216 protein-coding genes, 4 pseudogenes and 3 riboswitches (1 of these 223 cut by a window edge) are annotated in these 230686 nt (G+C 38.1%); of the genes and pseudogenes, 185 read left to right on the forward strand and 35 right to left on the reverse strand.

Annotated features, from left to right (window positions below; genetic code table 11):
- The 58 genes from ACE199_RS02205 to ACE199_RS02490 form a co-directional block, all read left to right on the forward strand.
- Positions 1-235 carry the 3' portion of a MotE family protein gene (locus ACE199_RS02205; protein WP_375348393.1) on the forward strand. It extends 377 nt beyond the left edge of the window, so only the last 235 of its 612 coding nucleotides appear in the window; its start codon lies beyond the left edge, outside the window; its stop codon occupies positions 233-235.
- A 21-nt stretch (positions 236-256) separates the two neighbouring features.
- Positions 257-1591 (forward strand): flagellar hook-length control protein FliK, encoded by a 1335-nt coding sequence (locus ACE199_RS02210; RefSeq protein WP_375348394.1) that lies wholly within the window; start codon positions 257-259, stop codon positions 1589-1591.
- Between the two features lie 10 nt (positions 1592-1601).
- On the forward strand, positions 1602-2237 hold the full coding sequence (gene flgD, locus ACE199_RS02215) for a flagellar hook assembly protein FlgD (protein WP_375348395.1): 636 nt from the start codon (positions 1602-1604) through the stop codon (positions 2235-2237).
- Between the two features lie 181 nt (positions 2238-2418).
- On the forward strand, positions 2419-2568 hold the full coding sequence (locus ACE199_RS02220; protein WP_375348396.1) for a hypothetical protein: 150 nt from the start codon (positions 2419-2421) through the stop codon (positions 2566-2568).
- A gap of 75 nt (positions 2569-2643) precedes the next feature.
- On the forward strand, positions 2644-3897 hold the full coding sequence (gene flgF / locus ACE199_RS02225; protein WP_375348397.1) for a flagellar basal-body rod protein FlgF: 1254 nt from the start codon (positions 2644-2646) through the stop codon (positions 3895-3897).
- 12 nt (positions 3898-3909) lie between these two features.
- A complete protein-coding gene (locus ACE199_RS02230; protein WP_375348398.1) occupies positions 3910-4173 on the forward strand; it encodes a flagellar FlbD family protein in 264 nt (87 codons plus the stop codon).
- Positions 4163-4591, forward strand: a complete 429-nt coding sequence (fliL, locus tag ACE199_RS02235; protein WP_375348399.1) for a flagellar basal body-associated protein FliL — start codon at positions 4163-4165, stop codon at positions 4589-4591. Before ACE199_RS02230 ends, fliL begins: the two co-directional genes overlap by 11 nt.
- A gap of 50 nt (positions 4592-4641) precedes the next feature.
- Positions 4642-5640 carry a flagellar motor switch protein FliM gene (gene fliM, locus ACE199_RS02240; RefSeq protein ID WP_375348400.1) on the forward strand — a complete coding sequence of 333 codons (999 nt, stop codon included), beginning with the start codon at positions 4642-4644 and terminating at the stop codon, positions 5638-5640.
- Positions 5630-6856, forward strand: a complete 1227-nt coding sequence (gene fliY, locus ACE199_RS02245; protein WP_375348401.1) for a flagellar motor switch phosphatase FliY — start codon at positions 5630-5632, stop codon at positions 6854-6856. Before fliM ends, fliY begins: the two co-directional genes overlap by 11 nt.
- 20 nt (positions 6857-6876) lie before the next feature.
- Positions 6877-7239, forward strand: coding sequence for a response regulator (locus tag ACE199_RS02250; RefSeq protein ID WP_119116553.1), 363 nt, complete (start codon positions 6877-6879; stop codon positions 7237-7239).
- Between the two features lie 23 nt (positions 7240-7262).
- Positions 7263-7922 carry a flagellar biosynthetic protein FliO gene (gene fliO, locus ACE199_RS02255; protein WP_375348402.1) on the forward strand — a complete coding sequence of 220 codons (660 nt, stop codon included), beginning with the start codon at positions 7263-7265 and terminating at the stop codon, positions 7920-7922.
- Positions 7919-8584: a flagellar type III secretion system pore protein FliP gene (gene fliP / locus ACE199_RS02260; protein ID WP_127759796.1), complete on the forward strand. Its 666-nt coding sequence runs from the start codon at positions 7919-7921 to the stop codon at positions 8582-8584. The genes fliO and fliP overlap by 4 nt, the downstream gene beginning before the upstream one ends.
- 14 nt (positions 8585-8598) lie before the next feature.
- Positions 8599-8868: a flagellar biosynthesis protein FliQ gene (gene fliQ / locus ACE199_RS02265; RefSeq protein WP_375348403.1), complete on the forward strand. Its 270-nt coding sequence runs from the start codon at positions 8599-8601 to the stop codon at positions 8866-8868.
- 3 nt (positions 8869-8871) lie between these two features.
- Positions 8872-9648, forward strand: a complete 777-nt coding sequence (gene fliR / locus ACE199_RS02270; protein WP_375348404.1) for a flagellar biosynthetic protein FliR — start codon at positions 8872-8874, stop codon at positions 9646-9648.
- A gap of 1 nt (position 9649) precedes the next feature.
- Positions 9650-10732: a flagellar biosynthesis protein FlhB gene (flhB, locus tag ACE199_RS02275; RefSeq protein WP_375348405.1), complete on the forward strand. Its 1083-nt coding sequence runs from the start codon at positions 9650-9652 to the stop codon at positions 10730-10732.
- Between the two features lie 32 nt (positions 10733-10764).
- Positions 10765-12801 carry a flagellar biosynthesis protein FlhA gene (gene flhA, locus ACE199_RS02280; protein ID WP_375348406.1) on the forward strand — a complete coding sequence of 679 codons (2037 nt, stop codon included), beginning with the start codon at positions 10765-10767 and terminating at the stop codon, positions 12799-12801.
- Positions 12798-13976: a flagellar biosynthesis GTPase FlhF gene (gene flhF, locus ACE199_RS02285; RefSeq protein WP_375348407.1), complete on the forward strand. Its 1179-nt coding sequence runs from the start codon at positions 12798-12800 to the stop codon at positions 13974-13976. The genes flhA and flhF overlap by 4 nt, the downstream gene beginning before the upstream one ends.
- Positions 13957-14826 (forward strand): MinD/ParA family protein, encoded by an 870-nt coding sequence (locus ACE199_RS02290; protein WP_375348408.1) that lies wholly within the window; start codon positions 13957-13959, stop codon positions 14824-14826. Before flhF ends, ACE199_RS02290 begins: the two co-directional genes overlap by 20 nt.
- Positions 14827-14835: 9 nt before the next feature.
- Positions 14836-15942, forward strand: coding sequence for a protein-glutamate methylesterase/protein-glutamine glutaminase (locus tag ACE199_RS02295; RefSeq protein ID WP_375348409.1), 1107 nt, complete (start codon positions 14836-14838; stop codon positions 15940-15942).
- A gap of 14 nt (positions 15943-15956) precedes the next feature.
- Positions 15957-17978: a chemotaxis protein CheW gene (locus ACE199_RS02300; RefSeq protein WP_375348410.1), complete on the forward strand. Its 2022-nt coding sequence runs from the start codon at positions 15957-15959 to the stop codon at positions 17976-17978.
- 177 nt (positions 17979-18155) lie between these two features.
- Entirely contained in the window at positions 18156-18629 is a 474-nt protein-coding gene (locus ACE199_RS02305; RefSeq protein WP_375348411.1) for a chemotaxis protein CheW, read from the forward strand.
- Between the two features lie 3 nt (positions 18630-18632).
- Complete coding sequence (locus tag ACE199_RS02310) at positions 18633-19274, forward strand: chemotaxis protein CheC (RefSeq protein ID WP_252294311.1); 642 nt, start codon at positions 18633-18635, stop codon at positions 19272-19274.
- Complete coding sequence (locus ACE199_RS02315) at positions 19267-19770, forward strand: chemotaxis protein CheD (RefSeq protein ID WP_252294313.1); 504 nt, start codon at positions 19267-19269, stop codon at positions 19768-19770. Before ACE199_RS02310 ends, ACE199_RS02315 begins: the two co-directional genes overlap by 8 nt.
- 108 nt (positions 19771-19878) lie before the next feature.
- Positions 19879-20649, forward strand: coding sequence for a FliA/WhiG family RNA polymerase sigma factor (locus tag ACE199_RS02320; protein ID WP_375348412.1), 771 nt, complete (start codon positions 19879-19881; stop codon positions 20647-20649).
- Positions 20650-20761: 112 nt separating this feature from the next.
- A complete protein-coding gene (locus ACE199_RS02325) occupies positions 20762-21400 on the forward strand; it encodes a hypothetical protein (RefSeq protein WP_375348413.1) in 639 nt (212 codons plus the stop codon).
- Between the two features lie 158 nt (positions 21401-21558).
- A complete protein-coding gene (gene rpsB / locus ACE199_RS02330; protein ID WP_252290081.1) occupies positions 21559-22278 on the forward strand; it encodes a 30S ribosomal protein S2 in 720 nt (239 codons plus the stop codon).
- A 143-nt stretch (positions 22279-22421) separates the two neighbouring features.
- Positions 22422-23306, forward strand: a complete 885-nt coding sequence (gene tsf, locus ACE199_RS02335; RefSeq protein ID WP_127759808.1) for a translation elongation factor Ts — start codon at positions 22422-22424, stop codon at positions 23304-23306.
- Positions 23307-23465: 159 nt separating this feature from the next.
- Positions 23466-24188: a UMP kinase gene (gene pyrH / locus ACE199_RS02340; protein ID WP_119116535.1), complete on the forward strand. Its 723-nt coding sequence runs from the start codon at positions 23466-23468 to the stop codon at positions 24186-24188.
- Position 24189: 1 nt separating this feature from the next.
- On the forward strand, positions 24190-24747 hold the full coding sequence (gene frr, locus ACE199_RS02345; RefSeq protein WP_127759809.1) for a ribosome recycling factor: 558 nt from the start codon (positions 24190-24192) through the stop codon (positions 24745-24747).
- Between the two features lie 376 nt (positions 24748-25123).
- A complete protein-coding gene (locus tag ACE199_RS02350) occupies positions 25124-25897 on the forward strand; it encodes an undecaprenyl pyrophosphate synthase (protein ID WP_375348415.1) in 774 nt (257 codons plus the stop codon).
- A gap of 26 nt (positions 25898-25923) precedes the next feature.
- Positions 25924-26712 carry a phosphatidate cytidylyltransferase gene (locus tag ACE199_RS02355; protein WP_127759811.1) on the forward strand — a complete coding sequence of 263 codons (789 nt, stop codon included), beginning with the start codon at positions 25924-25926 and terminating at the stop codon, positions 26710-26712.
- Positions 26713-26763: 51 nt separating this feature from the next.
- Entirely contained in the window at positions 26764-27924 is a 1161-nt protein-coding gene (gene dxr / locus ACE199_RS02360; RefSeq protein ID WP_252294320.1) for a 1-deoxy-D-xylulose-5-phosphate reductoisomerase, read from the forward strand.
- Between the two features lie 6 nt (positions 27925-27930).
- Positions 27931-29202 (forward strand): RIP metalloprotease RseP, encoded by a 1272-nt coding sequence (gene rseP / locus ACE199_RS02365; protein WP_375348416.1) that lies wholly within the window; start codon positions 27931-27933, stop codon positions 29200-29202.
- 514 nt (positions 29203-29716) lie between these two features.
- Positions 29717-31417, forward strand: coding sequence for a proline--tRNA ligase (locus ACE199_RS02370; protein ID WP_375348418.1), 1701 nt, complete (start codon positions 29717-29719; stop codon positions 31415-31417).
- 148 nt (positions 31418-31565) lie between these two features.
- On the forward strand, positions 31566-35882 hold the full coding sequence (locus tag ACE199_RS02375) for a PolC-type DNA polymerase III (RefSeq protein WP_375348419.1): 4317 nt from the start codon (positions 31566-31568) through the stop codon (positions 35880-35882).
- Between the two features lie 191 nt (positions 35883-36073).
- Positions 36074-36544, forward strand: coding sequence for a ribosome maturation factor RimP (rimP, locus tag ACE199_RS02380; protein WP_252294328.1), 471 nt, complete (start codon positions 36074-36076; stop codon positions 36542-36544).
- A 41-nt stretch (positions 36545-36585) separates the two neighbouring features.
- The gene (gene nusA, locus ACE199_RS02385) at positions 36586-37713 is read left to right on the forward strand and encodes a transcription termination factor NusA (protein ID WP_127759818.1); all 1128 of its coding nucleotides are present in this window, start codon (positions 36586-36588) and stop codon (positions 37711-37713) included.
- A gap of 17 nt (positions 37714-37730) precedes the next feature.
- The gene (gene rnpM, locus ACE199_RS02390) at positions 37731-38006 is read left to right on the forward strand and encodes an RNase P modulator RnpM (RefSeq protein ID WP_164853160.1); all 276 of its coding nucleotides are present in this window, start codon (positions 37731-37733) and stop codon (positions 38004-38006) included.
- 5 nt (positions 38007-38011) lie between these two features.
- On the forward strand, positions 38012-38314 hold the full coding sequence (locus ACE199_RS02395; RefSeq protein WP_127759819.1) for a YlxQ family RNA-binding protein: 303 nt from the start codon (positions 38012-38014) through the stop codon (positions 38312-38314).
- Positions 38315-38333: 19 nt separating this feature from the next.
- Positions 38334-40481, forward strand: a complete 2148-nt coding sequence (gene infB, locus ACE199_RS02400) for a translation initiation factor IF-2 (protein ID WP_375348420.1) — start codon at positions 38334-38336, stop codon at positions 40479-40481.
- A complete protein-coding gene (locus ACE199_RS02405; RefSeq protein ID WP_375348421.1) occupies positions 40478-40759 on the forward strand; it encodes a DUF503 domain-containing protein in 282 nt (93 codons plus the stop codon). The genes infB and ACE199_RS02405 overlap by 4 nt, the downstream gene beginning before the upstream one ends.
- Before the next feature lie 18 nt (positions 40760-40777).
- Positions 40778-41146, forward strand: coding sequence for a 30S ribosome-binding factor RbfA (gene rbfA, locus ACE199_RS02410; protein WP_127759821.1), 369 nt, complete (start codon positions 40778-40780; stop codon positions 41144-41146).
- A 124-nt stretch (positions 41147-41270) separates the two neighbouring features.
- Positions 41271-42191 carry a tRNA pseudouridine(55) synthase TruB gene (truB, locus tag ACE199_RS02415; protein ID WP_252294331.1) on the forward strand — a complete coding sequence of 307 codons (921 nt, stop codon included), beginning with the start codon at positions 41271-41273 and terminating at the stop codon, positions 42189-42191.
- 33 nt (positions 42192-42224) lie between these two features.
- Positions 42225-43175: a bifunctional riboflavin kinase/FAD synthetase gene (gene ribF / locus ACE199_RS02420; protein ID WP_252294333.1), complete on the forward strand. Its 951-nt coding sequence runs from the start codon at positions 42225-42227 to the stop codon at positions 43173-43175.
- A 135-nt stretch (positions 43176-43310) separates the two neighbouring features.
- A complete protein-coding gene (gene rpsO, locus ACE199_RS02425; protein ID WP_119116519.1) occupies positions 43311-43580 on the forward strand; it encodes a 30S ribosomal protein S15 in 270 nt (89 codons plus the stop codon).
- A 290-nt stretch (positions 43581-43870) separates the two neighbouring features.
- The gene (gene pnp, locus ACE199_RS02430) at positions 43871-45991 is read left to right on the forward strand and encodes a polyribonucleotide nucleotidyltransferase (RefSeq protein ID WP_375348422.1); all 2121 of its coding nucleotides are present in this window, start codon (positions 43871-43873) and stop codon (positions 45989-45991) included.
- A 346-nt stretch (positions 45992-46337) separates the two neighbouring features.
- Positions 46338-47303, forward strand: coding sequence for a polysaccharide deacetylase family protein (locus ACE199_RS02435; RefSeq protein ID WP_127759824.1), 966 nt, complete (start codon positions 46338-46340; stop codon positions 47301-47303).
- A gap of 35 nt (positions 47304-47338) precedes the next feature.
- Positions 47339-48565, forward strand: a complete 1227-nt coding sequence (locus ACE199_RS02440; protein ID WP_375348423.1) for a M16 family metallopeptidase — start codon at positions 47339-47341, stop codon at positions 48563-48565.
- 142 nt (positions 48566-48707) lie between these two features.
- The gene (locus ACE199_RS02445) at positions 48708-48956 is read left to right on the forward strand and encodes a YlmC/YmxH family sporulation protein (RefSeq protein ID WP_119116515.1); all 249 of its coding nucleotides are present in this window, start codon (positions 48708-48710) and stop codon (positions 48954-48956) included.
- A gap of 192 nt (positions 48957-49148) precedes the next feature.
- Positions 49149-50048 carry a dipicolinic acid synthetase subunit A gene (gene dpaA, locus ACE199_RS02450; RefSeq protein ID WP_127759826.1) on the forward strand — a complete coding sequence of 300 codons (900 nt, stop codon included), beginning with the start codon at positions 49149-49151 and terminating at the stop codon, positions 50046-50048.
- Complete coding sequence (locus ACE199_RS02455) at positions 50049-50648, forward strand: dipicolinate synthase subunit B (protein WP_252294341.1); 600 nt, start codon at positions 50049-50051, stop codon at positions 50646-50648.
- 143 nt (positions 50649-50791) lie between these two features.
- Positions 50792-51847 (forward strand): aspartate-semialdehyde dehydrogenase, encoded by a 1056-nt coding sequence (gene asd, locus ACE199_RS02460; protein WP_375348424.1) that lies wholly within the window; start codon positions 50792-50794, stop codon positions 51845-51847.
- Positions 51848-51922: 75 nt separating this feature from the next.
- Positions 51923-53155 (forward strand): aspartate kinase, encoded by a 1233-nt coding sequence (gene dapG / locus ACE199_RS02465; protein WP_375348425.1) that lies wholly within the window; start codon positions 51923-51925, stop codon positions 53153-53155.
- 35 nt (positions 53156-53190) lie between these two features.
- The gene (gene dapA, locus ACE199_RS02470) at positions 53191-54057 is read left to right on the forward strand and encodes a 4-hydroxy-tetrahydrodipicolinate synthase (RefSeq protein ID WP_375348426.1); all 867 of its coding nucleotides are present in this window, start codon (positions 53191-53193) and stop codon (positions 54055-54057) included.
- A gap of 656 nt (positions 54058-54713) precedes the next feature.
- On the forward strand, positions 54714-56381 hold the full coding sequence (locus tag ACE199_RS02475; RefSeq protein ID WP_375348610.1) for a ribonuclease J: 1668 nt from the start codon (positions 54714-54716) through the stop codon (positions 56379-56381).
- 221 nt (positions 56382-56602) lie between these two features.
- Positions 56603-57283 (forward strand): ClpP family protease, encoded by a 681-nt coding sequence (locus tag ACE199_RS02480; protein ID WP_286676634.1) that lies wholly within the window; start codon positions 56603-56605, stop codon positions 57281-57283.
- Positions 57280-57507, forward strand: a complete 228-nt coding sequence (locus tag ACE199_RS02485) for a YlzJ-like family protein (protein ID WP_252294349.1) — start codon at positions 57280-57282, stop codon at positions 57505-57507. The genes ACE199_RS02480 and ACE199_RS02485 overlap by 4 nt, the downstream gene beginning before the upstream one ends.
- Positions 57508-57624: 117 nt before the next feature.
- Complete coding sequence (locus tag ACE199_RS02490; protein WP_375348427.1) at positions 57625-59949, forward strand: DNA translocase FtsK; 2325 nt, start codon at positions 57625-57627, stop codon at positions 59947-59949.
- 37 nt (positions 59950-59986) lie between these two features.
- Here ACE199_RS02490 and ACE199_RS02495 read toward each other — a convergent pair whose 3' ends face one another.
- On the reverse strand, positions 59987-60280 hold the full coding sequence (locus ACE199_RS02495) for a DUF6509 family protein (protein WP_127759832.1): 294 nt from the start codon (positions 60278-60280) through the stop codon (positions 59987-59989).
- A gap of 365 nt (positions 60281-60645) precedes the next feature.
- On the opposite strand from ACE199_RS02495, the gene ACE199_RS02500 reads away from it, so the two are divergent.
- From ACE199_RS02500 to ACE199_RS02590, 19 genes are all read left to right on the forward strand, one after another.
- Positions 60646-61740 carry a BMP family lipoprotein gene (locus ACE199_RS02500; protein ID WP_375348428.1) on the forward strand — a complete coding sequence of 365 codons (1095 nt, stop codon included), beginning with the start codon at positions 60646-60648 and terminating at the stop codon, positions 61738-61740.
- Positions 61741-62177: 437 nt separating this feature from the next.
- A complete protein-coding gene (locus ACE199_RS02505; RefSeq protein ID WP_375348429.1) occupies positions 62178-63713 on the forward strand; it encodes an ABC transporter ATP-binding protein in 1536 nt (511 codons plus the stop codon).
- Positions 63706-64752 carry an ABC transporter permease gene (locus tag ACE199_RS02510; RefSeq protein WP_375348430.1) on the forward strand — a complete coding sequence of 349 codons (1047 nt, stop codon included), beginning with the start codon at positions 63706-63708 and terminating at the stop codon, positions 64750-64752. The genes ACE199_RS02505 and ACE199_RS02510 overlap by 8 nt, the downstream gene beginning before the upstream one ends.
- The gene (locus tag ACE199_RS02515) at positions 64753-65712 is read left to right on the forward strand and encodes an ABC transporter permease (RefSeq protein WP_375348431.1); all 960 of its coding nucleotides are present in this window, start codon (positions 64753-64755) and stop codon (positions 65710-65712) included.
- 220 nt (positions 65713-65932) lie between these two features.
- Positions 65933-67213, forward strand: coding sequence for an EF-P 5-aminopentanol modification-associated protein YfmF (gene yfmF, locus ACE199_RS02520; RefSeq protein WP_375348432.1), 1281 nt, complete (start codon positions 65933-65935; stop codon positions 67211-67213).
- Positions 67213-68499 carry an EF-P 5-aminopentanol modification-associated protein YfmH gene (gene yfmH, locus ACE199_RS02525; RefSeq protein ID WP_375348433.1) on the forward strand — a complete coding sequence of 429 codons (1287 nt, stop codon included), beginning with the start codon at positions 67213-67215 and terminating at the stop codon, positions 68497-68499. Before yfmF ends, yfmH begins: the two co-directional genes overlap by 1 nt.
- A gap of 389 nt (positions 68500-68888) precedes the next feature.
- Complete coding sequence (gene ymfI, locus ACE199_RS02530) at positions 68889-69614, forward strand: elongation factor P 5-aminopentanone reductase (RefSeq protein WP_375348434.1); 726 nt, start codon at positions 68889-68891, stop codon at positions 69612-69614.
- Positions 69615-69695: 81 nt separating this feature from the next.
- Entirely contained in the window at positions 69696-69956 is a 261-nt protein-coding gene (locus ACE199_RS02535) for a DUF3243 domain-containing protein (RefSeq protein ID WP_252294362.1), read from the forward strand.
- 589 nt (positions 69957-70545) lie between these two features.
- Entirely contained in the window at positions 70546-71337 is a 792-nt protein-coding gene (locus tag ACE199_RS02540) for a DUF3388 domain-containing protein (RefSeq protein WP_119116500.1), read from the forward strand.
- A 17-nt stretch (positions 71338-71354) separates the two neighbouring features.
- Entirely contained in the window at positions 71355-72257 is a 903-nt protein-coding gene (locus ACE199_RS02545) for a helix-turn-helix domain-containing protein (protein ID WP_375348435.1), read from the forward strand.
- A 53-nt stretch (positions 72258-72310) separates the two neighbouring features.
- Positions 72311-72895, forward strand: coding sequence for a CDP-diacylglycerol--glycerol-3-phosphate 3-phosphatidyltransferase (pgsA, locus tag ACE199_RS02550; RefSeq protein ID WP_127759840.1), 585 nt, complete (start codon positions 72311-72313; stop codon positions 72893-72895).
- Between the two features lie 24 nt (positions 72896-72919).
- On the forward strand, positions 72920-74161 hold the full coding sequence (locus tag ACE199_RS02555) for a competence/damage-inducible protein A (protein ID WP_375348436.1): 1242 nt from the start codon (positions 72920-72922) through the stop codon (positions 74159-74161).
- Between the two features lie 329 nt (positions 74162-74490).
- Complete coding sequence (gene recA, locus ACE199_RS02560; protein WP_127759842.1) at positions 74491-75537, forward strand: recombinase RecA; 1047 nt, start codon at positions 74491-74493, stop codon at positions 75535-75537.
- Between the two features lie 294 nt (positions 75538-75831).
- On the forward strand, positions 75832-77391 hold the full coding sequence (gene rny / locus ACE199_RS02565) for a ribonuclease Y (protein WP_252291409.1): 1560 nt from the start codon (positions 75832-75834) through the stop codon (positions 77389-77391).
- A gap of 101 nt (positions 77392-77492) precedes the next feature.
- On the forward strand, positions 77493-78290 hold the full coding sequence (locus ACE199_RS02570) for a TIGR00282 family metallophosphoesterase (RefSeq protein WP_375348437.1): 798 nt from the start codon (positions 77493-77495) through the stop codon (positions 78288-78290).
- Positions 78291-78451: 161 nt separating this feature from the next.
- The gene (gene spoVS, locus ACE199_RS02575; RefSeq protein WP_119116493.1) at positions 78452-78712 is read left to right on the forward strand and encodes a stage V sporulation protein SpoVS; all 261 of its coding nucleotides are present in this window, start codon (positions 78452-78454) and stop codon (positions 78710-78712) included.
- A 121-nt stretch (positions 78713-78833) separates the two neighbouring features.
- Entirely contained in the window at positions 78834-79754 is a 921-nt protein-coding gene (locus tag ACE199_RS02580; protein ID WP_375348438.1) for a dipeptidase, read from the forward strand.
- A gap of 252 nt (positions 79755-80006) precedes the next feature.
- Entirely contained in the window at positions 80007-81743 is a 1737-nt protein-coding gene (locus tag ACE199_RS02585; RefSeq protein WP_375348439.1) for a 2-oxoacid:acceptor oxidoreductase subunit alpha, read from the forward strand.
- A gap of 1 nt (position 81744) precedes the next feature.
- Positions 81745-82611 carry a 2-oxoacid:ferredoxin oxidoreductase subunit beta gene (locus ACE199_RS02590; RefSeq protein ID WP_375348440.1) on the forward strand — a complete coding sequence of 289 codons (867 nt, stop codon included), beginning with the start codon at positions 81745-81747 and terminating at the stop codon, positions 82609-82611.
- A 227-nt stretch (positions 82612-82838) separates the two neighbouring features.
- Here ACE199_RS02590 and ACE199_RS02595 read toward each other — a convergent pair whose 3' ends face one another.
- Positions 82839-82985, reverse strand: coding sequence for a hypothetical protein (locus ACE199_RS02595; RefSeq protein WP_375348441.1), 147 nt, complete (start codon positions 82983-82985; stop codon positions 82839-82841).
- 352 nt (positions 82986-83337) lie between these two features.
- Here ACE199_RS02595 and miaB point away from each other — a divergent pair, with 352 nt between their 5' ends.
- The 6 genes from miaB (at position 83338) to ACE199_RS02625 (ending at position 91196) form a co-directional block, all read left to right on the forward strand.
- Positions 83338-84882, forward strand: coding sequence for a tRNA (N6-isopentenyl adenosine(37)-C2)-methylthiotransferase MiaB (gene miaB / locus ACE199_RS02600; protein WP_127759847.1), 1545 nt, complete (start codon positions 83338-83340; stop codon positions 84880-84882).
- Between the two features lies 1 nt (position 84883).
- Positions 84884-85312 carry a YlbF/YmcA family competence regulator gene (locus tag ACE199_RS02605; protein ID WP_127759848.1) on the forward strand — a complete coding sequence of 143 codons (429 nt, stop codon included), beginning with the start codon at positions 84884-84886 and terminating at the stop codon, positions 85310-85312.
- A 341-nt stretch (positions 85313-85653) separates the two neighbouring features.
- On the forward strand, positions 85654-86190 hold the full coding sequence (locus ACE199_RS02610) for an outer spore coat protein CotE (RefSeq protein WP_127759849.1): 537 nt from the start codon (positions 85654-85656) through the stop codon (positions 86188-86190).
- Positions 86191-86408: 218 nt separating this feature from the next.
- On the forward strand, positions 86409-89009 hold the full coding sequence (gene mutS, locus ACE199_RS02615; protein WP_375348611.1) for a DNA mismatch repair protein MutS: 2601 nt from the start codon (positions 86409-86411) through the stop codon (positions 89007-89009).
- A 19-nt stretch (positions 89010-89028) separates the two neighbouring features.
- Positions 89029-90924 (forward strand): DNA mismatch repair endonuclease MutL, encoded by a 1896-nt coding sequence (mutL, locus tag ACE199_RS02620; protein ID WP_375348442.1) that lies wholly within the window; start codon positions 89029-89031, stop codon positions 90922-90924.
- Positions 90925-91064: 140 nt separating this feature from the next.
- Positions 91065-91196, forward strand: a complete 132-nt coding sequence (locus ACE199_RS02625) for a DUF1064 domain-containing protein (RefSeq protein ID WP_375348443.1) — start codon at positions 91065-91067, stop codon at positions 91194-91196.
- A 525-nt stretch (positions 91197-91721) separates the two neighbouring features.
- Here the strand turns inward: ACE199_RS02625 and glsA are convergent.
- The gene (gene glsA / locus ACE199_RS02630; protein ID WP_127759851.1) at positions 91722-92651 is read right to left on the reverse strand and encodes a glutaminase A; all 930 of its coding nucleotides are present in this window, start codon (positions 92649-92651) and stop codon (positions 91722-91724) included.
- A gap of 474 nt (positions 92652-93125) precedes the next feature.
- On the opposite strand from glsA, the gene ACE199_RS02635 reads away from it, so the two are divergent.
- The 21 genes and pseudogenes from ACE199_RS02635 (at position 93126) to ACE199_RS02735 (ending at position 112906) form a co-directional block, all read left to right on the forward strand.
- Complete coding sequence (locus ACE199_RS02635) at positions 93126-93707, forward strand: hypothetical protein (RefSeq protein ID WP_375348444.1); 582 nt, start codon at positions 93126-93128, stop codon at positions 93705-93707.
- Between the two features lie 355 nt (positions 93708-94062).
- A pseudogene (locus tag ACE199_RS02640) lies at positions 94063-94641 on the forward strand (DUF6944 family repetitive protein).
- Positions 94642-94745: 104 nt separating this feature from the next.
- On the forward strand, positions 94746-95522 hold the full coding sequence (locus ACE199_RS02645; RefSeq protein WP_375348445.1) for a 3-hydroxybutyrate dehydrogenase: 777 nt from the start codon (positions 94746-94748) through the stop codon (positions 95520-95522).
- A gap of 272 nt (positions 95523-95794) precedes the next feature.
- A complete protein-coding gene (locus tag ACE199_RS02650; protein WP_375348446.1) occupies positions 95795-97180 on the forward strand; it encodes an MATE family efflux transporter in 1386 nt (461 codons plus the stop codon).
- 180 nt (positions 97181-97360) lie between these two features.
- Positions 97361-98428: a phosphotransferase family protein gene (locus ACE199_RS02655; protein WP_375348448.1), complete on the forward strand. Its 1068-nt coding sequence runs from the start codon at positions 97361-97363 to the stop codon at positions 98426-98428.
- A 12-nt stretch (positions 98429-98440) separates the two neighbouring features.
- Entirely contained in the window at positions 98441-99190 is a 750-nt protein-coding gene (locus ACE199_RS02660; RefSeq protein WP_375348449.1) for a 2-phosphosulfolactate phosphatase, read from the forward strand.
- 40 nt (positions 99191-99230) lie between these two features.
- Positions 99231-100406, forward strand: a complete 1176-nt coding sequence (locus ACE199_RS02665) for an acyl-CoA dehydrogenase family protein (RefSeq protein WP_375348450.1) — start codon at positions 99231-99233, stop codon at positions 100404-100406.
- Positions 100407-100426: 20 nt separating this feature from the next.
- Positions 100427-101191 (forward strand): 3-oxoacyl-ACP reductase FabG, encoded by a 765-nt coding sequence (fabG, locus tag ACE199_RS02670; RefSeq protein ID WP_127759858.1) that lies wholly within the window; start codon positions 100427-100429, stop codon positions 101189-101191.
- Positions 101192-101204: 13 nt separating this feature from the next.
- Positions 101205-101654 (forward strand): MaoC family dehydratase N-terminal domain-containing protein, encoded by a 450-nt coding sequence (locus ACE199_RS02675; protein WP_375348451.1) that lies wholly within the window; start codon positions 101205-101207, stop codon positions 101652-101654.
- Positions 101651-102058, forward strand: a complete 408-nt coding sequence (locus tag ACE199_RS02680) for a MaoC/PaaZ C-terminal domain-containing protein (protein ID WP_375348452.1) — start codon at positions 101651-101653, stop codon at positions 102056-102058. Before ACE199_RS02675 ends, ACE199_RS02680 begins: the two co-directional genes overlap by 4 nt.
- A gap of 160 nt (positions 102059-102218) precedes the next feature.
- Complete coding sequence (locus ACE199_RS02685; protein WP_375348612.1) at positions 102219-103424, forward strand: acyl-CoA dehydrogenase; 1206 nt, start codon at positions 102219-102221, stop codon at positions 103422-103424.
- An 18-nt stretch (positions 103425-103442) separates the two neighbouring features.
- Positions 103443-104216: an SDR family oxidoreductase gene (locus ACE199_RS02690; protein WP_375348453.1), complete on the forward strand. Its 774-nt coding sequence runs from the start codon at positions 103443-103445 to the stop codon at positions 104214-104216.
- 16 nt (positions 104217-104232) lie between these two features.
- Positions 104233-105402, forward strand: coding sequence for a thiolase family protein (locus ACE199_RS02695; protein ID WP_375348454.1), 1170 nt, complete (start codon positions 104233-104235; stop codon positions 105400-105402).
- Positions 105403-105494: 92 nt separating this feature from the next.
- Complete coding sequence (locus ACE199_RS02700) at positions 105495-106058, forward strand: TetR/AcrR family transcriptional regulator (protein WP_375348455.1); 564 nt, start codon at positions 105495-105497, stop codon at positions 106056-106058.
- Positions 106059-106092: 34 nt separating this feature from the next.
- Positions 106093-106500, forward strand: a complete 408-nt coding sequence (locus tag ACE199_RS02705) for an acyl-CoA thioesterase (RefSeq protein ID WP_375348456.1) — start codon at positions 106093-106095, stop codon at positions 106498-106500.
- Between the two features lie 95 nt (positions 106501-106595).
- The gene (locus ACE199_RS02710) at positions 106596-108266 is read left to right on the forward strand and encodes a long-chain fatty acid--CoA ligase (RefSeq protein ID WP_375348457.1); all 1671 of its coding nucleotides are present in this window, start codon (positions 106596-106598) and stop codon (positions 108264-108266) included.
- A 31-nt stretch (positions 108267-108297) separates the two neighbouring features.
- Complete coding sequence (locus ACE199_RS02715; protein WP_375348458.1) at positions 108298-109164, forward strand: branched-chain amino acid ABC transporter permease; 867 nt, start codon at positions 108298-108300, stop codon at positions 109162-109164.
- On the forward strand, positions 109161-110174 hold the full coding sequence (locus ACE199_RS02720) for a branched-chain amino acid ABC transporter permease (RefSeq protein ID WP_375348459.1): 1014 nt from the start codon (positions 109161-109163) through the stop codon (positions 110172-110174). The genes ACE199_RS02715 and ACE199_RS02720 overlap by 4 nt, the downstream gene beginning before the upstream one ends.
- A gap of 3 nt (positions 110175-110177) precedes the next feature.
- A complete protein-coding gene (locus tag ACE199_RS02725; RefSeq protein WP_375348461.1) occupies positions 110178-110942 on the forward strand; it encodes an ABC transporter ATP-binding protein in 765 nt (254 codons plus the stop codon).
- Positions 110935-111642, forward strand: coding sequence for an ABC transporter ATP-binding protein (locus ACE199_RS02730; RefSeq protein WP_375348462.1), 708 nt, complete (start codon positions 110935-110937; stop codon positions 111640-111642). Before ACE199_RS02725 ends, ACE199_RS02730 begins: the two co-directional genes overlap by 8 nt.
- A 79-nt stretch (positions 111643-111721) precedes the next feature.
- Positions 111722-112906: an ABC transporter substrate-binding protein gene (locus ACE199_RS02735; protein WP_375348463.1), complete on the forward strand. Its 1185-nt coding sequence runs from the start codon at positions 111722-111724 to the stop codon at positions 112904-112906.
- A gap of 70 nt (positions 112907-112976) precedes the next feature.
- Here ACE199_RS02735 and gltC read toward each other — a convergent pair whose 3' ends face one another.
- Positions 112977-113879 carry a glutamate biosynthesis transcriptional regulator GltC gene (gene gltC / locus ACE199_RS02740; protein ID WP_375348464.1) on the reverse strand — a complete coding sequence of 301 codons (903 nt, stop codon included), beginning with the start codon at positions 113877-113879 and terminating at the stop codon, positions 112977-112979.
- Between the two features lie 273 nt (positions 113880-114152).
- Here gltC and gltB point away from each other — a divergent pair, with 273 nt between their 5' ends.
- Both gltB and gltD read left to right on the forward strand, forming a co-directional pair.
- Entirely contained in the window at positions 114153-118706 is a 4554-nt protein-coding gene (gene gltB, locus ACE199_RS02745) for a glutamate synthase large subunit (protein ID WP_375348465.1), read from the forward strand.
- Positions 118707-118722: 16 nt separating this feature from the next.
- On the forward strand, positions 118723-120204 hold the full coding sequence (gltD, locus tag ACE199_RS02750; protein ID WP_375348466.1) for a glutamate synthase small subunit: 1482 nt from the start codon (positions 118723-118725) through the stop codon (positions 120202-120204).
- 155 nt (positions 120205-120359) lie between these two features.
- On the opposite strand, the gene ACE199_RS02755 is transcribed toward gltD, so the two are convergent.
- The 4 genes from ACE199_RS02755 to ACE199_RS02770 all read right to left on the reverse strand — a co-directional run bounded on the left by ACE199_RS02755 (position 120360) and on the right by ACE199_RS02770 (position 124476).
- Complete coding sequence (locus tag ACE199_RS02755; protein ID WP_164853104.1) at positions 120360-120524, reverse strand: hypothetical protein; 165 nt, start codon at positions 120522-120524, stop codon at positions 120360-120362.
- Positions 120525-120960: 436 nt separating this feature from the next.
- Positions 120961-121050, reverse strand: a riboswitch (cyclic di-GMP riboswitch).
- A gap of 701 nt (positions 121051-121751) precedes the next feature.
- Positions 121752-121889, reverse strand: a complete 138-nt coding sequence (locus ACE199_RS02760; RefSeq protein ID WP_375348467.1) for a hypothetical protein — start codon at positions 121887-121889, stop codon at positions 121752-121754.
- Positions 121890-122038: 149 nt separating this feature from the next.
- Positions 122039-123472, reverse strand: coding sequence for an Ig-like domain-containing protein (locus tag ACE199_RS02765; RefSeq protein ID WP_375348468.1), 1434 nt, complete (start codon positions 123470-123472; stop codon positions 122039-122041).
- A 98-nt stretch (positions 123473-123570) separates the two neighbouring features.
- Positions 123571-124476 carry an AEC family transporter gene (locus ACE199_RS02770; protein WP_375348469.1) on the reverse strand — a complete coding sequence of 302 codons (906 nt, stop codon included), beginning with the start codon at positions 124474-124476 and terminating at the stop codon, positions 123571-123573.
- 287 nt (positions 124477-124763) lie between these two features.
- Between ACE199_RS02770 and ACE199_RS02775 the strand changes: the two genes are divergently transcribed.
- Positions 124764-125030, forward strand: a complete 267-nt coding sequence (locus ACE199_RS02775) for a YiaA/YiaB family inner membrane protein (RefSeq protein ID WP_119116400.1) — start codon at positions 124764-124766, stop codon at positions 125028-125030.
- A 130-nt stretch (positions 125031-125160) separates the two neighbouring features.
- Here the strand turns inward: ACE199_RS02775 and ACE199_RS02780 are convergent, their stop codons facing one another.
- Entirely contained in the window at positions 125161-126762 is a 1602-nt protein-coding gene (locus tag ACE199_RS02780; protein ID WP_375348613.1) for an FMN-binding glutamate synthase family protein, read from the reverse strand.
- A gap of 224 nt (positions 126763-126986) precedes the next feature.
- Here ACE199_RS02780 and ACE199_RS02785 point away from each other — a divergent pair, with 224 nt between their 5' ends.
- A complete protein-coding gene (locus ACE199_RS02785) occupies positions 126987-128621 on the forward strand; it encodes an acetolactate synthase large subunit (RefSeq protein WP_483878197.1) in 1635 nt (544 codons plus the stop codon).
- A gap of 19 nt (positions 128622-128640) precedes the next feature.
- Positions 128641-130074 (forward strand): aldehyde dehydrogenase family protein, encoded by a 1434-nt coding sequence (locus ACE199_RS02790; RefSeq protein ID WP_375348471.1) that lies wholly within the window; start codon positions 128641-128643, stop codon positions 130072-130074.
- Between the two features lie 105 nt (positions 130075-130179).
- Here the strand turns inward: ACE199_RS02790 and ACE199_RS02795 are convergent, their stop codons facing one another.
- The 4 genes from ACE199_RS02795 to ACE199_RS02810 all read right to left on the reverse strand — a co-directional run bounded on the left by ACE199_RS02795 (position 130180) and on the right by ACE199_RS02810 (position 134194).
- Positions 130180-130365 carry a hypothetical protein gene (locus ACE199_RS02795; RefSeq protein WP_127759877.1) on the reverse strand — a complete coding sequence of 62 codons (186 nt, stop codon included), beginning with the start codon at positions 130363-130365 and terminating at the stop codon, positions 130180-130182.
- 355 nt (positions 130366-130720) lie between these two features.
- Entirely contained in the window at positions 130721-131602 is an 882-nt protein-coding gene (locus tag ACE199_RS02800; protein WP_375348472.1) for a glycine-rich domain-containing protein, read from the reverse strand.
- Between the two features lie 279 nt (positions 131603-131881).
- Positions 131882-132460, reverse strand: a complete 579-nt coding sequence (locus ACE199_RS02805; RefSeq protein WP_375348473.1) for a hypothetical protein — start codon at positions 132458-132460, stop codon at positions 131882-131884.
- A 105-nt stretch (positions 132461-132565) separates the two neighbouring features.
- Complete coding sequence (locus ACE199_RS02810) at positions 132566-134194, reverse strand: acetolactate synthase large subunit (protein ID WP_375348474.1); 1629 nt, start codon at positions 134192-134194, stop codon at positions 132566-132568.
- Between the two features lie 356 nt (positions 134195-134550).
- Between ACE199_RS02810 and ACE199_RS02815 the strand changes: the two genes are divergently transcribed.
- From ACE199_RS02815 to ACE199_RS02870, 12 genes are all read left to right on the forward strand, one after another.
- A complete protein-coding gene (locus tag ACE199_RS02815; protein ID WP_375348475.1) occupies positions 134551-136170 on the forward strand; it encodes a YceG family protein in 1620 nt (539 codons plus the stop codon).
- An 18-nt stretch (positions 136171-136188) separates the two neighbouring features.
- Positions 136189-137268, forward strand: coding sequence for a toxic anion resistance protein (locus ACE199_RS02820; RefSeq protein WP_375348476.1), 1080 nt, complete (start codon positions 136189-136191; stop codon positions 137266-137268).
- Between the two features lie 66 nt (positions 137269-137334).
- A riboswitch (PreQ1 riboswitch) is annotated at positions 137335-137377 on the forward strand.
- A 53-nt stretch (positions 137378-137430) separates the two neighbouring features.
- Positions 137431-138090, forward strand: coding sequence for a 7-cyano-7-deazaguanine synthase QueC (gene queC / locus ACE199_RS02825; RefSeq protein ID WP_252290364.1), 660 nt, complete (start codon positions 137431-137433; stop codon positions 138088-138090).
- A 4-nt stretch (positions 138091-138094) separates the two neighbouring features.
- Positions 138095-138568 carry a 6-carboxytetrahydropterin synthase QueD gene (gene queD, locus ACE199_RS02830; RefSeq protein ID WP_375348477.1) on the forward strand — a complete coding sequence of 158 codons (474 nt, stop codon included), beginning with the start codon at positions 138095-138097 and terminating at the stop codon, positions 138566-138568.
- Positions 138561-139283 (forward strand): 7-carboxy-7-deazaguanine synthase QueE, encoded by a 723-nt coding sequence (gene queE, locus ACE199_RS02835; RefSeq protein WP_375348478.1) that lies wholly within the window; start codon positions 138561-138563, stop codon positions 139281-139283. The genes queD and queE overlap by 8 nt, the downstream gene beginning before the upstream one ends.
- 4 nt (positions 139284-139287) lie before the next feature.
- Positions 139288-139827 carry a VUT family protein gene (locus ACE199_RS02840; protein ID WP_375348479.1) on the forward strand — a complete coding sequence of 180 codons (540 nt, stop codon included), beginning with the start codon at positions 139288-139290 and terminating at the stop codon, positions 139825-139827.
- A gap of 196 nt (positions 139828-140023) precedes the next feature.
- Positions 140024-141607: a spore germination protein gene (locus tag ACE199_RS02845; protein WP_375348480.1), complete on the forward strand. Its 1584-nt coding sequence runs from the start codon at positions 140024-140026 to the stop codon at positions 141605-141607.
- Positions 141604-142794: a Ger(x)C family spore germination protein gene (locus tag ACE199_RS02850; protein ID WP_375348481.1), complete on the forward strand. Its 1191-nt coding sequence runs from the start codon at positions 141604-141606 to the stop codon at positions 142792-142794. The genes ACE199_RS02845 and ACE199_RS02850 overlap by 4 nt, the downstream gene beginning before the upstream one ends.
- Positions 142791-143012: a hypothetical protein gene (locus ACE199_RS02855; protein WP_375348482.1), complete on the forward strand. Its 222-nt coding sequence runs from the start codon at positions 142791-142793 to the stop codon at positions 143010-143012. The genes ACE199_RS02850 and ACE199_RS02855 overlap by 4 nt, the downstream gene beginning before the upstream one ends.
- Before the next feature lie 55 nt (positions 143013-143067).
- A complete protein-coding gene (locus ACE199_RS02860; protein ID WP_375348483.1) occupies positions 143068-144162 on the forward strand; it encodes a GerAB/ArcD/ProY family transporter in 1095 nt (364 codons plus the stop codon).
- A 103-nt stretch (positions 144163-144265) separates the two neighbouring features.
- On the forward strand, positions 144266-145360 hold the full coding sequence (locus ACE199_RS02865; RefSeq protein WP_375348484.1) for a GerAB/ArcD/ProY family transporter: 1095 nt from the start codon (positions 144266-144268) through the stop codon (positions 145358-145360).
- Positions 145361-145448: 88 nt separating this feature from the next.
- Complete coding sequence (locus ACE199_RS02870) at positions 145449-146552, forward strand: GerAB/ArcD/ProY family transporter (RefSeq protein WP_375348485.1); 1104 nt, start codon at positions 145449-145451, stop codon at positions 146550-146552.
- Between the two features lie 4 nt (positions 146553-146556).
- Here the strand turns inward: ACE199_RS02870 and ACE199_RS02875 are convergent, their stop codons facing one another.
- Positions 146557-147306, reverse strand: a complete 750-nt coding sequence (locus ACE199_RS02875; protein WP_375348486.1) for a YqjF family protein — start codon at positions 147304-147306, stop codon at positions 146557-146559.
- Between the two features lie 164 nt (positions 147307-147470).
- Between ACE199_RS02875 and ACE199_RS02880 the strand changes: the two genes are divergently transcribed.
- The 4 genes and pseudogenes from ACE199_RS02880 (at position 147471) to ACE199_RS02895 (ending at position 152210) form a co-directional block, all read left to right on the forward strand.
- Positions 147471-148883, forward strand: a complete 1413-nt coding sequence (locus tag ACE199_RS02880) for an FMN-binding glutamate synthase family protein (RefSeq protein ID WP_375348487.1) — start codon at positions 147471-147473, stop codon at positions 148881-148883.
- 69 nt (positions 148884-148952) lie between these two features.
- On the forward strand, positions 148953-150353 hold the full coding sequence (locus ACE199_RS02885; RefSeq protein ID WP_375348614.1) for an FMN-binding glutamate synthase family protein: 1401 nt from the start codon (positions 148953-148955) through the stop codon (positions 150351-150353).
- Between the two features lie 557 nt (positions 150354-150910).
- Positions 150911-151167: pseudogene (locus tag ACE199_RS02890) on the forward strand (cell wall hydrolase); the annotation flags it as partial.
- A gap of 113 nt (positions 151168-151280) precedes the next feature.
- Positions 151281-152210, forward strand: a complete 930-nt coding sequence (locus tag ACE199_RS02895) for an alpha/beta hydrolase (protein WP_375348488.1) — start codon at positions 151281-151283, stop codon at positions 152208-152210.
- Positions 152211-152294: 84 nt separating this feature from the next.
- On the opposite strand, the gene ACE199_RS02900 is transcribed toward ACE199_RS02895, so the two are convergent.
- The 3 genes from ACE199_RS02900 to ACE199_RS02910 are packed head-to-tail and all read right to left on the reverse strand — an operon-like array spanning position 152295 to position 154986.
- Positions 152295-153296: an ABC transporter substrate-binding protein gene (locus ACE199_RS02900; RefSeq protein ID WP_375348490.1), complete on the reverse strand. Its 1002-nt coding sequence runs from the start codon at positions 153294-153296 to the stop codon at positions 152295-152297.
- A gap of 36 nt (positions 153297-153332) precedes the next feature.
- Entirely contained in the window at positions 153333-154193 is an 861-nt protein-coding gene (locus ACE199_RS02905; protein ID WP_375348491.1) for an ABC transporter permease, read from the reverse strand.
- A 1-nt stretch (position 154194) separates the two neighbouring features.
- The gene (locus tag ACE199_RS02910) at positions 154195-154986 is read right to left on the reverse strand and encodes an ABC transporter ATP-binding protein (protein WP_375348492.1); all 792 of its coding nucleotides are present in this window, start codon (positions 154984-154986) and stop codon (positions 154195-154197) included.
- Positions 154987-155293: 307 nt separating this feature from the next.
- Positions 155294-155445, forward strand: a riboswitch (cyclic di-AMP (ydaO/yuaA leader).
- A 102-nt stretch (positions 155446-155547) separates the two neighbouring features.
- Between ACE199_RS02910 and ACE199_RS02915 the strand changes: the two genes are divergently transcribed.
- The 4 genes from ACE199_RS02915 (at position 155548) to ACE199_RS02930 (ending at position 159893) form a co-directional block, all read left to right on the forward strand.
- Positions 155548-156204, forward strand: coding sequence for a potassium channel family protein (locus tag ACE199_RS02915; protein WP_375348493.1), 657 nt, complete (start codon positions 155548-155550; stop codon positions 156202-156204).
- A gap of 849 nt (positions 156205-157053) precedes the next feature.
- On the forward strand, positions 157054-158106 hold the full coding sequence (locus tag ACE199_RS02920) for a DUF5105 domain-containing protein (RefSeq protein WP_375348494.1): 1053 nt from the start codon (positions 157054-157056) through the stop codon (positions 158104-158106).
- Positions 158107-158121: 15 nt separating this feature from the next.
- Positions 158122-159252 (forward strand): TcaA second domain-containing protein, encoded by a 1131-nt coding sequence (locus ACE199_RS02925; RefSeq protein WP_375348495.1) that lies wholly within the window; start codon positions 158122-158124, stop codon positions 159250-159252.
- Between the two features lie 233 nt (positions 159253-159485).
- Positions 159486-159893: an S-Ena type endospore appendage gene (locus ACE199_RS02930; RefSeq protein WP_375348496.1), complete on the forward strand. Its 408-nt coding sequence runs from the start codon at positions 159486-159488 to the stop codon at positions 159891-159893.
- Positions 159894-160023: 130 nt separating this feature from the next.
- On the opposite strand, the gene ACE199_RS02935 is transcribed toward ACE199_RS02930, so the two are convergent.
- Positions 160024-160368, reverse strand: a complete 345-nt coding sequence (locus ACE199_RS02935; protein ID WP_375348497.1) for a DUF3992 domain-containing protein — start codon at positions 160366-160368, stop codon at positions 160024-160026.
- Between the two features lie 104 nt (positions 160369-160472).
- Positions 160473-161024, reverse strand: coding sequence for a TVP38/TMEM64 family protein (locus ACE199_RS02940; protein ID WP_375348498.1), 552 nt, complete (start codon positions 161022-161024; stop codon positions 160473-160475).
- A 138-nt stretch (positions 161025-161162) separates the two neighbouring features.
- Between ACE199_RS02940 and ACE199_RS02945 the strand changes: the two genes are divergently transcribed.
- The 9 genes from ACE199_RS02945 to ACE199_RS02985 all read left to right on the forward strand — a co-directional run bounded on the left by ACE199_RS02945 (position 161163) and on the right by ACE199_RS02985 (position 167838).
- Complete coding sequence (locus ACE199_RS02945) at positions 161163-161771, forward strand: class I SAM-dependent methyltransferase (protein WP_375348499.1); 609 nt, start codon at positions 161163-161165, stop codon at positions 161769-161771.
- Positions 161772-161814: 43 nt separating this feature from the next.
- Complete coding sequence (locus tag ACE199_RS02950; protein WP_375348500.1) at positions 161815-162216, forward strand: hypothetical protein; 402 nt, start codon at positions 161815-161817, stop codon at positions 162214-162216.
- Between the two features lie 260 nt (positions 162217-162476).
- Entirely contained in the window at positions 162477-162986 is a 510-nt protein-coding gene (locus ACE199_RS02955; protein ID WP_375348501.1) for an acyl-CoA thioesterase, read from the forward strand.
- Positions 162987-163183: 197 nt separating this feature from the next.
- A complete protein-coding gene (locus ACE199_RS02960) occupies positions 163184-163528 on the forward strand; it encodes an ArsR/SmtB family transcription factor (protein WP_375348502.1) in 345 nt (114 codons plus the stop codon).
- Between the two features lie 14 nt (positions 163529-163542).
- Positions 163543-164838, forward strand: coding sequence for an arsenic transporter (locus ACE199_RS02965; protein WP_375348504.1), 1296 nt, complete (start codon positions 163543-163545; stop codon positions 164836-164838).
- A gap of 15 nt (positions 164839-164853) precedes the next feature.
- A complete protein-coding gene (gene arsC, locus ACE199_RS02970) occupies positions 164854-165273 on the forward strand; it encodes an arsenate reductase (thioredoxin) (RefSeq protein ID WP_375348505.1) in 420 nt (139 codons plus the stop codon).
- Positions 165274-165366: 93 nt separating this feature from the next.
- A complete protein-coding gene (gene arsD / locus ACE199_RS02975; RefSeq protein ID WP_375348506.1) occupies positions 165367-165729 on the forward strand; it encodes an arsenite efflux transporter metallochaperone ArsD in 363 nt (120 codons plus the stop codon).
- Between the two features lie 23 nt (positions 165730-165752).
- Positions 165753-167522 (forward strand): arsenical pump-driving ATPase, encoded by a 1770-nt coding sequence (gene arsA / locus ACE199_RS02980; RefSeq protein ID WP_375348508.1) that lies wholly within the window; start codon positions 165753-165755, stop codon positions 167520-167522.
- Positions 167523-167562: 40 nt separating this feature from the next.
- Positions 167563-167838, forward strand: a complete 276-nt coding sequence (locus tag ACE199_RS02985; RefSeq protein WP_127759912.1) for an adhesin — start codon at positions 167563-167565, stop codon at positions 167836-167838.
- Positions 167839-167949: 111 nt separating this feature from the next.
- Here ACE199_RS02985 and ACE199_RS02990 read toward each other — a convergent pair whose 3' ends face one another.
- Positions 167950-169044, reverse strand: coding sequence for a CdaR family transcriptional regulator (locus tag ACE199_RS02990; protein WP_375348509.1), 1095 nt, complete (start codon positions 169042-169044; stop codon positions 167950-167952).
- A 232-nt stretch (positions 169045-169276) separates the two neighbouring features.
- Here ACE199_RS02990 and ACE199_RS02995 point away from each other — a divergent pair, with 232 nt between their 5' ends.
- The 4 genes from ACE199_RS02995 (at position 169277) to ACE199_RS03010 (ending at position 173397) form a co-directional block, all read left to right on the forward strand.
- A complete protein-coding gene (locus ACE199_RS02995; protein ID WP_375348510.1) occupies positions 169277-170416 on the forward strand; it encodes a glycerate kinase in 1140 nt (379 codons plus the stop codon).
- An 11-nt stretch (positions 170417-170427) separates the two neighbouring features.
- A complete protein-coding gene (locus tag ACE199_RS03000) occupies positions 170428-171768 on the forward strand; it encodes a GntP family permease (protein ID WP_375348511.1) in 1341 nt (446 codons plus the stop codon).
- Between the two features lie 295 nt (positions 171769-172063).
- Complete coding sequence (locus ACE199_RS03005) at positions 172064-172645, forward strand: LemA family protein (RefSeq protein ID WP_375348512.1); 582 nt, start codon at positions 172064-172066, stop codon at positions 172643-172645.
- Complete coding sequence (locus ACE199_RS03010; RefSeq protein WP_252283311.1) at positions 172642-173397, forward strand: TPM domain-containing protein; 756 nt, start codon at positions 172642-172644, stop codon at positions 173395-173397. The genes ACE199_RS03005 and ACE199_RS03010 overlap by 4 nt, the downstream gene beginning before the upstream one ends.
- 185 nt (positions 173398-173582) lie before the next feature.
- On the opposite strand, the gene ACE199_RS03015 is transcribed toward ACE199_RS03010, so the two are convergent.
- Together ACE199_RS03015 and ACE199_RS03020 are read right to left on the reverse strand one after the other, a co-directional pair.
- Positions 173583-175310 (reverse strand): glycine betaine ABC transporter substrate-binding protein, encoded by a 1728-nt coding sequence (locus ACE199_RS03015; protein ID WP_375348513.1) that lies wholly within the window; start codon positions 175308-175310, stop codon positions 173583-173585.
- 4 nt (positions 175311-175314) lie between these two features.
- Entirely contained in the window at positions 175315-176520 is a 1206-nt protein-coding gene (locus ACE199_RS03020) for a quaternary amine ABC transporter ATP-binding protein (RefSeq protein WP_252290428.1), read from the reverse strand.
- An 859-nt stretch (positions 176521-177379) separates the two neighbouring features.
- Between ACE199_RS03020 and ACE199_RS03025 the strand changes: the two genes are divergently transcribed.
- The gene (locus ACE199_RS03025) at positions 177380-178234 is read left to right on the forward strand and encodes a LysR family transcriptional regulator (protein WP_375348514.1); all 855 of its coding nucleotides are present in this window, start codon (positions 177380-177382) and stop codon (positions 178232-178234) included.
- Between the two features lie 312 nt (positions 178235-178546).
- Positions 178547-179065 carry an acyl-CoA thioesterase gene (locus ACE199_RS03030; protein ID WP_252290432.1) on the forward strand — a complete coding sequence of 173 codons (519 nt, stop codon included), beginning with the start codon at positions 178547-178549 and terminating at the stop codon, positions 179063-179065.
- 201 nt (positions 179066-179266) lie between these two features.
- Here the strand turns inward: ACE199_RS03030 and ACE199_RS03035 are convergent, their stop codons facing one another.
- Entirely contained in the window at positions 179267-180574 is a 1308-nt protein-coding gene (locus tag ACE199_RS03035; protein ID WP_375348515.1) for a helix-turn-helix domain-containing protein, read from the reverse strand.
- A 294-nt stretch (positions 180575-180868) separates the two neighbouring features.
- On the opposite strand from ACE199_RS03035, the gene ACE199_RS03040 reads away from it, so the two are divergent.
- From ACE199_RS03040 to ACE199_RS03050, 3 genes are all read left to right on the forward strand, one after another.
- Positions 180869-182086: an MFS transporter gene (locus ACE199_RS03040; protein ID WP_375348516.1), complete on the forward strand. Its 1218-nt coding sequence runs from the start codon at positions 180869-180871 to the stop codon at positions 182084-182086.
- Positions 182083-183513, forward strand: a complete 1431-nt coding sequence (locus ACE199_RS03045; protein WP_375348517.1) for a M20 family metallopeptidase — start codon at positions 182083-182085, stop codon at positions 183511-183513. The genes ACE199_RS03040 and ACE199_RS03045 overlap by 4 nt, the downstream gene beginning before the upstream one ends.
- Before the next feature lie 326 nt (positions 183514-183839).
- Positions 183840-184787: an alpha/beta fold hydrolase gene (locus tag ACE199_RS03050; RefSeq protein WP_375348518.1), complete on the forward strand. Its 948-nt coding sequence runs from the start codon at positions 183840-183842 to the stop codon at positions 184785-184787.
- A gap of 108 nt (positions 184788-184895) precedes the next feature.
- Here the strand turns inward: ACE199_RS03050 and ACE199_RS03055 are convergent, their stop codons facing one another.
- Together ACE199_RS03055 and ACE199_RS03060 are read right to left on the reverse strand one after the other, a co-directional pair.
- On the reverse strand, positions 184896-186767 hold the full coding sequence (locus ACE199_RS03055; RefSeq protein WP_375348520.1) for an ATP-binding protein: 1872 nt from the start codon (positions 186765-186767) through the stop codon (positions 184896-184898).
- Positions 186742-187212: an anti-sigma regulatory factor gene (locus ACE199_RS03060; RefSeq protein WP_375348521.1), complete on the reverse strand. Its 471-nt coding sequence runs from the start codon at positions 187210-187212 to the stop codon at positions 186742-186744. Before ACE199_RS03060 ends, ACE199_RS03055 begins: the two co-directional genes overlap by 26 nt.
- 213 nt (positions 187213-187425) lie before the next feature.
- On the opposite strand from ACE199_RS03060, the gene ACE199_RS03065 reads away from it, so the two are divergent.
- From ACE199_RS03065 to ACE199_RS03090, 6 genes are all read left to right on the forward strand, one after another.
- The gene (locus ACE199_RS03065; RefSeq protein ID WP_127759929.1) at positions 187426-187860 is read left to right on the forward strand and encodes a DMT family transporter; all 435 of its coding nucleotides are present in this window, start codon (positions 187426-187428) and stop codon (positions 187858-187860) included.
- 171 nt (positions 187861-188031) lie between these two features.
- Positions 188032-189210 carry an acetyl-CoA C-acetyltransferase gene (locus ACE199_RS03070; RefSeq protein WP_375348522.1) on the forward strand — a complete coding sequence of 393 codons (1179 nt, stop codon included), beginning with the start codon at positions 188032-188034 and terminating at the stop codon, positions 189208-189210.
- A 72-nt stretch (positions 189211-189282) separates the two neighbouring features.
- Positions 189283-190656 (forward strand): sigma-54 interaction domain-containing protein, encoded by a 1374-nt coding sequence (locus tag ACE199_RS03075; protein ID WP_375348523.1) that lies wholly within the window; start codon positions 189283-189285, stop codon positions 190654-190656.
- Positions 190657-191157: 501 nt separating this feature from the next.
- Positions 191158-191853: a CoA transferase subunit A gene (locus tag ACE199_RS03080; RefSeq protein WP_127759932.1), complete on the forward strand. Its 696-nt coding sequence runs from the start codon at positions 191158-191160 to the stop codon at positions 191851-191853.
- 15 nt (positions 191854-191868) lie between these two features.
- Positions 191869-192519, forward strand: a complete 651-nt coding sequence (locus tag ACE199_RS03085; protein ID WP_127759933.1) for a 3-oxoacid CoA-transferase subunit B — start codon at positions 191869-191871, stop codon at positions 192517-192519.
- A gap of 130 nt (positions 192520-192649) precedes the next feature.
- Entirely contained in the window at positions 192650-193552 is a 903-nt protein-coding gene (locus tag ACE199_RS03090) for an NAD(P)/FAD-dependent oxidoreductase (protein ID WP_375348524.1), read from the forward strand.
- Between the two features lie 79 nt (positions 193553-193631).
- Here the strand turns inward: ACE199_RS03090 and ACE199_RS03095 are convergent, their stop codons facing one another.
- Entirely contained in the window at positions 193632-195371 is a 1740-nt protein-coding gene (locus ACE199_RS03095) for a methyl-accepting chemotaxis protein (RefSeq protein ID WP_375348525.1), read from the reverse strand.
- A 329-nt stretch (positions 195372-195700) separates the two neighbouring features.
- Between ACE199_RS03095 and ACE199_RS03100 the strand changes: the two genes are divergently transcribed.
- From ACE199_RS03100 to ACE199_RS03110, 3 genes are all read left to right on the forward strand, one after another.
- A complete protein-coding gene (locus ACE199_RS03100) occupies positions 195701-196207 on the forward strand; it encodes a DUF3189 family protein (RefSeq protein ID WP_375348526.1) in 507 nt (168 codons plus the stop codon).
- A gap of 75 nt (positions 196208-196282) precedes the next feature.
- Positions 196283-197773: a glycerol kinase GlpK gene (gene glpK, locus ACE199_RS03105; protein WP_375348527.1), complete on the forward strand. Its 1491-nt coding sequence runs from the start codon at positions 196283-196285 to the stop codon at positions 197771-197773.
- A gap of 208 nt (positions 197774-197981) precedes the next feature.
- Entirely contained in the window at positions 197982-199640 is a 1659-nt protein-coding gene (locus ACE199_RS03110) for a glycerol-3-phosphate dehydrogenase/oxidase (protein ID WP_375348529.1), read from the forward strand.
- A gap of 150 nt (positions 199641-199790) precedes the next feature.
- Here the strand turns inward: ACE199_RS03110 and ACE199_RS03115 are convergent, their stop codons facing one another.
- Together ACE199_RS03115 and ACE199_RS03120 are read right to left on the reverse strand one after the other, a co-directional pair.
- Positions 199791-201158 carry an MFS transporter gene (locus tag ACE199_RS03115; protein WP_375348530.1) on the reverse strand — a complete coding sequence of 456 codons (1368 nt, stop codon included), beginning with the start codon at positions 201156-201158 and terminating at the stop codon, positions 199791-199793.
- A 293-nt stretch (positions 201159-201451) separates the two neighbouring features.
- Complete coding sequence (locus ACE199_RS03120; RefSeq protein WP_375348531.1) at positions 201452-202210, reverse strand: IclR family transcriptional regulator; 759 nt, start codon at positions 202208-202210, stop codon at positions 201452-201454.
- A gap of 431 nt (positions 202211-202641) precedes the next feature.
- On the opposite strand from ACE199_RS03120, the gene ACE199_RS03125 reads away from it, so the two are divergent.
- The 4 genes from ACE199_RS03125 (at position 202642) to ACE199_RS03140 (ending at position 206534) form a co-directional block, all read left to right on the forward strand.
- Positions 202642-203583, forward strand: coding sequence for a fumarylacetoacetate hydrolase family protein (locus ACE199_RS03125; RefSeq protein WP_375348532.1), 942 nt, complete (start codon positions 202642-202644; stop codon positions 203581-203583).
- Positions 203584-203587: 4 nt separating this feature from the next.
- Complete coding sequence (locus ACE199_RS03130; protein WP_375348533.1) at positions 203588-204076, forward strand: DinB family protein; 489 nt, start codon at positions 203588-203590, stop codon at positions 204074-204076.
- 23 nt (positions 204077-204099) lie between these two features.
- Positions 204100-205212 (forward strand): cupin domain-containing protein, encoded by a 1113-nt coding sequence (locus ACE199_RS03135; RefSeq protein ID WP_375348534.1) that lies wholly within the window; start codon positions 204100-204102, stop codon positions 205210-205212.
- A gap of 131 nt (positions 205213-205343) precedes the next feature.
- Positions 205344-206534: an FAD-dependent monooxygenase gene (locus ACE199_RS03140; protein WP_375348535.1), complete on the forward strand. Its 1191-nt coding sequence runs from the start codon at positions 205344-205346 to the stop codon at positions 206532-206534.
- A gap of 190 nt (positions 206535-206724) precedes the next feature.
- Here the strand turns inward: ACE199_RS03140 and ACE199_RS03145 are convergent, their stop codons facing one another.
- On the reverse strand, positions 206725-207387 hold the full coding sequence (locus ACE199_RS03145; protein WP_375348537.1) for a DUF421 domain-containing protein: 663 nt from the start codon (positions 207385-207387) through the stop codon (positions 206725-206727).
- A 192-nt stretch (positions 207388-207579) separates the two neighbouring features.
- Between ACE199_RS03145 and miaA the strand changes: the two genes are divergently transcribed.
- The 3 genes from miaA to spoVK all read left to right on the forward strand — a co-directional run bounded on the left by miaA (position 207580) and on the right by spoVK (position 210217).
- On the forward strand, positions 207580-208545 hold the full coding sequence (gene miaA, locus ACE199_RS03150) for a tRNA (adenosine(37)-N6)-dimethylallyltransferase MiaA (protein ID WP_375348538.1): 966 nt from the start codon (positions 207580-207582) through the stop codon (positions 208543-208545).
- 23 nt (positions 208546-208568) lie between these two features.
- Entirely contained in the window at positions 208569-208802 is a 234-nt protein-coding gene (hfq, locus tag ACE199_RS03155) for an RNA chaperone Hfq (protein ID WP_119116332.1), read from the forward strand.
- A gap of 461 nt (positions 208803-209263) precedes the next feature.
- Entirely contained in the window at positions 209264-210217 is a 954-nt protein-coding gene (gene spoVK, locus ACE199_RS03160) for a stage V sporulation protein K (protein ID WP_375348539.1), read from the forward strand.
- A gap of 29 nt (positions 210218-210246) precedes the next feature.
- Here the strand turns inward: spoVK and ACE199_RS03165 are convergent, their stop codons facing one another.
- Entirely contained in the window at positions 210247-210855 is a 609-nt protein-coding gene (locus tag ACE199_RS03165; protein ID WP_375348540.1) for a trimeric intracellular cation channel family protein, read from the reverse strand.
- A 201-nt stretch (positions 210856-211056) separates the two neighbouring features.
- Here ACE199_RS03165 and hflX point away from each other — a divergent pair, with 201 nt between their 5' ends.
- The 4 genes from hflX (at position 211057) to glnA (ending at position 215539) form a co-directional block, all read left to right on the forward strand.
- The gene (gene hflX / locus ACE199_RS03170; RefSeq protein ID WP_252294726.1) at positions 211057-212310 is read left to right on the forward strand and encodes a GTPase HflX; all 1254 of its coding nucleotides are present in this window, start codon (positions 211057-211059) and stop codon (positions 212308-212310) included.
- Between the two features lie 12 nt (positions 212311-212322).
- On the forward strand, positions 212323-213591 hold the full coding sequence (locus ACE199_RS03175; RefSeq protein ID WP_375348541.1) for a methionine gamma-lyase family protein: 1269 nt from the start codon (positions 212323-212325) through the stop codon (positions 213589-213591).
- Positions 213592-213762: 171 nt separating this feature from the next.
- Positions 213763-214167, forward strand: coding sequence for a MerR family transcriptional regulator (locus ACE199_RS03180; protein ID WP_119116327.1), 405 nt, complete (start codon positions 213763-213765; stop codon positions 214165-214167).
- 37 nt (positions 214168-214204) lie between these two features.
- Positions 214205-215539: a type I glutamate--ammonia ligase gene (gene glnA / locus ACE199_RS03185; RefSeq protein WP_375348542.1), complete on the forward strand. Its 1335-nt coding sequence runs from the start codon at positions 214205-214207 to the stop codon at positions 215537-215539.
- A gap of 101 nt (positions 215540-215640) precedes the next feature.
- Here glnA and ACE199_RS03190 read toward each other — a convergent pair.
- Positions 215641-216781: pseudogene (locus tag ACE199_RS03190) on the reverse strand (tyrosine-type recombinase/integrase).
- A gap of 255 nt (positions 216782-217036) precedes the next feature.
- On the opposite strand from ACE199_RS03190, the gene ACE199_RS03195 reads away from it, so the two are divergent.
- The 3 genes and pseudogenes from ACE199_RS03195 (at position 217037) to ACE199_RS03205 (ending at position 218214) form a co-directional block, all read left to right on the forward strand.
- Complete coding sequence (locus ACE199_RS03195; RefSeq protein ID WP_375348543.1) at positions 217037-217252, forward strand: hypothetical protein; 216 nt, start codon at positions 217037-217039, stop codon at positions 217250-217252.
- 2 nt (positions 217253-217254) lie between these two features.
- A complete protein-coding gene (locus tag ACE199_RS03200) occupies positions 217255-217671 on the forward strand; it encodes a hypothetical protein (RefSeq protein WP_375348544.1) in 417 nt (138 codons plus the stop codon).
- A gap of 123 nt (positions 217672-217794) precedes the next feature.
- Positions 217795-218214, forward strand: a pseudogene (locus ACE199_RS03205) (DUF1064 domain-containing protein).
- A gap of 632 nt (positions 218215-218846) precedes the next feature.
- On the opposite strand, the gene ACE199_RS03210 reads toward ACE199_RS03205, so the two are convergent.
- Together ACE199_RS03210 and ACE199_RS03215 are read right to left on the reverse strand one after the other, a co-directional pair.
- Complete coding sequence (locus ACE199_RS03210) at positions 218847-219182, reverse strand: L,D-transpeptidase (RefSeq protein WP_375348546.1); 336 nt, start codon at positions 219180-219182, stop codon at positions 218847-218849.
- 250 nt (positions 219183-219432) lie between these two features.
- A complete protein-coding gene (locus ACE199_RS03215; RefSeq protein ID WP_375348547.1) occupies positions 219433-219603 on the reverse strand; it encodes an aspartyl-phosphate phosphatase Spo0E family protein in 171 nt (56 codons plus the stop codon).
- Positions 219604-219842: 239 nt separating this feature from the next.
- Here ACE199_RS03215 and ACE199_RS03220 point away from each other — a divergent pair, with 239 nt between their 5' ends.
- From ACE199_RS03220 to ACE199_RS03255, 8 genes are all read left to right on the forward strand, one after another.
- The gene (locus tag ACE199_RS03220) at positions 219843-219920 is read left to right on the forward strand and encodes a peptidoglycan-binding domain-containing protein (RefSeq protein ID WP_375348615.1); all 78 of its coding nucleotides are present in this window, start codon (positions 219843-219845) and stop codon (positions 219918-219920) included.
- A 290-nt stretch (positions 219921-220210) separates the two neighbouring features.
- Positions 220211-220381, forward strand: coding sequence for a hypothetical protein (locus ACE199_RS03225; protein WP_375348548.1), 171 nt, complete (start codon positions 220211-220213; stop codon positions 220379-220381).
- A 143-nt stretch (positions 220382-220524) separates the two neighbouring features.
- Entirely contained in the window at positions 220525-220704 is a 180-nt protein-coding gene (locus tag ACE199_RS03230; RefSeq protein WP_286676528.1) for a YjcZ family sporulation protein, read from the forward strand.
- Entirely contained in the window at positions 220658-220948 is a 291-nt protein-coding gene (locus ACE199_RS03235) for a hypothetical protein (protein WP_375348549.1), read from the forward strand. The genes ACE199_RS03230 and ACE199_RS03235 overlap by 47 nt, the downstream gene beginning before the upstream one ends.
- A gap of 28 nt (positions 220949-220976) precedes the next feature.
- Entirely contained in the window at positions 220977-221378 is a 402-nt protein-coding gene (locus ACE199_RS03240) for a hypothetical protein (protein WP_375348550.1), read from the forward strand.
- A 461-nt stretch (positions 221379-221839) separates the two neighbouring features.
- Positions 221840-221962, forward strand: a complete 123-nt coding sequence (locus ACE199_RS03245; RefSeq protein WP_286676624.1) for a hypothetical protein — start codon at positions 221840-221842, stop codon at positions 221960-221962.
- Between the two features lie 300 nt (positions 221963-222262).
- Positions 222263-222511 carry a hypothetical protein gene (locus tag ACE199_RS03250; RefSeq protein WP_252294736.1) on the forward strand — a complete coding sequence of 83 codons (249 nt, stop codon included), beginning with the start codon at positions 222263-222265 and terminating at the stop codon, positions 222509-222511.
- A gap of 647 nt (positions 222512-223158) precedes the next feature.
- Positions 223159-223398: a phage holin gene (locus ACE199_RS03255; RefSeq protein ID WP_127759959.1), complete on the forward strand. Its 240-nt coding sequence runs from the start codon at positions 223159-223161 to the stop codon at positions 223396-223398.
- Between the two features lie 22 nt (positions 223399-223420).
- Here the strand turns inward: ACE199_RS03255 and lexA are convergent, their stop codons facing one another.
- Positions 223421-224044: a transcriptional repressor LexA gene (gene lexA, locus ACE199_RS03260; protein ID WP_127759960.1), complete on the reverse strand. Its 624-nt coding sequence runs from the start codon at positions 224042-224044 to the stop codon at positions 223421-223423.
- Positions 224045-224197: 153 nt separating this feature from the next.
- Here lexA and yneA point away from each other — a divergent pair, with 153 nt between their 5' ends.
- From yneA to ACE199_RS03295, 7 genes are all read left to right on the forward strand, one after another.
- Complete coding sequence (gene yneA, locus ACE199_RS03265; RefSeq protein WP_164853169.1) at positions 224198-224509, forward strand: cell division suppressor protein YneA; 312 nt, start codon at positions 224198-224200, stop codon at positions 224507-224509.
- A gap of 13 nt (positions 224510-224522) precedes the next feature.
- Positions 224523-225188 carry a YneB family resolvase-like protein gene (locus ACE199_RS03270; RefSeq protein WP_375348551.1) on the forward strand — a complete coding sequence of 222 codons (666 nt, stop codon included), beginning with the start codon at positions 224523-224525 and terminating at the stop codon, positions 225186-225188.
- A gap of 57 nt (positions 225189-225245) precedes the next feature.
- Positions 225246-225479 (forward strand): DUF896 domain-containing protein, encoded by a 234-nt coding sequence (locus ACE199_RS03275; protein WP_119116317.1) that lies wholly within the window; start codon positions 225246-225248, stop codon positions 225477-225479.
- Between the two features lie 129 nt (positions 225480-225608).
- Complete coding sequence (tkt, locus tag ACE199_RS03280; protein ID WP_375348552.1) at positions 225609-227615, forward strand: transketolase; 2007 nt, start codon at positions 225609-225611, stop codon at positions 227613-227615.
- Between the two features lie 278 nt (positions 227616-227893).
- Entirely contained in the window at positions 227894-228328 is a 435-nt protein-coding gene (gene sirA, locus ACE199_RS03285) for a sporulation inhibitor of replication protein SirA (protein WP_127759964.1), read from the forward strand.
- An 84-nt stretch (positions 228329-228412) separates the two neighbouring features.
- Positions 228413-228628: a YneF family protein gene (locus ACE199_RS03290; RefSeq protein WP_127759965.1), complete on the forward strand. Its 216-nt coding sequence runs from the start codon at positions 228413-228415 to the stop codon at positions 228626-228628.
- 637 nt (positions 228629-229265) lie between these two features.
- Positions 229266-230156: an Ig-like domain-containing protein gene (locus tag ACE199_RS03295; protein WP_375348553.1), complete on the forward strand. Its 891-nt coding sequence runs from the start codon at positions 229266-229268 to the stop codon at positions 230154-230156.
- Between the two features lie 122 nt (positions 230157-230278).
- Here ACE199_RS03295 and ACE199_RS03300 read toward each other — a convergent pair whose 3' ends face one another.
- Positions 230279-230617, reverse strand: coding sequence for a hypothetical protein (locus ACE199_RS03300; protein ID WP_252290509.1), 339 nt, complete (start codon positions 230615-230617; stop codon positions 230279-230281).
- Positions 230618-230686: the final 69 nt, after the last annotated feature.

Consider the following 230686-nt stretch of genomic DNA (forward strand, 5'->3'; position numbering starts at 1 on the left):
AATCAATGAATTAAAGCAAGCTCAAACAACGAGTGATGTAGAAGCTAAAGAAATTGTGAAAACGTATGAAACGATGTCAGCTAAAAAAGCGGCGCCGATTATTACACAAATGAGTGACGATGATGCTATCCAGATTCTCACTAATTTGAAACCAGCGACTCTAGCCAAAGTATTAGAACAAATGGCTCCTGAAGATGCTGCCCGCCTAACGAAAAAATTACAATCACAGTCTTGATCAAAGGAGGTGAAAGAGAAGATGAATCCAGCTATGTTAGCGATGCTGCCGGCCGTTAACCATCCAACGCTATCAACAACTCAAACGTCTACATCTAGTTCAACAGGCAAATTTGGAGCGGTGTTAGAAAGTGCGCTGTCGACGGGACTGATAGCAGAGGAACCTGAGCTTGGACAGGAAATTCTTTCGGCCGATCAAATCGCTATTATTGAGGATGTACTTCATTTTTTAGGAATCGATAGTTTAGCAGAATTAGAGGGCGGTAGTGAAGTAGGAACTGAATTATTGCTTAATGAAAATTTAGATAATAATGATTCATTATTGCAATTGTTATTGAAGTTAAACAGTGAGGATGAAACTGCGGTGAAGGAGTTTCTAGCGAGTATTGTACAGATAAATGAACGTTCTGAAATGCCAGCAGAAGCTCAAGACATGAAAGAGATACTAAACGAAATCTTACCAGACATATACGCTGCATTAAACCAATTGGACTCTTTAGATATGAAAGGTTTAGCTAGTCTTGATTTAAATGGTACAGCAAACTTGTTGAAGCTTGCTAAACTTCAAGAGTTAGTAGCCTCATATCAAGACTTAACTCAAGATCAAGCTGAGATGTCAAAAGAAATCAAAGATCTGCTAGAATCGATTTCGGGCAAGCTGCAAAAATGGTTAAGTACGGAGTCGCCTAAAGCGGCGGCAGATACATCTTTTGCGGCTGTATTAGAAAACGGCACAAATAAGTCTTTGGATGTTGTAAAGCAGGCATATGTCCGATTCGTTACTTCGGATGGTGAAAGCTCTGAAGAAACGGTTAGTAATGGTTTAACATTAAAAACAGCAGAAGCGAATACGCAAAGTTCTTCCTTACCCTTTCAAATGACGAAGCTTGAACAGTTTGTCTTAAATACGAGTAAGAATGGTCAGGCTGTTGATGCTGAGCAATTCGTTAAATCTTTTGAAAATATTTTAAGTAAAGCGAATTTCTCAAAAGCAAATGGCGTCCAAAAATTGCTCATTCGCTTAAACCCAGAGCATTTAGGTTCACTTCGAATAGAATTGATTCAAAAAGAAGGAACGATGGCAGCGAAAATCTTAGCGACAACGGCTCAAGCAAAAGAACTGCTCGATCGTCAATTGCAAGGCTTAAAGCAAGCTTTCACAAATCAAAGTATTCAAGTGGAGAAAATTGAGATTTCTCAGCAAATGAGCACTCTTAACTCTGAACGCTTTACACAGCGAGATCCTGATGCGAATAAACAACAAGGGCAGCAATTGCAGCAAAATGAAAGTAAGCACGATGCAGAAAACGATTTTACTGATAGCTTTGCAGAAGCCTTATTAAATATAGAAGTATAGGTGAAGAATGATGACAACAATTGATACATCACTTTTACTATCCAATAATGTGAAAGAAAGAAAAGCGGGAGATAATCTCGGAAAAGATGATTTCTTAAAGCTATTTATTACCCAACTGCAAAATCAAGACCCAAGTAGTCCAATGGATAACAGTGAATTTATTGCGCAAATGGCCACGTTCTCGACAATGGAACAAATGATTAATATCGGTTCAAAGATTGATACATTGATTGAAAATAATAAGCAAAATGACTTGCTTAATTATAGTACATTTGTCGGTAAGGAAATTAAATGGCACTCGCTTGAAGAAAGTGAAAATAGTGAAGAAGCAACGGTTACAGAAGGAACGGGAGTCATCCAATCTGTTCAGTATAAAGGAGATAACGTATATTTCCTGCTTGAAGATGGCAAGAAACTAGAGCCGGGGAATATATCAGAAGTACATAGCGCTTCTTCATCTAATAGTCTTGTTACAGGCAGTGAATTAATTGGTAAGCAAGTGACTTGGAAAGATGAAGACGGCAAGGAAGTTTCGGCACTTGTTCAATCTGTGTTAATGAGTAATGGCAAGCTTCTCTATGAAGTTGATGATGAAAAAGGGACAAAACTTACAGGCGATCAATTAATTAAAATTGCGAGTAAGTAAAGGAGATTGTGATGAAACAATCAGGTTTTCGACCAATTACAACACAACCTCTTCCGATAAACAACATTTTCAAACAGCCATTGAATCGGCAAACAGCAAGCTTGCGATTAGTAAACACGCACAGTTGCGAATGAATTAACGAAACATTGAGATTGAAACAGAATTTCAAGAAGCGAGGAAAATGGGTGTGACTGAAGCACTTGTCGTAATGGATGAGGCAGCACTTGTCATTAGTGCGAAAAACAACACTGTTATTACCATCATGGATCATGAGGAAGCTGGCACCCAAATTTTCACGAATATTAACGATACGATTTTGTTAGATGAATAGGCTGGACCTTGCTATAAGGGAGCCTCGACTGCGCATGGACAGAAGCAGTCAATAATCGAAAGGGGAAATGAAAAGATGCTTCGTTCAATGTACTCTGGTATTAGTGGATTGAAAAATATGCAAACAAAACTAGATGTTATCGGGAATAACGTCGCCAACGTCAATACATATGGTTTCAAAAAAAGTCGTGTTACCTTTAGCGACACGATGAACCAAACGATTTCTGGGGCAAGTGCAGCGACAGCTAATAAAGGGGGAACAAATGCTAAGCAAGTCGGTCTAGGCTCCACAATTGCAACGATTGATACGATTCATACGCAGTCGAGCTTACAAAATACGAATCGTGACCTAGACGTTGCCATTTCAGGAGACGGCTACTTTGTTGTCAAAAGCGGTGACGCTGAGTTTTATACACGTGCTGGAAACTTCTATTTAGATGATAACGGAACACTTGTTAACTCGGATGGTTTGAAAGTACAAGCGTATAAAGTTGATGAAGAAGGAAATGTATCTAATGAATATGGCGATGTGGCCGTTAACGTAAATGCACTACTCCCTGCGACTGCAACAAACGAAATTAATTTTACAGAAAATTTATCATCAGATTCGGTAGATGGTTCTGTATTTACTCAACAAATAAAAGTAGTTGATGAGAAAGGAATTCCTCATGCAACAACTGTTTATTTTAAAAAAACATCTAGTAATAATTGGGATATTTTCATAAATCAAAATCCAGATGATCCAAAAGTTACTGCCAATAAAGTTCATTCTATAGCTTTTGATACGAATGGAAAAATAACAGATGCAACTAAGACGAAAGATTTAACAGAAATTAGTACGGGTAGAGAAGACGATACATCCACTACTGCAGTAGATGAAAGTAAATTAACAATAAAATTAAAGTTAGACTTTTCTGAGTTAACTCAAAATAAAGGTACAACGACAGCTTTAGTTCAGCCTAATGGTTATACTGAAGGGAAATTAGAAAGCTTTAATTTTGGATCTTCTGGGGAAATCAATGGCGTGTATTCAAACGGTTTAGTCAAAACGCTTGGTCAATTAGCCATCGCGAAATTCAGCAACTCATCTGGGTTAACAAAAGCAGCAGGGAATACATTTCAGGAGTCAATTAACTCGGGTACAGCAGATATTGGTGTTGCTGGAAATGGGCGTGGAACGCTTCGTTCAGGTTCTCTTGAAATGTCCAACGTTGACTTATCAGAAGAATTCACAGAAATGATCGTAGCGCAGCGTGCGTTCCAATCCAACACTCGTATTATCACAACATCCGATGAAATCCTGCAAGAGCTCGTTAATTTAAAACGATAAGTTAAGGGAGGGATGGAGCTTAAGAGTTACGGTTCTTTGGCTCCAATCATCATTATTAAAGTAACCCGATTGAATGGTAGAAGTTTTACGGTAAACGCCTTATATATAGAAGCAATTGAATCGTTGCCAGATACGACGATTACGTTTACGACGGGGAAGAAGATTGTTGTACGCGAGAAGGAAGAAGAAATCACACAAGCTATTATTCAATTTTACCGTGCTGTGAATGTTCTTGGACTTCGTCACGACGTGGAGGGTATAGGTTATGAAGAATAAAGTATTAACGATTATGTTAATTATGCTTGTTGCTATTTCTCTGTTAGGTGTATTGGCGGTTGTGGTGATTAATAAGATGAATGATGCGGGTGTGGCAAATGGAGAACCATCCATTGATGAAATTGTGGAGGCATCTGTTGAAATTCCAGAGATTACTACAAATCTTGCTGACAATGACTATATTAAAATTTCGTTTACAATTCAAACCGATGGAAAAAAAGCAAAAGAAGAGTTAGAAAAGCGAAATTTCCAAGCGAAGAATATTATTATTACGGAATTGTCAGAAGTAAAGACGAATGAACTAGCCGGGAAAGCAGGGAAAGAAAAGCTGCAGGAAGTCATTAAGAAAGAGTTAAATGAATTAATGCAAGAAGGACAAGTTGAACAGGTGTATATCACCTCCTCAATCCTTCAATAAGAAATCTTTTGGGCAAACGCTCAAGTGAGCAGTTTTGGAGGTGATGGCGATTGTCTGGTGAAATATTGTCACAAAGTGAAATTGATGCTTTGCTTTCAGCACTTTCTACAGGAGAAATGGATGCTGAGGAGCTGAAAAAAGAAGAAGTTGAGAAAAGAGTGAAAGTTTACGACTTTAAACGAGCGCTTCGCTTCTCAAAAGACCAAATTCGAAGTTTAACACGAATTCATGAAAATTTCGCGAGATTACTGACGACGTACTTTTCAGCACAGCTTCGAACGTATATTCATATAGCGGTGGCGTCTGTTGACCAACTCCCGTATGAAGAATTTGTTCGCTCGATTCCGAAAATGACGATTTTAAATGTCTATGAAGTGCCGCCGTTAGACGGGCGTATTATTCTAGAAGTCAACCCGAATATTGCTTATGCGATGATGGATCGCGTGCTTGGCGGGCGAGGCGAAAGCGTGAATAAGGTCGACAATTTAACGGAAATTGAAACGAAAATTATGACGAGTTTATTTGAAAAGGCATTTGAGAATTTGCAGGAGGCATGGTCTACAATCGTTGATATTGATCCGATCATGGCAGATTTTGAAGTGAATCCTCAGTTTTTACAACTTGTCTCACCTAATGATACGGTGATTGTTATTTCGTTAAATATTCAAGTAGGGGATACAACGGGCATGATTAATATGTGTATTCCGCATGTTGTATTAGAGCCAATTATACCGAATTTATCGGCGCATTATTGGATGCAGGCGTCACAAAAAGAACGAAGTCCAGAAGAAATGGCGATGCTTGAAAAAAGAATTACGCATTCAGATATGAGTATTGCTGCGGAATTAGGAGAAACGAGCATTACAATTCATGATTTTCTACAGCTAGATGTTGGCGATGTGATTGAGTTAAATCAACCGATTGATGCACCTTTAACTGTGAAGATCGGGGATGTACCGAAATTCTACGGACAACCAGGTAAGGTAGGCAAAAAGCTAGCCATTCAGATTCTTGATATTTTGAAGGGGGGAGACGAAGATGGTAAGTGATGAGATGCTTTCTCAAGATGAGATTGATGCTCTGTTAAGAGGTGATACAGAGGATGACGTAAGTGAGGTGAGATCTCCCCTTAACGTAGAAGATTATTTATCGTCGATGGAACAGGATGCACTTGGTGAAGTTGGAAATATTTCTTTTGGAAGTTCAGCAACCGCTCTATCCACTTTATTAAATCAAAAGGTAGATATTACAACACCGACTGTTACATTAATTGAAAAAAGTAAATTAGCTGCTGAGTTTCCACATCCATATGTGACGATTCAAGTGGAGTATACGGAAGGATTTTCTGGGGTTAATGTTCTAGTCATTAAACAAAGTGATGCTGCAATTATTGCAGATTTAATGCTGGGTGGTAATGGGTTAAACCCAAGTAGTGATCTTGGAGAAATTCAATTAAGTGCTGTACAAGAGGCGATGAACCAAATGATGGGTTCAGCAGCTACTTCGATGTCGACCATTTTTAGTAAGAGAGTTGATATTTCACCGCCAAGCATTGACTTACTTGATATGGTCAACGGGGAAGGGGAAAAGTCGATTCCTAATGAAGACCCGCTCGTCAAAATTTCGTTTCGATTACGTGTCGGTGAGCTAATTGATTCTAATATTATGCAGCTTTTACCGCTGCCTTTTGCAAAAGGGCTAGTCGATGAACTGATGGGGGGGACAGGTCTAGACCCTGAGCTGCCAGCACCGGCTCAAGTCCAGCCGCCGCAAGTTCAAGTCTCTCAAGCGGCTGAACAAGCAGCAGCAGTGCAGCAGCCAGTATATGAACAACCAATTCAACAGGTTCAGCAAGCTCAACCAGCTTATCAAATGCAGCAACCAGTACAAATGGCGAGTTCCCCGCAGTATTTTGGTGCAGGTACAGCGGTGCCAAGTCAACCAGTGAATGTTCAACCAGCAAACTTTACAAGCTTTCAGCCATATCAGCTTCAAGAGGCAGAAGCAAAAAATTTAAATATGTTAATGGATATTCCGCTTCAAGTAACCGTTGAATTAGGTCGAACTAAACAATCGGTTAAAGACATTTTGGAATTAGCATCTGGTTCAATTATTGAGCTGGATAAATTAGCCGGGGAACCGGTTGATATTCTTGTGAACAGCCGCCTAATTGCCAAAGGTGAAGTGGTTGTTATTGATGAAAACTTTGGTGTTCGTGTGACAGACATTGTCAGTCAAAACGATCGACTACAAAAATTAAGATAATTTCAGGGGGTATACAGGATATGGCACATAAAATTTTAATTGTTGATGATGCAGCATTTATGAGAATGATGATTAAGGATATTCTTGTGAAAAATGGATTTGAAATTGTTGGGGAAGCAGCTGATGGAGCACAAGCGGTACAACTGTTTCAAGACACACAGCCTGATTTAGTAACAATGGATATTACAATGCCGGAAATGGATGGTATTACAGCGCTTAAAGAAATTAAAAAAGTTAATCCGCAAGCCAAAGTAATTATGTGTTCGGCAATGGGACAGCAAGCGATGGTTATTGATGCGATTCAAGCGGGTGCAAAAGATTTTATCGTCAAGCCATTTCAGGCAGATCGCGTGTTAGAAGCCATTAATAAAGCATTAAGCTAATAAAGTAAGAGGGTGTCATTCACTTGTTTTCTGTAAAAAAAATATGTCAAGTTTTGTTCGCCCTTGGCATTGTTTGTTTTTTTCAAACAATGCCTGTTCATGCAGAAAACCTTGATCAATCAGTGAAGGATATGTATGAGCAGCCTGAATCATCCAAAGCGGAAAATGCTGTGAAAGATGATTCAACAACCGAAGGGAAAGCTGCATCCTCTAGCGGTGTCGGGCTTTCTTTCTCGGACTTTTTCCGGATGATATTTGCGATGCTTTTTGTTGTAGCTTTGCTTTATATTGTTCTGCGGTTCATTAGTAAAAAGTCAAAGACGTATCAACAAGCCAATTTTATCGAAAATCTAGGTGGCACAAACTTAGGCAATAATCGCTCCGTTCAAATTGTGAAAGTGGGAGAGCGCGTGCTCCTTGTCGGAGTCGGCGAAAATATTCAACTGTTAACAGAAATTGAAGATGAAGAAGAGCGCCGGCAATTACTAGAAGCCTATAATCAAAAATATGAACAAATGATGCAGCCCACTGATTTTGTAATGAAGTTAAAAAAGAAATGGACAAAATCAGCGGTGAGCCGAGAGTCATTTTCAAGTGAATTAAAAAATCAGTTAGATGAAATGAAACAAAGTCGAAAGCAGCTAATGGATAAGCTTGATCAGAAAGGAAGAGACGATAAATGAGTGAGTTTATGGAGTTTTTCAATACTAGTAATCCCGCTAATGTCTCTACTTCTGTCAAGCTCCTTTTAATGCTGACAGTTTTATCTCTTGCTCCGAGTATTTTAATTTTAATGACTTGTTTTACAAGAATTATTATTGTGCTGGGATTTGTACGAACGTCTCTTGCAACACAGCAAATGCCGCCGACTCAAGTGTTGATTGGTCTTGCCATGTTTATGTCTTTCTTCATTATGGCTCCGACATTTCAAGAGGTGAATAAACAAGCACTTACCCCTCTATTTGAAGAAAAGATTACGTTAGAGGAAGCGTATGAGAAAGCGTCAATCCCATTTAAAGAATTTATGAGCGAGCATACGAGACAAAAGGACCTTGCGCTTTTTCTTGATTATGCCCAAATGGACCCGCCAAAGTCTATTCAAGATATTCCATTGACAGCACTAGTACCTGCTTTTGCGATTAGTGAAATGAAGACGGCTTTTCAAATTGGATTTATGATTTTTATACCATTTCTTGTAATTGATATGATTATTGCCAGTGTTTTAATGTCGATGGGGATGATGATGTTACCGCCGGTCATGATTTCATTACCATTTAAGATTCTTCTCTTTGTGCTAGTAGATGGATGGTACTTAGTAGTGAAATCTTTATTACAAAGTTTTTAAGCAGGTGAAGAACGTTGAGTGCAGATTTTATTATTGATGTAGCGGAACGAGGAATTTATACGATCTTGATTGTATCGGGGCCATTGTTATTAATTGCGCTAGGCGTTGGTTTAGCGATTAGTATTTTTCAGGCGACGACGCAAATTCAAGAACAAACACTTGCCTTTGTTCCAAAGATTGTTGCCGTTCTTATTGGCATTGTTTTTTTAGCACCGTGGATGATTAGCCATTTAATTTCATATACCGCGGAAATACTTGGAAACTTGAATCGTTTTGTAGGTTAGGGTATGTCAGAAATTCTACCCTACTTTCCCGCCTTTTTATTAATCTTTGTTCGTGTAACTACCTTTTTTGTTGTCCTGCCAATCTTCTCGCATCGATCGCTTCCGATGATGCATCGAATCGGATTTGGTTTTTTCCTTGCTTGGATTATGTATTACACGATTGAAGCTCCTGTATTGGAGATAGATTTGACTTATTACTTTTTGATTTTGAAGGAAGTGCTCGTCGGTCTGTTTATTGGCTTTGTCGCGTATATGATGATGTCAGCGATTCAAATTGCTGGGGGATTTATTGACTTTCAAATGGGGTTTGCGATGGCAAATGTTATTGACCCGCAAACAGGAGCACAAAGTCCGCTAATGGGACAATATTTATATACCATTGCTTTATTGTTTTTATTAAGTACAAATGGTCATCATTTGTTGCTTGACGGTATTTTTTACAGCTATCAATTTATTCCGATTGATCAAGTATATGTACCATTTGGAAATGAATCCATTATTGAATATTTAGCAAAGGCGTTTAGCCAATCCTTTGTGATTGCTTTGCAAATGTCGATTCCTGTTGTAGGAAGTGTTTTTTTAGTGGATGTGGCACTTGGAATTTTGGCGCGTACAGTTCCACAGCTTAATGTATTTGTTGTTGGAATTCCAGTCAAAATTGTGGCGGGTTTTATCGTACTTTTTGTTGTCATTGGAGCGATGATGCATGTTGTCACTAATTTATTTGAACTGATACTTATTGCCATGCGAAATTTGATGGAACTGATCGGAGGCAGGTAAGATGAATGAACTTCGGTTGGACTTGCAATTTTTCGCAGGGGAAAAAACAGAAAAAGCAACACCGAAAAAAAGGCAGGATTCTAGAAAAAAAGGGCAAGTAGCTAAAAGTCAAGATATGAATACCGCCATAAATTTACTCGCGGTGTTTGGAGTGCTTGTTATTACGGGACCATTCATGTATGAACAGATTTTCGGCCTTATGCGAGAGTTTCTGCAAAATATGATGTTAGAAAGCGTGACAGAAGAAAATATTCAGGTGATGGTGTACGAAATATTGAAGATGATGGTCTTGACCCTTGCGCCTGTTTTTGTTACCGCTATGATTGCCGGGATGCTCGCGAATATCATGCAAGTTGGGTTTATGTTCTCAACAGAAACGATTCAATTTAAACTAGAAAAATTAGATCCGATTAAAGGATTTAAACGAATCGTCTCTATGCGAGCCATGGTGGAGTTATTAAAATCTATCTTGAAAATTTCGATTGTCGGCTTTATCGCTTTTTTTGTGTTATGGAACCGTATGGATGAAGTAATGGTGCTTTCGCATATTCCCGTTAGCGATGCGCTTGTTTTGTTAGCAGATATTACGATTAAAATGGGACTATACGCCGCGGTTGCATTGTTTTGTATTGCAATCCTTGATTATTTATATCAGAAATATGACTTTGAAAAAAACATTAGAATGTCCAAGCAGGATATTAAAGATGAACATAAAAATTCTGAAGGGGACCCGCTCATCAAGTCTAAAATTAAGCAAAAGCAACGGCAAATGGCGATGCAGCGTATGATGCAAGAAGTACCAAATGCTGATGTGGTTATTACAAATCCAACACATTTTGCGATTGCTTTAAAATATGATGAACAAAAATCAGATGCTCCTCTTGTTGTAGCAAAAGGTGTTGATTTTGTCGCTCAGAAGATTAAATATATTGCAAAAGAAAATGATGTCATAATGGTTGAAAATCGCCCGTTAGCGCGAGCCTTATATGATCAAACAGAAGTCGGACAAGCGATACCCGAAGAGTTTTTTAAAGCAATAGCAGAAATACTTGCCTTCGTTTATAAAACGAAGGGGAAGATATAGTGCCTCAAAGTAGCTAGTTAGGAGAGAAGAAAATGAAAGCGCGAGATTTAGTTGTTCTTATATCGGTTATCATGATTGTAGTCATGTTAATTATTCCTTTACCAACATGGTTGTTAAGTATCTTATTATTAATAAATATTTCTCTTGCGTTGTCGGTTCTTCTCATTACGATGAATATTAAAGAACCGCTAGAGTTTTCTGTTTTTCCGACTCTACTTTTATTATTGACGTTGTTTCGATTAGGACTGAATGTTTCTACAACTCGTGCAATTTTAACGCATGGTGATGCAGGTGGGGTTGTAGAAACATTTGGATCGTTCGTTGTGGGTGGAAATGTGCTTGTCGGTTTAGTCGTCTTTATTATTTTAGTCATCATTAACTTTATCGTTATTACAAAAGGTTCGGAGCGTGTTTCAGAAGTAGCTGCTCGCTTTACATTGGATGCAATGCCAGGTAAGCAAATGGCGATTGATGCAGATTTAAATGCTGGAATGATTTCAGAGGGAGAAGCACGTGTAAGACGTGAAAAAATTAGTAGTGAAGCAGACTTTTATGGTTCCATGGACGGTGCGAGTAAATTCGTTAAAGGGGATGCCATTGCTGGAATTATTATCGTCATTATCAACTTAATCTTCGGGATTATGATTGGGATGTTGCAGTTAGGGTATTCGTTTGGTGATGCAGCGGCACATTTTTCGATGTTAACGATTGGGGACGGAATTGTCAGCCAAGTTCCGGCTTTATTAATTTCAACAGCAACCGGGATTGTTGTGACACGGGCTGCGTCTAATGGTAATTTAAGTACCGATATCACATCGCAGTTGTTTCAATATCCGAAAATGTTGTATGTCACAGCTGGTACTATGTTTTGCTTAGGTTTATTTACGCCTATTTCGAATCTGTTTACGATTCCAATTGCTGCTGCGCTAGCAATTGGAGCTTATATGATGGCAAAAGCGCCGAAACAAGATAAAGAGGATTTACAAGAGCTTGAAGAAGAAATAGAAACCGATGAAATGAAAAGTCCAGAGAGCGTTGTCAATTTATTAAGCGTCGATCCAATCGAATTTGAATTTGGATATGGATTAATCCCGCTCGCTGATACAAATCAAGGTGGGGATTTATTAGATCGAGTCGTGATGATTCGCCGGCAGCTTGCCATTGAAATGGGACTTGTCATTCCTGTTGTGCGGATTCGCGATAATATTCAATTAAACCCAAATGAGTATCGCTTGAAAATTAAAGGAAATGAGATGGCAAGGGGCGAGCTTCTGTTAAATCATTACTTAGCGATGAGCCCGGGTATTGAAGATGATTCGATTGAAGGGATTGATACGGTGGAACCGTCCTTTGGGCTGCCAGCTAAATGGATCGCCGAAGACATGAAAGAACATGCGGAAATGATGGGGTATACCGTTGTTGATCCACCGAGCGTTGTATCAACTCATCTAACAGAAATTATTAAAGCTAATGCTCATGAGTTACTTGGCCGTCAAGAGACGAAACAGTTAATTGAGCATTTGCGTGAAACGGCACCAATCCTCGTCGAAGAAGTGACACCAAGTCCGCTGGCGATTGGTGAGGTTCAGAAAGTGTTAGCCAAATTATTAAAAGAAAAAGTATCTATTCGAAATTTACCTATTATCTTCGAAACACTTGCGGATTATGGGAAAATGTCGTCTGATACGGACCTGCTCACCGAATATGTACGTCAAAACTTAGCAAGACAGATTACGAATACGTTAGTTGGGGGAGAACAGCGCCTTCAGGTTATTACTGTATCTGGAAAGGTAGAGAAAATCATTGCCGATGCTGTTCAACAAACGGAGCATGGGAACTATTTATCGTTAGACCCAAATAACTCTCAACTTATTTTAGAAATGCTTGCAACTAAACTAGAAGAGTTGGCTTTAATGGAGCAGCAACCTATTGTACTTTGTTCACCAGCTGTTCGGATGTATGTGCGCCAATTAACAGAGCGTTATTTCCCGAATGTGCCGATTATTTCCTATAATGAGTTAGAAGCTAGCGTTGAAGTACAAAGTGTAGGGGTGGTGGATGTAGCGTGAAGGTAAAGAAGTATACAGCGGAATCGATGACGGAAGCGATGAAATTTGTTCGTGAAGAATTAGGTACAGATGCGGTTATTTTAAGCTCGAAACCGATATATATTGGCGGATTTTTAGGCTTGTTTAAAAAACGGCGTATTGAAGTTGTAGCGGCTATCGATTCAACAGCAGAATCCAATCAGATGGTTGTCAAGCAAAAACCTAAGAAAGTAAAGCCGGCATCGGTACTTGAACAATTGCCGAAGCCAGTTTCAAGTGAACCTATAAAGAAAGACCTGGAAACACCGAACTCGGATTTGTTAAAAGAAATTGCTGATTTAAAAGGAATGATTGAGGGATTACGTTCTACAGGAATGGCGGAAATTCACTATCCAGAGCTGTTAGAGCCGGCCCATGCTGTTTTAGTGAAGCAAGGAATTGCTGCATCCATTCGTATGCAAGTAATGGATGTTTTAGTTGCGAAGTGGCGTACGGTGAAACATGAGGTCACACAAGAAGAAGTGCAGGATTGGCTAAAATCTGCTTTAGCTGAGCAAATTGAATGGATTTCCAAAGAAGAGCTTGCTTTTCAAAAGAAATATATTAATGTTGTCGGTCCAACTGGAGTAGGCAAGACGACAACGCTTGCTAAAGTTGCCGCTCAAACGGTATTAAAAGAGCGTAAGAAGGTGGCCTTTATTACGACGGACACCTACCGAATTGCGGCGATTGATCAATTGAAAACTTATGCAAAAATTTTAAATGTGCCGATAGAGGTGGCTTATAATTTAGACGATTTTAAACGAGCAGCCGAGCGTTTTGCACACTATGATTTAGTATTTATTGATACGGCAGGAAGGAATTTTCGAAATGCTCAATATGTAAAGGACTTAGGGGACATTATTGATTTTACAGAGGAGATGGAAACGTATCTTGTGCTCAGCTTAACGTCTAAGCAAAGAGATATGGAAGATATTTATCGTCAATTTTCTACAATCCCTTTGAAACATATTATTTTTACGAAAGCGGATGAAACAGCGACATATGGAGCAATGATTAATATGATGCAACAATATCAATTAGCGCCTGCGTATATTACAAATGGGCAAAATGTACCGGATGATTTGATGAAGGCCACCTCTGTTAATATATTGAACTTACTATTTGGAGTTAAAGATGATGAAAGATCAAGCTGAAAATTTACGTCAGCAATTAGAGGACTATCAAAAGAAATCTATGGCGAAGACGCTCGCAGTCATTAGTGGAAAAGGCGGAGTAGGGAAGTCGAATTTTTCGTTAAATTTCGCCATCGCTTTAGCGAAAAAAGGAAAAAGAGTTCTTCTGTTTGATATGGACATTGGTATGGGGAATATTGATATTTTAATTGGCAGACATTCGACATACAGCATTGTTGATTTTTTTGATCGAGGCCTTTCACTAGTCGATATTATGACAGCGGGACCGGAACAAATCTCAATTATTACAGGCGGTACAGGCTTAACGAATTTATTTTCACTTAGTGAAGTAAATTTTTCAAGGTTTATGGAAGAATTTAATGAATTATTGAATCAGTATGATTACATTTTGTTTGATATGGGTGCTGGAATTACGGAGGACTCAGTTAAGTTTCTCTTATGTGTAGATGAGTTAATCGTCATTTGTACACCAGAGCCGACAGCGGTTATGGATGCATACTCCGTTATGAAGTATTTACATTCTGTTAACCCAGAACTGCCATTTCTGCTCGTTTGCAATCGCGTATTGACGATAAAAGAGGGACAGGAGACGATTACGCGTATTCAAAATGCACTGCGAAAGTTTTTGCGAAAAGAAGCAATTGTGTTAGGATGTCTCCCAGAGAATCGGACGGTATCGAATGCTGTATCAAGGCAAGTCCCTTTTATTGAGTACGATTCAGGATCAGACGTTTCAAAAGCTTTAATGAATCTTGTCCTCAGATATAACAATCATTCTTTTCACGAAGAGTGGACGTTGCCCAAAAGTAACTTTCTTCAAAATATGAAGCGATATTTTCTTGGAAGGTAGGCGGCTGATATGAAAAAAATAAAGGTTTTGGTTGTAGATGATTCAGCGTTCATGCGGAAGTTAATTGCGGAGTTTCTAACGGAAGATAGCAGGCTCGAAGTAGTCGGAAGTGCAAGAAATGGACAGGATGCTATTAGTAAAATTCAATTGTTACGACCTGATGTTGTAACGTTGGATGTAGAAATGCCTATTATGAATGGCCTAGAAGCTTTAGAGAAAATTATGAAGGATTGTCCGACGCCTGTTGTCATGTTGTCGAGTACAACGAAAGAGGGAGCGGAAAATACACTCATGGCGATGCAAAATGGGGCGTTTGATTTTATCGCTAAGCCGTCAGGGGCAATTTCACTAGATTTATATAAGGTGAAGCAGGAAATCATAGATAAAGTAGTTGCTGCGAGCTGGGCAAATGTTCACAAATTACAAAAAAATGCAGGAGAAATAGAAAGAAATCTATCTGGATGTAAGAAATATAGTAAAATAGAATCAGAAGTATCTATCGTTTCGAGTAATGCTATAAGAGATAGGGGCTATAGAAGTAAAAAAATTGTTTTAATTGGTACTTCTACTGGAGGACCGAGAGCGTTACAAACCGTATTGACTAATCTTCCACAGTCCATTAATGCACCGATTTTAGTTGTTCAGCATATGCCGCCGGGGTTTACGAAATCTTTAGCAGAACGTTTAGATTCACTTTGTCATATCTATGTGAAAGAAGCGGAAGATGGTGAGTTGATTCAAAAAGGAACCGCGTATATTGCTCCAGGTGGGTTCCATCTGAAAGTGCGAAAGATTGGTACAGGTTTAGCGATTGTATTGGAACAATCTGAACCTCGTAACGGTCATCGTCCTTCTGTAGATGTTATGTTTGAGTCAGTGGCGAATGAGCTAATAGATTTTACGAAAACAACTGTCATTATGACCGGTATGGGAAGCGATGGGGCAAATGGTTTAATTGAATTGAAGAGAAAAGGGCAAGTGAAAGCTATTGCAGAGTCCCAAGAAACATCTATTGTATTTGGCATGCCAAAGGCAGCTATAGCCACTCATTTAATAGATACTGTAGAAAATGTAGAGAATATCGCCAAAACAATTGTAAAGTATTGCGAGTCTTAGGAGGTGCAGAGTTTATGGATATGAATCAGTATTTAGAAGTATTTATTGAGGAAAGTAAAGAACATCTTCAAATGTGTAGTGAGCAGTTATTAGAGCTTGAAAAAAATCCAAATGATTTATCCATTGTAAACGATATTTTCCGTGCAGCTCATACATTAAAAGGGATGTCTGCGACAATGGGGTATGAAGACTTAGCTAATTTGACACATAAGATGGAAAATGTATTAGATGCTATTCGCAATGAGCAGATTACATTACAGCCTGAAACGTTTGATACATTATTTCTAGCTGTTGATGATTTAGAAGCGATGGTCTATTCCATTGCAGAAGGTGGAGAAGGGAAGCGAGATGTGAAGGATGTTGTGGAAAAACTACTTCTTATCGAAAAAGGTGAACCTCTTATCCCAACAGCAGCTAGTGAAGTTGCGGCAGCAAGTGCTGTACTTGAGCCGGAAATCATGAATAGTGAATACGATGAATTTGAACTAACGGTTTTGCAGCAGTCTCAGGATCAGGGTTTTAATAGCTATGAATTAAAGATTAGTTTACGAGAAGATTGTTTATTAAAAGCAGCGCGCGTGTTTATGGTGTTTGAAGTATTAGAGAAAATCGGTGAGGTTATTAAATCAAATCCACCGGTTGAACAGCTAGAGGAAGAACAATTCGATCATAGTTTTTCTGTCACAATTGTAACGAAGGAATCTGTTGAGGATGTTCAGAAGAAAGTAATGAAAGTTTCTGAAGTAGATAGGGTTCAAGTACATACGATTGATTTCGAGCATTTGCGAACGCCGGTTCCTGTAGAGGAACAAGAGCCAGTTGTGACAACAGTTGCAACAGAACAAACGAAAAAAGAAGAGAAAAAGCAAGCGCCTGTTAAATCCAATTCAAGTAAAACGATTCGGGTAAATATTGAACGCTTAGATATTTTAATGAATTTATTTGAGGAATTAGTCATTGACCGAGGCAGATTAGACCAAATCTCGCGTGATTTAGATAATCAAGAGCTTCATGAAACTGTAGAAAGAATGTCACGTGTGACAAGTGACTTGCAAACCATTGTGTTAAATATGCGAATGGTCCCAGTTGAAACGGTTTTTAACCGGTTTCCAAAAATGGTTCGTCAGTTAGCACGTGATTTAAATAAACAAGTAGATTTACAGATTGTTGGTGCTGAAACAGAGTTGGATCGTACGGTCATTGATGAAATTGGTGACCCGCTCGTGCATTTATTGAGAAATGCGATGGATCATGGAATTGAAAGACCTGAAGTGCGTTTAGCAAATGGGAAGCCGGAGGAAGGGAAGATTCTTCTGAAAGCGTACCATAGTGGAAACCATGTTTTCATCGAAATTGAAGATGATGGAGCAGGAATTAATAGAGAGCGTGTATTGAATAAAGCTATTGCAAACGGAATTCTTTCAAAAGAAGCAGCAGCCACTCTTACAGATAAGCAAGTGTATGAATTAATTTTAGCTTCAGGTTTCTCCACTGCTGAAAAAATTTCTGATGTATCTGGACGCGGTGTTGGTTTAGATGTAGTGAAAAATACGATTGAGTCTCTTGGTGGAAATGTGACGATTGATTCTAAAGAAGGGGCAGGTTCTGTTTTTTTAATTCAGCTTCCGCTCACACTTTCCATTATTTCGGTCATGCTTGTTGAGATTCAAAAAGAAAAATATGCGATTCCACTTTCTTCTATTATAGAGACAGCCATTATTAAAAAAGAAGATATTATGAATGCGCACAATCAGCAAGTTATTGATTTTAGAGGAAAAGTTCTTCCGCTTCTATTCTTGAAGGATATTTTTGAAGTACCTGAGTTCGGTAAAGAGGACGAGTTCTTATCGGTTGTTATTGTTAGAAAAGGCGATAAGATGGCTGGTTTAGTCGTAGATTCATTCATTGGCCAACTTGAGGTTGTCTTAAAATCGTTAGGAGATTATTTAAACACGGCTTTTGCGATTTCAGGAGCAACGATTTTAGGGGATGGACAAGTTGCGTTAATTATTGATTGTAATGCGCTTATTAATTAACGCTTAAAAGGTTTCTCTCACACTTAACGGGCAGTAAGACCTCAACTTTAAGCTGTATGAAGAAACAAAGAAGATGGGGGATAACTGTCCGTAAAGGTCCGATTAGTTGAACTTTATTTCCTGCTATGGAGCTTTGTTCAAACATACATAAGTTTAGAAGAAAAGGAGGAGAAGAGCATGACAGCAGTGTCCACGGAGCAAGAGATGAAGATTATTGTATTCCAAATTAAAGACAAAGAATATGCCTTGCCAGTTGAGCGTGTAAGAGGGATTGAAAAGCTCCTACATATTACGAGAGTACCTAAAACATTGCCATTTATTAAAGGTGTCATTAATTTACGAGGTGTGATTACGCCAATCATTGATTTAAGAATTCGTTTTGGTTTTGATGAAGTTGTTTATAACGAATCTACAAGAATTATCATTGTAGTGATTGAGGGGATGGAAGTGGGATTAATCGTGGATTCAGCCAATGATGTAATGGATATTCCTATTGCTAGTATTGAACCTCAGCCTGAAGTGGTTGGCCATCGTATAGATGAGTATATTAGCGGTGTTGCTAAAATTGATAAACGGTTATTAATCCTGGTGAACCTAGAGAAGACCCTTTCATTAGATACACTTCAAGAATCTATGAGAAAAGAAGGCTAAAACATGTCTTTTATTGAGAAGATTAATAGTTTGCATCTCGATGTATTGAAAGAGATTGGGAATATTGGAGCAGCTCATGCAGCAACCGCCCTTTCTGGAATCTTGAATCAAAAAATTGAGATGAGCGTTCCTAATGTACGGATTGTTTCTTTCGATCAAATGATGGAATTGGCAGGCGGTCCGGAAAATGTAGTTGCGAGCGTATTTTTAAGGCTTGAGGGGGATGTGACTGGAAGCATGTTCTTTATTCTATCCCTGCCAGCTGCTACTTATTTTATTCAACGGATGATTGGGAATGATTCATTCGTTTTTGAATCAGAGTCCCCCCACTCAGAAATGTCATTGTCTTGTTTGCAGGAGTTAGGAAATATTTTATCCGGTTCTTATTTATCTTCGCTGTCTGACTTTACTAATTTACATCTCTATCCATCTGTACCATCGCTTACGATTGACATGGTTGGTGCAACGATTAGCTTTGGGTTATTGGAGCTTTCGCAAGTAAGTGATTATGCGATTGTGATTGATACGGTTCTTGAGAAGGAAGGGGATGAATCAGGTGCGATGAATGGACATTTCTTTTTATTACCTGATCCAGATTCTTTTGAAGTTATTTTTAACTCATTAGGAGTGGCGACAGATGGTTGAGCTGAGAGATCCCCATATTGTGAAAGTTGGAATAGCGGATATGAATATTGTTAAATCTCCATCATTGATACGAACATCAGGTTTAGGTTCATGTGTAGGCGTTATTGTTTATGATGAAAAGAAAGAACTAGCTGGACTAGCCCATGTGATGCTACCGGATTCATCTCTTGCTAAATCTGGCAGCATCAATACGGCTAAGTTTGCTGACACAGCGATTAAAGAGTTAGTCAATCGACTTGTAATACAGGGTGCGAGAGCTTCGGTATTAAAAGCAAAAATGGCTGGCGGTGCACAAATGTTTCAATTCTTCTCCGGTGGAGATATGATGCGAATCGGGCCCAGAAATGTAGAGGCTGTTCGAAGGGGATTAGCTAATTTAAATATTCCAATTGTAGCAGAAGATGTCGGGGGGAATAGCGGACGAACGATTGAATTTAATCCCAAAACTTGTGTACTTACTATTCGCACCGTTAATAAAGGTATGAGAAATATATAATGATAGATTAAATCACTTTTCAGTGGATTAGGTAAAGGGCTAGTTGAAAAAAGCTTCAAAAAGTAACTTTCTCTGGCCTTATATTAAAAAGATGTTAGGAGGAATCCCATGTCTCAGCTGACTATCGGAGAAGAGCAGTTATGTTGGAAAAATTGGATTGACTGTCGCGATCCACAAGCGGGAAATACATTAGTGGAAAAATATCTTCCGCTTGTTTCTTATCATGTGCAGCGCATCTCTGTCAATCTGCCAAAAAATGTTAGTCGTGATGATATAAGAAGTTTAGGGATGATGGGGTTGTTTGATGCGTTAGAACGTTTTGACCCAGAGCGAGACTTTAAATTTGATACATATGCTTCTTTTCGCGTTCGAGGGGCCATTCTTGATGGTTTAAGAAAAGAAGACTGGCTTCCGCGCAGTGCAAGGGAAAAATCAAAAAAAATTGAAGCGACTATCGAAAAACTAGAGCAAAAGCTAATGAGGAATGTTACGCCAGCAGAAGTTGCTGCAGAGCTGAATATTTCAGAAGATGATGTATATGCCGCATTAAATGAAAATTTCTTTGCTAATGTGTTGTCTATAGATGAGCACCCACAGGATCAAGAAGAAAAAGAAAGTGCTAGTTTTCATATAAAAGATGAGCATGCAAGGCTTCCTGAAGAATATTTGTTACAAGAAGAATTGTATGTAGAATTATCTAGGATGATTGAAACATTAAATGCGAAGGAGCAGCTTGTTCTACAACTTTTTTATAAAGAAGAACTCACTTTAACCGAAATCGGCCAAGTAATGGGGTTATCCACCTCAAGAATTTCACAAATTCATTCAAGGTCCATTTATAAATTGCGCAATGTGATGCAAGGTGTAAAGCACGAGTAATAGGACCATTTTTAAAGCAAAATAAAAAGAAAAAGAGAAAAAACTACCGGACAAAGTCGGCCTTATCCTTACCAAGGGCAAGCGATGGACGATTCTGGTTAAGAGGGATTCTATGTCAGTATTATTCATGTTTATACTCTTTCTTTTGAATATTTTTACGATATTTGCCATTATTGTTTTATTTGTACGTCAAAATCGTTTTTATCAAGCGGAAAAAAATCAAAAGGCTGTTATTGCAGAAATGGAAGAGTTAATGACAGGTTATATTATAGAAATGAAAGAAGAAAACGAAGCTTTGCTAGAGAAGCTTATGCAAAAGGGATTGACAGAAGCTAAGGGAAACAAAGAACAACAAATAGAGTTGTCTCATGCGGCACCTGCCGTTGTCATTGAAAAGTCTGAGGAGGCAGCGGTACATACGATAAAGCATAAAGCAGTAGCTGCTTATACAAATCCATCACTTAAACAAGAGGATAGAGAATTCGATTTGCCGATTCCTAAGAATGATCGTTTAGAGCTATCAACTGAATCGAAAGAGAAGGAGATGGATAAGCGGAACGAAAGTGTGCATCCAAGCTTTTCTGATACGTTACAAACGTCGCTAAATGGGCAGGCTCTCCCCTTAGAACCAACTCTTCATGAACAGGCGCTTGTGCTTTTAGAACAAGGTTTATCAGTTGAAGAAATTGCAAAATCCTTAAAGCGAGGAACAACTGAAATTGAACTTTTACTAAAGTTTCAACTTAAATGAATAGATAGTGCTTGATTGTGTTTTACATGTATGCTATATTATGAAATGGTGTTAATACACACGCTTTGCGATTCAAACAGATGGTGCTGTTCATAACAGTTTCTGTAGGAAAATGACCGAAGCGGAGGAAAAACAAAACCATTTAGGAGGAAATTATAATGTCAGTTATTTCAATGAAACAATTGCTTGAAGCTGGTGTACACTTCGGGCACCAAACACGCCGTTGGAACCCAAAAATGAAGAAATATATCTTCACGGAGCGTAACGGAATTTACATCATCGACTTACAAAAAACAGTGAAAAAGGTTGAAGAAGCTTACAACTTCGTTAAAGAAATCGCAGCTAACGGAGGAACTGTTCTTTTCGTAGGTACGAAAAAACAAGCTCAAGAATCAGTTAAAGAAGAAGCGATTCGTTCAGGTCAATTCTATGTAAACCAACGCTGGTTAGGTGGAACTTTAACAAACTTTGAAACAATTCAAAAGCGTATTAAACGTCTTAAAGACATCGAAAAAATGGAAGCAGATGGCGTTTTCGACGTACTTCCTAAAAAAGAAGTTATCCAACTTAAAAAAGAGTGGGATCGCTTAGAAAAATTCTTAGGCGGTATTAAAGAAATGAAGTCTATTCCAGACGCAATCTTTGTTATCGACCCACGTAAAGAGCGTATTGCTGTAGCTGAAGCACATAAATTAAACATTCCACTTGTTGGTATTGTTGATACAAACTGTGATCCAGACGAAATCGATGTAGTTATTCCTGCGAATGACGATGCGATTCGCGCTGTTAAGTTATTAACAGGTAAAATGGCAGATGCTATTTTAGAAGCTAAGCAAGGCGAAGAAACAGCAATTGAAACAGAAACTACAACTGCTTAATTGAGCCACAAAAAAGGTGATAAGAGGATAATGCCTTTTATCCCTTTTTTTTGCAAAATTATCGCCTACATAAAATTATGTAGTTTTTGGCAAAATAATAACAAATTGAATAAAATGTATCCGTACTGAGGAGGAGTAATAATATGGCAATCACTGCACAGTTAGTTAAAGAATTGCGCGAAAAAACAGGCGCTGGTATGATGGACTGCAAAAAGGCACTTGTAGAAACAGATGGAGATATGGAAAAAGCGATTGATTTCCTACGCGAAAAAGGAATTGCGAAAGCAGCGAAAAAAGGTGATCGTATTGCAGCGGAAGGATTAACTTCTATCCTTGTTGAAGGAAACAAAGCAGTAATCCTTGAAGTGAACTCTGAAACAGACTTCGTTGCGAAAAACGAAGGGTTCCAAACGCTTGTAAAAGAGCTTGCAAATCACATTCTTGTTAATAATCCTGAATCTGTTGAAGCAGCACTTGAGCAAACAATGGAAAATGGTGCAAAAGTTGCAGATCATATCAATGCTGCAATTGCTACAATCGGAGAAAAATTATCTTTACGTCGTTTCGAAGTAGTAACAAAAACAGATAGCGATGCTTTCGGTGCATACCTTCACATGGGTGGACGTATCTCTGTACTTTCTGTTCTTGAAGGAACAACTGATGAAGAAGCAGCGAAAGACGTGTCTATGCATATCGCAGCAATCAATCCTAAATATGTTTCTCGCGACCAAGTGGATTCTAGCGAATTAGAACGTGAGCGTGAAGTTTTAACACAACAAGCGCTTAACGAAGGTAAACCAGAAAAAATCGTTGCTAAAATGGTAGAAGGTCGTATTAACAAATTCTACGAAGAAATCTGTGTAAATGAACAAGCATTTGTTAAAAATCCAGATGTTAAAGTAGGTCAATTTGTTGAATCAAAAGGCGGAAAAATTCAATCATTCATTCGTTTCGAAGTAGGCGAAGGGATTGAAAAACGCGAAGATAACTTCGCTGAAGAAGTAATGGCGCAAGTGAAAAAAGACTAATTGTAACAAAAATGATTGAATAGGGGACACTATGGTGTTCCCTATTTTTGAACCGTCATGATTAAGCTGATTATGCTTTCGTGATGTTAGGCGTAAGCGGCTGGTTTTGATCGGGCCGGTTGTGCTTTTCAAAAGAAGATTACATAGTTGGAGGTTCTTATGAGTAACGCGAAATATGAACGTGTCGTTTTAAAGTTAAGTGGTGAAGCATTAGCCGGTGAAGATGGCTTTGGTATTAATCCTAAAGTGATTAAGTCTATTGCCGAGCAAGTAAAAGAAGTAGCGGATTTAGACGTAGAAGTAGCCGTTGTTGTTGGAGGCGGTAATATTTGGCGTGGAAAAATCGGAAGTGAAATGGGCATGGACCGTGCGAATGCCGACTATATGGGAATGCTGGCAACAGTTATGAATTCGTTAGCTTTACAAGATAGTTTAGAGCAGCTTGGAATTGAAACGCGCGTCCAAACGTCTATTGAAATGAGACAAGTAGCCGAGCCTTATATTCGCAGAAAAGCGATTCGTCATCTGGAAAAGAAAAGAGTTGTTATTTTTGCAGCAGGTACAGGAAATCCGTACTTCTCTACTGATACAACGGCAGCACTTAGAGCAGCTGAAATTGAGGCAGATGTTATTTTAATGGCGAAGAATAACGTAGATGGTGTTTACAATGCTGACCCAGTGAAAAATGCAAATGCTGTGAAATATGATGAACTTTCTTATTTAGATGTGCTAAAAGAAGGTTTAGAAGTTATGGATTCAACGGCATCATCGCTTTGTATGGATAACGACATTCCATTAATTGTCTTCTCAATCATGGAAAAAGGTAATATTAAACGCGCTGTATTAGGTGAAACTTTAGGAACAATCGTAAGGGGGAAATAAGATGCCAAAACAAGTCATTTCAAATGCAAAAACGAAAATGGAAAAAGCGATTAGTGCATATACAAGAGAATTAGCTACAATCCGTGCGGGCCGTGCTAATGCTTCTTTACTTGACAAAGTTTTCGTTGATTATTATGGTGCACCGACACCAATTAACCAATTGGCGGGTATTTCAGTTCCAGAAGCAAGGCTTTTAGTTATTCAACCGTATGATAAAACTATTTTGGGTGAAATTGAAAAAGCGATTTTAAAATCAGATTTAGGATTAAACCCTACAAATGATGGTTCATTAATTAGGATTGCTATTCCTGCCTTAACAGAGGAGCGCCGTAAAGAGCTTGTAAAAGTTGTGAAGAAGGAAGCGGAAGAAGCGAAAATTGCTATTCGTAACATTCGTCGCGATGGAAATGATGACCTGAAAAAGCTTGAGAAAAACGGTGAAATTACGGAAGACGATTTACGTGGGTATGCAGATGATATCCAAAAAATGACGGATCAACATATTAGCAAAATTGATGATATTACGAAAGATAAAGAACAAGAAATTTTAGCTGTATAATCGAGGTAAATGCTTATTCTTAGATAAGTGTATTGAGAAAAAGAGCCTAATCCATAAAACATGTTATGCAATAACAGCGGTTAAGAACCTTTTTTATGATCTTACGAAATGTTGCTGCATACATGAGGGTGGAGAAGGCTCTTTTTATTTGAAGGAGTTACATATTTCGGGTGAAAAGAATAGAGGTAATGGGTCTATTTTTAATTAGGGAATGAGTCTTTTTTTATGATAATAATAGGAGTTCTTTGCTTTTTTTGATATGATTAAGTAAATTCTTTTGCTTTTTAAAAAGAATGTTTTTCGCATATTAACGTTTTGTTTAGTATAATAATCTAGATGTTGCGGTTATAAAGTGTATTTATTGGGGGACTAGAATATGTATTCAATATGGAAGCGTTTCGTTAAGAAGAATGCTTCTTCCGATTTAACAGATCGAATTCAGCGTATAAGAGAGTTTGGAGTTCCTCAGCATATTGCAATCATTATGGATGGGAACGGACGTTGGGCCAAAAAAAGAGCACTTCCTCGTGTGGCTGGTCATCATGAAGGAATGAAAGTCGTTCGGAAGATTACGAGAATGGCTAATCAATTAGGGGTTAGTGCGTTAACCGTTTATGCGTTTTCTACAGAGAATTGGAAACGACCAAAGACCGAAGTAGAGTACTTGATGAAATTGCCTGAAGAATTTCTAGGTTCGTTTTTGCCGGAGTTGATTCGAGAAAATGTAAGAGTGGAGATGATTGGTGATTTCACTACTCTTCCGGCCCATACTCGGCGCGCGGTTCAAAGGGCAATGGATGATACGAAAGATAACGATGGCTTAGTTTTAAATTTTGCCTTAAATTATGGCAGCCGCGCTGAAATTGTAAAGGGCGTGAATAATGTCTTAAAAGATGCACAAAAGGGTATATTAAAGGGTGACATTTCAGAGGATGTCTTTTCTCGTTATTTAATGACAGGCACTTTGCCAGATCCGGATTTATTAATTCGGACAAGTGGTGAAATTCGTTTGAGTAATTTTATGTTATGGCAGTTGGCTTATACGGAACTATGGTTTACTGAAGTATTATGGCCGGATTTTAATGAAACACATTTGCTTGAAGCGATTGAAGTGTATCAAAAGCGTGCGCGGAGATACGGTGGCGTGTAATCTAGAAGGTGAGGATTAATAGAGGTATGAAGCAACGAATAATTACAGCAATCATTGCAGCGGCCATTTTTGTTCCGCTTGTGATTGTTGGGAAGTTGCCATTTTTGCTGTTAGTGTATGCAATGGCTACAATTGGATTATATGAATTATTAAGAATGAAGAATTTGCACAAACTTTCCTTTGTGTCAGTTATCTCGTATGTATTATTGTGGATTATATTATTGCCGCAAGAGTATACAAATTTTTTAACAAACAATGACTATGATAAAACTCAAATCATGTTAATCGGTGGGCTATTATTTTTAATTTTTTCTGTTGTGTCGAAAAATCGCTTTACATTTGATGAGGCTGGATTTTTATTATTAGCGATCGTATACGTGGGCATCGGTTTTTATTTTATGTATGTGACGCGTGAAGCTAAGTTAGTATACATCTTCTATGCATTGTTCACGATTTGGGCAACGGACTCAGGTGCTTACTTTGTCGGTAAAGCGATTGGTAAGAGGAAGTTGTGGCCGGAAATCAGTCCGAATAAGACGATTGAAGGATTTTTCGGCGGTTTGGTGTTCGGTCTCATTATTGGGATAGGTTTTTATTTATTTACATCTTTTGAGGATTCATTAGTTAAAGTGTTGTTAATGAGTCTCATGATCTCTGTATTTGGTCAATTAGGCGATCTTGTTCAATCCGCTTATAAGCGCCATTATGGTGTAAAGGATGCAGGGAAGCTGCTGCCAGGACATGGTGGAATTTTAGACCGAATGGATAGTTTAATATTTATTTTGCCAATTCTACATTTATTTCATATTTGGTAATAAAGATATAAATAAGCGTGTGTCTAGTAGTCGTTAGGAGTGGAATGGGAATTGAAGTATATTAGTTTGTTAGGGGCAACAGGATCGATTGGACAACAAACAATCGATGTTGTACGAAATCATCCCGAACAATTTAGTTTAGTTGCGTTATCAGCGGGAAGAAACATAGATTTAGTAAGAACATACATAAACGAATTTAAGCCAGAGCTTGTATCTGTACACACAAAAGAAGACTGTGATACGTTAAAGAGTGAATTTGGTCATGAACACATGACCTTCATGTATGGAGAAGAAGGACTTGTCGCCGTAGCAATTTATGAGAAGGCTTCTATTTTGGTGAATGCTGTAATTGGCAGCGTGGGCCTTGGTCCAACACTTCAAGCGATTGAGGCGGGTAAAGACATTGCTCTCGCTAATAAAGAAACACTGGTGACAGCAGGGCATCTTGTTATGAATGCTGTCAGACAAGCCGGCGTACAGCTCCTTCCGGTAGATAGCGAGCATTCAGCTATTTTTCAAGCATTGCAAGGGGAGCAGGAGAAGAATATTGAGCGTCTTGTCATTACAGCCTCTGGCGGCAGCTTTCGCGATCGGACGCGTGAACAGTTAGTTGGGGTAACAGTAGAAGAAGCGCTGAATCATCCGAATTGGTCAATGGGAGCCAAGATTACAATCGATTCGGCATCGATGATGAATAAAGGGCTAGAAGTCATTGAAGCGCATTGGCTATTTGATCTACCATATGAACAAATTGATGTACTATTGCACCGGGAAAGTGTGATTCATTCGATGGTTGAATTTCATGATTCAAGTGTCATGGCACAGCTCGGTACACCAGATATGCGTGTTCCAATTCAATATGCACTCACATATCCAGATCGATTGCCGCTTGTTGGAAGAAAACGATTAAATTTAGCCGATTTCAGTAAGCTGCATTTTGCGGAAATGGACTTTGATCGATATCCTTGTTTGCGATATGCCTATGACGCCGGTAAAATGGGCGGCACAATGCCAACGGTGTTAAATGCAGCCAATGAAGCCGCTGTAGCTGTTTTTCTAGCTGGACAAATATCCTTTTTAGATATTGAGATGTTGATTGAACAAGCGATGAATCGTCATCAAGTTATTGCTCATCCGGATTTAACAACGATTCAAGAAGTCGATCAAGAAACAAGACAGTTGATTCATACATTATTATTGAAAAAGAGGTGATGGGCTTTGCAAACAGTAGAAACTCTTTTGGCGTTTATCGTTATCTTTGGAGCGCTTGTTTTTTTTCATGAGTTAGGGCATTTAGTGTTTGCTAAACGTGCTGGTATTTTATGTCGTGAATTTGCCATTGGAATGGGTCCAAAGGTGTTTACGTATAAAAAGAATGAAACGCAATATACTATTCGTTTATTGCCGCTTGGTGGCTATGTTCGAATGGCTGGTGAAGATGCGGATAACGTGGACCTTAAGCCGGGTTATCGTGTTGGATTAGTAATGGATGAAGAAGAAAATGTTACAAAAATTATTTTAAATAATAAAGATAAATACCCAGATATTCGTTTAGTGGAAGTAGAACGAGTGGATCTTGACCATAAACTGTTTTTAACGGGATTTGAGGAGGGAGATGAAGAGACACTTAAATCATTTTCGATTCATCCTCAGGCTGTTATTGTAGAAAATGGAGTAGAAAATCAAATTGCGCCATATGATCGTCAATTTCCTTCTAAATCACTTGGTCACCGTGCTATGACGATTTTTGCTGGGCCGATGATGAACTTTGTGTTGGCGTTTTTTATCTTCCTTATTATTGGCTTGTTTCAAGGGGTGGAAGTGGATGAAGCTAAGCTTGGTAAGTTAACGGAAGATGGACCGGCCCTTACATCAGGCTTGCAAACAGGAGATCGCGTTGAATCAGTGAATGGGGCGGAAGTTTCATCATGGACAGATGTGCAAGAAAATATTCAAAGTAATCCTGGGAAAGAAATTGAATTTGTTGTCGTTCGTGATGGTGAAACATTAACTGTTCCGGTTGTGCCTAAAGAAATCGAAAGAGAAGGTAAAACGATTGGTATTATTGGTGTGTATCCGCCGGTTGAAAAAGATATTTTAAAATCAATTCAATATGGCTTTACACAAACATATTTTTGGACAAAGCAAATTTTTATCATTCTTGGTGACCTTGTAACAGGCGGCTTTACGATTGATAGTTTGTCTGGTCCAGTTGGCATTTATAAATCGACAGAAGAAGTGGCGCAACAAGGAATATTTGTTTTAATGAAATGGGCAGCACTTCTTAGTATTAACCTTGGAATTATGAATCTTCTCCCATTGCCGGCTTTAGACGGTGGACGACTTTTATTCTTCCTAGTAGAGTTTTTACGAGGAAAACCAGTTGATCGTCAAAAAGAAGGGCTTGTACATGTCATTGGTTTTGCTTTATTGATGCTGTTAATGATTGTTGTAACATGGAATGATATTCAGCGCTTTTTCATAGAATGAATGAAATCAGCAGAAGATTTTCTGCTGATTTTTTTGTGTTGTTATGACTAGGCCGAAAGATTTCTGAAACCTTGATTTCAAGCAAAATGGGCCCTTAATTGTTTTATCAAAAAATAGTTTACTACAGCTATTTCGCCTTCCTCAGCAGGGAGAGGCGTATCGTGAAGTAGGAGAGAAAGTTTAATTTCTTAAAAGAAGTAAAGCATAAGGAATGGATATCGGCTTTTCCATTAGGAGCGACAAGTCGTATTTTTCTAAAAATAGTTTGTTTTCCTCCTAAATCGTACGGTATAATCTTATTTGATGATAAGAACTGTTTTCTTTTCAGCGCTCGATTTTAAGAAGCGCTTTGTTTGGTTGAAGGAAAAAAGGTGGAGCTGTGCTAAACTTAATAAGTGCTGCAATCTTATTGGGTGAGTGGAAATGCTTCTGCTATATATTCCTTCATAAATAAATGGTGGCTTTAAAACGCCATATTCGTTTTGTATAAATGTGTATTTGAAGAGGTGCAAAGATGAAGCAAAGTATGACATTAATTCCTACATTGAGAGAAGTTCCTGCTGATGCCGAAATTAAGAGCCATCAGTTGTTACTGCGTGCAGGATATATGAGACAAAATTCAAGTGGTGTGTACAGCTTTATGCCGCTTGGGAAAAAAGTATTACAAAAAGTAGAAGCGATTGTTCGTGAAGAAATGGATAATGCGGGTGCAGTTGAACTATTAATGCCAGCTCTTCAACAAGCTGAGTTTTGGCAAGAGTCTGGTCGTTGGTATACATACGGGCCAGAGCTAATGCGTTTAAAGGATCGAAATAATCGTGAGTTTGCACTAGGAGCGACACATGAAGAAGTCATTACGAGCTTAATTCGTGATGAAGTAAAATCATATAAACGTTTACCATTGACTTTATATCAAATTCAAACGAAATTCCGTGATGAAAAACGTCCTCGTTTTGGATTATTGCGTGGCCGTGAATTTATTATGAAAGATGCGTATTCTTTCCATGCAAGTCAAGAAAGCTTGGATGAAGTATATAGCCGATTATATCAAGCGTATTCGAATGTATTCGCTCGCTGCGGATTAAATTTCCGTGCAGTTATTGCGGATTCAGGTGCGATGGGAGGAAAAGACACTCATGAATTCATGGTTCTTTCCGACATTGGAGAAGACACGATTGCTTATTCAGATAGCTCTGATTATGCGGCCAATGTAGAAATGGCGCCGGTTATTACGAAATATGAAAAATCTGAAGAAGCAGAAGCAGCGCTTGAGAAAGTGCATACACCTGGACAAAAATCGATTGAAGAAGTATCGGCATTTTTAGATACTGACGCAGCCAAATGCATTAAAACATTACTGTTCCAAGTCGATGATAAACAGGTTGTTGTGTTAGTTCGCGGCGATCATGAAGTTAATGATATTAAATTGAAAAATTACTATAATGCTTCTGTTGTGGAGCTTGCTGAGCCAGAGGCTACGAAAGAAGTTCTTGGCTGTGCAGTTGGTTCACTTGGTCCAATCGGTGTAAGCGATGGTATAGAGGTTATTGCGGATGCAGCTGTGGAGACAATTGTTAATGGAGTCACAGGTGCGAACGAAGAAGATTATCACTATATCAATGTGAATCCAGGCCGTGATTTTACTGTAACGGCTTATGTGGACCTTCGTTTTATTCAAGAAGGAGATCTTTCTCCAGACGGAAACGGTACCATTCAATTTGCCAAAGGAATTGAGGTTGGTCATGTCTTTAAGCTTGGTACGCGATACTCTGAAGCAATGAATGCTGTATATCTTGATGAAAATGGACGTACACAACCAATGATTATGGGTTGTTACGGGATTGGAGTATCTCGAACGGTTGCCGCGATTGCGGAACAATTTAACGACGAGAAAGGCTTAGTTTGGCCGGGAAATATTGCTCCGTATCAAGTTCATTTAATCCCAGTGAATATGAAAGATGAAACACAAGCGACTGTTGGAGAAGAGTTATATAGCGAACTAAAAGCTGCAGGTTTTGATGTATTAATGGACGACCGTCAAGAACGTGCTGGTGTAAAATTTGCTGACTCTGATTTAATTGGACTTCCAATTCGTGTAACGGTTGGTAAAAAAGCAGCAGAAGGTATTTTGGAAGTGAAAATTCGTAAGTCAGGCGAAGTAGTAGAAGTTACTCGCTCTGAATTAGCGGCGAAAATTAGAGAGCTATTAGGTTAATGTAATCATATAGACACGAAAGACATCATTCATATGAATGGTGTCTTTTGTTTGTCTGTTTCTAATCCATACAATGTGTTCGAGTATGGTATAATAACCTCTGTTCAAAAAGGATTTCTAAGAAAAATTTAAGATAAGGAGAGAGAGAATGGATCAAAATAGCGGTCGAGAAAGATTTCAACTCTTGCTCCAGCAACTAGGTTTAACGGACGATGCGTTCGTTCAATTTTTTAATGGGGCTGAAATTGAAAAGTTATCGATTGAGCGACAATCGAAAACGTGGCATTTTCTGTTTAAGCTTCAACAACTAATACCATCTAGCGTGCATATGCGCCTTCGAACACAGTTAACGAGTACTTTTGCTCAGATTGCCAATGTATCCTTTTCACTTAACGTTGTAAATCCACAGATGAGTGAAGAATTAGTTAAGGACTACTGGAGGCAGTGTTTAGGGGAGCTTGAGGGCATGTCTCCTGCATTATTATCTCTTTTACAGGGACAGGAGCCAAAGGTTGTTGGTCATCGTCTTATGGTGAATGCCCGCAATGCGGCAGAAGCGGGACAATTGAAGCAAAAATATTCGCGTTTTATTTCAGATATTTATCAATCTTACGGTTTTCCGACGCTATCATTGGATGCAGAAGTTCTGCCTGAAGAGAGCGGAGAAGATTATCAACAGTTTCTTGAAGAGAAACAAAAAGAAGATGAAGCCAAAGCATTTGCTGCACTCGTTGAAATGCAGAAGAAAGCATCAGAACAAGCAGTGGATGACAGTGTGTATGAAGGACCTGTTAAAATCGGTTATACGATTAAGGAAGATGCAGATTTCCGTCGCATTGAGGAAATTATTGACGAAGAACGCCGAATTGCGATTGAAGGATTTGTGTTTGATGCTGAAGTGAAGGAGCTTCGCAGTGGTCGTAGTTTGTTGACGTTTAAAGTGACGGACTATACAAGTTCTATCCTTGTTAAAGTGTTTTCGCGCGATAAAGAAGATGCGGTTATGCTTTCTCGTGTAAAAAAAGGAATGTGGGTACGTGCTCAAGGAAGCATTCAGAACGATACATTCGTTCGTGACCTTGTAATGATTGCCAATGATATTAATGAAATTTCGAAAATAGGTCGCCAAGATACAGCTCCAGAAGGAGAAAAACGAGTAGAGCTTCATTTGCACACACCGATGAGTCAAATGGATGCCGTTACTCCGACTTCCGCACTTGTTGCTCAAGCAGCGAAGTGGGGCCATAAGGCGGTGGCTATTACGGACCATGCAGTTGCTCAGTCCTTCCCAGAAGCGTATAGTGCCGGCAAAAAGAATGGGATAAAAATTTTATACGGTGTTGAAGCAAACCTGGTTGATGATGGTGTGCCGATTGCATATAACGAAGCCAATCGAGTGTTAGCTGATGATACGTATGTTGTGTTTGACGTAGAGACGACGGGGCTTTCCGCTGTTTATGACACGATTATTGAACTTGCAGCAGTCAAAATTAAAGAAGGAGAAATTATTGATCGATTTGAATCCTTTGCAAACCCGCATCACCCGTTATCAGCAACGACAATTGAACTGACGGGGATTACCGATGATTTAGTCGAAAATGCTCCTGACGTTCCAGAGGTGTTAGAAAAGTTTCGTGAGTGGACAGGCGATAGTATTTTAGTTGCGCACAATGCCTCTTTTGATATGGGATTTTTAAATATTGGTTACAAACAAATGGGACACCCGAAGGCGAGTAACCCAGTTATTGATACGCTGGAACTTGGTCGCTTTTTATATCCCGAATTTAAAAATCATCGTTTGAATACGTTATGTAAAAAGTTTGATATCGAATTAACCCAGCATCATCGTGCGATTTATGATGCTGAGGCAACAGGGTATTTATTGTTAAAAATGCTCAAAGATGCAGCTGAAAAAGGAATCACTCATCATCAGCAGTTCAACGATAATATGGGAAAAGGGAATGCTTATCAACGTTCACGCCCATATCATTGTACATTGTTTGCTCAAACACAAGATGGTTTGAAAAACTTATTTAAGCTGATTTCCCTTGCGCATGTAAATTATTTTTATCGTGTGCCGCGTATTCCTCGTTCGCAGTTACGAAAGTATCGCGAAGGTATTTTAGTCGGATCCGGCTGTGATAAAGGTGAAGTATTTGAAGGGATGATGCAAAAAGGTTTTGAGGAAGTTGAGGAGCTCGCCGAGTTTTACGATTATTTGGAAGTACATCCTAAGGAAGTATATCAGCATTTACTAGAGATGGAGTATGTACGTGATGAAAAATCACTTGAGGCGATTATTTCTAATATTGTGAAGCTGGGAGAAAAACTAAATAAGCCCGTTGTTGCAACAGGAAATGTTCATTACTTAAATCCAAATGATAAAATTTATCGCAAAATATTAATTGGTTCACAAGGTGGAGCAAATCCATTGAATCGCCATAAACTTCCAGATGTTCATTTTCGTACGACAGATGAAATGCTTAAAGCATTTCAGTTTTTAGGTAAAGAGAAGGCAAAAGAAATTGTTGTGACAAATACGAATCAAATTGCTGATATGATTGAAGAAGTGAAGCCGATTAAAGATGATTTGTATACGCCAAAAATTGAAGGCGCTGATGAAGAAATGCGCGAGATGAGTTATGGCATGGCGAAGAAGATTTACGGTGAAGATTTGCCTGAAATCGTAGAGGCACGACTTGAAAAAGAATTAAAAAGTATTATCGGACACGGCTTTGCGGTTATTTATTTAATTTCGCATAAATTGGTGAAAAAATCACTCGATGATGGATACTTAGTTGGTTCGCGTGGTTCCGTTGGTTCATCGTTTGTTGCGACAATGACAGAAATTACAGAAGTGAATCCATTGCCGCCGCATTATGTGTGTCCAAATTGTAAAAAATCAGAGTTCTTTGATGATGGTTCAGTCGGTTCGGGCTTTGACTTACCAGATAAAGATTGCCCAGCGTGCGGCACGCGATATAAAAAAGATGGACATGATATTCCGTTTGAAACATTCCTTGGCTTTAAAGGGGATAAGGTTCCGGATATTGATTTGAATTTCAGCGGTGAATATCAGCCGCGTGCTCATAACTATACGAAAGTACTGTTCGGTGAGGAATATGTCTATCGTGCTGGAACGATTGGTACGGTAGCAGAGAAAACGGCTTATGGATATGTGAAAGGGTATGCAGCAGATCATAATTTCCATTATCGAGGTGCGGAAGTAGATCGTCTTGTTTCCGGCTGTACCGGCGTAAAACGAACGACAGGCCAGCATCCAGGGGGAATCATCGTTGTTCCAGATTATATGGATATTTACGATTTCACGCCGATTCAATTCCCAGCTGATGATCGAAATTCTGAATGGAAAACAACGCATTTTGATTTCCATTCGATTCATGATAATATTCTGAAGCTCGATATACTCGGGCACGATGATCCGACCGTCATTCGGATGCTGCAAGACTTAAGCGGTATCGACCCCAAAACGATTCCAACCGATGATCCGGTTGTAATGAAAATTTTCAGTAGTCCAGAGTCATTAGGCGTGACAGAAGAACAGATTATGTGTAAAACAGGAACGCTTGGTATTCCGGAATTTGGAACAAGGTTCGTGCGTCAAATGTTAGAAGATACGAAGCCGACGACTTTCTCAGAACTTGTACAAATCTCTGGATTGTCGCACGGTACAGACGTATATCTCGGCAACGCGCAAGACTTGATTCATAATAAAACGTGTACGCTAAGCGAAGTAATTGGTTGTCGTGATGATATTATGGTGTATTTAATTTATCAAGGCTTAGACCCATCACTTGCGTTTAAAATTATGGAATCAGTAAGGAAAGGGAAAGGGCTATCAGAGGAATTTGAAGCCGAAATGCGTAAGAACGAAGTCCCGGAATGGTATATTGATTCTTGTAAAAAAATCAAGTATATGTTCCCTAAAGCCCATGCTGCGGCGTATGTATTAATGGCGGTCCGGATTGCTTATTTTAAAGTCCATTTGCCTCTGCTTTATTATGCTGCGTATTTCACGGTTCGAGCTGAGGATTTTGAAATTGAAGCGATGACACGTGGTTCGCAAGCCATTCGTTCAAAAATTGAAGAAATTAACGACAAAGGGCTGGATGCATCCACAAAAGAAAAAAATACGTTGACGGTGTTAGAATTAGCACTCGAAATGTGTGAGCGTGGTTTTTCATTTGCTAAAGTAGATTTATATAAATCGAGTGCGGATGAATTTATTATTGAAGGCAATTCATTAATTCCGCCATTCAACTCGATTCCAGGTCTTGGGACGAATGCGGCAATCAATATTGTGCGTGCTCGTGAGGAAGGGGAATTCCTTTCAAAAGAAGATTTGCAACAACGAGGGAAAGTTTCAAAAACGATTCTTGAATATCTTGATAAACAAGGTTGTTTAGAATCGCTGCCTGACCAAAATCAGTTATCATTGTTTTGATACAGCTTGATAAGAGGCTTTAAAAAACTTGTTAATTTGCATAAATTACTGAATTGTGGTATATTTTTAGTGGAAATACTAAGAGGAACCAATGGAAAGAGTGGGGAAACCCACTCTTTCGTGTTTGTATTGACCCATTATTGGAATAATCCATTACCAAGCGCGTAAGCCACATGTTTGGAGGAAACAAATTGAGTAAAAAGGTAACCGAAGTAGTAGAAGAACTTGTCACACCAATTCTTGAGGATTTACAACTTGAATTAGTCGAAGTAGAGTATGTTAAGGAAGGAAGCTGGTTCCTTCGTGTCTACATTGATAAAGAAACAGGCGTAGATATTGAGGATTGTGGAACTGTCAGTGAAAAATTAAGTGAAAAGCTTGATGAGGTTGATCCTATTCCACAAAATTATTTTCTCGAAGTTTCATCACCGGGTGCTGAAAGACCTTTGAAAAAAGACAAAGATTTTCAAAAAGCAATCGGTAAAAATGTGTACATAAAAACATACGAACCTATTTTAAATGAAAAAGAATTTGAGGGCACGCTTACTGCGTTTGACGGTCAAGAAGTTACGCTAGAGATCAAGATTAAGACAAGAAAGAAAACGGTTGTCATTCCGTATGACAAAGTAGCCAAAGCAAGATTAGCCATTAGCTTCTCTTAATATGTATATTTTATTATTAAAATCCGTAAGGGGGACCAACCATGAGCAGTGAGTTATTGGATGCTCTCTATATTTTAGAAAAAGAAAAAGGAATCTCAAGAGAGGTATTACTTGAAGCTATTGAGGCAGCGCTGATTTCAGCATATCGTCGCAATTTCAATCAGGCACAAAATGTGCGAATTGATTTAAATCTTGGAAAAGGAACAATGCGTGTGTTTGCGCGTAAAGACGTAGTGGATGAAGTATTTGATTCACGCCTTGAAATTTCCTTAGAAGAAGCAAAAAAAATCAATCCGAATTACCAACTTGAAGATGTAGTAGAGATGGAAGTTACACCGAAAGACTTCGGACGTATTGCGGCTCAAACAGCGAAGCAAGTTGTAACACAAAGAGTACGTGAAGCAGAACGCGGCATCATCTATTCAGAGTTTATTGATAGAGAAGAAGATATTATGACGGGAATTGTACAGCGTCAAGATTCTCGTTTTATTTATGTGAGTCTTGGGAAGATTGAGGCGTTGCTTCCGGTCAATGAGCAAATGCCAAACGAACAGTATAAGCCGCACGACCGCATTAAAGTATTTATTACAAAAGTAGAAAAAACATCAAAAGGACCGCAAATCTTTGTATCACGTTCACACCCAGGTCTGTTAAAGCGCTTGTTTGAAATCGAAGTTCCTGAAATCTTTGACGGAACAGTAGAAATTAAATCAGTGGCTCGTGAAGCGGGGGATCGTTCGAAAATCTCTGTGCATGCTGATAATGAAGAAGTTGATCCAGTTGGTTCATGTGTTGGTCAAAAGGGACAACGCGTTCAAGCGATTGTCAATGAACTAAAAGGTGAAAAAATTGATATTGTTAAATGGTCAGAAGATCCGGTTGTTTTCGTTGCCAATGCGTTAAGTCCTTCTAAAGTACTTGAGGTTATTGTCAATGAAGAAGAGAAGGCGACAACGGTTATTGTACCAGACTATCAATTATCGCTTGCGATTGGTAAACGCGGTCAAAATGCTCGTTTAGCAGCAAAGCTAACTGGCTGGAAAATCGATATTAAGAGTGAAACAGAAGCGCGCGAAGCTGGCATTTATCCGGTTGAGGAGCAAGAATTTTTGTTAAACCGAGATAGCTATGTGGAAGATGAAGAAGATTTTATTGAGGATAATGAGTAAGTAAGGGGTGAGCGAATTTGAAAGCCCGAAAAAAAATTCCTATGCGTAAATGTGTGGCAACTGGCGAAATGAAGCCGAAAAAAGAGCTTATTCGAATCGTTCGCTCAAAAGAAGGAGAAGTAAGTATTGATTTGACTGGTAAGCAATCAGGTCGTGGTGCTTATTTAACACTTGATCGTGATGTTATTGAGTTAGCTAAGAAGAAGAACGTCTTAGCTAACCAATTCAGCGTTCAAATTGATCCTTCTTTATATGAACAATTGCTTGAACTAGTGGATAAGGAGAAACACTAACCATCATGACTCAACAACAATGGATGTCTCTATTAGGTTTGGCCAATCGAGCGCGTAAACTAATTTCTGGTGAGGAATTAGTCGTCAAAGAGGTTAGAAGCGGAAAAGCAAAGCTTGTCCTTTTGGCAAGTGATGCTTCTAAAAATACAGAAAAAAAAATATCTGATAAGTGCGCATATTATCAGGTTCCTTTAAAAAGAGTCGAGAACAGGTCTTTGCTTGGTCAAGCGATTGGCAAAGAAGCGAGAGTTGTCGTCGCGGTACTGGATGAAGGTTTTGCACAAAAACTCCGAACGCTGCTCGATTAAATTTTACGGGGGTGAACGTATGACTAAAGTGCGTGTACATGAATATGCAAAGCAAAAAAATGTTTCAAGCAAGGATATTATTGAAAAACTTAAAGAAATGAATATAGAGGTAACAAATCATATGACAGCATTAGACGATTCTACTGTACAAAAATTAAATGAATCATTACAACCAAAACAAGAACAAGAAGTACCAAAAACAAGCTCAACTGTTGAACAGTATGAAGCAGAAGCTGATGCGAAAAGCACAGTGAATAAAGAAAAAGTAAAGAAAAAACCTGTTGCTGGGCCTGGAGCGAAAAAACCTGGTCAAGGACAGTTTAATAATAAAGGGAAAAACAATCGAAACAAAAATAAACAAAGACCGCAGCAAACACAACAAGCGCCGGCTCCAAAGCGTAAGGAAAAAGAGCTTCCATCTAAAATTACGTTTTATGAGTCATTGACGGTACAGGAGCTTGCGAAAAAACTTCATCGCGAACCATCTGAAATTATTAAAAAATTATTTATGCTTGGCGTTATGGCAACAATCAACCAAACATTGGATAAAGATGCAATCGAATTAATTGCAGCGGAATACGGTGTTGAAGTAGAAGAAGAAATTCGTGTGGATTTAACAGATCTTGAGTCACTAGTAACAGAGGATGAGGAAGCAGATTTACAAGAGCGTCCAGCGGTTGTTACAATCATGGGACATGTTGACCACGGTAAAACAACATTGCTTGATTCGATTCGTAAAACAAAAGTAACAGAAGGCGAAGCGGGTGGAATCACGCAGCATATCGGTGCTTATCAAGTTAACGTAAACGATAAGAAAATTACGTTCCTTGATACACCTGGTCACGCAGCTTTTACAACGATGCGTGCACGTGGTGCTCAAGTTACGGATATTACAATTATTGTTGTAGCAGCAGATGATGGTGTTATGCCGCAAACGGTTGAAGCGATTAGCCATGCGAAAGCAGCGGAAGTACCAATTATCGTGGCTGTGAACAAAATGGATAAACCAGCTGCAAATCCTGACCGTGTTATGCAAGAATTAACCGAGCACGGTTTAGTGCCTGAAGATTGGGGCGGCGATACGATTTTCGTACCAATTTCTGCGAAACAAGGCGATGGAATCGACAGTTTGCTTGAAATGATTCTGTTAGTAAGTGAAGTAGAAGAATATAAAGCAAATCCAACTCGCAGAGCAAACGGAACAGTTATCGAGGCGCAACTTGATAAAGGGCGTGGATCTGTAGCGACTCTTCTTGTTCAAAATGGAACATTAAAAATCGGAGATCCAATCGTTGTCGGGAACACATTTGGTCGTGTTCGTGCGATGGTAAATGATCTTGGTCGACGTGTAAAAGAAGCAGGTCCATCAACACCTGTTGAAATTACAGGGTTAAACGAAGTACCGCAAGCTGGTGATCGTTTTATCGTCTTTGAAGATGAAAAAACAGCTCGTCAAGTTGGGGAAACTCGTGCGCAAAGACAGCTTGTTTCACAACGTAATGAAGGATCTCGCGTAACGCTAGACACATTATTTGAACAAATGAAACAAGGCGACATTAAGGAATTAAATATTATTTTGAAAGCAGACGTACAAGGTTCTGCAGAAGCATTAGCAGCATCTCTTCAAAAAATTGAAGTAGAGGGCGCAAAAGTGAAAATCATTCACTCTGGTGTTGGAGCAATTACGGAATCTGATATTATTTTAGCGACAGCTTCAAATGCTATCGTAATTGGTTTTAACGTACGTCCGGATGTAAATGCAAAACGTGCAGCAGAATCAGAAAATGTAGATGTTCGTCTGCACCGTATTATTTATAAAGTAATCGAAGAAATCGAATCAGCGATGAAAGGGATGCTTGATCCTGAATTTGAAGAAAAAATTATCGGTCAAGCGGAGGTACGTACGACATTTAAAGTATCGAAAATTGGTACAATCGCTGGTTCGTACGTTATCGAAGGAAAAATTACTCGCGATAGCGGTGTGCGCTTAATTCGTGAAGGTGTTGTTGTCTTCGAAGGCGAAATCGATGCACTAAAACGTTTTAAAGACGACGTTAAAGAAGTCGCAACAAACTATGAATGTGGAATCACGATTAAAAACTACAATGACATTAAAGAAGGCGATATCATTGAAGCATACGTGATGGAAGAGATTGAACGTAAATGATCGTTGGTGCAGTCCTTTGTGAATGTATCATTTATGATGCGCATTCTTTGAAAGAAAAAAGAGCGGTCCTTCAAAGGGTGATGTCACGCTTGAAACAGAAATATAATATTTCTGTTTCTGAAACGGACTATCAAGATTTATGGCAACGAACGAAGCTGGCAATTGTTACCGTATCGTCTTCTAGAAAGGCTACGGAACGAGAATTGCAAAATGCGCTTCAGTTTCTTGATTCATTTCCTGAAATCGAGCGCACAATAACAGATATAGAATGGCTTTAAGCTAGCGAGGTGAATAGAATGAGTCTTCGTTCAAATCGTATCGGTGAACAAATGAAGAAAGAGCTAAGTGATATTATCGGTCGCAAATTGAAAGACCCAAGAGTTGGTTTTGTCACAGTGACTGATGTAGCTGTTACAGGCGATCTTCAACAAGCAACGGTGTATATTTCCGTGCTAGGTGATGCAAAGCAAAGGGAAGATACGCTTAAAGGCTTGGAAAAAGCAAAAGGATTTATGCGTTCCGAAGTAGGTCAAAGAATTCGTTTACGCAAAACACCGGAGTTGTTCTTTGAATTCGATGAATCCATTGATTATGGAAATCGAATTGAAACATTGATTTCGCAAATCAATGCCGAGAATAAACCCGCTGTAAGGGATGAGGAATAATCAAGTGTTGAAATCGAGGCCGACTCATGCATGATGGAGTCGGCTTTTTTTAATAACAGTGTTACTGAAAAACAATAACAAAATGGTTCAACATAGATTACGGAAAAAAGAGGTGACAGAAAAGATGGATGGGATTTTGCCATTGTTCAAGCCAAAAGGGCTGACTTCTCATGATTGTGTATTTAAACTAAGAAAAATTTTGAAAACGAAGAAGGTTGGGCATACCGGAACACTCGACCCAGATGTAACAGGAGTACTCCCAATTTGTATTGGTCGTGCGACGAAGGTGGCTGAATACTTAACGGAAGCAGGCAAGGCCTATGAAGGAGAAGTTACGTTAGGCTTTTCAACAACAACTGAAGATGCGAGCGGAGACCGAGTTACTGAAAAAACAGTGACGGAAACTTTTACTCGCGAGCAAATTTTGGAGGTGTTACAATCTTTAACCGGAGTGATTCAACAAACGCCGCCAATGTTTTCTGCTGTAAAAGTAAACGGCAAAAAACTTTATGAATATGCGCGCGCTGGTATTGAAGTAGAACGTCCAACAAGAAATGTAACGATTTATGAGCTGGAGCTTTTAGACGATCGAAAAGAATTTATCGGTGAGACAATTTCTTTTCGTTTCCGAGTAAGATGCTCTAAAGGGACGTATATTCGTACACTGGCTGTCATGATTGGCGAGAGATTAGGGTATCCGGCCCATATGTCGGATTTAATCAGAATTGAGTCAGCAGGCTTTACACTTGAAGAGTGCAAAACGTTAGAGCAAATTCAAGAATTGATGGAATTGGGGCAATCAGCTGCGTTTTTACGACCACTTGAACAAGGTTTGTTTCATTTGCCGAAATTTCAGATTAATGATAAAGTATCAAAGAAAGTATTAAATGGAGCTGTGTTAGCTCAGCCAGAAGAATTAGCTATAGAAAAGGGTGAACCTTTTGTCATGATGGATCAAAATGGAAGGGCACTAGCTATTTATCAGGTTCATCCAACAAAAGAAAAGCTCATTAAACCTATTAAAGTTTTGGCACTAGAATTATAGACCGTTCTGCCGTTGGAAAGAGGAGATTGAAAGGTGAAAGTGATTGCGATAACGCACCCTCATCAGTTTACCCAGGATCATTTTCCTGAGCTTGTGATGGCACTCGGATTTTTTGATGGGGTACATAAAGGTCATCAAACTGTGATTAAGAATGCAAAAGAAATAGCGGACAGCACACACCGTAAATCGGCGGTGATGACATTCGATCCTCATCCGTCCGCGGTGTTAGGAACCACAACCGATACAATTCGTTATATTACGCCTTTAGAGGATAAAATAGCGATTATTGAATCGTTAGGGATTGATTATTTATTTATTGTTCATTTTAGTAAAGAATTTGCCGCCGTGTCGCCTGAACAGTTTGTTGATCAATATTTAGTTGGTTTACATGTTGGGCATGTAGTGGCAGGGTTTGATTATTCTTATGGTCATTTTGGTAAAGGCAATATGGAAACATTGCCTCTTTATGCGAAAGGCCGTTTTACTCAAACAGTTGTTGAAAAACAAACGCTTGAAGATGAGAAAGTAAGTTCATCAAGAATTCGCAAAACGTTAGCTGAAGGAAATTTTACAGAATTCTATCATCTTGTTCGTCGTCATTATGTAACAAAAGGTTATGTTATTCATGGTGAAAAGCGCGGTCGTAAGCTTGGGTTTCCAACAGCTAATATTGAAGTAAGCGATGTGTATATATTCCCAGCTACAGGCGTATATGCAGTGCGAATTCAAATTGAAGGCAAGTGGTATAAAGGTGTTTGTAATGTAGGCTATAAACCAACTTTTCATGACCAACAGCCAAAGTTTCCGTCTGTTGAGGTGCATGTACTGGGCTTTGACCGAAACATTTATGGGTCTGCAGTGGTTGTAGAATGGCATAAGAGATTGCGCAGTGAGCAAAAGTTTTCAGGGCTTGAAGAATTGGTAAGCCAAATTGAAATCGATAAACAACAGGCTGAAAAGTATTTTCAAAGTATGAATAATTAAATTTCCTGACTTGCATTTCAGTTAAAAAAGCGGTATTCTATTACATGTATGAAAAATAACCATTGCTTGGCTAGGCGACACTCCGACGCTAGACTAGGTAATTGGTGATTCTACAGAATTTAGGAGGAAAAAAACATGGCTATTACACAAGAACGTAAAAACGAACTAATCGCTGAGTTCAGAACTCACGACACTGACACTGGATCTCCAGAGGTTCAAATCGCAGTACTTACAGAGGAAATCAACAACTTGAATGACCACTTACGTACTCACAAGAAAGATCACCACTCACGTCGCGGTCTTTTAAAAATGGTAGGTAGACGTCGTAACCTTTTAACTTACCTTCGTAATAAAGACGTTACTCGTTACCGTACTCTAATTAACAAATTAGGTTTACGTCGATAATTGTTTGTAAGAAAGCGGGAAATTTCCCGCTTTTTTGGTGTAAATCAATCGGAATAATCGGTATGATTTCAGACGTCTATTTTGATTTTTTTCAATTTATACATATATTACTTGCAATGTTTTTAATATTTCGTTGATTTTGCTGTTAATGCTTGTTTTTTTCGTGCATAATAGGAATAGTTTGGTTCTAATATGATTTATGAAATTTTAACATATATGATGTGTTTTATACAGGTTTGGTAGGTGTACTAGACCTCTAAGTGAAGAGTTAGAGAGGGGTTTAATTTAAGATGGGACAGGAAAAACATACGTATTCATTTGACTGGGCCGGTCGCAATTTAACGGTTGAAATCGGTCAGTTAGCTAAACAAGCAAACGGAGCTGTTTTAGTCCGTTATGGCGATACAGCAGTATTAAGTACAGTAACTGCTTCTAAAGAGCCAAAAAATGTCGACTTTTTTCCGTTGACTGTAAACTATGAAGAGAAATTGTATGCTGTTGGGAAAATTCCCGGTGGCTTTATTAAACGTGAAGGACGTCCAAGTGAGAGAGCGATTTTAGCTAGCCGCCTTATTGACCGTCCAATCCGTCCGATGTTTCCAGATGGATTCCGTAATGATGTTCAATGTATTAGTATGGTTATGAGTGTAGAGCAAGATTGTTCTTCAGAAATGGCTGCGATGTTCGGTTCATCACTTGCACTTTCAGTATCAGACATTCCGTTTAACGGTCCTATTGCTGGTGTTGTTGTTGGCCGCATTGATGGACAATTCGTTGTGAATCCAACCGTTGCTCAAATGGAACAAAGCGATATCGATTTAACGGTAGCAGGTAATAAAGATGCGATTAACATGGTGGAAGCTGGTGCTAAAGAAGTACCAGAAGAAACAATGTTAGAAGCGATTATGTTTGGTCATGAGGAAATTAAGAAATTAATTGCCTTCCAAGAAAAAATTGCTGCTGAAATTGGTAAAGAAAAGATGGAAGTAACGCTGTATCAAGTGAATGAGGAGCTTGAAGCAGAAATAAAAACAATGTGCTTAGCGGATTTAAATAAAGCTGTTCAAGTACAAGAAAAGCATGCTCGTGAAAATGCAATTACTGAAGTGAAAAATCATGTTCTTGCGCAGTATGAAGAGCAAGAAGCAGATGAAGAGAAAGTGAAGCAAGTAAAAGAAATTTTAAATAAATTAGTAAAAGCAGAAGTACGTCGTTTAATTACAGAAGAAAAAGTACGTCCTGACGGTCGTAACCCAGATGAGATTCGACCACTTTCTTCAGAAGTTGGCTTATTAGCGCGTACACATGGATCCGGTCTCTTTACGCGCGGACAAACTCAAGCGCTTTCTATTTGTACATTAGGTGCGCTTGGAGATGTGCAAATTTTAGATGGTCTTGGGACAGAAGAATCAAAACGTTTTATGCATCATTATAACTTCCCTCATTTCAGCGTAGGGGAAACAGGACCAATTCGTGCTCCTGGTCGTCGTGAAATCGGTCACGGTGCACTTGGTGAACGAGCACTTGAGCCAATTATCCCAAGTGAAAAAGATTTCCCATACACAGTTCGTCTTGTATCAGAAGTACTTGAATCCAATGGTTCAACGTCACAAGCAAGTATTTGTGCAAGTACGTTAGCGATGATGGATGCAGGTGTGCCAATTAAAGCACCGGTAGCTGGTATCGCTATGGGTCTTGTTAAATCTGGTGAGTACTATACGATTTTAACAGACATTCAAGGGATGGAAGATCATCTAGGAGACATGGACTTTAAAGTAGCAGGAACAGCGAAGGGTGTTACCGCACTTCAAATGGATATTAAAATTGATGGTTTATCTCGTGAGATTTTAGAAGAAGCCTTGCAGCAAGCAAAACGAGGCCGCATGCATATTCTTGATTCAATGCTAGCAACACTGAGTGAACCGCGCGTTGAGCTTTCACGCTATGCGCCAAAAATCTTAACAATGTCTATTAATCCAGATAAAATTCGCGATGTCATTGGACCAAGCGGAAAACAAATCAATAAAATTATCGAAGAAACAGGCGTGAAGATTGATATTGAGCAAGATGGTACAGTATTCATTTCCTCTACAGAGCAAGAAATGAATTCAAAAGCGAAGAAAATTATTGAAGATATTGTTCGTGAAGTGGCTGTCGGTGAACAATACCTAGGAAAAGTAAAGCGTATTGAGAAATTTGGTGCGTTTGTTGAAATCTTTAATGGAAAAGATGGTTTAGTTCACATTTCAGAGCTTGCTGAAGAACGAGTAGGCAAAGTAGAAGATGTGGTGAAAATTGGCGATGAAATTTTAGTAAAAGTTACTGAAATTGATAAGCAAGGCCGAGTAAATCTTTCTCGAAAAGCGGTTTTAAAAGAGCAAAAAGAAGCGGCGAATCCAGCTCAATCTTAAGCAAGAACGAAGGCATGTGGTTTCGATTGGAACGCACATGCCTTTTTTTCGTCTATGGCTATATTAATCAACAATGACATTTAACAACACTCTGTGTATAAAGGATGTTTACTTCAAGAGTAATTTCCCTGCTTTCTTAGCAGACGGATTAAGGCATCTACGCTTTTCGGTATTGTCTAGTTTCGATGCCTAGCTCGCTGTGAAAAAGATGATTATTCTCGCATAGGCAAAGAGCGCCTTCCTGAGTCACTCCCTATTTTCTTCACGAGCTGACCAAGGCATCTAACGTTTTTCGGTATACCTTGTCTTCTTTTTTCATACATTTTTGTATGAAGGGGGCAAAAAAATGAATAATAAGTGGAAGCAGATAGTTGCGATAAGTGCCATTGCAGGTATATCATGGTTATTAGTGCAAAATCCATATACAAATGATTATTTTACTCGATTAACAGATAAGTCGATTGCAACGAGTATGCAGGAAGATGAGCTTTTGTTTGCGATTAAATCGTCGGTTAAAAAGTATGAGATTGAGCCACAAGATGCACGAATCGATTCGGTTTGGAAAGCTGTACCAGGATATAATGGGGTGAAAATTGATGTACAAGCATCCTATGAAGCCATGAAGAAAAAGGGAAGCTTTGATGAACGTAAACTTGTTTATAGACAAGTAGCCCCAAAGAAGCATTTACATGAACTTAAGCCATCACCGCTTTATAGAGCTCATCCAGATAAACCGGTTGTTTCATTCTTAATTAATGTGGCTTGGGGAAATGAATATTTACAGGATATGCTTTCTGTTTTAAAAGAGCATCATGTCAAGGCTACTTTCTTTCTAGAAGGAAGATGGACAAAAAACAATCCTGAACTCGCGAAGATGATCAAAGAGGGTGGACATGAAATAGGAAATCATTCGTATACACATCCCAATATGCAAACTCTGTCTACCCAAGCAACGCGTGAAGAGATTCGAAAAACGAGTGAAGTGATTGAAGCTGTGACAGGAGTGCGAAGTACATGGTTTGCGCCACCAAGTGGAAGCTTTCGCGATGAAACGGTTAGCCTCGCGGCAGATTTAGGCATGGGAACAGTTATGTGGAGCGTCGATACGATTGATTGGCAGAAGCCTAGCCCGGAAGTCCTGCAGCAAAGGGTGTTATCCAAGGTTCATCCTGGTGCCTTTATTTTAATGCATCCAACAGAGTCAACAGCGAAATCATTGGAAACATTAATTGTGAATATTCAAAAGAAAGATTTACATGTTGTGACTGTTTCAGAAGCGGTCGATGAAAAACGAATCCTTCCTTATAAGTGATTCGTATGGGCAGCATAGATTAGGAGGAATGTTTGTTGATAAAGAAATATACTTGTCAAAATGGTGTAAGAATTATTGTAGAGCAAATACCAACAGTTCGTTCAGCGGCCATTGGTGTTTGGGTGAAAACAGGATCCCGTAATGAAACAAAGGAACTGAATGGAATTTCGCATTTTCTTGAGCATATGTTTTTTAAAGGAACTACGACGAGAAGTGCACGTGAAATTGCCGAATCATTTGACAGCATCGGCGGGCAAGTGAATGCATTTACGTCAAAAGAATATACATGCTACTATGCTAAGGTACTTGATAATCATGCAAGCCATGCTCTTGAAGTACTTTCTGACATGTTCTTTAACTCTACATTTGATTCTGAAGAGTTAGAGAAAGAGAAAAATGTTGTGTACGAAGAAATTAAAATGTATGAAGATGCACCAGATGATATTGTACATGATCTATTAAGTCAAGCGGTATATGAAAAGCATTCATTAGGCTTTCCAATTCTAGGTACGGAAGAAACGCTTTCTACTTTTACAAGTGAAACGCTTAAACAATATGTGCATGATATGTATACACCAAATAAAGTTGTAATTTCTATTGCGGGGAATGTAGATGAAACGTTTATTAAGGAAGTAGAGAGCTATTTTGGTTCTTTTGAACGAGGACAAGAGCATTCAACAATCGTGAAGCCGCATTTTCATCAAAACCAATTGATTCGTAAAAAAGAAACAGAGCAAGCGCATTTATGTCTCGGGTTTAACGGGTTGAAAATTGGTGATGAAGATATGTATAACCTGACTATTTTAAATAATATTCTGGGCGGCAGCATGAGCAGCCGTTTATTCCAAGACGTACGTGAAGAGCGCGGTTTAGCTTATTCTGTTTACTCTTATCACTCTAGCTATCAAGATAGCGGAATTGTGACGATTTATGGCGGTACGGGAGCGAATCAGTTAGATAGTTTGTATGAAACGATTCAACAAACGCTCGCTACATTAAAACGCGATGGAATTACAGATAAAGAATTAAACAATAGTAAAGAACAGTTAAAGGGAAGCTTAATGTTAAGTTTAGAGAGCACGAACAGTCGAATGAGCCGCAATGGTAAAAATGAATTGATGTTAGGAAAACATCGTTCGTTAGATGATATTATTGTTAAAATTGATGAAGTAACAAAAGAACGTGTCTTTGAACTAGCTAACAGTATTTTTACAGAGCATTCGCTATCTTTAGTAAGTCCATTAGAAAATTGGAAAAATTAATCCTACTCTGCCTTTCTTCCATAGAAAGGCAGTTTTTTTAGGAAGACTATGTTATTTAACAGGACTGTAGGAAAGAAAAGCGCTTCTAATGATTGGATAAGCAGGATATATATGAATATACGTGTCAAAAAGGGGGAGTAGCATGAGGTTAAGTGAGTTAGGCGGAAAAGAAATTGTTGATGTGAATCGGGCTGAACGATTAGGCGTTCTTGGACAAACGGATTTAGAATTTGATGAAAGTGGACAAATAACGGCTTTGATTATCCCTTCCGTTAAATGGTTTGGGCTGATGAAAAGCGGACAGGAGATTCGCGTTCCATGGTCTGATATTAAAAAGGTTGGAGCGGATATGGTTATTATTGATTTTCAAGAAAATATGCCTGAGCATTAGTTATGATGAAAAACCGCGTAAAATCGCGGTTTTTTTGCTGTGTAGGAAAGAGCCTATTTTACTTTTCGAAAATCATTCACCGTTTTAGGCAGAGGTACATAAGATGGGAGAGTATTAAACGTATTTTGATAAATAACTCAGCCGGGTAGCTCGCTAGTTGGCAAGTTTTGAACAAAAGAAGGTGACGGTTGAATGCTCACAGGTATGCAGATTGCTGTGATTGGTGGGGATGCGCGTCAGCTTGAAGTTGTACGAAAACTGACAGAGCTTGATGCAAAGTTATTATTGGTAGGATTTGAACAGCTAGATCACGCATTCACAGGTGCAGTAAAAGAAAAAATGGAAGATGTAAATTTTGGAGAAATAGATTCGGTCATTCTACCAGTACGTGGAACAGATGGAGACGGAAAAGTAGAGACGATTTTTTCTAACGAAGACGTGGTTTTAACGGAAGCAATCATAAAAAGGACCCCCCCGCATTGCACATTTTATACAGGGATTAGTAACGCTTATTTAGATAGAATTTTGCAGGCAGCCAATCGTAAGCAAGTATCTTTATTTGAAAGAGATGATGTAGCAATCTATAATTCCATTCCCACAGTTGAAGGTACGATTATGATGGCGATTCAACATACGGATTTTACGATTCATGGGTCTTCCGTTGCAGTACTTGGTCTTGGGCGTGTTGGTATGAGCGTAGCGAGAGCCTTTCAGGCACTTGGGGCTAAAGTGATGGTTGGTGCGAGAAAAAGTGAGGATCTTGCGAGAATTACAGAAATGGCATTAAAGCCGTTTCAATTAAGCAAGCTTGCTGAGGAAATAAAAACAGCGGATATCGTCATTAATACGATCCCATTCCCTATTCTTACAGCTAACGTCCTTGCGAATATGCCCGTGCATACGTTAATTATTGATCTTGCTTCTAAGCCAGGAGGAACTGATTTTCGTTTTGCTGAAAAACGAGGTATAAAAGCATTGCTCGCTCCTAGCTTACCAGGTATTGTTGCACCGAAAACGGCAGGACAAATATTGGCAAATGCACTTGGTCAATTAATTCAAGAAGATTTGAAAGAACGAAAGGGGAAGAAATAGATGAGTCTCCAAGGAAAGAGAATCGGTTTTGGTTTAACTGGTTCGCATTGTACCTATGATAGTGTATTTCCAGAAATTGAAAAATTAGTCAATGAGGGAGTGGAAGTGATTCCGATTGTTACATCGACTGTGAAACATACGGAAACTCGCTTCGGTCGTGGAGAAGATTGGGTGGAAAGAATAGAAAAATTGACGGGACATCATGTTGTTGATACAATCGTCAAAGCGGAGCCGCTAGGACCAAAATTGCCACTCGATTGTATGGTGATTGCTCCGCTTACCGGGAATTCGATGAGTAAGCTTGCTAATGCTTTAACCGATTCACCGGTATTAATGGCAGCGAAAGCAACAATGCGCAATCATCGTCCAGTTGTCGTTGCAATTTCAACGAACGATGCGTTAGGTTTAAATGGGGTTAATTTAATGAGATTGATGGCGGCGAAAGATTTGTATTTTGTTCCATATGGTCAAGATGATCCATACAAGAAGCCTAATTCGATGGTCGCTCGAATGAGTATGATTCGAGATACAATTATTGCTGCCCTAAAGGGTGAGCAACTGCAGCCTGTGATTGTCGAAAGATTTAAAGACTTAACGTAAAAAAATCACCCCTCTTGACAGAATATTTTGTAAAAGTTTGTTTCTTTGGAATGTTCATATGTTAAAATAGATGATATTCTAAAATAGAAGTAATTAAAAAACTAACAATCATTTTTAATGGATTTGAAAAGGGGTATTAATAAATGACTGAGACACAAGGATTGCATATTGCAGTTGTAGGAGCGACTGGAGCTGTAGGTCAGCAAATGATTTCAACATTAGAAAAAAGAAACTTGCCGATTAAGAAGATTATTTTCTTATCATCAGCTCGTTCTGCTGGTGCAAAACTATCATTTAAGGGCGAGGAAGTCATCGTTCAAGAAGCGAAACCAGAAAGTTTTGAAGGTATCGATATCGCTTTATTTAGCGCGGGCGGTAGCGTGTCTAAGGAACTTGCTCCAGAAGCTGTTAAACGCGGTGCAATTGTCGTTGACAACACGAGTGCTTTTCGAATGGATGAGAATGTGCCACTAGTCGTACCTGAAGTTAATGAAGAAGACTTAAAGAAACACAATGGGATTATTGCAAATCCGAACTGTTCGACAATTCAAATGGTCGTAGCACTTGAGCCAATTCGTCAAGCATATGGCTTATCTAAAGTTCTTGTATCGACATATCAAGCAGTGTCTGGTGCAGGTGCAGCTGCGATTGCGGAAATGAAAGATCAAGCTCGCGATTTGTTAGATAATAAAGAAATCGAACCGAAAATTTTACCGGTTGGTGGAGATAAAAAGCATTATCAAATTGCTTTCAACGTTATTCCACAAATTGATAAATTCCAAGATAATGGCTTTACATTTGAAGAAATGAAAATGATCAATGAAACGAAGAAAATTATGCATATGCCAGAGTTAGCTGTAGCAGCTACATGCGTACGTCTTCCAGTTGAAACAGGTCATTCTGAATCTGTTTATATTGAAGTAGATCAAGCCGGTGTAACGGTTGATCAAATTAAGGATTTATTGAGCTCAGCACCAGGTGTTGTATTAGAAGATAACCCAAGTAAACAAATTTACCCAATGCCAGCAGCTGCTGTAGGTAAAAATGACGTCTTTGTTGGTCGTATCCGCAAAGATTTGGATGAAGATAAGGGCTTCCATTTATGGGTTGTTTCCGATAACCTATTAAAGGGTGCCGCTTGGAACTCTGTTCAAATTGCTGAAAGTCTTTTAAAATTAGGTCTAGTAACAGTTAAATAATAGGTACTCGATGTTATAAGAGTTTTAGTCAGCTTTCCGATTAGGAAAGCTGGCTTATATTTGAGGTGTGTAGATATGAAAATCATCGTACAGAAATTCGGTGGAACTTCTGTTCGGAACGAAGAAAGTCGATTACAAGCGAAGCGTCACATTGAGCAATCGCTGCAAGCGGGCTACAAAGTGGTTGTTGTAGTATCTGCAATGGGAAGAAAAGGCGAACCGTATGCTACGGATACTTTGTTATCACTTGTCAATGGTATAAATAGTTCTCTGTCAAAGAGAGAGCAAGATTTACTTATGTCAGTAGGGGAAACGATTTCATCTGTCGTTTTTACCAATATGCTATTAGAAAGTGGAATTAAAGCAATTGCTTATACGGGGGCTCAGGCAGGCTTTATAACAAATAATGACCACTCTAATGCGAAGATTATAGAGATGAAATGTGAGAGGCTGTTGAAAGAGCTAGAGTTCAATGATGTTGTCGTTGTTGCTGGTTTTCAAGGTGCAGCTAAAAATGGAGATATAACAACAATTGGGCGTGGTGGAAGTGATACGTCAGCAGCAGCGCTTGGTGCGGCCTTACAAGCTGATTTCGTTGATATTTTTACTGATGTTGAAGGAATTATGACAGCAGATCCTCGTATTGCAGAAAGTGCCCGTCCGTTATCGGTCGTATCGTATACAGAAGTATGTAATATGGCGTATCAAGGTGCTAAAGTTATTCATCCACGTGCAGTGGAAATTGCTATGCAGGCCAAGGTACCGATCCGTATTCGTTCCACATATAGCGAGGGACTTGGAACGCTTGTGACAAGTGTAAACAAAGGAAACGAGGGAAGCGATATTCGCGAGAGACTTGTTACAGGAATTGCTCATGTTGCGAAGATTAGCCAAATTAAAGTTCAAGCCAAAAAGGATCAATACAATCTGCAGGCCGAAGTTTTTAAGGCAATGGCAAATGCGTCAATTTCTGTTGATTTTATTAACATCTCACCAAACGGTGTCGTTTATACAATTACAGAAGATACAACAAACCATGCTGTTTCTATTTTAAAAGAATTAGGGTATGAGCCAATTGTGGAAAGAAATTGTGCTAAAGTATCAGTTGTTGGTGCTGGGATTAATGGTGTACCGGGAGTCGCTGCGAAAATTGTTACAGCCTTATCTAGTAAAGAGATTGGAATTCTTCAATCAGCAGATAGCCACACAACAATCTGGGTATTGGTTAAAGAAGAGGATTTAGTTGAAGCGGTTAACGCTCTCCATGATGCATTTCAATTGCATCTAGATGGAATTGAATCAATATAAGATAAAAGTGTGGATAAACGGAGAGGTGTTAGTAGATGGTATTTGGTAAAGTAGTAACAGCAATGGTCACCCCTTTTGATATTAAAGGAAATGTTGATTTTCAAAAAACAACTACGTTGGTTAATTACTTACTTAATAATGGCACAGATGCGCTCGTTCTTTCAGGTACTACAGGTGAGTCGCCAACGCTTTCTTCTGAAGAGAAAATTGCATTGTTACGTCATGTTGTAGAAGTCGCTGATAAGCGTGTACCAATTATTATAGGAACAGGGAGCAATAATACGTATGCATCGATTGAACTGACCAAAAAAGCAGAACAAAATGGTGCAGATGCGATTATGCTTGTAGCACCCTACTATAATAAAACAAATCAAGAAGGGCTATATCAGCATTTTAAAGCAATTGCTGAGAGTACAAAACTTCCAGTGATGCTATATAATATTCCGGGAAGATCGGCTGTCAATATTGCTCCAGAAACAATTATTCGTCTATCGGAAATTCCAAACATTGTAGCTGTTAAAGAAGCGAGCGGTGATTTAAATGCTATGACGCAAATTATTGCGGAAACAGCTGAGGATTTTGCGTTGTACAGCGGAGATGACGGATTAACGTTGCCGGTTCTTTCAATTGGAGGAGTGGGAGTTGTTTCCGTTGCCTCTCATGTAATTGGTAAGGAGATGCAGCAAATGGTTGATGCTTTCTTAACAGGTAATCTGCAAGAGGCAGCAAAGCTGCATCAAAAGCTTCTTCCGATTATTAAAGGCTTATTCTCTGCACCTAGCCCAGCTCCGGTTAAAACAGCTTTACAACTGGTAGGAATAGATGTTGGTTCAGTCCGTCTTCCAATTGTTCCTCTAACAGAGCAAGAACGAAGTGTATTGGCGAATCTTTTAGGTAAATAAGTATATCTTCTATTCTTAGTATGTAATAAGCGAGCTAATTACGCTATTCTAAAAACAAGTCAATCTATAGATTGGCTTGTTTTTTATTTATGGTTATGTTAAATGATATTGTTGATTCAGGCAGTTATATCACATAATCATTTTGAAAAATTTTTTTAAAAAGGTGAATAATTCCTTTCCTGAATATAAAATAACGATTATACTTGAACATATGTGTTTATTCAAAGGTATTATTAGATTCTCGTATCTATAAGTTTGTTTCCTACATAATAGAAGATTTAATAAAGAATCATAATCGTTAAAATAAAGTGAAACTTCTGGGGAGAGATTGCCATCTCTTGTCTCCGATTCTTTTGATCTGATTTATTTTTTAGGCTCTACAATGAAATAGCTGTGGATAACTATTATTTCATTCATTTATGTGTCTAATATTTTGTATGGCTGTTTGTTAATGAATATTGTTGATTTATCCGATTTAAAAAAATATTTTTTTAGTAAGGGATTTTACTGTCCAGGTATGCGGGCTGCATAAGACATAGCACAAGCTTTGACAAAGGAATATGTTTGAGAAAATGATATGTGTTGTTAAGCTTTTTGGACATCAGGTATAATGGAAGGTAATAGATTTATGAACGGTGCAACGCTAAGGAGGTACTCTGTTGGGTAAAGATTATAAAGGAATTAAAATCATTTCTCTTGGTGGACAAGGGGAATTAGGTAAAAATATGTACGTAATTGAAGTAAATGAGGACTTGTATATTCTAGATGCAGGATTAATGCTGCCTGAAGGTGAAATGCTTGGGATTGATGCGGTTATTCCAGATATCTCTTATTTACAAGAGAACAAAGAAAGGATTCAAGGTATATTTATTAGCCATGGTCATGAAGATCATATTGGGGCTCTTTCCTATGTATTAAAATATATACGTGTTCCCGTTTATGGAACGAAACTGACGCTTGCGTTAGTTAAATTGAAGCTGAAGGAAGATGGATTTAACGGTAGAGCAGAGTTGATAGAAATTGATTCTGATTCGGTGCTAAGTTTCCCAGAAACAGCGATTTCGTTTTTCCGTACAAATCATAGTATTCCTGATTCGCTTGGTATTGTCGTTCATACTCGTGAAGGGGCCATCGTGTATACAGGGGACTTTAAGTTTGATCAAGCTGCAAAGGGCTTTTATCAACCGGAAATCGGCAAAATGGTCAGCCTGGGTGAAGAAGGTGTCTTATGTTTATTATCTGATAGTACGGGTGCAGGGAAACCTGGTTATACGACATCAGAAGCAATTGTAGCAAGAGATATGACAGAAGCGTTTCTGACAGCAGAAGGCAGAATTATTGCGGCTTGCTTCGCTTCTAATATTAATCGTATTCAACATGTGCTTAATGCAGCTGCTGCAAGCGGGCGAAAAGTAGCGCTTGTTGGAAAAAGCCTACAAAAGGTATACGACATTGCTTTGAACCTTGGGTATTTACAAGTGGATGAAGAAATGATTATTTCTGTCAATGATGTTCAAAATTTTGAAGAGCGTGAAGTTGTTATACTTGTGACAGGTCATCAAGGAGAACCGATTACAGCTATACAAAAAATGGCGAAGCAAACACATAAGCAAGTCATGATTAAAGAAGGAGATACTGTGTTAATCGCAGCTTCCCCGCTTAAAGGCGGAGAACTTATTTTGGCGAAAACGATTGATTTACTATATCGTGTCGGTGCGCGTGTCGTATCCAATCGCTATCAAGTGCATGTCACAGGTCACGGTGCTCAAGAAGAGTTAAAAATGATGATTAACTTCATGCAGCCAAAATATCTTATTCCGGTTCACGGTGAGTTTCGTCACTTATATGCCCATGAGAAAATTGGTCGTGCAGCAGGTATGGAAGCAGAGCAGATCATGATTGCCGAGAAAGGTGATGTCATAGAAGTAACAGCTGATAAGATTCGTCTATCTGGCAAGGTTTCAGCAGGGAATATTTTAATTGATGGAAGCGGCGTTGGGGATGTCGGTAATATCGTGCTGCGTGATCGTCGCTTGTTATCACAGGATGGAATCTTAATTGTCGTTGTTACGCTCAATCGTCAAGACAAAAGTATCACAGCAGGTCCGGAGATTATTTCTAGAGGATTTGTTTATGTACGAGAATCGGAGAAGCTAATGGAAGAAGCAACGGCCATTGTACGTGATATTGTTCAAAAAAATGGAGTACGCCAGCCTTTCGATTGGTCCACGCTTAAGCAGGAAATGCGTGATTCTTTAAATCAATATCTTTATGAAAAAACGAAAAGACGTCCGATGATTTTACCAATTATTATGGAAATTTAATTTATGCTCCCCTTGACTTGTAGTTAAGGGGAGTTTTGTGTGTTAAAAGATAACGAAATAAATGGATATTTTAAGAACTGCGCACCTCTTTTTGAATGAAGTTTTACTTCTGAGACATACTACATGTATACGTTTTTTGAAGAAAGGGGTAGGGAAAAGTGGATAATCCATCGTTACCGAATGAAGGAGAAGAACGTGAGGAAGGGAAGAACTCGACCTTAATGGAAAAAATCCAGCAGTTAGGCACAACAAATGTGCCTCAAATGTCGCAGGATTCCAAAATTCATTGTTTAACCATTATTGGACAAATCGAAGGGCATATGCAACTGCCTCCTCAAAATAAAACAACAAAATATGAGCATGTCATTCCACAAATTGTGGCTATTGAACAAAATCCGAATATTGAAGGTTTGCTTGTCATTTTAAATACGGTAGGCGGAGATGTAGAGGCAGGATTAGCGATTGCTGAGATGCTTGCATCATTATCGAAGCCAAGCGTCTCGATTGTATTAGGCGGCGGACATTCCATTGGTGTTCCGATTGCTGTATCATGTGACTACTCGTATATTGCGGAAACGGCTACGATGACGATTCACCCGATTCGCTTAACAGGGCTTGTTATTGGTGTACCACAAACCTTTGAATATTTGGACAAAATGCAAGAGCGTGTCATTAATTTTGTTACGAAACATTCAGAAGTGACAGAAGAGAGCTTTAAAGAATTGATGTTTGCCAAAGGAAATTTAACGCGAGATATTGGGACAAATGTTGTCGGTAATGAAGCAGTGAATATCGGGATGATTAATGAAGTCGGCGGTGTTGGTCAAGCGATGAAAAAGCTAAACGAATTGATTAGCGCAAACAAGCATGAACCAGGTGGAGAGGAAGGGCTCTTACAATGACGCTTTATACAATTATACCTCCTGAGCATGTTCATCCCCATCAGCATGAAGCATTGACTGCCTATTTTGAAATCATGTACAATGGCATTCCTGTGATGGTGGAGCATGACGGAGGAACAATGCTTCGGATTGATCGAATTTTAAGTACAGATCCTGCTCATTTTTTACAAGAAAGTGTTCAACCAGGTCAGTCTATTCCTCTTTTTGAAATGCTAAACAATTAGAAATAATGACCAACAAAGCGAAATTATGATATACTAAAAGTAAACAAGAAACTGAGCAGCCAAGTAGGCTGCTCTATTTTTTCAAGGAGCTATCTGTTAGGAAAAATAGGTGATATTATGGCAAAGAAAAAAACCAGAAATAAGAAGACGACAGAGAAATTAAAAACAACGATGAAATATGAATTGATTGGTTTGATTATACTTGGTCTCTCTGCGATTGCAATTGCTAAGCTTGGAGCAGTAGGCCACGCTATCGTATCATTTGTTCGTTTTTTTATGGGTGAGTGGTATATCTTATTGCTGATTGGAAGTATTATTATTGGGTTTTATTTGATGATTAAGCGAGAAATTCCTTATTTTTTTAAGCGACAACTTGTTGGTTTATACTTTATTATTGCAAGTATTTTACTATTAAGTCATGTGACATTATTTCAATTATTGGCAGAAGGCGGGCCATTTAAAAAGCCAAGTGTTATTTTGAATACCTGGGAGTTATTTTGGATGGAAGTGTCAAAGGCATCGAGTACAGAGGAACTTGGCGGTGGTATGATTGGTGCTTTATTATTTGCGACTTCTTATTTTCTTTTTGATGCTGCAGGTTCTAAAATTATTTCCTTTATCTTTATCGTAATTGGAATGATTTTGCTAACGGGAAAAACTTTAGGAGATACACTCGGGACTTTTTTTACGGCCGTTACAAGTTTTTTAGTGAAACAATGGAAGGCTTTTACGGAGGATTTAAAAGCGTGGGGAAATGAAAGAAAAGAAAAGAAAAAGAAGACACCACCAAAACAGAAAAAGGAAAAAGAAGTGGAACCTGAAGTAGAGTCACCGTTAGTTGTTGAGTCTGTACAACCAGTTGAACCGATTATTTCAAGCTTTACAGATACAGCATACGAACGAGAAGAGGCCATTTCAGTGGAGATAGTACAGAAAACCGAGCAGGTTGAAGAAGAAACGGAGCCGGATGATGATGTTCCGCCTATAAACTTTACTGAGGTAGAGAATAAAGAATATGTATTACCACCGCTTTCTTTATTGAAGCAGCCGAAAAAGACGGATCAAAGCGGTGAGTATCAATTAATTCATGAAAATGCAGCGAAGCTAGAGCGAACATTTGATAGTTTTGGTGTGAAAGCCCGGGTAACACAAGTGTATTTAGGGCCGGCTGTAACGAAATATGAAGTACATCCAGATGTCGGTGTAAAAGTAAGTAAAATTGTGAGTTTATCGGATGATTTGGCGCTTGCATTAGCAGCCAAAGATATTCGAATTGAAGCGCCTATTCCAGGAAAGTCGGCGATTGGGATTGAAGTGCCTAATTCAGAAATTGCAATGGTGTCTCTTCGCGAAGTATTAGAAGCAAAGGAAGTTGATAAACCTGACTCTAAGCTGCAAATTGGGTTAGGACGTAATATTTCCGGCGAAGCTGTGAAAGCCGAATTAAATAAAATGCCGCATTTGCTTGTGGCCGGGGCAACAGGAAGCGGAAAATCGGTTTGTATTAACGGAATTATTACAAGCATTTTGATGCGTGCTAAACCACATGAAGTAAAAATGATGATGATTGACCCGAAAATGGTGGAGCTAAACGTTTATAATGGCATTCCGCATTTATTAGCACCTGTCGTGACGAATCCAAAAAAAGCCGCGCAGGCATTGCAAAAAGTCGTGAGTGAAATGGAACGGCGTTATGAGCTATTTTCGCATACAGGAACGCGTAATATTGAAGGATATAATGATTATGTTAATCGCTATAATATCGAGGAAGAAGACAAGCAGCCGCTGCTTCCATTTATCGTCGTCATTGTCGATGAGCTTGCAGACTTAATGATGGTAGCGTCTAATGATGTCGAGGATGCGATTACACGTCTCGCTCAAATGGCTCGTGCAGCGGGGATTCATTTAATTATTGCGACACAGCGCCCTTCTGTAGATGTCATAACGGGTGTTATTAAAGCAAATATTCCATCGCGTATTGCTTTTAGTGTATCTTCAGCAACCGACTCGCGTACGATTTTAGATATGGGAGGGGCAGAAAAGCTATTAGGTCGCGGTGATATGCTCTTTTTACCAGTGGGGGCATCAAAGCCCGTTCGTGTTCAAGGGGCGTTCCTTTCTGATCAAGAGGTGGAAGATACGGTTAACTACGTAATTGCTCAACAAAAAGCACAATATAACGAAGAAATGATTCCAGATGACCTCCCTGAACGGAGTGCTGGCGACGTTGCCGATGATTTATATGACGAAGCAGTTTCTTTAATTATAGAAATGCAAACAGCCTCTGTATCGATGTTACAGCGCCGTTTTCGCATTGGTTATACACGGGCAGCACGCCTTATTGATGAGATGGAAGCGAGAGGAATTGTTGGTCCATATGAAGGCAGTAAACCTCGAGTTGTTCTTATTGGCAAAGACGATCATGAAGCACACTCATCATAAAACGAAAAGACCGGGCATTTTGCCCGGTCTTTTCGTTTTATTCTGCTTCTTCCATATGTTCCTTACAGAAGGTGAGTAACATATGAAGCTCCTCTTCTTCTAAATCAAAATCAAGAACTTCTTCATTTGCTTTTGCGATGATGTTGTATTGTTTAATCGTTTGTTCTTCTCCATCTACAACATAAATTAAGCGGATTGATAAACCGCCCTCTGTATAGAGTTCATCATCTTCTGGTACTTCAATATCCAAGACATATTCAAAGCGTTCTCCTGTTAAGATGCCAAATGGATCTTTTAATTTTTCGACACTATATTCTGTAATGGTAATCATATATTTATCCCTCCAAAATAGATACGTATTATTATACCGTAAAACTAAGAATTGAAAAGAAAGTAACGTATAAAGTAAAAGGCTATTTATTTATTTTGAGAAAAATGGTATATTATTATCCAATAATAGGACTAATTTACATTATATGTATCATACTCCTGTCCTTACTTTTGAAGAGCGGGTGTGAGTAATTAGTCACTTTAAGAGAAAAATGAAATGTTTGTATGATATGACTTCAGTTTACATAATGTGTGATGTGTACAACTTTTCATTTCTTCAATACCGCACTAATTTTACCCTATGGAAAACAGGAGCATCATCGAACATTCCTATTAAAAACTTATACAAATATAGGAGGGGGAAGGTTGAAAAAGCGTAAATTTGGTTTAGCTCTTTCACTAATTTTAGCAGCGGGAACAATGTTAGGTGCATGTGGCAATGCAGAAAAAGATGATGCAAAAGACGATGGAGCGGATAAAAAAGAAAACTTTACTGTAGCGATGGTTACCGATATTGGTGGTGTGGATGACAAATCATTTAACCAATCAGCATGGGAAGGTCTCCAAAGTTTTGGTGAAGAAAATGGTTTGGAAAAAGGCAAAGATGGTTATAACTATCTTCAATCAAAATCAGATGCTGACTATACAACGAATCTAAATACACTTGTTCGTGAAGATTATAATGTTATTTTCGCGATTGGTTATGCTTTAGCAGAATCAGTTGCAGACGTAGCTGATCAACGCCCAGAAGCTCAATTTGCTATTGTTGATTCAGTTGTCGAGAAAGATAATGTAGCAAGTATTACGTTTAAAGAGCACCAGGGCTCATTTTTAGTAGGTGTGATTGCAGGCTTACAAACGAAAACAAATAAAGTTGGTTTCGTCGGTGGTGTGGAAGGTGAATTAATTAAGAAGTTTGAAGTAGGTTTCATTGCAGGCGTTAAATCTGTTAATCCTAAAGCGGAAGTTGTTTCTAAATATGCAGGTAGCTTCGGTGACGCTGCAAAAGGTAAATCAATCGCAAGCAGCATGTATGCTTCTGGCGCTGATATTATTTATCATGCTGCGGGCGGGACAGGAAACGGTGTATTTGCAGAAGCAAAGGATTTAAAGCAAAAAGACCCGTCAAAAGAAATTTATGTAATTGGTGTCGATCGTGATCAACATGAGGAAGGTGCTGTAACAGTTGATGGAAAAGAATACAATGTAACCTTAACTTCTATGGTTAAGCGTGTTGACGTAGCCGTGAAAGACCTTGCAACAAAAGCTAAAGCTGGTGAATTCCCAGGAGGTCAAATTATCGAGTATGGTATGGAAGAAGACGGTATTAAAATTTCTGACTCTAAAGAGAATATAAGCGAAGAAACTCTTAAAGAAGTTGAAAAGTGGACAGAGAAAATCAAGTCTGGTGAACAAAAAGTTCCGACAACGGATGAAGAATTAAAAGCAATGAAGTTTTAATAGAGAGAGAAGGTGAGAAGGCAATTATCTGCCTTCTCTTTCCTTCTTTCTTTAAAAGATAGGTTATGTTATAGAACGCTGTGGATTTTTGGCTTATTTTAAGCTCTGACTCTATGAAATGAACTACCTATATCAACAAGGTTGTCTAACACAGCGACAAGATAAGAGGGTATAACTTTTTCGACCTGCTTTAGTGTTTAGCTTCAGGCGCCTTGCACTTTTCTTCATTAGTATTCTATACATAAATGGAAAACCTGAATGAAAGGCTATAATCAAGCTTTAAATACTATCAAATACTATTGAGAATGGTAGAGGATTATAGTTTTCCATTTGGTTCTTTCGACCAATAAAAGGGTTACTATGGGGACGATTAGGAGAGGAGCAACAATCGCTTAATCGGAGAATTGTATCTCATTTTTTAATAGGAGTGAATGTACATGGAATATGTAATTGAGATGCTTAATATCCGGAAAGAATTCCCTGGAGTTGTAGCAAATGATAATGTCACCCTGCAATTAAAAAAAGGGGAAATTCATGCCTTATTAGGTGAAAATGGTGCGGGAAAGTCAACATTAATGAACGTACTGTTTGGCTTATACCAGCCTGAGCAAGGAGAAATTCGGGTCAAAGGAAAACCTGTTCATATTACAAGTCCAAATGTCGCTAACGATTTAGGAATCGGGATGGTTCATCAGCATTTTATGTTGGTCGATCCTTTTACTGTAACGGAAAATATTATTCTCGGTAAGGAACCAGCAAACGCGGGAAAAATTAATTTAAAGGATGCTAGTAAAAAGGTGCGTGAACTTTCAGTAAAGTATCATTTAAGCGTCGACCCTGATGCGAAAATTGCTGATATTTCCGTAGGGATGCAACAACGGGTCGAGATTTTGAAAACACTATATCGTGGTGCAGATATTTTAATTTTTGATGAACCAACTGCTGTATTAACTCCGCAAGAGATCAAAGAATTAATCGCTATTATGAAAGCACTAATTAAAGAGGGAAAATCTATTATTTTAATTACACATAAACTTAAAGAAATTATGGAAGTTTGTGATCGTGTAACGGTTATTCGAAAAGGACGAGGAATCGATACGTTGGATGTAAGGGATACCAATCCGAATGAACTGGCGAGCCTTATGGTGGGGCGTGATGTCGTTTTCAAAACAGAAAAAATAGAGGCGAAACCAACAGATATTGTTTTAGAAGTAAAGAACATTGAAGTGAAAGATTCTCGTGGCATTTCAGCGGTTAAGAATTTAAGTCTTTCTGTTCGAGCAGGCGAGATTATTGGAATTGCAGGGGTCGATGGTAATGGCCAGTCAGAGTTAATTGAAGCGTTAACAGGCTTGAGGAAGATAAGCGCTGGTACGATTAAGCTAAACGGAAAAGAGATTCAAAATCAAAGGCCGCGTAAGGTAACTGAAGCAGGTGTTGGGCATATTCCAGAAGATCGTCATAAGCACGGATTAGTGCTGGACTATAGTATCGGGGAAAATATCGTTTTGCAAACTTATTATCAAGAGCCTTACTCTAAAAAAGGCGTATTAAACTCGAAGAAAATTTTTGAAAAAGCACGAAAAATTATTAAAGAATATGATGTGCGGACACCGAGTGAATATACGCTAGCTCGCTCTCTTTCTGGTGGAAATCAGCAAAAAGCGATTATCGGTCGTGAAGTCGATCGTAATCCAGATTTACTTATAGCAGCTCAACCAACCCGTGGACTAGATGTTGGTGCGATTGAATTCATTCATAAGCGTCTTATTGAACAGCGTGATACTGGTAAAGCGATCCTCCTAATTTCATTTGAATTAGATGAGATTATGAATGTTAGTGATAAGATTGCAGTCATTTACGAAGGAGAAATCGTGGCCATCGTCGACCCTAAAAAAGCGACAGAGCAAGAACTAGGGTTATTAATGGCTGGAAGTAAACGTACGGAAGCAGGTGACAAATCGGATGTCTAAATATTTGTCCAAATTAACTATTCCACTACTTGCAGTCGTGCTAGGATTAATTGCTGGTGCCATCATCATGCTTATTAGCGGTTATGACCCAATCGCAGGCTACGGTGTGATGCTTGATGGTATTATTGGCGAGCAATACTATATCGGTGAATCGTTACGAACGATCATTACGTATGCTTTAGCTGGTCTGGCGGTAGCATTTGCCTTTCGAACGGGACTATTTAATATCGGAGTAGAAGGCCAATTAATTGTCGGTTGGCTCGCCGCTGTTTGGGTCGGAGTTGCTTTCGAATTACCCAAGTTCATTCATTTGCCGCTAGCGATTGTAGCTGGTGCGTTAGCAGGAGCGCTTTGGGCGTTTATTCCAGGGTATTTAAAAGCGAAATTTAGAGTACATGAAGTCATCGTGTCCATTATGTTAAATTATACTGCACTTTATGTGACCAACTATTTAATTAACGATATTTTGACTGATAAAAAGGATAGAACAGAAAGAATTGCGGATTCCGCTTCACTTAGTTCTCCTTTCTTACAATCGCTTACAGACTATTCACGATTGCACTGGGGGATTGTGATTGCCATCATTTGCATCATCATTATGTGGTTTATTCTTGAAAAAACAAAAATGGGTTTTGAATTAAAGGCGGTTGGCTTCAACCAAAATGCTTCTGAATATGCTGGGATGAGCGTAAATAAGAATATTATTCTTTCTATGGTGATTTCTGGTGTATTTGCAGGTCTTGCAGGTGTCATGGAAGGATTAGGTACATTCGGTTATGCAGCGATTAAAGGTGGTTTTACAGGCATGGGCTTTGATGGAATTGCGGTTGCATTACTTGGTGCAAATACAGCGATTGGTGTTGCTTTAGCAGCGATACTATTTGGCGGCTTGAAGGCAGGAGCGTTAAATATGCCGTTGCAAATCGGGATTCCAAGTGAGATTGTGGATATTATTATTGCGTTAATTATTTTCTTCGTGGCGGCTAGCTATTTCATTCGATGGCTTGCTCAACGCTTTAACAAGAAAGGAGTGAAATAAGTGGACTTTTATCAAGTGTTATTAATCATTATTCCGTCAATGATTGCCTACGCTGCCCCGCTTATTTTCACTGCACTTGGTGGGGTATTCTCGGAGCGCTCTGGTGTTATTAATATTGGTTTAGAAGGTTTGATGGTTATCGGAGCATTTACAGGCATTGTGTTTAACTTAACATATGCAGATGTATTTGGAAACTGGACACCTTGGATTTCTGTCCTTGTTGCGATGGCGGCAGGGGTGTTATTTTCACTGCTGCTTGCTGTAGCTACCATTACATTCCGAGCTGATCAAACGGTTAGCGGGGTGGCATTAAACTTGTTAGCTGTCGGTTTAACGATATTTCTTGTGAAAAAGATTTATGATAAAGGACAAACAGATTTTATTTCTGAAACATTTGCCCGAATTGATATCCCATTATTAAGTGATATTCCATTTATTGGACCGGTTTTCTTCTCTAATAGTTATTATATTGCGTATATCGCGATTTTAGTTTCGTTTATCGTTTGGTATATTTTATACAAAACTCCATTTGGTCTACGCATACGTGCAGTTGGTGAACATCCAATGGCTGCTGATACGATGGGCGTTAATGTATTCAAAATTCGTTACGCAGGAGTGTTAATTTCCGGTGCTTTTGCTGGAGTTGGCGGTGCTATTCATGCGACGATTTTTGCAAATGATTTCAGCCATGCGACAATTAATGGTCAAGGTTTCATGGCGATTGCTGCGATGATTTTTGGAAAGTGGCATCCTGTTGGGGCAATGGGTGCAGCTTTATTCTTTGGGTTGGCACAAAGCTTAAGCATTGTCGGGTCAAGCCTGCCCCTCTTTAAAGATATTCCATCTGTATATTTATTAATTGCTCCTTACGTGCTTACCATTATTGCTCTGACAGGATTCATTGGTCGTGCCGATGCGCCTAAAGCATCTGGGCAGCCGTATATTAAAGGGGAACGCTAATGTATAACAAGAAACCGGCCGAGCTGTGTCAGCTAGCTGGTTTCTTTGTTATTGGCGCCGTTAAATAACAGTGTCTTATTACAAAGACTTAAAAAAGTAGTTGGAACTTGCATGATTTTTCTTTTCGCATGTATATTTTAATGTAGAAGTAAATGTTTAAAAGGCTTATAACATACAAACAATAAGTATATCGGTTTTATACATATTAAGGAGGATGATCATGGCGATTGCTTCTGAAACAATCAAGCACAAAAGCGGTTACAAGCTCCATATTGTTCGTACTACTAAATATAAAACGAATACACTGGTATTCAAAATGAAAGCGCCACTAACGAAAGAAACGGTGACATATCGGGCGCTATTTCCGCATGTTTTACAAAGTAATACAAGTAAATATCCGACAACACCTGAGCTTCGATCTTATTTAGATGATTTGTACGGAGCTGGACTTTATGTGGATGTGACAAAAAAAGGAGAATACCACATTATTAGTTTCACCATTGATATCGTAAATGAGAAGTTTTTAAGTGATACTACGCCGCTTTTAGAGAAGGCTTTTTCGCTTTTGTCTGAAGTTCTTTTTCATCCAAAAGTTGAAGAGATGGCTTTTGATTCAGCAACTGTAACAAATGAAAAACGAGCATTAAAGCAACGAATTCAATCCGTTTTTGATGATAAAATGCGCTACTCGTCGAAGCGTCTTGTCGAAGAAATGTGTGCAAATGAACCTTATGCGCTAGAAGCAAATGGCCGTTTGGAAGAATTGGAGCAAATTACGCCAATGTCTCTTTACGATTATTATCAAAAAGCGCTGAATGAAGATGAAATTGACTTATATGTAATAGGTGATCTTTCAGAGGACGAAGTAGATGGATTAGCGAGTCAGTATATCTCGCTTTCTGACCGTAAACCAGTTGTGTTGTCGAGACAGGCTAATGCTTCGATTGAGGATGAAAAGGAAGTAATTGAAAAAATCGATGTAAAGCAAGGAAAATTAAATATCGGTTATCGGACGAATATTTTATATGGAGACCCTCAGTATTTTGCCTTGCAGCTATTTAACGGTCTTTTTGGTGGTTTTTCTCACTCCAAATTATTTATCAATGTGCGTGAAAAGGCCAGTCTCGCTTATTATGCAGCGTCTAGGGTAGAAAGTCATAAAGGCTTATTAATGGTCATGTCAGGAATTGAAAATGAGAACTATAAGCAGGCTGTTGACATTATTAAAGAACAGTTTGAGGCGATGAAGCAAGGGGATTTTACAGAAGAAGAACTATTGCAAACGAAGGCAGTTGTGAAAAACCAAGTATTAGAAACGGTGGATGTTGCACGAGGTTTGGTCGAGCTTTTATATCATAATGTGCTGGCGAATCAGTCTATTTCTCTCGATGAATGGATAGGAAAGACGGAACAAGTTACAAAAGAGGAAGTCATGAAAGTTGCTAACCAGATGAAGTTAGATACGATTTATTTCTTAACGGGAACGGAGGTGCAACGCTGATGGAGAAGATTCTTTTTAATCAGTTACAAGAAGAGTTGTATTACGAAAAATTAACGAATGGTTTAGATGTGTATATTTTACCGAAACAGGGGTTTAATAAATCGTTTGCGACGTTTACGACAAAGTATGGCTCAGTTGATAACCATTTTAAATCTTTACAGAAACAGGAATTTATTCAAGTGCCTGATGGCATTGCCCATTTTTTAGAGCACAAGCTATTTGAGAAGGAAGATGGAGATGTTTTTCAACAATTTAGTAAGCAGGGAGCTTCGGCCAATGCGTTTACCTCTTTTACTAGAACGGCTTATCTTTTCTCAAGCACAGATGAATTTCAATCGAATTTAACGACCTTGATTGATTTTGTTCAAGATCCCTATTTTTCTGAGAAAACGGTTGAAAAAGAAAAAGGAATTATTGGTCAAGAAATTAATATGTATGATGATAATCCAGATTGGCGACTATATTTCGGTACAATTGCAAATATGTACCATCATCATCCGGTTAAAATTGATATTGCCGGTACGGTTGAATCGATTGCGAAGATTGATAAAGATATGTTATATGAGTGTTATCATACTTTTTATCATCCAAGCAATATGCTATTGTTTATTGTTGGTCCTGTTGAAGTGGAATCGATTATGGAGCAAATTCGTCAAAATCAGAACAGTAAGAAGTACGAGGCTGGAGCAGAAATTGAACGAAAGTTTGAGCCGGAGCCGGATTCCGTTGCTAAGAAGATGGAACGTTTGAGCATGAATGTACAAACACCAAAAGTGATGCTTGGCATTAAAGCTGCAAATGTACAGCAAAGCGGGAAGGAACTTTTGAAGCGAGAGCTCGCAACGAATATTTATTTAGAAATGTTATTTGGGAAAAGTTCTCCCCTTCATGAAAATTTGTACACAAAAGGGTATATCGATCAAAGTTTTTCATATGATTATACACAAGAACAAGGCTTTGGCTTTGCTTTAATTGGCGGTGATAGTGCGAAGCCGGACGAATTAGCTGAGCAGCTGCTTCGTATCTTACAGCAATCGAAGACAGGAACAGGGTTAACAGAGGAGAGCTTGCAGCGAACGGTTAAGAAAAAAATTGGCTCTTTTCTACGTTCACTGAATTCCCCGGAGTATATTGCCAACCAATTTACAAGGTATGCGTTTAATGACATGAATTTGTTTGATGTTGTAAGTGAATTAGAGCAGCTAACTTTCACAGACATTAAACATATCGCTAATGAATTAGTGACAGATGATCGAATTACGGTATGTCAAGTCGTTCCTAAATAAAGTGAAACTTCCATCAGTGGGGGTTTTTCTTCATCCCCCACTGATGGTTAGTCACGTTCTACGGTCACTAAGATTTCCGCTTCGCTTCAATCAAATGACCGTATGAACCTGATTGGTTCAACTATACCTTTGAAAATCGCAAAGGTAAGTTTCACTGTATCTCACCAATCGGACCTTTACGGGCAGTTGTCCCCCATCTATCTTCCTTGTTCATTTTGAATCTTGAGGTGAGGGTCTTACTGCCCGTTAAGAGTGAGATAAAAAGTTAGGTTAGTAATTCATCGATTAGGGCTCGTTTTATGCGAAACTTTAGGCTTGGAATGAGCTCCTAATCGACCACGCTAAAAAGAGGAGCCAATGTAAAAAGAAATAAAAAGGGGGCGCAAGTTGTGGAGAAACGCTTTGCCCTTATTACGGGAGCGAGCGGCGGAATTGGCAGTCAAATTGCTTTAAAACTCGCCGAGGAGAACTATTCACTTTATTTACATTACAATGCAAATGAAGAAGCGATTCAAAACTTGATGAGACAGCTTCAACCATTTGATATCGAAGTAATTCCGATTCAAGCAGATCTCTCGACAAAGGAAGGCTATAAACAGCTTGTTCGAAATATTTTTGCTCTTCATGCTATTGTATTGAATAGTGGAAATAGCTATTACGGACTGATTTCTGATATGGATGAGCAAGTGGTTAGTGAGATGGTTCAACTGCATGTGACAAGCCCGTTTCAATTAACGAAAGAGTTATTGCCAAAGCTCATGTATCAAGAAAAAGCTGCAATTGTTGCAGTGACGTCGATTTGGGGACAAACAGGGGCTTCCTGTGAAGTACTATATTCGATGCTAAAAGGCGGGCAAAATGCGTTTATTAAAGCGCTTAGTAAAGAGGTTGCATTAAATGATATTCGCGTTAACGCGGTAGCTCCTGGTGCGGTTTCAACGGCCATGTTGCAATCTTTTAGTGCCGAAGATCTTGAATTAATTAAAGGGGATATTCCGATGGGGCGTATGGGGAACCCAGAAGAAGTTGCTGAAGCCGTAGCGTTTCTATTGTCGGATAAAGCGGCTTATATTACTGGTCAAGTTCTTGGAGTAAATGGCGGTTGGTATACGTAATAATTTTTCCTAAATGATGTATAAACCCTTCGTCTTTGTTACAAAATATCATTGTACTATTACGAAGGAGGGTGACTTTCAATGTCTGTTTTAGATAATTGGGATCAATGGAAAAACTTCTTAGGGGACCGATTACATCAAGGACAAGGTCAAGGTTTAGAACAGAGTGCAATTTCGAATTTAGCTTATGAAATTGGAGATTACTTAGCGACACAAGTAGATCCAAAAAATGAGCAAGAAAGAGTGTTATCGGATCTTTGGTCTGTAGCTAGTGAAGAAGAACGACATGCCATTGCAAGTGTAATGGTTAAACTCGTTGAAAACAACGGTACATCAAAATAAAACATATAGTAAAAACCCTGTTTATGTAGCAGGGTTTTTTCTATTTTTATAAACGTGTGCTAAATAAAAAGTGCATGCTTCAATGAAGAATATTTAGATTCAGAAAATACGTTGACTTTTGCAAGGTTTTCCCTTTCAACTTCTATTGAAATGCTATATCATAGAAGGTATACAAAGAGGATGGTGTTCGTTCGAAAAAGTTTTAAATAAATAGAAGTGCGTATATAAGTGGTAAAAAAGAAATGTAAGGATTAACTATTTTTTATGCTCTGTTAAATAATGTTGTTGATTTTTGATATGTGAAACAACCCTATTTTTTAACATAGCTTTTTAAAACAGGACAACAATGATTATTCAAAAGTGTAAGGAAACCTTTGATACAAATAGATTTGTTAAAAGAGTTTTATTAGTTAACATCAACAGCGTCATATACCATATCCATAAAAATAAAAAGCAAAAAGCGAGGTGAAGCCTGCTATTGAAGTATGGATAAACAACTCTTCCAAACATTCAGGAGGAAATCTGCTTAGCAATGTCTCCGCTTAAGTATGCGAAAAGAGTTTATCTATTCTTTTAGTAGCAGTGTATCGTGGAAACAACTGAATGGTACTTTGAATACGAAATCCAAAAAAACCGCCCGGGGTTATTAGGAGATATTTCGTCGTTATTAGGTATGCTTTCGATTAACATCATTACGATAAATGGCGTTGATGAAGGCAAACGTGGTATGTTACTCGTAGCGAAGGAGCGCAGAAATATAGAGAGATTTGAATCAATCCTTCAAACGATGGATACGATAAAGTTGATTAAGTTAAGAGAACCTAAATTGCGTGATCGACTCGCTGTACGGCATGGAAGATATATTCAACGTGATGCGGATGAGAAGAATACCTTTCGCTTTGTGCGTGATGAGTTAGGGTTGCTTGTCGATTTTATGGCAGAATTATTTAAAAAAGAAGGTCATAAACTGATAGGAATTCGAGGGATGCCTCGTGTAGGGAAAACTGAATCAATTGTGGCTGCGAGCGTTTGTGCTAATAAACGGTGGTTATTTGTGTCATCGACGCTTTTAAAACAAACCATTCGGAGTCAATTAATTGAAGATGAATACCACAATGACAACTTATTTATTTTAGATGGAATTGTATCTACTCGCCGAGCAAATGAGCGTCATTGGCAGCTTGTACGTGAAATTATGAGATTGGATGCGGTTAAAGTAATTGAGCATCCAGATGTTTTTGTCCAAAATACAGAGTATACGCTCGAGGATTTTGACTACATCATTGAATTGCGAAATAATCCTGAAGAAGAAATTAAATATGATGTAGTTGACCAAAATGACCATTTTTCGACATCGGAATTTGGCGGTTTTGATTTTTAAAATGGAAGGTGTTTTAGTTGACAGAACTAGGTAATAGATTGAAGGAAGCGAGAGAAGCTAAAGGGCTCAGCTTAGATGATTTGCAAGAAATAACGAAGATTCAAAAGCGCTATCTCGTTGGAATAGAAGAAGGCAATTATGAAATGATGCCCGGCAAGTTCTATGTGCGCGCTTTTATTAAACAATATTGTGAAGCGGTCGGCTTAGATTCAGAAGAAATTTTCGAACAATATAAAAGTAATGTTCCCGTTACACACCAAGAGGAACTACCTGAGCTTTCGAGAGTTCAAACACGAAAAACGGTTTCAGCAAGCCAGTCTAAAATCATCGACATGCTTCCAAAGATTTTGGGCGGTGTAGTAGTGATTGGAGTCGCTGTGCTTATTTATGTATGGGTGTCTAATGCTATGGGCGATTCCAAAAATGAACAAGCGGAGGATACTAAGCAATCGGAAAACGTTGGTTTTAATGAAAGTGAAGAATTCTCTAAAGAAAAAGAACCAAAAGAGACAGATACGCATAAAGAAGCTGCAAAACCGAATGAAGAAGAGAAAGATGAGCCTATAGCAGAGGAAGTAGAGCAAGAATTAAAGGTTATTAACTCTAGCGGTAAAAATAGCACATATGAATTAAAGAATACAGACGCATTTACGGTTAAGCTTGTTTCCTCAGGTGAACCTTGGGTCGGTATAACAAACGGTAATGGAAGTTATTTATATCAAGGAACACTGAAAGTAGATGAAGAGAAAGAATTAGATGTGAAGGATGAGTCTGTTGTTATCCTGAACTTAGGAAGAGCACAAGATGTTGAAATTTATGTGAATAACGAGAAACTAGAATATGCTATTTCTCCAACAGAAGTGCTCAGTCAAAAGATTACGATTCAATTTACGAAAGCTGATTCGTCATCTACTCAATAACGAGCACTATAAAAGAACAACTGTAGGAAAGCGCATATTTTGGAGGTTTGACATTGAATTTACCTAATAAGATTACACTATCTCGTATTTTTTTAATTCCTATTTTTTTAATTATTATGCTTGTTCCTTTTTCTTGGGGAGATCTTTCATTTGGAGATTATTCATTGCCTGTTACTCATTTTGTTGGAGCGTTATTGTTTATTATTGCTTCGACAACAGATTGGATTGATGGGTACTATGCGCGGAAATATAATATGGTTACCAATTTAGGGAAGTTTTTGGATCCACTTGCGGATAAGCTATTAGTTTCGGCTGCTTTAATTGTGTTAGTTGATTTAGATTTAATGTATGGTCAGGCTTGGATTGCCATCGTTATTATTAGTCGCGAATTTGCGGTCACTGGACTGCGTCTCGTGCTGGCAGGAACAGGTGAAGTTGTAGCAGCTAATCAGCTTGGGAAAATTAAAACGTGGGCACAGATTGTAGCTATTTCCGCATTATTACTTCATAATTTGCCTTTTGCTATGATATCCCTTCCATTTGCTAATATTGCGCTATGGATTGCTTTAATTTTCACAATTTGGTCAGGTTATGATTATTTTGCTAAAAATAAAGATGTATTTGTAAACTCTAAGTAATAAGAGTGGGGAGAGGATATTGGAATGGATGCAGAAATTATTGCTGTTGGTTCCGAGCTATTACTAGGGCAAATTGTGAATACAAATGGTCGTTTTTTATCACAGCAGTTTGCTGAAATGGGGATTAATGTTTTTTATCATACGGTCGTTGGCGATAATGATCGTCGCTTGCAGCAAGCTATTGAATTAGCTGAGTCCCGTGCTGATTTAATTGTATTTACAGGTGGGCTTGGTCCGACGAAAGATGATTTAACGAAAGAAACAATCGCCCGTCATTTAGGGAAACAGCTCGTGTTTGATGAGGAAGCTCTTCGTTCTATTGAAGATTATTTCAGTAAAAAGGGTCGGATAATGACAGAAAATAATAAAAAGCAAGCCCTTGTTTTAGAAGGCTGTCATGTCCTAAGAAATGATCATGGAATGGCGCCAGGAATGGTGTTAACTCAAGCGGGCATTACATACATGTTATTACCTGGTCCTCCAAAAGAGATGGAACCGATGTTTTTAAGCTACGGCTATCAACAATTACAAAATAGACTTCAAAGTAAGGAGCGAATTGAATCAAAGGTTCTTCGCTTTTACGGCATAGGAGAAGCGTTATTAGAAACAGAAATTGAGGACTTGTTAGAGAATCAAACAAATCCAACGATTGCACCGTTAGCGGCAGACGGTGAAGTGACATTACGGATTACTTCTAAAGATGAATCAAAGGAAAAGTGCGAAGCCCTTATTTCACAAGTGGAAGCTGAAATTCTCCGCCGTGTTGGTCAATTTTATTATGGCAGCGATCAAACGTCGCTTATTCAAGAATTAGTAAAAGAGTTAACAAAGCGTGATATGACCATTGCTGTTGCCGAAAGCTTAACAGGTGGGATGTTTCAAGAACAATTAACGACCATTCCTGGTGTTAGCGCAATATTTAAAGGCGGCGTTGTTAGCTATGCAACTGCAGTAAAAGCAAAAATGCTTCATGTAAGTGAAGCGACGATTGCAAACTATGGTGTTGTTAGCGAACAATGTGCCCTTGAAATGGCAGCTAATATACGTACGGAGCTGGAGAGCGATGTCGGAATTAGCTTCACTGGTGTAGCAGGGCCAGAGGAACAGGAGGGTAAACCAGCCGGTACAGTTTTCATTGGTATCTCGTATCGAGATGGTCGTTCTCATGTTCAATCTTTAAACCTTTCTGGAAGTAGGGCACAAAATAGGATTCGGACTGTCAAATATGGCTGTCATTATTTATTAAGAGATATACAGCAAATGTAGTTGAAACAGGGCTTCTTTTGAAGCTCTGTTTTTCTATGCAGGCCAAGGTTTATTATGTGAAGCTTTTTTGAACATTCTTTTTAGATGAAATTTGATTCTTACATGTATTTATGCTTTAAATAGAGACTTATGAGATAGATTTGATGTTTTTATTGGAAAAATAGCCAAGTAAAAAAACGAATAAATGTTCGTCTTTTTACTTGGCAAATGATCGAAAACAGTATATAGTAGAGATAGGTTTTGAGACAAGTTTCATACCGTTTTATGTTACCGTTTAGAATAATGATAATCATAGATTGATTAATTTGAATATATAAGGAGGCAATACAATGAGTGATCGTCAAGCCGCATTAGAAATGGCGTTAAAGCAGATTGAAAAACAATTCGGAAAAGGTTCTATTATGAAAATGGGAGAACAAACAGACCGAAAGATTTCTACTATTTCAAGTGGTTCTCTTGCTTTGGATGTAGCCCTTGGAGTAGGCGGGTATCCACGTGGCAGAATTATTGAAATTTATGGACCAGAAAGTTCAGGTAAAACAACAGTGGCTCTTCATGCCATTGCAGAGGTACAAGCTAATGGAGGCACAGCTGCGTTTATTGATGCCGAGCATGCGCTCGATCCAGATTATTCACAGAAGCTGGGTGTAAATATTGATGAGTTGCTGTTATCTCAACCAGATACAGGGGAGCAAGGACTTGAAATCGCGGAAGCATTAGTACGAAGTGGTGCAGTCGATATTATTGTTATTGATTCGGTTGCTGCATTGGTACCAAAAGCAGAAATCGAAGGAGAAATGGGTGACTCTCACGTAGGTCTTCAAGCGCGTCTTATGTCGCAAGCGCTTAGAAAATTATCCGGGGCGATTAATAAATCGAATACGATTGCTATCTTTATTAACCAAATCCGTGAAAAAGTCGGTATTATGTTCGGAAACCCTGAAACAACTCCAGGTGGACGTGCGCTTAAGTTTTACTCAACTGTTCGTCTTGAAGTACGTCGTGCTGAGCAATTAAAACAAGGGAATGACGTAGTTGGAAATAAAACAAAAGTAAAAGTTGTGAAAAATAAAGTAGCTCCTCCATTCCGTCAAGCGGAAGTTGACATTATGTATGGAGAAGGGATTTCACGTGAAGGTGAAATTATTGATATGGGGTCTGACTTGGATATCGTACAAAAAAGTGGCTCATGGTATTCTTATAATGATGAGCGTCTTGGACAAGGCCGTGAAAACGCGAAGCTTTTCTTAAAAGAAAATAAAGATGTTGCAAAAGAAATTGCTCAAAAAATTCGCGATCATTACAATTTAGACGGAGAACATGTACTGCCAGAAGGAGCAGATGATGAGGAGCTGCTACCTGAACTTCTTGATTAATCAATGAACCGAAAAACAGATCTTAGCCCTTGGGCTAAGGTCTGTTTTAGTTAATCTATAAGGTATAGGTGTATGAATGTTTTATTTAGTGGATTTTTGAAGAATAATCCGTTCGCATAAGGGTACGGCACTTGACAATAAAAATCCACAACTATACAATTAATATGTATATTTTACATTTTTTCAAACTAAAATTTTGAAAATTAAGCGCTGTATATTGAACGTATGTACAATGTATTTGCCGACAGTTCAACTTTATTAGGAAAAAAGTTCGTAGCAAGGGGAGGTGAAATGATGGAACCCATGACAATCATCTTCACTTTGCTTGGCCTAGTCGTCGGTGCAGTTGTTGGCTATTTTGTTCATAAGTCAAAGTTTGACAACAAAATAGCAGGGGCAAGGGGCTCTGCTGAACAGATTGTAGAGGATGCAAAACGGGAAGCAGAGGCTCTGAAGAAAGAAGCCTTATTGGAAGCAAAAGATGAAATTCATAAAATTCGTACCGATTCTGATCGTGAAGTACGTGAAAGAAGAAACGAATTACAAAAACAAGAAAATCGATTATTGCAAAAAGAAGAGAATTTAGATCGTAAAGACGAAGCGTTAGATAAACGTGAAGTTCTTTTAGAGAAGAAAGAAGATTCTCTTAACCAAAGACAACAGCATATTGAAGAGATGGAAAGCAAAGTGGACGAGATGGTTCGTAAGCAGCAAACAGAGATTGAACGCATTTCAAGCTTAACTCGTGAGGAAGCAAGAACGATTATTATTGATCGTATGGAGCAGGAGCTCGCTCACGATATTGCGCTTATGGTTAAAGAGAGTGAAACCCGAGCTAAAGAAGAAGCAGACAAGAAAGCGAAAGATATTTTATCTTTAGCAATCCAACGTTGTGCAGCTGACCATGTTGCTGAAACAACGGTGTCTGTTGTTACTCTTCCAAATGATGAAATGAAGGGACGGATTATCGGACGTGAAGGCCGAAATATCCGAACACTTGAAACGCTAACTGGAATTGATCTTATTATTGATGATACCCCAGAGGCAGTTATTTTATCAGGGTTCGATCCAATTAGACGAGAAACAGCTCGCCTAGCTTTAGAGAAATTAGTCCAAGATGGGCGAATTCATCCGGCTCGAATTGAGGAAATGGTGGATAAAGCAAGACGTGAGGTGGATGAACACATTCGCGAAATTGGTGAACAAACTACTTTTGAAGTAGGCGTTCACGGGCTCCATCCAGACCTTATTAAAATTCTAGGTCGTTTGAAATTCCGTACTAGTTATGGACAAAACGTGTTAAAACATTCGATTGAAGTTGCACAACTTTCAGGTTTACTTGCCGCAGAGCTAGGGGAAGATGAGGTGCTTGCTCGCCGTGCTGGATTGCTTCATGATATTGGTAAAGCTATTGATCATGAAGTAGAAGGTAGTCATGTTGAAATTGGTGTCGAATTAGGGACGAAGTATAAAGAACATCCAGTCGTCATTAATAGCATCGCTTCTCATCATGGAGATACAGAACCGACTTCAGTTATTGCTGTACTTGTGGCTGCAGCGGATGCTTTATCTGCAGCAAGACCAGGTGCTCGCAGTGAAACACTTGAAAATTATATTCGTCGTCTGGAGAAATTAGAAGAAATTTCTGAATCCTATGATGGTGTTGAGAAATCTTTTGCGATTCAAGCTGGACGCGAAGTGCGTATTCTTGTGAAACCTGAACAGATTGATGATTTAGCTGCTCATCGACTTGCACGTGATATTCGCAAGCGAATTGAAGAAGAGCTCGATTATCCTGGACATATTAAAGTAACAGTTATTCGAGAAACAAGAGCTGTTGAATATGCTAAATAAAACGAAGTGGTTTTATACCGCTTCGTTTTTATTTTCGGCTATGTTACAATATTGTCTGAAGAAATGATAATGATGATGCGTTAAATAGAAAGGATTTTTGTATGAAATTGCTGTTTATTGGAGATGTTGTTGGCTCCCCAGGAAGAGATATGGTCAAGGAATACTTGCCAAAGTTAAAAGAGAAACATCGTCCACATATTACGATAATTAATGGTGAAAATGCGGCTGGTGGACGTGGGATAACAGAGAAAATATACCGTGAATTTCTTGAATGGGGTGCACAAGCTGTTACAATGGGCAACCATACATGGGACAACCGTGATATTTTTGAATTTATTGATGAAGCTAAATATCTTGTACGACCTGCAAACTTTCCTAAAGGTACGCCAGGAGAAGGTTTAAAGTTTTTAAAATTAAATGAGCTCGAAATTGCGGTCATTAATCTTCAGGCCCGCACCTTTATGCCAGCGCTAGATTGTCCGTTTCAAAAAGCGGAAGAGCTTATTTTAGAAGCGCAAAAAAGAACACGGATAATTTTCATTGATTTTCACGGAGAAGCGACAAGCGAAAAACAAGCAATGGGCTGGTATTTAGATGGAAAAGTGTCGGCAGTTGTTGGAACTCATACACACGTTCAGACAGCTGACAATCGAATTTTGCCAAATGGAACAGCTTACATATCGGATGTAGGGATGACAGGTCCATATGATGGAATTCTTGGTATGGAACGAAGCGCTGTCATTCATCGATTTTTAACAAGCTTACCTGTTCGTTTTGAAGTACCGAAAGAAGGGCGTACTTTATTAAGTGCTGTTTTAATTGATATTGATGAAAAAAGTGGAAAAACAAAGAAGATTGATCGCATTTTAATTAATGAAGATCATCCGTTTTTTCATTAAGTTCTGTTACATAAAGTTATTGAATTGTGGCTTTAGAGTAAACGAGCTGTCTCCTTATTTCTTGTCATACAAGTTTGTTCCCTTGAATATAGTAGCAGTGGAAAGAGTCATACCAGTTGAACCATGCTTCAATCGGTAAGGGAAAACGAGGAGGACTAGGAATGGAAATATTAAAGGTTTCAGCAAAATCTAATCCTAATTCTGTAGCTGGCGCACTAGCTGGAGTTCTGCGAGAACGAGGGGCTGCCGAAATTCAAGCAATTGGAGCAGGTGCGTTAAACCAAGCCGTCAAGGCAGTAGCAATTGCAAGAGGGTTTGTTGCCCCTAGTGGAGTCGATTTAATTTGTATTCCTGCTTTTACAGATATTCAAATTGATGGTGAGGAAAGAACGGCCATTAAGTTAATTATTGAACCGAGATAGCTTTATACGCAAATGTCCTGTTTGTCAACTGGCAAGCAGGTTCTTTTTGTTGAATCCGTTACGTTAGATAAGCACGTAATTCCTTATCATATGAATAAGTTTAAATAAAGGAGAGGTTCGCTTGTCCATTTTTGATGCTCATTGTGATGTGTTAATGAAAATGTTTATTAATCCAGAGATTTCTTTTAACGATAGTCATCTATTGCATGTAACGAAGCGAGCATTAATCGAAGCGAATGGAAAGGTACAATGTTTTGCAATCTATATTCCCGAAAGCGTGCCTCCGAACAGAAGATTTACTGCCGCTCTTAGTATGGTTGATATTTTTTATGAAAAAATTTTAGCGGAACCTGAAATGAAGCTCGTACGTTCAAAAGCAGACATTAATGCCTTAAAGGAAGGGGAAATTGGTGCGCTGCTTACGTTAGAAGGATGCGATTGCATTGGGCAAGATATATTAAAGTTAAAGACATTGCTCCGTTTAGGTGTTACTTCAGTTGGTTTAACATGGAATTATGCTAATTTCGTGGCGGATGGAGTGTTAGAGAAGAGAGGGGCAGGTTTATCCAGCTTTGGGGAAGAGGTTATTGCTTTATTGAATGAACAATCTGTTTGGTGTGATGTATCTCACTTATCAGAAGCAGCTTTTTGGGATACGATTCAACGAGCTGCATATCCCATTGCGTCTCATTCAAATGTGTATCATTTATGTGCACATCCGCGTAATTTAAAGGACGATCAAATTCGGGCTTTATTACAGAAACAAGCGGTCATTGGGGTGACGTTTGTACCACAATTTTTAACGAGTCAGATCTCTGCGACGATTGCTGATGTTTTACGGCATATTGATTATATTGCGAGCTTAGGGGGGGAGCGTCAAATTGGGCTAGGTTCTGATTTCGATGGAATCGATGAAACCGTTATAGGATTATCAACTTATCGACAATATAATGATTTATGTAATGAGTTAGTGAAACGGTATTCAGCTGATTTTGTCAAAGGTCTATTATTTACCAATTTTGCGAATCATTATCCACGTTAGTTAGCTTTTATGGCGGTGGAATGGATAAACAAGACTTATACAATAGTTTATTATTTAAATTTTCAGGAAATATAAAAAAATGGAAGCAAAAAATTTGCAATTTAGTAGATAAAAACGCTAGAATTGAAACGTTTAATACATGTTTCCTGTTATAATAATAAATGATTCCCAATGTATTAGATAAATGTTGAGGGTTACAGTCAAATTTCGTTAAGTTGTAATTATTTGAACGTATTCAAAGGAGTGTAAGTCATGATCAATCAACTTTCATGGAAAGTTGGCGGGCAGCAAGGTGAGGGTATTGAAAGTACAGGCGAAATTTTCTGTATTGCTCTTAACCGTTTAGGTTATTACTTGTATGGTTACCGTCATTTCTCATCCCGGATTAAGGGAGGACATACGAATAATAAAATTCGTGTAAGTACAAAAGAGACACGCGCTATCTCGGATGATTTAGATATCCTAGTTGCGTTTGACCAAGAAACGATTGATGTCAATTACCATGAAATGCATGACGGTAGTATTATTATCGCCGATGCAAAATTTAAACCAGTGAAGCCAGATGACACGGAAGCATCTCTATACGTTGTTCCATTTACAGAGATAGCGACAGACTTGGGCACATCATTAATGAAAAATATGGTGGCTATTGGTGCAACATGTGCCATTCTCGGTATGGAGATTTCTGTATTTAGTGAAGTTGTAGAAGAGATTTTTGGCCGTAAAGGCGAAGAAATCGTGAAAAAGAATATGGACGCGATTGCTGCTGGATATGAATATATGAAAGACGAGCTTGGTGAACAACTTGGTGCTATGAAGCTTGAAGAGGCGGATGGCCAAAAGCGTTTATTTATGATTGGCAACGATGCGATTGCACTTGGAGCGATTGCAGGTGGATGCCGTTTTATGGCTGCGTATCCAATTACTCCAGCTTCTGAAATTATGGAGTATTTAATTAAAAAATTACCTGCATTAGGCGGTACTGTTATTCAAACGGAAGATGAAATTGCCGCGGCTACAATGGCGATTGGTGCAAACTACGGTGGCGTGCGTACGATTACAGCGTCAGCTGGTCCAGGTCTTTCTTTGAAAATGGAAGCAATTGGCCTAGCTGGTATTACAGAAACACCGATTGTTATTGTCGATACACAACGTGGCGGTCCTTCTACAGGCTTGCCAACGAAACAAGAACAATCGGATTTAATGGCGATGATTTACGGGACACATGGTGAAATTCCAAAGATTGTAATGGCGCCAAGTACAGTAGAAGAAGCATTCTACGATACGGCAGAAGCTTTCAATCTAGCAGAGGAATACCAATGCCCGGTTATTGTTTTATCAGATTTACAGCTTTCTTTAGGGAAACAAACGGTACAACCGCTTGATTATAGCAAGGTGGAAATCCGTCGTGGTAAATTAGTAGATTATGATATTCCTGATACGGAAGGTCATGCATACTTCAAGCGTTATGAAGTAACAGCGGATGGCGTTTCTCCTCGTGTTATTCCAGGAATGAAAAATGGAGTTCACCATGTAACAGGTGTTGAACATGATGAAACAGGTAAACCATCTGAATCTCCATTAAACCGAAAAGCCCAAATGGATAAACGTATGCGTAAAATCGAAAATATCCGCTTTCATACACCAGTCTATAAAAATGTACCGCATGCTGAAAGCGATTTGTTAATTGTTGGTTTTAATTCAACACGTGGAGCTATTGAAGAGGCGATTGAACGGTTAGAAGCAGATGGAATAAAAGTGAATCATGCTCAAATTCGTCTGATTCATCCATTCCCAACAGATGAAGTGCTTCCTTTAGTACAAACAGCGAAAAAAGTAGTCGTGATTGAAAATAATGCGACAGGACAATTGGCGAATATTTTGAAAATGAATGTTGGCCATGTAAATAAAATTTCAAGTATCTTGAAATATGATGGTAATCCATTCCTGCCGCATGAAATTCATACACAGTGCAAGGAGTTGTTCTAATATGGCAACATTTAAAGACTTTCGAAATAATGTAAAACCGAATTGGTGTCCAGGATGCGGTGATTTTTCTGTTCAAGCAGCGATTCAACGTGCTTCAGCAAACGTTGGTCTCGAACCAGATAATTTGGCCGTTATTTCAGGAATTGGTTGTTCTGGTCGAATTTCCGGTTATATTAAATCGTATGGATTTCATGGGATTCATGGACGTTCACTGCCAATTGCTCAAGGAGTTAAAATGGCAAACCGTGATTTAACCGTAATTGCTTCAGGCGGAGATGGAGATGGTTTTGCAATCGGAATGGGTCATACCATTCATGCGATTCGTCGTAATATTGATATTACGTACATTGTTATGGATAACCAAATCTATGGTTTAACAAAGGGACAAACTTCTCCGCGTTCAGCGACTGGATTTAAAACAAAATCAACGCCTGAAGGTTCGATTGAACAAGCTGTGTCACCAATGGAGTTAGCGTTATCTGCTGGTGCAACATTTGTCGCCCAAAGCTTTTCAACGGATTTGAAAGATTTAACGGCGATTATTGAAGCAGGTCTAAATCATAAAGGATTTTCGTTTATTAACGTATTTAGCCCATGTGTAACTTACAATAAAATCAATACGTATGATTGGTTTAAAGAACATTTAACAAAATTAAACACAATTGAAGACTATGATTCTTCTAATAAAGAATTAGCGATGCAAACGTTAATGAAGCACGATAGTTTAGTAACAGGTATTATTTATCAAGATACATCACGCCCTTCATATCAAGAGCTTGTTCCTGGATATGCAGAAGAACCATTAACAAAAGCAGATTTAACATTAGATCAAGCACATTTTGATAAATTAGTAGCTGAATTTATGTAAAAAAGTTATTACAAAAAAGGTTCACTCATAATGATGAGTGAACCTTTTTTCGGAACTATTTATGGCTTAAGATTCGTATCAGTGGTATTACAACCACAGTTGTGATAGTGGTCTTAGCTTTTAACTAGTTCCTATTTATTATCACGAAGACTCGTGTCTTCTGTTACGATTACGACGGTTACATTCGCGTACAGCACGGCAGAAATCATTTCTGTTGAAAGAAGCTCTTATATTGAAGTTATTTCTGTTTCTATCTGATGATTCTTCACGTCTATTTCTACGTCTACGTCTGCGATCACAAGATGATGATTCCTCGAAACGATTGCAGCAGCAATGGCGACGACGTCTGTGACAGCCGCAAAATCCAAAGCCAAAGGTATTAAAACACATATTAGCCACTCCTTGAAAGTTTTTTATTTTGTTGTACACCCTATCATATGCAGGCGTGGACAGCGTGTATGGGGAGTAGGCCCTTTTTTATCGAAAAATATATCAATAGCCTAAAAAAAATTTATTTCCGGTTCGTTTCTGAAGTTTTTTCTTATACACGTCTATACAATGTGTGAGCTATTGTTTCTGATAGATAAAAGCCTTATACTAAGGTAATGTGTATGTCTCACACATCATACGTTCAAAAACCTTGATAAAATCAAGAAAATATATGAAACTAAAAATAAGGAAATATAGTTAGTCAGAGAAGTCTAACTCCGATGAAAGGGGATTATTATGAACGAGAAACAACGATTAGAATCACAACAAGTACAGGCTGAAACACCAGCGGACAAAAAATCCGAAAAGGACTACAGCAAGTACTTTCAAGCCGTTTACATTCCACCTTCCTTGAAAGATGCTAAAAAGCGCGGAAAAGAAGAAGTGAAGTACCATGATGATTTTAAGATTTCAGAACAATTCCGTGGTATGGGAGAAGGAAAGAAATTCTACATCCGAACATACGGCTGTCAAATGAATGAGCACGATACAGAAGTGATGGCAGGGATTTTTATGGCTTTAGGCTATGAGGCGACGAACTCTGTAGAGGATGCCAATGTCATTTTGTTAAACACATGCGCCATTCGTGAAAATGCTGAAAACAAGGTGTTCGGTGAACTTGGACATTTGAAAGCATTAAAACTTGAAAAACCAGATTTATTGCTCGGTGTTTGTGGCTGTATGTCTCAAGAAGAATCTGTCGTAAAGCGAATTTTAGAAAAGCATCATTTTGTGGATATGATTTTCGGTACGCATAATATTCACCGCCTTCCAGAAATTTTGAATGAAGCGTATCTTTCAAAGGAAATGGTCATTGAGGTATGGTCTAAAGAAGGCGACGTCATCGAAAATCTTCCGAAAGTGCGTAAAGGGAAAATTAAGGCATGGGTTAATATTATGTACGGCTGTGATAAGTTCTGTACGTATTGCATCGTGCCGTATACTCGCGGTAAAGAGCGCAGTCGTCGTCCTGAGGACATTATTCAAGAAGTACGTCATTTAGCGGCGCAAGGTTATCAAGAGATTACACTGCTTGGTCAAAATGTAAATGCGTATGGAAAAGACTTTACAGATATCGACTATCGCTTCGGTGATTTAATGGATGAAATTCGCAAAATTGATATTCCGCGTATTCGCTTTACAACGAGTCATCCGCGTGATTTTGATGATCATTTAATCGAAGTGCTTGCAAAAGGCGGAAACTTGGTGGATCATATTCATTTACCTGTTCAATCAGGCAGTGATGAAGTGTTAAAAATTATGGCTCGTAAATATACACGTGAGCACTATTTAGAGCTTGTGAAAAAAATTAAAGAAGCGATTCCAACTGCTTCTTTAACAACAGATTTAATCGTTGGTTATCCAAATGAAACAGAAGAGCAGTTTGAAGAAACGTTATCTCTTTATCGTGAAGTTGGCTTCGATGCTGCTTACACATACATTTATTCACCGCGAGAAGGTACTCCAGCTGCGAAAATGACGGATAATGTATCGCTGGAAGTGAAGAAGGACCGACTACAACGATTAAACGCAGTTGTGAAGGAATTTTCAGCAGAGAAAATGCATGCATATAAAGGCGAGGTCGTAGAAGTGCTTGTGGAAGGGGAAAGCAAGAATAACCCTGATGTTTTAGCTGGTTATACGACTAAAAATAAGCTGGTGAACTTCAGAGGACCGAAATCTATTGTCGGCCAAATTGTGAAGGTGAAAATCACTGAAACGAGAACATGGTCATTAAATGGAGAGTTGGTTGAAGAAGGAGCAGCAATTGAGGTGAAGTAAAATGACGAAATATACAAAAGACGACATTTTAACAAAAGCAGCTGAACTAGCAGAGATGATTGCCAAGACAGAAGAAGTGGATTTCTTTAAGCAGGCTGAGGAAAAAATTAATGAAAATCAGAAGGTTCGTGAAATGATTGCAAGCATTAAAAGCTTGCAGAAACAAGCAGTGAATTTTCAGCATTATGGAAAAGAAAAAGCCTATAGCCAAGTGCAAGCGAAAATTGAAGAGTTAGAAAAGCAATTGGATGAGCTTCCGATTGTCCAACAATTTAAACAATCTCAAGTCGATGTGAACGATTTACTGCAAATGGTTGCATCTCAAGTATCGAATAAAGTGACGGATTTGATTATTGAGTCAACAAACGGGGATGTCTTACGCGGTGAAACAGGTTCACAAGTTCAAGCCGGCGGTGGAAGTTGTTCTTAATGAGTCATTAATCTTTACTCCAAAAATAAAAAAGCGTATGGGTTTTCCATGAACCCATGCGCTTTTTTTATTGGGTAGATAACAAGTAGTTAAGTAACTTGTCGCCTGATAAGCAAGCTTCTGCTTTGAAACAGGGAGACGCTCTCTCCGCCTTTGTGTCATGCTTCAGCTTTTTCAAGCACTCCTCATCCGCCCATTCGTGACACATATCCCATACGGCTATCATAAAATAACCTAGATTTACAAAATAAACGCAGTTTTCCATGTTATAAATTAATTTGCACACTAGACTTTTACCACGCATACGATGAATGGAAACTGTATGAGGAGGGTTCGCTAGCATGTCACAATATAGAGAGATTATTACAAAAGCGGTGGTGGCAAAGGGACGTAAATTTACAAAGTCCTCTCACACCATTAGCCCGGCTCATCATCCTACTAGCATTCTAGGTTGTTGGATCATTAATCATAAATATGAAGCAAGAAAAGTCGGCAAGAAAGTAGAAATTCATGGCAGCTATGAAATTAATGTTTGGTATTCTCACAACCAAAATACGAAAACAGAAGTTGTTACAGAAAAAGTACGTTATACCGACGTTGTTTCCATCAGATACCGCGATCCAGATTGCTACGGTGATCAAGACATTGTTGCAACAGCGGTTCAACAGCCGAACTGTTTAGAAGCGTCGATTGCTCCAGGTGGACAAAAAATTATTGTTCACGTGGAACGGGAATTTTTCGTGGAAGTGATCGGTGAAACAAAGATTTGTGTCGCTGTAAGCCCGAATGGCCGCTGTGAGGATGAGTGGGACATCGATGATGACGATGATTTTGAAGACTTAGATCCAGATTTTCTTGATGAGTTCGAAGACGAATAAGATATTCTTTACCCGGATGGACATTCTTTTCATCCGGTTTGTTTTATATGGCCGGAAAGTAAGAGAATCGAAGAGGTTTTGGAATATTCATTGTTTTAGAGCAATCATGCGAATCGGTAAACCTTTCATGTCGCTAGATGCCTGAATCTAAATGGAGATGTGTTATAATGGTGATACGTATGTACGATTTTACTACAGTTTGGAAAGGTTTTGAAACAATGGCTGGATATACGCCGATGGTACAACAATATTTAACAATTAAGGCAGAGTATCAAGATGCCTTTTTATTTTTTCGATTAGGCGATTTTTACGAAATGTTTTTCGACGATGCTATTAAAGCGTCTCAGGAATTAGAAATTACGTTAACGAGCCGTGATGGCGGAAGTACCGATCGCATTCCGATGTGCGGGATTCCTCATCATTCTGCGGCTAATTATATTGATATATTAGTAGAGCGTGGCTATAAAGTAGCCATTTGTGAGCAAACGGAGGATCCGAAGCAAGCGAAAGGAGTCGTTCGTCGTGAAGTTGTTCAGCTTATTACACCTGGAACAAAAATGGATGGAAAAGGCTTGAATGAGAAAGAAAACAACTTTATTGCGACGGTGACAGACTTTGCGGATGGAACATTTGGCTTTGCCTATACGGATCTTTCAACTGGAGAAAATAAGGTCACCCTTATAGAAGGCAGCTTTGATGAAGTGCTAAACGAATTTGCGATTCTAGGTGCGAACGAAGTTGTGATGGCAAGTAATTTTCCAGAAGGTTGGAAGAAAAAGTTGCAAGATCGTGGTGCAAAGGCAATTTCGCTTGAAGACTATACAGAACAAACGGAGCAGTTTACGTCGTTACTGCGTGATTTAAAGCAGGAAAAACAAAAGTTGGCTGTAACAAGATTATTCAATTACTTATATCGCACACAAAAACGTTCCCTCGATCATTTGCAGTCTGTACAAGCTTATGAAACGTCGCAGTATATGAAAATAGATTATTATTCAAAGCGGAATTTAGAGTTAACAGAAACGATCCGATCGACAGGGAAGAAAGGCTCTTTACTTTGGTTATTAGATGAAACAAAGACAGCGATGGGCGGGCGTTTATTGAAGCAATGGATTGACCGACCGCTCATTAATCAAAAGCAAATTGAACGCCGTCAACATATCGTGGAAACTTTAAAAAATCAATACTTTGAACGCCAAGATTTACGTGAACGCTTTAAAGAAGTATACGACTTGGAGCGTTTAGCTGGTCGAGTAGCCTTTGGAAATGTGAATGCGCGTGACTTGATGCAATTAAAGCGTTCGCTTCAGCAGTTGCCTATCATTCGTGAAATTGTTCGTTCATTGGGAGATTCTTCTGAAATTTCAACACTAGCTGAACGACTCGATCCGTGTGAGGAAGTGACTGATTTACTAGAAATGTCGATTGTTGAAAATCCACCGCTGTCAATCAAAGAAGGCAATATTATTCAAGATGGCTATAATGCGGAGCTTGATATGTATCGCGATGCTAGTCGCAACGGGAAAACATGGATTGCGAATTTAGAGCGTGAGGAACGAGAACGTACAGGCATTAAATCATTAAAAATTGGCTATAATCGTGTGTTTGGATATTATATTGAAGTAACGCGTGCGAATTTGCACTTGCTCGAGGAAGGTCGTTATGAGCGGAAGCAGACGCTAACAAATGCTGAACGCTTTATTACACCAGAATTGAAGGAAAAAGAAGCATTAATTCTGCAAGCAGAGGAAAAAATTATTGGACTTGAATATGAACTGTTCTTACACATTCGTGAACAAGTGAAAGAGTATATTCCTCGCTTACAAGCGTTAGCCAAAGCGGTAAGTGAGTTAGATGTGCTTCAATGCTTTGCGACAATTAGTGAAGAACGTCATTATGTGAAGCCTGTTTTTTCAAATGACCGTACAATCCATTTGCAAGAGGGGCGTCACCCTGTCGTAGAAAAAGTATTACAAGCCCAAGAATATGTGCCGAATGATTGTTATATGAACGGCGAACGAGAGCTTCTCCTTATTACGGGACCGAATATGTCGGGGAAAAGTACGTATATGCGGCAAGTTGCTTTAACCGCCATATTAGCACAAATCGGCTGTTTTGTATCGGCAAGTGAGGCAGTGCTTCCGATTTTTGATAAAGTGTTTACTCGAATTGGTGCTGCGGATGATTTGATTTCTGGACAAAGTACGTTTATGGTCGAAATGTTAGAAGCGCGGAATGCCATTATGAATGCAACCGAAAACAGTTTAATTTTATTCGATGAAATTGGGCGTGGAACATCTACGTATGATGGGATGGCGCTTGCCCAAGCAATTATTGAATATATTCATGAGAAAATCGGAGCAAAGACGTTATTCTCGACTCACTATCACGAATTAACGGTATTAGCTGAAGAGCTGCCAAGACTACAAAATATTCATGTAAGTGCGATTGAACAAAATGGAAATGTAGTCTTTTTGCATAAAATTAAGGAAGGCGCAGCGGACAAAAGTTACGGGATTCATGTGGCGAAGCTGGCTGAGCTCCCACAGCCGCTCATTGACCGTGCTTCCGCGATTTTGTCGCAACTCGAAAGCGAAGGAAGTCAAACCGCCGTCGTAAAAGAAGCACCATCCGTTGTGATGGAGGATGATATTGCTCAACTTTCTTTTTTTGGAGAAGAATCGGCACCTTCCGAGAAAAAAGTCCCTTCTACGAAAGAAAAGAAAGTGCTTGAACAATTACAACAACTTGAGATTCTTGATATGACACCACTTGAAGCGTTGAATGTTTTATATAAATTGCAAAAGAAATTAAAGTAAAAGAAACGAGGCGAAATGTATGGGGAAAATCGTTCAGCTTGATGAGGCACTTTCGAATAAAATTGCAGCAGGAGAAGTTGTGGAACGCCCAGCCTCGGTTGTCAAGGAATTGCTTGAAAATGCCATCGATGCAAACAGCACCATTGTCGAAATCGAAGTAAAAGAGGCCGGGCTTGAATCGATTCGCCTTATTGATAATGGAGATGGCATTCTTCCTGAAGATGTAGAAAATGCGTTTAAGAGACATGCTACAAGTAAAATTAAAGATGAAAATGATTTATTTCGAATTCGCACGCTCGGTTTTCGTGGTGAGGCGATGCCGAGTATTGCCTCCGTTTCGCAATTTACGTTAAAAACGAGTACGGGCGATGGGGCAGGGACAAAGATTGTCTTAGAAGGTGGCGTAGTGAAGCAGCTTGAAGCGACCTCTAGCCGCAAAGGAACGGATATTACCGTTTCAGAGCTTTTTTTCAACACACCAGCTCGCCTGAAATATATGAAAACGGTTCACACGGAGCTTGGGAATATTACTGATGTTGTAAACCGTCTGGCATTGGCGCATCCTGAAGTGTCGATTCGTTTATCACATAACGAGAAAAAAATTCTGCATACAAACGGGAATGGTGATGTACGTCAAGTGCTGGCTGCCATTTATGGAATGAATATCGCTAAAAAAATGATTCCGATTGAAGCAAAGACACTCGATTATAAAGTGACAGGCTACATCGCTTTACCGGAAATTACGCGCGCTTCAAGGAATTATATTTCCACGATGATTAATGGACGTTTCATCAAAAACTATGGTTTAGTGAAGGCGATTTTAGAAGGGTATCATACGTTGCTGCCAATTGGCCGATTCCCAATTGCGCTGTTGTCGGTTGAGATGGATCCGATTTTAGTCGATGTAAATGTTCACCCTTCGAAAATGGAAGTTCGCTTAAGTAAAGAACAGGAATTATTTACGGTTGTTTCAGAGACCATTAAAGCAGCTTTTACAAGTTTATCGCTTATTCCAAGAGGCTTTACACCACAGGTGAAACAACAGCCAAAAAGTGAACAAACCATCCTTGATTTGGATCATATCGTGGAAACAAAGCACCCTGTACCTGTCATGGAAGCAAAACCAGAACCGGCGCTTATAAAAGATTTATTAGCGAAAAAAGAAGCTCCGAGTATGAACATGAATTTCGAACCAATCCAAACCTTTGTACCTGCATTTGAACGCACCGAGCCTCAAGAAGTTCGCGAAAGTACATTGGACATGTCAGAGTCTATCGAGGAGATTTTGATTGAAACAGGGGAAGAGCCGGCCTATGTTCAATCGGAGCAACCGCGCGTACCACCGATGTATCCAATCGGGCAAATGCATGGTACGTATATTTTTGCGCAAAACGATAAAGGGTTGTATATTATTGACCAACATGCCGCTCAAGAGCGGATTAAATATGAATATTTTAAAGAAAAAGTTGGTCGCGTTGAAAAAGAATTGCAAGAGATGCTCGTTCCAATCACATTAGAATTCTCAACAGACGAATATATCCGAATTAATGAATATAAACATGAACTTGAACAAGTCGGTGTCTTTCTTGAAGAATTCGGCCATAATGCCTTTATTGTTCGGTCCCATCCGCAATGGTTCCCTAAAGGCATTGAACAAGAAATTTTGGAAGAAATGATTGAGCAATTGCTTCATATGAAAAAAGTCGATATTAAAAAATTACGTGAAGAAGCGGCGATCTTAATGAGCTGTAAGGCATCGATTAAAGCGAACCGCCATTTGCGCAATGATGAGATTCAAGCCTTATTAGATGAATTACGGCATACGACCGACCCGTTTACATGCCCGCATGGTCGTCCAATTATTATTCACTATTCGTCATATGACATGGAGAAGATGTTTAAACGGGTGATGTAATTTCTAGCACTGAATAATCCTTGCTATATGAGGATTATTCAGTGCTTTTTGGTAGATTGACCACATTTCTTACTTAGAGATTTCTTTTTGAAGTGCTTTTGAAAAATTTCTCTCTTACGACTCTTATGGAGTAGGGAACGTTGCGCAAGATTGAGTATGTAGCAGGTTTTGAGGTCTATAATTTGGATGAATCTATGGAAGTCATTGACATAAAGGGAGCTCCACCGATAGCAGAATTTAAGTTGAAGCATAGAGCGGAGATTTGTGGATAGGAGATTTTATACGATTAGTGAATGGAGAGTTACTATAAAGGGTAGAAAGCCCCCTCACTTACTTAACACTAAAGAAGGTTGAATAAAAAATAAAGGTAAATGCTGTTATTATCCCCATTACGAATAATGTGTTAAATAAAATTTCCATAGACGCATTCCTCCTCAAAATATTTTGAGATATACATGGAGTCGTTATAATAGAAAATTTTGAGCAGAATTACCTGATAAGAAATGCACCTCCTATTAAAGGGAGTGTAATAGAAGTTTACTACTGATATATGAAGTGGGTATTAAGGAATTGTAAATATAGCAAAATAAATATGTACACAAAGGAGAAGCATCTCTTTCTTACATAATTCATTTACGTACCCCAATAAAACTCCCTGTTGGCAAACGACGGTCGTTACATAAATTATTCTTAATGCTGTATCATTTACCTAATCCATATATTTAGAGCTGCACGTCGGTAATAGTATGTGCAGCTCTAAATATATGGTTTTAATAGGGTGACCATATAAATTCCTTTTAAAACATGCTCAAACTATAGTTCTTTGATAACAGCTCCAATAATTTTATTCCTGCAATACTGTTTCCTTTTTCATCTAAAGCAGGTCCGAAAATTCCAATGCCAAACCTTCCTGGAACAGCGCCCATTATTCCGCCGGATACACCACTTTTTGAAGGAATCCCAATTTTGATGGCAAATTCTCCAGAAGCATTATACATTCCGCATGTGACCATAAATGTTTTACAAATACGAGCTACATCTGTAGGCATGATTTGTTTACCGCTTAGAGGATGGACTCCATCCATCGCAAACACCACTCCGATTCGGGCCAAATCCAAACAGTTCATTTCAATGGCACATTGCTTCGTATATAAATCCATTAGTTGTTCTACATCCTCATCCAGAATGTTATGCTGTTTTAAAAAATAACATAATGCTCGGTTTAAATGAGCCGTTTCGAATTCGGAACGTGCAACTTCCTCACAATAACTCATTGTTGAATCATTTGTCATTTCCTGAATAAAGGATAAAAGCCGCTGGAATCTCTCTGTAACAGTGTTCCCTTTAATCATATGGGTCACGACAAGTGCTCCCGCATTGATCATAGGATTTAACGGTTTTCCGGGAGCCATTGTTTCTAATTTAGCAATCGAATTGAAAGGGTCTCCAGTCGGCTCCATTCCAACACGTTCAAACACATAGTTCGATCCCCTGTCCATCAAAACGAGGGCCAAGCTAATCACTTTTGAGATACTTTGGAGGGTAATCCTTTTTTCGATATCTCCTGCTGAGATACATCGCCCGTCAGGATAGTGAATAGCAATGGATAAATCGTTTGGATTTGCTTTTCCAAGAGCAGGAATATAATCTGCAACCTTACCGTTTTTTGTACATGTCTTCGCCTCTGTTACTAAGGCTTTTAATTCATCATTTGATTGACATAGCATATTTATCACCATTAGTAGTATGAGCCAAATGCTTTGTTTATATTAAAGGGTCTTTCGGTGTTTTTTGATGAATGGGCTAACACTGATAAACTAGCCGTATAGGTTTTGATTAGTTAAATAGACATGACAAGAATCAGGAATAAAATGGTGATTGCTGCTCATTACAATTACAAATGTTCTAATAATATCCAGTTGGTGATGACCATTTACATAAATGAAGTGTATGAGATTCATCATTACATAACTAGAATGTGCAGCAGGTTTAATAGTAGGCATTATGGTTTAAAAACCGCCAAGCTTCTACAAATAAGTCTTTTTGCTCGTTTATTTTAAATCCCAAAAAATTAATATTGTAGGTAATTGTTGTTGATGATTCCTTTTGAAGGAGGCTATACAACAAAAAGGAAACGCTGTAGAAATTTAATTGAACAGAATTAAAGCGACTATAGTGTTAACACATAGGAGGAAGAGATTATGAAAATAAAATGGTCTTCAAAGGTTTTAGCAAGCGCATTAGTTGTCTCCCTAGCTTTTAGCACAGCTTCATTTGCAAATGCACAGAGTTCAGACAGCAAAAAAACAGAGCAAACAAATAAAGTTCAGAAAGAAAATCAGTCTTCTAAGAAAAAGGAAAAACAGCAAAAGATTGTTGTGAAATCTAAAGTTGGTAAAACAGTTGAAAAGCGTCTAACTAGTGTAGAGTCTTCCATTACAAACATTACTAAATCTATTAATTTATATTTTGGTGTTACTCAAGATACAGTAGTTGATAAAAAATTGAGCAAAAAAGCAGCATCTAAAAAGTACAATAGTTATAAAGGGAAACTAAAAGCAGACATTAATAAACTTCGTGCTATTGATAAACAGTTAGCTTCTTATAAGAAAAAATATAAGGGAAATACTACTGAGTTCGATGCATTAGCAGCAAAGTCTAAAGAACTTCAGAATTTAGCTAAGGCTGAAATCCAACGAGTAAAAGATTTAGCCGAACAGGCTTCTACTCCAAAAGCAAAAAGTGAAAAAACAAACACTACAGGTAATACAACAACTAAATAATCAGCAGTTTAATTAAGTATTACTTATTGAAGTGTATAGTTCTAAAACGTTAAAAAGCCAATATTCTTAATATTGGCTTTTTAACGTTTTAGATTAGGGTGATTGATTTCAATGGTTTTGTTATATAACGCGTTTGATTTATTTAACAGAGCGAGCTATTGAAATAATAGCAGAAAGGAGTTTGAAGGCTTTATGAAGCCCCTTTTGCTGACTTATGAGTGAGGCGTTTTTTCTATTTCTTGAATACAATAGATAAGTATTAATCAAAAAATAGTCAGAACACCCACACCTCAAGAAATACGAAGGTAAAGCCTAATGAGTAGGTAGGGATAGTTCTATGGTGGGTAGATGGTAAATGGATAGTCATAATAAGGAGATATTTGGCTCTTTGATAGCAGCAATTGGGACGATACAGTCTGCAATTGGAAGTACTCCATTGAAATTTATCAGCAGTGATTTTCTGTATGACTTAAGAGTATGGGGAAATGTTCTGCAGGCCACAGGGAACGGTTTAGAGGCGGATGGTCAAGGGACAGTTTCTTTTGAATTAATAGGGGATGAGATTCAATCAATAGGTAATTTAACGGTTATTACAGGCCTTCTTATTGATTTTCAAAAAAAAGCAGATCAGAAATTAATCATTACCGGAAATTGGTTGCAAGCATTAGGCGGACTTGTTGGATTGGTTGACGAATTTGAAGATAGCACTGAATCGGGCAGGGCACTTAATATTGTCGGAAATCTATTACAATCTATCGGAAATTCAATGCAAGCTGTAGGTGGAGTTTATTAATTAGAAAAAGTTGATAAGCGTGGAGAACTTCATCACTTGGGAGTGTGGGGCAGTTGGATTCAAGCAGTAGGATCTGTTATTGCTTTACTGGGTCAAATTAAAGAAGAAACAGAAGAAATTGAAAGAAATATAAATGAGTAGAACATGTAGATAATCTAGTTATTGTTAAGCTTGACCATTTTTTCTTCTAGGAATCTGGTAAATGTCATAAAATAATAAAAATTTGTTTTATGGGAGGGGCTAATATGGTAGAAGGTAAGGTTGTATTTATTACTGGAGCAGCAAGTGGTATTGGGAATGAAATTGGCGCAGCATTTGTAAAAAGTGGTGCGAAAGTGGTATTTACCGATTTAGATGAGAAAAAGGTACAGCAAAGTATAGCAGCGTTAGTAGATGAGGGATATGATTGTTTAGGATTAAAGTGTGATGTGACAAAGGAAACGGAATTACAGCAAGCCATTCATCAAACAATTGAGACGTATGGACAGTTGGATGTATTAATCAATAATGCTGGATTACAGCATATTGATTTAATTGAAGAATTCCCTACTGAAAAATTTGAATTGCTCGTTCAAGTGATGCTTACGGCTCCTTTTATCGCAATGAAGCACGCATTTCCCATTATGAAACAACAGAAATCAGGAAGAATTATTAATATGGCATCGATTAATGGACTTGTCGGATTTGCTGGGAAAGCAGCCTACAATAGTGCTAAGCATGGGGTAATTGGATTAACGAAAGTTGCAGCGCTAGAAGTGGCGAATTACGGTATTACTGTTAACGCTTTATGCCCTGGTTATGTGGATACACCGCTCGTTCGAAATCAGTTGACAGATTTAGCCCATAATCGCAATGTCTCATTAGAGAAAGCTATTGAAGAGGTTTTATATCCACTGATTCCTCAAAAACGGTTGCTATCAGTTCAGGAGATAGCAGATTATGCCATGTTTTTAGCAAGTGATAAGGCGAAAGGGGTTACGGGTCAAGCGGTTGTACTAGATGGAGGGTATACAGCACAATAATGATTAAGCGGAAAATGTAATCGGATTCATGGACAATAAATGAATATGAAAGAAAGCTAATTAGATAGGAAGCACCTTTTCTTTTGCAGAGAAGGTGCTTTTTAATATGTGCTATAAATCATGATTAATCTCTACGTTTATTGACTTAGAGTTGTTAATGAAATATTTTCGGAAAATTCATTTAAATGAAAATTTATATGATGAGTGTCAATTTGTGGTATGATACCATTTGTCTTAAAAATAGAGAAGTAATTGTAAGAAGGTGACAGCTTATGGGTAACTCCATAGACGTAAAAAAAGAGGAACAAACCTCTAAAGAATATCATTTGTTTTTCCTCACATGGCCTATCTTTTTAGAAATCTTTCTATTTATGCTAATGGGAATTGTCGATACGTTCATGTTGAGTGCGATATCAGATAATGCAGTGTCTGGAGTCGGTGCAGCCAATCAATATTTGCATATTGCTATTTTAATTTTAGAAGTGATTGGGAATGGGGCTGCGATTGTTGTTGCTCAGTATATCGGCTCGCGTAGAATGCTGGAAGTTGCCAAGATTTCTGCTTTAGCTATTGTGCTGAATCTACTTATTGGTTTATGTTTGAGTGCTGTATTTATTTTTTTCAGCGGCAAGATGATGCGTGCATTGCATTTGTCTGGTGACATTTTGTATTATGCGGAAAGTTACTTAACGATTGTTGGCGGAGCGATTTTCCTTCAAGCAATAATTAATTCCTTAGCCTCTATTATTCGTGTGCATGGTTTTACAAAACAAGCGATGTTTGTATCGCTTGGTATGAATATTTTTCATATTATCGGTAATTACGTACTGATATTTGGGAAATTTGGTTTTCCCGAATGGGGAGTTCAGGGAGCGGCGATTTCTTCTGTCGTGAGTCGTTTTCTTGCTATATTTGTGTTTTTCTGGCTGTTGTATCGTGTAATGGAAGTGCGTGTAAAGCTCGCTTATTATGTTTCATTGTCCTGGGAGTATATTCAAAAAATCTTGAAAATCGGTGTACCTTCTGCCTTTGAACAAATTATGTATCAGAGCTGTCAAGTTGTGTTTTTATATTATGTAACGTATTTAGGAGCTAGTTCCTTAGCGGCTAGACAGTATGCGATGAACATATCGATGTTTATCTATTTATTTGCTTTAGCTATTGGCATGGGAACGGCGATTATTGTCGGTCATTTAGTTGGTGGAAATCGGCAAAATGAAGCGTACATTAGAGTATGGAAAAGTGCAAAATGGGCAAGTGGGGTAACTCTTGTCATGGTAGTCATCGTCATTGTGTTTCGTGAACAATTTATGCGTTTATTTTCAGACGATCCTGAGATTATTCGTATGGGAGCGAGTGTTTTAATTCTCAGCATTTTGTTAGAAACAGGACGGACTCTTAATATTGTCATTATTAATTCGCTAAGAGCAGCTGGAGATGCAAAATATCCTGTATATATTGGTTTAATCTCAATGGTCGGCATGAGTCTGCCATTAGGGTATTTTCTTGTGTTTCAGTTGAATCTTGGATTAGTAGGAATTTGGCTAGCAATTGCAGCGGATGAATGGACGCGGGCTATTATTATGTCTTTTCGCTGGAAGAGCCGCGCTTGGGAAAAGCATGCTCTTGTAAAGCCTGAAAGTTCGGAAGCGGCATAAAGATGTAGAAAGTGATGACTCAAGAGGTGTATTCCTTTTGAGTCATTTTTATTGTGCGGAAAAATAAAAATGGAAAACACTTGAAATTTTTTATGTATCTATTGTACAATAAATCTATAATATACCAACCGGTTAGTTAGTTAATGAAAGCGGATTCAAATAGAATAGGAGGGAAAATGGATGAGTCATAAAATCATCGATACAAAGCCAGTACGAAAGGGCGAAGAATTAAACGCTCATGTACTGGAAACCTTCTTGAGAAAACATCTAGATAAACTGCCGGATGAAACTTTAATAATTGAACAGTTTGGAACAGGACTATCGAATCTTACATACTGTTTAAAAATAGGAGAGTGGGAAGCGGTTTTACGTCGACCGCCTAAAGGTCCAGTCGCTCCGAAGGCCCATGATATGGGGAGAGAATTTCGGATTTTATCTGAAATTCATCCGATTTATTCATTAGCTCCAAAACCTTACCTTTTTTCTGTAGATGATTCAATTGTCGGCAGCCCATTTTTTATTATGGAACGAAAAAAAGGCATTGTACTCGATTCGCAATTTCCGTCGCATATTCAACCTACTCCCAAACTACGTCAATCGCTATCTAAGATGATGGTAGATCAACTAGTTACCCTTCACAATATTGATTACACAACAACACATCTTATTGAAATTAGCCGACCTAATGGGTTTATGGAACGACAAGTACATGGCTGGATTGCTCGATATGAACGAGCTAAAACTCATGATATTAAAGGAGTTGAACAGCTTCAAAAATGGCTTGTTAAAGAAATTCCAACCCCTTCTACTGCTACGATTATCCATTACGATTATAAATTTAATAATGTGATGTTTTCCGAAGATTTAACTTCAATGATTGGTTTATTTGATTGGGAAATGTCCACAGTTGGTGATCCTTTAGCGGATCTTGGTGCAGCGATGAGCTATTGGACACAGGCAGATGATCCGGATTTATTAATTCAAGGATTGGGAAAAACCCCGATTACGGTTCAAGATGGTTTTCTCACTCGTCATGAATTTATCGAATTATATGCGAAGAAGAGTGGACGAGATGTAAGCAATATTCATTTTTACTTAACATTTGCGTATTTCAAATTAGCTGTCATTTGTCAGCAGATTTTTTATCGCTACTATAAAGGACAAACGAATGATCCGAGATTTGAGCATCTTCATCGAACTGTGAACAGTATTATTCAACATGCCATTAATATTTCTACTGAAGAATAAGGGGGTGCACGTTTGACAAAAATTCACTTATTAATGAAAAAAGAAGAAATTGATTATGCGAAAATGGCTGACAACAAAATTGCTGTTGTATTTGATGTGCTGCTAGCTACTTCAACGATTACATCAGCCCTCTATCATGGAGCAAAAGAAGTGATTCCGGTATTAAATGCGGAACAGGCGCTATTTGAAGCGAATAAACGAAAAGATGATAGCTGCATTTTAGCAGGGGAATATAAAGGGAAAGTGATTGACGGTTTTCTAGGTCCACATCCTCTGCAGCTACAATCGTCGCTTTTTCAAAAGTCGCTGATCCTATCAACAACAAATGGAACCGTTGCCATTCGAAAAAGTTCATCAGCAAAAAAGGTGTACATTTGTTCTTTGCTAAACGGGCAAGCTGTCGCCAATAGACTTGCTGCTGCATTACATGATGAAACAATTATTGTCGTCTGCTCTGGCTCATCAAATGAATTTTGTTTAGAAGATTTTTATGGAGCGGGTTATTTTCTATATGAGCTCCTTCAACAAAAACAAATGAAGTGGGAGCTTTCCGATGCTGCACAGGCTGCCTTAGCTTTTTATACACATTCACCGAAGAATGGGAGCTCATTGTTGAATCAATCTCGAGTAGGAAAACTGTTGAAACAATACGGGCTGCAAGATGAAATAAATTTTGTGGCAAGCGAGGGGATAATCCCTACTGTTCCAGTTCTTACCAATAATTTTAGAGTCATCGCAGAAGAACAACATATTGTGAAGTAAGCCTATCTCTTGATAAAAATAAAAAATAGGAGCTGATCATATGTATTTACGTTTATCAGATGAACAAAAGATGGTTCAAAAGACGATTCGAAAATTTGTTGAAAAGGAGCTTATTCCATTAGAAAATGATGTACTTCGAAATGAAAGAGAAGGTAAACCTTCCTTAGCTCCTGAGAAATTAAAAGAGCTTCAATTAAAGGCGAAGGAAGCTGGTTTTTGGGGAATTAATACACCTGAGGAATATGGCGGGGCGAATCTTGGACAAATGATGATGGCGCTTGTTTATATGGAAGTATCGAAAACGTTTGTTCCTTTCACATTTGGAGGTTCGGCGGATAATATTTTATATTATGCCAACGCAGAACAAAAGAAAAAGTATTTACTTCCAACGATTAATGGAGAGAAAAAATCATGCTTTGCGATGACAGAACCAGATGCAGGATCCGATACAAGAGGGATTAAGATGACGGCTGTTAAAGATGGAAATGAGTGGGTATTGAACGGAGAAAAAACGTTTATCACAGGTGGGAATGAAGCAGATTTTGTTATGGTTATTGCGATTACAGATAAAGAAAAACACGCGAAAACAGGACGCGATGGAGTAACCTGTTTTATTGTAGATCGCGATATGGGCTGGAAATCGGAATATATTCATACGATGGGGGACTGGGGACCTGCTGGTTTAGTATTTGATAATGTACGAGTACCTGAAGAGAATATTTTAGGTGAATTGCATGGCGGCTACAAATTAGGTTTAGAATGGATTGGTTTTGCTCGCTGGATTGTAGGGGCCCGTGCGGTTGGAACAGCAGAAAGACTGTTACAAATGGCTATTGATTATTCACAAGAAAGATATACATTCGGTAAACCAATTGCTGATCGACAAGCAATTCAATGGAAAATTGCTGATTCGGCAGTTGAGATTGAAGCGGCTAAGTGGTTAGTTTTAAATGCGGCGTTTACGTTGGATCAAGGAGAGGATAATCGTCATTTAGCTTCGATGGCCAAGTTATATGGGGCGAATATGGGGAATCGAGTCGTAGACCGCGTACTGCAAATTCATGGAGGCATGGGGTATACAAAGGAATTGCCAATTGAACGTTGGTACCGTGAAGCAAGATTGTGGAGAATATATGACGGAACAGATGAAATTCAACGTCTTGTTATTTCAAGAAATTTATTAAAAGGTCATGTAAAAGTAGGTCAGTACGTCTAAAACAAAGGGGGAGAGTTCAGATGAGTAAACGATTTGAAGGGAAAGTCGCTTTTATTACAGGAGGCAGCAGGGGAATTGGGAAAGCCGTGCTTGAGCAATTTGCTGAAGAAGGAGCAATTGTAGCTGTCATTGATGTGAATGAAGAGGCGTTAATGTCCACTGCAAATGAGTTTAAAGAAAAAGGCTATACGATTTATGCGAAGGTTGCGAATGTCGTAGATTCAGAGCAAGTGAAAGCGGCTGTCAAAGAAGTATATGACTTGTATGGTTCGGTTGATATTTTAGTGAATAATGCGGGTGTTATTCGCGACAATCTATTATTTAAAATGACTGATTCTGATTGGCAAACCGTTATGGATGTTCATTTAAAAGGCGCATTTAATGCGACTCAAGCTGTTCAAGAGTATATGGTTCAAAATAAATATGGCCGAATTATTAATATCTCTTCTACTTCTGCACTTGGTAACCGTGGACAAGCAAACTATGCAACGGCAAAAGCGGGTTTACAAGGATTTACGAAAACGTTAGCAATCGAATTAGGTAAATTCGGGATTACAGCTAATGCTGTTGCACCTGGTTTCATTGAGTCAGATATGACAAAAGAAACCGCAAGCCGGATTGGTATTTCCTTTGATGAACTCGTTTCAGCAAGTGTGGCTAATATTCCGGTTGGTCGAAGTGGCCGACCAGCTGATATTGCTAACGCTGTCGCTTTCTTTGCAGATGAAAAATCCTCTTTTGTGAATGGCCAAGTGATTTATGTAGCTGGGGGACCAAAAACATAAGGGAGGGATGTATATGTTTCAATCATTTATTGGTGCACGCTCGGATAAAGTGAAAAATCGGGTTGAAAGAGGAGCGGTAAAGAAATTTGCTGCTGCGATTGGAGACCCTCATCCTATTTATATAGATGAGGAAACAGGAAGAAAATCTCGGTACAAACAAAATATTGCCCCGCCCACTTTTTCACGAGTATTCGACTATGGAACGATTGATGGATTGAACCTTCCAGCAAAAGGATTAATTCATGGTGAACAAACATATACGTTCAAACGCCCGTTATTAGTAGAGGAAGAAGTATATTGCTATACAGAGATTACGGATTATTATGAGAAATCTGGGAAAAACGGAAAAATGGGATTTTTAGTGTTACACAATACCGGTGAAGACCGTAATGGTGAATTTCTCTTTAAAGCTAAGCAAGTGGTTATTATTACAGAAACGGTTCGGAAGGAGATTTCTGTATGACGTTACTTCAACAATTAGAAGTCGGGGAAACGTTAGCCGATATCCAATTGGAGCCTGTATCACGGTTAGATTTAATTAAATATGCAGGAGCTTCTGGAGATTACAATCCGATTCATACGATTGATGAAGAAGCGAAAGCGACGGGGTTACCAGGGATCATTGCTCACGGTATGTGGACAATGGGGAACTTATCCAAGTTATTCACCTCATATTATGAGGAAGGATGTATTGAAACCTTCTCGATTCGATTTAAAGGTATGGTATTTCTACATGATGTGATTCGCTTACAGGCTACGTTAGCTGAAAAATCACCACAAGCATTGCGTTTTCAAGTTAGAGCTGTCAATCAACATGGAGAGAATGTGATAGCGGGAGAAGTGATGTATGCTCTTTATGAATTATAAACGGATACAAAAGTGATGGTTCTCTAACAAAGAACCATCACAGTTACATAATAGATTATAGACAGATAGATAAGCATAAGACTAGTCAATCGAAATAAAACATGAACTAACATACTGACTAGTTAGTATTAATTAAAAATCATAAAAGGGTGTGTTTATGATGAATTTCGCATATTCAGATAAGGTAAAGCAATACGAACAAAAACTATTGCGTTTTATGGACGATTATGTGTATCCCAATGAACGATTATATAAGGAACAATTAGATCCGCATAATCGTTTTGCTAAAACGCCCCCGATTATGGAAGAGCTAAAACAAAAAGCGAAAGGTCAAGGCTTATGGAATTTATTTTTACCTGACAGTGAATATGGGGCAGGGTTAACGAATTTGGAATATGCCCCTCTTTGTGAAATAATGGGGCGCTCTAGCATTGGGCCTGAAGTGTTCAACTGTGCGGCCCCTGATACAGGAAATATGGAAGTGCTCGTCCGCTATGGGACAGAAGAACAGAAGCAACAATGGCTCCATCCCTTACTAAATGGGGAAATTCGTTCTTGTTTTTCGATGACAGAGCCTGATGTCGCTTCTTCAGATGCGACGAATATTCGCACGAGTATTGTTCGTGAGGGTGATGAATATGTCATTAACGGAACAAAATGGTGGTCATCAGGTGCAGGAGATTCGCGCTGCAAAATCGCGATTGTTATGGGGAAAAGTGATACGAAAGCGAATAAATATGAGCAGCAGTCAATGATCCTTGTACCTTTAGATACAGAAGGAGTAACGATTAAACGAATGTTACCTGTTTTCGGTTATGATCATGCTCCACATGGTCATGCAGAAATCGAGTATAAAAATGTAAGGGTGCCTGCCTCCAATATGATTTGGGGTGAGGGGAAAGGATTTGCCATTGCTCAAGGTCGATTAGGACCTGGCCGGATTCATCATTGTATGCGAACAATTGGTGCCGCGGAAAGAGCGTTAGAAGAACTATGTGAACGAGTAGAAAATCGACAAGCTTTCGGTAAGAAACTAGCTGAGCAAGGTGTTATTCAAGAGTGGATTGCCGAATCCAGGATTGAAATTGAACAAGCGAGACTTCTTACATTAAAAGCGGCTTATATGATGGATACAGTTGGAAATAAAGAGGCCAAAGCAGAAATTGCAATGATTAAAGTCGTCGCTCCCAATATGGCTTTAAAGGTAATTGATCGTGCAATTCAAGCACTAGGTGGTGCTGGTGTAAGTGATGATTTCACTTTAGCAGCAAGCTACGCCAATATTCGCACATTACGATTAGCAGATGGTCCAGATGAAGTTCATCGTAGAGCGATAGCCAAATATGAACTGCAAAAATACCGTTAAATAAAGGAGGAACGAAAGATGCATGTAAAAGAATTGTTTGATTTAACAGGACAAGTAGCAGTCGTAACTGGTGGTGGTCGCGGACTCGGAAAGCAAATAGCAGAAGGTTTTGCTGAGGCAGGAGCAAATGTTGTTGTTTGTTCGCGAAAAGAAGCTGCCTGTATGGAAGTAAGTGAACAATTAAAAAAAATGGGAGTAGAATCACTGGCGTTGAAATGTGATATTACGAATCCTGAAGACATTGAAAATCTTGTTGCAAAAACGCTTGAGAAGTTTGGACGAATTGACATTTTAGTCAATAATAGCGGAGCAACGTGGGGAGCTCCCGTGGAAGAAATGCCGCTTTCTGCTTGGCAAAAAGTAATGAACACAAATGTTACCGGAACATTCTTAGTGTCACAAGCTGTTGGAAAAGTGATGTTAGAGCAACAATATGGAAAGATTATTAATATCGCTTCTGTAGCCGGATTAAAAGGAAGCAATCCAAAGTTGATGGATACGATTGGTTATAATTCTAGTAAAGGTGCCGTCATTACATTTACGAAAGATTTAGCAGTGAAATGGGGACCTCGTGGGATTTATGTAAATGCTATTGCACCAGGATTTTTTCCAACGCAAATGTCTAAAGTAACGATGGAAAAGGGCTCCGAACAATTTTTAGAAGGAACACCACTTCGAAAATTTGGTACAGAAAATGATTTAAAAGGAGCCGCTGTATTTCTAGCTTCTAAAGCTTCTGATTTTATTACTGGTGAAATTCTTGTCGTAGATGGCGGTACAAATGCTACCTAAAAGGAGGAGGGAAAAAATGAAGAGAGATGCGGTTATTGTATCAGCTGTCCGTACAGCTATTGGTCGTCAAGGGGGGGCACTTGCAACGGTTTCAGCCCATGTTTTTGGGGCAGAGGTACTGAAAGAAGCGATTAAACGAGCGAATATTACTCCAGATATGATTGATGATGTCATTTTGGGAAATGTATTGAGCGGTGGAGGGAATATTGCACGACTAACGGCTTTGCAAGCTGGGCTTTCGCTTGAACTACCAGGTATTACAGTTGATCGCCAGTGTGGTTCCGGTCTTAATGCCATCAATTTGGCAGCGCAAGCGATTCGCGCAGGAGATGGAGATATTTATATCGCTGGTGGTACAGAAAGCATGAGTCAAGCTCCATACTTGATGAATCGACCAACAAAGGCTTATAGTGCTGCTCCGCCTGCTTTTCGTAAATCACAGCTTTCACCGAAAGAGATAGGAGATCCGCCTATGGGCATTACAGCTGAAAATCTTGTGAAGAAATACGAGATTACGAGAGAAGAACAAGACGCCTTTTCTCTTCGTAGTCAGCAACGAATGGCAGCGGCTATGCAGGAAGGACGCTTTGATGAGCAAATTGTGGCCATTGAGATTCCGAATAGGAAGGGAGAGCTGACTATTTTTAATCGTGATGAACATCCAAGACCGCAAACGACACTAGAGGCTTTAGCAAAACTTCCTCCCGCTTTTCTTGAAGGTGGTTCGGTCACAGCCGGAAGTAGTTCAGGTTTAAATGATGCGGCTTCAGCACTTGTTATCATGTCTCGAGAAAAAGCTGAACAGTTGGGTCTTAACCCGCTTGCAACGATTCGTGAATATGCTGTAGCAGGCGTGGATCCGAATATTATGGGAATTGGTCCTGTTCCGGCTACACAAAAGGTACTTGAAAAATCAAAATTAGCACTAGATGATATCGATTTAATCGAAATTAATGAGGCGTTTGCAGCGCAAGTTATTGCCTGCGATCGAGAGCTTCAGATGAACCCGGAGAAAGTCAATGTCAATGGAGGAGCGATTGCTCACGGTCATCCACTAGGAGCAACAGGAGCTATTCTAGCAACTAAGGCTATCTATGAATTAAGGAGAAGCCGAGGAAAATATGCATTAATTACAGCATGTATTGGCGGCGGTCAGGGCATTGCGACGATTATTGAAAGAGAATAGCATGAGTTCGTACGTTATTTAGTAGAAAGTAGAGCCTTATATTTGTATGTTATAATGGTAAAAAATTCTGCTAAATGAGAGGACAAATTCGTATGAAAGATAAAATACTTCAGACAAGCCTCACTCTTTTTGATCAAAAAGGATATCGAGAAACTTCTATTCAAGATATCGTTGATTCACTCAGTGTAACGAAAGGCACATTCTATTATTATTATTCTAGCAAAGAAGAATTATTAAAAGCTATTTGCTTAGCTTATATTGAAAATCTGGTGCAGCATCAAGAAGAAATCATTCATCATCCAACGAAAACAAATACAGAGAAATTACATGATATTATCTATATGCTTCTCGACCGAATTGAAAGGGAACGAAATGAAGCACGAATCTTTTTTCGAGAAATGAGAAATATCAAAGAAGAGCATATAGAAGAAATCAAACAAATACGCAATCAGTTTCGTCTGAATTATCAAAAAGTTTTAGAGGATGGCATCAAAAATGGAGAATTTAAAGCGAATGCACATCCAAATGTACTCGCTCTAGGTATTTTAGGAATTACAAATTGGAGTTATTATTGGTATAGTTCCGAAGGTGAAATGTCTGTTGAGGAATTGACTAGGCTATATTTAGATTTCATTTTACATGGCATTAAATCGTGAATATCGATTCGTTTAGTAAAGAGGTGAGATTTTCGTGAATCAACATATCATTGATATTCATATTCGCATGTCCGAGACGAATGCTTCTGGACATGTGAGTAATACGAGTTATTATATTTACCTAGATGATGCAAGGTCACAGTTTTTTCATGCGGTAGGTTTTGGCAGTAAAGAACAGAATATGAGCTTTGTTTTAGCCTCTTGTTATTGTGATTTTTTACAAGAGGTATTCTTTGGTCAAACATTACAGGTTGAGACAACTGTCAGTAAAATTGGGACGAAAAGCTATACACTGCAACATCAAATGATTGATCGAGCGACCCGAAGTCTCGTTGCGAAGGCACAATCAGTTGTTGTCTGTTTTAATCATCAAAATAAACAATCTGTAGCCATACCCGATGCGTTATATGAGGGACTTAAACGATATGAATCCAATAACTAGTTTATTAATCCGAGCACGTAACAATATGGAATAGACTATATAGAGATTCTTTTTTTAGATTTGCTGCATCATTTCATGAAAAGGGAGCGATGAAGATGCTTACTAATCATTACAAATTTTGGCCAAGAATTCCGACCTCATTAACTCTGCCACAAACTTCTCTGTACGATAACCTCTCTGTTACTACTAAAAGATATCCAGATAAAACGGCGTTAATTTTTTATGGAACCACCATAACCTATAAAACATTGCATGATGAAGTAATTGCTCTAGCGGGTTTTTTGCAACAAGCATTTGAAGTGCAAAAGGGTGAGAAAGTATTGCTATTTATGCAAAATTCTCCTCAGTTTATTGCTGCGTACTATGCTATTAATCGTGCAGATGCCGTTGTTGTTCCGATTAACCCTATGTTAACGGCTTCAGAGCTTGAATTTTATATAAAAGATTGTGAGATTCAAACGGCCATCATCGGTCAAGAACTCTATGATCAAGTAGCTCCTTTATTACAATCTACAACATTAAACAATCTTGTTATTGCAGCTTATTCAGATTATCTTACGGCTAACGAAGTGATTCATTTGCCAAAAGAAGTAGCAGAGCCGCGAAAAAGTTTTGAGGGAAATCAGCATGTTTGCTGGCAGAATGCCATTGCAGCTAATTATGTACCAACTGCTCATACAGTAGATGCGAATAGTTTAGCGGTAATCCCTTATACGTCTGGCACCACAGGTTTGCCAAAAGGGTGTATGCATCCGAATAAAACGGTTCAAGCCAATATTCTCGGTTCATTTCATTTTTCCAGACCAACACCCAATACAATTCATTTAATGACGCTTCCTCTCTTTCACGTCACAGGAATGGTTCAAAGTATGCATACGCCTATTTATACGGGAAGTACGATTGTCATTATGACAAGATGGGATCGTGAGCATGCGCTTGAATTCATTCGATTGTATAAATGTACGCATTGGGTGACGATTAGTACGATGTTAGTCGATTTTTTATCGAATCCAAATTTGAGGGCCGAAGATGTAGCTTCTTTCCTCTCCATTTCAGGCGGCGGTGCAACTTTACCAGAAGCGATAGGTCAAAAATTGTTGGAGTTAACGGGTATTCGATTTGTAGAAGGGTATGGACTATCTGAAACGATTGCCCAGACACATGTTAATCCGCCAGATCGACCAAAGCTCCAATGTTTAGGTGTGCCAACTTTCGATGTGGATTCAAGAATTATCGATCCTGCGACGGGGAAAGAGCTTGGTGCAAATGAAGTAGGAGAAATCGTTACACATGGACCACAAATTATGACTGGCTATTATAACCGTGAAGAAGAAAATAAACACGCTTTTATTGAGCTGGATGGCAAGTCCTTTTTTAGAACAGGGGATATCGGTCGTTATGATGAGGAAGGGTACTTTTTCATTGTTGATCGTGTAAAACGAATGATTAATGCGTCCGGCTATAAAGTATGGCCGACCGAAATTGAATCGTTTCTTTATAAACATCCAGCTGTTAAACAAGCATGTGTTGTCGGTGTCCCAGATGCAAGAAGAGGAGAAACGGTGAAGGCTTTCGTCATTTTACAAGATGAATATGTTGGTAGAATTAGTGAGGGTGAAATTAAACAATGGGCAAAAGAGCATATGGCTGCGTATAAATATCCTCGAATTATTGAGTTCAAGCAAAGTTTTCCGACTACAAGCAGCGGCAAAATTCTTTGGAGAAAGCTTCAAGAAGATGAGTTGTCCAAATTAGAAAACGCCTAATGAGATGATGGGTGGAAAAGGAGGAGAACAAGTGGATATTCTTATACAACAGTTATTTAATGGGCTAACCATTGGAAGCGTTTACAGTTTGGTCGCATTAGGCTTAACGTTAGTATATGGTATTTTGCACATTCCTAATTTTGCACATGGGGCCTTATATATGATGGGCGGGTATATGACCTTTACGATGATGACGAAGTTCGGCTTTCATTATTGGCTAGCGATTCTCATTGCTGTTGTGGCTGTAGGTCTGCTTGGTGTGTTAATGGAGCGGTTTGTGTTTCATCCATTAAGAAACGCTCCTCCATTACATGATAAAATCGCTGCGATTGGAATCCTCTTGTTTCTTGAATCATTTGCTCAATTAGTGTGGGGTGGAGATTATTTAACAATGCCTACACCATATAACCAAGTGGTTTCGATTTTCGGTTTAACCTTTACAATGCAACGGCTATTAATTATCGTCGCTGCGATTGTCATTATGATTGCTCTAAATTGGTTCTTAAAAAAGACGTTTACAGGAGCAACGATTATCGCGATGTCTCAAAATCGAGAAGGAGCCAACTTAGTTGGGATTAATACGACAAAAGTAGCGATGCTGACATTTCTCATCTCAGGTGGACTGGCAGCGATTGCTTCTTCACTTGCGTCACCGATTAATCTTGTTTTTCCAGGTATGGGCCACTTAGTAATCCTAAAGGCTTTTGTAATTATCATTTTGGGCGGGATGGGCAGTATTCCTGGAGCCATTCTAGGCGGTTATATTTTAGGATTTAGCGAAAGCTTAGGTGCAACCTATATTTCGAATGATTATAAAGATATTATTGCCTTCATACTTCTCGTGCTGATTTTAACAATCAAACCAACGGGATTATTTGTTAAGGGGGGACATACATGACTTCAATCTTCAACAAAAGAAACAGTATCATTTTCTTTGTCCTTCTTTCTCTTATCTTTCCAACTGTTGTTCCAAACGACTATTTTCTATATTTAATGACAACGGCTTTTATATGGGTTATTGCCGTATCTGGTTTAAATATACTTGCTGGCTATACAGGCTATTTATCGTTAGCACATGCTGGTTTCTTTGCTATTGGAGCTTATTCTTTAGGTCTGCTGACCGTTAAGGCTGAAATGAATTATTGGATCGCCTTTGTTTTAACATTAGGGATTACTTCGCTAATCGGATTATTGGTTGGCTTAATTGCTTTACGAACAAAGGAACACTTTTTCGCTATTTACACATTATGTGTCGGTTATATTATTTATTTGGTCATTGATAAGTGGGAAGGGCTAACAGGGGGAGTTCGTGGCTTAATTGGCATCCCTACACCAGCGAATATAGGACCGATTGCTTTTGATAGTGTACATTCCCAATATTATTTAGTGTTGTTTTTCATGCTTCTTTCTCTGTTGATTATTTATCGAATTGTTCATTCTTTAACGGGAAGAACATTTATTGCTATTCGAAATAGTGAGCAGTTAGCGACAACCATTGGGGTTTCAACGATGAAAAATAAATTGCTTGCGTTTGTATTGTCTACTTTTTTTGCAGGGATGTCTGGGGCCCTGTATGCCTCAGTGATTCGGTTTATTGGTCCGGAAATTGCTTATACGTCTGTAATGTTTGATTTGCTTATGTATCTTTTAGTAGGTGGGATTGGTACCATTTCAGGACCGGTTGTTGGGGCGATTGTCATTGTTTGGGTTTCACAACAGCTACAATTTTTACAAGAATATCGCATGCTTATATTCGGTCCTCTTTTAACGCTCATTATTATTTTTTATCCACGAGGCATTGTGGGAGCTTTCATCAGTCTAAAGACTAGAGCGCAAGCAAAAAAGAGGAAAGTTCCCATCGTTAATGAGTCATTGACACCAACGAAAAAACAAATAAAGGAGGGATGAGCCATGTATTTAGAAACAAAACAGTTAACGAAGAGATTTGGTGGGTTAGTAGCGGTGAATAATGTTGGTTTTTCGATTGAAAAAGGGAAAATTAATGCGATTATTGGTCCGAATGGAGCGGGGAAATCGACTTTTTTTAACTTGATTAGTGGTTTTCATCCTCCGACATCTGGACAAGTAATATTTAAGGGGACTGATATTACGACACTGCCAGCTAATCAAATTGCTAAGTTAGGGATATCACGAACGTTTCAAACAACGAATCTTTTTGAACAAGCAACCGTTTTAGATAACGTTATGGTTGGTCATCGTTTACGAACAGAGTCGAATTTGTTCGATGCCATTTTTAGAACAAAGCGCTTGAAGCGTGAAGAGAAGCAATGCAGAGAAAAAGCGATGGAAGTGCTCACCTTTGTTGGGTTACAAAATATTACACATAAAATGATTACCAATATCTCGCAAGAAGAGAAAAAAAGAGTGGCCTTTGCTTTAGCTCTCGCAACAGACCCGGAAATTATCTTTCTGGATGAACCGGCAGCGGGAGTGAATCCAGATGAAACAGAAGGACTAGCCCAGTTAATGCAGAAGATGGTCGATTATGGTTTAACTGTTTGTCTGATTGAACATAAAATGCAAATGGTGATGAAATTAGCTCAGAAGATTATGGTATTGAATTATGGTGAAAAAATCGCAGAAGGAACGCCAGATGAGATTAAAAATAATGAAGCGGTCATCAAAGCGTATCTAGGAGGGAGTGCGATTGCTTAGACTACAAGATGTTTCGATTAAATATGGCGAATTCACAGCGATTTCAAATGTGAATATCGAGGTGAAGTCCGGTGAGATTGTTGTTTTATTAGGAGCGAATGGAGCCGGAAAAAGTACGTCATTTCGGGCGATAAGCGGCTTAAGTAAACCAAATCAAGGAGATATTCTTTTTCAAGGCTGTTCTATCCTGAAACTTTCTGCTGATAAAATTGTACAAGCTGGTATCGTTCAATGCTCGGAAGGAAGAAATTTATTTTCTGCGATGAGTGTGCAAGAAAACTTGCAAATGGGTGCCTATATTCATCGGAGAAAAAAACAGCAAATTAAACAGTCGCTGGAACATGTATATGAATTATTTCCGATCCTTCATGAAAAGCGCCATGACGCAGCGGGATCATTAAGTGGTGGCCAGCAACAAATGCTCGCAATTGGACGTGCATTAATGTCTAAACCAAAGCTAATGATGCTGGATGAACCTTCTGTTGGATTAGCGCCGCTTATTGTTGAGCAAATGTTTGCTGTCATTCAGCAAATCAATCAAGAAGGCATGACGATTTTACTTGCGGAACAAAATGCGAATGCGGCTTTAAAAATTGCTTCGAAAGGTTATGTATTTGAAAGCGGTTCGATTGTAACAGAGGGAACGCGAGAACAGCTGCTTGCGAATGATCGTATACGTAAAGCTTACATCGGTGCTTAATAAGGTGGAGTTTCTATCAGTAGGGAATGTTTATCTCTGTTAGTCCGCAATCAACTAATCGTTATGGAGGGAGAAGCTTATGAAACGATTTAAAGGTTTGTTTTTACTCAGTGTAATCGTTATGTTAGTATTTGTAACGGCGTGCAGTGACTCAACAACAGGTGGTTCATCTGAAAAAGACGGCGAAAAAGGGGTCGTCAATATTGGGTATAGTGGTCCGCTTAGTGGGGCTGCCGCTTTTTATGGAGAACGAACATTAAATGGTTTAAAAATGGCTGCTGAAGAAATTAACGATGAAGGCGGATTTGAAGTGAATGGGAAGACATATACGATTAATCTTGTGCCATTAGATGATAAATATCTCCCTAATGAAACGGCCTCCAATGCAAAGCGATTAGTTCAAGAGCATAAGACACCGATTATTTTCACACCACATAGCGGCGGAGTATTAGCTCTGCAAGTATTTAATGAAGTCGATAACTTTATTATTGGTGCTTATACATCTGAACCAAGTGTAACAGAAGAGGGCAACAAATTAACGGTACAAATTCCCCCTAAATATGATGGATATGTAGAGCCGTTTACAAACTATGCGATGGAGCGATTTGGTAAAAAAATCGCGGCATTGCCAACTAGTTCACAGTACGGAAAAGATTGGACAGAAACTTTATTACCTTATTGGAAGAAACAAGGTGGAGAGGTTGTCTATGAGTCTTCGATTAACTTTGCGAAAGATACAGATTTCTTTACAGTGATTACGAATGCGCTGAAGAAGAAACCAGATGTTCTTTTTATCGGTGGTGCGTCTGAGCCAACGGCCAAAGTAGCTAAACAAGCACGAGAACTTGGCTTTAAAGGTGGATTCATCGTCATGGATCAAGCAAAACTAGATGAAATGAAAAAAATAACGGGTTCCTATGAAGTACTAGAAGGTGCAGTAGGCGTATTACCTCTTATTTATTCAAAAGCACCAGGGGTTCCGAGTTTTAAAGAAAAATATAATGCTAAATATAAAGAAAATCCAGGATCAGAAGCAGGTATTCATTATATAGGTTTACATGCATTTGTTGAAGCAATGAAAGCAGCAGGAACTGTAGATGATCCGAAAAAAATATATGAACATGTCCAAGATGGATTGGATGCCATTCCAGAAGAAAGAAAAACATATCTTGTTCCGAAGATTACAGAAGAAGGTTCATTTGATTATGAATTACACTTTGGTGTCGTTGAAGATGGAGAAATCAAGGAGATGGAAGTTGAATAAAGGCTAAAAAAGCAAGAGATGTAAAAGTAATGAGGTTCCATTACTTTTACATCTCTTTTTTGATTTCCGATTACTGATACTGCTCCAGCATGGAGAAGAATTTTTTGACAAACTCATAAAATACTTTTTCGGTTGGTGCTAGTTCTCTATGTTTAGAAGTAATGATTCCAACGGTTCGTTTTACTCGCGGTGTATCAATTTTTATTTTTACTGTAGAGGGAGGAGTTGTATTATAAAGCGTTCCATCAGGTAAAAGGCTAACGCCAATGCCGGCTGAAACGAGTCCTTTTATCGCATCCATATCCTCTCCCTCCGCTGTAATATGCGGTATGAAGCCTGCTTGTTCACATGCATTAAAGGCAATCTGGTGAAGAACATAACCTTTTGGGAATAATACGAAGTCATCATTTCGTAAATCGCTAAGTGCTAGGCTTTCTCTTTCAGCTAAAGGATGGCTAGAAGGAACTAAAGCGGAAATACCCTCTGAGAATAAAATATGAGTTTCCAAATCGAGTTCGTTTGTTGGGACAGGGCCAAGAAGTGCTAAACCGATATCACCATTTTTAACAGCCTCAATTAAAAAGGCATAGGAACCTTGTCGTAGATGGTAAGAAACGTTTGGCTGATTCGATTTGAAAGCGGAAATAACCGTTGGCAGCAAGTGATTAGCAAGGCTTGTCGGATAGCCGATTTTAATGGTCCCGCTTTCTGGAGATAAGTATTCGTCAATTTTTTCTTTGGCATAATCAATTGCTTTAATCGCTGATTTCGCATGCGTTAAAAAAATCTTTCCGATTTCTGTTAATTTAATATTTCTTCCCACTCGTTCAAACAATGTTACACCGAGTTCTGCTTCGAGCTTCGTAATCTGAAGACTGATGGCTGATTGAGCTACATGCAGATGTTCTGCAGCAGATGTGACATGCTCTCGTTCAGCAACTTCTATAAAATAACGTAATTGTCGTAGTTCCATATTATTTTCCTCACTTTTCCTTTATATCTATATAAGATATAAACAATCTCATTAGTGGATCGTTTATATCAATATCGCATTCTAAAATGGATAAAGAGGGATAAAAACCCTTTATTCCAACTAATTAGAGTATGAAAACGATAGAATATATACATATTTTTGCTAATTCATTCACAAAATAGATGGTTTCTATCTAAATGATATATTGTTTATATCGTTTTGAAAACTTAAAATATTAATTAAGATCAGAAAATGAAACGGGGGAGATAAATCATGACTTATAATCAAATACCAAAAGCGCAAGGTCTCTACCGTCCTGAATTTGAACATGATGCATGTGGGATCGGCTTATACGCTCATTTAAAAGGACAAGCAACACATGAAATTGTGAAAAAAGGACTGAATATGCTTTGCCAATTAGATCATCGAGGTGGACAAGGAAGTGATCCACTTACAGGGGATGGAGCTGGATTAATGGTACAAATTCCAGACCATTATTTCCGACAAGTATGTCCAGAAATGAACCTGCCTGAAAAAGGACGTTATGGGGTTGGAATGCTATTTTTCTCGAACGATGAAGGTGAACAAAAAGAAATTGAAAATCAAGTGAATCAACTAATTGAACAAGAAGGACAAACAGTTCTTGGATGGAGAACGGTGCCTGTTGATCCTAAACACCTTGGAGAAGGCGGAAAAGCAACTTGTCCGACTATTCGTCAAATATTTATTGGTGCAAGCAAAGACATTGAAGAGGAATTAGCATTTGAACGTAAATTATATATCATTCGTAAACAAGCAGAACATTGGGCGGAAGAACGTGAACTACGTTTTTACTTTGCAAGTCTTTCCACTAGAACGATTGTTTATAAAGGACTACTAACACCAGAGCAAGTCGATGCGTTTTATCTAGATTTACAAGATGAGTCTTTTGTTTCAGCATTTGCTTTAGTACATTCTCGTTTTAGTACAAATACATTCCCAAGTTGGGAAAGAGCACATCCAAATCGCTACCTGATTCATAATGGAGAAATCAACACGCTTCGAGGCAATATTAACTGGATGAAAGCACGTGAGCAGCAGTTTGTGTCAGAAGTTTTTGGTGAGGATTTAGCGAAAGTACTTCCGATTTTAAATAAAGATGGAAGTGATTCTTCTATTCTAGATAACGCTTTAGAATTTTTTGTCCTAGCTGGTCGAAAACCTGCACATGCCGCTATGATGTTAATTCCAGAGCCATGGTCAGAAAATCCTCATATGCCAAAAGAAAAGAAAGCTTTTTATGAGTATCATAGCTGCCTGATGGAGCCTTGGGATGGTCCAACAGCGATTTCCTTTACAGATGGGAAACAAATTGGGGCGATTTTAGATCGAAATGGTCTGCGTCCAGCTCGTTATTATGTAACAAAAGATGATTATATTATTTTCTCTTCAGAAGTCGGTGTAATCGACGTTGAGCCTGAGAATGTATTATATAAAGAGCGTTTAAGTCCAGGAAAAATGCTATTAATTGATTTAGAAGAAGGACGCATTATTTCGGATGAAGAGATTAAAAACGAAATGGCAGCGGCTTATCCTTATCAACAATGGTTAGATGAACAACTTGTACAACTGAACAATGAAGTGGGCGAAGAAGAGCCGATGGAAGATTTGGTTGTTCGTCAAAAAGCATTCGGCTACACATATGAAGATGTTCAAAAATATTTGCTTCCTTTTATAACAGAAGGAAAAGACCCGCTGGGATCAATGGGGAACGATACGCCACTTGCTGTTTTATCAGATCGTCCGCAATCTCTGTTTAATTACTTTAAACAGTCATTTGCTCAAGTAACGAATCCTCCAATTGATTCGATTCGTGAACAAATTGTGACGTCTACTATGACATTCTTAGGTGCAGAAGGGAATTTACTTCACCCAACTGAAGAAAACTGTCATCGAGTTCAACTTAAAACGCCTATTTTAACAAATGGTCAGTTAACACAATTAAAAGAGAATGCTTATCCAGAATTTAAAAGTGTTATCATCGACACTTTGTTTTCGGAAGATTTAGAAAGTTCTTTAAACAGCATGTTCCAAAAAGCTAAACAAGCGATTGAAGAAGGAGTAAGTTTGTTAATCCTTTCTGATCGTAATACGAATAAACAAGAAGCAGCTATTCCAGCTTTACTTGCTGTGAGCGCACTGCATCAAGAGTTAATTCGTCAAGGAAATCGCAGTAAAGCGAGCATCATTATCGAAACAGGGGAAGCAAGAGAAGTTCATCATTTTGCGGCACTGATTGGTTATGGGGTCGATGCGATTGTTCCATACCTTGCTTATGCGACATATAAACAAGCTGCTTTAGATGGAAGCTTAACGGTTAGCTATGAAGAAGCAGTTGAGAAATATGTGTATGGCGTGACTGAAGGCGTTGTAAAAGTAATGTCTAAAATGGGGATTTCGACAGTACAAAGTTATCGTGGAGCTCAAATTTTTGAAGCAGTTGGAATTGGCTCTGATGTCATCGAGCGCTATTTCACTGGAACAGCTTCACAAATCGATGGAATTGGATTAGAAACGATTGCTGAAGAAGCACTGATTCGTCATAACGCAGCTTATGCTGATTCATACGATGATACGTTAGAAACTGGAAGTGACTTCCAATGGAGAAAGCATGGTGAGCATCATGCGTTTAATCCAGAAACGATTCATACGCTTCAATGGGCAAGCCGCAATAATGACTATGCATTATATAAAAAATATTCTCAAGCTGCGAATGAAGAAAGAATTGGATTCTTACGTAATCTATTCTCATTTGATTCAACGCGTCCGAAATTAGCGCTTGAAGAAGTGGAGTCTGTGGATTCAATTGTTCGCCGCTTTAAATCCGGTGCCATGTCATTTGGTTCACTAAGCCAAGAAGCACATGAAACATTAGCGATTGCGATGAATCGTTTAGGTGCAAGAAGCAACTGCGGTGAGGGCGGAGAAGATCCAAAACGTTACGCTTTAGATAAGAATGGAGACAATCGTCGAAGTGCAATTAAGCAAATTGCTTCAGGCCGTTTTGGTGTAAAAAGCCACTATTTAGTAAATGCGGATGAGCTGCAAATTAAAATGGCACAAGGTGCAAAACCAGGGGAAGGCGGACAGCTTCCAGGACAAAAAGTATATCCATGGGTAGCGGAAGTACGTGGATCGACACCAGGTGTTGGATTGATTTCTCCACCGCCGCATCACGATATTTATTCGATTGAAGATTTAGCACAATTAATTCATGATTTAAAAAATGCGAATCGTGATGCACGAATTAGCGTTAAGCTTGTATCAAAAGCAGGTGTAGGAACGATTGCAGCGGGTGTTGCAAAAGGTGCTGCAGATGTAATTGTTATTAGTGGATATGACGGTGGTACAGGAGCATCACCAAAAACAAGTATTAAGCATACAGGATTACCTTGGGAGCTTGGACTTGCAGAAGCTCATCAAACATTGATGTTAAATGGCTTACGTGACCGTGTTGTATTAGAAACGGACGGAAAGCTGATGACAGGTAAAGATGTTGTTATGGCTGCTATTCTTGGAGCAGAAGAATTTGGTTTTGCGACAGCGCCGCTTGTTGTTTTAGGCTGTGTAATGATGCGTGTATGTCATAAAGATACATGTCCTGTTGGGGTGGCAACACAAAATCCTGAGCTTCGTGCGAAATTCACAGGAAATGCAGATCATGTTGTTAACTATATGCGCTTCGTTGCAGAAGAAGTACGTGAGTTAATGGCGGAACTAGGATTTAGAACAGTAGAGGAAATGGTTGGACGTACAGATGTTTTACAAGTAAGTGAACGTGCTAAAGCACATTGGAAAGCGAAGCATCTAGACTTGTCTACTCTTTTATATCAACCGGAAGGGGTTCGTACATTCCAAACGCCTCAAAATCATAAAATTGATGAATCATTAGATATGAAAGAAATTTTGCCAGCAGTACAGCCGGCTTTAGATAATCAAATCCCAGTTGATATTACGTTGCCGATTACGAATGTAAATCGTGTTGTAGGAACAATTGTTGGTAGTGAAATTTCTAAACGCTACGGGGAAGAAGGTTTACCTGAAGAAACAATTACCCTTCGTTTTACAGGTTCAGCTGGTCAAAGCTTTGGTGCTTTTATCCCGAATGGTATGTCGCTTCATTTAACAGGTGATGTGAATGACTATCTTGGAAAAGGATTATCTGGTGGAAAGTTAATTGTTAAGGCACCAGCTGAATCTTCATTTGAAGCGTCTGACAATGTTATTGCTGGAAATGTTGCTTTAATTGGGGCAACAAGTGGTGAAGCTTATATTAATGGGCGTGCGGGTGAGCGTTTTGCTGTTCGAAACAGCGGTGTAAATGTTGTTGTTGAAGGAATTGGAGATCATGGTCTAGAGTATATGACTGGTGGACGTGTCGTGATTTTAGGAGAAGTAGGGAAAAACTTTGGAGCAGGTATGTCTGGTGGAATTGCTTACGTTCTAGCTGATGATCGTGAGGCATTTAAAGCTTTATGCAATCCAGAAATGATTGAATTTGAGTCACTTGAAACAGAGAATGATATTGGTGAAGTATGGGAAATGGTACTAAGTCATTATATTTACACAGGCAGTGCAAAAGCAGCTTATGTTCTTGAAAATTGGGAAGAGCTTGCAGAGAAGTTTGTCAAAATTATCCCGAAAGACTATAAGCGCATGATGAAAAGTATTGAAGAACAAAAGCAAGCAGGCTTAACGGATGAACAAGCGGTTATGAGTGCGTTTCAAGCGAATGCTGCACAAGAGAAAAAAGCACCTGTTAAAAAATTAGAAGCAGTTATGCAATAGGAAAGGAGAGAGGAACATGGGAAAAGCAACAGGATTTATGGAATATACTCGTCAAAAACCAGAAGAGCGAAATCCTCTCACACGGTTAAATGATTGGAAAGAATATTCAAATTGTTTTTCGGATGATATGTTAAGTCAGCAAGGAGCGCGGTGCATGGACTGCGCCACTCCTTTCTGCCATATGGGAACAGAAATCAATCGGGTGACAACAGGTTGTCCTATTCATAATTTAATTCCTGAATGGAACGACTTAGTGTATCGTGGAAGATGGAAGGAAGCGTTAGATCGTCTTCTAAAAACGAATAATTTTCCTGAATTTACAGGTCGTGTTTGTCCAGCTCCATGTGAAGGCTCTTGTACAGTTGGTATTTCAGATCCAGCGGTTACGATTAAAAGCATTGAGCGAACAATTATTGATAAAGGATTCGAAAATGGTTGGATTACCCCGCGTATTCCAACAAAACGAACAGGGAAAAAAATCGCTATTATCGGTTCAGGTCCTGCAGGGCTTGCAAGTGCTGATCAATTAAATCAAGCCGGACATACAGTAACAGTATATGAGCGTTCAGATCGCGCTGGCGGGCTATTAACATACGGTATTCCAAACATGAAGTTAGAAAAAGAAGTGGTTGAACGTAGAGTTCGTTTATTAAATCAAGAAGGTATCGACTTTATTACAAACACAGAAGTTGGAAAAGACATCACAGCTAAAGAGCTTCAAGATCAGTATGATGCCGTAATTCTTTGTACTGGTGCTCAAAAGCAGCGTGATTTAGTGATAGAAGGTAGAGAAGCAAAAGGTATTCATTTAGCAATGGATTACTTAACAACAACAACGAAGAGTTTACTAGACTCTAACTTTGCAGATGGCCAATTTATTGATACAAAAGGTCAAGATGTTATTGTAATTGGAGGAGGGGATACAGGAGCTGACTGTGTAGCTACTGCTCTCCGTCAAGAATGCCGCAGTGTGGTTCAATTTGGTAAACATCCTAAATTGCCAACAGCACGTACATCTGACAATATGTGGCCTGCTTATCCAAATGTTTTTACGCTTGAATATGCATATGAAGAGGCAGAAGCGAAGTTTGGAAATGATCCACGTGAATATTCCATTCAAACGAAGAAAATTGTTGCAGATGACAATGGAAACGTGAAAGAGCTTCATACGATTCAAATGGAAAAAGTAAAAGGCGAAAACGGTGGATATATTTTCAAGGAAATTCCGGGAACTGAAAAAGTATGGCCGACACAATTTGTTTTCATTGCTATCGGTTTTGAAGGAACAGAACAACCACTTCTTACGCAGTTTGGTGTGGAAACGACCAATCAAAAAATTGCTGCAGCTTATGGTGAGTATAGAACAAACGTTGAAGGTGTTTTTGCTGCAGGTGATGCAAGGCGAGGTCAAAGCTTAATCGTTTGGGCAATCAATGAAGGTCGTGAAGTAGCACGTGAAGTAGATCGTTATTTGATGGGAAGTTCAGTTTTACCTTAAATATAAAATTATAACAAAAAAACTCAAAGCACCTTAATTTCAAATAGCGAAATTAGGGTGCTTTTTCTATTATTTATTGTTAGCGGTGAAACTGTAAAAAAACGAAGCCACTAGCTCAAGAGGAGAGCGTGAGAAGCTTCGTTGGTAAGAAAATTTTATAGATTATTATTTTGTTGCCCAATTTCTTTTTCAGCCAAAATTAAGTTTCCTGTTTCTACTGTACGATGCTCTTTAACAGAATCTCCAGGCTCTAAATTGTTTAAATTCGCACGAATCGTTAATTCTGCTTCATTTACAACAGGCTTTTTCTTTTTCTCCATATTTGCCACTCCATTCTTTCATCGATAACTTAAGCAAGACACGTTTACTTAAGTTAGTCTTTACGATTTCAAGAACTTCATACGATAAAAAATCAATGAGCATTCAAATGCTACAAAAGAGACATGCGTGGAGAAATGAACTGAACTAGGAATATGTAGCTAACATTTCTGTTTTACGAGTGCTTTACATGTCGGACAAGTGATTTCTTGATCTTGTTTAAACCTAATTTTTCTAAGGTCGATTCTTGTGAACATGAAAAAACCATTATATTTTGCGCCGCATACACAATAGTTTTTGTCCTTCACAATGTGTCTTTCATTTGTTTCGTTAATTAATATAGTTGGATAAAACATAACTCTCTCCTTAGTTTGCTAAATTTAGGCAAATTTAAAAGGAGCCAAAAACTCTTAATCTTCAGTTTAATCAAGAATATATCTTGGCAACCCGGCTGCCATGACAACTATTTGTTGCTTTAGGCCCGTGGCTTTGCGTCTTTTACTTTCGTAAAATTTGCCCTTATAGGTATAATAACACATAAAAACAACACACAAACAAATAAATGTGACAAAAATACTAATTTTAAGAATAGGAGAAGAGAAAATGGTTAAAGCATCTAAGAGGGATACTATTCTAATTTATTATTTCTTTTCGCAGTAAATCGATTAATTTCTGTCACAATAAATAGGATTGAAAAAATAGCTAGAACAGGGAGGAATAGAGGTTGATTGCTATCGATTAGCTTAACGTCAAACGTAAGTTCCAGTAGAGTAATAATTCCTAAAAGAACAAAAAATATATAGGTTATACATTCAAAAAACTTGTACATATTCAACAGTCCTTTCGAAAGTATATACATATAAATAATTCGATAATTCTTATAATTATCCTTTATTCAATAGGGGAAGAGTAACATTATTGTACAGTTTAGTGAGAGTACACAACTAAGTTCCTATGATTATTTGCATATCGACAAAAAACGACAAACTCCTTATAGTATAGATAGGAAGCAATCGTGTTGCGATGATTGTTTTCTTTTTACTCATTTAGACGATCAATTCCCTTCAAAAGAAATTGATCGTCTTTTTTTATTGCAGATTAAAGTCTTGATTAGTGAGAGACAGGAACTAGTTTAAAACATAATTAAACCCTGCCTGTTTTTCTACATAACGGGCAGGGTTTCTATTTGACTTCTGTGTGGAGATCCGTAGTCATCACGTCCTTTTTAATTAGTAAGCTTTTTTATTGTATTCATTTAATTGTTCTGTTGTTAAATGCTTAACAAAGTGGTAAAAATTCACCGACTCCATTCCGTAGTTTTCACAAGCCATTTTATAATATTCATATGCTTCGCGATACATTTCCATTTTGTTCTCCTCCTTTGTTATATAACAATTAATATTTATTTGTTAATAATATATAACAGTTTTGAAATTCTGTCAATATTATATGTTTTCGTTTTTTATTAAAAAAATAAACAAAAGAGAAACGACAATTGCTGCCGTTTCTCTTTTGTTTATTGTACTGTTCTGGTAGCTGGTTTACTTTTGTTTCCCGCTTTATCCGTTGCTGTTGCGGTTACTGTTGTTCCGGATTTTTGCGGTGTGATTTTGATTGTATATTTCCCCGACTTATCCGCTTTCCTGCCTCCGATGATTTTCTGTTTTACCTTTAACTGAATTGTTGCATACGCTTCAGTTTTGCCTGTGACGGTTTTCGTTGTTTTTTTGATTGTACTAATCGTTGGCGTTGCAGGTGGTGTTTTATCCACTACTGTGACGGTCTTTGCAGGACTTGTTGCATTAAATTCATTCTTGAACGTTACGGTCAAGCTTGTACCAGCCTTTTGAACACCAATTTTGACTTTGAAGTTTCTGTTGGCGTTAGCTTTTGTGCTCTTAAACTTTTTATTATTTCGTTTTATCTCTACGATGGCATTAGCCGCTGCTTTACCAGAAAGATATGTGTCATTATCATCGATCGTATTGACAGAAGGTTTATCTATCTTTTTTGTAATGTAAGCAGATGAAATATACCCGGTTAATTTTTTATCTGCAGTCTGAACCGGATACCAGACAAATTGGTTTTGACTAGTTGCGGACAAATCATATTTGAAAGTACCGTTAATGATTAAGGTAGTATTTTCCTTTAGTTTTGTTTGTGAAGTCGAGAGAGTACTAGGTTTTAATCGCAAGTTAGCATTGTTCTCTGTTACAACAACTTTATCTCCCTTTTTAAAAAAGTAGGCAGAAGGGTGGGTTTCATCAGTCAGGCTGTATGCCATTGTTTTGAAATCAATATTTTTATTGCTAGTAGGGTCATATTCAAAGTCAGCTGTTTTAAAAGGGAATTTCCCTAATAGTGTAGCTCCTGAGAAACTGTCTTCTTCAATGTGATGAAATACTTTTTCTTGATAGGCATTTTGGTTTTTTGCTCCAGTAAGCTGCACAAGCGGACTGTTTACAGGTTTAATTCCATTGTAAGCCATAACAGGGAAATACCAATTTTCAATAACCTGTTTATTGGCTCCTTTTATTTTGGGAAGATCTGTACGCTTATACATACCATTCAAGATTTCAATGCCCGCTTCGATATTGTACGATATGTCATTTTGCAGCTTCTGTTGATCATATTGCGGCTGATTGGTAACTTGCATAAGACCGATTCCGTCATCATCAGAAATGATAGGTTTGCCATTCGCATCAAATTGTTTCCATCCTCCATTTTCTTGTGTAGTGACAGCTTTTACAACTTCAGGGGGAATATCAGCTTTTAGAGCTGCGTTCGTCAGCAAACAATTGACATGTTGAAAAGAAGGATTTTGATTTGGGTGGATTGCCCCATATGCTTCACATTTAGACGCTAACGTAGATTCCGCAGAAGCTTCGTCATAAAATAAGCCGAGCGTTAAACAAGTAAGTACTCCTGCTTTTAATAAATATCGTTTCATTATTCTTCGATTCTCCAATCTACTTAATCTTCATTACTCATAAACTATATTCTACCATAATAGGATATTATTTTTATATGAAATAGTATGTATAAGGATTAAAGTATAAAATTCGCAAAGAGATATAAAATCAGCATACTAATGATAATGGTCACATTTGTGAGCGTACCAATAAAACGTGTGGTGCTATATTTAAACTCAAGGGCAAATGGTAAAATGGATGCTCCAATAGGTAATAGAAGACCGATTAGCATAGTATATTTAAACATTTCATTGAATGGAAGCAGAAAATAGAGAATAAGCCCAAAAAGCAGACCTGTACCATACCGGAAAAGTAGGAATTTTATCATAGGTTTGATGTACAGCTTTTCAAACTTGAAATTTAAATAAAGTCCTAGCAATAAGAAAGACAAAGGCATATTCGCTTTAGATAGAATAGTAGCAAAATCAATGACTGCAGACGGTAAATGCAGGTGGCAGTAGTTTAAAATACTAACGATGAAATAAGTCATTAGTGGAATCGATGTACCAAACTTTTTAAGGATGATCCTTGGCTTAAGCGTTAGCCCCTCTTTTGAATAATAACTTGCGATAATGTAAACGATTCCGAACAGGATGAATGCATTTCCAGCATCGAACATCCCAAAATAGGCTAATCCTTCTGCTCCCCAAATGGTTTGAACAAGTGGAAAGGCAAAAATTCCAACATTATAGCCAGGAGCAAGCATCAATAGAGTCCCTTTTAGTTCCTTTGCCTCTTTTCTGAAGACAAGCCAGGCGAGACAAAGTGAGATTATTCCATAAATTAATACAATGACTGTTAGTAGCAGCAAGGAAGGTTCAATCTTCACCGTATCAAAAGTAACAATAATGAGAGCAGGGAGAGTGATGTTAAAAATAATCCTGCCCATTGCTTCTCCATCTTTCTCTTTTAAAAGATTTAATCGCTTGAAAACATAGCCAACCATGATTAATAGCAGTAAAAATAGAAATTCCTGATTCATACAGTATGACACCTCTAATTATAGAAAAATAGTATACAATTAAAAATACTACTATATCGAGAATAAACCAATCCATATTGTAACTATTTTCTAAAATTAAGGGTAAAAAGAAACTTCTAATAACCAATTAGACTGTATTAAATAGGCATTAAGAAATTCCGTATCTGATACTATGGTACATCAAGAATTATTATAGTGATTGTTAGGTGAATTCCCCAGATTTAATGAATAATTGAGGCACAATGAGTAGTAATTTAGTTAAGAAAGACTGTTTAGGGGGAATGAAAGTGCAGAGATACAGACGAAGGAATACAACAGCTTTTACAGTATTGGCTTATTTCACTTTTTTTGCAGGGGTCTTTTTATTCAGTATCGGCCTTTATAATGAAGACAGTTTGCAGTTGAATGAAAAAGGATATTATATTGCTGTGATGATACTAGTGGCAGTAGGTGCAATCTTGACACAAAAAGTAACGAGGGATAATGCTGAAGATAATGAGATAATGGCAGAACAGGAAAGAAGGCAGAATCAATCGATGAAGTTAGACGACTAGTGATATAAATGGAGGAATATAAAAGCAAAAATGAAATACCGCGGTCACAGTGATCTGCGGTATTTCATTTTATTGAAAATCATAGAACAGCGATGTCCTAGATAATAGACTGGTTGAAGCTTTGAGCTTGTCAACTCGCGCCGATTTGACGATTGATATCATGAAGGATATGTTCTAAGGAAGTAACGACTCCTTTATCATCTTTATACATAATATGTTTTGGTTGAAAATGAACAGGTGAATCTAAACCAGCAGCTGCTGAAATACGGAATAGTCCTTTTCTTAACGTAACGAGAAAATTAACTACACGATACTTTTTCTCATCAATAACAAGAGCTTTTTGCAAATCCGGATCAGTCGTTGCTACTCCAACGGGACAGGCATTGGATTGACATTTTAATGTTTGAATACAGCCAACGGAAATCATAAAACCGCGAGCAATGTTTACTAAGTCTGCTCCCATCGCTAAAGCAATAGCGATTCGGTCAGGAGTAAATAGCTTACCGGAGGCGATAATTTTTACACGATCACGTACGCCGTGTTTTTCGAGAGTAGATACAAGGATAGGGAGGGCAGATTTAATCGGCAGTCCTACGCTATCAATTAGTTCTTGATAAGAAGCGCCTGTCCCGCCTTCACCACCATCAATTGTAATAAAATCAGGTCCTTTACCGGTTTCCTTCATATATTTAGCTAGTTCTTCTACGCTATCATTTCCGCCGACAACAATCTTTATGCCAACGGGCTTTCCTGTATGTTCCCGGATTTTTTCGACGAAATCCAATAGGGCAGCTACATTTCCGAATTGAGGAAAGCGATTTGGGCTATCAACTGATTTGTACGGCTCCACTTTACGAATCTCAGCGATTTCTGGCGTTACTTTTTCAGCATCGATATGCCCGCCGCGTGTTTTAGCACCCTGTGCTAGTTTAATTTCAAATGCTTTTACTTGTGGAATCTCACTTTTTCTTTTTAATTCATCCCAATCCATGTTTCCATCTTTATCACGTACACCAAACATAGCGGGACCAATCTGCATGATGATATCCACGTCACCTTTTAAATGGTAGGGCGAGAGTCCGCCTTCTCCTGTATTCATCCATGCCCCTTTTGCTAGTCCTAAACCTTCTGATAAGGCAGTAATTGCATGATGTCCTAATGAACCATAACTCATTGCGGACATACCGATGAGCCCCTTTAAAATAAATGGGTGTCTTGTACTTGGTCCAATGACGATTGCGTCATCATCGTGCAATAAATAAGCAGATGACTCCTCATCTTCCCATTTTTCTTCCCTTTGTGAAAGAAGCGGGTCTTTTAATAAAATATATCGTTTCGTTAAAACTCGTGTTTTTTTATCCATTTTTATTTCTTCTGCTAATTTAGGAAACATATCATTTCGAACAAAAAAACCTTCTTCGTCAAAATCACGCTTTGAACCAAACCCAATGACATCGCGATTATATTTGGCGCTTTTGACAATATGTTCGTAGTCATCTCGTGAAAATGGTCTGCCTTCAGTATCACTGTTAAACCAATATTGTCGCATTTCTGGGCCAATTTTCTCAAAAAAATAGCGGACCCGGCCAAGTACAGGATAATTCCTTAAAATAGCGTGTCGTTTTTGGTTGCGGTCAAATAAGATTAGATAAATTAGAAAAATAACAAGCACTATAAAAATAAGTGCAATTAATGCAAATCCGATGATAATGAGCTGGCTTGCGAGATTCATCATATTTTTCCTCCTAAGCTGGCTAAATCTATTTGGTGTTAATGTACTCCAAGATGAGTGTAATTATTCAGTGGGGAGCTCTTTAAAGAACCAATTATTTTTAATGAGTTTTTTTATGCGTAATTAAAAAAGATTGTTGAACTCTCATATTTTAGCTACATAATTTTTTAGTTAAATAGCCACCATAGAAGGAGATATTTCGAATTTATAATGGAGGAATGGTCTTGAAAGCTTCGGATTTATTTGTACGCTGTTTAGAAAATGAAGGGGTTCAATATATTTTTGGCATTCCTGGAGAGGAAAATACGGATCTTGTTGATTCTCTTATTGGCTCTGAAATTGAATTTATTTTAGTCCATCACGAACAAGCAGCAGCGTTTATGGCTGATGTATATGGTCGTTTGACGGGAAAACCGGGTGTCTGTTTGGCTACACTTGGGCCGGGTGCAACCAATTTATTAACAGGAGTAGGCAATGCTTATTTAGATTACTCACCTGTTGTCGCGATTACAGGTCAGGCAGGTCTTGAACGTATTCATAAGCAATCTCATCAATATGTGGATATTATTGGTGTTTTTGAAGAAACAACGAAATGGAGCCAACAAATTCACGTGCCGCACACAATACCAGAAATTATTCGTAAAGCGTTTAAAACAGCCCTTCTTGATAAACCAGGCGCCGTTCATATTGAGCTCCCAGAAGATGTGGCGATGATGGATACAGAAGGAGAACCAATTCCTGTTACACCACTACCTATCTCCCGTCCAGCTGAGGAAGAAATCAAAAAGGCAGCAGAATTGATTAACCGTGCTAAAAGACCGATTATTTTAGCTGGAAATGGGGTCATTCGTGATGGAGCAACAGACGCATTACGCCAGTTTGCCGAAGCGAAAAATATTCCGGTAGTTAATACGTTTATGGCAAAGGGTGTGCTGCCTTCCGAGCATCCATTGACTCTATATACAGTTGGCATGCAAGCAAGGGATTATGTGCTTTGTGGCTTTGATCTTGCTGATATCATTATCACGATAGGCTATGACATTGTCGAATATTTGCCGAAATATTGGAATGATGAAGCGATGAATCCGATTGTTCATATTGATAGTTTGCCTGCTGAAGTCGATGCGTATTATCCAGTCCAAGCCGAATTAGTCGGTGATGTTAAAGAAACGATTCAAGCTTTAAACAGCTATGTTGAAGAAAAAGAACTTTGGTCAAGGGTAACACAGCTAAAGAATCAGTTGGTTGAGAAACTGCATGAGTCTGATGAGGTATCCGGCAGTCCTATTATTCCACAAAGAATTCTTGCTGACTTAAAAAAGGCGGAAAAAGGAGAAGCGATTGTGATTTCGGATGTGGGTGCTCATAAACTATGGATTGCTCGTATGTATCAGCCTGAAAAGCCGAATCATGTCATTATTTCAAATGGATTTGCCTCAATGGGGATTGCTGTTCCCGGCGCCATTGCTGCAAAACTAGCACAGCCGGATAAACCGGTCATTGCGATTACCGGTGATGGCGGCTTTCTGATGAATGGTGTTGAACTTGCCACAGCGAAACGTTTAGGTCTTGCGATTGTCATTATTATTTTTCATGACTCTAAATTTGGTTTAATTGAGTGGAAACAACTGAATAAATTTAACCGATCCAATGCTATTCAATTCGAAGATCCGAATTTTATCGAGTTTGCTGAAAGTTTTGGTGCGAAAGGAATTAAGGTGAAACATTCGGATGAATTGCTTCCTGCATTAGAAGAGGCTATTCAGAGTCAAGATATTGTTCTAATCGATGTGGATGTCGATTATTCCGAAAATGTTAAGTTATCCCAAACACTTGGCGATTATATTTGTAAATTATAAGAATGAGGTGTGACGAAAAATGAGGCAAAAATGGCAATTATGGATTGGTGGAAAATGGCGGGAGGCGAAAACTTATGAGCCTTTATATAATCCACATACGAATGAATTATTAACTGAAATTGGACAGGCTGAACCTGCGGATGCTGTAGAAGCGGTTGTCGAAGCGCATACTGCTTTTCAGAAATTCCGGGCTTATCCAGCACATCGCCGTGCCAAGATTTTAGCAAGAGCGGCCACGATTATGGAAGAACGTATTGAAGAATATGCCAAAATCATTTCTTTAGAATCGGCCAAAACGATTCGCAATGCCCGTGAGGAAATTAATCGTACCGTTCAAACGTATCGTTTTGCAGCAGAAGCGGCTAAAAGTAATTATGGAACACAAATTCCAATGGATGCTGCAGAAGGCGGGGAGAAGCGGTTTGGTTTTACGACTCGGACGCCAATTGGTGTGGTGACGGCGATTACTCCGTTTAATTTTCCGTTCAATCTCGTAGCACACAAAGTGGGACCCGCTATTGCGGCCGGAAATTCAATTGTGTTAAAACCGGCTGAGCAAACCCCGATTAGTTCACTCGTCCTTGCTGAGATTTTTAAAGAAGCAGGTCTTCCGGAAGGGGTATTGAATGTTATTCCTGGGAAAGGCGATGTTTTGAGTGAAGCATTAACGACTCATCCACATGTGAAAAAAGTGACGTTTACAGGCAGTGTAGAGGTGGGGCACCTGATTCAGCAGCAAGCAGGTTTTCGTAAATTGACACTTGAACTCGGCTCCAATTCCCCTTTTATTATTGATGAAGGGGTAAACATTGATAAAGTCATTGAACGGAGTGTATTAGGTGCTTTTTCTAATAATGGACAAGTGTGTATTTCCATTCAACGAATTTATGTTCATCAATCGCTTTATCAACAATTTTTAGAGCGGTTTGTTAGCCGGACGAAGCAACTTGTTGTCGGTTCACCGCTTGATGAGGATACGAATATTACGGCGGTCATTTCGAAAAAATCATTGGACCGTCTGCAAAGTTGGTTACATGAGGCTGTACAAGAAGGGGCTACAATTGAATGCGGCGGGAATGTAGAAGGAAATGTATTATATCCAACTGTATTAACGAATGTAAACCGAGACTCTAAAGTGTTCCGTTTTGAAGTATTTGGCCCTATTGTTTGTGTTTTTCCATTTGCTACGTTAGATGAGGCGATTAAGGATGCGAATGATTCCCGCTACGGATTAAACTCAGGAGTGATGACGCCAAGTATTGAACGGGCATTTTATGCAGCGGAACGGCTTGAAACGGGTGGAGTTGTTATCAATGATATTCCAACCTATCGAATTGATAATATGCCTTATGGCGGCTGGAAGGATAGTGGCGTTGGTAGAGAAGGGGTTAAATATGCAATGGAGGAAATGATGGAGCAGAAATTTATCAGCTTTAAAATTGGTGATGAATGAATGTAGTAGCTCGTAATGTGTACTTGAAAAGGCACTTAAAATGGCCTCGAATAGTGGGTTCTTTGAAAAAGACCCATTAATCGAGGCTTCTCTATAGGAAATGTTTCATGAGCGTTGAATGACAGAAGAAGAAAAGCTTTTAATTAATTGCTGTAAGTTTCTGTGTCCTTCTCGTAGTTTAATCGTTTCTTCGAGAATTTTGTGAAAGCTTTCTAAATCTTTATCCGATGCATTTAATACGGCTTTTGGAATTGTTTCGGCAATTTGTTGTATAGTCAAATCCGGGCTCATAAACAACGACCACCTTCCCACTGATTTGTTGGACATTGTTTTGTCCTTTTTAATACTTTATAGAAAGAACCTGTATTTTCCTGCAAAATGTCCCCCTAAATTAATCTACATGTATCGGCAAATTTTTTAAATCAAGTCCTTTTCTTCAGGTTTTGTTAAATTCGATGCACTTTTATCAGTAATAGGTTGTATTGCTGCTATCTTTGTTTATTATCGATTTGGAAAGTTAAAGTTGACCAAGAAAGGCGTTGAAAAGGAAAAACAGGAGCATCGTTTACATGCGTAAAAAATGATTACTATTTTGAAAGAGAATGTACCAGAATAGACTTGGTACATTCTTTTTTTTCGTTCTCTCTTATGAAGACGAACATGAGCTGCAAGACGAACAGCTCGATGTATCTGATCCGCTGTCGTTATGGTTATGGCTAGAAGCGGAATCGCTGGAACTCCTAGAGTCTGTAGAGTCGCCGCCAAAAATGTCTTTAAATTCATGCTTTGCATCTTCATCAGCCTCGACATAAGCAAAGTAAGCTGGACTTGCATTGTCGGTCTGTTCATATTGTTTCTTCCAGTGAAGATTTCCCTCTTTTTGAGCGTCTTTTAATCTTGCTGCGAAAAATTCAAAGGTTTGTTCCGCTTCTTGGCTCGTGTTCGTGCGCATATAGGTTTGCTTTAAACTTGTTAGTTCACGAGAGGTAAATTCATCCAAGAAAGAAATGCCTTTATCTTCTTTAAAAAATTTTCGCCAAATTTTAAGTGAAATCATGTCTACGGTAAATAGCTGTACATAATAAAAATCAAATAGAGTGCGTTCTGTCGGTTTCCATGTTGGTTGTTTGTGCGGGATATGCTCGATTTTGTGTCCGATAAACGTTTGGCAGAACTGATTGTATTTGTTTGAATTCTCTAACATGAGATGCCAAAGCTCATCGACTTTATCATGAAACATCTCTACTTGTTTAAAAATAGCGGCTAATACGAAATACCTCTTTAACTCTCGCCAAAGCTCATTTACTTGTCGTTGCGAATAGCGCGGAAATTTTAAGCGAAACGCTGTATTGACTTCTTCCATATATTCTGGATTTAGAGCGACATGTAAGTGTTTAATCAAATTTACATGGACTGTTTCTAATTCATGAATCGCTAATGTGTCTTCAAAGTTTTGGCGGAATTCTTCTTGATAGCGTTCTCGTTTATTCTGCTTCCAACGCTTTTTGATTGCAGAGAACCAACTCATTGTCTTCCCCCTTTTATTGGGTCTTTTAGTGAATTATACCATTGATTGATTGCCCGTTAATAGGTAATAAGACATTCACTTTAAGACTGAAAGGGGTGAATAACTATATTTTCACTTTATTTCATGTTTTTCTTCATTCTCACATATGCTGAGTGAAAAGTGGGGAGTGTGTATAAGTAAGCTACATAGGGCTTAACAATTGTCATAATCGTTTGTTCGCAGCCAATTACGGTATTGATGAACGAGGAGGCCGACCAATCGTCAACTCACCTCTATCATTCAATCGGGAATAGTAACGTGGGTTTTCCTGCTCCATCGTTTAAAGAGAAATACACTTAGTTCAACCCAGATCCAACTATACAATAATGAAAAAAGGGGGAGAGGAAGAAGAAATGATAAGCTTATAGATGGCTGAATCGATGGCCCTAACACTGGAAACTGAAAGACGAATAAGAGAAGAAGAATTCCGCTAAGCAAGAAGATTGCACTGGCTATTATGATACTAAGGCGCCTTTTCCATAAATGGAAGGCAAAACTGATACTGATGCCTAGCAACCCAGTAGTAAAAGCAAAGATAATCACTTCACTCGGTTGAATGAGAAATAGTAGAAATATAGTTAACAAATAGCCAAGAAAACCGTAGCGGGCGGATAAAATCGTACTAAGAATCATGGGTGCTGTTGCAAAGGGACTAATAAATAAACCAACTACAGGAATAAATCCACCGGCTGATTGGAGAATGGCTGACAATGTACATAATAATGCAGTGGTTGTGATTTTCTTTGACCTAGAGGCTGTTCTATGAAACGTATCGGAAATGTTTTGCGCATGCTTCGTAATCGGTTGAAGTAAAAACATGTAATCCTCCCTCAATCGTTCGTTACGCATACTATATTCGGCTTATCCTTTCGTCATTATAAAAAAATGCCCGTTGATTAAAACGAGCAAACGAATCATGTACATTTAGTGAAAGTTCTTCAACCGTTCACTCAGTCGGAAATTTTCTTCATAATCGACCGGACATTCAATAAGAACCGGTCCTTTTTCTAAAAGTGCTTGTTGCAAAATTTTTGATAATTCAGCCGCTTGCGTTACTTTATATCCTTTCGCACCATATGATTTTGCCAGTGCAACAAAATCAGGGTTATCGAATTGGATGTTTGATGAATGTCCCAACTTGTTTTCTTGCTCCCATTCAATCATTCCATATCTGCCATCTCGCCAAATCATAATAACAATCGGTAATTTCAATTGGACTGCCGTTGCCAATTCTGCTGCAGACATGATAAATGATCCGTCTCCACATACAGCGATTACTTTTTTGTTTGGACAGGAAAGTTTTGCACCAATGGCCCTAGGCAACGCAATTCCCATTGATGCAAGTCCGTTTGAAATGATACATGTATGGGGCTTTAATGCTTCATATTGTCGACCAATCCATAGCTTATGAGCTCCGACATCTGATAGTACAATATCATCGCTTGATAGAACTGCCTGAATTTCTTGAATGATACGTTGAGGGCTCAGCGGACATGCGTCACTTGTTGTGTTAATTAGTTTATCATTCGTTATTGTTTCTTTTATATTACGATAAAATGGATCCATCTCATTTCTTTGGTGAATTTGAACCGTTAAACTCTGAAGATTTGTGGATAAATCACCAACAAGAGAGGCTTTTACGGGATAAAAGCTGTCTGTCTCAGCTCCATTTACATCAATATGGATAATCGGTGCCAGTAATTTATTCCACTTTTGCGGCCCGTATTCGATAGGGTCGTACCCAATGGTAATAACTAAATCAGCACGGTAAAAAGCTTGATTAACAAAATCCCCTTCAGGCAACCCAATTGTTTGTAAATGAAGAGGGTGATTTTCAGGAACAACGCCCTTTGCCATAAACGTTTCCGTAAAGGGGGATTGAAGTTTTTCGATAAACGTTACAATATCGGTAGAAACTTCTTCTCCTATTGCGTTATTTCCTATCAAAACAAGCGGGAATTTTGCTTCATTAATAGCCGTAGCGACATCGTGTAATGCTTGGTCAGATGCGATTACTTTTTGGCTATCTAGCTGGTTTTGTAAAGGTTGTCCCTGCACGAGAGTGGAGGCAATATCATTTGGGAGTTCTATATGGATGGCTCCAGGTAGATTACTTGTAGCTAATGTAAATGCTTTAGCGACAACTTCGGGAATAACGGAACCATCGTGAATGGATATATTCCATTTTGAAATCGGACGGTATAACTCGATTAAATCTAAATATTGGTGAGAACTTTTATGCTGCATCGTGAGATCGGTCTGGGCCGTAATAGCAACTAACGGCATTCTATCCAAGGTAGCACAGGCAACACCTGTCACCATATTGGTAGCTCCAGGTCCAAGTGTTGAAAGACAAACGCCCGGTTTTCCTGTCAATTTTCCCATCATCCCAGCGATTAATGCTGCCCCTGTTTCATGTCTGCAAACGATAAACTTGATAGATGATTGATTTAGTGCATCCACTAAATCAATATTTTCTTCTCCAGGCACTCCAAATATGTATTCCACATTTTGTTTCTCTAAACATTTTACAAAAAGCTCAGCTGCTTTCAAAAAAACACCCCTTTCTACTTTAAATAATATTCACTTGTTAAAGTTCCACAAATATTCTGCTTTTATTTCAGGTTCTGTTAAATAACGTTGTTGATTTTTGGCTCATTTAAGCTCCTCCTTCGTTTCTTGGAGGAGGAGCAACCTTTCAGCAGAGCTGAAAGGCGTGTGAAACCGTGGTTTCACACGAATGAGCCAAAAATCGTATACATCAACAATATTCATTAACATCGCTTTATTTAAAGCTGCATACTGCTTATTTTCCTGGTAGCTATTCCTTAAAATTAAGCAAGTATTAACGAATACGTATATAATAGAAATAAGAGAAAAAGCCGGACATCTTGAGGGAAGGAGTGGCTATGGTGAATTATATAAACATCGAACCTGTATTATCTACATTGACAGAGGAGTGGTTAAAAGTATTTTTCGCTTCGGTGAAAGAAAGACCTTCCTATCTAATTAACGATTCAACTTATGGATTTCAACGAGTGGGCATTCGTGTATTGGGTACACCTCTGGATCAAGATGAGTATTATAATGCCTTATTCGAGATGAATCAAGAGAGTTCTTCCGTTCATGTGTTGAGCGAGGAGTTGGATAAGACGATTGATAATCAGATGATGAAATCGATTCAAGATATATTGGACGTGCATCAGCAAGAACCAAAAGGCCTTTCTATCAATCGGTTAATTGCTTTTATGTATGGAAAGCAATTAATCCCAAAGCATCATGATCCATCGCTTAATCGGCATATTCAATTATCTGTTATGAAAGTGATAGAGCATTTTCAGCAGCACCATTCTGCGGGCTTATTAACGCAAGAGTTTAGGCGCTTTCTTATTGATGTGGTGAAATGGTTAAAAAACCATTGGGCGAAGTGGGCTGAAACTATCACGATAGGTGAGGATTTTCCGAAAGTCGTTTGGTATGGTGACATGAATGACAGTCAAAAATATTTCCTGATGTTATTGATGGAGTTTGGATGTGATGTGTTACTTTTTCATCCTGAAGGAAAGGATTTATTTGCGGAAATCGATCCAAATAATACAATCTCTATTCCTTATCAATATCGTCATACAGCAAAGTTAGAGCCCTTCCCGACCCATCAAAGAGAGCGTCAAACAACCGTTGCTTATCGAGCTAATAAACAACTAGAAATTATGATGCATGACCATGGCTCGGGCATTTATAAGCCATGGCAATTTAGAGATTATATCCCGTCCTCCATTACTTTACGTATGACATATGATGATGTGTTTATTTATGCGAGGGAAAAGGCGATGATTCGTCCAGAATTTAAGCTAGAAAGTAATCGGGTACATATTCCTGTGATTTTTGCCAAAATTCAAGGGGTCTCGAAAGATCGGAAACAATATTGGGAACGTATGAGGGAGCTTATCGATGATTCATTAGCTTTGTGCATTCGCGAGTTTCCTTTTTCTCAAGCGACAAAAGCGAATTATCATTTTCATTATCAAAAGTCTTTAGAACAAGGGACGCTTTCTCCAGAAAAGATGGTCAACAGCAATTGGTGGCGTTATAAACATTTGCCGAATGGACTTCAAAACGCAATTGCTCATACGATTAAAGCGTACTGCGAACATCCTAAATTAAATAAAATAGCAGGAGAATCTGATTATGATCTTCAGTTATTTCTATTTAAACAGGCTAATATGATGCCGGAAGTAGTTCTCCAATTGCTGCAAAAGTTTGATTATGCTCAAGAAATTCCCCGTCTGGTTCTTTATAATATGGAGAAGAATGGAGAGCCTTTTAGGGAAGATGCTGCCCTTCTTTTGTTTTTAAATGAATTTGGCTGTGATGTAATTTGGTATAATCCAGCCGGACATAACGATATTGAACAGTTTATTAATCCTTCATTTTATGATGTTCATTGGTTAGAAGAAGTGGAATTTCAACAGGAGTTTCAAGAAAAAGAAGAATCGATTATTAAGAAGATTATTAAAAAAATATTTTAAGTATAGGAGTGGGATACCATGACAGCTGACTTACAACTTCAAAAACAAGAGTTAAATCCAAATACAGCGCAGCAATTACGTGCTCAGTTACGCCAAGAACCACAAGTGTTGCAGTTAGTTCAATCGCTCGATATTAAAGATCAGCATCAATTATTAACGCTTGGAAAAGAACCAGCTGATAGTTTATCTCGTTTTGCAGATCGAATCTTACATTCGATGACGGTAACAAATATTGAGAAATCGAGCGACTTACTCAATCAATTAGAAAAATTAATGAAGCGCTTTGATCGAAATGAAATTATGAAAGAGCCTGGGTTTCTTGATAAATTATTCAAGCGTGCGAAAAAGACAATTGAAGATGTGTTTAAAAAATATCAAACGTTAGGCGGTGAACTAGATAAAATTAATGCCCAATTTGCGATTATGGAAGACGAATTAAAGCGTGCAAACAATGACTTAGAAGGATTGTATGAAGAAGATATTCAATACTACTTTGAATTAGAGAAGTATGTCGTAGCGGCTGAAATGAAGCTGGAAGAGGTAAGAGATACACTGATTCCGCAGTATGAAGAACGTGTTCAGGCAGGAGATCAATTAGCTCGCATTGAATTAGAAGGATTACGAACAGTTCAAGAATTATTAGAACGGAAGATTGATGATTTAGAGAAAGCAAGAATGGTTGCTGTTGTTGCTGCGCCACAAATTAAGACAATGCAGCGTGGGAATAATGATTTAATGGCGAAAATCAATAGTAACTTTGTAACGGTGATTCCGATTTTTAAAATGGGGATTATTAATACGGTATATGCGAAGCGTCAAAAATTACATTCTGATTCATTAAATGCTTTTGAAGAAAGAGCGAATCAGATGTTAACGGAAGTAACTTCAGATATTATGAATCAAAGTGTTGAAATTGCTGAGCGAACAGGCAGCTCCAGCATAAAAATGGAAACGATTGAGACGATGTGGACGACAATCGAAAAAGGAATTGTAGAGTATAAGAGAGTAAAAGAAGAGCAGTCGCTGCAGCGAGTGGAAGATAAGAAACGATTAGAAGCTCTTCAAGAAGAGGCGAAAAGGGTGCTATCGCAAGGGTAAAAAACGCTTGCATTACTTGCAGTTTCGCTATACTATAAGTGAGGAATTAAAATAATCTGCCAATGTGCAGAAGAGGTTCTAGCTACCCTCTTTAAAAAACTAAGAAGAAACAGTACTCTGTCTTAGGGTGCTGTTTTTTCGTTATAAAGGAGTTTTTTAGGAATGAAAAAGGAAAAAGCAGTGGTTGTATTTAGTGGTGGTCAGGATAGTACGACATGTTTGTTCTGGGCATTAGAAAGATTTGCTGAAGTTGAGGCGGTCACATTTGATTATAATCAGCGTCATCGACTGGAAATTGAGTGTGCACAAAATATTGCAAATGAGCTTGGTATCAAGCATCATATTTTAGATATGTCTTTGTTAAATCAACTCGCTCCAAATGCGTTGACTCGTAATGATATTGAGGTAAAGGATGGCGAAGATGGTGAATTACCTTCGACGTTCGTGCCAGGACGTAATTTACTATTTCTTTCGTTTGCCGGTGTGATTGCGAGCCAAATCGGTGCGAAACATATTGTCACTGGTGTATGTGAAACAGATTTCAGCGGCTATCCAGATTGTCGCGATGTGTTTATTAAATCGTTAAATGTGACATTGAATTTATCGATGGACAATTCGTTTGTCATTGATACACCGTTAATGTGGTTGAATAAAGAAGAAACGTGGGAGCTTGCCGATCAGTTAGGCGCATTTGAATTTGTCCGTGAAAAAACATTAACGTGTTATAACGGAATCATTGCGGATGGATGTGGGGAGTGCCCAGCGTGTAAGCTTAGACAAAAAGGCCTTGTAGATTATTTAAGTAAGCGGAAGGAGTCTTAAAGGCATGTATGGATTTCGAATTGTTGATAAGCTCCAGAAACTAGATCAAGATATACAAAGAAATCAATTAAACTATCATAAGAAGCGCGTTCTTGTAAGTAAAGAATTCACATTTGATGCCGCTCACCATCTTCATTGTTATGAAGGAAAATGTAAAAACTTGCATGGTCATACGTATCGAGTGGTCTTTGGCTTAAGCGGATTTACCGATGACCGTGGTTTGATGATGGATTTCGGTGATATTAAACAGATATGGAAAGATAAAATTGAAATTTATTTAGATCACCGCTATTTAAATGAAACGCTGCCATTGATGAATACAACGGCAGAGAATATGGTCGTTTGGATATATGAAAAAATGGCGGATGCGCTGCGTGAAGAGCCCCAATACAAAGGAGCTCGGGTAGAATTTGTTCGCCTGTTTGAAACGCCAACGAGCTATGCGGAAGCAAGACGGGAGTGGATGGAAGGTGAGTAAAATTCCCGTTATGGAGATTTTTGGACCTACCATACAAGGGGAAGGTTCTATGATTGGACAAAAAACGATGTTTGTACGTACAGCTGGCTGTGATTATTCTTGTTCCTGGTGTGATTCAGCTTTTACATGGGATGGAAGTGGGAAAGAATACATTACTCAGATGACTGCGGAAGAAATCTGGGATGAACTGAAAAGAATCGGTGGAGATGGTTTTTCCTTTGTCACGATTTCGGGTGGCAATCCAGCTTTACTGAAAAATCTATCCAGTTTAGTTGCGCTCTTAAAAGAACAGGGGATAAAAATGGGCGTGGAAACACAGGGAAGCAGATGGCAGGATTGGTTTTATGAAATCAATGAGCTGACGATTTCTCCTAAGCCGCCTAGCTCGGGAATGAAAACAGATTTCGGGATACTTGATGAAATCTTCACTAAGTTGCAAAACAATCAACACCATGTTTCGCTTAAGGTTGTGATTTTTAATGATGAAGATTATGAGTATGGAAAAGCGATGCATCATCGCTACCCGGACATTCCGTTCTTTTTTCAGGTTGGAAATGATGATAGTACGACGACGGACGATTCTAGATTGATTAGTAGACTTCTACAAAAATATGAGTGGTTAATTGATAAAGTTGTGCAAGATCAGACTGTTACAAATGTGAAGGTGCTCCCGCAGCTGCATACGTATATTTGGGGCAATAAACGAGGAGTATAAAGATATGAGAATATTATTTTATTTACTATCCATCGTGGCTGCAAACGTGGTCACAGCGGCTTTTGCACCGCTCCAATTTGGTGTATTTATCGTACCGATGGGAACCTTGTTAATTGGAGCAACATTTATCTTTCGGGATCTTGTCCAAAATAAATATGGTCGAGCGAAGACATATGGATTCATTGTGACAGCGCTCATTTTATCAGCAGCTGTATCGTTTACACTAGGGGATACATTATTAATTGTTGCAGCCTCCGCGCTTTCATTTATTGTTGCGGAATCCACTGATACAGAGATTTACTCACGTTTGAAGTTACCGATGAGCTGGCGCGTATTCTATAGCGGAATTGTTGGCGGGTTTCTCGATTCGGTAATTTTCGTTGTGATTGGTTTAAGCCCATTTGGTGCAAACATTTTACCTTGGGAAGCCGTACCTGCTGCTATTGTGGGGCAAATTATTGTCAAAACAATTGTTCAAATGATTGGTGCGTTCGTCTTGAATCAGGTGCATGTTCGTTTAGAGAAGAAAACTGTCGTTAATTAATATAGTGAAGAGGCTCAGTCTTATGACTGAGCCTTTTCTCATTCACCCTAATCGCCTGTCTGTTCTTTATGAAGAAAATCACTAGTACAGTGGAGAATCAGGAAATTTCTTAATGGTTTTGTATAAATTACCCTTAATGAAGAACTATAGAAAAAGAGAGCTTATAAGTCACCTGCAAAAAAATGGGGGAAGCAACTTGATTCGAAATATAAATAAACTTTTAAGGAAACCCAAGCCCAAAAAGAATAATTTACAAAACGAACAGGAACAGCAGAATTCTAAGCCAGAAGATTTCCTTTCTGATAATTTCGATAAAAATATCGAAACTTTTCATTTAGTTTATGATCGTTGTTCAGACGTCCTTTTCCGTTCGTTCTTACTTTTCGGAAAAACAAGAGCGACGATTATTTATATAGAGGGTATTACGAACGTCGAAGGGATGGAGGAATTCGTTCTGTCGCCACTCATTAAGGAAACAGCAAGCGAACCTCAGCTATTAAATGAATTTCTTGAAAATAAACTGCCTGTTTCCAAAGTAAAGAGAGTGCATACACTAGCCGAGTGTATCGAATCAATCTCATCTGGAAATCCTATCCTTCTCTATGAAGGGGAAAGTGCTGGCTTTTCTTTAGGATTAGCCAAATGGGAAAAGCGCGGGATTGAAGAACCTGTAGCAGAAGTAGGAATCAGGGGGCCGCGAGAGGGATTTAATGAATCTTTAGAGGTAAGTACATCTCAATTGCGACGCATTATTAAAAGTCCGGCTCTAAAAATACAATCGATGAAAATCGGGAGTTATACGCAGACTACGGTTGCCATTGCCTATATTGATGGAATTGTAGATCCAACACTAATTGAAGAAATAACGAATCGATTGAAGAGAATTGAGATAGACGGTGTTTTAGAAAGCGAGTACATCGAGGAAATGATTGAGGACAATCCATATTCCCCTTTCCCTCAGATACTATCAACAGAACGACCGGATACAGCCTGTTCTAGTTTATTAGAGGGACGAGCGGTCATTTTAGTAGAAGGAACACCATTTAGTTTAATTGCTCCAATTTCCTTCTTTTCTTTGCTTCAATCACATGAGGACTATTATCAACGCTTTATGGTTAGCACACTTATCCGTTTGTTACGTTATAGTTTTCTTAGTATCTCACTCTTGCTGCCTTCTTTTTATGTCGCTATTTTGACGTTTCATCAGGAGGCGATACCAACAGCACTGCTGCTGAGTGTGTCAGCGTCCCGGGAGGCGGTCCCATTTCCTGCCGTAGTAGAAGCGCTGCTTATGGAAATTATGTTTGAAGGGCTACGGGAGGCAGGGGTTCGATTGCCAAAGCAGATTGGCTCTGCTGTTAGTATTGTTGGAGCGCTAGTGATTGGTCAAGCTGCCGTTCAAGCAGGATTGGTTTCCGCGCCAATGGTCATTGTGGTGGCGATTACGGGAATCTCTTCTTTTATGATTCCTCGTTATATTGCAGGAATTGCTATCCGGATGCTGCGTTTTCCTATGATGTTGCTTGCTGGTACTTTAGGACTACTCGGCATTATGATGGGAATCATCGCCATAGTCATTCACTTGTGCGGCTTGCGCTCCTTCGGTGTCCCTTACTTACAGCCACTGGCACCGCTAAAAGGGAGTGAGTTAAAGGATATGCTGTGGAGATCGCCTGTGTGGAAGATGGATACACGGCCACATCTTACAGGGGAGTTTAACCAATATCGCCAGTCTCCAAATCAGGCGCCGAGTTCGAAAAAAGGGGGGGACACCCAGTGAAAAATATTCTCCGTATACTATGTATTTTCGGGTTGATTTTTCTTTTAAGCGGCTGTTGGGATCGGGTGGAAGTCAATGATTTGGCTATTGTCACAGCAGCAGCTATTGATATAAAGGATGACAATCAAATTGAATTATCCCTCCAAGTGTTTATCCCTAAAGCATTAAGCACCGGAGGAGGTCAAGGAGGGGCAGGTCAAGGAGGGGGAGGAGCTACTACATTGGTGAGGTCCCAAAAAGGATCCAATATTTCAGATGCGCTTTCCAAACTACAAAGCAAGATTCCGCGCAAAGTTTTTTGGGGACAATGTAAAGTATTTATATTCGGCGAAAAGTTAGCAAAGCAAGGAATACAAGATCCGATGGATTTCTTACTTCGCCATCCGCAGCCAAGAGAGAGAGCTTATTTGTATGTTAGTAAAGGGAACCCAAAGGCTGTTCTTGAATCGATTCCTCCTCTAGAACGCTATTCGGGGGAAGTGATTCGGGAACTATCTGATTTACATATCGGGATGCAGGTTACCATGCAGGATGTACAGGAAGGGTTAATAGGTGTAGCTCAGGCTGGCGCACTTCCATTTATTAAAATTTTACCACCAGGTAAAGGGGAAGAGAAATTACAGGGAATTCCGTACATTGTCGGAACTGCGGTGTTCAAAAAAGGTAAAATGGTTGGAACGATGTCAGAAAAGGCAACAAGAGGAGTCTTGTGGTTAAGAAATGAAATGGAAGCCTACACAGTTACCGTAAAACCGGAAGGCGTTAAAGGAGAAATATCTTTAAATCCAGTGTCGGCACGTGTCAAGATGATTCCGCAAATACGAAATAATAAATGGAAAGTGCTCGTGAACATTGATACAGAGGGAGCTGTTATCCAAAATGGAACGAATTTGGATCTTACAAGTCCAAAATCACTACAGACTGTAGAAAAAGCGTATCAAGAAGATATCAAAAAGCGTATCGAGCTAGCTATTCAGCAAGCGCAGCATAAGATGAAAGCGGACATTATAAAATTCGGTGAAGAATTCCATCGGAAATATCCTAAAGAGTGGAAAAAAAATGAAAATCGCTGGGCTGAGGTGTACCCGGAGGTGGAAGTGGAAGTCAACGTTGAGGCCCATATTCGCAGACAGGGCTATATAAATAAACCGGGGGGATTGCCTGAGAAAGAGGTGAAGAAGCAGTGAGGTGGGGAGCTTTTTTTAGTGTCGTGGTAATCGTGGCTTTGGTCATTTTGTATGAATGGCCGAAAATGAAACAAAACCCGAAAAAGGATAAGATGGCTTTTTTTACTCTGCTCCTCATCGGCTTAGTGCTGTCCATGTTCGATCTCCCGCATATGGGGGGGCCCACTGCATGGGTTCAAACTCTTTTCAGGCCGTTTGGACGGTTTATGGAAAAATAAATGACTCAGGTGCGCGATTTTGTTTTTCCATATTATCATAGAAAGGAGAGAGATGATGGAGAAAGGTCGAATTTCATCCATTCAGATGGCCATCATGATGTATCCTGCGATTGTGGCTACCGCTATTCTCGGGGTTCCAAGTATTACAGCAAAATATGCCAAAACGGATTTATGGCTATCGCCCATTTTTGCATCCTTCATCGGATATGCGACAGTGTATATCGCGTATAAATTGCACAAACATTATCCGAAAGAAACAGTCATTCAATTTAGTGAACACATTATGGGGCGGTTCGCTGGAAAAATTCTCGGTTTTCTATTCTTGTTTTTTTACATCCAGATTGCGGGGCTCATCGTTAGACAATACGCGGAATTTGTTGTCGACTCTTTTCTAGTCAATACCCCAATTAGTGTGATTATGGGATCGATGATATTTCTCTGTGCTTTAACCGTACACGGAGGTTTAGAAGTATTGGGGAGAGCCGCCCAATTGTTTTTCCCCATTTTTATATTGGCCATCCTCTTCTTTCTCATCTTTTTGGGCCCTGATTTTGAATGGAAGAATATATTCCCGATATTGGGGGATGGGGTGATGCCTCCAATTAAGGGTGGGATTGTGCCTGGTGGATGGTTCACAGAATTTTTTCTGATTACTTTTCTCCTGCCTTTTTTAGCGGATCAGAAAAAAGGGATGAAATACGGAATGATGACTGTTTTTGTCGTGACGCTGACGTTAGTTTTGATTAATCTTATCGTTCTTTTTGTGCTAGGGCCAGCGACATCCTTTAAGGTTTATCCACTGATGAGTGTAGCTCGATACATCAGTCTCGCCGACTTTTTTGAACATTTGGAGTCCTTCATCATGGCTGTTTGGATCGTAGGGGCGTTTATCAAATTGTCTGTGTTTTATTATGCGGCTGCTTTAGGTACCGCGCAGTGGCTGAACCTTTCAGATTATCGACCTATTGTATGGCCAGTAGGGATTCTGATACTAGAATTCAGCTTTTGGTCACTTCCTAATACAATGGGATTGGAACGTTATCTGGTTGGGACCTTTCCGGTATTTGCCCTATTGATACAAACGATTATCCCTTTGTTTTTGTTGATGATTGCAGTTATAAGGAAAAGAAAACGCCAAGCTAGCGAATAGATAGGATATTTAGATAAACGATTCTTTCTAATTTTAGAGGATTTGAATCAATTGGAAATTCTTCTGGAAAGAACTCTAATTACTAATATACAAGGAGAAAACTATGGAGAAAGGCAAAATCTCATCCCTGCAAATGGCCATCATGATGTATCCTGCGATTGTGGCTACCGCTATTCTCGGGGTTCCAAGTATTACAGCGAAATATGCCAAAACAGATTTATGGCTGTCTCCCATTTTGGCGTCCCTCCTTGGGTATATGACAGTGTATATCGCTTATAAACTGCACAAACTGTATCCGAAACAAACCGTTATTCAATTCAGTGAACAGATTATAGGTCGGTTTGCGGGTAAATTGATCGGTTTCTTATTCTTGTCTTTTTATATCCAGATTACGGGACATATGCTTAGACAGTACGCGGAATTTGTTGTCGACTCTTTTCTAGTCAATACCCCGATTAGCGTGATTATGGCATTGATGGCATTGCTCTGTTCCTTTATTGTACGGGGAGGTTTAGAAGTATTAGGGAGAGCTGCCCAATTGTTTTCCCCCATTTTTACACTCCCACTTCTCTTCTTAATTATTTTGGTGTTCCCTGATTTCGAATTTAAGAACATATTCCCGATATTGGGAGAGGGAATAATGCCTCCAATCAAGGGTGCGATTGTGCCTGGTGGATGGTTCACAGAATTTTTTCTGATTACTTTTCTCCTGCCTTTTTTAACGGATCAGAAAAAAGGAATGAAATACGGAATGATGACTGTTTTTGTCGTGATGATGACATTAGTTGTGGTGAATCTTATCGTTCTTTTTATACTAGGGCCAACGACACCCACTAAGTTTTATCCACTGATGAGTGTAGCGCGATACATCAGTCTAGCCGACTTTTTTGAACATTTAGAGTCCGCCATCATGGCCATTTGGGTAGTAGGGGCGTTTATCAAAATTTCTGTGTTTTATTATGGGATTGCTTTAGGCACTGCACAGTGGCTGAATCTTTCGGACTACCGGTCCATCGTATGGCCGTTAGGGATTCTACTCGTTATATTCAGCTTTTGGTCATTTCCTAGCACATTGGAATTAAACAAGTACAGTGTCGAAACCTTTCCCTTTTTGGGACTATTGATCCAAATGATTATTCCGCTGTTTTTGTTAGGGATTGCCCTTATAAGGAAAAGAAAGCGCCAAGGTAGCGAATAGGCATGATATTTGTAATTTTAGAGAATCTGAATCGATTGGAAATTCTTCTAGAAAGAAATCTAATGACTAATATACAAGGAGAAAAAATATGGAGAAAGGCAAAATCTCATCTCTGCAGATGGCCATCATGATGTATCCTGCGATTGTGGCTACAGCTATTCTTGGGGTTCCGAGCATTACGGCGAAATATGCCAAAGCTGATCTATGGCTGTCACCGATTTTAGCGTCTTTCATCGGGTTTGTGACGGTGTATATCACTTATAAACTACATAAACTATATCCGGAACAAACGGTTATCCAATTCAGTGAACACATCATTGGTCGGTTTGCGGGAAAAGTTCTCGGTTTTTTATTCCTATTTTTCTACATTCAGATTACTGGGGAAATTATTAGAAGCTACGCAGAATTTATTGTCAACTCTTTTCTAGTTACTACTCCGATTAGTGTAATTATGGCATCGATGGCATTCCTCTGTGCCTTAACCGTACATGGAGGTTTAGAAGTAATGGGGAGAGTTGCCCAATCGTTTATTCCTGTTTTTATCGTTCCATTCCTCACTTCAATCATCTTATTGAGTCCTGATATGGAATTTAAGAATATATTTCCCATATTAGGGGATGGGATGATGCCCTCGATGAAAGGCGCAATTGTACCGGGGGGGTGGTTTACAGAATTTTTTCTTATTATTTTTTTCCTGCCTTTTTTAAAAGATAAGCAAAAAGGAATGAAATATGGAATGATAAGTGTAGTTGCTGTGATGATGACGTTAGTTGCGGTGAATCTTATCGTTCTTTTTGTACTCGGACCAGCGACATCCTCTAAGGAATATCCCCTTATGAACGTAGCTCGATATGTCAGTATCGCTGAATTCTTTGAACATGTGGAATCCGCTGTAATGGCTGTTTGGATAGTAGGAGCGTTTGTCAAAATTTCTGTATTTTATTATGCGACTGCTTTAGGTACCGCACAATGGCTGAATCTTTCAGACTACCGGCCCATTGTATGGCCGTTAGGAATTCTGATGCTAGAATTCGGCTTTTGGTCATTTCCTGACACAATGGAAACCGGACGTTTTGATGTCGAGACTTTCCCCTTATATGGACTACTATTCCAAACGATTATTCCGCTGTTTTTGTTGATGATTGCTATTGCAAGGAAAAGAAAACGCTTAGGAAGCAAAAAGAATGATTGAACAACTAGAATAGTGTCTTCTTAATATTCCAAATCAGTGAATCTACACCTTTAGAGAAATGAGAAATTGGTTTTGTTTTAGTAAGGTCTACATTGAAAGGAGAAAAAAGCGTATTCATATATATTTCTGACTCTGCATGTTGTAAAGGCCAAGGACGATGGTGTATTTCCCCGCAATAGATGTTTCCGCTGTTATTATTGGTACTAAAAAAGCAATATCGTTCTGTGAGCCAATGATCTAACGTTCCTTCTTTAGGAAAATAAACCTCCGATAAGGGAGCGTATTTTCCTTTGAATGTTATCGGAGTATTTGTTTGTCCTTTACGAATACTTTGGCAATTAAAAGTTTGGCCTTCTTGTTGAATCGAAATTTCAGCGGGATGATAAGGTAAATGTAACCATTTCTTTGCGATTGTATAGGAGGCCCAATCATTGACGTCAAGAGACATGAAATACACACCGGGTTTACCATTACATTGAACATATGTCCTTACATTAACTTCTGAAAATTTAGGAGAAAGTGATATGGAGGACATTCCTCGAGGATATATGCCCTCCATAACGAATGAAACAATTCCCAACCAAGCGTGTCGATCAAAGGTGTCAATTTGTAAGGAAGGAGGAATATATGGTCGCAGTGTTTCAGATGGAACAGGCCAATGAACAAATAATAGATTGCTCCAAGTTTGTCGCATAATCCACTTTTTCGAAGGGAATGGCCAAGGGCGGTGAATGCTATCGTTCATTAAGTCCATGAAAGTGATCTCCTTTGGTTTTATATCTATTTAGTCTAGGGTAAGGAAGTACATAAGTTGTATCTTTAATGTTTTTAATATTTTATAACATATTTTCCTTTTTTATGTAAAAAGTAAGGGTAGAGAACTAGGTAATCTCATTATGAGGTAGTGGAGAAGTGACTATGCCTAATATTTTATACTATGTAACTTTTATGATGATAACCATACTGTTCATTCTTTTTTTACTCCTGCTTATTGGCTGGCGTTGGTTAATGAAACGAATGGTAAAGCAAATGGGGAAAATTATTTTTACTGATAGTTACCAAGAAAATATTATCGAAATGATACCAGGATTCAGGCATATGGGCATTCAAAATGTGCTTGAAAATAGTTTGCGTGCCGAAACAGGTGATGTTCTTCATCGTCCGCTTGGTTCTTCAAAAAAGTGGCCTCATCTCGATCCGATTACATTTATCCCCGCACAGACGTCACCGTTCCCGATTGATGGTGAAGAAGAAGTGGATGTTCAAGTAACTATTGGACCAAAAGCGAAAAAACCAATGAAAATAAAGATTCCGCTTATGATCAGTGGAATGGCTTATGGAATCGCGCTTAGTGAAGAAGTAAGATTCGCTCTGGCCGAAGCAGCTAAAAATACAGGAACAGCGATTAATTCTGGGGAAGGCGCCGTCTTACCTGAAGAATTAGACCAGGCTGGAAAGTATATTTTGCAGTTTTCCAAAACAGAGTGGTCAAAAGAAGAAGACCTTATTAAGCGAGCTGACATGATTGAAATTAAGTTTGGCCAAGGCGCATTAATGGGGATGGGCGGGAAAATTTCCCCAAAAAATTTAACAGGTCGTGCTCGCGAAATGATGGGGCTTAAAGAAAATGAGGAGGCTGTGATCTTTGAACATTTTTTTGAAAATCAAACATTAAAAGATATTAAGGAACTTGTGGAGGAACTTCGGAATATGACAGGCGGTGTCCCAATTGGTGTGAAAATGGGCGCCGGTGGAAAGATTGAAGAAGACATGGATCATTTAATCGACCTTGGTGTTGATTTCATTACGATTGATGGCGGACAAGCAGCGACACATGGTGCACCTCCCATTTTAGCCGATGACTTTGGAATACCAACCTTGCATGCAGTAGTCCGGGCGGCTAATCATTTAGAAAAGAGGAATATGAAAGGACAAATTAGTTTAATTGTTTCAGGTGGACTTTTTACACCTGGACACTTTTTAAAAGTACTTGCACTCGGTGCTGATGCTGTTTATTTAGGCTCTGTCTTATTATTTACTGTTGCACATAATCAAATACTTTCGGCTCTTCCATTTGAGCCGCCTACACAGGTTGTTTGGAATCAAGGGAAATTTAAGGATAAGTTTAAAGTCGAAGACGGAGTACAATCAGCGGAGAAATTCTTAACAGCCAGTACAGAAGAAATGAAAATGGCCTTAAGAGCAATGGGGAAACGTTCTTTACAAGAGTTGTCGAAAAAAGATTTAGTGTCTTATGACGAATTGACCGCACGAATGATTGGCATTCCGTTCACATTTAAATCTTGGGAAGACAAACAAGAAGAGAAATAAGTGCTAACCAGTTGGATTAGGACAGCGGGCAGTAAAGCAATTTTATGTGATAGTGGAGAAGTGAATAGGATGAACATTTTATACTATTTAAGTTTTGCAATGATTGCAACTTTATTTGCTCTTTCTTTATTCATGCTTGTTGGCTGGCGTTGGTTAATGAAACGAATAGTTAAGCAAATGGGAAAAATTATTTTTACTGATAGTTACCAAGAAAATATTATCGAAATGATACCAGGATTCAGGCATATGGGCATTCAAAATGTGCTTGAAAATAGCTTGCGTGCAGAAAAAGGCGACGTCCTTTATCGCCCGCTTGGCGGCTCTTCAAAAAAATGGCCGCATTTTGACCCAATTACATTTATCCCTGCACAAACGACACCGTTTCCGATTGATGGTGAAGAAGAAGTAGATGTTACCGTTACCATTGGACCAAAAGCGAAAAAACCAATGAAAATAAAAATCCCGCTGATGATCAGCGGGATGGCCTACGGGATCGCACTTAGTGAACAAGTGAGGCTTTCTTTGGCGGAAGCAGCTAAAAATGTAGGTACTGCAATTAACTCGGGGGAAGGCGGAATTTTACCCGAAGAATTAAACACGGCAGGAAAGTATATATTACAGTTTTCCAAAACAGAATGGTCAAAGGAAGAAGACGTTTTGAAGCGTGCTGACATGATTGAAATTAAGTTGGGGCAAGGTGCTATATTCGGGATGGGAAAAAAAATCCCCCCAAAAGACTTAACCGGTCGTGCCCGTGAAGTAATGGGGCTTAAAGAAAATGAAAATGCAGAGATTTTTGAACATTTTTTTGAAGATCAAACATTAGAAGATCTTAAGGAACTTGTCGAAGAACTTCGGGTTCTAACAGGTGGAGTTCCAATTGGGGTCAAAATTGGGGCGGGTGGGAAAATTGAAGAAGATATTGATCATTTAATTGAAATGGGTGTTGATTATATTGCGATTGATGGAGGACAAGCAGCCATGCACGAAGCACCACCCATTTTATACGATGACTTTGGGATTCCGACCTTACATGCAGTAGTTCGGGCGGCTAATCATTTAGAAAAGAGGAATATGAAAGGACAAATTAGTTTAATTGTTTCAGGCGGACTTTTGGTGCCCGGGCACTTTTTAAAAGTACTTGCACTCGGTGCTGATGCTGTATATTTAGGCTCTGCTATGTTGTTTACTGTCGCACATAATCAAATATTGAATGCTGTTCCATTTGAACCACCTACACAAGTTGTTTGGAATGAGGGAAAGTTTAAGGAACAATTTAAGATCAAAGATGGAGTTCAAGCAGCAGAGAAATTTTTAACAGCAAGTACAGAAGAAATGAAAATGGCCTTAAGAGCGATGGGGAAACGCTCCTTAAAAGAGTTATCAAAGAAAGATTTAGTGTCTTATGATGATTTGACTGCACAAATGATTGGTATTCCATTTTCATTTAAACCTTGGGAGGAGAACTAATACATCCATACATGGTATAAATAAGTATCTGCCTCTTGAATTGTATAATGAGACCTATGAAAAAGTGAGGAATGAGAGAATAAATGGTTTCATATTATTATTATTATTATTATTATTATTATGAGGCTAAATTTGCTCATATGATGGAGGGGGAAATATGGCCTTTGTAAAGGCTACTTCGGGCAGAGGCGGAAGGAGAAGGAGTCCAAGGCATGATGCTTGTAGGGAATGTAGACATCAATCGATTACGAGCTAATTGTTCAGATTTTAAAGGGCTTCGTACCATTCCCCAAATGATTTATCCCACACTTAACGGGTAGTAAGACCTCCACCTCAAGCTTATGAGAAAACAAAGAAGATAGGTGGGGGACAACTGCCCGTAAAGGTCCGATTGGTGAGATACAGTGAAACTTACCTTTGTGGTTTTCAAAGGTATAGTTGAACTAATCAGGTTCGTACGGTCACTTGATTGAAGCGAAGCGGAGATCTTAGTGACCGTAGAACGTGACTAACCATCAGTGGGGGATGAAGGAAAACCCCCACTGATGGAAGTTTCGCTTTATCAACCCCATGCTTTTGAGGCTACTCAGAAAGGATATTTTATCAAAGAGCGAGAGAAAGTGAAAAACGTTTAGCACGTCGGGCAATAAACGGCAAGAGATTCTGGCCTGCTAAGTATAGTTTATGGTATTTTAAACCTCCAGAGGATTGTCCTTCTACATGGTACAATCAACCTCTTGTAGGTCGTCATAAGCGTCATTGTTTTTATCAGCCTACAGGTGAAACATGTGAAAATATTTATAATACCTTTTAATAGAAAAATAATATATGAGATTCAATGATTAACAGGGTTATAACATATACAACTGATGCCTGCGATTTATGTCGTATATCGGGATATTTTTAATTTGTAAGGGAGGGATTAAGATGCAATTAGATCCAATACTTCAACAAATTCTAGAAAGTTATCCTAAATTGCCTGAAACATTAACACCAGATTTAATTGTCAAAATCCGTGAAGCTAGACTTCAAACGATTCTAGATATAGAGGAGCGTCCGTTCGTTCATGCAGTGGAGAATCGTCTGATTCCTGGTCCGAATGGTGATATACCCATTCGAATATACACACCAAAAAGTGTGGAAGAGCGTCTTCCTGCTATCGTGTTTTTCCATGGTGGCGGCTGGACGCTAGGGAATCTTGAAAGCCATGATGTAGCTTGTAGACAACTTACAAATGCTTCGAGGTGTAAAGTCATTGCTGTCGATTATCGATTAGCACCGGAGAATCGTTTTCCAAAAGGCCTAAAAGATTGTAGTGCAGCGGTACAATGGGTGTTTAACCATGCAGGGGAATTACAGGTAGATGTGAATCGAATTGCTGTTGGGGGAGACAGTGCAGGAGGAAACTTAAGTGCAGCGGTTACCTTATTGTTTAAAAACTGCGGAGGACCATCGATTTGGCGGCAAATATTAATATACCCTGCGACAGATGCTTTACGCTCTATTGAACAATCTCCTTATGAGTCAATTCGAGAAAATGCACAAGCTCCTATATTGACTAGCAGCGTAACAAAAAGTTTTTGGGATCACTATATTGAAACGGAAGAGGATGCAGGTAATATATATGCTTCTCCTATACGAGCGCAAGATTTAAGTGGTTTACCGAAAACTTTCGTGATTACAGCGCAATACGATCCTATCCGAGATGAAGGGGAGGCTTATGCTACTCGACTCCAGGAAAGTGGAGTTCCCGTACAGCTTACCCGATACAGTGGACTTGTTCATGGTTTTCTAACATTGCCGATTCCGATTAATGAACAAGTTTTTCAGTCCATTGCAAAATTTCTGAATGAATGAGAATCTGTTTTATGAAAGTAAAACTAAGCCTCTGGCTAAACAGCAATCCAGAGGCGTGGTTTTCTAGTCTTACTTATGAGAAGTTTATTTTTCAGGTAAGTATTTTGTTGTAAAGATTTCATTCGCTTCGAATGGCTTTTCCAATAAGTCTAAATCATGCAGCTGTTGAATAAGTGTAGCCCATCTTTCTTCTGTCATATAGCCGACACCGTGTTCAGATGCATATTTGCCGTACACAAATTCTTCTTGAGATTCGGTTTCAAAGGCTAAAGCATCTAAGGCGATGTCTGGATTATCATTCTGAATGACTTTATTAATAGACTCAGAAGACGTTTTATAAGAATTCCATCCTTCTACAAATGAAGTAACAAAGTTTTGAACCGTTTCTTCATTCTTCTCTAAATATTCTTTTGTTACAAATAATACAACATTATAAGGATCGTAACCCGCGTCAGCAATCAGCTTTGTTTCTGTTTCGATTCCTTCTTTTTCTAAAAAGAAAGGCTCGGATGTGGCAAATGCTTGGGTAACAGAATCTTTTTCATTTACAAAGTTCGTATGCTGCCCGTTGTACGCTAACTCTTCTACTTTACTTAAATCGTATTTAGATTTTAAAAAGTCCCAATATGTAATTCCAGGTTGAACATATACTTTTCTTCCATTTAGGTCTGTGAAGTCTTTAATTCCATGCCCTTTATGGAACATAAATACTTGTGGACTTCCCTGCATCGCAGCTGCTACAGCGACTAAATCAATTCCTTGATTTTTAGCAATAACTAATTGATCTGCGTGTGCAAGACCAAACTCCGCGCTGCCTGATGCAATCATTTGAACAGAAGATACTTGTGGACCACCTGGCTCAATGGTTACATTCAATCCATTTTCTTTGAAAATCCCGTCTTCTTGTGCGGCATATACACCGCCATGCTGTGCCTTTGGAAACCAGTTTAATACTAATTTAACATGTTCAACAGCTTTATCATCCGTTTTGTTCTCTTCCTCACTAGTACTAGCTTCCTCATCGCTGCAGGCAGTCAGGAAAACTAGAAAGATAATTCCTAAAAATAGTAGATTGAATTTTTTCACCTTTTCTTCCTCCTTTAATTCGTAATGAATTTCGCTTTATTTTTCAACCTTCATCGCTGACTCATGCCAAGATCGCAACATTAAGTGAGCTATCAGGCTAACGAGAAGGTAAAAGCCAATCCCTAATAATGCCGCAGCTATTCCGCAGGCAAACAAATATGGAGTTTTTAATTGGATGGCGGCTACTGTAATGGCATAGCCTAAGCCACCTTTACCTCCACCGATTCCTGCTACATATTCTCCAACAATAGCTCCGACAATCGATAAAGTACAAGATACTTTTAATCCTGCCATAATATAAGGCATTGCAAATGGAATGCGAAGTTTCCATATTTTCTTCCATTTTGATGCATTATATAGTGTAAAGAGTTCTCCCATATTTTTATCGACTGAATTCAGTCCCATTAATGTATTCGAAATAACTGGGAAAAAACCAATTAAAAACGAAATGATTACAATGGCATTGAAACCGGCGCCAAACCAAATAACAATAATCGGTGCAACGGCAACAACAGGAATGGTTTGCAAAATAATGGCGTATGGATAGATGCTAATTTCTAACACTTTCGAGCTTGCTAATAAAATAGAAACGAAAATACCGATAGTCGCACTGAGTAAAAATCCAATAATCGATTCAATAACTGTAATTTGAATGGCTGGCCATAATAAGTGCCAATCCGTTAGTGCAGCGTGTAAGACATCTGTAGGTTTCGGAAGAATAAATGGTTTGATCCCCAATAAAGAAGGAATCAATTGCCATAGAGAGAGGAAGGCAATTAAAGCAATGATTGGACCGAGATAAACACCTTTAAATTTAGTCCAAATTTTCCCTGTATTACTTTGAGGGAAATGCGAAACCATTTTTGTTTTTTTCGTTGCTACTGATTGTGTGGACATCTTATCCTAACTCCCTTCTTATTGAGCTATTTTCGAGACTGTGGGCAGCTATATCTACATAGTCTGTAAATGTTTTGTCTGTTCTTACTTGGAGTGTTCTTGGAAAGGGGAGATTGACGTTAATAATGGATGATAATTTCCCGGGACGAGAAGACATGACTGCGATTCGTGAGGATAAAAATACAGCTTCATATACGTTGTGGGTAACAAATAGAATAGTAGTTTTTTCTTTTTGCCATATATTAAGGAGGTCAATCTGCAATGTTTGGCGTGTGATTTCATCGAGAGCGGCAAAGGGTTCATCCATTAATAACATTTTTGGTTTTGCCGCTAAAGCACGGGCGATTGAAACTCTCATTTTCATCCCGCCTGATAGTTCTCTAGGATAGGCATCTAAGTAATCTTTTAAACCGACCATCTCTAATACCTCTATTGCGTACTCCTTATGGCTTTTCTTAGTAGATCCTCTTAATTCAAGCGGCAATAATACATTATCAAGCACAGTTCGCCAAGGAAGTAAATTTGCATCTTGAAAAACGAAGGCGATATCGTTTGTTCCTTGAATAATCTCCTTAGGTGTTTTACCGAAAACTTGGACATGGCCGCTAGTGGCTTCACTCAACCCAGCTACCATCCTTAGCGCAGTGGACTTGCCGCAACCCGATGGACCTAAAAAACTAATAAACTCGCCTTCTGTAATCATTAAGTCAAATTGACTTAATGCAATGATGCCCGTATTGTACACTTTACTAACACCTTTGAATGAAACGACTTCGTTTGGATTTGTGCTCAATATTTTCCCCTCCTGAAAAATCACATTATTTGTTTATGTTTATAAATGTTATATTATATTACATAATATGTGATATAATACTTATTTTATTGTGTTGTAGTTCATTTGTCATTAGCAAAAACGAACAAATCGAAGTGGATATTTTAGTTACTATCACTAATTATATGTTATAAAATCTTACATTTTGGATTTTTGGGCTTTCAAAAAGTGAAAAATCTATATTTTGTCGTTCTATAAGGTGAATGCTCTCAAATGTTCTTTACAACTTAATTTTGAAGGAGTAATATTACTTTCATGTAAAACCATATTTCTTTATTCGCTGAATCCTTTATGGAACGGGGGAACCAATTTTGTGGCGGTGTTTTCGTCGCTTGGGGTGAATCCTTTATGAAGAAGGTAGGGCTACTCTCATGGTCCGAATCCGACAGCTAACTCCGGAAGCGTGAAGAGAGAGGAAGTGATACTGGTGATCGAAAAAATGCATTCGACCACGGGGGAATCCTCTGTGGTCTTTTTTGTGCTTTCTATATAAAGAGATTGTAATAAAAGGGGAAGAACGAGATGAAAAAACAGTTTGTTGTATTTGGTTTAGGAAGATTTGGAGGGAGCTTAGTCAAGGAATTCCATTCGATTGGAGTGGAAGTCATGGCTATCGATAAAGATGAAAGTAAAATAGATGAATATGCAGCCTTTGCTACCCATGCCGTCGTAGCTAATGGGTTGGATGAGATGAGTTTAAAGTCCTTAGGTGTAAGAAACTTTGATGTCGCTTTCGTCTCTTTAGGTGATGATATTGAAGCAAGTATTTTAACATGTTTACTTCTAAAGGAAATGGGCATTCCTCAAGTTTGGGCAAAAGCTCAAAATATGTATCATCATAAAGTTCTAGAAAAGGTCGGAGTGGATCGAGTTATCCATCCAGAAAGAGATATGGCGCAGCGAATTGCTCATCATATCGCTTCCGAAAAAATTATTGATTATATTCAATTATCTGAGGAGTATAGCATCGTGGAAATTGTGGCGTCACATAAAATTGATAAAAAATCATTAATGGATTTGGATATTCGTGCAAAATACCATTGCAATATTATTGGTATTCAACGTGGAAAAGATATTAATGTGGCTCCGCTTGCTGAAGAACAAATTCGGCAAGGAGATACATTAATTGTGATTGGACATAATAAAGATATTGCAAAATTAGAGGCCCAAGGCGTGTAACAAGCAATATACATTTGAAATGAATGCTTACTGAAACGCTTGTATTAAACCGTTTTATCCCACACCTAATGGAAGTAAGCTCCCCACCTCAAGCTTGTGAGAAGAAAAAAGGGAGATGAGGGAATTCCCTCATTATAGCTGCGGCTCCTAGCTCCTCGAGGTCATAAGCGGTTATGCTCTGTGGCAAACTGCGTCATGCTGCCTCTCATCTTATGCTTGTCGGGGCTGAACAGTTGTCTCAGCTTTTGGCATAGTAAATCTGTCTATAGGGGAATAATCGCTGACTTCTTTATTGTCGAAAAATGAATCATTGTAGGAGTCAGGGAATTTGGTAAAGTAGGTCCGCTTACCCTCGTCTATTTGCTGATAACAACAAAAAAGTGAGTATCCAATATCCTAGTGAAGATATATGGACCGTATGAAAAATATACAAATAGAAACAAGCAGTGAATGTTTTCGCTGCTTGTTTCTATTTGTATAGTAATATTCGGAAGATTAATAGATGGAAATCAGTGTATGGAAGATATAGGGTGAGCTAAATCAAAAGTTCTATTATTTGTATAATAATTAATAAAAATAAGAAAATGGTATGTTATAGCGCTTATGTAAGTATATTCAAAAACTAGTAAAAATGAATTATTTTCCTTTATTTATATAATAAACCAAAAAAATATTTGCTATCTATTCCCTGTATATCAAGGCTTTGAATCATTAAGCCTAGTCCAATAGGTTTATTTTTCCTTTTTATTAGGGATAAATATCCTGTTTTGGAAGGGGGGATTTAGGTAGATTTAATATGTGAGAAGAAATGGTACATATTATAGTCTAGTTTAGGAAGGGGTTCTTTTTTTGAAAAAATGGGTATTATTCTCCGTTGTATCAGTATTTATTTTCCTTTTATCTGCATGTTCAGATTCGGGTGAAAAGGCTTCAACTGAAAAGAGTAAAGGGTTGGAGGCTTCTATTGAAAGCGCTAGTTATATTGTTTCAGAGAGTGATGATGGGGTTTCTGAAAATGAGAACTTAGCTATGATGGCTATTAATTTAAAAGTCAAAAATTTATCAGATTCTCCAATGCGATTATCAGGGTATGATGGGATTAAGTTATATGATGGTGAGCAGCAAATCAATATTAATCCAGAACTTTATAATCGCGATATAGGCTTGGATATTGATACGGGCGGGAGTATTGGTGCAGGAAAGTCAAAAACTGTATTAGCGATATTTGAAGTAACAAAGGATAAAGAGTATGAAATTGGCTTAAATCCACTATTCGATGATCCCGAAGAGGAGTCAGAAGAGTTAGTATTAAAGCTTGATACGAAGAAGTATGCCGCTAGCTATGAAACGCTGCAAGATCCAGCGAAAGCATTGAAGGCTTACGTGAATCAAATCTATTACAATAAGGAAAATCCAGATTATGAGCAACTTGTATCGGCTGATAAACCAGTATTGCAAGAATCCGCACAAGAAGCATTTGAAATGGAAATAAACAAGGTGTTTGATAAGAAGTTAGATGACACAGACATTGAAAAGCTATATGCAACATACCGTGATATCTTAGCGGAAAAGGCTGAGGTGAATGCTAGTACTATTGCAAATGCTAATGATAAGGCAATCGTTGAAGTAGAGGTTTCTACACCGTCATTAAAAACATTATATGAAGATGTTTATGAGTATGAGCGTGAATTTAGAGAGAATACAGGAAGTTATGATTCACAAGAAATTGATAAATATGTACTTTCAAAATTGCCTAAAATTTTAAATGCTCTTGAGGTAAACGAACTTAGCGACCCAGTGGAAGTGTCCTTAACGAAAAAGGATGGAAAATGGACGATTGAAGCAGTTGATAAGTATGGCGAAAGTTTAGACACTGTATTTGTAAAAGGATCAAGTTATTAAGGAGCCGTGAATAATGTGAAGAAAATATGGTTACTTGCTATACCAGCGGTGGTTATGCTCACCATTATTACGGTTGTGTTGATCCAGCAGAATAATCGACCTAAACAAGTTGTCGAAGCGTTTGAGCAGGCGGTTGATCAAAAGAAGCCGGAACAGCTAAAGGATATACTCTTAGTAGATAATAAGAAGGCAGAAATAGATGAGTCATCGCTTAAAGCATTCGTTACTTATCTAAATGCTAATTATAATAGTTATCAAGTAATTAAGGATAGCTTAGAGGAGCAATTGGAGAAGCAAGAATACAACATGACAAATCAGCAGATTAGTCTAGTGGAAGACGGAAAACGCTTCGGATTATTTACTGACTACAAACTGAAGGTAAAAACGGGATATATAAAGGTAACTGGGCTAAGTGAAGAAGATCAAGTTACTCTTTCCGTCGATAAAACGAAAGACTCTCTTATAAAGAGTGAAGAAGAATTGTACGGTCCACTTCTTCCAGGTGCGTATGATGTACGATTAACTGTAAAAAATACACTTGGCACTTTTTTAGAGAAAAGAAAAGTAGAAGTGTGGGGCGGCAGCAAGCAGGTCAGCCTGCTTGTAGACGATAGTGATTTGGCTCAAAAGGATAAAGGCGTTCAACAAAATGTGTTAGCCGCACTAGATGTATTTAATAATGACTTAATCGTTTTTCAGACAAACAATTATGAAACGAAACATTTTACAAATGTCACAGATGAAGTAAGAGAGGTTACGGCATTTGCCAAATATGATTTTGAATTTTATAAAGAGTATGTTGATGAAATTCAGATGCAATATTTAGGAGTGGTTGTGAACCTTGATGATTTAGATATTAATCGTTTTAATGATGAGTGGCTTGCAGAAGTTACAGCACTTGTTTCCTACAAAAATAAAATGAAAGTTCGAGACATGGAAGGTTTTGAAGATATTTCTTATAAAACTGTTCGAACATATAAGATGAAGTATGATGAAAAGAGTAAAAAATGGTTAATAGCTGACTTGGAGGAAATAAAAGCGGATGGCTCAGAAAGTGACGATTGGGAAAATAAAACTGAGCTGAAAAATGAAGACTCGCCAGTCATGAAGTGGACTCGTAAGAAGGATGAAAGTAATATGTTTTAAGAATAATTAACCATTTCTTGCATTTTAATAAAGATGAGGAAATGGATGAAACAGAATAAAGGGTAAATGAAAAACGCTGCTTGATTGAGAGGCAGCGTTTTTCTGTGTGCGCTCGGCCATACGGTAATCGCCTCCTCCTAGTCGAGCTGGATTCGGGAGTGGTGGATTGACGACACCATTTCATGTATTAATCCATACAATAAATTACCATAATTAGAAAGGGAATACCTAGTATGGACGTACAAAGTAACTCTCATATTTCACCCCCGCCATTAGGCAGTCTATCTCTTTTTCCTCGTAAATCAAATCTTCCAGAGCCACAATTAGTGGCAGATGAAATAGGTGGTGTTATTGTACAAAATTGTGATGGGAAATATGTAGAGTATTGGAGAGCTATTGGAATGGCTTCTCTGCCATCAGGATCATTAACTGTAAAAAATAATTGTGGCTGTATTATGAAGGTAAGAGCGGATACAGATGGTGATGGAAAGGCGGATACGACATTATTTACATTGACTGAAATAAATCAAACGAAATCTGTTACTTTGAAGACTATTTCAAACCTGGAAATTTCTTGTCGGGGAGGATCGGGCCAAAAGGCCAATGGTCATTATAGTATGAAGGTTCGTTATGTGACTTAATATTTTTTATGTAGAGGCTCTGTTATAGGAGGCTGCTCAGTTTTATCAACAATATAATTTAACAAAGGCTATGTAAAAATGATGCTAACGTAGAGCATCATTTTTTTGTTTTAACATAGATAGAAATACGTTAAAACTTATAGTTTAAGGAGAAAGAAATCTTGATTTTGGCAGTGCCTGTTCCTGCTGCAACGATACTAATCGAACGCAAATCATTTACCGTAATAGACCGACATTCACCTGGTGCGACCACAAATCCACGAATTGCAGCTCCATTCACATGAAGGGCAGCCTTTGGTGAAACGCCGATTGTTCCAGTATTTTCAACTACAATGGTTCCGTTTATAACAAAAGGAGTATCATCTTGCCAAATAGTTGTAGCTGCCCCATTAGTATCTCCTAATTCAATCGTACAAGACACTGAATCACTGATAACGTTTAATGGGTTATTGCTAAACCCCCCCAAATTAGCCAAGAACTCACCTCCTCAATAGATAGGTTCTTACTATTTTATGTTTAATCGACTAACTTTGTTTAACTATTCAAACGTTGGAGTGAAAAGTAATGAATATTTTTTTACTAAACACGTTTCCTTTTCACTGCCCAATAAATGACCAATATAATGAATGAAACAATAAATAAAATCCCTTTCCCTTGCTTCTCCCACATTAATACTTCGTTAACGGAGTATGCTTCTAGAAGCATAGCAGGGACTTTTCCAATAGCGCTTGCTAATGTAAAATGAAGTAAGCTGATTTTGCTTAAGGCTGCACCGAGGTTAATCAATCCGGACGGGATAAAAGGTACTAGTCGAAATACTAGAACGAATATGAACGCCTCTTTTCCTGTTGAAGCTGTCAGTTTATTTAAATATTTTGATTGGGCAGGTAGGGACTGTTCCACGTGTCGAATCCCTTTTCTATATAAGAGAAAGCTGACTGCAGCGCCTGCACATTCTCCAATATAAGAAATAAGCATGCCTGCTTCAAATCCAAAAAAAGTAATATTAAGAGCGGTCAAAAAAACGCTAGGTATGACACCGAATATACTTATTACAATATTAATGAAAATACTAATAATAATTGAAAAGGGTCCTGCTTGAGAAAACCAATTTAAAATGAATTCTTTCATGTTTTAATCCTTCTTACATTATAATTACCTCCAGTATAACCGATAATGAATAGAAACTAGATATTAAACATTTCTCCTTTTATTCTTATAAAAAAATCGATATCATTATAGCTATATGAATGGAATAGGGGTAAAGCGATGAAAGAACGGTACTATGATGAATTGCTGAACATTAAAACGGGAGGAGAACAGAAGGTTTTTAATAAGTCCTTGCATTATCATCGCTATGAGCCAACGCCCTATAGCGCGCTCGAACAATTATTTAAGCAATATGAATTAACGAGTAGTGACCAAGTCGTAGATTTTGGCTGCGGAAAAGGAAGATTAATTTTTTATATGAATTATTTATTTAATGCTTCTGTTGTCGGAATTGAGATGAATAAAATCTTTTATGAGGAAGCTATAGATAATCGAAGTAGTTATGTGAAGAAAATGAAAAAGAGCGGTCACCGTATTCAATTCCACTGTTGTTTAGCAGAGAAGTATAAGATTGATGCATTAGACAACCGATTTTATTTTTTTAATCCATTTTCCGTACAAATTTTCATGAAAATTATTCAGAATATATTGCGTTCAGTGGAACAATTTCCGAGAGATATTGAGTTAGTTTTATATTATGGCTCAAAAGATTATCTCTTTTTTCTAGAAAATCAAACTGCCTTTCAATTTAAAAAAGAAATTTTGCTGCAAGGTTTATCTGAGCGTAATCCTTATGAGAGATTTTTAATTTACCGCTTAGCCTATTAATTGGTAATACTAAGCTTAAACGCAAAAACAAAGGAGAGTTACAATGAATAATTTATTGAGTCATTTGGCGCAAAAAGCACAAACGAAAATTAATCAGGCTGTTGAGTATGTAAAAGACAAAGTGACAACGATTATGGCAACGAATGTCGTAACTGTTCAGCAAATGGCGGATTATATTACTAATCATGTTGAGACAACACAAGAGACACAAGAGTTATTAGGACTGAAATTTTCATTTTACCGCTTAGAAAAAGAGGGCGTTCACTATTATGTAGAAATGAAGGGCTCTCATATTTTACAATTGGATATACATATAGCAGGTAATCATAGTAGTTCTTATCGCTCTTATCGCGATTCTTCTATCCTACAGTCTCCATTGGAATTACCTGAAGCGTTTTATTTAAAAAATCATATTCGTCATTTACTGGAGCATGAAAAGATTTAAGGGCAATCTTTATCGGATTTAGCCAGAAAACCCTGATTGAATATGAAATAATGGGGATTGGATGAATGTTTTTTGGTAAAAAAAGCAATATAATAGGATATAATATAGAACTCTATAGTAGTGAACAATGCATATTCATTCCGAATCTACTGAAATGCAGTTAATAGAGCTTAAGAAAGAGTAGATTTAGCTTAAAGAGAACACCTGAAAATCATGTAGAAACTCAGTTCCAATAATTTACTTTTAAGGGAGCCTTTCTTATGGAAACAAAATATTGCAAAGAATCACGAGTAATTAGAACAAGTCGGATTTTTCCGAATGATGTAAATAATCATAACACCTTGTTTGGCGGTCGAATGATGAGTGATATAGACCAAGTAGCTTCTATTTCTGCCGCGCGTCATAGCCGAACGGAATGTGTGACGGCCTCAACAGATTCTGTAGACTTCTTGCATCCAGTTCGACCGACCGATTCAGTGAGTTTTGAATCGTATGTTTCGTGGACAGGCGTATCTTCGATGGAGATTTTCGTGAAAGTTATTGCGGAAGATTTAAAAAGCGGGGAGTGTAAAATAGCGGCAACAGCCCTATTAACATTTGTTGCCCTTGATAAGTTTCAACGTCCTACCGCTGTTCCAAAAGTAATTCCTGAAACAGAAGAAGAAAAGAAATTACACGAAACAGGCGAAGAACGAGCAAAAATGCGACGTGAAAGAAAACAAAAGAGTAAAGAATTAGCTGCATATTTAACAACAAAAACAATTATGTAGTTATTGGACATGATAGATTATAGTAGATATACAAAAAGCAGCGAGCGGTGATAGGCACTGTTCGCTGCTTTTTGTATTGGGTACTTAAGCAATGTTATAACTAATAGTATGATGCAAACAATAAAGTTATATTTGTTGTTGAATATATAAGTACATTGTTATATATTAATATTCGAATGGAAGGAGGAGATGTTTGCATGCAAGAATTAACAGTTGAAATCGAAAAAGCTGCAACGATTTTAAAGCTATTAGGTGATAAAACAAGACTAGCTATGATGAAAATGTTAGAGACACATGATTATTGTGTTTGTGAATTTGTTGAAATTTTTAAAATGAGTCAGCCTGCTATTAGTCAACATGTTCGAAAGTTGAAAGATGCTGGATTGGTACAAGAAACAAGGAGAGGACAATGGATTATTTATTCATTAAATAAAGATAACGACTATTATCCGTTAGTTCACAGTTTGCTTCAACATCTTCCAAGCCAAGATTTTAAACTACAAGAACTAGAAGAACAGGGATTACGCATCTCTTGTGACTAATGGAGGTTTGTACATTGATAACTGCAATATTAGCATCCGTCATTTTTTTAGTGACACTCATCTTCGTCATATGGCAGCCTAAAGGTTTGAACATCGGTTGGTCTGCCTGTGGTGGAGCAATCTTAGCTCTCTTAGTAGGAGTAGTTGGATTAAATGATGTTGTAGAGGTAATAGGAATCACATGGAATGCAACATTATCCTTTGTAGCGATTATCCTTATTTCATTAATATTAGATGAGATTGGGTTATTCGAATGGGCTGCATTACATATGGCAAGAGCAGCAAAGGGTAATGGAGTGAAAATGTTCGTTTATGTCAGTATGTTAGGGGCAATCGTCGCGGCGCTATTTGCTAATGATGGGGCAGCTCTTATTTTGACACCTATTGTACTAGCAATGGTTCGTAATTTGAATTTTAAAGAAAAGATGATCTTCCCTTTTATTATGGCGAGTGGGTTTATTGCGGATACTACTTCATTACCATTCGTGGTGAGTAATTTGGTTAACATTGTATCTGCCGATTTCTTTAACATTGGGTTCGTAGAATATGCTTCAAGAATGATTATTCCAAATCTTTTTTCACTGATTGCAACCATCACGGTATTATTGATTTATTTTAGAAAAAGTATCCCACAAACGTACGATTTATCCAAATTAAAGAAACCAGTAGAAGCGATTAAGGACCAAAAAATGTTTCGTCTCTCATGGTATGTTCTTGGGATTTTACTGATTGGTTACTTTTCTAGCGAATTCATTAAAGTTCCTGTTTCCATTGTTGCAGGAATGATAGCGATTTTCTTTCTATTGATGGCAAGAAGAAGTAACGTTGTTAATACGAAAGCCGTTGTTAAAGGAGCACCATGGAGTGTCGTATTTTTCTCAATTGGAATGTACGTTGTGGTATATGGGTTAGGAAATGCGTGGCTAACTCATTCGTTAGCGAGTGTCATCCAAGCAACGGCTGAACAAGGTTTATTCGTTACGACGATAGGAATGGGCTTTATTGCTGCTTTCTTGTCATCCTTGATGAATAATATGCCAACCGTAATGATTGATGCATTAGCTATTGCCGAAACGAATACTTCTGGCACGATTCGAGAAGCTCTTATTTATGCCAATGTCATTGGATCTGACTTAGGTCCGAAAATTACCCCAATCGGATCATTGGCGACTTTAGTGTGGCTCCATGTTTTATCTCAAAAAGGGGTTAAAATTTCATGGGGAACTTATTTCAAAACAGGTATTGTGTTAACAATCCCGATTCTATTTATTACGTTACTAGGTCTATACGTATCATTATTAATGAACTAAAAGGAGAAATACGTCATGTCTAAAAAATTAATTTATTTCTTATGTACAGGGAACTCTTGCAGAAGCCAAATGGCTGAAGGTTGGGCAAAGAAATATTTAGGTGATGAGTGGGAAGTACGCAGTGCAGGGCTTGAAGCTCATGGATTAAATCCAAATGCGGTAAAAGCAATGCAGGAAGCAGGAATTGATATTTCGACTCAAACATCTGACGTTATTGATCCAGAAATCCTAAACAATGCTGATTTAGTAGTAACATTATGTGGACATGCTGCCGATCATTGTCCAGTTACACCTTCACATGTAAAACGTGAACATTGGGGATTTGATGACCCAGCAAAAGCAGAAGGAACAGACGAAGAAAAATGGGCGTTCTTCCAGCGTGTTCGTGATGAAATTGGTGATAGAATTAAACGTTTTAGCGAAACAGGACAATAATACAATCAAATAACCAAGAGTTTATTCTCTTGGTTATTTCTTAAAAATAAAAATAAGCAAATGCTTATTTAATAATATATTGGAGGTTGTAGCATGAATAAAGTTGAGATTTTTGATCCTGCAATGTGTTGTTCCACTGGAGTATGCGGTCCTAGTGTGGATCCAGAGTTAACGAGAGTAGCATCTGCTGTTTATTCATTAGAGAAAAAAGGTTTTAATATTAAACGATATCAACTAACAAATGACCCTGATAAATTTGCAAAAAACAAGGAAATACATCGTATTCTTATGGAAAAAGGTCCCGATGCATTACCAGTTGTTTTAGTTAATGACCAAGTTGTGAAAGTAGGAAGTTATCCAACCAACGAAGAATTTGCAGAATGGTTTGAGGTAAAAGCTGAAGAGTTAAACGAAAAACCAAAAGCTCGACTTTCTATCAATTTAAAACAACTATAATCATTTGGAAAGAAGGAAGAAACATGTATTCATCATTCAGTCCAAATCACGTTCAGACTCAATTTTTATTTTTAACAGGAAAAGGTGGCGTAGGAAAAACATCAACAGCCTGTGCAACAGCAGTCGCATTAGCGGATAGTGGGAAAAAAGTGCTGTTAATTAGTACAGATCCTGCCTCTAATCTACAAGATGTATTTGGGATAGAGTTAACTAGCACACTGAGAGCAGTTCCGACGGTTGCCAATTTATATGTGAGTAATATAGATCCTGAAGCATCAGCAAAAGCCTATCGGGAAAGTGTTGTTGGTCCATATAGAGACATGTTTCCAGAAGCAGTAGTCGCTACAATGGAAGAGCAATTGTCAGGTGCTTGTACAGTCGAGATTGCCGCATTTGATGAATTTACAGGTTTTCTTACCAATAGCGAAATCGGAAATCTTTACGACCATATTATCTTCGATACAGCCCCAACAGGGCATACATTACGACTTTTACAGCTTCCAACGGCTTGGAATGGATTTTTAGAGGAAAGTACGCATGGCGCATCATGTTTAGGTCCTTTATCTGGGTTAGTGGATAAAAAAGAGCTTTATTCAAGCGCGGTAGCTGCTCTTTCTGATTCAACTAAAACGACTTTAATACTCGTAACACGACCAGATGTTTCAGCCCTTTTGGAAGCAGACCGTGCTTCAAAAGAGCTTAAAGAGATTGGAATCAAAAATCAAAGGCTCATTATAAATGCTCTTCTTCAAGATCACAATGAAGAAGATGAAGTATCATCGGCTTTTTATCATAGACAACGAGATGCATTAAAGCAAATGCCAGAAAATTTAAAAGAGAGTACCATGTACTCGTTACCGTATGTTTCTTATTCTTTAACAGGTGTGGAAAATCTCCGAGATTTGTTTAAACCATACGATAAAGTTCCGACAACTGATTTATACATGGAAAATCAATCAATGAATCTTCCAGGATTAAAAGATGTCATTGATGATTTTTCAAATAACAAAACAAAGCTGATTTTCACAATGGGGAAAGGTGGAGTAGGAAAAACAACCGTCGCCTCTGCCATTGCAGTGGGTCTAGTTGAAAAAGGGCATCGTGTCCATTTAACAACAACCGATCCAGCTGCTCACCTAGACTATCAATTCCAAAATGATTACCTAAATCAAAATTTAATGATTAGCAGCATTAATCCAAAAGTAGAAGTCGAAAAATATAAAGCTGACGTCCTAGCCAAATCAAGTGAAAACCTAGATGAAGCTGGTCTTGCTTACTTAAAAGAGGATTTAGAATCACCATGTACAGAAGAAATTGCTGTTTTTCAAGCGTTTGCTGAAGTAGTGGCTAAATCTGAAAATGAAATTGTCGTCATTGATACAGCACCGACAGGACATACATTACTATTATTAGATGCATCCGAGTCTTATAGTAAGGAAATTGAAAGGTCAACAGGTGAGGTATCAGAAAGTGCAAAAAAATTACTGCCTCAAATTCGAAATCCAAAAGAAACAGAAGTAGTTATTGTTACACTTGCGGAAGCAACACCTGTTTTAGAGGCATCTAGATTACAGGACGATCTAAGACGGGCTAGTATTAATCCGCAGTGGTGGGTCATTAACCAAAGTTTATCTGCCACTAATACGAACGATCCTATTTTAAAAGGTAAAGCGATAGCAGAAAAGGAATGGATTCAAGAAGTAAAGGATAATAAGGCAGAGAAATGTGCACTTATTCCTTGGCTACATGAAGAAAAAGTTGGATATGACAAGCTAAAAGATTATATTAAGTAGGGAATAACAATTTGATAGTTCATTTAAGGAGGAGACATAAATGAAAATTACAGATGGAGCTAAACACTTGTTGGAAAATTTTTTAAATGAAAAGGGTGCAGAAGGAATTCGGCTAACTTCTGTTGCTGGCTGTTGCGGGCCGCAATTTGCGATTTCTTTAGATGCACCAATAGAAACAGATACAATTGAAATAATCAACGGAATTAAAGTAGCGTTCGATTCACAAATTGCAGGAACGGATGAATTAACATTAGATAAAGAAGAAAATGAAGAGGGGGCAGGATTAGTTTTATTAGGTGCTAGTAGCTGTTGTTAAAGGCAAGAAACAAAAAAGGAGTAGTTAGTTCACTTAGAGAGCTAACTACTCCTTTTTTATCATTTAGGAAATCATAAAGTTCTTGAATTGTAGATAAGTATTTTAATTGACTTATTCCTTAGGCAGCATCTGTAAAATCCAAATCGCAAGCTGCAATGTCATAGCATCATATATGTTTTGTGGGTCGTATCCAGTTTTTTCTTTTACTTTTTTAATTCTATAGATAAGAGAATTACGGTGAATGTACATTTCCTTTGCGCATTCTCCTATATTTAGGTTGCAAGCAAAAAAATGTTCTAACGTATCAATTAGTTTGTCTGGTAAGTTGCTTAAAATTCTTTTAGAAAATTGCTGTTTAGCTCGTTCATCTAGTTGATCTAAAAGGGCTCTCATTTCAATTTCATTATAAGTAATAAAAGTTTGTTCGAGATTACCGAATTTTAAAGCGCTTAAAGCTTCTTCAAAGGAGTGACGAATATGAGCTTGGACAAATACGGTAGAGCCTGTTCCCACCCGCAGTGATATACCTTTCGCCTTTAAGATGCTTATAACGTTTAGCATTTTTTGTTTTAACCGCTCCTCAGGTAGATGTGAGGTAAGAATAAATAACCGGTTTACATTTAAAAAACCGATGAGCGTTTGTTGTTTATTGAAAGAATCTCTAAATATTTGAAGCAGCTCATTCTTTTTTAATTGATTGGATCCTAATTCTATTACACCTACTTGATAGGGGGCTTCTAATGTTACTCCAATTAGATTCAGTCTTTGTTTAATCAATTCAGGTTGTGATGAATCTGTAAGCAAGTCTTCAAATACTAATTCAATTAATCGTTGTTTCCATTCAATCTGTTCGGTGAGGAAGGATTGTTGAATCATCATTTCGGTAATCATTTTGACTAATTCTCCAAACTCCATAATCTCTTCTGGGTTTCCGGTAATTCCGATGACGCCGATAATGTCGTTTTGGAATTGAATAGGGAGATTAATGCCTGGAAGAGCTCCATCCCATTGCTGCGAATCATCTTTCGAAATAATGAGCGGTTTACCCGTTCGAAGGACTTCTTTAGCTCCAAAATGAGCTTGATTAATTCGCTTTACATTTCCAGAGGCAATAATGGTTCCTTGTTCATCCATTATATTGATATTTCTATTTAATCGTATCATTGTTTGAGTAACAATTTCTTTTGCTATTTCTTGTGTTAACATGTAGGTCATCCTTGTTTGTTTATAATTTTTGTTTATTATAGACAAAAAACTGCGAAAAGTCATACTATTTTTTGTTTATCAGGTACGATGAATAAAATAATTATGAATATTATAATAATAGATAAGAGAGTTGTTATATAACAAAACGCTTGTTTTTATACAGTCTTATATAAGGTTCGTAAAATATTGTTTAATCTATGAAGATTAAGAATTTAGTAAGGTGGTACATAATATGAAAATTGTTATTGCACCCGACTCATTCAAAGGGAGTTTGACGGCAGTAGAAGCCGCACAGGCAATTGAAAGAGGGGTAAAAAAGGTATCACAGAGCATAAAAACCGTTTTAGTGCCTGTCGCTGATGGCGGAGAGGGTACGATGGATAGTTTAGTAGCTGCTACTAATGGGCGAATGGTTGAAGTGTCTGTGAAAGGACCTCTGCTTGATTCCGTTCAGGCAGCCTATGGAGTTCTAGGAGATGGACAAACATGTGTTATTGAAATGGCTAGTGCTTCCGGTTTATATCTCATCGATTCTACTAGGCGGAATCCACTGTTGACTACAACATTTGGTACAGGACAATTAATCAAAAAAGCATTAGATGACGGCTGTCAAAAATTTATCTTAGCAATTGGTGGAAGCGCTACCAATGATGGCGGTATCGGCATGTTACAAGCGTTAGGTATGCAGCTATTGGATTCGGATGGAAAAGCTATTGGCTGTGGTGGAGGAGAACTTTCGCGTATTGTTCAAATTGATAATCAAGATTTTGACTCTCGGATTGCTGATTGTGAATTTTTAATTGCATCAGATGTACAAAACCCATTGATTGGCAAGGATGGAGCCTCATATGTATTTGGGCCGCAAAAGGGGGCTACGCCTCAAATGGTAGAAATGCTAGACCAGAATTTATCACATTGGGCAGATTTAGTAGAAACGAAAACAGGTATTCGCTTACATGACAAACCAGGTGCTGGTGCAGCCGGTGGCATTGGTGGAGCTTTCCAAGCTTTCTTTCCTTCTGAAACAAAAAGAGGAATCGATATCGTTATTGAATATACGGGGCTAGCCGACAAATTAACGAATGCGGAATGTGCCTTTACAGGGGAAGGGCAAATAGATTTTCAAACAGCTTCTGGAAAAACTCCGATGGGTGTTGCAGAGGAAGCAAAGAAAAAGGGAATTCCTGTGTTTGCTCTTGCTGGTTCGATTGGTAAAGACATTGACGTATTATACGAACATGGTATTACGAGTGTTCATAGTATTGTAAATACTCCTATGACGTTGCAAGAAGCGATTATAGGAGGAGCAGTATTGCTGGAAGATACAGCAGAGCAAGTTATGCGTACATACTTAGCATCATTGAAGAAATAGGGGGGAAAGGTATGTTATTTGTTGTCTTAGTTATTGGCGTTTTATTAATTGTTGTGGCTACTACAAAATTTAAAGTGCATCCGTTTTTATCATTATTACTAGGTACATTATTTGTTGGGATTGCTTCGGGCATGCCCCTTGCTAAAATCGTAGAAAATATAAATAGTGGTTTTGGCGGCTTAATGGGCGGTATCGGTCTTGTGATTGTATTTGGAACAATTATCGGGACCATCTTAGAAAAGGCTGGAGCGGCTCTGCGTATGGCTGAAGTTGTTTTACGTATTGTTGGACCGAAAAGACCGCAGCTTGCGATGAGTTTAATTGGTTATCTAGTTTCGATTCCTGTTTTTTGTGATTCTGGTTTTGTTATTTTGAACAGCTTGCGCAAAGCGTTGGCTAAGCGGGCAAAAGTGGCCCTTGCTTCAATGTCTGTGGCGTTGGCAACAGGGTTATATGCAACACATACTCTTGTACCGCCAACACCAGGTCCGATTGCAGCGGCTGGAAATATTGGAGCAGACGGTTTCTTAGGTACCATTATTTTAATTGGATTAATTACAGCCATTCCTGCGGTTGTTGTTGGGTATTTATGGGCAACGAAAGTAGCTAGTAAAATTGAAGTCGAAGACGATGGCGAGGAACTAGATTATGAGGAAATCGTTCGTTCATTTGGAAAAATGCCCTCTACATTTCAAGCATTTTTACCCATTGTGCTGCCAATCATATTAATTGGAACAGGATCTATTGTATCTGTTATCGGAATGGAAGGAAATACAGCAGCTTTTCTTAATTTTTTAGGCCAGCCTGTTATTGCTTTACTTGCTGGTGTAGTTGCGGCACTTACATTATTGCCAAAGTATGATGAAGAAACATTAACAAATTGGATTGGTGAAGCGTTGTTGGACGCAGCTCCAATTCTACTGATTACAGGGGCTGGCGGTGCTTTTGGTACAGTTATTAAAAACACAGGAATTGCGGAAATGATTCAAGCGTGGAATATGGGAGATATGTTTAGCGGTGCTTTATTCTTACTTATTCCTTTCCTTATTGCCGCAGCTCTAAAAACAGCACAAGGTTCATCAACTGCAGCACTTGTCATTACATCTTCACTTATTGCGCCAATGTTACCGACGCTTGGAATTGAAGGGGCTGTACCTTTAGCGTTAGTCGTTATGGCTGTTGGGGCAGGTGCGATGACAGTGAGCCATGTAAATGATAGTTTCTTCTGGGTAGTTACACAGTTTAGTGGAATGAAAGTGACCGATGCTTATAAAGCACAGACGATGGCTACATTAATGCAAGGTCTTGTGACAATCGTGGTGAGTATGATTTTGTGGGTAATCTTAGTTTAAGTGAATGATAGTAAAAGACAGAGAGTGTTATTACTTCTCTGTCTTTTTTTGTATGGTTTATAAGAGGGAATAATATGTACGTTTTTCCTCTTTGCAGTAATTGATATATTCTAACGGGTTTGGTAAAGCGAAGATACTTAATCAGTAAATTTAAGTGTTTAAACTTTTTGTTTCTCTAGACATGCTCGCATTCATATTGCATTTGTATACCAACAATGTAGATTGTATACTTATTTATACATTATCCACATAAATACAATTAAGATAAAAATTTATATAGATGGGGGTGTTTGTTTTGAAAAAAGGGTTGTTAGGTACAATAATTGCTATTCTCGCAGTTATAGTCGTTTTTGTCATCTTGTTGATGAGTAGCTATAATGGCTTTGTCAATAAGGAGGAGGATGTGAATCAGTCCTATGCACAAATTGAAAATCAGCTGCAACGAAGACTTGATTTAATACCAAATCTTGTGAATACAGTAAAGGGATATGCTTCACATGAAAAAGAAGTGATTGCATCAGTCTCAGATGCACGGGCCAAATTAGCTGGGGCAAAAACTCCTGCAGAACAAGCAACAGCCAATGAACAATTATCAGGTGCGTTAAGTCGCTTGCTTGTAGTTGTTGAGAACTATCCTAACTTAAAAGCCAATCAGCAATTTACTCAATTAATGGATGAACTTGCAGGCACGGAAAATCGAATTGCCGTAGCTCGCAAAGATTACAATGAACAAGTTGCAGTCTATAACAAAAAGGTAAAAAGAATGCCAGGAGCAATTGTAGCAAGAATAGCTGGCTTTGATGAAAAAGAATATTTTAAAGCGGACCCTAATGCAACTAAAGCTCCTAATGTCGACTTTGGAGGCAATGGTCAATGATCAGAAAGCGGGTTCCGCATTTTCTTTTGGTGTTACTCGCTTCTTTTGTTTTAGCAGGTCAAGTATTTGCAAAGGATACTGATATTCCAAATTCAGTTGGTGACATTTACGTACAAGATTTTGCCGATATTTTAACAGAAAATGAAGAAAATCAACTAAAAAGTATAGGGCGCAGTCTTGAAAATCAAACAACGGCACAAGTGTCTGTTCTTACTGTTGAAACAACTGAAGGCACACCGATTGCAGAATATGCGAATGAAGCTTTCAGGCAATATGGAATTGGTAGTGAAGTGGAAGACAATGGCGTTTTACTCGTTCTTGCTATGGATGATCACAAAGTTCAAATTGAAGTGGGATATGGGTTAGAAGGGCGACTTCCAGATGGAAAGATAGGAAGGATTTTGGACGAACATGCGATTCCCTATTTGAATGATAATGAGCCAAACAAAGCTGTGATTGAAACGTACGAAGTGTTGGCACAAGAAGTGGCGACTGAATACGGCGTAGAAGGTGGTCAACAAACTACAGAGAAGCAAGCAACTGAAGAAGAAGGGATAGGAATACCCACGTGGTTAATCATTCTTTTTATTGTAGCTGCTGTGTTTATTGATTTTAAGTTTTTTGGAGGAACGCTTACTTCAATTATCCTGTCCATTTTGTCCCGTGGAGGTGGCAGAGGTGGTGGAGACGGTGGTTCACGCGGAGGTGGCGGCGGTTCCTCTGGCGGCGGTGGAGCAGGTAGAGGATGGTAAGGTCTATTTGTAAAGCAGCTACGAAAATCAGGAGTTTGTTTCCGGAATATCCATATTATTAAAGGGAATGTTCACACGAAGATTTCTTGATATCTCGACAAGAATAGGTTTTCGTGCGTTGTTTTTATTGTGATTGTCTATGTGGAAAAACGAGGCTACCTAAAGTTTTGGGCAGCCTCGCTTTTTTATTTCAAGTCTTCAATTGAATCAATATCGACATACTCAGGTACAACTAATCCATTCTTCGTTCCTTTAAGATTTGGTCCAAGGTCAATGAAATCGCCTTTATAGGCATTATAATAGTCAAGATGTGTACTTGGCAGCCATGCACTTACCATTGCATCAGCACTGCCATTGGCAATACCTGCAAACATTGGACCAACCTCAACTTGACTCAGCGTCACGTTGTAGCCGTGCTGCTCAAGAACTTTACCAATAACATTGGTACTAGCTATTTCAGTATCCCAGGCAACATACACAAGATTGATACTTTCACCATTTCCTGCTTGAGCTCCTTTTGTCCATTTAGCTGTTTTGTCCGGATTTGCTTGAATCCATTTTTCAGCAGCTTTAGCTGGGTCAACTCCGTTAGCAATGTCAACCATTACATCTTCCATATCACTTGGTTTCCAGAAGAATTGATCAAGGATAGTATAAGCACCAGGAGCATCTTCTTTAAGTCCTTTTCGGACGATTGTATTAATATCTTCAGCTCCACCAAAGGTATTATTCGGATCATCGAGATATTTTAAATCAAACGAAGAGAACATCCAATGGGGTGACCATCCTGTTACAATAATTGGTTCTTTATTTTCATAGGCTTTCTTCAATTCAGCAACCATTGCTGCCGATGAACCTTCAACAAGTGTCCAATTAGTTAACTCGTAATCTTTTAAGGCATTATTAGCCTGCTTCATGAGTCCTGCTCCAGGTTCAATCCCAATAACTTCATAATCCGTTTGGGCTCCAATCCCAGTAGCATTCTCTTTTACTGTATTTTCTTGTGCAAACACTAAAACTAGTGCAGAAACTACTATAAGCGCAGCTGCAATCGAAAGGATAATTTTCCGGCTAATGAGATGCTCATACGCTGGCTTGCGTATCTTTTGCGTAATACGGTCGAGGATGATTGCGATAATTACAATGGATAATCCAGCTTCAAAGCCTTGTCCCACGTTAATTTGACTGACAGCTCGGTAAACATCTGCTCCAAGTCCTGGTGCGCCAACTAATGAAGCCGTAACAACCATAGAAAGAGCAAGCATGATGCTTTGGTTTATCCCTGCCAAAATCGTTGGAGTGGCCAATGGCAATTGGACTTTGAATAATTTTTGGCTAGCCGTTGAACCGAATGCGTCTGACGCTTCAATGAGTTCTTTAGGCACTTCTTGAATTCCAAGATTAGTCATACGAATTGTTGGCGCAATCGCGAAAATAAACGAAGCAACAATCCCAGGCACGACACCAATTCCAAAAAATAAAATGGAGGGAATTAAATAAACAAATGCGGGCATTGTTTGCATAAAATCTAAAATAGGGGTGACGATTTTTTGTACTGTTTTGCTTTGAGCACACCAAATCCCAATTGGAATCCCGATTAGTATCGTAAAAAATCCGGATACTAAAACAATAGCAAGCGTTTGAATAGTTGATTCCCAATAACCAAGGTTATCAATCAATAGTAAACTAAGCAATGTAAAGATGCCTAATGGCCATCTGCTAGTATAGGTAACTAACAGGGCTAAAACAATGATTAGTAGAATGGGAGGTCCTACACTCAATACTTCAACAATAAAATTTAATAGCCCATCGATTACATTTGTAAAAAATGAAAATAATCCAGCAAATGCAACGGTAATCCAGTCAACGAAAGAATCTACCCAATTTCCTAATGGAATTTTTGACATATTCATTTAATCACTCACTCTCCAAATCGTTTAAAGAATCTTTATTCCCTGCTAAAGCACCAATTACGGCTCCGCGAATAACAATTCCTTTGATTCTGTTCTCTTCATCTATAACCGATATTGGCAGATTTGAGGTTGCGATAGCATCCATAAGATCGACAAGCAGCGCGTCCTCCGCGACAGTTGGGATATCGGTTGTCATCACTTCAGAAATCGATTGGTTTTGATCAATGGCTAGACGTGCTTGTTCAGCTGTCAGTGCCCCTAATAGCTTTTGCTTACGGTCCACCACAAATATACTGGAATATCCTTGTTTCCGCATAATTTCGAGCGCAACCCTCGGACCACGGTCTGCACCGATTTTCTCTGGTCGTTTCATTACGTGTGATGCCGTTAATATTTTAGATAAATCGACATCTTCAACGAATTTCTCAACAAACTCGTTTGCGGGCTTCATCATAATTTGTTCCGGTGTTCCAAGTTGAATAATACTGCCATCCTTCATCAAAGCAATTCGATCACCGATGCGCAGTGCTTCATCTAAATCATGGGTGATGAAAATAATTGTTTTCTTGAAATTTTCCTGAATTTCTAGTAATTCATCTTGCATATCTTTACGAATCAGTGGATCAAGTGCACTAAACGCTTCGTCCATTAACAGGATATCCGTGTCGCTAGCAAGTGCACGGGCGAGTCCTACCCTTTGTTGCATACCACCGCTCAATTGGGATGGAAATTGATTCTCATAACCTTTTAGACCAACGACAGCTAGTGCGCTCATTGCTTTTTCATGACGTTCTTCAACAGTGGTTTTTTTGATTTCAAGTCCAAACTGAGTATTTTCTAAAATTGTTTTATGGGGAAAAAGAGCAAAGTTTTGAAACACCATGCTTATTTTCTTTTGTCTTACTTCCCTTAGGCGAGCGGGACTCATTTTTACAATATCTTCATTGTCAATCAAAATTTCACCAACCGTAGGGGCGATCAGTCTGTTAAACATCCGAATTAACGTTGATTTCCCGCTCCCAGACAACCCCATAATTACGAAGATTTCTCCAGGGTAGATGTTGAAGTCCACTTTATTGACACCAACTGTTTGTCCTGTTTCTTTCAAAATTTCTTTCTTAGAACGACCTTGTTCTAAAAGCTCCAGTGCCGCTTTGGGAGACTTACCAAAAATTTTTGATACGTTTCTTACTTCTACAAATGGATTCATTTAAACACCTCGTTCTTAAATTTTCTTCTGAAAAACTGATATAGTAGAGCAAACCTTTTTCAGGAATATAAGCTTCCTCAAAATGATAAAGCGAATATTGTTCAATCATTCACTTACTTGCTCTTTAGGTTCTTATCCCACCTGCTTTAATTCTGAATGTCATAAAAAATTGGGAATTAAAAGTGAGATGTTTGCTTGTTTGACCTTGATTCTTTTATGAAGAGGATGTAGCCAAAAAGGGGAAAAACAACATCAAATATAGGGTTTTTTAAAGGGCTAAATCGTGTGTTTGCTTTTTAACTATATCGTTTTCTAGTATTCATATCAAATAACGTACACGCAGAATGAATGAGATTTTAGTAGAGTTTTGACTATAACTATCGCTTTTTTAATTTGCTGAAAATGTTGATATAGCAGGGGTTTGACAGTTTTTTTTAGTTGGAATGAGTGAGTGGAATTATCGTAGATTAATTTTTATAAAAATGAGTCTTTTATCCTATTGAAATTATTCGAAAAAAACAATTTTAAAAAGAGGAATGTAAAGAGAAATCACCGTGGTTGAATTCAAATTAGAAGATGAAAATTACTTGAATTAGAAAGTTAAATTTATCCTTTTTTAGATAGTCTATTAACAATCACTTATCAAGGGTAAGAGGTGCTTCTTCTGGAGGTGAAATTTCAACTTAGAGTATAGGTGAAAGTGTCAGTAACTTTCCGTACTTTCCAATTATCCAATAACTGTATTTCGAATTTTCACAGTTTCGATTGTTATCTTTGTTTTTTTATACTATGATGATACGTAATATCATATACAGATTGTTCCAAAGGAGAAAGATTAGTGGATTATAGGGATTGGGTTATGTTACAAGTGTTAAATGAATATAAAAACATCACAAAAACGGCGGAGAAATTGTTTATTTCCCAGCCAGCTTTATCAAATCGTCTCAAACAAATAGAAAAAGAGTTTGGTACTAAGATCGTTGTGAGGGGAAGAAATGGGATTCAATTCACACCCGAAGGTGAATATTTGGCTAAAAATGCGGATAAAGTAATATCTTTGCATAAAAATATCAAAGAAAACATTATGAATATGAACCAAAATGTAACGGGTACTTTAAGAATAGCTAGCTCTAATGTTTTTACAAGATACAAACTGCCTGCTGTTCTGAAACGTTTTCAAGAAATATTTCCTAATATTGAATTTCAGATTACTACAGGATTGAGCAAGGATATCTTTCAATTAATTTATAATCATGAGGTACATATCGGCTTTGTCCGAGGGGATTATAATTGGAGTGATGAAAAGGATTTATTATTTCAAGAAACATTATGTGTAGCCTCCAAAGAAGCGTTTACACTTAAAGATCTACCAGTTCTGCCAAGAGTAGATTATACGACAGATATTCTTTTGAAAATCGCGATTGATAATTGGTGGAGAAATACATTTCATAAGCCGCCTTTAATAAAAATGGAAGTAGATCAAGTGGATATAGCGAAGGATATGGTGATAAGCGGGTTAGGCTATGCCGTGTTACCTTCCATGATTTTAAATGGAATAGATAATCTTCATAAGGCAAATATAACGGATGAGAATGGATTGCCTATTATAAGGGAAACATGGATGTATTATAGCGCGGAATCTTTAGAATTAAATACGGTTAAAGCATTTGTAGAATTTGTAAGAGAGTTTGATTTTGGAGAAAATAATGTTTAAAACGCAGTATCGCGATATATCGCGATACTGCGTTTTATGTAGAGTTAAAATGGATTTGAAAAAATAAAGAACGGTGCTTTTCTACTATTATCACTGGATATATAAGAGATATTCAAATTATTTATATCTAGCGATTCATTTTATGTATTGTTCTTTTGATGAACTTACTCTTACAATCAATTCCATAGGTAAGCTTAATAAACTATATTTTTTAGTATTTTCTTAGTAGAAAAGGGTTCCGCTAAGAAGTGAAATATTGAAACGTGATGTAAATATGGTAGTACCAGAACTTATTTTTAGGGAGATGTCCTCATGTCAGCGAAATATTGTAAGGAATCAAGAGTAATTAGAACAAGTCGTATCTTTCCGAATGATGTAAATAATCATAACACCTTGTTTGGTGGTCGAATGATGAGTGATATAGACCAAGTGGCCTCTATTTCTGCCGCGCGTCATAGCCGAACGGAATGTGTCACGGCTTCAACCGATTCTGTCGACTTCTTACATCCTGTTCGACCAACTGATTCAGTAAGCTTTGAGTCGTATGTGTCATGGACAGGTGTATCTTCGATGGAAATTTTCGTGAAAGTTATTGCGGAAGATTTAAAAAGTGGGGAGTGTAAAATAGCGGCAACGGCACTATTAACATTCGTTGCACTTGATAAGTTTCAACGTCCTACCGCTGTTCCGAAAGTAATTCCTGAAACAGAAGAAGAAAGGAAATTACATGAAACAGGAGAAGAACGAGCAAGAATGCGACGTGAAAGAAAGCAACAAAGTAAAGAATTAGCTGCTTATTTAACAACAAAAACAGTTATTGCCGTGTGTTAAATATTACGTTATAGGTATTAACATACATAACTGTGTCTGAGAGGTCGACTTCATGGTCGGCCTCTTTTTATTATGGATAAAGAATAACTAAAGTAACAAAATAAGAAAAACCCTTGATATTATAAGGGTTTTCTAAAAAATAGAGTAGAGGAGTTCGATTTCTTGATTTCTGCATGGAAAGAACTTTGACATTTTCACCTGTTAATCTATTAGTTTTTCAAAGTCTAGTTTATAAACTTTTTTAGGACGGCCTCTAAGTTTTTCTTGTTTTCTGTATGAAATATGGGCAGCTCCGTTTTCCTCTAGCGTATTTAAAATTCGGTTGGCTTGACGTAACGTCAACCCTAAATGATAAGCTAAATCTTCTGCCGTCAGTTCATTTGTTTGTAATTTAGAAATTACAGCCATTATTTTTTGGATACGAAGGCTGGAAATACCTAACGTTTCACTTAGTTTTTCTAATTGAGGATCAACTGTATTGGTAAAGTGAAGACAAGTCTCTTCTCCTAGTGGACCAATTACTTCTTCGTTGGCAGTAATGACATAAGAACATGGAAAGTTGTTTGATTCAGCTTGCTTGTTTGCCGTTTGAGCCGATGTTTTAGCCGCATAGAGTGTAGTTCCAATTCCCCATCCTATATGTACATGAAAGGGGAGCGTTTGATTCAGATACTGAAGGAGGGAACACTCGGTAAATTCATTCGTTAAATTCTTGAGCTCAGCATACGACGTAATCACTTCAAAATTTGCATGCTTCTTCTGAATAACAGATAATGGTTTCTCTTTTTCATTGAATTCCAAAAGTGCTTTATGAAGCAGGATTTGTTTAAAATCCAAATCAGATATGTTGTCCTGGTTTTCAATCGTAATGATCCCGATTGTCCATTGATTTTCTAATAAATTAGAAATTTGCAATTCATTAATGATTTGCTGGATTTGCTCTAAAATGGATGCCTTAGAAGGAAATATAAAAATGTTTGGAATGCCAGCTTGATTCAGAAGCTCTACAATATTGCTCACACGAGTAATTGATAAATCAATCTTTCCCTGCTGCCATAATGAGAGATGCTGTTGAATTGTTTTTTCATAAATGGCTTCCGAATAGTCCATTTCATTTGAAAAAGGGAACTCCTCTTTTTTCAATACTTCTTTAATCCCCATATAATTATTCTCTTTATTAATAAAATCAATATATACTCTAGAAAAATTTAAATGTTTATTGGCATTGCTGATGGCAAATAAGCGTTTATAAAAATCTCCTTCTGGAATATGTAAGTAGTACGTTGGGGTTTGAAAGACGGTACATTCCTGCTGCCAAATTTTATAGCCTAATTCCCCACTGAAAAGAATGCCATCATAAAACAAGTGATGGCTTTTATAGAGCTCCTTAATCTCACTCAATTGACGATAAGGAATAAAGCTTAGCTCACATTGATCTTGGATATATGGTTCAATTTGTTTAATCTCCTCGATAGAATGAGGAGCAGTGATGACACCGATTTTAATCATAATAATTCGTCCTTCCCCGATCATAAGTATGCAATTTTATTATACTAACTATCCCCGTATATTACCAATTGAATTCATCTTTAATATTCGTTTCTAATGATTTCCGGTCCGAATTTTCTTGCCATTTTAAAAAATAGTTGCTAAAATTCATTTTAAGAAATGTCCTAAATAAGTCTAAAAATAAAACTTCTGTTATAGATTATTGCTGCGAAAACAACAATGTCATAAACAAGGTCCAAATAAAAAGGCTCATTTAGTAGATATTTATAAATAAAGAATGAAAGGGGAACTTGTATGCAAGAAAACGTATACAACAATAAAACAAAAACGACTGTTTTGACGCTTCTTTTTTTAACATGGGTGGTCAATTATTTAGACAAAAACTCTATGAGTGTAGCGATTATTACCATTTCCAAAGAATTCAGTCTAACTCCTACTCAAGGTGGAATGGTCATTAGTAGCTTCTTCCTTGCTTACGCGATTATGCAATTAATTGGCGGATGGCTGACTGATAAATACGGTGCGAAAAAAATCATTCTTATTTCATTGTTTGTTTGGTCTGTCTTTACTATTTTTACTGGATTTGCTTGGTCGTTTATTTCGTTGATCATTATTCGCTTTTTATTTGGACTTGGAGAAGGGAGTTTTCCATCGGCAAGTTCTGTAGCCTTGGCAGAAAATTTCCCTAAAGAACAGCGTGGACGAGCAAAGGGATTGTTATCAGCCTCTACTCAAATTGGTTCAATCATCTCCGTCTTGCTAGCTGCTGTACTAATTGAAAGTGTAGGCTGGAATACGATGTTCTTCATTTTTGGGGCGCTCGGATTTGTTTTTCTTCTTTTACTTTGGAAGTACTTGCCGGAAAGAGCGCAGCAAAAGGGAACTACTCAAACACAAAAAGTGTCTTATAGAAATGTTCTGAAAAATCCAACAGCTTGGCTGCTGATGTTGATTTATTTTGGGATGAGCATGGTGAATTGGGGACTAAACTCATGGTTACCTTCTTATTGGGTAAACGTTCGTGGGCTCGAGTTGGTCAAAACAGGGTTTATTTCTATGCTTCCAGTAGCATGTTCTCTCCTCGGAATCATACTCAGCTCATGGGCATTAGATAAACTGGCTGCAGGAAAAGAAAAGTTTATCATTATTACAGGTGCAGTTATTGGAATTATCGCACTGTACTTCACAATGAATGCATCAACAGTAACATTGGCGCTTACATTCCTTTGTTTTGCCTATTTTGGAGTAGGACTTCTTTCTGTTGTTCTTGCTATTCCGTTGAAATATTTCCCGCAAAATTCAATGGGTTCGACAGTTGGTATTATGTATTTTGGAGGGCAAATGGCTGGTACAATTGCACCAACTTTAATGGGATATACAATTACATTATTTAATGGTTCCTATAACGGGGCTTTCACATTATTAATAGGATCCCTTTTCATCCCAATTATAGCGAGTCTTTTCTTGAAATTAAATTCAACGAAACAAGAAGTAGGAAGTGAAGTAGCGTGAGTGACATTCAAAAAATTATAGAGCTTATTGAGCAAAAAAAAGATAAATGGGTCAGCGTTAGCAATCAAATTTGGGAATTTGCAGAAACGCGTTTTGAAGAGTTTCGCTCCGCTGAGCTCATCTGTCAAACCCTTGAATCGGAAGGGTTTTCGGTCGAAAAAGATATTGCAGGAATCCCTACCGCTTTTGTTGGCAGCTTTGGAACTGGGAATCCAGTTGTGGCCATTCTTGGTGAATATGATGCGCTTTCCGGGCTAAGCCAAAAAGGAGGTATTTCCGTTGCAGAGCCAGTTGAATTGGGTGGGAACGGACATGGCTGTGGTCATAATCTGTTAGGTACAGGTTCGCTTGCTGCTGCGGTCGCTCTTAAAGATATGATGGAGCAGGAAGGACTGCAAGGAACAATCAAGTATTACGGTTGCCCAGCAGAAGAAGGCGGTTCAGGTAAAGCGTATATGGCACGAGCCGGTTGTTTTAATGAGGTTGACTTTGCTTTATGCTGGCATCCGTGGACAACAAATACAATCTTGCCAGGGAATTCACTAGCCAACTACCAAGTTTATTACAAATTTAAAGGGAAAAGTGCACATGCAGCTGTTCAACCACATTTGGGCAGAAGCGCGCTTGATGCTGTGGAGCTAATGAACGTGGGCGTCAACTACTTGCGTGAACATATCATTTCCGAAGCAAGAGTTCATTACGCCATTACGAACACAGGAGGGTTTTCGCCAAATGTCGTTCAAGCAGAAGCGGAAGTGCTTTATTTAATTCGTGCCCCTAAAACGCCTGAAGTTCAGGGAATTTATGAAAGAATTTGCGATATCGCAAGAGGAGCCGCACTTATGACAGGTACGGAAGTTGAAATTGTTTTTGATAAAGCTTGTTCTAATTTGGTTCCTAATGTAACGCTGAATGCTACAATGGCTGAAGTGTTTAGTGAGATTGGTACTCCGACTTATAATGAAGAAGAAATTCATTTTGCAGAACAGTTGCATGCCACATTAGCTGTAGAAGATAAGGTTAATGAAATCAACAAATTACCGAAAGCAGTAGCGAGCGATCTAAAGGACAAAGCAATTTGCGATATTATTTATCCGTACGCTGATGATATAGCTGATGTACCCCTCGGAGGCTCGACAGATGTTGGGGATGTCAGTTGGATCGTACCGACTGCCCAGGTAGGTACTGCATGCTGGGTATTGGGGACACCTGCACACACCTGGCAAGTTGTGACCATCGGTTCTACATCCATTGGTCATAAAGGAATGCTTCAAGCAGGAAAAGTTTTAGCGGGGACCGCATTAGAAGTAATAAAAAATCCAAAACTATTAGAAAAAGCTAAACAGGAACTAAAGGAACGATTAAACGGTGAGGTTTATAAATGTCCGATCCCTGAAGAAGTTATGCCTGCGGGTAAAAGAAAATGATGATTGTGTTTTCAATTTGAAATAGGTACAATGTACATCCATTAGTTGATTTAATTGAATAATAGACATGAAAAATGATTCAATTACAGACTAGCAGATGGAATTAGCAGCGAAGTTCAGAGCTGATTTTGGAGATAGTCTATAAGAATACTCTTTGCATGCAAGCCCTTTTCTTAGGAAAAGGGTGTTTTCATAATCTATTTCCTAAAAGTTTCAATTTAGCATGACCTTTAATAAATGGTATGATAGGGAGAAACGGAGAATAAAGATGTAGTTTCCTTACTTCAGTGAATTTTTCTTTGAAAGTAGGTGTGAAAGGATCTGTTATGAGTAAAATTCATCATTCTATCAGAAGTATAATAGATAGTAATATTCCTTTTATGATTGGAAGATTTAAACAACATTCTCCCATTGATATCTACCTTAAATATTATGGACTAGAAATTGGGGCCATTGATTATAGATATGGTTTTGTGAATTGTTGTGAAGAGAAAATCTTTATTCAATCATTTAAACCTACAAACCCTCGTGCGATTGTTTTAGTTCTTCATGGTTATTTGGATCATACAGGTTCGATGAGTAATTTAATTAATTTTTTAGTAAAAAATAATTACCATGTGATTAGTTATGATTTACAAGGACACGGGTTATCTAGTGGAAAAAGGGCATTTATTGAAAGTTTTGATCAGTATGCGGATGTCTTTATGGAAGTCTGTGAAACTTACATCAAACCATATACTACACTTCCAAAGTACTTAATTGCTCATAGTACAGGTGCAGCAATTTCAGTTGAATATTTGCGGCGAGCTTCTTCAATTTTTCATCATGTCATTTTGTTAGCTCCACTTATTCGTTCCTATGCATGGAATTTATCAAAAATTGGTTTAAGTATTATGTCCCCATTTGTTAAGGAATTACAAAGAGTATTTAAAGTAAACTCATCCAATTCAGAATATTTAAGGTTTGTTAGAAGTGATCCCTTACAGCATAATAAAATTTCAATAAAATGGATAAAGGCCTTATCTACATGGAATGAAAAAATAATAAATTATCCAAAATTAGAAGATAGTCTTTTGGTCATTCAAGGTGATAGAGATAAAACGGTAGATTGGAAATATAATCTTAATTTTATAAGACATAAGTTCCCGAAAAGCCAAATTCGTATCATTAAACATGGTAATCATCAATTAATAAATGAAAACAATAGGTTAGTAGTTAGTGTATTGGATTGCATTTCAGAACAATTTCTACAGATAGATCATGCCCAGTCTTAGGACTGAGCTATTGATGTTGATACACTATTTTAGGAAGTATTATTCTTGCAATCTTGTGTAAAAAACCTCGATAATTTTTAGAAATTATCGAGGTTTTAATTATATCTGTTACTTTTTAGTATAAAACTGAATGTCGTGTAAAGCTTGTTGTAAATCTGATCTGGTTTTGAGTTCATTGTCAATTTCAATACCTAGTTCAATCATTGTGTCGGCAATTTCTGGGCTGATTCCCGTTAAGATGGTAGAGCATCCTAATAATCTAATACCTTTGACAATTTTAAATAAATGGTTAACAACGGCTGTATCGACAAATGGAACACCTGAGATATCAATAATTAATTGTTCCGCTTTTAGCTCTTTCACACGAACGAGTGTTTTTTCACGGATTTTTCGTGCTCGGAATGTGTCGACATTTCCAACGATTGGGAGTATGCATACTTTATCAGCGATTGGAATAATTGGAACGGATAATTCATCAACCGTTTCACGATGACTTTTTAATAATTCCTCTTTATAGCTGACGAAATATGCTGTATAAGAATCGATATATAAATCAATAATATCGTTTACACGACGCTCTAAAGCAAAAAATTGGTCCATATCAAGCGTCTTTTCAGATTCATTATAAAAAGCTCGGATAGAGTTCCAGATGATGCCGCGAGATGATTGGAAAAGCTCCCAAGCTAAGTGCATTGGAAATTCAGTTTTAGCACTGCGGACGCCTCTTTCTTTAGCAACATCCATAATTTGTTCTGTTTTTAATTCGCTAATATTTTGAGCAACAAGCAGCATAATTGGATTACCAAATTTTTTGTAGTTTTCCGTCTCTCCATTTTCATTTAAAAGAGATATTAAATAGCTTTTAGTTGCTTGTAAGTATTGCATCCATTCACTTGTGTAAAAATGGATATTGTTACTTAGAAATTCTGCTAAACTATGTTTCGTGTCAATGGTTTGTACCATAGAATCTCCCCCTGTAAATGGAACTGAATGTTTAAGTGTTTTTTTGAATGATAGAAAGAAAGTGGTTCCTTGTCCTTCCTCGCTTGTTACCCGTATTTTGGCATGATTATTTTGAATCGCATTAAAAACTTGTGCAAGCCCCATTCCTTTTCCATCTTGTTTCATTGTAAAGAACGGAGTACCGAGTAAACGCAATTTATCTTTTGGAATACCAACACCAGAATCTGAGATGCTAAGATGAATATTTTCATAGTCCTCAGTTTGTTCAATAACAAGCGTTCCGCCTTTAGGCATCGCTTCAATAGCATTTTTAATTAAATTGAACAAAGCTTTTTTAAGTTGATCTTTTTGGCCAATAATTCTGATATTTTCATTATCAAATTGTTTAATAACATGGATTGAATATAGCTGGTTTTGAAATAAAAGCAAAATGGATTCTATTTCAGTGCATATATTAAAATCTATTAATTCCTCTTGCGTAAATTCAGGCTTAGAGACGCTCATTAAATCATTTAAAATATGAATCGCTCGTTCTAACTCACTTAAAGCAATTTGCGAATATTCACTTTGATCAGTTTGACTAATTAATTGAAGAAATCCTTTTACGGCTGTTAAAGGATTGCGAACTTCGTGGGCAATTCCTGCTGCCATTTCTCCAATTGACGATAATAAATGATTATTCAAATTTGTATGATCATGATGATGCTGCAGATAATGAAGGTTAAATATGTAAAGATAAATATTATGTCCCTTTTTATCTTCCGGCGTTTTATGGAATAAAAAAAAGTAAGGCTGTGAATCGATTGTTGCCATAAATTCATTATGTTTACCCATGAAACATTCATGAAGCTTTGCTTTCACTTCTTTGTTTTTAATTTGATGAAACAAATAGTTTGTGTCACTTTCATCTGATAATAACAGCCTTTTTGCTTCATCATTAACACTTTGAATTGTACCATCAGGGTGAAGTTCAATTAGACCATATGAAATTTCATGAGCGGCGAGTGATGTGGTCAAAGTATCTAACCGTCCTTTCATTTAGCCATTTTACGGCCCTAACTTTCGTACCTATATTGACCGTGCTAGTAATATCAAATTCATCCATTAAGCGTTTCACTCCTGATAAACCTAAGCCTAATCCTTTTTTTGAAGGAACTACATTATTTAAAGCATTATCAATATTCGCTATTCCGGGACCTCGATCAATAGCAATAATTTCAATTTCATAAGGAGGCCTCGGATTAATAAAGATTTCTCCTTTATCAGCATAAAAAACAATATTGCGAGCTAATTCCATAATAGATACAACTAATTTGGTTTGATCGCTTTTATTTAGTCCGCAATTCTCTGCAACTTTTTTCCCAATTGTACTAGCCATGTACACATCATCTTCCCGATCAATAATGATTTTATACAAACCTCTATCAAATCCTTTTCTGTAATAAAAAACAGGTAGATTCATTTTAAGAATATCTTAGCATATTTAGACAAGTCTTGGATAACGCTTTTGATAACATTGTAAAAAATTATGTGCATCATACACAAATTATTGGTAAATAACAAAAAAATAGTATGTTTACTTTGGCGTTTTAAAAAGTCGTATCGAAAAAATAGTTTCATGATACAATTTGTAGGATGGTACATACAAATATTTTGATACAAGGGAGAGTTAGTAGTGAATTTATTATTTCCGTTGCTAGCTTTGCTTGGCGGAGCAGCTGTAGCAATTCAGAGTCAGATTAACGGGGGGCTAGGAAAAAAAGTAGGTGTGTTAGAAGCTTCATTAATCTCCTTTGGAGTGGGAACAATTGCTTTATTATTTATTGTTTTATTCTGGGGGAAGGGAAATCTATTGTCTGTTACAGATGTTCCAAAGTGGCAATTGATTGGCGGCTTACTTGGGGCATTTTTTGTTATTGTAACCGTTTTAGTTGTCCCGAAAATAGGTGTGGCTCCTGCTCTTATTGGAATTGTTGCCGGACAAATCATTATTGGAGCAATTGTCGATCATTTTGGTCTATTTGGCGGGCAGCGTATCCCAATTAATATACAAAAAGTGGCTGCGATTGCTTTGTTGTTTGCTTCATTATACTTGTTTAATCATAAGTAGGTGTGCTCTGGATAGGTCCCTCTTTTGAATTCTTTTGGATTTGGCACAATTCTTGCATATATAATCAATGACACAAAAGCTGAATATATATCAGTAAGTAGTGTTGTTAAATGAAGAAAGAATGGTTGCTGCATGTGATTTGAAAGAATGAAAAAGAGGGAGGAGAAACACATGAGAGAAGTAGTTATTGTTGGAGCTGCAAGAACACCGATTGGTACGTTTGGAGGTAGTCTAGCCGGAGTATCAGCAGTCGAATTAGGCGTTGTGGCTGCGAAGGAAGCTATTAAACGTGCGAATATACAAGCTGATATGATTGATGAAGTTTTGATAGGTAATATTTTATCAGCTGGTTTAGGACAAAATGTAGCACGTCAGGTGGCGATTCATACTGGAATTCCGGAAACGACTCCTGCTTTAACTGTTAACAAACTATGCGGTTCAGGCCTTCGAACCGTGATTATGGGAGCGCAGTTTATTTCACTCGGTGATGCAGATGTGATTCTTGCGGGGGGAATTGAGAGCATGAGCAATGCCCCGTATCTTCTTCCTAATTATCGCTGGGGTCAGAGAGCAGGACATGCAGAAGCAGTTGATTCTATGATTTACGATGGCTTAACAGACGTTTTTAATCAATATCATATGGGGATAACAGCCGAGAATATTGCTGAAAAGTGGGAAATTAGCCGTGAAAGACAGGATGAATTTGCTTTACTTAGTCAACAAAAAGCGGAAAAGGCCCAGATTGCTGGTCGATTTGAGGCTGAAATTGCTGCTGTTGAAATTAAAAAGAAGGGCAAAACGATTGTGGTTAACCAAGATGAATATCCACGACATGGTTTGACAATAGAGCAGCTTGCTAAATTGCGCCCAGCTTTTAAAGAAAATGGAACTGTTACAGCAGGGAATGCATCTGGTATTAATGATGGCGGGGCGATGCTTGTGCTGATGGCAAAAGAAAAAGCGGAGCAGTTAGGGCTTAATATTTTGGCAACCATTACATCTTATGCGAATGCGGCTCTTGATCCGGCTATTATGGGATATGCACCAGTACCGGCAGTGAAAAAAGCATTAACAAAAGCAGGATTAACAGTAAACGATATTGATGCAGTTGAATTGAATGAAGCATTTGCTGCTCAATCGCTTGCTGTACTTCAAGACCTGGAGTTAGATCCACGTAAAGTGAATGTTAATGGTGGGGCTATTGCTTTAGGTCATCCAATCGGTGCATCTGGCGCTCGAATTTTAGTTACATTGCTGTATGAAATGAAGCGCAGTCAAGCGAAAAGAGGGCTTGCATCTTTATGTATTGGCGGCGGGCAAGGATCAGCTCTAGTGATAGAACGACATTAATTGTCTAATATGGTCAAATTTTCTTATTTCATGTTATAATTTGTAAGGTGACATGGGGTAAGGAGAGTGAAGATGACCATTAATAAAAATCAGAAAGTTTCGTTAATTGCGTGGGAAGATATTTTAGAGTACGCTTACGACGGTTTCGTTATGGTTGATTCAGAGGGGTATATTCAAATACTAACTCAAGCGTATGCTGATTTTCTTGGCGTTAGTCGGGAAAACGCAGTAGGAAAGCATGTAACAGAAGTTATTGAAAATACTCGAATGCATGTAGTAGCTAAAACAGGGAAGCAAGAGAGAGCGGCATTACAAAGAATTAAAGAAAATTATATTATTGCAACTAGATTACCAATATTGAAGAAAGGAAAAAGTGTAGGGGCTGTCGGGAAAATTTTATTTAAAAATGTAGGAGAATTCACAGCTTTGTCCAAACGAATCCAATCTCTTGAAAAGGAACTGAAAAAATATAAAGGAGCGTTTCGTGAAGGCAATACAGCTTCTTATACATTTGATGGATTGATTGGTGAAAGCGAGGTGTTTTTGGAAGTAAAACAGCAGGCGGAACGAGTAGCAAAAAGTGATTCAAATGTATTGCTCCTGGGGGAAAGTGGTACAGGAAAGGAGCTGTTTGCCCACTCTATTCATAATGAAAGCCTGCGTTCTATGGGGGTTTTTGTGAAAGTGAATTGTGCTGCTATCCCGACAGAGCTTATAGAATCAGAGCTGTTTGGCTATGAAGACGGTTCATTTTCCGGTGCTAAAAAAGGTGGAAAAGCAGGGAAATTCGAAGCTGCAGATGGTGGGACTATTTTTCTTGATGAAATCGGTGAATTACCGATGCATATGCAGGTGAAATTACTACGGGTTTTACAAGAAAAGGAGATTGAGCGTATTGGATCTCCAAGTAGTATCTCGGTTGATGTAAGGGTCATTGCTGCGACTAATCGAAATTTAGCCGGAATGGTTGAAAAAGGTGAATTTCGACTTGATTTGTATTATCGGCTAAAGGTAATGGAACTGACCATACCTTCGTTAAAAGAGCGAAAAGAGGATATTAATATTTTAGTAAGATACTTTGTTGAAAAATATCAATGTATCATGAACAAATCTATTCAAGGTATAGATGATGACACGCTGCGCTTCCTTTCTTCCTATTATTGGCCAGGAAACATACGGGAGTTAGAAAACGTGATTGAACGTGCGTTAAATATTGTAGAAGAGGGAGAAACGATTACAGCTGAACATTTACCTGAAGAAATAACAGGGGTTCAAGATATCATTACGGTTCATCCGCTGGCTCAAGTGATGGAAGAAACGGAGCGAATGACGATTATCGCCTGTTTACGACTTACACAAGGAAATAAATCGGAAGCAGCCAAACAATTGGGGATTAGCCGCACAACGCTGTATGAAAAAATGAATAAATATGGCTTGCTGCCTTAGAAAAGGTTTCCTCTTGAGTAAGAGGGAACTTTTTTATTGGCTATTTATCAAGAGAATATCACCAGTAAGGCATAGTTTATAAGTGAAAAGACAAATGTGTTAGATATTTCGTACAATGGAAGTAAAGTAGCGTATTTTGTGTAAGGAAATCTGTACAGTATGGAAGAAATTTAGAGAATATTGTCTTAAAAATGAACAACTTTAGAAAATTTTCAAGTTACAAGATAGAATTATTTGACAAAAATAGCATAAATTTTGCATAATTATATATAAGAGGAAGAATATAGTAGGTTTCTGTAAAAAAATCTGTAAAAAAGGTAGATAAACATATGTATTTTTTCAGAATATGCAAAAACCTCGTACAAGTTTAGAAGTTTTACATACAATTGCTTCGATGGTGTATGGCCATATAATTTTGGTTGCTGTTAGAGATTTGCTACATACACACTATTTTTAGTTTCAATTGATCCAAAGATTAATAGTATAAGAGGAGATGGAAAAATGGGGAAAGTTATATCATCATTAGACGATGCAATTAAACAGATTCAGGATGGAGCAACGATTGTTGTTGGCGGCTTTGGGTTATGTGGAATTCCGGAAAAGCTGATTCTTAGTTTACGTGATCAAGGGGTTAAAGACTTAACAATCGTTAGTAACAACTGTGGGATCGACGATTGCGGTTTAGGTTTATTATTAGAAAATAAACAAATTAAAAAAATGATGGCTTCATATGTGGGAGAAAACAAATTGTTTGAACAGCAATTTTTAAGTGGTGAACTTGAGGTTGAGTTAATTCCACAAGGTACACTGGCGGAGCGTTTAAGAGCAGGGGGAGCAGGGATTCCGGCTTTTTATACAGCAACAGGGGTTGGGACCGAAGTAGCAAAGGGAAAAGAGCATAAGGAGTTTGATGGAAAGACCTATATCATGGAACAAGGAATCGTAGGTGATTTCGCATTTGTTAAAGCATGGAAGGCAGATCCTTTTGGCAATCTTGTCTTTCGAAAAACAGCACGAAATTTTAATCCAGTCGTAGCGACAGCTGGAAAGATTACAATTGCTGAAGTAGAAGAGTTAGTTGGAATAGGTGAACTTGATCCAGATGAAATTCATACACCGGGCGTGTACGTTCAAAAAGTTTTTGTAGGGGAAAATTATGAAAAACGAATCGAAAAGCTTACGACAGCTAATGCATAAAGGAGAGAAGCGATAATGACAAATCGAAATGCAATTTTAAAACGTGCGGTTAAAGAAATACAAGATGGAATGTGCGTTAACCTAGGAATTGGTATGCCAACTTTAATTGCCAATATGATACCGGATGATTTCAATGTTATGCTTCAATCGGAAAATGGATTACTTGGTATCGGTGCATATCCGAAAGAGTCAGAAGTTGATCCAGATCTGATTAATGCAGGAAAAGAAACAGTAACAGCAAGAGTAGGTGCTTCATTTTTTGATAGTGCTGAATCCTTTGCCATGATTCGAGGCGGACATATTGATTTGGCCATTCTTGGTGGAATGGAAGTTTCACAAAATGGTGATTTAGCAAACTGGATGATTCCAGGGAAGTTAGTAAAAGGAATGGGGGGCGCGATGGATTTAGTGCAAGGAGCTAAACGAATCGTTGTCATTATGGACCATGTCAATAAACACGGTGAATCTAAGGTCAAGAAAACGTGTACGCTTCCTTTAACAGGTCAAGGTGTTGTGCAATGTTTAATTACCGAACTTGCTGTTTTCCAATTTACTAACGGCAAAATGGAATTAGTGGAATTACAAGAAGGCGTTACGTTAGAAGAAGTAAAAGAAAAAACGGAAGCTGATTTTATTGTAAGTGAGTCATTGAAGATTAACAGTTAATTTTCATTATTGTAAAAGGGGAAGCCGCGATATGTGGCTTCTCTTTTTTTGTTCTTGTTAAACGAATAATGGCTACATATAAGAAACAAACTATGGATATTTGTAAATAGTAAAGTGGTGGTGATGTTTTTTGAAGCAGGTGGATTGTGTGATAATCGGTGGTGGAATTGCAGGTTTGCAGGCGGCGATTCAGTTAGGAAGGTATAAACATGATGTCCTAGTAATTGATTCGAATCAAGGCAGATCAACAATATGCAGGTGTTACCATAATATTTTAGGATGGCCGGACGGTGTAAGTGGACAAGAAATCAGGAAGCTAGGCAAGTTGCATGCAGAGAAATATGGCGTTCATTTTTTACGTGATGTAGTAACCACGTTAAAAAAAGAAAGCAATCATTTTTATTTAGAAACAGAGCAGCATGCCACATTCGAAGCAAAAACGATTTTTTTGGCAACAGGTCTTGTCGACCATCTTCCTAAATTGGAAAATTTAGTAACTTGTCTCGGTGCTGATATATATGTATGTCCCGATTGCGATGGGTATGAAGTTTCAGGCAAAAAAACGGTAGTATTAGGTGCTGGGAATACAGGAGCTGATATGGCGGTTACATTAGCTTACTGGTCAAATGATATTATTTATATTAATCATAATCAGTCGGCGGTTGACGTAACTAAGCTAGATGAGTTAGAAAAGCATCGTATCAAAATTGTTTATGAACAAATTGAAAAAATTATATTGGATGAAAAACAGCATTTTGCTGGGGTCCTGCTAAAAAATGGTGAAGTTGTGGAGGCGGAACGTGGTTTTATCGGGTTTGGTGGAAATAAAATTAACTATGAACTGGCCGAAGCAGTAGGTGTTGAGTTGACCGAAAATAAACATGTATTAGTTAACCCACGTACAAAAGAAACGAATATAAAGGGTGTGTGGGCAGGCGGAGATTTAGCAGCACACTCTGAGCAAGTAACCATTGCAATGGGCGATGGCTCTCAAGCAGCAATTTGGATTCATAAAAGATTGCTGGAACAGTAATGTAAGAAAAAATCCCTAGGATGCGATTCCTTAGGGATTTTTCTTATCATGAGCCGATTAGTATAATGAATGACTCTACTTATATTTTAAATTTATTAACGATTTCTTGTAATTCTACAGCAAGCTTAGATAAAGAATTAGCAGAATGCGTAACTTCTTGCATAGCGGCCAACTGTTCTTCTGTCGTTGCAGCCACTTGCTGAGATTGGTAAGATGCTTCTTTCATTGTATGGGTATTATTTGTAACAGTTGCTGAAACTTCTTGGGCACCAGCCGACATTTGCTGTACGGTTGCAGCCATATCAGTTAATTGCTTTTTCATCTGTTCCATCGCAGTGACAATCTCTTGGAAGCTTACTTCTGTTTTACCGACAATTTCCAGTCCGTCTTGAACTTCAACTTTTACTTGGTTCATCGATTCTGTTGAACGAGCCATATTCAGTTGAATATCCTTAATTAAATCAGAAATTTGATGTGAAGAATTTTGCGACTGTTCAGCGAGTTTACGTACTTCCTCTGCGACAACAGCAAACCCTTTTCCATGTTCACCAGCACGTGCAGCTTCGATAGCAGCATTTAATGCTAATAAATTTGTTTGATCAGCAATATCAGTAATGACTTTAGAAATTTCACCGATTTCATTCGAACTTGAATCGAGCAATTGCAGCACTTGGCCACTTTCGTTTACTTTGTTGTTAATCGAGTTGATTTGTTTTACCGTTTGTTCAACATAGACATTTCCTTGCTGTGCTTTCTCAGCAATCATTGTTCCTGCTTCCGAAATAGTAGCAGAATTTTCAGCTAAATTTTGAATGCCAATTGTCACTTCATCTAAAGATTGTGAACTTTCTTGTAAGCTATTCGTGCTATCTTCCGCACCCGTTGCAATCAGTTGAATCGCATGTGTAATTTCTTCTGTTGCTTTGCTTGTTTCTTCTGCACTCGCAGACAATTGTTCCGAAGAGGCCGCAACGTGCTCTGTGGAATTGTTAACATGGGCCAGTAGTACTTTTGTGTTCGCTCTCATTTTATTAAAATCTTCTGTTAAGGCACCCATTTCATCTTTTGTTGTTACTTTTATATCTTCACCTGAAAAATCACCTTCAACTGCACGATTTAATTCACCGCTAATTTGAATAATAGGTTTCGTAAAACGTACAGAGAAATAGTAAGCGACAATACTACCGAGAACAATTGCAAGCACTGCCACAATTAAGACAATGTTAGCAATTTCAGAAGCGCTGCTATTAAATTCTGAAAGATAGGCGGTTGAAGCAATCGTCCATCCCCAGTAAGGGTCGCGTTCTACATATGCAACTTTTTTTTCGTTTTTATTCGTTGATTTATTCAACCATTTATAGTAAAGAAAACCGCCCTCTTTCCCTATTGAAACGGTTTCTTGACCTACCATGACGCCATCTTCCGATTTCGAATCATAAATGTTCTGACCTTCTGTAAATGGGTGCATGACAAGTGTAGCTTCGTCATCGGCTGCATAGATATAGCCTTCTGCTCCGAATGTATAATTTTCTTTTAGTGTGCGTGTATTATCGGCGCCTTTTTCACCGTATAATTCCACACGAAGTTTTTCTTGCGCTTCTTCTAATGTCATGTTTTTAGCCTGAACTTCTTGATTTAATAGGCTAATCATTCCGAGAACCATTTGGGTACTTCTTTTCAGTCGATCTTGTCCAGCTTCATTTAGTTGGTTTTTTGAACTGGAGTAAGTACTTATACCTAGGATGGTGGTTGGGACAATTAAAATGATTACGCATAACATAATTAATTTTGTCCGAATAGATGTGGATTTTTTCCTCATAATACGTGCTCCTTCGTGAAGTTTTAAATAAAAAAGTTCTTTATTTAATATCGGCACTTTTGAACTATTGTTAATGGGTAATTTCGGAATTTATCAAAAATATTAAATAAATGTTGGTTCTGTTATAGGAAGTTGTTGATTTTTAGCTCCTATTCATATGAGACTTTGGTCGCGCATAACTTCCAGCGGTGATTTGGGTTGCGTTGCTTCCTTGCTTAAAGGCAAGTTAAGGGTCTCACTAAGTAGAGTGTCGTTTTATTTCACATGCTGGATAGCATAGGAGTGTTCGTTAATAATAAATATAAATATTAATGAAGAAAGGTGACATCATGATTTATATTTATGATGATTTTGCGGGAACACATAGTACGGCTTTAGCGGCAGCTTATCACTTAAAAAAATTGCCTACCGACCGAAAACTTACGAAAGAAGAGATTTTGCAGGTGGATTATTTTAATCAATTAACACCTGCTGATATGGGAAGGCTTATTTTTCATGGAATAGATGACGAGGGACATTCTGTTTATACAATAGGAAGAAAAAATTCAAAGCTTGTTGTTCCGGCTTTAAAAAATTTAAGTGTAATGCTGCAAAATCATTTTCAAGAGGAAGAAAAAATTATTTTCTCAAACACTTCTCCGACTGTTCCATTGGCTATGACGATGGGAGGACTATTCTCTAGACGGTTAAAAATTGATTTCATCGGTGTTCCTTTATTAGTGCTAGGGGCTAAACAATGTTGTCATGATATCCTTCGCCTAGTCCAATATACAAAGGAAGTAGGAGCATCTACACATACAAAGGTGACAGTATTAGAGAATAAAAGCTTTACATAAAATATCTTTAAATATCTTTTTATGAAGTGAATAGGCTTCATTGTTGTATAATTTTTCATAAGGGGGGAGAGAAGAATGGAGCAGTATATTCTTTCGCTAGATCAAGGAACAACGAGTTCGCGAGCGATTTTGTTTAATCGTGCTGGTGATATTGTTCATATGTCCCAAAGAGAGTTTACGCAGTATTTTCCAAAGCCAGGCTGGGTTGAACATAATGCTAGTGAAATTTGGGGTAGTGTATTAGCGGTTATTGCAAGCGCTTTAGCGGAGTCTGGCATTACTCCCGCGCAAATTGCTGGAATTGGAATTACGAATCAGCGTGAAACGACGGTCGTTTGGGATAAACAGACAGGAATGCCTATTTATCATGCGATTGTTTGGCAGTCACGGCAAACGCAGGATATTTGTCAACAATTAAAAAATCAGGGATATGAGAAGGTCATTCGAGATAAAACAGGTTTACTGATTGATGCGTATTTTTCTGGAACGAAAGTGAAGTGGATTTTGGATCATGTGGAGGGTGCTAGGGAAAAAGCGGAGAAGGGTGAGCTATTATTTGGAACAATTGATACATGGCTCATTTGGAAGCTATCTGGCGGGAGAGCTCATGTAACCGATTATTCAAATGCATCACGAACATTGATGTACAATATTTATGATTTGAAATGGGACGATGAATTGCTTAAGATTTTAACTATTCCGGCTTCCATGCTTCCTGAAGTGAGGCCATCTTCAGAAGTGTATGCTCATACGGTCAGCCATCATTTCTTTGGGCATAATATTCCGATTGCGGGGGCGGCTGGTGACCAGCAAGCGGCTCTCTTCGGTCAGGCATGTTTCGAGGATGGAATGGCGAAAAACACGTATGGTACGGGGTGCTTTATGTTAATGAACACTGGTGAGAGAGCGGTGAGATCTCAACATGGTTTGTTAACGACAATTGCTTGGGGAATTAATGGAAAAGTCGAATATGCGTTAGAAGGCAGTATTTTTGTAGCTGGATCTGCTATTCAGTGGCTTCGTGACGGATTAAGAATGTTCAAAGAGGCGAAGGACAGTGAATCGTATGCAAAGAAAGTACAATCGACTGAGGGTGTATATGTTGTTCCTGCTTTTGTTGGATTAGGTACACCTTATTGGGATAGTGATGTGCGCGGTGCTGTATTCGGTTTAACTCGCGGAACGTCAAAGGAGCATTTTATTCGAGCGACTTTAGAATCTCTAGCCTATCAAACGAAAGATGTATTAAGTGCGATGGAAGCAGATTCTGGTATTTCTTTGAAAAAGCTTCGAGTAGATGGAGGAGCGGTAAAGAACGATTTCTTAATGGGCTTTCAAAGCGATTTATTAGGTGTTCCTGTTGATAGACCAGTAATTAATGAAACGACAGCATTAGGTGCAGCTTACTTAGCGGGAATGGCGATAGGGTTTTGGGAAAGTCAAGATGACATTGGGGAGAAATGGAGACTAGATCGGGAATTTAGAGCAACTATGGATGAAGAACAGCGAAAGCAACTGTATGAAGGATGGAAAAAAGCGGTCCATGCTGCGATGATGTTTAAATAATAGGTTTATAGAACATCGTTAATTTGAAGTTGAAAATCAGATAAAATCATTGGATGACTTACATGGTCTCATAAATCCATATAATAAAATTTAACATTTACTGTATATAATGGTATGATGATTTCGATTCATCATGCTGTTTAAGGGAGGGCCACATAGACACTTATTGAGTGATCTGGTGGTCTTTTTCATAATTGGAGGGAAAATCATGGCCCAAACATATATGAACCGATCGCAATTGTTACAGAAAATGAGTGAAAAACAATATGATCTATTAATCATTGGAGGTGGTATTACGGGTGCAGGCATTGCCTTGGATGCTGTGACCCGAGGGATGGAAGTTGTTCTTTTTGAGATGCAAGATTTTGCTGCTGGTACTTCTAGTCGTTCCTCCAAACTCATTCATGGCGGCTTACGCTATTTAAAGCAGGGGGAGGTTAAGTTGGTGGCGGAAGTGGGCAAAGAACGAGCAATTGTTTACGAAAATGGTCCGCACGTCACGAAACCAGAATGGATGTTGCTTCCAGTGTATACGGATGGGGAGCTTGGACCGCGTAGTATTTCCATTGGGTTAAAGGTCTATGATTTTCTTGCTGCTGTTAAGAAACAGGAGCGAAGAAGGATGTTATCTAAGGAACAGGTGGTAAAGCAAGAGCCTCTACTTAAAAGGCAAGGCTTGCAAGGGGGAGGTTATTATGTTGAATATCGGACGGATGATGCACGGTTAACAATTGAAGTTATTAAACGAGCCGCTGAATTTGGTGCAGATTTGCTAAATTATACGAAAGTCATCGATTTTCTATATGAAGATAGGAAGGTGGCAGGGGTTGTTGTTGAAGATGTTCAGACAGGAAATTGCTATGATATTCGGGCAAAAAAAGTAGTCAATGCAACTGGAGCATGGGTCGATTCATTAAGAGAAAAAGATAGATCAAACGAAGGAAAAACACTGAAATTGACAAAAGGAGTCCATGTGGTTATTGATCAATCACGTTTTCCTTTAAAGCAAGCGATTTATTTTGATACAGAAGATAGTAGAATGGTATTTGCGATTCCGAGAGAAGGAAAAGTATACGTGGGAACAACTGATACTTTTTATGATAAAGACCCGATTCGGCCGCTTATTACTGAGGAGGATCGGAGGTATATATTAAAGGCGATTCATTTTATATTTCCGAAACTAACCTTAAGTGCCCAAGATATTGAATCAAGTTGGGCTGGTGTTCGCCCGCTCATTCATGAAGAAGGAAAAGGTCCTTCGGAAATTTCACGAAAAGATGAAATTTGGATATCAAAATCTGGCCTTATTACGATTGCTGGTGGAAAATTAACAGGATATCGAAAAATGGCAGAAACGATTGTGAATCTGGTTGCGAGACAATTCAAAGATGAACAATACAAATTATTTGGCAAGTGTGTCACGAGAAAGCTTCCTATATCGGGAGGGGACGTAGGCGGCTCTCATTATTTTGAAGCCTACATTTCTGAGTATACAAAAGAAGGGATAAAGCTAGGTTTAATAGAACGTGAAGCAAGATACCTCACAAGATTATATGGGTCTAATATCTCGAAGATTTATCAAATTATTAAAGATGGCAAAAACGATATAGAAAAATATCAGTTCACTCCTGAAGTATTCGCTAAATTAGTTTACGGGATACAAGAAGAATATGTTGTAACACCTGTTGATTTCTTTGTACGACGAACAAGTGCCCTTTTGTTTCAGATAGATTGGGTACATAGATGGAAGGAAGCAGTTAGTCGATATATGTGTGATGTGTTCGGTTGGAGTGAAAGAGAAACATTGAAGTATAAGGCGGAATTGGAGCGAGAAATATGGAATGCAACCAATGTAAGTGATGTGTGACTGAAAGAACAAAAGTGCCAGCACCTTCATTCATCGTTGATAAGCGCCGACTCTAGAAGTGGCGCATTCCTTTTTAATTCCGTTATCTAACAGAGCTGTAATAAAAAAGTCAACAATACTGACTCTGACTGGTCAGTATTGTTGACTTTTTTAAATGACTTTAGAATTAGTATCTGATTCATTTATATCTGAATCTTCGGTTTTTTCTGTATAATCATACGCGTGTTTCACAGGGATGAAGAAGAAAGCGATAGAAGCGATGACACCAGGTATAGCAAAGGCAAGGAAATTAATTTGAATCGGTAAATTCATCGTAAGTAAGATTCCGCCAATAGTTGGTCCGAGAATGGCTCCTATTCTTCCTACACCGGAAGCAACCCCTAAGGCAGTTGAACGTAAAAATGGTGGATAATATTGAGAAACATAGGCATTGGCGATATTTTGTGCGCCTACTGTACAAGCTCCAGTAATAGCGACAAGAAGACAAATCACCCATAGGTCGCTTTTAAAGCTCATTAGAAATAAGCAAATCGCACCGATTGTGTACATTGGAACAAGCATTTTTTTAGAACCATATCGATCAGCAAGTTTAGCAATTATAAGTGTCCCAACAATTGTTCCAGCGTGCATAATGATTAAGAACGAAAGACTTGAATTTAAGCCATATCCTGCTTGCATCATTAATTTTGGGAGCCATGTGCTTAATCCATAAACGACTAATAAGCACATGAAGTACGCGATCCAAAACATACTTGTACTAAGAGCACGGTTATTTTTAAATAGTTGAATAACAGGAATACCTGCTTCTTGTTTTATATCTATTTTTTCAAAATGATCCTTTTCCGTATAATTACCGGCAGGGTTGATTTTGTTCATAATTTGGCGTAATTCTTTTGTACGTCCCTTTGCAGCTAAGAAAACGGTTGCATCAGGAAGATGTTTCCACATGAAAGGCAAAAGTAAAAGAGGTGCAGCAGTAATCATATAGACGATTTCCCATCCGTAGCTTGGGATGAGATAGATTGAAAGTGCAGGAGCTAGCATTCCCCCAACGGAATAGCCGCAAAGTATAATCGATACAGTTAAACTGCGCATCGATTTAGGGGAGTAGTCTGTCATTAAAGCAATTACGTTTGGCATAATTCCACCAAGCCCGAGTCCTGCAATAAATCGATAGGTAGAAAAAGCAGTAGGTGAATCAGCTAGACCACATAGTCCAGTGAATAGACTAAATAGGACAAAACAAATAAGGATAACATTCTTTCTACCAACTCGGTCAGCGAGAGGACCGAAGAAAAAAGCCCCAATCATAACACCGATTAATCCATAACTTCCCATGGCACCAGCTTCAACATTCGATAATCCCCAATCTTCAATCAGAACTGGCAGTACGGCTCCATAAACGGCAAGATCATAACCATCTAAAATGATAATGAATGTTCCCCAAAAGAGTATCATAGCGTGAAAGCGGTTAAATTTACTATTTTCAATGATACGGTTCGTGTTTAAACTAGACAAATATTTTCCCCCTTTTGTGTTGCAACATCAATAAAGCGCTTTCAAAGTTGTGAAAATAGGTTTCTAGAAGAAAGTTATTTCACTTATAGAAAACTATGTTTCTTTATAGTGATTATATAGGCGGTTTTTTAATTTTTCAACTCGAAATTCACAAAATTGTAAAAAAATAAAAGATTGTGAAATGAGGAACTTATCAAAAAGTGTGTTATAACAATATTTCTGTTAGAAAATACTATCAAAATTCACAAAAAAAAGAAGCATGCCATTTTTTGAATGGATGCTTCCAAATTACATTATTTATACCCAAATATACCAGATACTTCCTTTGAAATATTAAGTAAATATTGACCGTACTCATCTTCAGATGTTTGAGGGACAATCTGTGAAAATCCAACAAGTGTCAAACAACCTAGTAAATCATTATTATAGTTAAATAATGGAACAGATGCTGAAGATATATAAGGAACGAGTGGCTCTTTAGCAAAGGAAATTTGCCTTTTTTTAATAACTTCGGTTTCTTCCTCGAATAATTGTTTGTCTTCTACAGACCAGTTTTGCATTTCAGTATTTTTCCATTCCTCAATGAGTAAAGGTTCATGAAAAGCAGAAAAAACTTTTCCTGACGACGATAAGATAGGGAGCTGAGTCCCAATTTGCGCACCGATGTTCAAGCCGTTATTAGCGTTCCAAATGTTGGCGATTACAGGACCGCTATGTGTCCATACAGCTAATAGAGCCGTTAAAGAAGTAAATCTACTTATTTCTTGTAGGAAAGGAGTCACTTTTGTAACAAGATCTTGTTGACCGATAGCAGCCATTCCATAGGAAATAATTTTAGAACCCAGTGTATAGGTACCGTGTTGTTTGTCTCTATATAGTAACTCTAAGTGTGTAAGAGTATTCAAATATTTATATAGATTACTTTTTGTGATGTTGGATTTTTCCTGAATTTCAGTAAATTTCATAGGGTGTTCTTGGGAAGCAATGATATCAACTATTCCCAAACCTATTTGAAGTGAACCAATCATAGCTGGATTTTTTTCTTTCTCCATTTTAATTTCTCCTATTATTTTTTATTAGTATAACAGAAACACTTCTTTATTTACAAAGTGTTCTTAGAACAAATTGTGAAGCTTTGTACAAAGATTTCATATATAGAATCCAAAAAATATTTTGAAGTAGGTAAATTTTCAGGAAAAATATTATTGACATTTGCTGCAGAATAGATTAAATTTTATTTATAAATAGTGAACAAAGTTAACTCAAAGTGAAAAAAGATATCGACTTTCTTTTATAACTTGTATTACGGGTTAGCTTATTCACATCAATAAAAAGAAGTACAAAGATCCTGTTGATAAGCAGTTTTGAAGATATAGGTGCTTATATTATTCAAGCGAAATATCTTCTAAGAAGTGATTCAAATGAATCCGCTTACAGGAATGAAAAACTCAAAATAAAATTGTATAGACAAAGGAGAATATGTATGAAACTTATAACATTTAACCGTGAAGGTATTACGACAATTGGAGCTATCGTGAGTGAGGAAGTTGTCGATTTACATCTTGCTTATAAAAAATCTTTAGAAGCAGAGGGGAAAATACGTGCACAAGAAATTGCAAATGCATTCATTCCATCTGAGATGACAGGATTTTTACAAGGTGGAAAAGAAAGCATGGAGCTTGCGAAAGGGGCAATCGATTTTGCTTTAACGAATAGAGTAGTGGACGGTTCAAAATTAGTTCATGCACTAAGTGAAGTAAAAGTGGAAGCGCCTGTTCCGAAACCAGGGAAAATCTTTGCTGTAGGTCATAACTATCGTGAACATATTCTTGAGATGGGGCGTGAAATTCCAAAATATCCTGTTGTATTCGCTAAATTTGCGAACACACTTGTTGGGCCGCAAGATGATATTCCATTTCATCCAATTTCAGAACAATTAGACTATGAAGCGGAATTTGCGTTTGTCATCGGTAAACGTGCAAAAAATGTTTCAGAAGAAGAAGCGCTTGATTATGTAGCAGGTTATGCGGTAGCTAATGACGTAACGTATCGTGACTTCCAACGTCGTACCCTTCAGTGGTTACAAGGGAAAACAGTAGATGGCAGCTTACCGATGGGACCTTGGATGGTTACTTCAGATGAGCTACCAGATCCACAAACACTAGAAATGGTTTTAACTGTAAACGGTGAAGAGCGTCAACGTACCAATACTGCGAACCAAGTATTCTCTGTTAAACATCTAGTATCATTCTTATCTACAATTGCTACATTAGAGCCTGGTGATATCGTTATTACCGGAACTCCTGGCGGTGTTATTCAAGCAATGGAACCGCAAGTATGGTTAAAAGATGGAGATGTCGTTCGCGTCGAAATCGAAAAAGTGGGTGTATTAGAAAATACAGTACGTGCTGTAAAAGGAGAGTAATAGAATGACAGTGACACAAAATGCAGTTACATCTGTTAATGAATCGATTGATCGTATTATCGAAACGGTGAAAGGATTATCGGAAGAAACGATTCGTTGGAATCCAACAGAGGAAGAATGGTCTATTATGCAAATTGTCGCTCATATCGTCGAAGCATTACCGTATTGGGTAGAAGAGATTGAACAGCTTGTTCAATCTCCCGGTCAAGAATGGGGAAGAAATCATTTACATGAAGGGCGACTGCAAGCGGTAAGTTCTGCAACGGTGGATGCGATAAGTGTTGCGGAGCTGTTACAAGCGCTAGAAGAGGTTAAACAAAAAGTTGAATCAGGCATTGGGAACTTGACAACTGAGCAACTTTCTGCTGAGGCACCAAGCAGAAATCCTAACTTTGGTACGAAACCACTTTCATTTATTATTAATCATTTAATTGATCAGCATGTGAACAAACATGAAGGTCAAATTCAACGCAATTTATCAAAATTAAATTAATAATTTAGTAGGAGGTTCGGAACATGGCAGAAGTAACTGAGTTTATGAAGAGTAAAATTGTACAAGATTTTACGGCTGATATTCGTCAATATAATCTTGGACCATTATGGGAAGCAATTCCGGCGTTAATGCATAAATCTCCAGAGCCTCATGCACAAGCCTATCTTTGGAAGGGCAGCCTGCTTGAGAAAAAATTACTAGAAGCTGCTCAAATTTTTACTCCGGAACGCGGTGGAGAACGCAGAGCGATCTATTTGCAAAATCCAGGTCTTGATTATCGTCAACCTTGGGGATGGGCTTCTACGACACAAACGCTATATGCAGCCGTTCAATTGTTACAACCAGGAGAAGTAGCTCCTTCTCACCGTCACTCTCAAAATGCCCTTCGCTTTATTACGAAAGGGGAAGGCGCATACAGTATCGTCCAAGGGGAAAGAATCTTCATGGAAGAAGGGGACTTCCTTATTACGCCAAAAAATTTATGGCATGGTCATGGTCATGAAGGCACAAAACCGATGATTTGGACAGATATTTTAGACATTCCAACAATCTATGCATTGGGTGGTACATTCTTTGAGAATTACCCAGAAAGAATTGAACAGCCGAAAGTACCGGATAACTTTGGTTCACAACGTTATGCGGCAGGTATGCTACGTCCTGTTTCTGATCGTAATCCTTCCATAGCTCCACTAGGTTCGTATAAATGGGAGCATACGTATAAGGCGATTGAATCATTAAGTCAGTTTGAGCCAGATCCATTTGAAGGATATGCGGTAGAATTTATTAACCCTTCTACAGGTAAAACAGCAAACCCAACGATTGCTGCTTGGATTCAGAAATTTCCGAAAGGTTTCCGTACAAAAGCGCAGCGTCATACGAGTGCTTCGATTCATCAAGTGTATAAAGGTTCGGGTTACAGTATTATTAACGGCGTTCGCTTCGATTGGGAAGAAGGAGATTTCTTCTGTGTTCCAAACTGGGCTTGGGTAGAACATGTTGCAGCAGAAGATACGTATTTCTTCACGACGAATGATCTTCCAATCATGGAAAAATTCGATATTGAAAAACAAGAAGCATATGAGCGAAACAACGGTCAGCAAGAAGTGACTTCTGAGTTTAAACCAATATTACCGTAAAAGTAAAAAAAGATTATCGCAGTAATAAGCAGCTTAAGAGATGTAGGTATACTATATGCTTCTTAGGCTGTCCTTAGTAATCACTTATTACTTCTTTAAAACTAAATTAAGAGAAACTAGGAGGAATTTCTATGACAAACACAGAAAACAGAGTTTTAATCGCTGGTGGCGGAATTGGTGGATTAGCAACAGCTCTTGCTGCAGCACAAGCTGGTCACGCTTCATCCGTTTTTGAACAAGCACCACAATTCGGGGAAGTTGGTGCAGGAATTCAAATGGCTCCAAATGCAATGGCTGTTTTAACTCGCCTTGGAGTAGCAGATCGTATTGCTGAATTTGCCGTATTTCCAAAACGACTTGTGTTAAAAGATGCTTTTACGGGAGAAGAACTAACGGCTTTAGACCTAGGAGATGAATTTAAAGAGAGATATGGTTTCCCGTATATGGTATTGCACCGTTCTGATTTACACAGATCGCTGTTAGAAGCATGTGAAAGCAATCCTTTAATCTCCCTTCATACGAATACGACAATTACTGCTGCGGAAGAAAATGAAGATGGCGTATTCCTTATCAACCAACATGATGAGAAAATCAAAGGTAAGGCAATCATTGGGGCAGATGGAATTAAATCAAATGTACGTAAATTATTCGCTCAAGATGATATGGTAAACTCTGCATATGTTGCTTATCGTGGTACAATTCCAATTGAAGAAATTTCTGAAGATGCTGAAATGGACGATGTAATTATGTGGATTGGTCCAAATCTTCATGTAGTTCAGTACCCAGTACGCCGTGGAGAATTATATAATCAAGTTGTTGTATTCAAAAGCCCAACTTATACATCTGAATCTGTTGAATGGGGAACTCCAGAAGAAATGGCACAAGTATTTGAAGGCTGTCATTCAAAAGTTGAGAAAGCTCTTTCATTCATTAATAAACAAATCCGTTGGCCAATGTATGATCGTCTGCCAATTGATAACTGGACAAAAGGAAATATAACACTTATGGGAGACGCTGCTCACCCAATGTTACAATACTTGGCTCAAGGTGGAGTTCAAGCATTAGAAGATGCTGCCAAATTAGCTGATGTATTAGCAGCTCATGGTGATAATTTTGAAGCCGCTTTCAAAGAGTTCCAAGAAGAGCGTATTCCTCGTACTGCACGTGTTCAAACAACGGCACGTCAATGGGGAGAAATCATTCATGCTGTAGATCCAATTACAATTGCCCTTCGTAACGATATTTTTACAAAACGTCCAGCAAATGATTTTAGCTATACGGATTGGCTATATGGTCATAAAAGAAGTCTAGTAACACAATAATAGATTCGTGAAAAAGCCCTCACAATACATGAGGGCTTTTTCCATCGTTTCATGGAGCAAGAGCAAGCAGGAGCCTCCAATCGTTCCGCCAACTAGATGGGATGATGCCGAAAAATTAATTTAGGTTTATATATATGGCGTATAAAACATGAACTTATTTTCCGAGAAAGTGATTTCTTGGCTAGACCAATTAAGTTAAGGTATAAAATACACCATTTGTTCCTACAACCGCATAAGAAACTTGTTCAATGCTGACATTTCTAGATTGGCATTGCATGTGCAGCCATCCTTGATTGTATGTAGAAGTTAAATTTTCCTCTAATATTTTTCCGTCTATGATTAATTCAACCGGTCGTTTCATATGTAGCTGATCTATGTATTGTTTGGTTGCAGGCTTGTATTGCTCCTTTAGTTGAATAGAAAGCTTACCACTTACTTCAAGATAGGCCGTTTCAATTTCTTCTATTTGGAATACTCCGTTTTCTCTTAATTGTTGGTGTAAATCGTACAGGCAATACTTGGCTTTCTTCATATTGACCTCATTTATTTTTCCCTTTTCGATAATAGCAGTGGGTTGTCCGGATAAGTATTTGTACAAGAATTTATTTTGATAAGATAAATAAGAAGAAAGATAGAAAACAAACGTTAAGATAAAAAAGGAAGTAAGTATTGGCCAAAATTTAAGATTGGTATCAAATCCCATATTGGCGATGAATGAACCGATTGTAATAGCGACAGCAAAGCTATGGTAATTTAATTGTGAATTCATTCTTTTTCCGAATAAGTAAGTAACAAAAAGCAATATTATATAGGAAATAACTGTTCTCAGCATGGGGTGTAATAATTCTTCCATAATCTTTCCTCCTCTTTTTTCTAGAAATTAGTTTTGGTTGTCGAAATCACTTTCATTCGCCCTTTTAAATGTATTTGTTTTTCTATTTTTATCTGAATAAAAATGTAGAGAGATACCTATACTGTTTAGATGTTTAACAGCTTCCGCTGAAATTATGGTAAGATAGGAAAAAATCATATAAGGCAGTGAAGAATGTTGAAACAACAAAAAGGAAAGTTACTTGTTATTATTGGCCCAACGGCTGTGGGCAAGACGAAGTTAAGTATTGAATTAGCAAAACGATTTAATGGTGAGATTATAAGTGGTGATTCCATGCAAGTATATAAAGGAATGGATATTGGCACAGCGAAAATAAAGGAGGAAGAAAAAGAAGGTATTCCACATTATTTGCTCGATATTAAAGAGCCGAATGAGCCGTTTAGTGCAGCTGAATTTCAACAAAGAGCAAATGTAATGATTGACGATATTCAAAGTCGAGGAAAGCTTCCAATTATAGTGGGGGGAACGGGATTATACATACAGTCTGTAATTTATGATTATCAATTCTCTGAAGCTCCATCCGACCCGCTATATCGAGCGGAGTTAGAACAACGCGTGAAAGAGGCGGGAATAGAGGCTGTTTTTGCGGAACTACAGAGGATTGATCCCGAAAGTGCGGAGCGTATCCATCCGAATAATGTGAGGCGTGTGATTCGTGCGCTTGAAATTTATCATTGCACAGGACATACAATGAGTGAGCAGTTAAATGAACAGCCGACTGAAATGAAATATGATACATGTATCATCGGGTTAACGATGGAGCGCGATTTATTATATGCGCGTATTAACAATCGAGTGGATATGATGGTGGAAGAGGGGCTTGTTTCGGAAGTGCAAGGTTTTTTTGAACAAGGCTTAAAACATTGTCAATCAATTCAAGCGATTGGTTATAAGGAACTGTATGATTATCTGGAAGGGCGAATGAGTGAAAAAGAGGCAATTGAGGCTTTAAAACAAAACTCTCGCCGTTATGCCAAACGTCAACTTACGTGGTTTCGCAATAAAATGGATGTTTCTTGGTTTGATATGACTGATATTGCCGAATTTTCAAAAAAAATCAACGAAATATCGGAATTTATTGCAGGAAAGCTCATGATAAAGGCGAATAAGTACAAGTAGAGAGAAAAGAGGAGGACGAAGTGATGAAACAATCGGTAAATATTCAAGACCAATTTTTAAACCAACTGAGAAAAGACAATACTTATGTGACAGTATTTTTATTAAACGGTTTTCAAATTCGTGGGCAAATTAAAGGCTTTGACAATTTTACCGTGCTATTTGAATCTGAAGGGAAGCAACAATTAGTATTTAAACATGCGATTTCTACTTTTGCTCCACAACGAAATGTTCAAATTGAATATGAAGTGAAAGAATAAATAGATGAGAGAAAAACAGGCGCTTATGGAGCCTGTTTTTTTTATTGTATAAGCTCTGTTTTATGATGCTGTTGATTTTGGGCACTGGGCTGTGTTAAGTGCTAGCATTCCTGCTCATTGATTTGTAGGTTGCCTCGCAGAGTAAAGGTAGGGTGACTTCCGCCTTTTGTTTTTTGGTACTTACACTTTTGTTCGGAATCCTTTTCGAATGGTCAAAGAATGATTTCCTGCTTTTCTGAATATAGATGAATAATAGATAGGTGGATTATTTCTTGGGAAAGCGCAGAAACTGACATTTTCTTAAAAGAAATGACGAAAAACATAGTTAATATGTTGAAGTGTCTTTTTTTAGTAAAATAATTGTCTGATTCCGTCGTATTTTTCGACGGAAGGCTAGCTGAGAAGAGTTAATTTCCTAATAAATTATAGGAATAAGGGGTCGGGAATGGCGAGGTGATGATGTGGAGCAACCAATCCGAATGAAAAATAATGGGCAAATTAATATTGTCTTTAATGGAGAAAAAAGAAACGTGATACAAAAGGATGTGCCTATTAGGGAATTATATGATCGAGACCTTTCTGAACAGCATATTGCTTTGAAAGAAATCGAGGCGGAGCTTGAAACATTAGTCGGCATGGAAGAGATGAAAAAGTTAATTAAAGAAATTTATGCATGGATCTATGTCAATAAGAAGCGTGAGGAACGTGGTTTGAAGGCTGGACGACAAGCGTTGCATATGATGTTTAAAGGGAATCCTGGCACTGGGAAAACGACGGTTGCACGCTTAATCGGTAAATTATTTCATAAGATGAATGTGTTAACAAAAGGACATTTAATAGAAGCAGAGCGTGCGGATTTAGTTGGGGAATATATTGGTCATACAGCTCAAAAAACACGAGATTTAGTGAAGAAAGCACTTGGGGGAATTTTGTTTATTGATGAAGCGTATTCGTTAGGACGCGGAGGAGAAAAAGATTTTGGGAAAGAAGCGATTGATACGCTTGTGAAGCATATGGAGGATAAGCAGCATGAATTTATTTTGATTCTAGCGGGTTATTCACGTGAAATGGATTATTTTCTTAGCTTAAACCCTGGTTTATTGTCACGATTTCCGCTTGTTGTTGAATTTCCTGATTATACAACAGATCAATTAATGGAGATAGCGGATTTGATGCTAGAAGAGCGGGAGTATGTCATCAGTCGTGATGCAGAGCGAAAGCTGCGCGAACATCTAGTTGTACTTCGCTCCTTGCAAGGTCCTGTTTCCTTTTCGAATGGCCGCTATATTCGTAATGTCATTGAAAAAGCGATTCGAACACAAGCGATGCGCTTATTGCATGAAGATAGTTATGATAAGGCAGATTTAATGACATTACGAAGTCAAGATTTTGTTTTTAATGAACAGAGTGAATAAGAGAACAAAAAAACGGCTTTAGGCCGTTTTTACATGTTTTGAGGCAATTTTTTATTTGGCAGTTCCCAGTTGCGTGTGTAGGAAAGGACACGTAATGCTGTAATAATGATGAAGAGAGCATATAATTCCCATGTATTTGTGGCAAGTTCTAAGCCTAGAATCATCCCTGCTGCAATTGCCCAAACTGCATAGATTTCTTTACGGAATACGAGCGGTTTACGTCCTGCGAGAACATCACGGACAATTCCGCCTCCGCAGCCAGTTAAGACAGCTGCTACAATAACCGCGCTCACTGGAAGATCGAGCTCAATTGCATATAGTGCTCCTTGAATAGCAAAAGCAGCTAATCCGATTGCATCGGTGAAATTTCCCCATTTGTCCCAATGCTTTAATGAATTGTTTGGAAAGAAGAACACGATAGTAATCGATATTAAAGCAATTGTAAAGAACGTACCTTGGTCCCATAGTGTTGAAGGAGGGACACCAATTAATAAATTTCTGATTGCTCCACCGCCAAATGCGGTTACGATGCCTAAAATATATACACCCAATAAATCATATTCTTCTTCCATAGCAATGATTGCCCCGCTAATCGCAAAAGCAATTGTTCCAATTATGCTTAAAAATTCCCAGGTCATATGGATTCCCTCTATAAGTTAAATTTTATTTGAAATGTATAAACAGTGAGGATTTTTCATTAATCTTGTCGCAAACTAAAATTGATTTTATCATGTTCTTTTCTTTTTGGAAATGCTCTATTTTAGTTTGTGAAAGTTTTAATCTTATTTATTTTTTTGGTATGATGAGTTGAATGATTTTGGATAAGGATGGTGCCCTATTTGCAAAATGCTGAAAAAGAAACGGCGATTTTAATTGGATGTCAAACAGTGGAAGATGATGCCCGCTTTCATTATTCATTAGAGGAACTTGCATCATTAACTCATACAGCAAATGGTGAAGTGTTGCTGACGGTTACTCAAAAACGGGAGCGTATCCATCCGGCCACATACATAGGAAAAGGAAAGATTGAAGAACTTCAAAATTTAGAAGCAGAACTAGAGCCGGATTTAATTATTTTTAATGATGAATTATCTCCAAGTCAGATTCGTAATCTTTCGAACCAGTTGGAAGCGCGAATCATTGATCGAACGCAATTGATTTTAGATATTTTCGCTCAGCGTGCTCGTTCAAGAGAAGGTCAGCTGCAGGTTGAGCTTGCTCAGCTGCAATATATGCTTCCTCGTTTAGTTGGCCAAGGAACGGCTTTATCTAGGCTTGGTGGTGGAATCGGAACGAGAGGACCTGGGGAAACGAAGCTTGAAAGCGATCGTCGTCATATTCGAGGTAAAATTGATGAAATTAAGAGTCAGTTGCGAGTAATCGCTGATCATCGTGACCGGTACCGAGAGCGGCGTAAGCGAAATAAGGCGTTTCAAATAGCGCTTGTAGGGTATACAAATGCCGGAAAGTCAACATTGTTTAACCGATTAACGGAAGCAGCTGCATTTGAAGAGAATTTGCTATTTGCTACGCTGGATCCCCTTACTCGTAAAGCTGTATTGCCAAGTGGCTTTACGGTGTTAATGACAGATACGGTTGGATTTATTCAAGATTTACCTACTTCTCTTATTGCGGCTTTCCGCTCAACCTTAGAGGAAGTGAAGGAAGCTGACTTACTGTTACACGTCGTCGATTCATCGAATCCTGATTACTTTAATCATCAAACGACCGTAGAAAATTTATTGCAAGACTTAGAAGCTACTTCCATTCCGATGCTTACGTTGTATAATAAGAGGGATTGCAAGCATGCCGAATTTTTGCCGACATCAAAAGACCAATCTTTACTGATTAGTGCCTATGATCAAGGAGATGTGGAAACAATTTTAGAGACAATTGAGCAAAGTATGATAAGTGAGATGGCAAGCTACCACGTTTCACTGCCTTCTACGGAAGGAAGATTACTTGCGCAGTTGAAGAATGAAACAATATTGCGGACGCTCGCTTTTAATGAAGAAAGTGAGTGTTATGAATGCAGGGGTTTTTGTTTAACCAATCACCCGATTAGAGGCTTACTAGAGAAATTTACAATATAAAGGGGAAACAACATGTATCAATATTTAACAAATGGGGAAATTTTGCAACCGATTGTAAAAGAAATAGAGGCGATGATTGCTCCATTACATAAGAAAATAGAAGAGCGAATTGAAGAAAATCAATTTCGTGTGCTTCGCAGCTTTCAAGCACATCGGGTCAGTGATTCTCATTTTATCCCGTCAACAGGGTATGGGTATGATGATGTCGGAAGAGATACGCTGGAATTAATCTATGCAGATGTATTTGGAGGAGAAGCGGGTCTTGTTCGCCCGCAAATTATTTCTGGTACACATGCTATTTCAACGGCATTGTTTGGCATTCTTCGTCCAGGTGATGAACTGCTTTATATTACGGGAAAACCGTATGATACACTTGAAGAAATTGTTGGAATTCGTGGTACAGGGGTAGGTTCTTTACGAGATTTCCATATTGACTATAATATGGTTTCGTTAACCGCTGAAGGAGCTATTGATTTCGAGGCGGTTAAACAGTCCATTAAACCGAATACAAAAATGATTGGAATTCAGCGTTCAAAAGGATATGCAACACGTCCATCTTTTACGATTGAGGAAATCGAAGCAGCTATTGCTTTTGTGAAAGAGATTAATCCGAATATTGTTGTGTTCGTTGATAATTGTTACGGTGAATTTGTAGAAACGAAGGAGCCATGCCACGTAGGAGCCGACTTAATGGCGGGGTCACTCATTAAAAACCCAGGCGGTGGTATAGTGAAAACAGGCGGCTATATCGTCGGTAAAAAAGAGCTGGTAGAAGCTTGTGCATATCGATTAACATCACCTGGTATTGGAGCAGAAGCAGGGGCGTCTCTTTATAGCTTACAAGAAATGTACCAAGGGTTTTTCCTTGCTCCGCATGTTGTAGGACAAGCATTAAAGGGGGCGATGTTTACCGCAGCCTTTTTAGAGAGACTCGGGATGAATACATCGCCTAAATGGAATGCTAAACGCACCGATCTTATTCAATCTGTTCAATTTGATGATAAGGATAAGATGGTTGCTTTTTGTCAAGCAATTCAGTTTGCATCTCCAATCAATTCACATGTGACTCCGTATCCTGCTTATATGCCAGGCTATGAGGATGATGTTATTATGGCAGCAGGAACATTTATTCAAGGAGCGAGCATTGAATTGACAGCAGATGGTCCAACTCGCGCTCCTTTTGTTGCCTATGTTCAAGGGGGCTTAACGTATGCTCATGTGAAGATGGCAGTTTTAACAGCCGTAGATAATTTATTATCTAAGAAGCTTATTACATTATAAATAGTATGATAGAATAACTAGAGTGGCCAACTTCCTATTGGCTCTCTATTTTGAATTAACTTGCAATTCAGCAAAGTAAAAAATATTTATGTTATAAAACATAACATTGCATTGACAAATAAAATTACATAGCATAAAATAAAACTATGATAAACAAAAGGAGGATGCTTAATGAGCGGCAACAACATTCGGCGTTCGATGCCTCTTTTTTCTATAGGAATCGTGATGCAATTGACAGAGTTGTCTGCGCGCCAGATTCGTTATTATGAAGAGCATCAATTAATTACTCCGATGAGAACGGAAGGCAATCGTCGTCTATTCTCATTAAATGATATCGATCGATTGCTCGAAATTAAGGATTTAATCGAGCAAGGAGTGAACCTAGCCGGTATTAAAAAAATTTTTACCGTGAAGAATGAGGGGGCTCTTCAAGAACAAGACAGCGAGCAAGCGGAAAAGATTAGACAAGACCTAAGTGAAGTGGAGTTGCGAAAAATTCTTCGAACGGAATTATTGCAAGGCGGTAAGTACCGTACATCTTTACGACAAGGTGATATGTCTCGCTTTTTCCATTAAAAATAATTAGTTTTACACATTTGGGGAGGAATAGATCATGGCAAAGTATACACGTGAAGATATTACTCGTTTAGCAAAAGAAGAAAATGTTAAATACATTCGTCTTCAATTTACAGATATTTTAGGAACTATTAAAAACGTAGAAATTCCAGTAAGTCAATTAGGGAAAGCATTAGATAATAAAATGATGTTTGACGGTTCTTCTATCGAAGGGTTTGTACGTATCGAGGAATCTGATATGTATTTATATCCAGATTTAGATACTTGGGTAGTGTTCCCTTGGACAGCTGAAAAAGGAAAAGTAGCTCGTTTAATTTGCGATATTTACAAGACAGACGGAGCACCATTCGAAGGTGACCCACGTAATAATTTAAAACGTGTTTTAGCTGAAGCAAGAGAAATGGGCTTCACAAACTTCAATCTTGGACCAGAGCCAGAATTCTTCTTATTCAAATTAGATGAGAAAGGTGAGCCAACTCTAGAATTGAATGATAAAGGTGGCTACTTTGACCTTGCGCCAACAGATTTAGGGGAAAACTGCCGTCGTGATATCGTACTTGAGTTAGAAGAAATGGGCTTTGAAATCGAAGCATCTCACCATGAAGTAGCTCCTGGTCAACATGAAATCGATTTTAAATATGCAGATGCTATCACAGCATGTGACCACATTCAAACATTTAAATTAGTCGTTAAAACAATTGCTCGTAAGCATGGTCTTCATGCAACATTCATGCCAAAGCCATTATTCGGTGTAAATGGTTCAGGTATGCACTGTAACGTTTCTTTATTCAAAGGAAATGAAAATGCATTTTATGATACAGAAGGTAAGTTAGAACTTAGCGAAACAGCTGAACAATTCATTGCTGGTGTAATCAAGCATGCCCCAGGTTTCACAGCTGTGACAAATCCAACAGTTAACTCTTACAAACGTCTAGTACCTGGTTATGAAGCACCTTGTTACGTAGCATGGTCTGCTCAAAACCGTAGCCCGCTAATCCGTATTCCAGCTTCACGCGGTCTAGGAACTCGTGTTGAAGTACGTAGCGTTGACCCAGCGGCTAACCCATACTTGGCACTAGCTGTTATCCTTAAAGCAGGTCTTGATGGTATTAAAAATAACCTAACTCCTCCAGCTCCAGTTGATCGTAACATCTATGTTATGACAAAAGAAGAGCGTGAAGAAGTAGGTATTGTTGACCTACCAGCTACATTAGCAGCTGCATTACAAGTATTACAATCTGACGAAGTTGTTAAAGAAGCGTTAGGTGCGCATCTTTTAGAACACTTTGTTGAAGCGAAAGAAATCGAGTGGGATATGTTCCGTACGCAAGTACATCCATGGGAACGCGATCAATACATGACAATGTATTAATCAATAGAACCGTTGGCGCTCTAAGCGTCAACGGTTTTTATTTTGTGGGTGATTTTATTTATAATATAATTTTGTATAAAACACCCACAAAATACTCACATTCAAGACAAAATGCTATTCATGTATTCTTCAAAATTGCTCATCGCAACCTTATCGAGTTTTTTACTTATATGCGAATAAACATCAGATGTGATTTGCATACTACCGTGCCCAAGTCGTTCTTGTAAATATTTCATGCTAGCTCCTGCTTCAAGTTGTAATACAGCATGTGTATGCCGCGTTGAGTGAATCGGAAGTTCCGGTAATCCGGCTTTTTTTAAGATTCAAGAGAATGAGTTAAAAAGACTTGATTTTGGCATATAGTTTCCATCATTTCTACAAAGGACTAGATTTAGATCATGATGATAGTTATCTTTTAAAGCTAATTTGTTTTGGTTTTGATACTTTTGATGAAAACGTAGGTCATTAGCAAGTGCATGACTTATTGTGATAACTCGTTTGGAATTATAGTTTTTGGTATTACCAAACATTTTACTTGGATCTTTACTAGCCTCTTTAAAGTCAAGTGATTTAGTAATACTAATTGTCTCCTCTTTTAAGTCAATATCTGTCCACTGAAGAGTAGCGGCTTTACCTTTTCGTAAACCTGTTTCAATGAGCACTTTATAAAAAATCCAGTAGACATATCCATATTCATAAGCTGCTTGTAAAAAATCGCCGATGTGTTCTGGTTCAATAAACTTTACTTCACGTTCTTTCTGTTTACCTTTCATCGTGACGCCAACACAAGGATTCTTTTGGGCTTTTCCTAGGGTCACAGCTTTTTCAAAAGCGTTATACATTGTGCCATGTATAATTTCTATTGTTCGTTTACTATAACCTTTGGCAGCTAGTTGATTAATGAACTTTTGATACATAACGGGCTTAACGTCTTTCAAAAGAATATTTTTGAAGTAGGGGACCATGTGATTTTTAATATTATGTTCATGCAGTTCAAAAGTATTTTTAGCAACTGTTCCCTTTTTTATATTCTTCCAGCCATGTGTTTAAGTACGATTTCAAAGATTTATCTGCAACTTCATGTCCTTGTTCAATTCTAATCTCTCCTTTTACAGTAGCGTGCATAGCTTCCTTTTCAGATTTAAAACCACGTTTCGATTTTTCCTTGAATTCTTGAGTGAATGGATCTTTGTATCTTATGCGATATTCATAAGAGTAATTTTTTTCACCTTTCTTTATTATACTTTCTAATACTAGCCGTTTTTTATCGCTCCTTTTAAAACTAAAATAGGAGTATATGTTCTATTTTGTTTGGGAGAAAAACCCTGAAAGAGGATAAGTAGTATTCTTTTTGATTCACTATGTAGTAATCAACCCTAAATATATTGTAGAAGTCATTAAAAATAATGAAAGTATGTGTATCAAAATGCAAAACGGAGCCGTATTTTATGTAAAGGATTTTTCTAAATTATTTAAAGCTGGAATTGAGGTGTAGTGATGGGGAAGGTTAATGCGATTGGTTTTAATGGCTTTGGTCCTTATTTCGTTATCTTCTGGGAAAAAGAAGGAATCGCGAGGCATAAAATGATTTGCTATTCAGAAGAAGAACAGAATGCCTTAGATCGTTACTATACACCAGGAGATTTTTACAATGAATCATTTGATAATTTTGAAATTAATCCTGTTCTTGTAGAAGAAAGAAAGGGTGCTTGAGGATGAGTGGGAGAACAAGGTATAGAGCTATAAATAAAGCGTTGTTTAAGGAATACGGTGAGGATGCATATGATTTTCAACGGTTCAATACCAACCCTGGACCAGAGTGTCTTATCTGTAGTGGCGAAGTTCATCATCATCAAAGATATGCTTACGAAGGTTCTGTTGTTGAAATACATGAAAAATGCGAAAACGGATGTTTTGAAGGTTCCTGGGTAAACGGATTCACCGATCTCCAGACAAAAGGTTTCTCTGCTCATTTTGCTGAACATCCACTTTTAAAAGAAGAAGATGTATTGAAAGCAATAGAATATCGTCGAGCTTTCGAAGAGGCTATCAAGAGGAATCAACAAGCCAGAAAACAATTGAGACAGTTATTTTTCCGTAAGAAGAGAAGTCAAAGGAAGAAGGATGCATAAGGTGTTTGAATACATCTGCAAAGACTGCCATGTCGAGGAATTGCTCGGTATGGTAGTTCCTAAAAAGAAGTGTCCGTGCTACGGAATGATGATGGAAGTGATTGAGTGGGAGGGAACCGAATAATGGCCGCAAAATACGGCAACAAGAAGGTCAGAGTAGATGGCCATAAATTTGATAGCATCGCTGAAAGTAAATATTATGAGCAGCTAAAATAGCTACTTTTATCTGAACAAATCACAAGCTTTAAATTGCAGCCACGATATTTGCTTCAAGATTCATTTAAAAAGAACGGTATCACTTTTGGAAAGATTGATTACATAGCAGATGTTTACGCCATTAAAAATAATGATAAAGTTCCAGTTCTAATCATCGAGCGTAAATCAAATAATAAGCCATTGATTGATGATGTATTTAGCCAAGTATATAAATATGATAATCATGGCTTAACAATTGGTCAACGATTAATTTTATGGTTATTTTTATTATTTGAAGAGGTGGAAATAATAAAGTCAAGCATGTACGCTCGACCAAAATATGACTAAAAACTGTCAATATTTATATATTGATTATTGTTAGTTAAATATGAAGAAGTGCCTAAAAACACCATCATACAAGGGGATCGCATTCAGTACATTTCTCATTTCCAACATCATATATGTTCCGTACGCAAGTACACCTATGGGAACGCGATCAATACATGACAATGTATTAATCAACTGAAAGCCTTGATACTACTAGTATCGGGGCTTTTTTATTACCTTTGTAGGTTTCATACCTCCAAATATTTTACTTGTATCTTGGCTGGCCTCTTGAAAATCTAGTGACTTATTTAATGGTTTGCTCTTTTCATCAGTAACCAGTCTCCTTGTCTATAAAGGCAAGAAGACCAGTTATGTAGTGATTACTTTAAAAAATAGTCGAATGATATGAATCCGTATATGGAAACACAAACAACAACTGAGCAAATCACCCACATAATTCCTTTATTTCCAAAAACGGCAAGTACAGTATCCAAAAGGATGCCCTCCTTATCAAGTAGGTTAGTTTCAGTATATGTCATTCGTTCATATATTGATTGCTGGATAAAAAGTGCTAGTGTTTAGGAATGCTTTCTTGAAGTTTGAAAGTGGAGAGTAGACCAAAACTACGCAGCAAAGGAGCAAGGTTAACCGATTTATTTATGAATGGAAACCCCAGTACCAATTGGAACTCTAGATGATAAGTCTAGAACATCATGATTAAACATTCTAATACATCCATGTGAGACATTCTTACCGATTGAAGCTGGATTATTTGTTCCGTGTATACCGTAGTGGGGCCTTGATAATCCCATCCAAAGCACTCCGAATGGTCCGCCGGGGTTAGGCTGTTTATTGATAATCGTGTATGTCCCGGAAGGTGTTGGTGACAATATTTTTCCAACTGCAATTGGGTAAGTTTTTATAAGTCTGTTTCCATCAAAAAGTTTTAATTGATGTCGTGATGTTGATACGTCAATCCATTTCGCCATGAAGTTCAACCCCGTTTTTTAAATAATGTATGAAGTAACTAAGGCGTTTGTTAATGAACAGGGATTGAGCAAGCAGTTAATGAGAAAATAAAGAAAGCAACTTAATGAACAGAATGCACAATAAAAGAGCAAGGCTCACTGGTGTTGATCTCGATGACTAAACGCCTTGCTCTGTATATTACTGTATGTATTTTGGATTCACTTGATACAGGGGAATTTAAGAGGTCGTAAAGCACTTTTAAAAGTGCTATCAGTTTGATTTAATTTTCTGGTATTCATTCAATAAAATATCTAACTTTTGACTGTACTTAATCGTATCAGAATGCGTAAGTCCTTTTGATATTCCAATAGTAATCATATGAGTTCTCAAATAACAAATGGAAGTTTCCAGATGTTTAAGAGATGAAGTTTTTGTATTCATGACTTACCTCCTGCTGATTTGTGACTAAAAACCAAAATTAAATAAATATTTAACATTATAAACTAATTATTACAAAAATGTAATGATACGATGAAAAATTTTTAGAGTGTTTAGTCTATGGAATCGACTGTTATTAACAATATTTAATAAAAATAAAAAAGAGAAGAAGTTGAATGTATCCAGTGTGTCTTGTGTGTGAAAGTAGATAGAGAAGAATATGGTTCGGCTACAGAAAAGCCGTGAAAGCTTATCAGGAGAGTAAGGGACTTGTTGTAGATGGCATTGTCGGTATCAAGAATTGGGACATACTGTTCTAAATAATTGTATAAAAACTGTTCAAGTTGTTATAATAGTGAAGCTTCTTTCTAGCGACGGATGCGACCCCTTCTCCATAATAGGAGAGGGGATTTTTAGTTTTTTATAAGAGGTACCATAATAATTTTTTATTTGTCTTCTTTTTAGTTGGATTTTTCGTAAAAATTGTTGCTTCTAAAATATTAAGGTTAATGGTGAAGCTGATGAACCAGTATTTCCAGTTGGGCAGGGTAGGCACTATGATGTTTACTTTTTTGATAATCCCACTAATTTAAATGTGAAGAAGTACAAAATGTTAGCCACTCATAAGAAAACCAAAGAGACTGTTCAACTTTATGAATGGGAGATTGACAATAACAAAAGTGGTGCGAAATTCTCCTTAGATAAACCAGGACTTTGGAAGAGTGATGTTTCTATTGATGAAGAGCTATTAACCAGTTTTATTGTCAAGGCAGAAAATTAGAGAATTAACGAAATGAACCCGTTCACCTTCGGAATTATGTTTGTGAGAGCAGAAGTAAAATAAATTGTGTCATTAATCTATATGGAACATAGAATAAATTAACCCATTTAAGTACCTCCTTAAAACAAATAAGGAGTGATAGTATGTCTGGCGTTCGTAGAGATGATTGTTGTGATGGATTTGACAGAGGCTGTGGATTTGGTGGTGGATTTGCCTTTTTAGTTGTATTGTTTATTCTCTTAATTATCGTTGGAGCTAGTTTCTGCGGTGGATTTGGTGGCGGATATGCTGCTCCAGCCTATGGATATGGTGCATACTGTTAAAAATGAAAAGCTGCCCTTTTGGGCAGTCTTTTTATTTTTAAAGTCTCATTTTAATTTAATAAAAAACATGGATAAAAATAGCATAAAAAAGTTGTTGCCTTTTATGCTCATTTTTATACGAGCGATGTATGGGATAAGCAAAAATCTTGCATTAATTGTTTGGGATCATACTGATGCGCTTGAACTGAGTTATAGCATAGAAACAGCTATTATGAGCACGATAATGAAAGAGCATTTTAAGTAATAAATAATAATTATTGGAGGCTTTTTTTATGACACAACTAAATCAACAGTTGTTATTGCCAGAAGTGGCTCAATCTGTTCAACAAGCTGTGAAACAAGCGCAATCTAGTACAAGCGAACAGCAAATGCAACAAGCGCAAGAAGCTGTCCAACAAGCGCATCAACAATTACAAAGTATTCAACCTTCTACTCTTCAGGAACAACAGCAATTGGAACAATTGCAGCAAGATGTCCAAAAGGCCTATCAAAAGTTGCAAATAGAAAGTCAGCAATTACTTCAAGCGCAGCAATTAGTACAAACTGAAAATCAGCACTTACAGCAAGCACAGCAACAACTTAAAAAAGAACAACAAGATGTTCAACAAGCGCAACAAGAATTTCAACAGGCGCAAGCTATTGCAACGGCATATCAAAATAGCCATCAACCGTAAAATGAATGTTTTGAGGGATGAAAAGAGTGAACATTTAATTTATTAAGTGCTCGCTCTTTTGTTTTGCCTATTAAGTAAAAGAGTATGTACAGAAAATCAAACATAGGATTGTCGTGATAAGGAAGAAGGATGGCGAATTGTTAAATGATATTGCTGACAGCAGGCCAATTTTGGACTTATTTGCTTGGCTCTATAAAATGAGAGAGAAAGCACAGAGGGAATATTAGGACTGGCTAAGAAAAAGGCTAACTTTTTGTACTAAGGCTCACATGTGTCTTTTAAGTATTGTGAAATTATTGATATTATGACGTAATTTACTTGTCGACAAAAACCGACAAAAAATTTATGATAAGTAGAGTAATAATGTTATTACTTTAATTGCTTTTTTTTTTCATAAACGGTCAGTTTCTTTTTAGTACTGGCCGTCTTTTTTTTAGAAATATCCTCAAGGAGTTTTTGGTATGAAACAAATAGACATTGATAAATTATTGGAGGATACAGGTAATGCAGTCGGTGAGACTTGTTTTGTAGATCGAAAAAGAGTAGATATTGATCAATTGCTTGAGCAAACAACAGATTTGTAAGAAGCTTAGAAGTCTGTCAATAATTAGATTCAATGACGAAAAACACCTAAATGAGGTGTCTTTTTTTATACTTTTTAAGTTTGTATGGAATGATGATAATCTTCATTACCAATTATATGTTTGTAAATGATTCGTGTTATGTTAATGGGGGTATCGATGTATTTCTACATAGAAGCCTGTACTATTCGAACTGTTGAAGCTTTAAGCGCTAGCGGTTTTTTATCTTTTATCAAATATATTGACATACGCTCTTCAATAGATTTTGATGTAATTATATATTAAATGGAGGAGGTATACACAATGTCTGAAAAACGTCAGCATGTTTTACATATAGTAGATTTTGTCACAACGGGATTTAACACTACTTTTGTGAAAATAAAGGGTTATGATGCCATTTTAGAGAGAGAATTTGAAGGAGAAGTTAAATTTTTGGATGATAAGCCTTTTGGAGACATCATTCATCCTGAAAGGTCTTTATTATCTCCTGAATGTAGGCAATATGTTCAAGAGCGCTTATTGAACAAATATCATGTAGGGGAATTTAATTAAAGCAGAATAACAATGCATAACAGCTCAACATCATCGAGCGATAGGCAGATAAGTTGGATAATAGAGATGTAGTTAATAAGAAAGAGGGCTGCTTTAGAAAAGGCTATATTATAAGGAGCGTCTCGTTAATTCTTTTATTTAAGGGCTTTGTTAATGAATATTGTTGATTTATACGATTTTTAACAAAGGCTATTTAATATAACCTTAGCTAAAGCGGTGTTAGTAAACTATAAGTAATTAATTGTTGTTAAATTCCCCCCCTCTAAATTAGTTATTTATTCTTATAACCTAAGATGTACGATTAGAACTTTGTGGTCTGTTTTTCTATAGTGCATTTCTGGAGAACCTAGTGCTGAGAAGGTGCGTTTGCGTGAGTATCCTAATATATCTTCAACTTGCTAAGTAGATATAAGAATGTTTCTCTGTTGATTTTTGGCTTCGAATAGATGGGATCATGTCAGAAAATCCATTCGGGTTTATATAATTATAGAGGGATGATGGAAAATAGTGCTAGGGATTGTATCACCTTTCTTTAATAATGTGCATAAAATAATGATGCAGAAGAGGTAAGTTGATGACGTACTTTAAAAATGGACAAGTATGATATCATTGCTAATCTGACATCGCTTATTTAAGGGGAGAATGTAATGGTTAAAGACCTCTTAACGTTACTGGCCGGTTTTTTATCAGCTTTATTATTTTTCCTAAGTACGATTGGAATTAAATTGGACTGGTTTACTGAGGACAGTATTAGTGCATTTATTTGGCTGCTATCAGCATTTATCACATTGGTTGTTAATATGTATGCGGTATATAAAAACACATATGTGTTGACGAAAAAAGCAAGAATTCAAAAGGAAGAATTAGAGAAAAAAGGGTTAAAATAAAAAAAAAGCGCGAGTTGCGCTTTTATTGAATATGACGATATAATCCAATGACTTTTCCGAGAATAGTTACATCATGTAAAAGAATTGGTTCCATAGTGGAATTCTCAGGTTGCAATCGGATGTAGCTTTCCTCTTTAAAAAATCGCTTTACCGTAGCTTCATTTTCCTCTGTCATGGCTACGACAATATCCCCATTATTAGCTGTTTTTTGCTGTTTAACAATCACATAATCTCCGTCAAGAATACCTGCTTCAATCATGCTTTCACCCATAATTTCTAACATAAACACTTGTTCATCATGAGGAGCCATATTCGCTGGCAGAGGAAAATATTCTTCAATATTTTCGATTGCGGTAATAGGCAGGCCAGCTGTAACCTTTCCAAGAAGTGGAACATTAATAACGTTGCTTTGTGGGATTTGGCTGTCTTTATCTAGATCAAGGATTTCAATAGCTCGTGGTTTTGTAGCATCACGTCTAATTAATCCTTTACTTTCTAAGCGTGATAAATGTCCGTGCACGGTTGAACTAGAAGCAAGACCAACTGCTTCGCCGATTTCTCTTACAGATGGTGGATATCCCTTTTTTTGGACTTCCTCTTTTATAAAATTAAGAATATCTTGTTGACGTTTGGATAGCTTTGTCATTTGAAACACCTCTTCTCCTCATCTTTTTTCTATAGTATACCATGATGTGTTATAGGGTACAAACATAAGTTCTAGATTAAATATTGACAGGAATATTTGTTCGCTTTATAATTCGAATTAACAGAACAAACATTCGTGGCGGAGGGGTTTTCATTGAAGGCTTTTTATAAAAAGTATTTTTATACTATCGTGGTAGCAGGTGCTGTGTTTCTTTTATCAATCTTATTCTCTCTTACAATTCAAGAAGACTCTTCAGCACATTTCCAGTCCATTCTCATAGAGGAAGGCGATACATTATGGAGCATCGCTAATCGGTATGAAGAAAGTCATTTGACAAAAGCGGAATTCATTGATTGGATAGAAGAATATAATGAAGTACGTGCAGATGCTTTGCAGCCAGGTGAAACAATCATCATCCCTGTTACTCAGGATGAGCATATTCAAAGTATGGCAAGTGCTGAATAAAGGTAGGTAAGTTATGAAAGCAGTCATTTATTGTCGAGTCAGTACGGAAAAAGAATCTCAAACAACCTCTTTAACTAGACAAGAAGAAGAGCTTATCAAGTTAGCCAACAAACTAAATATGGAAGTTGTTCATATTGTGAAAGAGCAAGCTAGTGGATATGAGCTGAATCGTGATGGCATTTTTCAAATGCTAGAATGGTTTAAAAACCAAGAAGCAGATACTTTACTTATTCAAGATGAGACAAGATTAGGCAGAGGAAATGCAAAAATCGCTCTTTTTCATCTGATTTTAAAGGAAGGTATTAAGATTTATACGTTAACACATGATGGTGAAATGGAATTGTCAGATGCAGATGCTATGGTTATTCAAATCGTAAGCATTGTAGAAGAGTATCAAAGAAAACTACATAATTTAAAAATTAAGCGTGGTATGATTCGAGCGGTGGAGAATGGGTATCGTCCGCAAAAAAACCTTTCAAATCGAGGGCAGGCTGGTGGAAGAGATCGTAAAGAAGTGCCGATTGAAGAGATTGTTCGATTGCGGGTCAATGGACTTACTTTTGCTGATATTGCTGCAACATTAAGAGGATTTGGCTATAACGTGTCAAAAGCAACCGTTCATCGGCGTTTTCTTGAATACGCGCAAACAAGTGAGGACAATGAATCAGAGAACTTGTAATTTTGCTTCTTTTTTAATACGATGTGAGTATCTGTTATATATAGAAGGAGCGAGAGCATGCTATCAAAAGAAAAATTAGCTCGTATTAATGAGTTATCTAAAAAATCTAAAGAAGTCGGCTTAACAATGGAAGAGGCAAAGGAGCAAACGAAGCTCCGGAGCGAATATTTAGAGACGTTTCGACAATCTATGTCTAATACGTTGGAGCATATGACTGTTATTGATCCAGAAGGAAAAGACGTAACTCCACAAAAAATTAAAGATATTAAAGCAAAAAGAAGGTTACATTAAGTGAAAGAGAAAAAAGAATACACACTAGTTGTATTCTTTTTTTATGTAAAGTTCTCATGATTTTAGTTGTTATATTGGGAATGTCACTATAATATAAAGAAGTACATATAAGGAAAGGAAGTTTTAAAAATGTCAGAAAAAATCGATGCATTAGCCATCAATACGATTCGAACATTGTCGATTGATGCAATTGAAAAAGCTAATTCAGGTCATCCTGGTATGCCAATGGGAGCAGCGCCAATGGCGTATACATTATGGACTCAATTTATGAACCATAACCCAAAAAATCCAAACTGGTTTAACAGAGACCGCTTTGTACTTTCAGCAGGTCATGGTTCTATGCTTTTATATAGCTTACTTCATTTATCTGGATATGATTTATCATTAGATGATTTAAAGAATTTCCGTCAATGGGGAAGTAAAACACCAGGACATCCAGAATACGGTCATACAGCTGGAGTAGATGCGACAACAGGTCCACTTGGACAAGGGATTGCGATGGCAGTTGGGATGGCAATGGCAGAACGTCATTTAGCTGAAACGTATAACCAAGATGGCTATAATGTAGTTGACCATTTTACATATAGTATTTGTGGCGATGGTGATTTAATGGAAGGTGTTTCAGCAGAAGCGGCTTCACTAGCTGGTCACTTAAAATTAGGTCGCTTAGTCGTGTTATATGATTCAAACGATATTTCATTAGATGGTGATTTAGATAAATCATTTAGTGAAAGTGTAGCTAAGCGTTTCGATGCATATGGTTGGCAGTATTTACGTGTCGAAGATGGCAATGATTTAGGTGAAATTGCGAAAGCGATTGAAGAAGCGAAAGCGGATGAGAATCGTCCGACATTAATTGAAGTGAAAACAGTCATTGGATATGGTTCACCAAACCGTTCTGGTAAATCATCTGTTCATGGTGCGCCACTAGGTGCAGATGAATTAAAATTAACAAAAGATGCTTACAAATGGACGTTTGAAAAAGATTTCCACGTTCCTGATGAAGTGTACAGCTACTTTACAGAAGCATGTGTACAAGCAGGAAGTCAAAAAGAGCAAGCGTGGACAGACTTATTTGCAAATTATAAAGAAGCATACCCAGAACTTGCTAGTCAATTAGAAGTTGCTGTTAAAGGTGAGCTGCCTACAGGTTGGGATCAAAACATTCCTGTATATGAGGAAGGTAAATCATTAGCAACACGTGCATCAAGTGGTGAAGTGTTGAATGCAATTGCGAAAAACGTGCCAAGCTTTATCGGCGGTTCAGCTGACTTGGCTGGTTCTAACAACACGACGATTAAAGGAGAAGCAGATCTTGTCCCTGGTGAATATAGCGGTCGTAATATCTGGTTCGGTGTCCGTGAATTCGCAATGGGTGCTGCTTTAAATGGAATGGCGTTACATGGCGGTGTGAAAGTATTTGGAGGAACATTCTTCGTATTCTCAGATTACTTACGTCCAGCAATTCGTCTAGCTGCTTTAATGAAGCTTCCAGTCACATACGTGTTTACTCACGATAGTATTGCAGTAGGAGAAGATGGTCCTACTCATGAACCAATCGAACAATTAGCTTCTTTACGTGCGATGCCAAACCTAGGTGTGATTCGTCCAGCTGATGGAAATGAAACAGCGGCAGCATGGAAGCTAGCTCTTGAATCAGAAGATAAACCGACAGCTCTTGTATTAACTCGTCAAGGTCTGCCAACGTTGAAAAATACAGCTGAACTAGCTTTAGAAGGTGTATCTAAAGGGGCTTACATCGTGTCTCCAGCGACAAAACAAGAAGCTGATGCATTATTACTTGCAACTGGTTCAGAAGTGAGCTTAGCTGTGGAAGCACAACAAGCTTTAGCATCAGAAGGTATTGATGTTGCCGTTGTCAGCATGCCATCTTGGGATCGTTTTGAAGCTCAAACGAAAGAATACAAACAAAGTGTTTTAAATCCTTCTATTAAAAAGCGTCTAGCGTTAGAAGTAGCTTCACCATTTGGTTGGGACCGCTATACAGGCGATGAAGGTGATATTTTAGCAATTAATCACTTCGGAGCATCTGCACCAGGCGGAAGAATTATGAAGGAATTTGGTTTTACAGTTGAAAATATCGTTTCTCGAGTTAAAACGTTAATTCAACAATAATAGAAGTCAAACTGACATCGCATTTTGTGATGTCAGTTTTTTTATAGTCAAAAAGTATGGAAGTAAGTGAAGTTTTAGAATGCTTTTTGGAGTAACTAGATTTCTTTCGACAAAAGTTCTGATTTTTTTTTTCAATAAACAACATATCTTTTTAGATGTATCCTATATAATGGAAGTGAATTTTAATATGGTAAATAAATCTATTTTTAGATGGATATAAAAATATGATTTTTCTATGATGTGTTATTAAAAATTAAGTGTGAGGAGGCGTTGGCTGAATGAGAACCTATCGAGTCTATTTAATAGAAGAGGAAGTTGCTCAGCTTTATTTTGGAAGAGAAAGGTCACTTTTCAATTTATTTTTGGAATATGTTCAGACAACGGGATCTTTACGAGATATTTTACACAAGCAAATTGAATATGTAACGAAAATCATTCCGAATGAGCAAGTGAAGAAAGTGATTGAACAACAAAAGAAGCAGAATTTTTGCTATCAAAATGGGGGATATTACTTAGAAAAGAATAATGGCAGGAGTTGTGCAACATTATGGATTCATCGAGATTTTGTGGAGATTCAATCGAGCGGAGATTATGTAGCAGAAACGGCCTTTTTTGAATGCATTCGTAAATGTGGGCCTAGCTTCTTGGCTATTGATTTCGATCATGAGCGTTTTGGCTGGCTCAAGCCGATTAAGGAAAGAAAATTTGTCTAAATAGAGGACTTTTCGGCAGGGAATATTGTATAATAACCTTTGGTCTAGTACACTGATGTTAGACAACAAGAAGGAGGAAATAGTATGTGGTTATACATTCTAGTTGGCTTTCTAGCATTGCTTGCTGGTATTGCTCTAGGATTTTTCATCGCTCGTAAGTACATGATGGACTATTTGAAGAAAAATCCGCCAATTAATGAACAAATGTTAAAAATGATGATGATGCAAATGGGACAAAAACCATCGCAGAAGAAAATTAATCAAATGATGCAAGCAATGAATAAACAACAAGGTAAATAAAACCTTGCTACATAAGGTTTTTAGCATTCTTTGATTGATAAAATAGGATGAACAGTTCGTGAAAAAGGACAAAGACTGAATCCGTCATCATGAATCTTGTTTATTTTTGCTTTATCTTTCATTTATTAATTCGAAACCACTTTTTCTATTGGAAACTAAACCAAAGAAGAGTGGTTTTTTCATGTTGCTAGAGGGTGTTGTAGTTAAAAATTTTTACAAAGAAAAGAAAAGGCATTACTTGATCAAGCAGTTGCTTCAAGTCCACTAATCAATTTAAAAAGAAGTAATATGGTAGCACGGGGCGGGGAACAACACTTGTATCCCGCTTTTTGTTGTCCTAAAAGGCTTTCAACGTGTTCTAGTTAGCTTCTAATAGCGTGGTAACAGGTTTTTTTGAATTAGCCTTCCTTGAATTATATTAAGATTGATTTGTGAATAAATGCAGCGATACTTCCTAGGTTTATAGTTGCTTTAGTAAGAGACTGCTAGATTTTATAGGAGAGTTGAGAAGGAAGATGATTCGACTTTAATGATGGGGTTTTAAGTTCTTTTATGGATAAATATAGTAAAAATGGTTCTTATGTATTAGTATAAATATAGTATATAGTTCATCATAACAAATGTAGGAGGGAAGAATATGCGCAATAGAGGTATTTTGTCATTAGTAGCTATAGGTGTATTAGCTTCATCATTATCGGTAGGCACTGTTAAGGCAGAAGGAAATGAGTTCGAGTTGGCAAGGAAAGCTATTGAACGCCAAGTAGAAAAGCCACTTCCAAAAGGTTTAGTGGATTCGGCTGCATTGAATCAACTGCAAGTAGAAATAAAAGGCTCTGCAAAAAGTTCCGATAAAATGGGTACTGTGAGTCGTGCTTCCAGTGAGGATGATTACACTATAGAAGAAGAGTATAATGACGATTTTAATTCAGCAAATAGAATATCATTTGAAAAAGTAGCAGTCGGTCAATTACTTCCTTTGGGTGATGTAGATGTTTATAAAGTTGTCGTGCCTAGGGGTGGAGTTTTATTAGTAGGTGGACAAACTAATTCATACTCCATTGATCTAGGATTTGGTGCAATGCAAAAAGATTTTGTTGAGAATAGTAACTTAGAATATTTAGGCTATGAGTACGATTATGAGTACGATGTTGAAGCACTAGCGTATCAGGCTAAAAAAGGCACATACTATGTGGGTGTCATAGACCGAGATAACGACTACATTGATAATAATACAGAAGAGGACTTATATGCGATCGGAACTATATTTATAGACAATGTTAAGCCATCTAAGCCAACTGTTAAAAGGGTAGACGATAACGATAAAGTAGTTAAAGGAAAGGCTGAAGCTAATTCAACCGTGACCGTAAAGGCAGGAAGTAAGAAACTTGGGTCTGCCAAGGCTAGTTCAAACGGAAATTACTCTGTTAAGATAAAAGCACAGAAAAAGGGAACTATACTTTCTATTACTGCAAAGGATAAGGCGGGGAATACTAGTTCAAAGGCAACTACTACAGTTGTAAAACATTAAATTCAAATGGGTTTTATATGTAAAAGCCTCCCTTTAGGAAACATGTTCTAAAGGGAGGGCTAATCTATTATCCATTCTATATAAACTAAACTTCACTCTTTATTGCACTGCTTGTCTTCGGATTATTGAGCAGATGTATATGGTTTTACCTCTTCTTTTTCTTTTACTTTATCAATTTTATCTACAAACATCTGAAACACTTTTTTCTTTTCTTCCAGGTCTTTTATTTCTTCTTTCAACTGGTTAAATCTTTGTTCAAACGGTTTATGATAAAGTTCACGGATGTTACGGATAATTTCATCATTGACTGTAGATTGTACAACCTGTTTAGTAATGCTGAATTTATAGGAATAAACCTGAAGCTCACGTTTTACTTCTTCATACTCTTTATCTATTCCATGTAATAACTCACAAATTTCTGTTTTCCACTCTTCTAAAGACTTCTTTACATGCGCCTCCATGGTTCATCTCCCTTTAGTCAACTTCATTATATATACTAAGCAACAAGCTTTTCTTATAAGTCTATCAAT

The sequence above is a fragment of the Peribacillus sp. Hz7 genome (assembly GCF_042136355.1).
GTDB lineage: Bacteria > Bacillota > Bacilli > Bacillales > DSM-1321 > Peribacillus > Peribacillus asahii_A.

Excerpts from the sequence above, each read along its gene's own strand:
- ACE199_RS02210 (WP_375348394.1), top strand. The coding sequence starts at position 257 with ATGAATCCAGCTATGTTAGCGATGCTGCCGGCCGTTAACCATCCAACG.
- flgD (WP_375348395.1), top strand. The coding sequence starts at position 1,602 with ATGACAACAATTGATACATCACTTTTACTATCCAATAATGTGAAAGAA.
- ACE199_RS02220 (WP_375348396.1), top strand. The coding sequence starts at position 2,419 with ATGGGTGTGACTGAAGCACTTGTCGTAATGGATGAGGCAGCACTTGTC.
- flgF (WP_375348397.1), top strand. The coding sequence starts at position 2,644 with ATGCTTCGTTCAATGTACTCTGGTATTAGTGGATTGAAAAATATGCAA.
- ACE199_RS02230 (WP_375348398.1), top strand. The coding sequence starts at position 3,910 with ATGGAGCTTAAGAGTTACGGTTCTTTGGCTCCAATCATCATTATTAAA.
- fliL (WP_375348399.1), top strand. The coding sequence starts at position 4,163 with ATGAAGAATAAAGTATTAACGATTATGTTAATTATGCTTGTTGCTATT.
- fliY (WP_375348401.1), top strand. The coding sequence starts at position 5,630 with ATGGTAAGTGATGAGATGCTTTCTCAAGATGAGATTGATGCTCTGTTA.
- ACE199_RS02250 (WP_119116553.1), top strand. The coding sequence starts at position 6,877 with ATGGCACATAAAATTTTAATTGTTGATGATGCAGCATTTATGAGAATG.
- fliP (WP_127759796.1), top strand. The coding sequence starts at position 7,919 with ATGAGTGAGTTTATGGAGTTTTTCAATACTAGTAATCCCGCTAATGTC.
- fliR (WP_375348404.1), top strand. The coding sequence starts at position 8,872 with ATGTCAGAAATTCTACCCTACTTTCCCGCCTTTTTATTAATCTTTGTT.
- flhB (WP_375348405.1), top strand. The coding sequence starts at position 9,650 with ATGAATGAACTTCGGTTGGACTTGCAATTTTTCGCAGGGGAAAAAACA.
- flhA (WP_375348406.1), top strand. The coding sequence starts at position 10,765 with ATGAAAGCGCGAGATTTAGTTGTTCTTATATCGGTTATCATGATTGTA.
- ACE199_RS02290 (WP_375348408.1), top strand. The coding sequence starts at position 13,957 with ATGATGAAAGATCAAGCTGAAAATTTACGTCAGCAATTAGAGGACTAT.
- ACE199_RS02295 (WP_375348409.1), top strand. The coding sequence starts at position 14,836 with ATGAAAAAAATAAAGGTTTTGGTTGTAGATGATTCAGCGTTCATGCGG.
- ACE199_RS02300 (WP_375348410.1), top strand. The coding sequence starts at position 15,957 with ATGGATATGAATCAGTATTTAGAAGTATTTATTGAGGAAAGTAAAGAA.
- ACE199_RS02305 (WP_375348411.1), top strand. The coding sequence starts at position 18,156 with ATGACAGCAGTGTCCACGGAGCAAGAGATGAAGATTATTGTATTCCAA.
- ACE199_RS02310 (WP_252294311.1), top strand. The coding sequence starts at position 18,633 with ATGTCTTTTATTGAGAAGATTAATAGTTTGCATCTCGATGTATTGAAA.
- ACE199_RS02315 (WP_252294313.1), top strand. The coding sequence starts at position 19,267 with ATGGTTGAGCTGAGAGATCCCCATATTGTGAAAGTTGGAATAGCGGAT.
- ACE199_RS02320 (WP_375348412.1), top strand. The coding sequence starts at position 19,879 with ATGTCTCAGCTGACTATCGGAGAAGAGCAGTTATGTTGGAAAAATTGG.
- ACE199_RS02325 (WP_375348413.1), top strand. The coding sequence starts at position 20,762 with ATGTCAGTATTATTCATGTTTATACTCTTTCTTTTGAATATTTTTACG.
- rpsB (WP_252290081.1), top strand. The coding sequence starts at position 21,559 with ATGTCAGTTATTTCAATGAAACAATTGCTTGAAGCTGGTGTACACTTC.
- tsf (WP_127759808.1), top strand. The coding sequence starts at position 22,422 with ATGGCAATCACTGCACAGTTAGTTAAAGAATTGCGCGAAAAAACAGGC.
- pyrH (WP_119116535.1), top strand. The coding sequence starts at position 23,466 with ATGAGTAACGCGAAATATGAACGTGTCGTTTTAAAGTTAAGTGGTGAA.
- frr (WP_127759809.1), top strand. The coding sequence starts at position 24,190 with ATGCCAAAACAAGTCATTTCAAATGCAAAAACGAAAATGGAAAAAGCG.
- ACE199_RS02350 (WP_375348415.1), top strand. The coding sequence starts at position 25,124 with ATGTATTCAATATGGAAGCGTTTCGTTAAGAAGAATGCTTCTTCCGAT.
- ACE199_RS02355 (WP_127759811.1), top strand. The coding sequence starts at position 25,924 with ATGAAGCAACGAATAATTACAGCAATCATTGCAGCGGCCATTTTTGTT.
- ACE199_RS02370 (WP_375348418.1), top strand. The coding sequence starts at position 29,717 with ATGAAGCAAAGTATGACATTAATTCCTACATTGAGAGAAGTTCCTGCT.
- ACE199_RS02375 (WP_375348419.1), top strand. The coding sequence starts at position 31,566 with ATGGATCAAAATAGCGGTCGAGAAAGATTTCAACTCTTGCTCCAGCAA.
- nusA (WP_127759818.1), top strand. The coding sequence starts at position 36,586 with ATGAGCAGTGAGTTATTGGATGCTCTCTATATTTTAGAAAAAGAAAAA.
- ACE199_RS02395 (WP_127759819.1), top strand. The coding sequence starts at position 38,012 with ATGACTCAACAACAATGGATGTCTCTATTAGGTTTGGCCAATCGAGCG.
- infB (WP_375348420.1), top strand. The coding sequence starts at position 38,334 with ATGACTAAAGTGCGTGTACATGAATATGCAAAGCAAAAAAATGTTTCA.
- ACE199_RS02405 (WP_375348421.1), top strand. The coding sequence starts at position 40,478 with ATGATCGTTGGTGCAGTCCTTTGTGAATGTATCATTTATGATGCGCAT.
- rbfA (WP_127759821.1), top strand. The coding sequence starts at position 40,778 with ATGAGTCTTCGTTCAAATCGTATCGGTGAACAAATGAAGAAAGAGCTA.
- truB (WP_252294331.1), top strand. The coding sequence starts at position 41,271 with ATGGATGGGATTTTGCCATTGTTCAAGCCAAAAGGGCTGACTTCTCAT.
- rpsO (WP_119116519.1), top strand. The coding sequence starts at position 43,311 with ATGGCTATTACACAAGAACGTAAAAACGAACTAATCGCTGAGTTCAGA.
- pnp (WP_375348422.1), top strand. The coding sequence starts at position 43,871 with ATGGGACAGGAAAAACATACGTATTCATTTGACTGGGCCGGTCGCAAT.
- ACE199_RS02435 (WP_127759824.1), top strand. The coding sequence starts at position 46,338 with ATGAATAATAAGTGGAAGCAGATAGTTGCGATAAGTGCCATTGCAGGT.
- ACE199_RS02445 (WP_119116515.1), top strand. The coding sequence starts at position 48,708 with ATGAGGTTAAGTGAGTTAGGCGGAAAAGAAATTGTTGATGTGAATCGG.
- dpaA (WP_127759826.1), top strand. The coding sequence starts at position 49,149 with ATGCTCACAGGTATGCAGATTGCTGTGATTGGTGGGGATGCGCGTCAG.
- ACE199_RS02455 (WP_252294341.1), top strand. The coding sequence starts at position 50,049 with ATGAGTCTCCAAGGAAAGAGAATCGGTTTTGGTTTAACTGGTTCGCAT.
- asd (WP_375348424.1), top strand. The coding sequence starts at position 50,792 with ATGACTGAGACACAAGGATTGCATATTGCAGTTGTAGGAGCGACTGGA.
- dapG (WP_375348425.1), top strand. The coding sequence starts at position 51,923 with ATGAAAATCATCGTACAGAAATTCGGTGGAACTTCTGTTCGGAACGAA.
- dapA (WP_375348426.1), top strand. The coding sequence starts at position 53,191 with ATGGTATTTGGTAAAGTAGTAACAGCAATGGTCACCCCTTTTGATATT.
- ACE199_RS02480 (WP_286676634.1), top strand. The coding sequence starts at position 56,603 with ATGGAAAAAATCCAGCAGTTAGGCACAACAAATGTGCCTCAAATGTCG.
- ACE199_RS02485 (WP_252294349.1), top strand. The coding sequence starts at position 57,280 with ATGACGCTTTATACAATTATACCTCCTGAGCATGTTCATCCCCATCAG.
- ACE199_RS02490 (WP_375348427.1), top strand. The coding sequence starts at position 57,625 with ATGGCAAAGAAAAAAACCAGAAATAAGAAGACGACAGAGAAATTAAAA.
- ACE199_RS02495 (WP_127759832.1), bottom strand. The coding sequence starts at position 60,280 with ATGATTACCATTACAGAATATAGTGTCGAAAAATTAAAAGATCCATTT.
- ACE199_RS02505 (WP_375348429.1), top strand. The coding sequence starts at position 62,178 with ATGGAATATGTAATTGAGATGCTTAATATCCGGAAAGAATTCCCTGGA.
- ACE199_RS02510 (WP_375348430.1), top strand. The coding sequence starts at position 63,706 with ATGTCTAAATATTTGTCCAAATTAACTATTCCACTACTTGCAGTCGTG.
- yfmF (WP_375348432.1), top strand. The coding sequence starts at position 65,933 with ATGGCGATTGCTTCTGAAACAATCAAGCACAAAAGCGGTTACAAGCTC.
- yfmH (WP_375348433.1), top strand. The coding sequence starts at position 67,213 with ATGGAGAAGATTCTTTTTAATCAGTTACAAGAAGAGTTGTATTACGAA.
- ACE199_RS02535 (WP_252294362.1), top strand. The coding sequence starts at position 69,696 with ATGTCTGTTTTAGATAATTGGGATCAATGGAAAAACTTCTTAGGGGAC.
- ACE199_RS02555 (WP_375348436.1), top strand. The coding sequence starts at position 72,920 with ATGGATGCAGAAATTATTGCTGTTGGTTCCGAGCTATTACTAGGGCAA.
- recA (WP_127759842.1), top strand. The coding sequence starts at position 74,491 with ATGAGTGATCGTCAAGCCGCATTAGAAATGGCGTTAAAGCAGATTGAA.
- rny (WP_252291409.1), top strand. The coding sequence starts at position 75,832 with ATGGAACCCATGACAATCATCTTCACTTTGCTTGGCCTAGTCGTCGGT.
- ACE199_RS02570 (WP_375348437.1), top strand. The coding sequence starts at position 77,493 with ATGAAATTGCTGTTTATTGGAGATGTTGTTGGCTCCCCAGGAAGAGAT.
- spoVS (WP_119116493.1), top strand. The coding sequence starts at position 78,452 with ATGGAAATATTAAAGGTTTCAGCAAAATCTAATCCTAATTCTGTAGCT.
- ACE199_RS02585 (WP_375348439.1), top strand. The coding sequence starts at position 80,007 with ATGATCAATCAACTTTCATGGAAAGTTGGCGGGCAGCAAGGTGAGGGT.
- ACE199_RS02590 (WP_375348440.1), top strand. The coding sequence starts at position 81,745 with ATGGCAACATTTAAAGACTTTCGAAATAATGTAAAACCGAATTGGTGT.
- miaB (WP_127759847.1), top strand. The coding sequence starts at position 83,338 with ATGAACGAGAAACAACGATTAGAATCACAACAAGTACAGGCTGAAACA.
- ACE199_RS02605 (WP_127759848.1), top strand. The coding sequence starts at position 84,884 with ATGACGAAATATACAAAAGACGACATTTTAACAAAAGCAGCTGAACTA.
- ACE199_RS02610 (WP_127759849.1), top strand. The coding sequence starts at position 85,654 with ATGTCACAATATAGAGAGATTATTACAAAAGCGGTGGTGGCAAAGGGA.
- mutS (WP_375348611.1), top strand. The coding sequence starts at position 86,409 with ATGGCTGGATATACGCCGATGGTACAACAATATTTAACAATTAAGGCA.
- mutL (WP_375348442.1), top strand. The coding sequence starts at position 89,029 with ATGGGGAAAATCGTTCAGCTTGATGAGGCACTTTCGAATAAAATTGCA.
- glsA (WP_127759851.1), bottom strand. The coding sequence starts at position 92,651 with ATGCTATGTCAATCAAATGATGAATTAAAAGCCTTAGTAACAGAGGCG.
- ACE199_RS02635 (WP_375348444.1), top strand. The coding sequence starts at position 93,126 with ATGAAAATAAAATGGTCTTCAAAGGTTTTAGCAAGCGCATTAGTTGTC.
- ACE199_RS02645 (WP_375348445.1), top strand. The coding sequence starts at position 94,746 with ATGGTAGAAGGTAAGGTTGTATTTATTACTGGAGCAGCAAGTGGTATT.
- ACE199_RS02650 (WP_375348446.1), top strand. The coding sequence starts at position 95,795 with ATGGGTAACTCCATAGACGTAAAAAAAGAGGAACAAACCTCTAAAGAA.
- ACE199_RS02655 (WP_375348448.1), top strand. The coding sequence starts at position 97,361 with ATGAGTCATAAAATCATCGATACAAAGCCAGTACGAAAGGGCGAAGAA.
- ACE199_RS02665 (WP_375348450.1), top strand. The coding sequence starts at position 99,231 with ATGTATTTACGTTTATCAGATGAACAAAAGATGGTTCAAAAGACGATT.
- fabG (WP_127759858.1), top strand. The coding sequence starts at position 100,427 with ATGAGTAAACGATTTGAAGGGAAAGTCGCTTTTATTACAGGAGGCAGC.
- ACE199_RS02675 (WP_375348451.1), top strand. The coding sequence starts at position 101,205 with ATGTTTCAATCATTTATTGGTGCACGCTCGGATAAAGTGAAAAATCGG.
- ACE199_RS02680 (WP_375348452.1), top strand. The coding sequence starts at position 101,651 with ATGACGTTACTTCAACAATTAGAAGTCGGGGAAACGTTAGCCGATATC.
- ACE199_RS02685 (WP_375348612.1), top strand. The coding sequence starts at position 102,219 with ATGAATTTCGCATATTCAGATAAGGTAAAGCAATACGAACAAAAACTA.
- ACE199_RS02690 (WP_375348453.1), top strand. The coding sequence starts at position 103,443 with ATGCATGTAAAAGAATTGTTTGATTTAACAGGACAAGTAGCAGTCGTA.
- ACE199_RS02695 (WP_375348454.1), top strand. The coding sequence starts at position 104,233 with ATGAAGAGAGATGCGGTTATTGTATCAGCTGTCCGTACAGCTATTGGT.
- ACE199_RS02700 (WP_375348455.1), top strand. The coding sequence starts at position 105,495 with ATGAAAGATAAAATACTTCAGACAAGCCTCACTCTTTTTGATCAAAAA.
- ACE199_RS02710 (WP_375348457.1), top strand. The coding sequence starts at position 106,596 with ATGCTTACTAATCATTACAAATTTTGGCCAAGAATTCCGACCTCATTA.
- ACE199_RS02720 (WP_375348459.1), top strand. The coding sequence starts at position 109,161 with ATGACTTCAATCTTCAACAAAAGAAACAGTATCATTTTCTTTGTCCTT.
- ACE199_RS02725 (WP_375348461.1), top strand. The coding sequence starts at position 110,178 with ATGTATTTAGAAACAAAACAGTTAACGAAGAGATTTGGTGGGTTAGTA.
- ACE199_RS02735 (WP_375348463.1), top strand. The coding sequence starts at position 111,722 with ATGAAACGATTTAAAGGTTTGTTTTTACTCAGTGTAATCGTTATGTTA.
- gltC (WP_375348464.1), bottom strand. The coding sequence starts at position 113,879 with ATGGAACTACGACAATTACGTTATTTTATAGAAGTTGCTGAACGAGAG.
- gltB (WP_375348465.1), top strand. The coding sequence starts at position 114,153 with ATGACTTATAATCAAATACCAAAAGCGCAAGGTCTCTACCGTCCTGAA.
- gltD (WP_375348466.1), top strand. The coding sequence starts at position 118,723 with ATGGGAAAAGCAACAGGATTTATGGAATATACTCGTCAAAAACCAGAA.
- ACE199_RS02755 (WP_164853104.1), bottom strand. The coding sequence starts at position 120,524 with ATGGAGAAAAAGAAAAAGCCTGTTGTAAATGAAGCAGAATTAACGATT.
- ACE199_RS02760 (WP_375348467.1), bottom strand. The coding sequence starts at position 121,889 with ATGGAAATGTATCGCGAAGCATATGAATATTATAAAATGGCTTGTGAA.
- ACE199_RS02765 (WP_375348468.1), bottom strand. The coding sequence starts at position 123,472 with ATGAAACGATATTTATTAAAAGCAGGAGTACTTACTTGTTTAACGCTC.
- ACE199_RS02770 (WP_375348469.1), bottom strand. The coding sequence starts at position 124,476 with ATGAATCAGGAATTTCTATTTTTACTGCTATTAATCATGGTTGGCTAT.
- ACE199_RS02780 (WP_375348613.1), bottom strand. The coding sequence starts at position 126,762 with ATGAATCTCGCAAGCCAGCTCATTATCATCGGATTTGCATTAATTGCA.
- ACE199_RS02790 (WP_375348471.1), top strand. The coding sequence starts at position 128,641 with ATGAGGCAAAAATGGCAATTATGGATTGGTGGAAAATGGCGGGAGGCG.
- ACE199_RS02795 (WP_127759877.1), bottom strand. The coding sequence starts at position 130,365 with ATGAGCCCGGATTTGACTATACAACAAATTGCCGAAACAATTCCAAAA.
- ACE199_RS02800 (WP_375348472.1), bottom strand. The coding sequence starts at position 131,602 with ATGAGTTGGTTCTCTGCAATCAAAAAGCGTTGGAAGCAGAATAAACGA.
- ACE199_RS02805 (WP_375348473.1), bottom strand. The coding sequence starts at position 132,460 with ATGTTTTTACTTCAACCGATTACGAAGCATGCGCAAAACATTTCCGAT.
- ACE199_RS02815 (WP_375348475.1), top strand. The coding sequence starts at position 134,551 with ATGGTGAATTATATAAACATCGAACCTGTATTATCTACATTGACAGAG.
- ACE199_RS02820 (WP_375348476.1), top strand. The coding sequence starts at position 136,189 with ATGACAGCTGACTTACAACTTCAAAAACAAGAGTTAAATCCAAATACA.
- queC (WP_252290364.1), top strand. The coding sequence starts at position 137,431 with ATGAAAAAGGAAAAAGCAGTGGTTGTATTTAGTGGTGGTCAGGATAGT.
- queD (WP_375348477.1), top strand. The coding sequence starts at position 138,095 with ATGTATGGATTTCGAATTGTTGATAAGCTCCAGAAACTAGATCAAGAT.
- ACE199_RS02840 (WP_375348479.1), top strand. The coding sequence starts at position 139,288 with ATGAGAATATTATTTTATTTACTATCCATCGTGGCTGCAAACGTGGTC.
- ACE199_RS02860 (WP_375348483.1), top strand. The coding sequence starts at position 143,068 with ATGGAGAAAGGTCGAATTTCATCCATTCAGATGGCCATCATGATGTAT.
- ACE199_RS02865 (WP_375348484.1), top strand. The coding sequence starts at position 144,266 with ATGGAGAAAGGCAAAATCTCATCCCTGCAAATGGCCATCATGATGTAT.
- ACE199_RS02870 (WP_375348485.1), top strand. The coding sequence starts at position 145,449 with ATGGAGAAAGGCAAAATCTCATCTCTGCAGATGGCCATCATGATGTAT.
- ACE199_RS02875 (WP_375348486.1), bottom strand. The coding sequence starts at position 147,306 with ATGGACTTAATGAACGATAGCATTCACCGCCCTTGGCCATTCCCTTCG.
- ACE199_RS02880 (WP_375348487.1), top strand. The coding sequence starts at position 147,471 with ATGCCTAATATTTTATACTATGTAACTTTTATGATGATAACCATACTG.
- ACE199_RS02885 (WP_375348614.1), top strand. The coding sequence starts at position 148,953 with ATGAACATTTTATACTATTTAAGTTTTGCAATGATTGCAACTTTATTT.
- ACE199_RS02895 (WP_375348488.1), top strand. The coding sequence starts at position 151,281 with ATGCAATTAGATCCAATACTTCAACAAATTCTAGAAAGTTATCCTAAA.
- ACE199_RS02905 (WP_375348491.1), bottom strand. The coding sequence starts at position 154,193 with ATGTCCACACAATCAGTAGCAACGAAAAAAACAAAAATGGTTTCGCAT.
- ACE199_RS02915 (WP_375348493.1), top strand. The coding sequence starts at position 155,548 with ATGAAAAAACAGTTTGTTGTATTTGGTTTAGGAAGATTTGGAGGGAGC.
- ACE199_RS02930 (WP_375348496.1), top strand. The coding sequence starts at position 159,486 with ATGGACGTACAAAGTAACTCTCATATTTCACCCCCGCCATTAGGCAGT.
- ACE199_RS02940 (WP_375348498.1), bottom strand. The coding sequence starts at position 161,024 with ATGAAAGAATTCATTTTAAATTGGTTTTCTCAAGCAGGACCCTTTTCA.
- ACE199_RS02945 (WP_375348499.1), top strand. The coding sequence starts at position 161,163 with ATGAAAGAACGGTACTATGATGAATTGCTGAACATTAAAACGGGAGGA.
- ACE199_RS02950 (WP_375348500.1), top strand. The coding sequence starts at position 161,815 with ATGAATAATTTATTGAGTCATTTGGCGCAAAAAGCACAAACGAAAATT.
- ACE199_RS02955 (WP_375348501.1), top strand. The coding sequence starts at position 162,477 with ATGGAAACAAAATATTGCAAAGAATCACGAGTAATTAGAACAAGTCGG.
- ACE199_RS02960 (WP_375348502.1), top strand. The coding sequence starts at position 163,184 with ATGCAAGAATTAACAGTTGAAATCGAAAAAGCTGCAACGATTTTAAAG.
- arsC (WP_375348505.1), top strand. The coding sequence starts at position 164,854 with ATGTCTAAAAAATTAATTTATTTCTTATGTACAGGGAACTCTTGCAGA.
- arsD (WP_375348506.1), top strand. The coding sequence starts at position 165,367 with ATGAATAAAGTTGAGATTTTTGATCCTGCAATGTGTTGTTCCACTGGA.
- arsA (WP_375348508.1), top strand. The coding sequence starts at position 165,753 with ATGTATTCATCATTCAGTCCAAATCACGTTCAGACTCAATTTTTATTT.
- ACE199_RS02985 (WP_127759912.1), top strand. The coding sequence starts at position 167,563 with ATGAAAATTACAGATGGAGCTAAACACTTGTTGGAAAATTTTTTAAAT.
- ACE199_RS02990 (WP_375348509.1), bottom strand. The coding sequence starts at position 169,044 with ATGTTAACACAAGAAATAGCAAAAGAAATTGTTACTCAAACAATGATA.
- ACE199_RS02995 (WP_375348510.1), top strand. The coding sequence starts at position 169,277 with ATGAAAATTGTTATTGCACCCGACTCATTCAAAGGGAGTTTGACGGCA.
- ACE199_RS03000 (WP_375348511.1), top strand. The coding sequence starts at position 170,428 with ATGTTATTTGTTGTCTTAGTTATTGGCGTTTTATTAATTGTTGTGGCT.
- ACE199_RS03010 (WP_252283311.1), top strand. The coding sequence starts at position 172,642 with ATGATCAGAAAGCGGGTTCCGCATTTTCTTTTGGTGTTACTCGCTTCT.
- ACE199_RS03015 (WP_375348513.1), bottom strand. The coding sequence starts at position 175,310 with ATGAATATGTCAAAAATTCCATTAGGAAATTGGGTAGATTCTTTCGTT.
- ACE199_RS03020 (WP_252290428.1), bottom strand. The coding sequence starts at position 176,520 with ATGAATCCATTTGTAGAAGTAAGAAACGTATCAAAAATTTTTGGTAAG.
- ACE199_RS03025 (WP_375348514.1), top strand. The coding sequence starts at position 177,380 with ATGTTACAAGTGTTAAATGAATATAAAAACATCACAAAAACGGCGGAG.
- ACE199_RS03030 (WP_252290432.1), top strand. The coding sequence starts at position 178,547 with ATGTCAGCGAAATATTGTAAGGAATCAAGAGTAATTAGAACAAGTCGT.
- ACE199_RS03035 (WP_375348515.1), bottom strand. The coding sequence starts at position 180,574 with ATGATTAAAATCGGTGTCATCACTGCTCCTCATTCTATCGAGGAGATT.
- ACE199_RS03040 (WP_375348516.1), top strand. The coding sequence starts at position 180,869 with ATGCAAGAAAACGTATACAACAATAAAACAAAAACGACTGTTTTGACG.
- ACE199_RS03050 (WP_375348518.1), top strand. The coding sequence starts at position 183,840 with ATGAGTAAAATTCATCATTCTATCAGAAGTATAATAGATAGTAATATT.
- ACE199_RS03060 (WP_375348521.1), bottom strand. The coding sequence starts at position 187,212 with ATGAATCTACCTGTTTTTTATTACAGAAAAGGATTTGATAGAGGTTTG.
- ACE199_RS03070 (WP_375348522.1), top strand. The coding sequence starts at position 188,032 with ATGAGAGAAGTAGTTATTGTTGGAGCTGCAAGAACACCGATTGGTACG.
- ACE199_RS03075 (WP_375348523.1), top strand. The coding sequence starts at position 189,283 with ATGACCATTAATAAAAATCAGAAAGTTTCGTTAATTGCGTGGGAAGAT.
- ACE199_RS03080 (WP_127759932.1), top strand. The coding sequence starts at position 191,158 with ATGGGGAAAGTTATATCATCATTAGACGATGCAATTAAACAGATTCAG.
- ACE199_RS03085 (WP_127759933.1), top strand. The coding sequence starts at position 191,869 with ATGACAAATCGAAATGCAATTTTAAAACGTGCGGTTAAAGAAATACAA.
- ACE199_RS03095 (WP_375348525.1), bottom strand. The coding sequence starts at position 195,371 with ATGAGGAAAAAATCCACATCTATTCGGACAAAATTAATTATGTTATGC.
- ACE199_RS03100 (WP_375348526.1), top strand. The coding sequence starts at position 195,701 with ATGATTTATATTTATGATGATTTTGCGGGAACACATAGTACGGCTTTA.
- glpK (WP_375348527.1), top strand. The coding sequence starts at position 196,283 with ATGGAGCAGTATATTCTTTCGCTAGATCAAGGAACAACGAGTTCGCGA.
- ACE199_RS03110 (WP_375348529.1), top strand. The coding sequence starts at position 197,982 with ATGGCCCAAACATATATGAACCGATCGCAATTGTTACAGAAAATGAGT.
- ACE199_RS03120 (WP_375348531.1), bottom strand. The coding sequence starts at position 202,210 with ATGGAGAAAGAAAAAAATCCAGCTATGATTGGTTCACTTCAAATAGGT.
- ACE199_RS03125 (WP_375348532.1), top strand. The coding sequence starts at position 202,642 with ATGAAACTTATAACATTTAACCGTGAAGGTATTACGACAATTGGAGCT.
- ACE199_RS03130 (WP_375348533.1), top strand. The coding sequence starts at position 203,588 with ATGACAGTGACACAAAATGCAGTTACATCTGTTAATGAATCGATTGAT.
- ACE199_RS03135 (WP_375348534.1), top strand. The coding sequence starts at position 204,100 with ATGGCAGAAGTAACTGAGTTTATGAAGAGTAAAATTGTACAAGATTTT.
- ACE199_RS03140 (WP_375348535.1), top strand. The coding sequence starts at position 205,344 with ATGACAAACACAGAAAACAGAGTTTTAATCGCTGGTGGCGGAATTGGT.
- ACE199_RS03145 (WP_375348537.1), bottom strand. The coding sequence starts at position 207,387 with ATGGAAGAATTATTACACCCCATGCTGAGAACAGTTATTTCCTATATA.
- miaA (WP_375348538.1), top strand. The coding sequence starts at position 207,580 with ATGTTGAAACAACAAAAAGGAAAGTTACTTGTTATTATTGGCCCAACG.
- hfq (WP_119116332.1), top strand. The coding sequence starts at position 208,569 with ATGAAACAATCGGTAAATATTCAAGACCAATTTTTAAACCAACTGAGA.
- ACE199_RS03165 (WP_375348540.1), bottom strand. The coding sequence starts at position 210,855 with ATGACCTGGGAATTTTTAAGCATAATTGGAACAATTGCTTTTGCGATT.
- ACE199_RS03175 (WP_375348541.1), top strand. The coding sequence starts at position 212,323 with ATGTATCAATATTTAACAAATGGGGAAATTTTGCAACCGATTGTAAAA.
- ACE199_RS03180 (WP_119116327.1), top strand. The coding sequence starts at position 213,763 with ATGAGCGGCAACAACATTCGGCGTTCGATGCCTCTTTTTTCTATAGGA.
- glnA (WP_375348542.1), top strand. The coding sequence starts at position 214,205 with ATGGCAAAGTATACACGTGAAGATATTACTCGTTTAGCAAAAGAAGAA.
- ACE199_RS03195 (WP_375348543.1), top strand. The coding sequence starts at position 217,037 with ATGGGGAAGGTTAATGCGATTGGTTTTAATGGCTTTGGTCCTTATTTC.
- ACE199_RS03200 (WP_375348544.1), top strand. The coding sequence starts at position 217,255 with ATGAGTGGGAGAACAAGGTATAGAGCTATAAATAAAGCGTTGTTTAAG.
- ACE199_RS03210 (WP_375348546.1), bottom strand. The coding sequence starts at position 219,182 with ATGGCGAAATGGATTGACGTATCAACATCACGACATCAATTAAAACTT.
- ACE199_RS03215 (WP_375348547.1), bottom strand. The coding sequence starts at position 219,603 with ATGAATACAAAAACTTCATCTCTTAAACATCTGGAAACTTCCATTTGT.
- ACE199_RS03225 (WP_375348548.1), top strand. The coding sequence starts at position 220,211 with ATGTTAGCCACTCATAAGAAAACCAAAGAGACTGTTCAACTTTATGAA.
- ACE199_RS03230 (WP_286676528.1), top strand. The coding sequence starts at position 220,525 with ATGTCTGGCGTTCGTAGAGATGATTGTTGTGATGGATTTGACAGAGGC.
- ACE199_RS03240 (WP_375348550.1), top strand. The coding sequence starts at position 220,977 with ATGACACAACTAAATCAACAGTTGTTATTGCCAGAAGTGGCTCAATCT.
- ACE199_RS03245 (WP_286676624.1), top strand. The coding sequence starts at position 221,840 with ATGAAACAAATAGACATTGATAAATTATTGGAGGATACAGGTAATGCA.
- ACE199_RS03250 (WP_252294736.1), top strand. The coding sequence starts at position 222,263 with ATGTCTGAAAAACGTCAGCATGTTTTACATATAGTAGATTTTGTCACA.
- ACE199_RS03255 (WP_127759959.1), top strand. The coding sequence starts at position 223,159 with ATGGTTAAAGACCTCTTAACGTTACTGGCCGGTTTTTTATCAGCTTTA.
- lexA (WP_127759960.1), bottom strand. The coding sequence starts at position 224,044 with ATGACAAAGCTATCCAAACGTCAACAAGATATTCTTAATTTTATAAAA.
- ACE199_RS03270 (WP_375348551.1), top strand. The coding sequence starts at position 224,523 with ATGAAAGCAGTCATTTATTGTCGAGTCAGTACGGAAAAAGAATCTCAA.
- ACE199_RS03275 (WP_119116317.1), top strand. The coding sequence starts at position 225,246 with ATGCTATCAAAAGAAAAATTAGCTCGTATTAATGAGTTATCTAAAAAA.
- tkt (WP_375348552.1), top strand. The coding sequence starts at position 225,609 with ATGTCAGAAAAAATCGATGCATTAGCCATCAATACGATTCGAACATTG.
- sirA (WP_127759964.1), top strand. The coding sequence starts at position 227,894 with ATGAGAACCTATCGAGTCTATTTAATAGAAGAGGAAGTTGCTCAGCTT.
- ACE199_RS03290 (WP_127759965.1), top strand. The coding sequence starts at position 228,413 with ATGTGGTTATACATTCTAGTTGGCTTTCTAGCATTGCTTGCTGGTATT.
- ACE199_RS03295 (WP_375348553.1), top strand. The coding sequence starts at position 229,266 with ATGCGCAATAGAGGTATTTTGTCATTAGTAGCTATAGGTGTATTAGCT.
- ACE199_RS03300 (WP_252290509.1), bottom strand. The coding sequence starts at position 230,617 with ATGGAGGCGCATGTAAAGAAGTCTTTAGAAGAGTGGAAAACAGAAATT.